Origin of the sequence: Pseudomonas sp. P108 (assembly GCF_032613195.1) — a bacterium.
In the GTDB taxonomy this organism is placed as follows: Bacteria; Pseudomonadota; Gammaproteobacteria; order Pseudomonadales; family Pseudomonadaceae; genus Aquipseudomonas.
In genome coordinates, this window is sequence record NZ_CP126691.1 from 5,421,120 (window position 1) to 5,627,500 (window position 206,381).

Annotated in this window: 195 protein-coding genes, 5 tRNA genes, 3 rRNA genes, 1 other RNA gene, 3 pseudogenes and 1 riboswitch (1 of these 208 only partly in view); of the genes and pseudogenes, 84 read left to right on the forward strand and 123 right to left on the reverse strand. The window is 59.2% G+C overall.

Features of this window, described 5'->3' with window-relative positions; translation table 11 throughout:
• Positions 1-28: 28 nt before the first annotated feature.
• On the reverse strand, positions 29-796 hold the full coding sequence (locus QOM10_RS23745) for a sulfite exporter TauE/SafE family protein (RefSeq protein ID WP_316917051.1): 768 nt from the start codon (positions 794-796) through the stop codon (positions 29-31).
• A gap of 99 nt (positions 797-895) precedes the next feature.
• Here QOM10_RS23745 and QOM10_RS23750 point away from each other — a divergent pair, with 99 nt between their 5' ends.
• The 4 genes from QOM10_RS23750 (at position 896) to leuA (ending at position 6,272) form a co-directional block, all read left to right on the forward strand.
• A complete protein-coding gene (locus tag QOM10_RS23750; protein ID WP_316917052.1) occupies positions 896-1,810 on the forward strand; it encodes a LysR family transcriptional regulator in 915 nt (304 codons plus the stop codon).
• A gap of 113 nt (positions 1,811-1,923) precedes the next feature.
• On the forward strand, positions 1,924-3,303 hold the full coding sequence (gene xseA, locus QOM10_RS23755; protein WP_016984362.1) for an exodeoxyribonuclease VII large subunit: 1,380 nt from the start codon (positions 1,924-1,926) through the stop codon (positions 3,301-3,303).
• Between the two features lie 3 nt (positions 3,304-3,306).
• A complete protein-coding gene (locus QOM10_RS23760; protein WP_316917053.1) occupies positions 3,307-4,128 on the forward strand; it encodes a peptidoglycan DD-metalloendopeptidase family protein in 822 nt (273 codons plus the stop codon).
• A 464-nt stretch (positions 4,129-4,592) separates the two neighbouring features.
• Entirely contained in the window at positions 4,593-6,272 is a 1,680-nt protein-coding gene (gene leuA / locus QOM10_RS23765; protein ID WP_127929659.1) for a 2-isopropylmalate synthase, read from the forward strand.
• Between the two features lie 167 nt (positions 6,273-6,439).
• Here leuA and QOM10_RS23770 read toward each other — a convergent pair whose 3' ends face one another.
• The 21 genes from QOM10_RS23770 to trmJ form a co-directional block, all read right to left on the reverse strand.
• Positions 6,440-7,231, reverse strand: coding sequence for an amidohydrolase (locus tag QOM10_RS23770; protein WP_316917054.1), 792 nt, complete (start codon positions 7,229-7,231; stop codon positions 6,440-6,442).
• Positions 7,219-8,367, reverse strand: a complete 1,149-nt coding sequence (locus QOM10_RS23775; RefSeq protein WP_316917055.1) for a pyridoxal phosphate-dependent aminotransferase — start codon at positions 8,365-8,367, stop codon at positions 7,219-7,221. The genes QOM10_RS23770 and QOM10_RS23775 overlap by 13 nt, the downstream gene beginning before the upstream one ends.
• 235 nt (positions 8,368-8,602) lie before the next feature.
• Entirely contained in the window at positions 8,603-10,072 is a 1,470-nt protein-coding gene (der, locus tag QOM10_RS23780; RefSeq protein ID WP_095122497.1) for a ribosome biogenesis GTPase Der, read from the reverse strand.
• A 237-nt stretch (positions 10,073-10,309) separates the two neighbouring features.
• Positions 10,310-11,461 carry an outer membrane protein assembly factor BamB gene (gene bamB, locus QOM10_RS23785; protein WP_038362973.1) on the reverse strand — a complete coding sequence of 384 codons (1,152 nt, stop codon included), beginning with the start codon at positions 11,459-11,461 and terminating at the stop codon, positions 10,310-10,312.
• Positions 11,454-12,095 (reverse strand): YfgM family protein, encoded by a 642-nt coding sequence (locus tag QOM10_RS23790; protein WP_007916865.1) that lies wholly within the window; start codon positions 12,093-12,095, stop codon positions 11,454-11,456. The genes bamB and QOM10_RS23790 overlap by 8 nt, the downstream gene beginning before the upstream one ends.
• A gap of 41 nt (positions 12,096-12,136) precedes the next feature.
• The gene (gene hisS, locus QOM10_RS23795; RefSeq protein WP_016984369.1) at positions 12,137-13,426 is read right to left on the reverse strand and encodes a histidine--tRNA ligase; all 1,290 of its coding nucleotides are present in this window, start codon (positions 13,424-13,426) and stop codon (positions 12,137-12,139) included.
• A gap of 37 nt (positions 13,427-13,463) precedes the next feature.
• Positions 13,464-14,573 (reverse strand): flavodoxin-dependent (E)-4-hydroxy-3-methylbut-2-enyl-diphosphate synthase, encoded by a 1,110-nt coding sequence (ispG, locus tag QOM10_RS23800; protein WP_003227888.1) that lies wholly within the window; start codon positions 14,571-14,573, stop codon positions 13,464-13,466.
• Positions 14,574-14,576: 3 nt separating this feature from the next.
• Complete coding sequence (locus QOM10_RS23805) at positions 14,577-15,620, reverse strand: helix-turn-helix domain-containing protein (protein ID WP_127929662.1); 1,044 nt, start codon at positions 15,618-15,620, stop codon at positions 14,577-14,579.
• A complete protein-coding gene (gene pilW / locus QOM10_RS23810; RefSeq protein ID WP_316917056.1) occupies positions 15,620-16,378 on the reverse strand; it encodes a type IV pilus biogenesis/stability protein PilW in 759 nt (252 codons plus the stop codon). Before pilW ends, QOM10_RS23805 begins: the two co-directional genes overlap by 1 nt.
• A gap of 12 nt (positions 16,379-16,390) precedes the next feature.
• Positions 16,391-17,539, reverse strand: a complete 1,149-nt coding sequence (gene rlmN / locus QOM10_RS23815) for a 23S rRNA (adenine(2503)-C(2))-methyltransferase RlmN (RefSeq protein ID WP_016984373.1) — start codon at positions 17,537-17,539, stop codon at positions 16,391-16,393.
• Between the two features lie 28 nt (positions 17,540-17,567).
• Positions 17,568-17,993 (reverse strand): nucleoside-diphosphate kinase, encoded by a 426-nt coding sequence (gene ndk / locus QOM10_RS23820; protein ID WP_007916882.1) that lies wholly within the window; start codon positions 17,991-17,993, stop codon positions 17,568-17,570.
• A gap of 88 nt (positions 17,994-18,081) precedes the next feature.
• Positions 18,082-18,282 (reverse strand): Fe-S cluster assembly protein IscX, encoded by a 201-nt coding sequence (gene iscX / locus QOM10_RS23825; protein ID WP_008084655.1) that lies wholly within the window; start codon positions 18,280-18,282, stop codon positions 18,082-18,084.
• Between the two features lie 14 nt (positions 18,283-18,296).
• Entirely contained in the window at positions 18,297-18,638 is a 342-nt protein-coding gene (gene fdx, locus QOM10_RS23830; protein ID WP_007916885.1) for an ISC system 2Fe-2S type ferredoxin, read from the reverse strand.
• On the reverse strand, positions 18,638-20,503 hold the full coding sequence (gene hscA / locus QOM10_RS23835) for a Fe-S protein assembly chaperone HscA (RefSeq protein WP_127929663.1): 1,866 nt from the start codon (positions 20,501-20,503) through the stop codon (positions 18,638-18,640). The genes fdx and hscA overlap by 1 nt, the downstream gene beginning before the upstream one ends.
• A 51-nt stretch (positions 20,504-20,554) precedes the next feature.
• Complete coding sequence (hscB, locus tag QOM10_RS23840) at positions 20,555-21,076, reverse strand: co-chaperone HscB (RefSeq protein ID WP_108226534.1); 522 nt, start codon at positions 21,074-21,076, stop codon at positions 20,555-20,557.
• Between the two features lie 8 nt (positions 21,077-21,084).
• Positions 21,085-21,408, reverse strand: a complete 324-nt coding sequence (iscA, locus tag QOM10_RS23845; RefSeq protein ID WP_003227904.1) for an iron-sulfur cluster assembly protein IscA — start codon at positions 21,406-21,408, stop codon at positions 21,085-21,087.
• 34 nt (positions 21,409-21,442) lie between these two features.
• Positions 21,443-21,829, reverse strand: coding sequence for a Fe-S cluster assembly scaffold IscU (gene iscU / locus QOM10_RS23850; RefSeq protein ID WP_007916892.1), 387 nt, complete (start codon positions 21,827-21,829; stop codon positions 21,443-21,445).
• A 101-nt stretch (positions 21,830-21,930) separates the two neighbouring features.
• Positions 21,931-23,145, reverse strand: coding sequence for an IscS subfamily cysteine desulfurase (locus tag QOM10_RS23855; RefSeq protein ID WP_150707004.1), 1,215 nt, complete (start codon positions 23,143-23,145; stop codon positions 21,931-21,933).
• A gap of 47 nt (positions 23,146-23,192) precedes the next feature.
• On the reverse strand, positions 23,193-23,684 hold the full coding sequence (gene iscR / locus QOM10_RS23860; RefSeq protein ID WP_003227911.1) for a Fe-S cluster assembly transcriptional regulator IscR: 492 nt from the start codon (positions 23,682-23,684) through the stop codon (positions 23,193-23,195).
• A gap of 238 nt (positions 23,685-23,922) precedes the next feature.
• Positions 23,923-24,699: a serine O-acetyltransferase gene (cysE, locus tag QOM10_RS23865; protein WP_007916901.1), complete on the reverse strand. Its 777-nt coding sequence runs from the start codon at positions 24,697-24,699 to the stop codon at positions 23,923-23,925.
• Between the two features lie 3 nt (positions 24,700-24,702).
• Complete coding sequence (trmJ, locus tag QOM10_RS23870) at positions 24,703-25,473, reverse strand: tRNA (cytosine(32)/uridine(32)-2'-O)-methyltransferase TrmJ (protein ID WP_007916903.1); 771 nt, start codon at positions 25,471-25,473, stop codon at positions 24,703-24,705.
• A gap of 145 nt (positions 25,474-25,618) precedes the next feature.
• Between trmJ and suhB the strand changes: the two genes are divergently transcribed.
• On the forward strand, positions 25,619-26,437 hold the full coding sequence (gene suhB / locus QOM10_RS23875) for an inositol-phosphate phosphatase (RefSeq protein ID WP_016773320.1): 819 nt from the start codon (positions 25,619-25,621) through the stop codon (positions 26,435-26,437).
• Between the two features lie 249 nt (positions 26,438-26,686).
• Here suhB and QOM10_RS23880 read toward each other — a convergent pair whose 3' ends face one another.
• From QOM10_RS23880 to queA, 6 genes are all read right to left on the reverse strand, one after another.
• Positions 26,687-27,235, reverse strand: a complete 549-nt coding sequence (locus QOM10_RS23880; protein ID WP_007916907.1) for a glycine zipper 2TM domain-containing protein — start codon at positions 27,233-27,235, stop codon at positions 26,687-26,689.
• A gap of 121 nt (positions 27,236-27,356) precedes the next feature.
• The gene (gene secF / locus QOM10_RS23885) at positions 27,357-28,271 is read right to left on the reverse strand and encodes a protein translocase subunit SecF (RefSeq protein ID WP_095123431.1); all 915 of its coding nucleotides are present in this window, start codon (positions 28,269-28,271) and stop codon (positions 27,357-27,359) included.
• A gap of 9 nt (positions 28,272-28,280) precedes the next feature.
• Positions 28,281-30,149, reverse strand: coding sequence for a protein translocase subunit SecD (secD, locus tag QOM10_RS23890; RefSeq protein WP_007916911.1), 1,869 nt, complete (start codon positions 30,147-30,149; stop codon positions 28,281-28,283).
• Between the two features lie 64 nt (positions 30,150-30,213).
• Positions 30,214-30,552, reverse strand: coding sequence for a preprotein translocase subunit YajC (gene yajC, locus QOM10_RS23895; RefSeq protein WP_007916913.1), 339 nt, complete (start codon positions 30,550-30,552; stop codon positions 30,214-30,216).
• A 43-nt stretch (positions 30,553-30,595) separates the two neighbouring features.
• Positions 30,596-31,711, reverse strand: a complete 1,116-nt coding sequence (gene tgt, locus QOM10_RS23900; protein WP_163004798.1) for a tRNA guanosine(34) transglycosylase Tgt — start codon at positions 31,709-31,711, stop codon at positions 30,596-30,598.
• A 14-nt stretch (positions 31,712-31,725) separates the two neighbouring features.
• Positions 31,726-32,790: a tRNA preQ1(34) S-adenosylmethionine ribosyltransferase-isomerase QueA gene (gene queA, locus QOM10_RS23905; RefSeq protein WP_137218383.1), complete on the reverse strand. Its 1,065-nt coding sequence runs from the start codon at positions 32,788-32,790 to the stop codon at positions 31,726-31,728.
• A 107-nt stretch (positions 32,791-32,897) separates the two neighbouring features.
• Here queA and QOM10_RS23910 point away from each other — a divergent pair.
• Positions 32,898-32,982: transfer RNA gene (locus QOM10_RS23910), tRNA-Leu, on the forward strand.
• Positions 32,983-33,092: 110 nt separating this feature from the next.
• On the opposite strand, the gene QOM10_RS23915 is transcribed toward QOM10_RS23910, so the two are convergent.
• Complete coding sequence (locus tag QOM10_RS23915) at positions 33,093-33,353, reverse strand: DUF6429 family protein (RefSeq protein WP_150750452.1); 261 nt, start codon at positions 33,351-33,353, stop codon at positions 33,093-33,095.
• 267 nt (positions 33,354-33,620) lie between these two features.
• On the opposite strand from QOM10_RS23915, the gene QOM10_RS23920 reads away from it, so the two are divergent.
• Positions 33,621-33,950, forward strand: a complete 330-nt coding sequence (locus tag QOM10_RS23920) for a hypothetical protein (protein WP_316917057.1) — start codon at positions 33,621-33,623, stop codon at positions 33,948-33,950.
• Positions 33,951-34,006: 56 nt separating this feature from the next.
• Here the strand turns inward: QOM10_RS23920 and QOM10_RS23925 are convergent, their stop codons facing one another.
• Genes QOM10_RS23925 through QOM10_RS23935 form a run of 3 tightly spaced genes read right to left on the reverse strand, consistent with a single transcriptional unit; the run spans position 34,007 to position 35,842 of the window.
• Positions 34,007-34,642 carry a hypothetical protein gene (locus tag QOM10_RS23925; RefSeq protein WP_316917058.1) on the reverse strand — a complete coding sequence of 212 codons (636 nt, stop codon included), beginning with the start codon at positions 34,640-34,642 and terminating at the stop codon, positions 34,007-34,009.
• A gap of 39 nt (positions 34,643-34,681) precedes the next feature.
• Positions 34,682-35,050, reverse strand: a complete 369-nt coding sequence (locus QOM10_RS23930) for a PH domain-containing protein (protein WP_034156100.1) — start codon at positions 35,048-35,050, stop codon at positions 34,682-34,684.
• Positions 35,051-35,095: 45 nt separating this feature from the next.
• Positions 35,096-35,842: a hypothetical protein gene (locus QOM10_RS23935; protein ID WP_316917059.1), complete on the reverse strand. Its 747-nt coding sequence runs from the start codon at positions 35,840-35,842 to the stop codon at positions 35,096-35,098.
• A 25-nt stretch (positions 35,843-35,867) separates the two neighbouring features.
• Between QOM10_RS23935 and QOM10_RS23940 the strand changes: the two genes are divergently transcribed.
• The 3 genes from QOM10_RS23940 (at position 35,868) to QOM10_RS23950 (ending at position 39,170) form a co-directional block, all read left to right on the forward strand.
• Positions 35,868-36,326, forward strand: coding sequence for a hypothetical protein (locus QOM10_RS23940; protein ID WP_316917060.1), 459 nt, complete (start codon positions 35,868-35,870; stop codon positions 36,324-36,326).
• Positions 36,327-36,441: 115 nt separating this feature from the next.
• Positions 36,442-37,179, forward strand: a complete 738-nt coding sequence (locus QOM10_RS23945; RefSeq protein WP_316917061.1) for a hypothetical protein — start codon at positions 36,442-36,444, stop codon at positions 37,177-37,179.
• A gap of 71 nt (positions 37,180-37,250) precedes the next feature.
• Complete coding sequence (locus QOM10_RS23950; protein WP_316917062.1) at positions 37,251-39,170, forward strand: alkaline phosphatase D family protein; 1,920 nt, start codon at positions 37,251-37,253, stop codon at positions 39,168-39,170.
• 122 nt (positions 39,171-39,292) lie between these two features.
• On the opposite strand, the gene QOM10_RS23955 is transcribed toward QOM10_RS23950, so the two are convergent.
• Positions 39,293-40,465, reverse strand: coding sequence for an aspartate aminotransferase family protein (locus tag QOM10_RS23955; protein ID WP_316917063.1), 1,173 nt, complete (start codon positions 40,463-40,465; stop codon positions 39,293-39,295).
• Positions 40,466-40,567: 102 nt separating this feature from the next.
• On the opposite strand from QOM10_RS23955, the gene QOM10_RS23960 reads away from it, so the two are divergent.
• The 3 genes from QOM10_RS23960 to QOM10_RS23970 all read left to right on the forward strand — a co-directional run bounded on the left by QOM10_RS23960 (position 40,568) and on the right by QOM10_RS23970 (position 42,767).
• Complete coding sequence (locus QOM10_RS23960; protein WP_127929684.1) at positions 40,568-41,473, forward strand: LysR family transcriptional regulator; 906 nt, start codon at positions 40,568-40,570, stop codon at positions 41,471-41,473.
• A gap of 54 nt (positions 41,474-41,527) precedes the next feature.
• On the forward strand, positions 41,528-41,932 hold the full coding sequence (locus tag QOM10_RS23965) for a GNAT family N-acetyltransferase (protein ID WP_316917064.1): 405 nt from the start codon (positions 41,528-41,530) through the stop codon (positions 41,930-41,932).
• Positions 41,933-42,065: 133 nt separating this feature from the next.
• On the forward strand, positions 42,066-42,767 hold the full coding sequence (locus QOM10_RS23970; protein ID WP_007949995.1) for a hypothetical protein: 702 nt from the start codon (positions 42,066-42,068) through the stop codon (positions 42,765-42,767).
• Between the two features lie 289 nt (positions 42,768-43,056).
• On the opposite strand, the gene QOM10_RS23975 is transcribed toward QOM10_RS23970, so the two are convergent.
• The 10 genes from QOM10_RS23975 to hmpA all read right to left on the reverse strand — a co-directional run bounded on the left by QOM10_RS23975 (position 43,057) and on the right by hmpA (position 52,108).
• Complete coding sequence (locus QOM10_RS23975) at positions 43,057-43,548, reverse strand: RidA family protein (protein ID WP_007916938.1); 492 nt, start codon at positions 43,546-43,548, stop codon at positions 43,057-43,059.
• A 200-nt stretch (positions 43,549-43,748) separates the two neighbouring features.
• Positions 43,749-44,063, reverse strand: a complete 315-nt coding sequence (locus QOM10_RS23980; RefSeq protein WP_127929687.1) for a helix-turn-helix domain-containing protein — start codon at positions 44,061-44,063, stop codon at positions 43,749-43,751.
• Entirely contained in the window at positions 44,060-44,404 is a 345-nt protein-coding gene (locus QOM10_RS23985; RefSeq protein ID WP_127929688.1) for a toxin, read from the reverse strand. Before QOM10_RS23985 ends, QOM10_RS23980 begins: the two co-directional genes overlap by 4 nt.
• Positions 44,405-44,519: 115 nt before the next feature.
• Positions 44,520-45,407, reverse strand: a complete 888-nt coding sequence (cyoE, locus tag QOM10_RS23990) for a heme o synthase (protein WP_053123579.1) — start codon at positions 45,405-45,407, stop codon at positions 44,520-44,522.
• A 10-nt stretch (positions 45,408-45,417) separates the two neighbouring features.
• On the reverse strand, positions 45,418-45,753 hold the full coding sequence (gene cyoD / locus QOM10_RS23995; RefSeq protein WP_127929689.1) for a cytochrome o ubiquinol oxidase subunit IV: 336 nt from the start codon (positions 45,751-45,753) through the stop codon (positions 45,418-45,420).
• Positions 45,753-46,376, reverse strand: a complete 624-nt coding sequence (cyoC, locus tag QOM10_RS24000) for a cytochrome o ubiquinol oxidase subunit III (protein ID WP_003227982.1) — start codon at positions 46,374-46,376, stop codon at positions 45,753-45,755. Before cyoC ends, cyoD begins: the two co-directional genes overlap by 1 nt.
• Positions 46,377-46,379: 3 nt before the next feature.
• On the reverse strand, positions 46,380-48,410 hold the full coding sequence (cyoB, locus tag QOM10_RS24005) for a cytochrome o ubiquinol oxidase subunit I (RefSeq protein WP_007916945.1): 2,031 nt from the start codon (positions 48,408-48,410) through the stop codon (positions 46,380-46,382).
• Positions 48,411-48,413: 3 nt separating this feature from the next.
• Positions 48,414-49,355 (reverse strand): ubiquinol oxidase subunit II, encoded by a 942-nt coding sequence (gene cyoA, locus QOM10_RS24010; RefSeq protein WP_007916947.1) that lies wholly within the window; start codon positions 49,353-49,355, stop codon positions 48,414-48,416.
• 825 nt (positions 49,356-50,180) lie between these two features.
• Positions 50,181-50,690, reverse strand: a complete 510-nt coding sequence (locus QOM10_RS24015) for a disulfide bond formation protein B (RefSeq protein WP_316917065.1) — start codon at positions 50,688-50,690, stop codon at positions 50,181-50,183.
• Between the two features lie 236 nt (positions 50,691-50,926).
• Positions 50,927-52,108, reverse strand: coding sequence for an NO-inducible flavohemoprotein (hmpA, locus tag QOM10_RS24020; RefSeq protein ID WP_150750462.1), 1,182 nt, complete (start codon positions 52,106-52,108; stop codon positions 50,927-50,929).
• A 164-nt stretch (positions 52,109-52,272) separates the two neighbouring features.
• Between hmpA and norR the strand changes: the two genes are divergently transcribed.
• The 5 genes from norR (at position 52,273) to QOM10_RS24045 (ending at position 56,841) form a co-directional block, all read left to right on the forward strand.
• Positions 52,273-53,832 (forward strand): nitric oxide reductase transcriptional regulator NorR, encoded by a 1,560-nt coding sequence (gene norR, locus QOM10_RS24025; protein WP_316917066.1) that lies wholly within the window; start codon positions 52,273-52,275, stop codon positions 53,830-53,832.
• Positions 53,833-54,144: 312 nt separating this feature from the next.
• Complete coding sequence (locus tag QOM10_RS24030; protein ID WP_007916955.1) at positions 54,145-55,047, forward strand: chemotaxis protein CheV; 903 nt, start codon at positions 54,145-54,147, stop codon at positions 55,045-55,047.
• Positions 55,048-55,074: 27 nt separating this feature from the next.
• Positions 55,075-55,533 (forward strand): GNAT family N-acetyltransferase, encoded by a 459-nt coding sequence (locus QOM10_RS24035; RefSeq protein WP_316917067.1) that lies wholly within the window; start codon positions 55,075-55,077, stop codon positions 55,531-55,533.
• A gap of 148 nt (positions 55,534-55,681) precedes the next feature.
• Complete coding sequence (locus tag QOM10_RS24040; protein WP_127929694.1) at positions 55,682-56,008, forward strand: hypothetical protein; 327 nt, start codon at positions 55,682-55,684, stop codon at positions 56,006-56,008.
• A gap of 83 nt (positions 56,009-56,091) precedes the next feature.
• Positions 56,092-56,841: a YkgJ family cysteine cluster protein gene (locus QOM10_RS24045; protein WP_127929695.1), complete on the forward strand. Its 750-nt coding sequence runs from the start codon at positions 56,092-56,094 to the stop codon at positions 56,839-56,841.
• Between the two features lie 104 nt (positions 56,842-56,945).
• Here QOM10_RS24045 and QOM10_RS24050 read toward each other — a convergent pair whose 3' ends face one another.
• The 5 genes from QOM10_RS24050 to QOM10_RS24070 form a co-directional block, all read right to left on the reverse strand.
• Positions 56,946-57,185: a hypothetical protein gene (locus QOM10_RS24050; protein WP_034156076.1), complete on the reverse strand. Its 240-nt coding sequence runs from the start codon at positions 57,183-57,185 to the stop codon at positions 56,946-56,948.
• 112 nt (positions 57,186-57,297) lie between these two features.
• Positions 57,298-57,603, reverse strand: a complete 306-nt coding sequence (locus tag QOM10_RS24055) for a type 1 fimbrial protein (protein WP_127929696.1) — start codon at positions 57,601-57,603, stop codon at positions 57,298-57,300.
• Between the two features lie 129 nt (positions 57,604-57,732).
• The gene (locus tag QOM10_RS24060; protein ID WP_316917068.1) at positions 57,733-58,152 is read right to left on the reverse strand and encodes a hypothetical protein; all 420 of its coding nucleotides are present in this window, start codon (positions 58,150-58,152) and stop codon (positions 57,733-57,735) included.
• Complete coding sequence (locus QOM10_RS24065) at positions 58,115-58,744, reverse strand: nucleotidyltransferase domain-containing protein (protein WP_150750468.1); 630 nt, start codon at positions 58,742-58,744, stop codon at positions 58,115-58,117. Before QOM10_RS24065 ends, QOM10_RS24060 begins: the two co-directional genes overlap by 38 nt.
• A gap of 193 nt (positions 58,745-58,937) precedes the next feature.
• Positions 58,938-59,297 (reverse strand): DUF6124 family protein, encoded by a 360-nt coding sequence (locus QOM10_RS24070; RefSeq protein WP_316917069.1) that lies wholly within the window; start codon positions 59,295-59,297, stop codon positions 58,938-58,940.
• 1,165 nt (positions 59,298-60,462) lie between these two features.
• On the opposite strand from QOM10_RS24070, the gene QOM10_RS24075 reads away from it, so the two are divergent.
• The 7 genes from QOM10_RS24075 (at position 60,463) to QOM10_RS24105 (ending at position 70,622) form a co-directional block, all read left to right on the forward strand.
• Positions 60,463-61,623 carry an efflux RND transporter periplasmic adaptor subunit gene (locus QOM10_RS24075; protein WP_316917070.1) on the forward strand — a complete coding sequence of 387 codons (1,161 nt, stop codon included), beginning with the start codon at positions 60,463-60,465 and terminating at the stop codon, positions 61,621-61,623.
• Positions 61,620-64,721: a multidrug efflux RND transporter permease subunit gene (locus QOM10_RS24080; RefSeq protein WP_316917071.1), complete on the forward strand. Its 3,102-nt coding sequence runs from the start codon at positions 61,620-61,622 to the stop codon at positions 64,719-64,721. The genes QOM10_RS24075 and QOM10_RS24080 overlap by 4 nt, the downstream gene beginning before the upstream one ends.
• 9 nt (positions 64,722-64,730) lie before the next feature.
• Complete coding sequence (locus tag QOM10_RS24085) at positions 64,731-65,408, forward strand: heavy metal response regulator transcription factor (RefSeq protein WP_007916978.1); 678 nt, start codon at positions 64,731-64,733, stop codon at positions 65,406-65,408.
• Positions 65,398-66,762 (forward strand): heavy metal sensor histidine kinase, encoded by a 1,365-nt coding sequence (locus QOM10_RS24090; protein WP_316917072.1) that lies wholly within the window; start codon positions 65,398-65,400, stop codon positions 66,760-66,762. The genes QOM10_RS24085 and QOM10_RS24090 overlap by 11 nt, the downstream gene beginning before the upstream one ends.
• Positions 66,763-67,165: 403 nt before the next feature.
• Positions 67,166-67,387, forward strand: a complete 222-nt coding sequence (locus QOM10_RS24095; RefSeq protein ID WP_316917073.1) for a hypothetical protein — start codon at positions 67,166-67,168, stop codon at positions 67,385-67,387.
• A 197-nt stretch (positions 67,388-67,584) separates the two neighbouring features.
• Positions 67,585-68,901, forward strand: coding sequence for an OprD family porin (locus tag QOM10_RS24100; protein WP_316917074.1), 1,317 nt, complete (start codon positions 67,585-67,587; stop codon positions 68,899-68,901).
• Between the two features lie 212 nt (positions 68,902-69,113).
• Positions 69,114-70,622: a sensor domain-containing diguanylate cyclase gene (locus QOM10_RS24105; RefSeq protein WP_316917075.1), complete on the forward strand. Its 1,509-nt coding sequence runs from the start codon at positions 69,114-69,116 to the stop codon at positions 70,620-70,622.
• Between the two features lie 178 nt (positions 70,623-70,800).
• On the opposite strand, the gene lpxC is transcribed toward QOM10_RS24105, so the two are convergent.
• The 18 genes from lpxC to rsmI form a co-directional block, all read right to left on the reverse strand.
• A complete protein-coding gene (gene lpxC / locus QOM10_RS24110) occupies positions 70,801-71,712 on the reverse strand; it encodes a UDP-3-O-acyl-N-acetylglucosamine deacetylase (RefSeq protein ID WP_007916984.1) in 912 nt (303 codons plus the stop codon).
• A 112-nt stretch (positions 71,713-71,824) separates the two neighbouring features.
• Positions 71,825-73,021 (reverse strand): cell division protein FtsZ, encoded by a 1,197-nt coding sequence (gene ftsZ / locus QOM10_RS24115; protein WP_007916986.1) that lies wholly within the window; start codon positions 73,019-73,021, stop codon positions 71,825-71,827.
• 68 nt (positions 73,022-73,089) lie between these two features.
• Positions 73,090-74,349, reverse strand: coding sequence for a cell division protein FtsA (gene ftsA / locus QOM10_RS24120; RefSeq protein WP_007916987.1), 1,260 nt, complete (start codon positions 74,347-74,349; stop codon positions 73,090-73,092).
• 15 nt (positions 74,350-74,364) lie between these two features.
• Positions 74,365-75,231, reverse strand: a complete 867-nt coding sequence (locus tag QOM10_RS24125) for a cell division protein FtsQ/DivIB (protein WP_127929706.1) — start codon at positions 75,229-75,231, stop codon at positions 74,365-74,367.
• 4 nt (positions 75,232-75,235) lie between these two features.
• A complete protein-coding gene (locus tag QOM10_RS24130; protein WP_127929707.1) occupies positions 75,236-76,195 on the reverse strand; it encodes a D-alanine--D-alanine ligase in 960 nt (319 codons plus the stop codon).
• Entirely contained in the window at positions 76,192-77,652 is a 1,461-nt protein-coding gene (gene murC, locus QOM10_RS24135; protein WP_150750475.1) for a UDP-N-acetylmuramate--L-alanine ligase, read from the reverse strand. The genes QOM10_RS24130 and murC overlap by 4 nt, the downstream gene beginning before the upstream one ends.
• A complete protein-coding gene (murG, locus tag QOM10_RS24140; RefSeq protein WP_150750476.1) occupies positions 77,645-78,715 on the reverse strand; it encodes an undecaprenyldiphospho-muramoylpentapeptide beta-N-acetylglucosaminyltransferase in 1,071 nt (356 codons plus the stop codon). The genes murC and murG overlap by 8 nt, the downstream gene beginning before the upstream one ends.
• A complete protein-coding gene (gene ftsW / locus QOM10_RS24145; RefSeq protein WP_016987575.1) occupies positions 78,705-79,922 on the reverse strand; it encodes a putative lipid II flippase FtsW in 1,218 nt (405 codons plus the stop codon). The genes murG and ftsW overlap by 11 nt, the downstream gene beginning before the upstream one ends.
• Positions 79,919-81,265: a UDP-N-acetylmuramoyl-L-alanine--D-glutamate ligase gene (murD, locus tag QOM10_RS24150; protein WP_316917076.1), complete on the reverse strand. Its 1,347-nt coding sequence runs from the start codon at positions 81,263-81,265 to the stop codon at positions 79,919-79,921. Before murD ends, ftsW begins: the two co-directional genes overlap by 4 nt.
• Positions 81,266-81,270: 5 nt before the next feature.
• Complete coding sequence (gene mraY / locus QOM10_RS24155; protein WP_007917000.1) at positions 81,271-82,353, reverse strand: phospho-N-acetylmuramoyl-pentapeptide-transferase; 1,083 nt, start codon at positions 82,351-82,353, stop codon at positions 81,271-81,273.
• On the reverse strand, positions 82,353-83,720 hold the full coding sequence (locus QOM10_RS24160; protein ID WP_316917077.1) for a UDP-N-acetylmuramoyl-tripeptide--D-alanyl-D-alanine ligase: 1,368 nt from the start codon (positions 83,718-83,720) through the stop codon (positions 82,353-82,355). The genes mraY and QOM10_RS24160 overlap by 1 nt, the downstream gene beginning before the upstream one ends.
• A complete protein-coding gene (locus tag QOM10_RS24165; RefSeq protein ID WP_127929712.1) occupies positions 83,713-85,176 on the reverse strand; it encodes a UDP-N-acetylmuramoyl-L-alanyl-D-glutamate--2,6-diaminopimelate ligase in 1,464 nt (487 codons plus the stop codon). The genes QOM10_RS24160 and QOM10_RS24165 overlap by 8 nt, the downstream gene beginning before the upstream one ends.
• Positions 85,176-86,915 carry a peptidoglycan D,D-transpeptidase FtsI family protein gene (locus tag QOM10_RS24170; RefSeq protein ID WP_174245137.1) on the reverse strand — a complete coding sequence of 580 codons (1,740 nt, stop codon included), beginning with the start codon at positions 86,913-86,915 and terminating at the stop codon, positions 85,176-85,178. Before QOM10_RS24170 ends, QOM10_RS24165 begins: the two co-directional genes overlap by 1 nt.
• On the reverse strand, positions 86,915-87,208 hold the full coding sequence (gene ftsL / locus QOM10_RS24175; protein WP_095123194.1) for a cell division protein FtsL: 294 nt from the start codon (positions 87,206-87,208) through the stop codon (positions 86,915-86,917). Before ftsL ends, QOM10_RS24170 begins: the two co-directional genes overlap by 1 nt.
• Positions 87,205-88,152 (reverse strand): 16S rRNA (cytosine(1402)-N(4))-methyltransferase RsmH, encoded by a 948-nt coding sequence (gene rsmH / locus QOM10_RS24180; RefSeq protein ID WP_008082779.1) that lies wholly within the window; start codon positions 88,150-88,152, stop codon positions 87,205-87,207. Before rsmH ends, ftsL begins: the two co-directional genes overlap by 4 nt.
• Entirely contained in the window at positions 88,149-88,604 is a 456-nt protein-coding gene (gene mraZ, locus QOM10_RS24185) for a division/cell wall cluster transcriptional repressor MraZ (protein WP_007917012.1), read from the reverse strand. The genes rsmH and mraZ overlap by 4 nt, the downstream gene beginning before the upstream one ends.
• Before the next feature lie 403 nt (positions 88,605-89,007).
• An RNA gene (gene rnpB, locus QOM10_RS24190) (RNase P RNA component class A) lies at positions 89,008-89,361 on the reverse strand.
• Positions 89,362-89,434: 73 nt separating this feature from the next.
• Positions 89,435-90,340, reverse strand: a complete 906-nt coding sequence (gene rsmI / locus QOM10_RS24195) for a 16S rRNA (cytidine(1402)-2'-O)-methyltransferase (protein WP_134177973.1) — start codon at positions 90,338-90,340, stop codon at positions 89,435-89,437.
• Positions 90,341-90,517: 177 nt separating this feature from the next.
• On the opposite strand from rsmI, the gene QOM10_RS24200 reads away from it, so the two are divergent.
• The 4 genes from QOM10_RS24200 (at position 90,518) to QOM10_RS24215 (ending at position 93,964) form a co-directional block, all read left to right on the forward strand.
• Positions 90,518-92,329, forward strand: a complete 1,812-nt coding sequence (locus tag QOM10_RS24200; protein WP_127929714.1) for a penicillin-binding protein activator — start codon at positions 90,518-90,520, stop codon at positions 92,327-92,329.
• Positions 92,329-92,691 carry a YraN family protein gene (locus QOM10_RS24205; protein WP_127929715.1) on the forward strand — a complete coding sequence of 121 codons (363 nt, stop codon included), beginning with the start codon at positions 92,329-92,331 and terminating at the stop codon, positions 92,689-92,691. Before QOM10_RS24200 ends, QOM10_RS24205 begins: the two co-directional genes overlap by 1 nt.
• A 104-nt stretch (positions 92,692-92,795) precedes the next feature.
• The gene (locus tag QOM10_RS24210; protein WP_007917022.1) at positions 92,796-93,389 is read left to right on the forward strand and encodes a phosphoheptose isomerase; all 594 of its coding nucleotides are present in this window, start codon (positions 92,796-92,798) and stop codon (positions 93,387-93,389) included.
• The gene (locus tag QOM10_RS24215; protein WP_007917023.1) at positions 93,386-93,964 is read left to right on the forward strand and encodes a BON domain-containing protein; all 579 of its coding nucleotides are present in this window, start codon (positions 93,386-93,388) and stop codon (positions 93,962-93,964) included. The genes QOM10_RS24210 and QOM10_RS24215 overlap by 4 nt, the downstream gene beginning before the upstream one ends.
• Before the next feature lie 51 nt (positions 93,965-94,015).
• Here the strand turns inward: QOM10_RS24215 and QOM10_RS24220 are convergent, their stop codons facing one another.
• The 7 genes from QOM10_RS24220 to rplM all read right to left on the reverse strand — a co-directional run bounded on the left by QOM10_RS24220 (position 94,016) and on the right by rplM (position 98,901).
• Complete coding sequence (locus tag QOM10_RS24220; RefSeq protein WP_007917024.1) at positions 94,016-94,429, reverse strand: ClpXP protease specificity-enhancing factor; 414 nt, start codon at positions 94,427-94,429, stop codon at positions 94,016-94,018.
• Between the two features lie 16 nt (positions 94,430-94,445).
• Entirely contained in the window at positions 94,446-95,063 is a 618-nt protein-coding gene (locus tag QOM10_RS24225; RefSeq protein ID WP_007917025.1) for a glutathione S-transferase N-terminal domain-containing protein, read from the reverse strand.
• Between the two features lie 146 nt (positions 95,064-95,209).
• On the reverse strand, positions 95,210-95,992 hold the full coding sequence (locus QOM10_RS24230) for a cytochrome c1 (protein ID WP_008080280.1): 783 nt from the start codon (positions 95,990-95,992) through the stop codon (positions 95,210-95,212).
• Positions 95,992-97,203 carry a cytochrome b gene (locus QOM10_RS24235; RefSeq protein ID WP_038361054.1) on the reverse strand — a complete coding sequence of 404 codons (1,212 nt, stop codon included), beginning with the start codon at positions 97,201-97,203 and terminating at the stop codon, positions 95,992-95,994. The genes QOM10_RS24230 and QOM10_RS24235 overlap by 1 nt, the downstream gene beginning before the upstream one ends.
• Positions 97,203-97,796 (reverse strand): ubiquinol-cytochrome c reductase iron-sulfur subunit, encoded by a 594-nt coding sequence (petA, locus tag QOM10_RS24240; protein ID WP_127929717.1) that lies wholly within the window; start codon positions 97,794-97,796, stop codon positions 97,203-97,205. Before petA ends, QOM10_RS24235 begins: the two co-directional genes overlap by 1 nt.
• A 269-nt stretch (positions 97,797-98,065) precedes the next feature.
• Entirely contained in the window at positions 98,066-98,458 is a 393-nt protein-coding gene (rpsI, locus tag QOM10_RS24245; RefSeq protein WP_008080273.1) for a 30S ribosomal protein S9, read from the reverse strand.
• Positions 98,459-98,472: 14 nt separating this feature from the next.
• Complete coding sequence (gene rplM / locus QOM10_RS24250; RefSeq protein WP_007917032.1) at positions 98,473-98,901, reverse strand: 50S ribosomal protein L13; 429 nt, start codon at positions 98,899-98,901, stop codon at positions 98,473-98,475.
• 245 nt (positions 98,902-99,146) lie between these two features.
• Here rplM and QOM10_RS24255 point away from each other — a divergent pair, with 245 nt between their 5' ends.
• Positions 99,147-100,187, forward strand: a complete 1,041-nt coding sequence (locus QOM10_RS24255; protein WP_008080271.1) for an NADP(H)-dependent aldo-keto reductase — start codon at positions 99,147-99,149, stop codon at positions 100,185-100,187.
• A gap of 157 nt (positions 100,188-100,344) precedes the next feature.
• On the opposite strand, the gene QOM10_RS24260 is transcribed toward QOM10_RS24255, so the two are convergent.
• Entirely contained in the window at positions 100,345-101,481 is a 1,137-nt protein-coding gene (locus tag QOM10_RS24260; protein ID WP_007917034.1) for an acyl-CoA dehydrogenase family protein, read from the reverse strand.
• Positions 101,482-101,731: 250 nt separating this feature from the next.
• Here QOM10_RS24260 and QOM10_RS24265 point away from each other — a divergent pair, with 250 nt between their 5' ends.
• On the forward strand, positions 101,732-102,628 hold the full coding sequence (locus QOM10_RS24265) for a GlxA family transcriptional regulator (protein ID WP_174245138.1): 897 nt from the start codon (positions 101,732-101,734) through the stop codon (positions 102,626-102,628).
• Between the two features lie 183 nt (positions 102,629-102,811).
• Here the strand turns inward: QOM10_RS24265 and zapE are convergent, their stop codons facing one another.
• The 3 genes from zapE to QOM10_RS24280 all read right to left on the reverse strand — a co-directional run bounded on the left by zapE (position 102,812) and on the right by QOM10_RS24280 (position 106,006).
• Positions 102,812-103,906, reverse strand: a complete 1,095-nt coding sequence (zapE, locus tag QOM10_RS24270; protein WP_134177972.1) for a cell division protein ZapE — start codon at positions 103,904-103,906, stop codon at positions 102,812-102,814.
• A gap of 90 nt (positions 103,907-103,996) precedes the next feature.
• Positions 103,997-105,352 (reverse strand): tryptophan--tRNA ligase, encoded by a 1,356-nt coding sequence (locus QOM10_RS24275; RefSeq protein ID WP_316917078.1) that lies wholly within the window; start codon positions 105,350-105,352, stop codon positions 103,997-103,999.
• A gap of 24 nt (positions 105,353-105,376) precedes the next feature.
• On the reverse strand, positions 105,377-106,006 hold the full coding sequence (locus tag QOM10_RS24280; RefSeq protein WP_150774950.1) for an alpha/beta hydrolase: 630 nt from the start codon (positions 106,004-106,006) through the stop codon (positions 105,377-105,379).
• A gap of 144 nt (positions 106,007-106,150) precedes the next feature.
• Here QOM10_RS24280 and QOM10_RS24285 point away from each other — a divergent pair, with 144 nt between their 5' ends.
• Positions 106,151-106,585, forward strand: coding sequence for a YhcB family protein (locus QOM10_RS24285; protein ID WP_007917055.1), 435 nt, complete (start codon positions 106,151-106,153; stop codon positions 106,583-106,585).
• A gap of 223 nt (positions 106,586-106,808) precedes the next feature.
• Here the strand turns inward: QOM10_RS24285 and QOM10_RS24290 are convergent, their stop codons facing one another.
• From QOM10_RS24290 to QOM10_RS24320, 7 genes are all read right to left on the reverse strand, one after another.
• Positions 106,809-107,546 (reverse strand): OmpA family protein, encoded by a 738-nt coding sequence (locus QOM10_RS24290; RefSeq protein WP_127929722.1) that lies wholly within the window; start codon positions 107,544-107,546, stop codon positions 106,809-106,811.
• A gap of 118 nt (positions 107,547-107,664) precedes the next feature.
• A complete protein-coding gene (locus tag QOM10_RS24295) occupies positions 107,665-108,309 on the reverse strand; it encodes an MBL fold metallo-hydrolase (protein WP_127929723.1) in 645 nt (214 codons plus the stop codon).
• Between the two features lie 51 nt (positions 108,310-108,360).
• Complete coding sequence (locus QOM10_RS24300; RefSeq protein WP_150750481.1) at positions 108,361-111,096, reverse strand: LuxR C-terminal-related transcriptional regulator; 2,736 nt, start codon at positions 111,094-111,096, stop codon at positions 108,361-108,363.
• 187 nt (positions 111,097-111,283) lie between these two features.
• Positions 111,284-112,648 (reverse strand): DUF1329 domain-containing protein, encoded by a 1,365-nt coding sequence (locus QOM10_RS24305; RefSeq protein WP_095050635.1) that lies wholly within the window; start codon positions 112,646-112,648, stop codon positions 111,284-111,286.
• A 27-nt stretch (positions 112,649-112,675) separates the two neighbouring features.
• Positions 112,676-114,565, reverse strand: coding sequence for a DUF1302 domain-containing protein (locus QOM10_RS24310; protein WP_150750482.1), 1,890 nt, complete (start codon positions 114,563-114,565; stop codon positions 112,676-112,678).
• A gap of 336 nt (positions 114,566-114,901) precedes the next feature.
• Positions 114,902-116,584, reverse strand: a complete 1,683-nt coding sequence (locus tag QOM10_RS24315) for a fatty acid--CoA ligase (protein WP_316917079.1) — start codon at positions 116,582-116,584, stop codon at positions 114,902-114,904.
• Between the two features lie 146 nt (positions 116,585-116,730).
• The gene (locus QOM10_RS24320; RefSeq protein ID WP_316917080.1) at positions 116,731-117,915 is read right to left on the reverse strand and encodes an MFS transporter; all 1,185 of its coding nucleotides are present in this window, start codon (positions 117,913-117,915) and stop codon (positions 116,731-116,733) included.
• A gap of 85 nt (positions 117,916-118,000) precedes the next feature.
• On the opposite strand from QOM10_RS24320, the gene QOM10_RS24325 reads away from it, so the two are divergent.
• Positions 118,001-118,765, forward strand: a complete 765-nt coding sequence (locus QOM10_RS24325) for an AraC family transcriptional regulator (RefSeq protein WP_150774949.1) — start codon at positions 118,001-118,003, stop codon at positions 118,763-118,765.
• Between the two features lie 117 nt (positions 118,766-118,882).
• Here QOM10_RS24325 and QOM10_RS24330 read toward each other — a convergent pair whose 3' ends face one another.
• Entirely contained in the window at positions 118,883-119,512 is a 630-nt protein-coding gene (locus QOM10_RS24330) for a LysE family translocator (RefSeq protein WP_007912807.1), read from the reverse strand.
• Between the two features lie 91 nt (positions 119,513-119,603).
• Here QOM10_RS24330 and QOM10_RS24335 point away from each other — a divergent pair, with 91 nt between their 5' ends.
• The 3 genes from QOM10_RS24335 (at position 119,604) to QOM10_RS24345 (ending at position 122,447) form a co-directional block, all read left to right on the forward strand.
• Positions 119,604-120,569, forward strand: coding sequence for a 2-hydroxyacid dehydrogenase (locus tag QOM10_RS24335; protein ID WP_316917081.1), 966 nt, complete (start codon positions 119,604-119,606; stop codon positions 120,567-120,569).
• A gap of 32 nt (positions 120,570-120,601) precedes the next feature.
• A complete protein-coding gene (locus QOM10_RS24340) occupies positions 120,602-121,600 on the forward strand; it encodes a class I SAM-dependent methyltransferase (protein ID WP_077574494.1) in 999 nt (332 codons plus the stop codon).
• 51 nt (positions 121,601-121,651) lie between these two features.
• Positions 121,652-121,774, forward strand: a riboswitch (yybP-ykoY riboswitch).
• An 88-nt stretch (positions 121,775-121,862) separates the two neighbouring features.
• Complete coding sequence (locus QOM10_RS24345) at positions 121,863-122,447, forward strand: TMEM165/GDT1 family protein (protein ID WP_007912813.1); 585 nt, start codon at positions 121,863-121,865, stop codon at positions 122,445-122,447.
• A gap of 124 nt (positions 122,448-122,571) precedes the next feature.
• Here QOM10_RS24345 and QOM10_RS24350 read toward each other — a convergent pair whose 3' ends face one another.
• The gene (locus QOM10_RS24350) at positions 122,572-123,390 is read right to left on the reverse strand and encodes a M48 family metallopeptidase (RefSeq protein WP_150750485.1); all 819 of its coding nucleotides are present in this window, start codon (positions 123,388-123,390) and stop codon (positions 122,572-122,574) included.
• Between the two features lie 1,350 nt (positions 123,391-124,740).
• On the opposite strand from QOM10_RS24350, the pseudogene QOM10_RS31405 reads away from it, so the two are divergent.
• Together QOM10_RS31405 and QOM10_RS31410 are read left to right on the forward strand one after the other, a co-directional pair.
• A pseudogene (locus QOM10_RS31405) lies at positions 124,741-124,938 on the forward strand (HAMP domain-containing protein); the annotation flags it as partial.
• Between the two features lie 111 nt (positions 124,939-125,049).
• A complete protein-coding gene (locus QOM10_RS31410; RefSeq protein ID WP_371857753.1) occupies positions 125,050-125,793 on the forward strand; it encodes a methyl-accepting chemotaxis protein in 744 nt (247 codons plus the stop codon).
• A gap of 206 nt (positions 125,794-125,999) precedes the next feature.
• On the opposite strand, the gene QOM10_RS24360 is transcribed toward QOM10_RS31410, so the two are convergent.
• Genes QOM10_RS24360 through QOM10_RS24370 form a run of 3 tightly spaced genes read right to left on the reverse strand, consistent with a single transcriptional unit; the run spans position 126,000 to position 127,112 of the window.
• On the reverse strand, positions 126,000-126,623 hold the full coding sequence (locus tag QOM10_RS24360) for an SOS response-associated peptidase (RefSeq protein ID WP_127929732.1): 624 nt from the start codon (positions 126,621-126,623) through the stop codon (positions 126,000-126,002).
• A gap of 36 nt (positions 126,624-126,659) precedes the next feature.
• Positions 126,660-126,920 carry a putative signal transducing protein gene (locus QOM10_RS24365; protein ID WP_007912819.1) on the reverse strand — a complete coding sequence of 87 codons (261 nt, stop codon included), beginning with the start codon at positions 126,918-126,920 and terminating at the stop codon, positions 126,660-126,662.
• A 9-nt stretch (positions 126,921-126,929) separates the two neighbouring features.
• Positions 126,930-127,112, reverse strand: coding sequence for a CPXCG motif-containing cysteine-rich protein (locus QOM10_RS24370; protein ID WP_127929733.1), 183 nt, complete (start codon positions 127,110-127,112; stop codon positions 126,930-126,932).
• Between the two features lie 142 nt (positions 127,113-127,254).
• Between QOM10_RS24370 and QOM10_RS24375 the strand changes: the two genes are divergently transcribed.
• Positions 127,255-128,418: a 1-acyl-sn-glycerol-3-phosphate acyltransferase gene (locus tag QOM10_RS24375; protein WP_176470129.1), complete on the forward strand. Its 1,164-nt coding sequence runs from the start codon at positions 127,255-127,257 to the stop codon at positions 128,416-128,418.
• Between the two features lie 97 nt (positions 128,419-128,515).
• On the opposite strand, the gene QOM10_RS24380 is transcribed toward QOM10_RS24375, so the two are convergent.
• Positions 128,516-128,794, reverse strand: a complete 279-nt coding sequence (locus tag QOM10_RS24380) for a hypothetical protein (RefSeq protein ID WP_016985168.1) — start codon at positions 128,792-128,794, stop codon at positions 128,516-128,518.
• A 193-nt stretch (positions 128,795-128,987) separates the two neighbouring features.
• Between QOM10_RS24380 and QOM10_RS24385 the strand changes: the two genes are divergently transcribed.
• A complete protein-coding gene (locus QOM10_RS24385) occupies positions 128,988-129,194 on the forward strand; it encodes a hypothetical protein (RefSeq protein ID WP_008083982.1) in 207 nt (68 codons plus the stop codon).
• Between the two features lie 267 nt (positions 129,195-129,461).
• Here QOM10_RS24385 and QOM10_RS24390 read toward each other — a convergent pair whose 3' ends face one another.
• Positions 129,462-130,046: a YajG family lipoprotein gene (locus QOM10_RS24390; RefSeq protein WP_008086137.1), complete on the reverse strand. Its 585-nt coding sequence runs from the start codon at positions 130,044-130,046 to the stop codon at positions 129,462-129,464.
• A gap of 204 nt (positions 130,047-130,250) precedes the next feature.
• On the opposite strand from QOM10_RS24390, the gene QOM10_RS24395 reads away from it, so the two are divergent.
• Together QOM10_RS24395 and mqo are read left to right on the forward strand one after the other, a co-directional pair.
• Entirely contained in the window at positions 130,251-130,484 is a 234-nt protein-coding gene (locus QOM10_RS24395; protein WP_127929735.1) for a hypothetical protein, read from the forward strand.
• 709 nt (positions 130,485-131,193) lie between these two features.
• A complete protein-coding gene (mqo, locus tag QOM10_RS24400; protein WP_316917083.1) occupies positions 131,194-132,702 on the forward strand; it encodes a malate dehydrogenase (quinone) in 1,509 nt (502 codons plus the stop codon).
• Between the two features lie 67 nt (positions 132,703-132,769).
• Here mqo and QOM10_RS24405 read toward each other — a convergent pair whose 3' ends face one another.
• From QOM10_RS24405 to QOM10_RS24415, 3 genes are all read right to left on the reverse strand, one after another.
• Positions 132,770-133,057, reverse strand: a complete 288-nt coding sequence (locus QOM10_RS24405) for a PA4642 family protein (RefSeq protein ID WP_127929737.1) — start codon at positions 133,055-133,057, stop codon at positions 132,770-132,772.
• 63 nt (positions 133,058-133,120) lie between these two features.
• A complete protein-coding gene (locus QOM10_RS24410) occupies positions 133,121-133,600 on the reverse strand; it encodes a hypothetical protein (protein WP_316917084.1) in 480 nt (159 codons plus the stop codon).
• A 180-nt stretch (positions 133,601-133,780) separates the two neighbouring features.
• Complete coding sequence (locus QOM10_RS24415; RefSeq protein ID WP_016987197.1) at positions 133,781-134,338, reverse strand: hypoxanthine-guanine phosphoribosyltransferase; 558 nt, start codon at positions 134,336-134,338, stop codon at positions 133,781-133,783.
• Positions 134,339-134,501: 163 nt separating this feature from the next.
• Here QOM10_RS24415 and upp point away from each other — a divergent pair, with 163 nt between their 5' ends.
• Together upp and QOM10_RS24425 are read left to right on the forward strand one after the other, a co-directional pair.
• Positions 134,502-135,140 carry a uracil phosphoribosyltransferase gene (upp, locus tag QOM10_RS24420; protein ID WP_007912842.1) on the forward strand — a complete coding sequence of 213 codons (639 nt, stop codon included), beginning with the start codon at positions 134,502-134,504 and terminating at the stop codon, positions 135,138-135,140.
• Between the two features lie 2 nt (positions 135,141-135,142).
• Complete coding sequence (locus QOM10_RS24425; RefSeq protein WP_007912843.1) at positions 135,143-136,417, forward strand: uracil-xanthine permease family protein; 1,275 nt, start codon at positions 135,143-135,145, stop codon at positions 136,415-136,417.
• 115 nt (positions 136,418-136,532) lie between these two features.
• Here QOM10_RS24425 and hemH read toward each other — a convergent pair whose 3' ends face one another.
• Complete coding sequence (hemH, locus tag QOM10_RS24430; protein ID WP_127929739.1) at positions 136,533-137,558, reverse strand: ferrochelatase; 1,026 nt, start codon at positions 137,556-137,558, stop codon at positions 136,533-136,535.
• Between the two features lie 13 nt (positions 137,559-137,571).
• On the reverse strand, positions 137,572-138,474 hold the full coding sequence (locus QOM10_RS24435) for a TIGR01777 family oxidoreductase (protein ID WP_127929740.1): 903 nt from the start codon (positions 138,472-138,474) through the stop codon (positions 137,572-137,574).
• 197 nt (positions 138,475-138,671) lie between these two features.
• On the opposite strand from QOM10_RS24435, the gene QOM10_RS24440 reads away from it, so the two are divergent.
• The 12 genes from QOM10_RS24440 (at position 138,672) to QOM10_RS24495 (ending at position 148,799) form a co-directional block, all read left to right on the forward strand.
• Positions 138,672-139,658 (forward strand): NAD(P)/FAD-dependent oxidoreductase, encoded by a 987-nt coding sequence (locus QOM10_RS24440; RefSeq protein WP_150750490.1) that lies wholly within the window; start codon positions 138,672-138,674, stop codon positions 139,656-139,658.
• On the forward strand, positions 139,655-139,870 hold the full coding sequence (locus QOM10_RS24445) for a TIGR02450 family Trp-rich protein (protein ID WP_127929742.1): 216 nt from the start codon (positions 139,655-139,657) through the stop codon (positions 139,868-139,870). Before QOM10_RS24440 ends, QOM10_RS24445 begins: the two co-directional genes overlap by 4 nt.
• A 215-nt stretch (positions 139,871-140,085) precedes the next feature.
• On the forward strand, positions 140,086-141,048 hold the full coding sequence (locus QOM10_RS24450) for a DUF523 and DUF1722 domain-containing protein (RefSeq protein WP_316917085.1): 963 nt from the start codon (positions 140,086-140,088) through the stop codon (positions 141,046-141,048).
• Positions 141,048-141,989 carry a MerR family transcriptional regulator gene (locus tag QOM10_RS24455; RefSeq protein WP_316917086.1) on the forward strand — a complete coding sequence of 314 codons (942 nt, stop codon included), beginning with the start codon at positions 141,048-141,050 and terminating at the stop codon, positions 141,987-141,989. Before QOM10_RS24450 ends, QOM10_RS24455 begins: the two co-directional genes overlap by 1 nt.
• Before the next feature lie 20 nt (positions 141,990-142,009).
• On the forward strand, positions 142,010-143,455 hold the full coding sequence (gene phrB, locus QOM10_RS24460) for a deoxyribodipyrimidine photo-lyase (RefSeq protein WP_316917087.1): 1,446 nt from the start codon (positions 142,010-142,012) through the stop codon (positions 143,453-143,455).
• Positions 143,448-143,870, forward strand: coding sequence for a nuclear transport factor 2 family protein (locus QOM10_RS24465; RefSeq protein ID WP_316917088.1), 423 nt, complete (start codon positions 143,448-143,450; stop codon positions 143,868-143,870). Before phrB ends, QOM10_RS24465 begins: the two co-directional genes overlap by 8 nt.
• Positions 143,867-144,649, forward strand: coding sequence for an SDR family NAD(P)-dependent oxidoreductase (locus QOM10_RS24470; RefSeq protein WP_127929747.1), 783 nt, complete (start codon positions 143,867-143,869; stop codon positions 144,647-144,649). Before QOM10_RS24465 ends, QOM10_RS24470 begins: the two co-directional genes overlap by 4 nt.
• Complete coding sequence (locus QOM10_RS24475) at positions 144,646-145,893, forward strand: NAD(P)/FAD-dependent oxidoreductase (RefSeq protein ID WP_127929748.1); 1,248 nt, start codon at positions 144,646-144,648, stop codon at positions 145,891-145,893. The genes QOM10_RS24470 and QOM10_RS24475 overlap by 4 nt, the downstream gene beginning before the upstream one ends.
• Positions 145,890-146,705: a DUF1365 domain-containing protein gene (locus tag QOM10_RS24480; protein WP_127929749.1), complete on the forward strand. Its 816-nt coding sequence runs from the start codon at positions 145,890-145,892 to the stop codon at positions 146,703-146,705. Before QOM10_RS24475 ends, QOM10_RS24480 begins: the two co-directional genes overlap by 4 nt.
• Positions 146,692-147,957, forward strand: a complete 1,266-nt coding sequence (locus tag QOM10_RS24485; protein WP_316917089.1) for a cyclopropane-fatty-acyl-phospholipid synthase family protein — start codon at positions 146,692-146,694, stop codon at positions 147,955-147,957. Before QOM10_RS24480 ends, QOM10_RS24485 begins: the two co-directional genes overlap by 14 nt.
• Positions 147,950-148,441, forward strand: a complete 492-nt coding sequence (locus tag QOM10_RS24490; protein WP_127929751.1) for a DUF2878 domain-containing protein — start codon at positions 147,950-147,952, stop codon at positions 148,439-148,441. Before QOM10_RS24485 ends, QOM10_RS24490 begins: the two co-directional genes overlap by 8 nt.
• A gap of 52 nt (positions 148,442-148,493) precedes the next feature.
• On the forward strand, positions 148,494-148,799 hold the full coding sequence (locus tag QOM10_RS24495) for a YkgJ family cysteine cluster protein (protein WP_077574517.1): 306 nt from the start codon (positions 148,494-148,496) through the stop codon (positions 148,797-148,799).
• A gap of 133 nt (positions 148,800-148,932) precedes the next feature.
• Here QOM10_RS24495 and QOM10_RS24500 read toward each other — a convergent pair whose 3' ends face one another.
• The 6 genes from QOM10_RS24500 to hemA form a co-directional block, all read right to left on the reverse strand.
• The gene (locus QOM10_RS24500; RefSeq protein ID WP_150750496.1) at positions 148,933-149,451 is read right to left on the reverse strand and encodes an acyloxyacyl hydrolase; all 519 of its coding nucleotides are present in this window, start codon (positions 149,449-149,451) and stop codon (positions 148,933-148,935) included.
• Between the two features lie 112 nt (positions 149,452-149,563).
• Positions 149,564-150,355 (reverse strand): glutamate racemase, encoded by a 792-nt coding sequence (gene murI / locus QOM10_RS24505; RefSeq protein ID WP_127929753.1) that lies wholly within the window; start codon positions 150,353-150,355, stop codon positions 149,564-149,566.
• Entirely contained in the window at positions 150,348-151,103 is a 756-nt protein-coding gene (locus QOM10_RS24510; RefSeq protein WP_150652014.1) for a molybdopterin-synthase adenylyltransferase MoeB, read from the reverse strand. The genes murI and QOM10_RS24510 overlap by 8 nt, the downstream gene beginning before the upstream one ends.
• Complete coding sequence (gene prmC, locus QOM10_RS24515) at positions 151,097-151,927, reverse strand: peptide chain release factor N(5)-glutamine methyltransferase (RefSeq protein WP_316917090.1); 831 nt, start codon at positions 151,925-151,927, stop codon at positions 151,097-151,099. The genes QOM10_RS24510 and prmC overlap by 7 nt, the downstream gene beginning before the upstream one ends.
• Positions 151,928-153,010, reverse strand: a complete 1,083-nt coding sequence (prfA, locus tag QOM10_RS24520) for a peptide chain release factor 1 (RefSeq protein ID WP_316917091.1) — start codon at positions 153,008-153,010, stop codon at positions 151,928-151,930.
• Positions 153,007-154,293, reverse strand: coding sequence for a glutamyl-tRNA reductase (hemA, locus tag QOM10_RS24525; RefSeq protein ID WP_007951716.1), 1,287 nt, complete (start codon positions 154,291-154,293; stop codon positions 153,007-153,009). The genes prfA and hemA overlap by 4 nt, the downstream gene beginning before the upstream one ends.
• A 273-nt stretch (positions 154,294-154,566) precedes the next feature.
• Between hemA and QOM10_RS24530 the strand changes: the two genes are divergently transcribed.
• From QOM10_RS24530 to ychF, 8 genes are all read left to right on the forward strand, one after another.
• Positions 154,567-156,291, forward strand: coding sequence for a tetratricopeptide repeat protein (locus QOM10_RS24530; protein WP_127929757.1), 1,725 nt, complete (start codon positions 154,567-154,569; stop codon positions 156,289-156,291).
• 3 nt (positions 156,292-156,294) lie between these two features.
• On the forward strand, positions 156,295-156,912 hold the full coding sequence (gene lolB / locus QOM10_RS24535; protein WP_316917092.1) for a lipoprotein insertase outer membrane protein LolB: 618 nt from the start codon (positions 156,295-156,297) through the stop codon (positions 156,910-156,912).
• 3 nt (positions 156,913-156,915) lie between these two features.
• Positions 156,916-157,767 carry a 4-(cytidine 5'-diphospho)-2-C-methyl-D-erythritol kinase gene (ispE, locus tag QOM10_RS24540; RefSeq protein WP_316917093.1) on the forward strand — a complete coding sequence of 284 codons (852 nt, stop codon included), beginning with the start codon at positions 156,916-156,918 and terminating at the stop codon, positions 157,765-157,767.
• 36 nt (positions 157,768-157,803) lie between these two features.
• A tRNA-Gln gene (locus QOM10_RS24545) sits at positions 157,804-157,878 on the forward strand.
• 45 nt (positions 157,879-157,923) lie between these two features.
• Positions 157,924-158,865 carry a ribose-phosphate pyrophosphokinase gene (locus QOM10_RS24550; RefSeq protein WP_003171603.1) on the forward strand — a complete coding sequence of 314 codons (942 nt, stop codon included), beginning with the start codon at positions 157,924-157,926 and terminating at the stop codon, positions 158,863-158,865.
• 142 nt (positions 158,866-159,007) lie between these two features.
• Positions 159,008-159,610 (forward strand): 50S ribosomal protein L25/general stress protein Ctc, encoded by a 603-nt coding sequence (locus QOM10_RS24555; RefSeq protein WP_093441442.1) that lies wholly within the window; start codon positions 159,008-159,010, stop codon positions 159,608-159,610.
• Between the two features lie 171 nt (positions 159,611-159,781).
• Positions 159,782-160,366 carry an aminoacyl-tRNA hydrolase gene (gene pth / locus QOM10_RS24560; protein WP_008079560.1) on the forward strand — a complete coding sequence of 195 codons (585 nt, stop codon included), beginning with the start codon at positions 159,782-159,784 and terminating at the stop codon, positions 160,364-160,366.
• A 22-nt stretch (positions 160,367-160,388) separates the two neighbouring features.
• Entirely contained in the window at positions 160,389-161,489 is a 1,101-nt protein-coding gene (gene ychF / locus QOM10_RS24565) for a redox-regulated ATPase YchF (RefSeq protein WP_016987222.1), read from the forward strand.
• A gap of 186 nt (positions 161,490-161,675) precedes the next feature.
• On the opposite strand, the gene QOM10_RS24570 is transcribed toward ychF, so the two are convergent.
• Positions 161,676-162,893 (reverse strand): MFS transporter, encoded by a 1,218-nt coding sequence (locus QOM10_RS24570; RefSeq protein ID WP_150776212.1) that lies wholly within the window; start codon positions 162,891-162,893, stop codon positions 161,676-161,678.
• A gap of 333 nt (positions 162,894-163,226) precedes the next feature.
• Between QOM10_RS24570 and QOM10_RS24575 the strand changes: the two genes are divergently transcribed.
• Positions 163,227-165,284, forward strand: a complete 2,058-nt coding sequence (locus QOM10_RS24575) for a methyl-accepting chemotaxis protein (protein ID WP_316917094.1) — start codon at positions 163,227-163,229, stop codon at positions 165,282-165,284.
• On the opposite strand, the gene QOM10_RS24580 is transcribed toward QOM10_RS24575, so the two are convergent.
• A complete protein-coding gene (locus tag QOM10_RS24580) occupies positions 165,277-166,179 on the reverse strand; it encodes a LysR substrate-binding domain-containing protein (RefSeq protein ID WP_316917095.1) in 903 nt (300 codons plus the stop codon). The genes QOM10_RS24575 and QOM10_RS24580 overlap by 8 nt on opposite strands.
• A gap of 226 nt (positions 166,180-166,405) precedes the next feature.
• On the opposite strand from QOM10_RS24580, the gene QOM10_RS24585 reads away from it, so the two are divergent.
• From QOM10_RS24585 to QOM10_RS24610, 6 genes are all read left to right on the forward strand, one after another.
• Positions 166,406-167,524 (forward strand): ABC transporter ATP-binding protein, encoded by a 1,119-nt coding sequence (locus QOM10_RS24585; protein ID WP_316917096.1) that lies wholly within the window; start codon positions 166,406-166,408, stop codon positions 167,522-167,524.
• A 15-nt stretch (positions 167,525-167,539) separates the two neighbouring features.
• On the forward strand, positions 167,540-168,460 hold the full coding sequence (locus QOM10_RS24590) for an ABC transporter permease (RefSeq protein WP_316917097.1): 921 nt from the start codon (positions 167,540-167,542) through the stop codon (positions 168,458-168,460).
• Positions 168,460-169,266, forward strand: coding sequence for an ABC transporter permease (locus QOM10_RS24595; RefSeq protein ID WP_150776207.1), 807 nt, complete (start codon positions 168,460-168,462; stop codon positions 169,264-169,266). The genes QOM10_RS24590 and QOM10_RS24595 overlap by 1 nt, the downstream gene beginning before the upstream one ends.
• Positions 169,267-169,293: 27 nt before the next feature.
• A complete protein-coding gene (locus QOM10_RS24600) occupies positions 169,294-170,340 on the forward strand; it encodes an extracellular solute-binding protein (protein WP_316917098.1) in 1,047 nt (348 codons plus the stop codon).
• 60 nt (positions 170,341-170,400) lie between these two features.
• Complete coding sequence (locus QOM10_RS24605) at positions 170,401-171,855, forward strand: amidase (RefSeq protein ID WP_316917099.1); 1,455 nt, start codon at positions 170,401-170,403, stop codon at positions 171,853-171,855.
• An 86-nt stretch (positions 171,856-171,941) separates the two neighbouring features.
• Positions 171,942-172,018: transfer RNA gene (locus tag QOM10_RS24610), tRNA-Met, on the forward strand.
• 363 nt (positions 172,019-172,381) lie between these two features.
• On the opposite strand, the gene QOM10_RS24615 is transcribed toward QOM10_RS24610, so the two are convergent.
• From QOM10_RS24615 to QOM10_RS24625, 3 genes are all read right to left on the reverse strand, one after another.
• On the reverse strand, positions 172,382-172,606 hold the full coding sequence (locus tag QOM10_RS24615) for a SymE family type I addiction module toxin (RefSeq protein ID WP_039761255.1): 225 nt from the start codon (positions 172,604-172,606) through the stop codon (positions 172,382-172,384).
• 81 nt (positions 172,607-172,687) lie between these two features.
• The gene (locus QOM10_RS24620) at positions 172,688-173,080 is read right to left on the reverse strand and encodes a helix-turn-helix transcriptional regulator (protein WP_316917100.1); all 393 of its coding nucleotides are present in this window, start codon (positions 173,078-173,080) and stop codon (positions 172,688-172,690) included.
• 190 nt (positions 173,081-173,270) lie between these two features.
• Positions 173,271-174,371 (reverse strand): DUF2817 domain-containing protein, encoded by a 1,101-nt coding sequence (locus QOM10_RS24625; RefSeq protein ID WP_316917101.1) that lies wholly within the window; start codon positions 174,369-174,371, stop codon positions 173,271-173,273.
• Between the two features lie 267 nt (positions 174,372-174,638).
• On the opposite strand from QOM10_RS24625, the gene ggt reads away from it, so the two are divergent.
• The 3 genes and pseudogenes from ggt to QOM10_RS24640 form a co-directional block, all read left to right on the forward strand.
• Entirely contained in the window at positions 174,639-176,471 is a 1,833-nt protein-coding gene (gene ggt, locus QOM10_RS24630) for a gamma-glutamyltransferase (RefSeq protein WP_316917102.1), read from the forward strand.
• A 396-nt stretch (positions 176,472-176,867) separates the two neighbouring features.
• Positions 176,868-177,236 (forward strand): DUF6124 family protein, encoded by a 369-nt coding sequence (locus QOM10_RS24635; protein ID WP_150776568.1) that lies wholly within the window; start codon positions 176,868-176,870, stop codon positions 177,234-177,236.
• A 126-nt stretch (positions 177,237-177,362) separates the two neighbouring features.
• A pseudogene (locus tag QOM10_RS24640) lies at positions 177,363-177,515 on the forward strand (transcriptional regulator); the annotation flags it as partial.
• Positions 177,516-177,538: 23 nt separating this feature from the next.
• Here the strand turns inward: QOM10_RS24640 and QOM10_RS24645 are convergent.
• From QOM10_RS24645 to QOM10_RS24660, 5 genes and pseudogenes are all read right to left on the reverse strand, one after another.
• A complete protein-coding gene (locus tag QOM10_RS24645; RefSeq protein ID WP_316917103.1) occupies positions 177,539-178,171 on the reverse strand; it encodes a LysE family translocator in 633 nt (210 codons plus the stop codon).
• 77 nt (positions 178,172-178,248) lie between these two features.
• Positions 178,249-178,848 (reverse strand): flavin reductase family protein, encoded by a 600-nt coding sequence (locus QOM10_RS24650; RefSeq protein WP_316917104.1) that lies wholly within the window; start codon positions 178,846-178,848, stop codon positions 178,249-178,251.
• A gap of 173 nt (positions 178,849-179,021) precedes the next feature.
• Positions 179,022-179,630 carry a methyl-accepting chemotaxis protein gene (locus tag QOM10_RS31415; RefSeq protein WP_404943024.1) on the reverse strand — a complete coding sequence of 203 codons (609 nt, stop codon included), beginning with the start codon at positions 179,628-179,630 and terminating at the stop codon, positions 179,022-179,024.
• Positions 179,610-180,338, reverse strand: a pseudogene (locus tag QOM10_RS31420) (PAS domain-containing protein); the annotation flags it as partial. The pseudogene QOM10_RS31420 and the gene QOM10_RS31415, both read right to left, overlap by 21 nt.
• A gap of 115 nt (positions 180,339-180,453) precedes the next feature.
• A complete protein-coding gene (locus QOM10_RS24660; RefSeq protein ID WP_127929776.1) occupies positions 180,454-181,767 on the reverse strand; it encodes an MFS transporter in 1,314 nt (437 codons plus the stop codon).
• A gap of 350 nt (positions 181,768-182,117) precedes the next feature.
• On the opposite strand from QOM10_RS24660, the gene QOM10_RS24665 reads away from it, so the two are divergent.
• The 6 genes from QOM10_RS24665 to QOM10_RS24690 all read left to right on the forward strand — a co-directional run bounded on the left by QOM10_RS24665 (position 182,118) and on the right by QOM10_RS24690 (position 190,950).
• Positions 182,118-183,536 carry a short-chain fatty acid transporter gene (locus tag QOM10_RS24665; protein ID WP_007912940.1) on the forward strand — a complete coding sequence of 473 codons (1,419 nt, stop codon included), beginning with the start codon at positions 182,118-182,120 and terminating at the stop codon, positions 183,534-183,536.
• A 189-nt stretch (positions 183,537-183,725) separates the two neighbouring features.
• Complete coding sequence (locus tag QOM10_RS24670; protein ID WP_127929777.1) at positions 183,726-185,423, forward strand: molecular chaperone HscC; 1,698 nt, start codon at positions 183,726-183,728, stop codon at positions 185,421-185,423.
• 11 nt (positions 185,424-185,434) lie between these two features.
• Positions 185,435-187,144 (forward strand): J domain-containing protein, encoded by a 1,710-nt coding sequence (locus QOM10_RS24675; protein ID WP_316917105.1) that lies wholly within the window; start codon positions 185,435-185,437, stop codon positions 187,142-187,144.
• A gap of 99 nt (positions 187,145-187,243) precedes the next feature.
• On the forward strand, positions 187,244-188,938 hold the full coding sequence (locus QOM10_RS24680) for an acid phosphatase (RefSeq protein ID WP_316917106.1): 1,695 nt from the start codon (positions 187,244-187,246) through the stop codon (positions 188,936-188,938).
• A gap of 119 nt (positions 188,939-189,057) precedes the next feature.
• On the forward strand, positions 189,058-190,245 hold the full coding sequence (locus tag QOM10_RS24685; RefSeq protein ID WP_316917107.1) for a hypothetical protein: 1,188 nt from the start codon (positions 189,058-189,060) through the stop codon (positions 190,243-190,245).
• Positions 190,246-190,425: 180 nt separating this feature from the next.
• Positions 190,426-190,950, forward strand: coding sequence for an SET domain-containing protein-lysine N-methyltransferase (locus tag QOM10_RS24690; protein WP_316917108.1), 525 nt, complete (start codon positions 190,426-190,428; stop codon positions 190,948-190,950).
• A 20-nt stretch (positions 190,951-190,970) separates the two neighbouring features.
• On the opposite strand, the gene can is transcribed toward QOM10_RS24690, so the two are convergent.
• Entirely contained in the window at positions 190,971-191,615 is a 645-nt protein-coding gene (gene can / locus QOM10_RS24695) for a carbonate dehydratase (protein WP_064120416.1), read from the reverse strand.
• A 141-nt stretch (positions 191,616-191,756) separates the two neighbouring features.
• Between can and QOM10_RS24700 the strand changes: the two genes are divergently transcribed.
• Positions 191,757-192,161 carry a serine kinase/phosphatase gene (locus QOM10_RS24700; RefSeq protein ID WP_160041842.1) on the forward strand — a complete coding sequence of 135 codons (405 nt, stop codon included), beginning with the start codon at positions 191,757-191,759 and terminating at the stop codon, positions 192,159-192,161.
• Between the two features lie 129 nt (positions 192,162-192,290).
• Here the strand turns inward: QOM10_RS24700 and rimI are convergent, their stop codons facing one another.
• Positions 192,291-192,743 (reverse strand): ribosomal protein S18-alanine N-acetyltransferase, encoded by a 453-nt coding sequence (gene rimI / locus QOM10_RS24705; protein ID WP_316917109.1) that lies wholly within the window; start codon positions 192,741-192,743, stop codon positions 192,291-192,293.
• Positions 192,736-193,485 carry an energy transducer TonB gene (locus tag QOM10_RS24710; protein WP_127930452.1) on the reverse strand — a complete coding sequence of 250 codons (750 nt, stop codon included), beginning with the start codon at positions 193,483-193,485 and terminating at the stop codon, positions 192,736-192,738. The genes rimI and QOM10_RS24710 overlap by 8 nt, the downstream gene beginning before the upstream one ends.
• A 219-nt stretch (positions 193,486-193,704) precedes the next feature.
• Between QOM10_RS24710 and mksB the strand changes: the two genes are divergently transcribed.
• Genes mksB through mksF form a run of 3 tightly spaced genes read left to right on the forward strand, consistent with a single transcriptional unit; the run spans position 193,705 to position 198,510 of the window.
• Positions 193,705-194,982, forward strand: a complete 1,278-nt coding sequence (gene mksB / locus QOM10_RS24715; RefSeq protein ID WP_026000484.1) for an Mks condensin complex protein MksB — start codon at positions 193,705-193,707, stop codon at positions 194,980-194,982.
• On the forward strand, positions 194,972-195,673 hold the full coding sequence (mksE, locus tag QOM10_RS24720; protein ID WP_007912968.1) for an Mks condensin complex protein MksE: 702 nt from the start codon (positions 194,972-194,974) through the stop codon (positions 195,671-195,673). Before mksB ends, mksE begins: the two co-directional genes overlap by 11 nt.
• Positions 195,670-198,510, forward strand: coding sequence for an Mks condensin complex protein MksF (mksF, locus tag QOM10_RS24725; protein WP_102901100.1), 2,841 nt, complete (start codon positions 195,670-195,672; stop codon positions 198,508-198,510). Before mksE ends, mksF begins: the two co-directional genes overlap by 4 nt.
• A 217-nt stretch (positions 198,511-198,727) precedes the next feature.
• On the opposite strand, the gene QOM10_RS24730 is transcribed toward mksF, so the two are convergent.
• The 8 genes from QOM10_RS24730 to QOM10_RS24765 all read right to left on the reverse strand — a co-directional run.
• Complete coding sequence (locus tag QOM10_RS24730; protein WP_316917110.1) at positions 198,728-201,031, reverse strand: PqiB family protein; 2,304 nt, start codon at positions 201,029-201,031, stop codon at positions 198,728-198,730.
• Complete coding sequence (locus QOM10_RS24735) at positions 201,024-201,647, reverse strand: paraquat-inducible protein A (protein ID WP_016983584.1); 624 nt, start codon at positions 201,645-201,647, stop codon at positions 201,024-201,026. The genes QOM10_RS24730 and QOM10_RS24735 overlap by 8 nt, the downstream gene beginning before the upstream one ends.
• Positions 201,634-202,293, reverse strand: coding sequence for a paraquat-inducible protein A (locus QOM10_RS24740; RefSeq protein WP_160041846.1), 660 nt, complete (start codon positions 202,291-202,293; stop codon positions 201,634-201,636). The genes QOM10_RS24735 and QOM10_RS24740 overlap by 14 nt, the downstream gene beginning before the upstream one ends.
• 149 nt (positions 202,294-202,442) lie before the next feature.
• Positions 202,443-202,558: ribosomal RNA gene (rrf, locus tag QOM10_RS24745) — 5S ribosomal RNA — on the reverse strand.
• Positions 202,559-202,711: 153 nt separating this feature from the next.
• Positions 202,712-205,605 (reverse strand): 23S ribosomal RNA (locus QOM10_RS24750).
• A 246-nt stretch (positions 205,606-205,851) separates the two neighbouring features.
• A tRNA-Ala gene (locus tag QOM10_RS24755) sits at positions 205,852-205,927 on the reverse strand.
• Between the two features lie 30 nt (positions 205,928-205,957).
• Positions 205,958-206,034, reverse strand: a tRNA-Ile gene (locus tag QOM10_RS24760).
• A gap of 81 nt (positions 206,035-206,115) precedes the next feature.
• A 16S ribosomal RNA gene (locus QOM10_RS24765) occupies positions 206,116-206,381 on the reverse strand (it continues 1,271 nt past the right edge of the window).
• Together the 16S, 23S and 5S rRNA genes with 2 tRNA genes alongside form the textbook arrangement of a ribosomal RNA operon.

Consider the following 206,381-nt stretch of genomic DNA (forward strand, 5'->3'; position numbering starts at 1 on the left):
CGGCAGCTTAATCCCTGACGAAATCCGGTCAAGTGCTGAGGTAACGCCCGATCAGCGCAAGCCCGCTCGCCAGTACCAGCCACGTCACCAGCCGCACGAACGCCTCGCGTGACAAACGCATGGTCAACCGCCGCCCGATCCACAACCCCAACGCCATGGCCGGCAACAGACACAGCGCCAGCATCAACAAGGGTAGCTCGGCATACACACCCGCGATGGCAAATAGACTCAAACGCACCACCGTGCTGCAACTGATCAGCGCACTTTGTGTGGCCCGGGCGGCCTCTTTCGGCAAACGGCTGCTGAGATAAATCGCATATAAAAAGCCGCCACTGCCAAACAGCGCCCCGAACAATCCACCCACAGTCCCCATCGGCACTGCCCACGCCGCCGACAACTGCGCTGGCCGCGCTTTCACCCACAGGCTGTAAATCGCATAAGCGCTGATAAACAGCCCCATCAACAGCAGCAACACATCGGATTTGAGGTTGAGCAGAAAAATCACCCCCAATGTGCAGCCGACTGCCATGCACGGCAGCAGCCGTAACAACTCCGGTTTCGCCACATCGCGCCGCGACGGCAGTAGATTGCCGAACGCCGCGACAAAATCCAGCAGCACCAGCAACGGCACAATCTTCGACAGTGGCATGAACAGAATCAGAATCGGCCCCGCCACCAGCGCCGTGCCGAATCCGGCGATACCGAACACGATGTAAGCCAGGGCGATGCCCAGCCCGATTACTGCCCAACCACTGACGCCCCACGACCACTCACTCAACAACCCCGCCACGCTCATCGATACGCTTCCTTAATAAGCCTGTGATGACTTTAGCCAGCGCCGAGGGTTGCGACTAATATCTTCAAAGCCACCGACCCATCTCAAAAAGGCATTGCTGTGCTTTCAACCCGTCAATTGCGTTACTTCGTGGAAATCGCCGAATGCGGCAGTTTCAGTGCGGCGGCCGAGCGCCTGTTTATCGCGCAATCGGCGCTGAGCCGGCAGATCAAGGACATGGAGACGCGCCTGCAGACCCCGCTGTTCGAACGCACCGCGCGCCAGCCTCGCCTCACAGCAGCGGGCGAAGCGTTTTTGCCGCGAGCAAAAAATTTGCTCAATGAGTTGAGCAAGGCCAGTGCCATGGCCACTGAAGTCGGTAACGGTCAGCTCGGCACGTTGCGCCTCAGCCACTCCAGCACCGTGTCGATCAGCGGACGTTTGCTCGGTGAAATCGGTGCGTATCTGCAGCAACAGCCTGGTGTGTCACTGGATATCGGCAAGCTGTCTTCCGAGACGCAACTGCAAGAGTTGGCCGAAGGACGCCTCGACATCGGCCTGCTGCGCCTGCCGGTGTTGCGCCAGCGTGAAGGGATTCAGATTGTGCCGCTGTTCACTGAGCGATTGCTGCTGGCGGTACCGATGGATCATCGATTGGCCGCGGCTGAGCGTGTCGATCTGGCCCAACTGAAGGAAGAAGCGTTCATCTCGATTCCGCATCCGCATCGCGGTGGCTTGAGTTATCTGTGTGCCGATCTGTGCATGCGTCAGGGTTTCTTCCCGAAAGCGGCGCGGGTGATGTCGCGCAAAACCACGCAATTGCAGCTGATTCAGGCCGGTTTCGGCATCGCCCTGCTGCCGGAATCGATGCAGGACATCGCCCCGAGCGGCGTACGATTTCTACCGTTGGCCGACGCCGACTGCCAAAGCACCGTCGCCCTCGCCTACCACCAGAATCCCACACCTCTGATTCACCACTTCATCGAAACCTTCACAACCCCTTGTAGGAGTGAGCCTGCTCGCGATAGCGGTTGAACATTCAACCTATCCTGCGACTGACACACCGCTATCGCGAGCAGGCTCACTCCCACAGGGGATTTGTGGTGATTCATGGAGATTGATCAGCAAATGCCTTTAAACTGCGCCCCATGATTAAAGATCCCTTTGCAAGACTTGGCCTGGACCGTGAAGTCCTGACCGTCAGCCAGCTCAACGGCCGCGCGCGGGTGTTGCTCGAAGACGTGTTCAGCAACATCTGGGTCGAAGGCGAAATCTCCAACCTCGCCCGTCCGGCGTCCGGCCACATCTATTTCACCCTCAAGGACAGCGGCGCGCAGGTGCGTTGCGCGCTGTTCCGACAGAACGCTGCGCGGGTGCGTCAGGCGTTGAAGGACGGCCTGGCGGTGAAGGTGCGTGGCAAGGTTTCGCTGTTCGAAGGCCGTGGCGACTATCAACTGATCCTCGACACCGTCGAACCTGCCGGTGACGGCGCGCTGCGCCTGGCCTTCGATGCGCTGAAAGAAAAGCTCAGCGCCGAAGGTCTGTTCAGTGCCGAACGCAAAGTGCCGTTGCCAGCACATCCGCAACGCATCGGCATTATCAGTTCGCCAACCGGCGCGGTGATTCGCGACATCATCAGCGTGTTCCGCCGCCGTGCGCCGCAGGTGCAACTGACGCTGATCCCCACCGCCGTACAGGGCCGCGAAGCCACCGCGCAAATCGTCCGCGCCCTGAAAATGGCCGATGCCCGTGGTTTCGACGCACTGATCCTCGCCCGTGGCGGCGGCTCGCTGGAAGACCTCTGGTGCTTCAACGAAGAAGCCGTGGCCCGCGCCGTCGATGCTTGCGTGACACCGATTGTCAGCGCCGTCGGCCATGAAACCGATGTGTCGATCAGCGACTTTGTTGCCGACGTCCGGGCGCCGACGCCTTCCGCGGCAGCCGAATTGCTCGCGCCCGATTCCAGTCATTTGATCCGTCAGGTCGAAAGCCTGCATCGCCGCTTGGTGATGCGCATGCGCGATCGCTTGATGCGTGATCGCCTGCGCCTCGAAGGCATGGCGCGGCGCCTGCGTCATCCCGGCGAACGTCTGCGCCAGCAGGCTCAGCGTCTGGACGATCTGGACATGCGCATGCGCCGGGCGTTCGAGCGCCATCTCAATACCCGCCGCGAACGCTTGATCCGCCTGGAGACGCGCCTCGCCGGCCAGCATCCGGGACGGCAATTGGCAATGTTGCGCCAGCGTCTCGACAGCCTTGCCGAACGCCTGCCCCGCGCCATGCGTGAAGGCCTGAAAAACCGTCGTCTGCAACTGCACAGCCAGATGCAGACGCTGCACGTGGTCAGCCCACTGGCAACCCTCGGTCGTGGCTACAGCATTCTGCTCGATGAGCGTGGCCACGCAATCCGCAACGCCGCCCAGACCCACACCGGCCAGCGCCTGAAAGCCAAACTCGGCGAAGGCGAACTGCAAGTGCGCGTCGAGGACAATCACCTGACGCCTGTCACCCTCTCTTTACTGGACTGATCCATGCCGCGTTTTCTGGCTCCACTGTTTCTGCTGTGCCTGACCTTCAATGCCCACGCCGACAGTTACATCACCCGGCTGCTGAACAAACCGGTGCCGGGTGGCGTGGCGGTGGTTGATCTGGGCGCGGCCACGCAGGCGCCGAAAGCCACGTATCAGGGCAAACCAGTGCTGGTGGTAAAAGAACAGAGCAACTGGCTGGCGATTGTCGGTGTGCCGCTGACCGTGAAGCCAGGCGCGCAACAGATCAGCAGTGGCGGGCGCAACTTGCCGTTCACCGTGGGCAACAAGAAGTACCCGGAACAGCGCATTACTCTGAAGAACAAGCAGCAGGTCAATCCGGATCAGTCGAACCTCAAGCGCATCGAGGGTGAACTGGCTGAGCAGATCAAGGCCTACCGCAGCTTCAGCCCAAACACGCCGAGCAATCTGCTGCTGGACAAACCGGTAAACGGGCCGCTGTCGAGCAAGTTTGGCGTGCGCCGTTTCTTCAATGGTGAAGAACGCAATCCCCACGCAGGCCTCGACTTTGCGGTGCCGGCGGGTACGCCGATCAAGACCCCGGCGGCGGGCAAGGTGATCCTCACCGGCAACTACTTCTTCAACGGCAACACCGTGTTTGTCGACCATGGACAGGGCTTTATCAGCATGTTCTGCCATATGTCGAAGATTGATGTGAAAGTCGGCGATCAACTGGCGCGGGGCGCGGTGGTCGGCAAGGTTGGCATGACCGGCCGCGCGACCGGACCGCATATGCACTGGAATGTCAGCCTGAATGATGCGCGGGTGGATCCGGCGATTTTCATTGGTGCGTTTCAACCTTAAATATGTGTTGAGGCGACCGGCCTCTTCGCGAGCAGGCTCGCTCCCACACTGGATCTTATTCACAACACAGATCCCCTGTGGGAGCGAGCCTGCTCGCGAAGGCGGCCTATACAACACAGCAATACTCAATGAATCCCTAAAAACCTCGATTGCGCCCCAATCAAACCTCGCGCAAATATCACAACGTTCAGCGATCTCCAGCGCAATAAAATCCCGCAAAAACCCGCTTTCCGAGTATTCCTCTCAATTTTTTCCGACTGCTTGCCATCCTCTCCCCTCGCGGTTAGGGTTGAAGGCATGAAAACCTCTCACACCCTCATTCAGCTTCGCCAGCACCGCAGCCTGTGCCTCGTCAGTGCACGACTGCCAGGCTGAATCGCGGCACCTCGTCCCACGCTTTTCCAAGAACATTCGTTCCACCGGCAGGCCGCCTCTTTTCGGCCCAGACAATAAGGAATTTCCCGATGAGCATGCTCAAAGATCCGTCTTCGAAATACCGCGCGTTTCCCGTCATCAACCTGCCGGATCGCACCTGGCCGTCGAAAACCATCGACACCGCGCCGATCTGGTGCAGCTCCGACCTGCGTGACGGCAACCAGTCGCTGATCGAACCGATGGACGCGGTAAAGAAGCTGCGCTTCTGGAAAACCCTCGTGCAGGTCGGTGTGAAAGAAATCGAAGCGTCGTTCCCGGCGGCTTCGCAAACCGACTTCGACTTCGTGCGCACCCTGATCGAAGAAGGCCACATCCCGGACGACACCACCATTCAGGTGCTGACCCAGGGCCGTGAAGACCTGATCGAGCGCACTTTCGAATCCTTGCGCGGTGCGAAGAAAGCCATCGTTCACTTGTACAACGCCACTTCGCCTTCTTTCCGTCGCATCGTCTTCAACCAGGACAAGGACGGCATCAAGGCCATCGCTGTGAACGCGGCCAAGCTGTTCGTCAAATACGCCGCAATGCAGCCGGGCACCGAGTGGACTTTCGAATACTCGCCGGAAACCTTCAGCGCCACCGAGCTGGAGTTCGCCAAGGAAGTCTGTGATGCGGTGATTGAGGTCTGGAACCCGACGCCTGAGCACAAGATGATCCTCAACCTGCCCGCCACCGTTGAGTGCGCGACGCCGAATATCTACGCCGACCAGATCGAGTGGTTCGGCCGCAACATCAACCGTCGTGACAGCGTGATCATCAGCCTGCACACCCACAACGACCGTGGCACTGGCGTTGCGGCTACCGAACTGGGCCTGATGGCGGGTGCCGATCGCGTCGAAGGCTGCCTGTTCGGCAACGGCGAGCGTACCGGTAACGTCGACCTCGTCACCGTCGCACTGAACATGTACACCCAGGGTCTCGACCCGCAGCTGGACTTCTCCGACATCGACGGCGTGCGCAAAGTCGTCGAAGAGTGCAATCAGATTCAGGTTCACCCACGTCACCCGTACGTTGGCGACCTGGTGCACACCGCGTTCTCCGGCTCGCACCAGGACGCAATCCGCAAAGGCTTCTCCCAGCAGAAACCCGATGCACTGTGGGAAGTGCCGTACTTGCCGATCGACCCGGCCGACATTGGCCGCAGCTACGAGGCGGTGATTCGCGTCAACAGCCAGTCGGGCAAGGGCGGCATCGCTTACTTGCTGGAGCAGGAATACGGCATCAGCCTGCCACGTCGCATGCAGATCGAATTCAGCCAGGTGGTGCAGCGTGAAACCGACCGTCTCGGCCTGGAAATGACTGCCAAGCAAATCCACTCGCTGTTGATCAGCGAATACCTGCAAGCCAACACCCCGTACGCGCTGGTCAGCCATCGCCTGCAGGAAGAAAACGGCAACAGCAACGTCGAAGTGGAAGTGGCGAGCAAAGGTCAGGGCGAAACCAACCTGCACTGGCGCGGCAAGGGCAACGGTGCGCTGGAAGCACTGGTCGCCGGCCTGCCGGTTCCGGTGGAGATCATGGACTACAACGAACACGCGATCGGCGCGGGCACCAACGCCAAAGCAGCGGCGTACATCGAGCTGCGTGTGAATGGCGAGCGTGCGGTGCACGGCGTGGGCATTGATGAAAACATCACCACGGCCAGCTTCAAGGCCCTGTTCAGCGCGCTGAACCGCTCGTTGAGCCAGCCTGAGGCGAAAGCGGCGTAAGTCATCGCTGAAATGCAAAAGGCCCCGGCGTTTGAACTCCGGGGCCTTTTTTGCCTGCGATCGTTCCCACGCTCTGCGTGGGAATGCCTCAAGGGACGCTCTGCGTCCAGTGACGCGGAGCGTCACGGGCTGCATTCCCACGCAGAGCGTGGGAACGATCAGTTACCTCAGGTGAACTCGAAGGTGTCGGCATCCAGATTCGCCGGGAAACGCTCGCGATACGCCGCCAGTGGCGCCGCCTCAAGCACGACCTTGAACACCCCGTCGGCCTCCCCCGCCGCCAGCAAGGTTTCACCCTGGAAATCCAGCACCTGACTGTCTCCGGTATACGCGAAACCCTTGCCGTCGGTACCAACACGATTCACCGCCGCCACATAGCAAAGGTTCTCGATCGCCCGAGCAGGCAACAGTCGGTTCCAGTGCAACCGTCGCGCACCCGGCCAATTCGCCGTGTACAGCAGCAGATCCGTATCTTGCGCATCGCGGCTCCACACCGGAAAACGCAGGTCGTAACAAATCAGCGGGCGGATCCGCCAGCCCTTGAGTTCGAACTGCACCTGGCGTTCGCCGGGGGTGTAGTGGTTGTGCTCACCGGCCATGCGGAACAGGTGGCGCTTGTCGTAGTGCAGCACTTCGCCGTCCGGCCGTGCCCATAGCAAGCGATTGCGATGGCTGCCGTCAGCCGCCTGAATGATCACACTGCCGGTGATCACTGCATCGAGCTTCGCCGCCTGAACCCGTAGCCATTTGTGCGTCGGACCGTTCTCGGCTTCGGCGAAGGTTTCCGACTCCATGGAAAAACCGGTGGTGAACATCTCCGGCAGGATGATCAGATCAGCGCCCTGCGCCTGCTCCAGCAACTGCTCGAAATGCTCGAAATTGGCCTGACGGTCATGCCAGGCCAGGCTGGTCTGGATCAGCGCCAGGTTCAGATCGGGTAACGCACTCAGATCACGCATAGTTTTGCCGCCGCTTCGCGCAGCGTCTCCTCGCGTTTGGCAAAGCACAGGCGCACCAGGCGCTGGCCTTCGGGTGGGCTTTGATAGAAGACCGACACTGGAATACTCGCCACGCCGTGTTCGCGGGTCATCCACATGGCCATCTCGACGTCATTCAGGTCGGGGCGGATCTGCGAGTAATCCACCAACTGAAAATAAGTGCCGGCGACACGGCTGAAAGTGAAGCGCGACGGCGCCAGCAGATCGCAGAACAGATCGCGTTTGGCCTGATAGAAAGCAGGCAGCTCTTCGACGTGTTCGGGATGCTCGGCCATGTAATCGGCCAGCGCGTATTGCAGCGGTGTGACGCCGCAGAAACTGACGTACTGGTGCACCTTGCGCAGCTCGGCCGTCAGCGCTGGCGGCGCGACGACGTAGCCGGTTTTCCAACCAGTGACGTGATAGGTCTTGCCGAACGAGCTGACCACGAACGCGCGCTGATACAGCTCTTCATGGGCGAGCAAGCTGACGTGCGGCACGCCGTCAAACACCAGGTGTTCATAGACTTCGTCGCTGATCAGGTAGATGTCGCGATCACGGATCAGCGCCGCCAGTTGATCCAGCTCCGCACGGCTGATCAGTGCACCGCTCGGGTTATGCGGGGTATTGATGACGATCATTTTCGTGCGCGGGCTCAGGGCCGCGGCGAGCTGGTCGAAATCGATGGAGAAGTCGTCCGGGTTCAACTGCACATGCACGCAACGTCCGCCCGCCAACTCCGTGGCCGGCTCGTAGCTGTCGTAGCACGGATCGAACACGATGACTTCGTCGCCGCTGTGGATAACCGCTTGAATCGCACAGAAGATCGCCTGGGTCGCGCCCGGCGTCACGGTCACTTCGTTGTCGGCATTGACCTGCACGCCATAGCTGCGAGCGATTTTCGCCGCAATCTGCTCGCGCAGCACCGGCAGCCCGGTCATCGGCGAATACTGGTTGTGGCCACTGGCAATGTGCCGACCGACTGCATCACGCAGTGACTGCGGGCCGTCAAAATCAGGAAAACCCTGGGACAGGTTGATCGCGCCGGTTTGCGCGGCGAGCTGAGACATCTGCGTGAAAATAGTGATGCCGACATTCGGCAGCTTACTGGTGATCATCGGGGGTTCCCTGCTCAACACCCGGCTCTGACGACGGCGCGGGAGAGCCCGAGGATAGCCCATCCGCCGCCCATAAAAAAAGGGCGCCGGATGGCACCCTTCTCTCATGTTGATCGTTCCCACGCTCTGCGTGGGCATGCAGCCTTGGACGCTCTGCGTCCACCGCTTATGTGACGCAGAGCGTCACGGGATACATTCCCACGCGGAGCATGGGAACGATCAGCGAGCCGCGACCTTATTTCTTGTCGCGGCGCTTCTTGTCGGCTTTCTTGTGGTGCGACATCAAGCGACGCTTCTTGTTGACCTGGCGGTCGGTCAGCGTGGTCTTGTTGCCTTCGTACGGGTTCTCGCCGCCCTTGAACTCGATGCGGATCGGCGTACCGACCAGCTTCAGCACACGACGGTAAGTGTTCTCCAGATAGCGCACATACGACTTCGGCACTTTCTCGATCTGGTTACCGTGGATCACGATGATCGGCGGGTTCGCACCACCCAAGTGGGCATAACGCAGCTTGATCCGGCGGTTGTTGACCATCGGTGGCGCGTGCTCGCCAACGGCGTCTTCGAGAATCTGGGTCAGACGGTTGGTCGGCCAGCGGGTGACCGCCGACTTGAACGAGTTCTGCACGGAAGCGTAGAGGTTGCCCACGCCAGTGCCGTGCAGTGCCGAGATGAAGTGGATGTCGGCGTAATCAACGAAGAACAGACGACGTTGCAGCTCGACTTTGACGTAGTCGCGCTCGCTCGGCGTCATGCCATCCCACTTGTTGATCGCGATCACCAGCGCACGACCCGACTCAATGGCAAAACCGAGCAGGTTGAGGTCGTGATCGACCACGCCTTCGCGGGCGTCCATCACGAAGATCACCACGTTGGCGTCTTTGATCGCCTGCAGGGTTTTGACCACGGAGAATTTTTCGACTTCTTCGTGGATCTTGCCGCGCTTGCGCACACCAGCGGTGTCGATCAGCGTGTACTTCTCTTCATTGCGTTCGAACGGAATGTAGATACTGTCACGCGTGGTGCCGGGTTGGTCGTAGACGATTACGCGGTCTTCACCGAGCATGCGGTTGACCAGGGTCGACTTGCCCACGTTCGGACGGCCGATGATGGCGATCTTGATCCCGTCTTTTTCGCTTGGGCCAGGAATGCGCTTGGCTTCCTCGCCTTCGGCAACGATCTCTTCTTCGCCGTCTTCCGGCTCTTCTGCGTCTTTGGGGAAATCACCCAGGGCGATTTCCAGCATCTGGGTGATGCCACGGCCGTGAGCACCGGCGATCGGGATCGCGTGGCCCATGCCCAACGGAGCGAATTCAGCGCGGGCCATTTCCGGGTCGATGTTGTCGACCTTGTTGGCGACCACGTAGGAACGCTTGTTACGTTTGCGCAGGTGTTCGGCGATCATCTGGTCGGCGGCGGTAAAACCGGCCTTGGCATCTACCAGGAACAGCACAACATCCGCTTCTTCAATGGCCAGCAGCGACTGCTCGGCCATTTTTTCGTCCATACCGTGCTCGTCACCGGAGATACCACCGGTGTCGACCAGAATGTAGGAACGCCCTTGCCACTTGGCCTCACCGTACTGGCGATCACGGGTCAGACCGGACAAGTCGCCGACGATGGCGTCGCGAGTCCTGGTCAGGCGGTTGAACAAGGTGGACTTGCCGACGTTCGGTCGGCCCACCAGGGCGATTACGGGAACCATGCGGCTCTCCACTTCGTTATTTCAGAAAATACAAAAGCCGCTGCGAGGCAGCGGCTGGTGCTCGGGGCAACACTGTGGGTGTTCTCTGTGGGAGCGAGCCTGCTCGCGAAAAACGCCAAGGCACCGCGTTTATTCAGGCCGTCTGCGTAATCGTTGACGCCCATCGCGAGCAGGCTCGCTCCCACATTCATACTCACAAGTGAAGCTGCCTGGGGGTGTTAACCCCAAGCATAGTTGTTACTTGATGGTCAGGGCTTCCAGTTTGCCGCTGTTGCCATATACATAAATCGTGTCACCCACCACCAGCGGACGGGCACGCAGGCCGTCGCTGTCGATGCGCTCACGGCCGACGAAACGACCGTCAACCTGACTCAGCAGGTGCAGATAACCTTCCAGGTCACCCACTGCAACATAGCTGGAGAACACTTCCGGAGCCGACAGTTGACGGCGAGCCAGCGAATCGTTGCTCCACAATGCTGTGGTGGAACGCTCGTCGACGCCTTCAACTGTGCCCGAAGACAGGCTCACGTAAACGCTGCCGAAACCCTGAGCGATACCGGCGTAGCTCGACGCATCGCGCTGCCAGAGTTGACGACCGCTTTCCAGGTCCAGTGCCGCCACGCGACCCTGATAGCTGGCAACGTACAGGGTGCCGCCGGACAGCAGCAGACCGCCGTCGATGTCGACCACGCGCTCCAGTTCCGAACGACCTTGTGGAATCGCAATGCGTTGTTCCCACACCGGCACGCCGTTGGAAATGTCCAGAGCAACCACTTTACCGGTCGACAGACCAGCCACCGCGAGGCGGTTGGTCACCAACGGGGCACTGGTGCCACGCAGGGTCAGTACGGCCGGGGTGCTGTCATACACCCAGCGCTGGGTACCGGTGGAGGCATCCAGGCCGATCAGACGATCGTCCTGAGTCTGCACCACTACGACGTCACCGTTGTTAGCCGGCGGCGCGAGGACTTCGCTGTTTACGCGAGCACGCCACTTCTCTTCACCGTTGCTGGTGTCCAGAGCGACGACTTCGCCACGCAGGGTGCCGATCAGCACCAGACCATAACCAACGCCGACAGCGCCGGAGACGGGCAGCTCAAGATCCTGCTTCCATTTCACGTCGCCATTGCCGCGATCCATGGCCATCACCACGCCGGTCACATCAGCGGCGTAGATGGTGTCACCGTCGATCGCCGGCACCAGCATGTTGTAGGTTTCGCCCTGACCGTCACCGATCGAACGACTCCACTGCTTGTGCAGAACCACTTCTTCTTTGAAGTCGGTCAGTTCGGCCGGTGGCAATTCTTTTTTGCTGTTGCTGCTGCAACCCGCGGCCAGAAGGGCCAGAGCCAGCAATGCTGCATGCTTCCAACGGATCACGTCACGCATCCCCTTTGGCCAGGTCGTCGAGCTTGATTTGAAGGCCACCGACCGCCGCTTCATCCGACAGTGCCGCCTTGGCTTTTTGATACGCCTTGTTCGCGTCATCGGTACGGCCCAGCTGCACCAGCAGGTCGCCCTTGAGTTCTTCGCGAGTGGCCAGGAACGCTTTGTCGGCATCGCCGTCGAGCAGTTTCAGGCCGTCTTCAGCCTTGTTCTGCGCACCCAGTACCTGCGCCAGACGCTGACGGGCGATTTCGCCCAGCGCCGGGTTGGCCGGTTTGTCGACGATGGCTTTCAGCTCGGTCGCGGCGTCATCCAGCTTGCCGCTGTCGACCGCCACTTTGGCCACGAACAGGCTGCCGTACTGCGCGTAGGCAGAACCGCCGAACTCGCTGTTGAGCTTGCCGGCCAGGTCCGCAACGCGGGCCGCATCAGGCTTGCCATCAGGCGTCAGCGTGGTTTCCAGCAATTGCTGATAGAGCACCGAGGCGCCTTGCGACTGGTTGCTCTGATACTTGTGATAAGCCTGCCAGCCGAACACGATGACCAGCGCCAACAGGCCGCCAGTGACCAGAGGTTTGCCGTTGCGTGTCCACCAGTCCTTCAAATCCGCCAACTGTTCGTCTTCGGTACTCGACACCCCAATACTCCTTAATCGCTAAATCGGCTGTTTGGACAGCTTCAACCCTGCACGACGCAGGTGGCCAGGTGAGCGGCGAGCGCGTCCCAGGCAATGCTTTGTTGTTCGCCCTGGCCACGCAGGGGTTTGAAACCTACCACTTGCTGGGCCATTTCGTCGTCACCGAGGATCAGTGCGTACAGCGCACCGCTCTTGTCGGCCTTCTTGAACTGGCTTTTGAAGCTGCCGGCGCCGGCATTGACTTGCAGACGCAGGTTTGGAAGTTGATCGCGAACCCGTTCAGCCAGAGCCAGACCGGCCAGCTCGGCTTCTTCACCGAAGGCGCAGAGGTAGACATCGACCTGACGGGAGATTTCTTCCGGAATCTGCTCAAGGGTTTCCAGCATCAAAACCAGACGCTCGATGCCCATGGCGAAACCAACGCCAGTGGTCGGCTTGCCGCCCATCTGCTCGACCAGACCGTCGTAACGGCCACCGGCGCAGACAGTGCCTTGGGCGCCGAGCTTGTCGGTGACCCATTCGAAAACGGTTTTGCTGTAGTAATCGAGGCCGCGAACCAGTTTCGGGTTGAGCACGTACGGAATGCCAACGGCATCCAGGCGCGCTTTCAAACCTTCGAAGTGTGCACGAGACTCGTCATCGAGGTAGTCGGCCATCTTCGGCGCATCAACCAGCACCGCTTGAGTGTCGGCATTTTTCGTGTCGAGCACGCGCAGCGGGTTGGTTTTCAGACGACGCTGGCTGTCTTCGTCGAGCTTGTCGTGGTGCGCCGAGAGGTACTCGACCAGCGCTTCACGATAGCGACCACGGGACTCGCTGGTACCCAGACTGTTGAGCTCGAGCTTGACCGCATCACGGATACCCAACTCGCCCCACAGGCGCCAGGTCATGGTTATCAGCTCGGCGTCGATGTCCGGACCGTCGAGGTTGAACACTTCCAGACCGATCTGGTGGAACTGGCGATAACGGCCTTTCTGCGGACGCTCGTGGCGGAACATCGGGCCGATGTACCAGAGTTTCTGTACCTGGCCACCGCCGGTGATGCCGTGCTCAAGCACAGCACGCACGCACGCCGCGGTGCCTTCCGGACGCAAGGTCAGGGAGTCGCCGTTGCGGTCTTCAAAGGTGTACATCTCTTTTTCGACGATGTCGGTCACTTCACCGATCGAGCGTTTGAACAGCTCGGTGAACTCGACGATCGGCATACGGATCTGCTTGTAACCGTAGTTATCCAGCAGACGCGCAACGGTGCCCTCGAAATAACGCCACAGCGGGGTCTGTTCGGGCAGGATGTCGTTCATGCCACGAATGGCTTGCAGAGACTTGCTCACTTTAAATCCTTAAATTCGTTCGGCGCTTCAGTCAGGCTCAGCCGCGCGCAATAACCGCAGCGTCAGCTTCGACCTTTTCGGCCGCTTTCTGGCGGATCAGCTTTTCCAGCTCGTCCACCAGATTGTCATTCGTCAGTTTCTGCGACGGCTTGCCGTCGATGTAAATCAGGTTTGGCGTGCCGCCGGTCAAGCCGATATGGGCTTCCTTGGCTTCGCCGGGGCCGTTGACCACACAACCGATTACCGCGACATCCAGCGGCACCAGCAGGTCTTCAAGGCGCCCTTCCAGCTCGTTCATGGTTTTCACCACATCGAAGTTCTGCCGCGAGCAACTCGGGCAGGCGATGAAGTTGATGCCACGGGAACGCAGATGCAAAGACTTGAGAATGTCGTAACCGACCTTCACTTCCTCGACCGGGTCGGCCGCCAGCGAGATGCGGATGGTATCGCCAATTCCCTCGGCGAGCAGCATACCTAGGCCCACGGCGGATTTCACTGTGCCCGAACGCAATCCACCGGCTTCAGTGATGCCCAGGTGCAGCGGCTGGACGATTTCCTTCGCCAGCAAGCGGTAGGCTTCGACGGCCATGAACACGTCGGAAGCCTTAACGCTGACCTTGAAGTCCTGGAAATTCAGGCGCTCGAGGTGTTCAACGTGGCGCAGAGCGGACTCAACCAGCGCGGCTGGCGTCGGCTCGCCGTATTTCTTTTGCAGGTCTTTTTCCAGCGAGCCGGCGTTGACGCCGATGCGGATCGGAATGCCGCGATCACGTGCCGCATCGACCACAGCACGAACACGGTCTTCGCGACCGATGTTGCCCGGGTTGATCCGCAGGCAGTCCACACCCAATTCGGCTACGCGCAGGGCGATCTTGTAGTCGAAGTGGATGTCGGCAACCAACGGCACTTTGACCAGTTGCTTGATCTTGCCAAACGCCTCGGCGGCGTCCATGTCCGGTACCGAAACGCGAACGATGTCGACGCCGGCGGCTTCCAGACGATTGATTTGCGCAACAGTGGCGGCAACGTCATTGGTGTCGCTGTTGGTCATGCTCTGCACCGCGATCGGCGCATCGCCGCCCACCGGTACGTTGCCGACCCAGATCTTGCGCGAAACGCGACGTTTGATTGGAGATTCGCCGTGCATGACTTATTGACCCAACTTCAGGCGAGCAGTCTCGCCACTGGTGAACGGAGCGATATCGACCGGCTGGCCGTTGTAGCTGACCTGTGCGGCACGGGCAACGCCCAGACGTACGTTAAGCGGCGGCTTGCCGGAAACGGTGACGCTATCGCCTTTATGCTTCAGACCACTGAAAATCACTTTGCCACGGCCATCGGTCACTTGTGCCCAGCAATCGGCGCTGAACTGCAGTTGGACCTGACCGTCGCCAGCGACCGGAGCGGCCACTTCTGCGGTTGGTGCTGGTGTAGCAGGAACCACTGGAGCGGTAACGGTTGGCGCTGGGGTAGCAGGAACGGTTGGCGCAGGAGTGGCCGGATTGGCGACAACCGGGGCTGGCGTATGAACCGGGGCGGACGGCGTTACAGCCGGAGCAACCGGTGCAGTTGGAGCGGTTGCCGGGGAGGCCACTTCGGCGCCAGTCGATTCAGCGGTAGTTTCAGACTGAGGCAATGCCAGTGCAGTCGAACTGTCGGCCTGATTTTCCTCGACAGCCTGATCTTCCGGCTCATCGATCGGATGAATCTGGGTGGTGCCGTCAGCACCTTCGACTTCAACGTGCTCAGGCGCCAGAGAAGCCAGATCCTTGGTACGCAGCGAGGTCTGATCCTGCCACCAGACGAAACCGCCGCCGATGACCGCGATCAGCAACAGCAGGCTGACAATACGCAAAATGGTGTGGGAAACCCGCACCGGCTCTTCGATACGGCCGAGGGCATGAACGTTGCTGCCCTGGGAGTCGGTGCCGGTGGACTGGTCGAATTGCTGAACCAGAACGGTCTGGTCCATGCCGAGCAACTTGGCATAGGCGCGAATATAACCGCGAGCGAAGGTATGCCCCGGCAGCTTGTCGAAAGCGCCGGCTTCAAGATTGCTCAGGGAAGTCACGGTGAGGTTGAGCTTGAGGGCCACTTCGGCCAGCGACCAGCCATTGCTTTCGCGGGCCTGGCGCAGGGTCTCACCGGGGTTAACGCGATTCGCTGCTACAACTTCGGGATGCGCCGCTTTCATCATTGCTCCGACAGGTATTGCTGATATTCCGGCGTACCGGGATAGAGTCGTTTTAATTGCAGGCCATAACTGGCGGCCTTGTCGCGATCTTCAAACACTTTTGCCAGCCGAACGCCGAGCAATAGACTACGTGCATTTTGTTCGGTAAGCAGGCTGAAACGGTCGTAATAGTCACGCGCGGGCACATAATGCCTGTCTTCGAAGGACAACTCAGCCATTTCCAGCAATGCGCGTGGTTGTTGGCGGTTCAAACGCAGCGCTTTTTCCAGCTGCTGCTGCGCCAGATCACGCTGCCCGAGCTTCGCCGCCGTCATGCCGAGGTTTTCGAACACACGCGAGCGCTCAGGATACAGGGTATCGGTGGCGGCCTGTTCAAAACGCTCGTAGGCTTCTTTATAACGCTGTTGTTCGTAGAGAAAACTGCCGTAGTTGTTGAGGATACGGGCATCGGCGGGACGGGAGGACAAAGCCTTGCGGAAGTGTTCGTCGGCCAGTTCCGGTTCCATTTCGGACTGAAACACCAAGCCGAGGGCCGCGTTGGCGTCAGGGTCGGAACCGTCGATTTCCAGCGCCTTCTTCAGCGGCACCTTGGCCCGCTCGGTCATGCCTTGCTGCAAGTACCCCAGCCCCAGCTGCACGTAGGCAGCCCGCGCTTCATCGCGGCCCTTGCTGGTCTTCATCGGGTTGTAGTCACCCGACAGGACACAACCAGCACACAGGCTGGCCAACAGCAACAGCAGCGCAAAGCGCAGGGACATAGAGATCCTCTCTTAATTTGTGTTCGCGGCGTTCTGTGCCAGATCGCTGTCGGCGCTCAACTCGCGCACGGCGATGTAACGTTCGCTGCGACGGGTGCGATCCAGCACCTGCCCTACCAATTGACCACATGCAGCGTCGATGTCTTCACCACGGGTGGTGCGGACAGTGACGTTGAAACCGGCCTGATGCAACTGATCCTGGAAACGACGGATCGCGTTGTTGCTCGGACGCTCGTACCCGGAGTGCGGGAACGGGTTGAACGGAATCAGGTTGATCTTGCACGGAATGTTCTTCAGCAGCTCGATCATCTCGACGGCGTGCTCGACCTTGTCGTTGATGTCCTTGAGCAAGGTGTACTCGATGGTCAGCACACGTTTCTCGCCAAGGGCGGACATGTAGCGCTGGCACGACTCGAGCAGCATCTTAAGCGGATATTTCTTGTTGATCGGCACCAATTGGTTACGCAATGCGTCATTTGGTGCGTGCAGCGACAACGCCAGGGACACGTCGATGTGCTTGGCCAGCTCATCGATCATCGGCACCACACCCGACGTGGACAGGGTCACGCGGCGCTTGGAGATCCCGTAGCCGAGGTCATCCATCATCAGATGCATGGCGGCGACGACATTGTCGAAGTTCAGCAGCGGCTCACCCATGCCCATCATCACCACGTTGGTGATGGCACGGTCGACGGTTGCCGGGACACTGCCGAAAGATTTGTTGGCAATCCACACCTGGCCGATCACTTCGGCGGCGGTGAGGTTGCTATTGAAGCCTTGCTTGCCGGTGGAGCAGAAACTGCAATCCAGGGCACAGCCTGCCTGGGACGAAACGCACAGAGTGCCGCGTTTGCCCTGGGGAATGTATACGGTCTCGACGCAGCTGCCGGACGCCACGCGCACCACCCACTTACGGGTGCCGTCGCTGGAGATGTCCTCGCTGACCACTTCCGGACCACGGACCTCAGCAATAGCCTTGAGCTTGTCGCGCAAGGCCTTGCTGACGTTCGTCATGGCGTCGAAATCATCGACACCAAAGTGGTGAATCCATTTCATTACCTGACCGGCACGGAAACGCTTCTCCCCGATTGAGTCGAAGAATTTTTCCATTTCCTGTTGAGTCAGACCCAGCAGGTTGGTTTTTACAGTCGATGTAGTCATGGATTCACCTTCACTCTTAAGCCAATGCTTAGCGAGTGGTTACTTCAGTAGCTGCGAAGAAGTACGAGATTTCACGAGCAGCTGCGGCTTCGGAGTCCGAACCGTGAACAGCGTTGGCGTCGATGGAATCAGCGAAGTCAGCGCGGATGGTGCCGGCAGCAGCTTCTTTAGGGTTGGTAGCGCCCATCAGCTCACGGTTCAGAGCGATAGCGTTTTCGCCTTCCAGAACCTGAACAACAACAGGACCGGAGATCATGAAAGCAACCAGGTCGCCGAAGAAACCACGAGCGCTGTGCTCAGCGTAGAAGCCTTCAGCTTCAGCTTTGGACAGTTGCTTCAGTTTCGAAGCTACAACGCGCAGGCCGGCTTTTTCGAAACGAGTGGTGATTTCGCCGATGACGTTTTTTGCAACAGCGTCAGGCTTGATGATGGAGAAAGTGCGTTGAACAGCCATGGTGTAACTCCAGAAACGGTAATTTGCGAAAAATTAAACCCGCGAATTATACGCGGGTTCTTGGGTATTGCCTAACCTGCGAGGACGATCAGTCCAATTCTTCAGCCCAGAGCGTCTGAACTGCTTCCAACACCTTCTCGCCAACACGGCCAGAGGTATTGTCGAAATCCGGCAGCTCTTTGATCCATTGCTGCAGATCGACGAAATTGACAGAAAACGGATCTACACCCGGTTTGGCCTCGGCCAGTTCTTCTGCAATACGTTGAACATCATTCCAACCGTAGCTCATGACAGTCTTACCAGTCAGTGCGGCGCTTCGGCCGCATGGTTAAGCGAATATTTCGGAATTTCGACGGTGATGTCTTCTTCACCAACGATAGCCTGGCAAGCCAGACGCGATTGCGCTTCCAGACCCCAGGCACGATCGAGGAAGTCTTCTTCCAGCTCGTCAGCCTCTTCCATCGAGTCGAAACCCTCGCGGATGATGCAGTGGCAGGTGGTGCAAGCACACACGCCGCCGCAGGCGCTTTCCATCTCGATGTGGTGTTCGTGGGCCAGCTCGAGAATCGATGTGCCGGGCGCAGCCTCGACCACCATGCCTTCAGGGCAGAACTTCTCGTGGGGCAGAAAAATGACCTGCGGCATCAGATATCCTCGATTTCATTCAGATTGCGCCCCGACAGAGCGGCTTTCACCGTCAGATCCATGCGGCGGGCAGCAAAAGCATCGGTCACTTGCGACAGACGCTTGGTCTGTTGCTCGATGGCGTAGCCATCAGTGCCTTTCATCAGTTCGGCCAGTTCCTGCAGCTGCAGATCGATGACCATGCGCTCTTCGGCGTCGAGCAAACGCTCGCCATCAACCTCAAGAGCGCCCTGCACCGCTTCAATCAGGCGCTGGGCATCGACTTGCTGCTCACGCAGAACACGGGCGACCTTGTCGTCATTGGCGTGCTGGAACGAATCTTTCAGCATCTTGGCGATTTCGCCGTCGGTCAGACCGTAGGACGGTTTGACCTGAATGCTTGCCTCAACGCCTGAACCCAGTTCACGGGCAGAAACGCTGAGCAGACCGTCGGCATCGACCTGGAAGGTCACGCGAATCTTCGCCGCACCGGCCACCATTGCCGGAATACCACGCAATTCGAAGCGCGCCAGCGAGCGGCAGTCGCTGATCAGCTCGCGCTCACCCTGCAGGACGTGGATCGCCATGGCCGACTGGCCGTCTTTATACGTAGTGAAATCCTGTGCGCGCGCGACGGGGATGGTGGTGTTGCGTGGAATCACCTTCTCCATCAGACCGCCCATGGTTTCCAGCCCCAGGGACAGCGGAATCACGTCGAGCAGCAGCAGTTCGCCGCCATCGCGCTTGTTGCCAGCCAGCGTATCCGCCTGGATCGCAGCACCGATGGCCACCACTTGATCCGGGTCGATTTCAGTCAGAGGCTGACGACCGAAGGCTTCAGCAACAGCTTCGCGAACACGCGGCACGCGAGTCGAACCGCCAACCATGACCACGGCGTGCACGTCTTCCAGCTCAATACCGGAATCGCGAACGGCGCGACGGCAGGCTTTCAGGCTGCGCGCGACCATTGGCTCGATCAACGCATCGAAGGCTTCGCGCGTCAGCGGCGCTTTCCAGTCGCCATAGACCACTTCAACGCTGGCCGCATCGGTCAGGGCTTCCTTGGCCGCGCAAGCGGTTTGCAGCAGATTGCGTTGTGCGCCCGGATCGAGATCGGCGGACAGGCCCGCGCTCTCGATGATCCAGCCGGCAATGGCATGATCGAAGTCATCGCCGCCCAGCGCACTGTCGCCGCCAGTGGCCAGCACTTCAAAAACACCGCCAGTCAGACGCAGAATCGAAATATCGAAGGTGCCGCCGCCCAGGTCATAAATAGCGACCAGGCCTTCAGCGTGTTGATCCAGACCGTACGCCACAGCGGCCGCAGTCGGCTCATTGAGCAGACGCAGCACGTTCAGACCGGCGAGTTTCGCCGCGTCCTTGGTGGCTTGGCGCTGAGCATCATCGAAGTAAGCAGGAACGGTGATCACCGCGCCCACCAGTTCGCCACCCAAGGTCGCTTCAGCGCGCTGACGCAAAACCTTGAGGATATCGGCGGAGACTTCGACCGGGCTTTTCGGGCCTTGCACGGTGTCGATGAACGGCATGTGCGACTCGCCACCGACAAAGCGGTACGGCAGTTGCTCGCCCAATTGCTTGACGTCGGACAGACCACGACCCATCAAGCGCTTGACCGACAGCACGGTGTTCAACGGATCGGAAGCGGCAGCCAGCTTGGCCGACTCGCCGACTTCGACGCGATCGGCGTGGTAACGCACAGCGGACGGCAGGATGACCTGCCCGTTTGCGTCGGCCAACGGCTCGGAAAGACCACTGCGCAACGCAGCGACCAGCGAATTGGTAGTGCCCAAGTCAATCCCCACAGCCAGACGACGCTGGTGCGGTTGAGGACTTTGGCCGGGTTCGGCGATCTGCAGTAGGGCCATCGTGATCAGGACTTATCTGTATATCAGGCGTGCGACCGGAGCGGCACTGGGTTAATCGTCGAGGCGCTCTTCTAACTGGCGCACTTCGTAGGTGAGCTTGTCGAGGAACTGCATGCGCCGCATCAGGCGTTCGGCCTGCTCGCGTTGCGCTGCATCATCCCAACAGGCTGCGAAGCTTTCATTGAGTTCTTCCTGAGCTACTTTCAAGCGCCGCTTGAACACCGCAACACCGTCGAGGTCGGCACTGTCCTGGAGATCTTCGAGCTCTTCGCGCCATTGCATCTGCTGCAGAAGAAACTCGGGATCATGGACCGTGACTTCCATCGGCACTTCATGCCCGCTGATGGTCAGCAGGTAGCGTGCGCGCTGGGCCGGACTCTTGAGCGTCTGATAGGCGTCGTTGAGCCGCGCAGACTGCTCGAGTGCCGACCGCTGCTCACGCTCGGAAGCGTCGGCAAAGCGGTCAGGATGAACGCCGCGCGCCAACTCACGATAGCGCGCGGCCAACTGCTCGAGATCCAGACGGAAACCCGGTTGCAGCTCGAATAAAGCGAAATGACAAGGAATACCCACGACAAGCCTCAGATGTTGAAGCTTTCGCCGCAGCCACATTCACCGCGTACGTTGGGGTTGTTGAACTTGAAGCCTTCGTTCAACCCTTCCTTGACGAAATCGAGCTCGGTGCCGTCCAGATAGGCGAGGCTTTTCGGGTCGATGATCACTTTTTCGCCGTGACTCTCGAACACCTGATCCTCTGCAACCACCTCGTCGACAAACTCCAGCACGTAGGCAAGGCCGGAACAGCCTGTGGTGCGAACACCCAGACGAATCCCTTCACCTTTGCCGCGCCCGTCGAGGGAGCGCCGCACGTGTCGAGCAGCCGCTTCTGTCATGCTGATAGCCATCGGTGACTCCTTACTCGTCGCCAAATCCAGAAAGTCAGATCAAGCCTTTCTTCTGCTTGTAATCGCGAACAGCCGCTTTGATAGCGTCTTCAGCCAGTACCGAGCAGTGAATCTTCACTGGCGGCAGGGCCAGTTCTTCGGCCAGCTGAGTGTTCTTGATGGTTTCTGCTTCGTCCAGGGTCTTGCCCTTCATCCACTCGGTGGCGAGGGAGCTGGAAGCGATAGCCGAACCGCAGCCGTAGGTCTTGAACTTGGCATCTTCGATGATGCCGGCGTCGTTGACCTTGATTTGCAGACGCATCACGTCGCCGCACGCCGGAGCGCCGACCATGCCGGTGCCGACATCAGGATCTTCCGCGTTCATCTTGCCGACGTTGCGCGGGTTTTCGTAGTGGTCGATGACCTTTTCGCTGTAAGCCATGATTCTCAATCCTCACTCATCAGGGCCGCTCTTGAGACCCTGCAACTGCGCTGCGTAAACCGCCGCGTCGCTACAGGATCTGTATCTGGCGGCTTCTATATTTAGTGTGCCGCCCACTCGATTTTCGAGATATCGACGCCGTCTTTGTACATGTCCCACAGCGGCGACAGAGCGCGCAGCTTGGTAACGGCCTCGCAGACTTTCTGCGCGGCGTAGTCGATTTCTTCTTCGGTGGTGAAACGGCCGAAGGTGAAGCGGATCGAGCTGTGTGCCAGTTCGTCGTTGCGGCCCAGGGCGCGCAGTACGTACGAAGGCTCCAGCGACGCCGAGGTGCACGCCGAACCGGACGATACCGCCAGATCCTTGAGCGCCATGATCAGCGACTCGCCTTCAACGTAGTTGAAGCTCAGGTTCAGGTTGTGCGGAACGCGGGCGGTCAGGCTGCCGTTGACGTACAGCTCTTCCAGGTGCTCGACCTGCTTGTAGAAACGGTCGCTCAAGGCTTTGATACGGACGTTTTCAGCAGCCATGTCTTCTTTGGCCACACGGAACGCTTCACCCATACCGACGATCTGGTGGGTCGCCAGGGTGCCGGAACGCATGCCACGCTCGTGACCGCCGCCGTGCATGGTCGCTTCGATGCGCACACGCGGCTTGCGGCTGACGTACAGCGCGCCGATGCCTTTAGGGCCATAGGTTTTGTGAGCGGAGAACGACATCATGTCGACTTTCAGCTTCTGCAGATCGATGTCGACCTTGCCAGTGGACTGAGCGGCGTCGACGTGAAACAGAATGCCCTTGGCGCGGAGCATTTCGCCAATAGCGGCGATGTCGTTGACGGTGCCGATTTCGTTGTTCACGTGCATCACGGAGACCAGGATGGTGTCTTCGCGCAGTGCAGCTTCAATCATGGACGGAGTGATGAGACCGTCTTCGGTGGGCTCGAGGTAGGTGACCTCGAAACCTTCACGCTCCAGTTGGCGCATGGTGTCGAGGACAGCCTTGTGCTCGATCTTGGAGGTGATCAGGTGCTTGCCCTTGGAGCCGTAGAAATGCGCCGCACCCTTGATTGCCAGGTTGTCGGACTCGGTGGCACCGGAGGTCCAGACGATTTCGCGCGGATCGGCGTTGACCAGATCGGCCACCTGACGACGGGCGTTTTCGACGGACTCTTCAGCTTTCCAGCCGAACACGTGGGAACGGGACGCCGGGTTACCGAAGTTTCCGTCGACCAGCAGGCACTCACTCATCTTTTGCGCAACACGCGGATCAACCGGGGTGGTCGCAGAGTAATCAAGGTAAATCGGCAATTTCATGGACTATCTCCTAAATCAGGGCTGGCGTGCCGCTAGCTCTCTGGCTGTCATTCGACGGCGGACGCTTCAATCTTGTCCAGGCGTGGCGCCTTGCTGTTGCAACGGCGCTGGTCCTGACGCTGGGCTACTTCTTGCACCTCACGGCGAGTCACAAGATCAGCCAAGCTGATACCACTTAGAAATTCGTGAATCTGCAGGCTCAAGTCGCACCACAGATGGTGGGTCAGGCACGTGTCGCCGGAATGGCAATCGCCCTGGCCCTGGCATTTGGTGGCATCAACCGATTCGTTTACCGCATCGATCACCTGAGCGACCTGGATGCCCTGCATGTCGCGGGACAACTGGTAGCCACCACCCGGGCCGCGAACACTGGAAACCAGGTTGCTGCGGCGCAGCTTGGCGAACAGCTGTTCGAGGTAGGACAGGGAGATGCCTTGGCGCTCGGAGATATCGGCCAGGGACACGGGCCCGTGCTGCGCGTGCAACGCCAGGTCAAGCATGGCGGTCACGGCGTATCGGCCTTTTGTAGTCAGTCGCATGGACAGTTACCACGGAGTTCAGAATGGGGCGAGTATGCAATTCCCGAGTATTTAAGTCAACTTTAAGACCTAGTACTTTAGTCAGGATTACCCGCAAAAGAGCGCGCGCATCATAGCAAAGGCTGGCGGCATGCAGCCAGCGGTACCGCGTTATCGTTCTTCGCGAGCAGGCTCGCTCCCACAAGGGATATGCATTCCAATGTGAGAGCGAGCCTGCTCGCGAAGGCAGCGCTGCGGTTTAGCTGGCTTTGGATTCGTCTTTGCCTTTGACGCAGGCGAAGTCTTCTTCACGCAGTTCAGGCAGATCTTTCGCACAGTAATTGCTGCCCAGATCCTTCAGCGCACCGCACATCCCCTCCAGACGCCCATCCACCGCTTGCAGGTGATCGAGCAACTGACCAATGGCGCGCGCCACCGGGTCGGGCATGTCTTCGCTGACGCCATAGGCATCAAAACCGATTTTCTCGGCCATGGCCTTGCGCTTGGCGTCCTGCTCTTCGTCAGACTTGACGATGATTCGTCCAGGAATACCGACAACAGTGGCGCCCGGCGGCACTTCTTTGGTCACCACAGCATTGGAGCCGACTTTGGCACCCGCGCCGACCGTGAACGGACCGAGCACCTTGGCGCCCGCGCCCACGACCACACCATCGCCCAACGTCGGGTGACGTTTGCCTTTGTTCCAGCTGGTACCACCCAGAGTCACGCCCTGATAGATGGTCACGTCATCGCCAATCTCGGCAGTCTCACCGATGACAATGCCCATGCCGTGGTCGATAAAGAAACGTCGACCGACCTTGGCGCCCGGATGAATCTCGATCCCGGTCAACCAGCGGCCGAAGTTCGACACCAGCCGCGCCAGCCATTTCAGCTCGTTGCGCCAGAGCATGCCGGCCAATCGATGAATCCAGATCGCATGCATACCGGGGTAGCAAGTCAGGACTTCAAAAGCGTTACGCGCCGCCGGGTCTCGATGGAACACGCTCTGGATATCTTCACGCAAACGCTCAAACATCATTTAGTCCTTCCGCTTAAGAAGCTCACCACGGGCCGCTTTCTGGGTTTCCGTGAGGATGCCACGCAAAATATTCATTTCCGCCCGGCTGACCGAGCTGCGTCCGTACAACCGGCGCAGGCGCGCCATCAAGTGCCGTGGTTTTTCCGGATCGAGGAATTCGATGGCGACCAGCGTCTGCTCCAGATGCTCATAAAAGCGCTCCAGCTCATCCATGGTCGCCAGCTCGGCGCTTTTCACCGAGGCCACTTCCTCTTTCTCGATCTTGCTCGGCTGACCTTGTGCAGCCAGCCAGGCCATGCGCACTTCGTAGCTCAACACCTGCACCGCCGCGCCCAGGTTCAGCGAACTGAACTCAGGGTCGGAGGGGATGTGCACGTGAAAGTGACATCGCTGCAGCTCTTCGTTGGTCAGACCGGAATCCTCACGACCGAATACCAGAGCGATTTCGGCACCCTGCCCGGCTTCTTCAACCACTTTGGTGCCGCACTCGCGCGGATCCAGCAGCGGCCAAGGGATTCGACGGTCACGGGCGCTGGTGCCAAGCACCAGATTGCAGCCGACCAAGGCGTCTTCCAACGTGGCGACGACTTGCGCATTTTCAAGGATGTCACCGGCACCGGAAGCACGAGCATCGGCTTCGTGGTGCGGGAAGACTCGCGGTTCGACCAGCACCAATCGCGACAGACCCATGTTTTTCATGGCGCGCGCGGCCCCGCCGATGTTGCCGGGGTGGCTGGTATTGACCAGGACGACACGAATGTTCTGCAGCAAGGGAGGCGCTCTCGGACACAGGAAAGGGGTGCAAATCTTACAGAACAGCCTACCGTTAAGCTATGAAAGCGAACAGCGTCCTTCACCTGAAGAAAAGTTCTGATAGAATGCGCGGCTTTCTTTAACAACCTTAGGTGACACATCCATGCAGCCCATGCTGAATATCGCGCTGCGCGCCGCCCGCAGCGCCAGTGAACTGATCTTCCGCTCCATCGAGCGCCTGGATACCATCAAGGTCGACGAAAAAGACGCCAAGGATTATGTATCCGAGGTCGATCGCGCCGCCGAACAGAAAATCATCGACGCACTGCGCAAGGCCTACCCGAATCACTCGATCCAGGGTGAAGAGACCGGCCTGCACGCCGGCACCGGCATCGAAGGCGAAGAGTACCTGTGGATCATCGATCCACTGGACGGCACCACCAACTTCCTGCGCGGCATTCCTCACTTCGCTGTCAGCATTGCCTGTAAGTACCGTGGCCGCCTGGAACACGCAGTGGTTCTGGACCCGGTTCGCCAGGAAGAATTCACCGCCAGCCGTGGTCGCGGCGCTCAACTGAACGGTCGTCGCCTGCGCGTCAGCGGTCGCACCAGCCTCGACGGCGCCCTGCTGGGTACCGGCTTCCCGTTCCGTGATGACCAGATGGACAACCTCGACAACTACCTGGGCATGTTCCGCGCCCTGGTTGGCCAGACTGCCGGTATCCGCCGCGCCGGTTCCGCCAGCCTGGACCTGGCTTATGTGGCTGCCGGTCGTTTCGATGCGTTCTGGGAGTCGGGCCTGTCCGAGTGGGACATGGCTGCAGGCGCCCTGCTGATTCAAGAAGCTGGCGGCTTGGTGAGCGACTTCACCGGCGGTCACGATTTCCTTGAAAAAGGCCACATCGTTGCCGGCAACACCAAATGCTTCAAGGCAGTGCTGACGGCGATCCAGCCGCACCTGCCGGCTTCGCTGAAGCGCTAAGCTTCCGGCGAGACGAAAAAAGCACCCTTCGGGGTGCTTTTTTTATGTCTGGAATTCGTCACCCGCCACACCACGGGACCAATGTAGGAGTGAGCCTGCTCGCGATAGCGGTGTATCAGCCACCACCTGCATCGAATGACAAATAGCTATCGCGAGCAGGCTCACTCCTACAGGGGATTTGTTGCGTGGCTTAAATGGCGGGCACAAAGAAGCACCCCGCAGGGTGCTTCTTTGTAAAACAGTCGGTAATTACTGAGCCGGCTCATTCTGCGACAGAATCAGCTTGCCTTCCTTGTCGACCGGAATCTGGTTGCCCGGATCGCGATCCATCCGCACCTTGCCTTCCTTGCCATCGAGCGAGTAACGCACGTCGTAACCGACGACCTTGTCGCTGATGTCATTGACCGTGTTGCAGCGGGTTTGCGTGGTGGTGTAGGTGTCACGCTCTTGCATGCCTTCCTGCACCTTGTTACCCGCATAACCACCACCGACCGCACCGGCTACCGTGGCAATCTTCTTGCCGGTGCCGCCGCCAATCTGATTACCCAGCAAACCACCTGCCAATGCACCGACGACGGTACCGGCAATCTGGTGTTGATCTTTTACCGGTGCCTGACGAGTCACTGTCACGTCCTTGCACACTTCACGTGGAGTCTTGATCTGTGTTTTAACCGGTTCAACGGCCAATACTTGCGCATACTCAGGGCCGCTTTTAACCAGGCTGTAGGTGGCAACAGCACCCCCGGCAGTCACACCGACAGCACCCAATACCGCACCAACCAGCAACGACTTGTTCACATGAACCTCCTGACCATCACATGCGGGACGCGCCCGCGCTTCTCCCAGCCTTGGAGCATAAAAAAAGGCGCGAGTTCAACTCGCGCCTTTCTTGGGCTGACAGCCGGGAAAACGATGGCCGTTATGGACGGTCGTCGACTTCCTTCTCGGTGTTGGCCGGAGGAATCAGATCCTCGGTAGTCAGGTTCAGCCAGATCAGCACCACGTTAGCGATGTAGATCGACGAGTAAGTACCCGCCAGAACACCGATAAACAGCGCGATCGAGAAGCCGAACAGGTTGTCACCGCCGAAGAACAGCAGCGCCGCGATCGCCAGCAAGGTGGAGATCGACGTCGCCATGGTGCGCAGCAGGGTCTGCGTGGTCGAGATATTGATGTTCTCGATCAGCGTTGCCTTGCGCAGCACACGGAAGTTCTCACGAACCCGGTCGAATACCACGATGGTGTCGTTCAGCGAGTAACCGATGATTGCCAGCACCGCCGCCAGCACGGTCAGATCGAAAGTGATCTGGAAGTACGACAGGATGCCGATGGTCACGATCACGTCGTGAATCAGCGAAACGATGGCACCGACCGCGAACTTCCACTGAAAGCGGAAAGCCAGGTAGATCAGGATACCGCCGAGCGCCAGCAGCATGCCGAGGCCGCCCTGGTCGCGCAGTTCTTCACCGACCTGCGGGCCGACGAACTCGACACGCTTGACCGTCGCCGGGTTGTCGCCGCCGACCTTCAGCAGCGCTTCCGCCACCTGATGGCCCAGTTGCGGGTCTTCACCCGGCATGCGCACCAGCAGATCGGTAGTCGCACCGAAGCTCTGCACGATTGCTTCGTGGTAACCCGACGTCGCCAGTTGCTCACGCACCTTGGTAACGTCGGCCGGACGCTCGTAGGTCAGCTCGATGAGCGTACCGCCGGTGAAGTCCAGGCCCCAGTTCATACCCTTGGTCACGACACTGAACATAGCCAGCAACGTGAGAAACACTGTGACGCCGAACGCGAAGTTGCGAACGCCCATGAAGTTGATTGTACGTAACATGGCAGCCCCTTAAATCCACAACTTCTTGAAGTCACGTCCGCCGAAGATCAGGTTGACCATTGCGCGGGTCACCATGATGGCCGTGAACATCGAGGTAAAGATCCCGAGGGACATGGTCACTGCGAAACCTTTGACCGGGCCGGTGCCCATGGCAAAGAGAATCCCGCCGACCAACAACGTAGTCAGGTTGGCATCGAGAATCGCGGTGAATGCCCGGCCGAAGCCTTCGTTGATTGCACGCTGCACGGTCATGCCGGCGGCGATCTCTTCACGAATCCGCGAGAAGATCAGCACGTTGGCGTCGACCGCCATACCCATGGTCAATACGATACCGGCGATACCCGGCAGGGTCAGCGTTGCACCCAGCAACGACATCAGGGCCAGCAGCAGCACCATGTTCACCGCCAAAGCAACGGTAGCGATGATGCCGAAGAAGCGGTAGATGGCGATGATGAACAGCGACACGAACAGCATGCCCCACAGCGACGCATCGATACCTTTGGTGATGTTGTCAGCACCCAGGCTCGGGCCGATGGTGCGCTCTTCAGCGAAGTACATCGGTGCAGCCAGACCACCGGCACGCAGCAGCAGCGCCAGTTCGGACGACTCGCCCTGACCGTTCAGGCCAGTGATGCGGAACTGAGCACCCAGCGGCGACTGAATGGTCGCCAGGCTGATGATCTTCTTCTCTTCTTTGAACGTTTGCACCGCAACGTCTTTCTCGACGCCATCAACCACTTGCTTGGTGTAAGTGGTAACCGGACGCTGTTCGATGAAGATCACCGCCATGCTGCGACCAACGTTCGAACGGGTTGCGCGGCTCATCAACTCGCCACCGTGACCATCCAGACGGATGTTCACTTCAGGCGTGCCGTGCTCGCCGAAACCGGCCTTGGCGTCGGTCACCTGATCACCGGTGATGATCAGACCACGCTCGATCTGTGCTGGCGGACGATTGCCTTCACGGAACTCGAAGGTTTCGGAAGTGGCTTTCGAAGCGCCCGGCTCAGCAGCCAGACGGAACTCAAGGTTGGCCGTCTTGCCGAGAATACGCTTGGCTTCGGCAGTGTCCTGCACGCCCGGCAGCTCAACCACAATGCGGTTGGCGCCCTGACGCTGGACGATCGGTTCGGCAACACCCAGCTCGTTGACGCGGTTACGTACCGTGGTCAAGTTCTGCTTGATGGAGTATTCACGGATTTCCGCCAGCTTGGCCGGGGTCATCGCCAGACGCAGCACCGGTTGACCATTGAGGTCGGCCGGAACAATGTCGAAATCGTTGAAGTTCTTGCGGATCAGTGCACGGGCCTGTTCGCGGGAATCTTCATCACTGAAGCCCAACTGAATGGCACCGCCCAGTTGCGGCAGGCTGCGATAACGCAGTTTCTCTTTGCGCAGCAGGCTCTTGACGTCGCCTTCGTAGACTTTCAGGCGTGCATCGAGGGCTTTGTCCATGTCCACTTCCAGCAGGAAGTGCACACCACCGGACAAGTCCAGACCCAGCTTCATCGGGTGCGCGCCCAGATTGCGCAGCCATTGCGGGGTGGTCTGTGCCAGGTTCAGCGCGACGACGTAGTCATCACCCAACGCCTTGCGCACAACGTCTTTGGCCGGCAGCTGGTCTTCAGCCTTGCTCAGACGGATCAGACCGCCCTTGCCGTTGGCGGCCAGCGTGGCTGCCTTGACGTTGATCCCGGACTCCTTGAGCGCAGTGCTCACACGATCCAGATCAGCCTGATTGACTTGCAGCGCAGTGCTTGCACCGCTGACCTGAATGGCCGGGTCATCGGGGTATAGATTCGGAGCGGAATAAATCAGACCGATCGCCAGCACCGCCAGGATCAGAATGTATTTCCACAGAGGATATTTGTTCAGCATCACGCCGCCCGTTATGAACGCGGGGCGCCTTGCGCGCCCCGTCGATTGAGTAGAAGTTGTTGCTTCAGATCGCTTTCAGCGTGCCTTTTGGCAGCGTGGCGGCGATGGCGCCTTTCTGGAACTTCATTTCCACGGTGTCGGAAACTTCCAGAACCACGAAGTCATCGGCCACTTTGGTGATCTTGCCAGCGATACCGCCGGTGGTAACCACTTCGTCGCCCTTCTGCAGGCTGCTCAGCAGGTTCTTCTGCTCTTTGGCGCGCTTGGCCTGTGGACGCCAGATCATCAGGTAGAAGATGACCAGGAAGCCGACCAGGAAAATCCACTCGAAACCGCCGCCCATTGGGCCGGCAGCAGCCGGTGCAGCCGCGTCAGCCATGGCGTTAGAGATAAAAAAGCTCATTTAGCACTCCAGTTGCAAATGTTGAATCTTGGGGTCAGAAAACTCAGTCCAAAGGCGGAACGGGGAGCCCGCGTTTGGCGTAGAAGGCATCGACAAAGGCGGCCAATGTACCCTGTTGAATAGCCTCGCGCAAACCAGCCATCAGCACCTGATAATGGCGCAAGTTATGGATGGTATTGAGCATGCTTCCCAGCATTTCGCCGCACTTGTCCAGGTGATGCAGATAAGCGCGGGAGAAGTTCTGGCAGGTATAGCAATCGCAGGTCGGATCCAGCGGCGATTCATCATGGCGATGGAACGCGTTACGGATCTTCAGCACGCCGGTATCAATGAACAGATGCCCATTGCGGGCATTACGGGTTGGCATCACGCAATCGAACATGTCCACACCGCGGCGCACACCCTCAACCAGATCTTCCGGTTTGCCAACGCCCATAAGGTAACGAGGTTTGTCAGCCGGCATCATGCCCGGCAGATAATCCAGCACTTTGATCATTTCGTGCTTCGGCTCGCCCACCGACAGACCGCCAATGGCCAGGCCATCAAAGCCGATCTTGTCGAGGCCTTCGAGCGAGCGCATGCGCAGATCCTGGTGCATGCCGCCCTGAACGATACCGAACAGCGCCGCAGTGTTTTCACCGTGAGCATTTTTCGAGCGCTGAGCCCAGCGCAGCGACAATTCCATCGATACGCGCGCGACATCTTCGTCAGCCGGGTACGGCGTGCATTCGTCGAAGATCATCACGATGTCGGAGCCGAGATCGCGCTGCACCTGCATCGATTCTTCCGGGCCCATGAACACTTTGGCGCCGTCGACCGGGGAGGCGAAGGTCACGCCCTCCTCCTTGATCTTGCGCATCGCGCCGAGGCTGAACACCTGGAAACCACCGGAATCAGTGAGGATCGGGCCTTTCCACTGCATGAAATCGTGCAGGTCGCCGTGCTCCTTGATCACTTGAGTGCCAGGGCGCAGCCACAGATGGAAGGTGTTGCCCAGAATGATTTCTGCACCGGTGGCAACGATGTCACGCGGCAACATGCCCTTGACCGTGCCGTAAGTGCCCACCGGCATGAACGCCGGGGTCTCGACGGTGCCACGCGGGAAGGTCAGGCGACCACGCCGGGCCTTGCCATCGGTGGCCAGAAGTTCAAAGGACATGCGACATTCGCGACTCATTCTGTTTCCTCTGGGCCTGTTTGTTCAGGGGCAGTCGGTGCGGGATTACGGGTGATGAACATCGCATCACCGTAGCTGAAAAAGCGGTAACCGTTGTCGACGGCAGCCTTGTAGGCCGCCATGGTCTCGGGATAACCGGCAAATGCCGAAACCAGCATCAACAGCGTCGATTCCGGCAAATGGAAATTGGTCACCAGGGCGTCGACCACATGGAACGGCCGGCCCGGGAAGATAAAGATATCGGTGTCGCCACTGAACGGCTTGAGCACGCCATCGCGCGCGGCACTTTCCAGCGAACGCACGCTGGTGGTACCGACCGCAATCACCCGACCACCGCGCGCACGGCACGCTGCGACCGCATCGACCACGTCCTGGCCGACTTCCAGCCACTCAGTGTGCATGTGGTGATCTTCAAGCTTCTCGACGCGCACCGGCTGGAACGTCCCCGCGCCCACGTGCAACGTAACGAATGTGGTCTCGACGCCCTTGGCCGCAATCGCTTCCATCAGCGACTGATCGAAATGCAGCCCCGCCGTCGGCGCCGCCACCGCCCCGAGTTTCTCGGCGTACACGGTCTGATAACGCTCGCGATCCGAGCCTTCGTCCGGGCGGTCTATATAAGGAGGCAACGGCATGTGCCCGACGCGATCGAGCAGCGGCAACACTTCTTCAGCGAAGCACAGCTCGAACAACGCATCGTGACGCGCAAGCATTTCGGCTTCGCCACCACCGTCGATAAGAATCTTCGAACCCGGCTTCGGCGACTTGCTGGAGCGCACATGGGCCAGCACGCGATGCGTATCGAGCACCCGCTCAACAAGGATTTCCAGCTTGCCGCCCGAGGCTTTCTGCCCGAACAGCCGCGCCGGAATCACCCGGGTATTGTTGAACACCATCAAATCGCCCGGGCGCAAATGCTCAAGCAAATCAGTGAATTGACGGTGTGCAAGGGCGCCGCTCGGCCCGTCAAGGGTCAGCAGGCGACTACCGCGACGCTCGGCCAAAGGGTGGCGGGCGATCAGCGAATCAGGGAGCTCGAAAGTAAAGTCAGCAACGCGCATGATGGGGTTCGTCTAGCAGGGCCGGAAAGTCTAGCGGAAATATCGAAAATTCTCTATGTACCTGATTGACCGACGGTAATCTCATCTCTATACTTCGCCGCCATTGAGCCCTGATGGCGGAATTGGTAGACGCGGCGGATTCAAAATCCGTTTTCGAAAGGAGTGGGAGTTCGAGTCTCCCTCGGGGCACCAAAATTAAGAAAGGTCTTGCTTAGCAAGGCCTTTTTTTTCGTCTGCCGGAAAGTGGACGCGCAATGCTGAAAGCTCACCACCGCGCGGCTCGCACGTGACATTGCACGGACTCAGGTGTCGGAGTCGGTTGCAGGCTCAGCCTGAGCACTTCCCCCAAACAACCGCTCCGCTATCGCTCGACCTCGCTCCAGCCCCTCCTCCGTCAACCAGACCGACTTGTTCCTGTTCACTGGGTTACTGATGAAACCCTGCTCATGCAATCGGTTCATGATCTCGAAGTCGAACCCTTTCCAGGCATTGCCGTCGTCGGAACTGAGTGCTGCCAACAGGGCAAGCACGGCGTCTTCCATCAGTTTGTCGTCGTATTCCATGGTCGTCACTCCATTCGTATCCAACAGTTAACGTCGAGTATGTGAAGGTTCACCATAATACTCGCCGGCCTCCGATGGAAATGCCGCTCAATCCCGTGAAGGTTATTGATCGGCTTCAGCGTGCCCACCTTCGCCTTTTGGCTGCACTTGCAGATCCCTCTCCGTATAATCACGCCCCTCTGAAAGTAGCCCAGCGAATCTTGCACCTAACGGTGGTTGCATCCAGGCATCAACTCTCACACTGACGGACGTCGCTAGAGGCACCCCATGGAAACGTCACTGGAAACAGTCGCCCTTTTCTCCCTCAAACTCGCTTATGAGGAAGAAGGCTCGAGCCCGATTTTGCGGGACGACATGGTCATGGGGGATTATCAGAAAGACGTGTTCGAATTGCTGGTGCGGCGCGGAGATGTCGAGACCATTCAGTTCAAAGTGAATGAATGCCTGGGGCTCGCGATGAACGCTTTGGGCGGAGTCGACAAACCCTTGGGACGCGAACTGCACAAGTTGAAGACTGAACTCGGAGAGGCTCAATCGCTGGAGCAACTTGACGCGCCGCTCCTCGCGCTGAAGGGCTATCTGAAAGACATACTGTGACGACTTTCTCCAACTGAACAACAGTACTGATGCACAGAGATGCGACTTTCTACCCTCTATGAGAGCAGGCTAACCTTTTTTTCCATGACTAAAACCTGCTGCATCAGCGGGAACTCAAAACTGCGCAACCCCGGACTTTGTTTCCTCAAATCATCAATCATTTGAGCAAGGGTCCTCTGGCGAATGTCTTTAGCGATTACTTCATTTAATCCGACAATTGAAAAGTTCTTCGTGGGTATTCCCGGGAGCCTTCTAATAAAATCCAGAGAGCTTAGCAAGCGACCGCGGGGCACGCCTTTCCAAGACATACAAAGCAGATGAATCGCGTCCGACAACTCTTTATTAAGAGGCGCCATGGATACCTTGCCATTTACCCCGCTTTTGACTTGTTGTGAGCCACCACTCCCACTTCCGCTCCCCTTATGACTTAGCGGATTAAACAGCGGCAGATACTCTAGCCCTGCCATATCCAGCAATTGTTCCGCGCAGTCATATCCAACCACAAAGCTTTCAACGTCCTTGGTAACCTTGGAGGTAGCCTCGAAATGGTAGTAACGATCCGAGACTTTCCCACAGCAGCCTTCAAGAACATCTTGCCCTTCAATCATTTTTATGTGGAACAGTGGGCGGATATCATATTCAGCCACGATCTTCCTTTTGCGTTCCTCGCCTCGACAGCTTCCAATACTCATACCACCTCCATAAAATTCTTCAAAAAAACACTACAGCCGTTACAGCAGATGCTTCGAGATGTACTTGGAAATCTCCACCATCGAGGTCTTCCCGGTGAACTCAAACTTCACTTTCCCCAGTGACGAGAAGTAAATCTCCAGCTCCGAATCCAGATCGAACGTTCCCGAGGTTTCCACGGAGTAGGCGACGATGTTCTTGTACGGCAAGGATGTGAAATCCTTCTTGCTGCCGGTAATCCCCTGAACGTTGACCGCGATGATGCGTTTGTTGGTAAACACCACGCCGTCACGCATGGCCTTGTAAGAGTCGATCACTTCCTCGCCGTCCAGCAACAGCGCGCTTACGCGTTCGGCGTACTCATCGTTCTGCTTGAGTTTGAAGAAGCCTTTGTTGTTGAAGTCGATCATCTGTCCATCCTCATCCTCAAGAAAACATCCCGGTATTTCTTTGGTTCAACGACGGGCTTTCAGCACGCGGATATCGGTCGGGAAGCCATCTGCGCCAACAAGCTTTTTCCAGCCCAGATACTGAAACTCGCCCTTCTCATCAATGTAATCGCCCTTCTCCACCGCTCGGCCGCCCATGATCGCCACGCGCTTTACCTCACCGCAACCGCCATCCGAAGGCCTAACCGTATAGATGACATACGGCTTCAAGTATTGCGTGGCGCGGAAGTATTGGCCGCAGATTTCGTCGACGGTGATCAGCATGGTTTTCAGGCGTGCTTCGCCGTCGGTGTCTTCGTGCAGTTTCAGGAAAGATATATCACCGACGTCGCTGTAGCCGAGGGCGCGGGCGCGTTGGTAGGCCGGGGAGTTCTGGTGGGCGATGCGGCCTTCCTCCGCAGCACCTTGCATTTTCGCGGCGAACTCGGCTTTGCCTTGGGCGATCATCGCTTCAGCCTGACCCGCGACGTTTTCGCATTGCGCAAATTCCCGGGAGCCGAGGTGATTGGGCGTCAGGTTCGAGCGCTGTTCATTCATGGTCTGCAGGTTGCTTTCCAGGGCAAACATCACGTCATAGGCCGTGGTTCGACCGCTCTGCACGTCGGCCATTTTCTCCAGCACTCGTTGGCAGTTGCCGGCGTAATACTTCCAGCTGTTTTCCGGATGCTCTTGCACGGCGGCGAATGCTGGGGTCATTGCAGCGGCGAGTGTGATTGCGCAGAGCAGGCGCAAGCAATGGGTACTGACTGGCATGGGTAGTCCGTTACGGAGATGGGCAGTGGCGCGACGCTACTATTTTGCTATCTTGCCGTCCACTGCCAGTAACGAGGTCGCCAACGCCTCGATGGAGCCAATTTTCAGAGGGAGAAACACCTTGATGGCCGTGTTGTACTTTTTCGTCTGGGCAGCCGTTTGGGCTTGGGTGGTGCAGACCCGTGGTGCCTGGAACCTGATCCTCGCCAACCTGGCGGGTGCTGCCAGCGGCTTTATCGTAGCGATGATTTTTTCGGTGGTCTGCTCAGGCCTTTTCCCGGCGCACGTGCCTCCTTCGCCGGAGAACCTGGCCAGTAGCGTGTTGCAAATAATCACCACGTTCGGCGTGCTGGCGGGTGTCTGGATGTGGCTGGTCAGGCGTCCTCAGCCAGAGCATCCATTGGCCCGGCAACTTTTCGCAGGTATCTGTGGGCTGGCTGCTGGTGTGACGACGCTGGCGTTTTTCGCGCTTAATTTTCACTGAGCGCCGCTCTCGTCACTGGTATTACACGTGTGTTTTGTTATCTTGCCGCCCATCGTCGGCGTTCACCTTGGGCGTGCGTTAATTTCAGGTTTGGAAGGTTTAAGGAAAGGATCAAATGGAGTTTCTGCGTTTTCTGGCGATTGTCGCGGTTTGGGGGTTCATGTGGCGCTGGGTGGTCAAGAACCGTGGCAGCTGGAATATTTTCTACGGCAACATCGTTGGCGCAGCGGGTGGTTTCATTGTGGCGATGGTAGTGCTGTCGATCACGTTGTCGTTGTTTCCTTCGTCGCATGACTACGCAGCGCCGCAGGCCGAAAATACGCAAGTCGGCGAGCCGACCTCTCTATTGCCTGAAGCCGAGGCAGTCACACCCGCCGCCGATCTGAAGGATGCGCCGGTTTTTGCTGCCATCGAGCCGGACGACAAGCCCTCTCCTGCCGACTCCGCACTGTTGCCGAACTACGCCGGCCGGGCGCCGAAATCAATCGGACTACAGACCGTGCTGGATCAAAGCGACTATGACGGTCGCATGGCCCTGGCAGCGCTGAACAAGAAATTGCGCGGCGACGCCCAGGCCGACAAGTCGATGATTGCGTATGTCATGTGCAGCCCGTTTGTGACCAGCACGTTGCGCTTCCCCGCTTCGGCGCGTTTTGCTGACAGCAAAGCGCTGGTCAGCCATCGCTTCAAGGATCAGGTCTACACCTTCAACAACACCGTCACCGCGCGCAACATGAACGGCGACGATGTCACCTACCGTTTCGATTGCTCCGTGCAAGAGCAGCCGCGAGTGGACGCGATGCCTGCGCAATGGCGTTTGTTGGCGCTGAAACTGCAAAAAGCCGACTCTTAAGGCTTATTTAAGGGTTCAAGGCGCCGGCTGCGCTATGATCGCCGGCCTGTGCGCCTTGAGCTTTGCCCTCGATGTCTTCGACACCCGCTAACCTGATCCCGCTGCCTCCTGTCCTGGCCGGCCCGCTGCTGCGACGGCTGGAGCCAACGCGCGTGGTCATGTGGCTGGTCAGCACGCGGCCATTGGCGCTGACCTTGCGCCTGCAAGGTGTAGGAGACATTCCTCTCGATGCCGGGAAATGCACGGTCATTCCCGTAGGCCGCGAGGCGTTTGTTCATCTCATCGATGTTTCTCTCGACAACGCCCTGCCCTGCGATACACGTATCGACTATGACCTGCTGATCGATAGCACATCCGGAATCGCCGACTGGGCGGCGCATCTGCTGTACGGCGATGCAACCAGTCCGAACTTCGTCCTGCGCTCGCGGATCGATCAACTGCTGCACGGCTCTTGCCGCAAGCCGCATCACCCGGCGACGGATGGTTTGCTTTGCGTCGACCAATTGCTCGCGACGGAAACCGATCCGCAACAACGCCCGGCGCTGTTGATGATGAGCGGCGATCAGGTCTACGCCGACGACGTGGCCGGCCCGATGTTGCGGGCGATTCATGCCTTGATCGAACGTCTCGGCCTGTTCGACGAACACCTCGAAGGCGCCGTGGTCAGCGACAGCGCGAAGCTTTATGAACACCCGGCCAGTTACTACCACCGTGCGGATTTGTTACCCGCGCTGGAGAGCAACGAGACATTGCGCGAGCGATTTTTCGGCGGTGCGCGTAAGCCGATTTTCACCAGCAGCAGTGCTGACAATCATCTGGTGACGTTCGCCGAAGTCATGGCGATGTATCTGCTGGTGTGGTCACCGACGGCCTGGTCGCTGATCAATCCGCAAGCGCCCTTACTGACGCCCGAACGCCTCAAGCGCTACACCCTCGAACAGACTCGCATCGATGCCTTCAAGGCTGGATTGGGCAACGTCGCCCGCGCGCTGGCGCATCTGCCGAGCCTGATGATTTTCGACGATCACGACATCACCGATGACTGGAACCTGTCTGCGCAATGGGAGGAAACGGCCTACGGCCATCCGTTCTCCAAACGCATCATCGGCAATGCGCTGATCGCCTATATGTTGTGTCAGGGCTGGGGTAATAATCCCGATGTGTTCAAGGAGGTGCTGGGGAAAACCCTGAGCCTTAGCGCCAGCGGTGATGATCAATACCTCGACAGCTCGGTGCAGGATGCTCTGATCGATGATTTGCTGCGCTTTCAGCAATGGCATTTCGTCCTGCCGACCAGCCCGGCGCTGGTGGTCATCGATACCCGGACCCGGCGCTGGCGCAGTGAGATGGCGCTCAAGCAACCGTCGGGCCTGCTCGATTGGGAGGCGCTGAGCGAACTGCAACAGGAGCTGCTTGATCATCCGTCAGCGATCATCGTGTCCCCGGCGCCGATCTTCGGCGTGAAGCTGATTGAAACGGTGCAAAAGGTCTTCAGTTGGTGCGGTTTTCCGCTGCTGGTCGACGCGGAAAACTGGATGGCCCATCGCGGTGCCGCGCAAGTGATCCTGAATATTTTCCGCCACTCGCGCACACCGGGCAACTACGTGGTGCTGTCCGGCGATGTGCATTATTCCTTCGTCTACGAAGTGCTTATCCGCCACCGCAAGGCCGGCCCGCGAATCTGGCAAATCACCAGCAGCGGGATCAAGAACGAGTTTCCGAAAACCCTGCTGGAATGGTTCGACCGCCTCAACCGCTGGCTCTACTCGCCACGCTCCCCGCTGAACTGGTTCACCAAACGCCGACGCATGCGCATCGTGCCGTACACGCCGGAACATGCTGAGGCAGGTGAACGCTTATGGAATTCGGCGGGGATCGGTCAGGTGTTTTTCAATAAGCAGGGGCAGCCGCGCGAGATCATTCAGCACAATTCGAATGGCAAGGCGAAGACACGGATGCTGGCGCCGGATCTGGCGGATTATCCGGACTAAGGTCTACACCGAACATGTGGGAGCGAGCCTGCTCGCGAAAGCGATCGATCATCCAGCAGAGATGTCGAACGATAGTCCGCCTTCGCGAGCAGGCTCGCTCCCACAGTGCTACTTACAAGCCGTCAATGCGCTATCAGTGCTCGCCCCACACCTCTGACAATCATCTCCACCTCCCGCTCATCAATCGTCAGCGGTGGCAGCAGCCGTATCGTCTTGCCCCGCGTGACGTTGATCAACAGTCCATGATCCCGCGCGGCGATCAGGGTCAGATCACGCACCGGTTGTTTCAGCTCGATACCAATCATCAAGCCCTGACCACGAATCGCCAGCACATTGGGATTGTCCGCCAGCTCTGCGCTCAAACGAGTTAAGAGCCGTTCACCCTGAATCCGGGCGTTTTCCAGCAGGCCCTGCTCTTCGATGATATCCAGCACCGTACAACCGACCCGACACGCCAGTGGATTGCCGCCAAAGGTGCTGCCATGGCTGCCTGGGGTGAACAGATCCGCCGCCCGGCCCCGCGCCAGGCACGCGCCGATCGGAACGCCGTTGCCCAGTCCTTTTGCCAGTGTCATGACGTCCGGGACAATGCCTTCATGTTGAAACGCGAACCAGCGGCCAGTACGGCCGATGCCGGTCTGGATTTCATCGAGCATCAATAGCCACGCATGGCGATTGCACAGTTCACGCAGGGCTTTCAGGTAACCCGGCGGCGCGAGCCGCACACCGCTTTCGCCCTGGATTGGCTCGACCAGAATCGCGACGATGCGCTCGCCGTGCTTTTGCTGCAGCTGCTCCAGCGCTGCGAGATCACCAAATGGCACTTTGATGAAATCCCCCGGCAACTCATTGAAACCCAGGCGCACTGCCGGGCCATCGCTGGCCGACAAGGTGCCGAGTGTGCGTCCGTGGAACGCGTTGGCCATGACCACCACCAGCGGTTGTTCGATGCCTTTGCGCCAGCCGTACAAACGCGCAAGTTTCAGCGCCGTTTCATTGGCTTCGGCCCCCGAATTATTGAAGAACGCCCGATCCATACCCGACAGCTCGGTCAGCCGTTTCGCCAGTTGCTGCTGCCAGTCGATGCTGTACAGATTCGACGTGTGCAGCAGCAATCCCGCCTGCTCGCTGATCGCCGAAACGATCCGCGGGTGCGAGTGGCCGACATTGGTCACCGCGACACCGGCCACCGCATCCAGATACTCGCGACCGGCCTGATCCCACAGGCGAGTGCCCAGGCCCTTGGTGAAACTCAGGGCCAGCGGTTGGTAGGTGTTCATCAGGGCGACGGTCATGACTTCAAACTCCAGTGCAGGTCGGTGTGCTGGCAGTATGGTTAGCCACCGAAACTGGATAAACTCGGCAAAACTTCATTCATTTAAAAGCCGAGCTTGATAATGGACCTGTTCCAGTCGATGAGCGTGTACGTCAAAGTCGTCGAAACCGGGAGCATGACGGCGGCCGCGCTGCAGTGTGATATGTCGACGACCATGGTTGGCAATCACCTGCGCGCGCTGGAAAAACGGCTGGGCGTGCAACTGCTGCAACGCACCACTCGACGTCAACGGCTCACCGAATTCGGCAGCGTTTACTACCAGCGTTGTCTGGAAGTGTTGGGATTGGTCGCCGATTCCGAACGCCTCGCCGAGCAGACCCTCGATCAACCCAGGGGCATGCTGCGCCTCACCGCGCCGCTGACGTTCGGCGTCGAACGGCTGGCCCCGGCGCTCAGTGAGTTTTCCCTGCTGTACCCGCAGGTCAAACTCGATGTGGTGCTGACCAACAGCCGTCCCGATCTACTGGAAAGCGGCCTGGATGTGGCGTTTCGGCTGGGCAATTTCGATCAGTCCAACCTGATCGCCCGGCCCTTGATCGACTACACCCTGACCGCGTGCGCCTCGCCGCAATACGTCGCGCGGCGCGGCATGCCGAAAACGCCGGAAGACTTGCAGCATCACGATTGCCTGTCGTTTGCCTATCCCGCCGGTGACGACTGGCAATCGGTGGAAAAGCGCTGGCGCCTCAGCGGCCCCGACGGGGAAATCATGGTCGACGTCAGCGGGCCTATGCTGATCAACAGCTCCGCCGGGTTGCATCAGGCTGCCCGCACCGGCATGGGCATCGTGATGCTGCCGGATGCGCTGGTGGAACAGGACCTGCGTGAAGGCCGACTGGTGAAAGTGATCGCCGATTTCCAGCCCCCCAGCCGACCGATGCATCTGCTGTATGCGCCGGATCGCTATCGCTTGCCGAAACTGCGTCGTTTCGTAGAGTTTGTGATGCAGCGGTGGGGGAAATCCTGACGTCGCCTGCACCGGCCACCCATGAAGAATCGCTGACAAGGACCCGAACAGCAGATGAACAACACATTCAACGTACGCGATTTATTGCCCGCCGAAACGCAATCGGTGAGGCAGTTTCTCGGGCAGCATGGCTGGGCCCATCGCACCGGCTCAGCTGAACACTTCGCCCAGTTGATCGACAACTCTCAGCGCACCGCCGTCGCCATCCAGGGTGAGCAGATCATCGGCTTCGCTCGCGGGATCAGCGACGGTTTGTCCAACGGTTACCTGTCGATGGTGGTGGTCGATGACCAGCATCGACGTGAGGGGATTGGCCGCGCACTGGTCGAGCACATCATGGGCGACAACCCGGATATCACGTGGGTGCTGCGTGCCGGGCGCGAGGGCGCAGAGGCATTTTTTGCCAGCCTGGGTTTTCAGACCTCGGTGATTGCCATGGAACGGCCGCGCCTGAAATAACGCACTGTGGGAAAAAACTCGACCGGCAGACCGTTGCTCCGTGACAACGCCGCCGCGCTCCCCTAAATTAGTCGGCCTGAAAAAGCCCGCGGCTTTCTCATCTCCACTCAAGTTAAAAAGTAGTGAAATTTCAATGTCCGATTTCAACACCGCTGAATCCGTAGTCACCGAATCGTCCAAAGCGGAATACGAAAACTCCATCAATCTTTCACAACACCTGCCACAAGCCAAAATCATCAGCGAGATGGTCCTGGATGCGTTCCAGTCGACCCGCGAAAGCGACCAGATCCGCGAGCTGCGCGCGGCGATCCGTCAGGCTCACGACAGCTTCGATGATGACAAGGCCTACGAGCTGATGGGCGAACTCAAGGCACTGAAAGACGCCGAAGCCGCCGACCTCGCCGCCCTTGAAGACCTCAGCAGCAAGTTCTCGATCGGCCGCATCCTGTCCAGCTTCAAGGACGATCCGGCGTTCCAGGAAATCGTTTACGGCCTCGCGCTGAAAGTGCTGAACCAGACCCACCAGGCGATCAGCAATCCGAGCGGCGGCAAGAGCAAGGCTGCGAAAAAGAAAGAAGTCGAAATCTTCACCATCAGCAAGGACGGCATCAGCGTGACCTTGCCACTGCGCACGCCACGCTCGCGCCTGAACGTTGACCGTGCAGCGCTGGAGTTCCTCGGTTTCACCTTCGTCGGTGAAGGTGAGGAAGCGGAACTGGAAAGCGAAGTCTTTGTCGACAACGCGGGTACCGAACAGGCGGTAAACCGCAAGAACATCATCACTGCGCTGCAACAGCAGACCGCGTTTGATGGGTACAGCATCGCCGCGCAGTAATAGCGCGGCCGCTGTACGAAAAAGCCCCGCGCTGAGATTCAGTGCGGGGCTTTTTGTTGTCCGGCTTGGGATTTGTAAGAAGGCGAAAATCCTCGCCCCTCACCCCAGCCCTCTCCCGAGGGAGAGGGAGCCGATCGGGAGATATTCAAGAGATGCACCGAAATGAAAGTACTGCGCCGAATCCACAATCGCCTCGGTCTCTCAGGTCGATGTATAGCGCAAGACACCTCGGTCGGTCCCCTCTCCCTCTGGGAGAGGGCTAGGGTGAGGGCAAGCCGCTAAACCAACCTCAAGCCGAAGGATGCAACGCCACGATCATGTCGACTTCAATCGCCGCGTTCTTCGGCAACTGATACACGCCAACTGTGGTGCGCGTGTGCCGGCCGGCATCGCCGAGCACATGACTGAACACGTCCGAGGCACCGTTGGCCACTTCGCTCAGGTCAACGAAGTCCGGCGTCGACTTCACATACACCGTCACCCGCAGCAATGCCTTGATCTTGTCCAGCGAACCCACCGCATCGACGATCAGCGCCAGGCAACGCATCGCACTGATGCTCGCGGCGGCTTGCGCATCCTTGAGGGTCAGCTCCAGTCCGACGCGACCCGGATACTGAATCTTGCCGTTAGTGCGTGGCACCATGCCGCTGATGTACAGCTCATCATGATGACGGATCAGCGGCGCGTAATTGCCGCCGGCGGTGTTCTCACCATAAATGTCGTAGTTCAGCTCTTGGGCCAGGGCAATAAAACGCTCGTCGCAGGTCATCCTCTCAGTCATTTCGCCCAGCCTTATGATCAGTACATGCAGAACCGCAGGTTAAGACAGATGGGCAACCGCAAATGGCAAGGAGCTATCACTGTCATGGTTGGATCCAAATCTAGGGGGTTTGTTACTGCGCCGCAACCCGCAGTCACGGAAAACAAAAGCCCCACACCTCTTTCGAAGTAATGGGGCTTTAAATTTAAATGACTTTGTCGTTAAACGGCGCTCAGGCGGTCAACCATGTCAGGGAATTTTTCAACCAAACGGATCAACAAAGCAGCTTGAGCATTTGGCTTTGACTTTTCCTGCTCCCAGTTTCTCAGAGTGCTGGGACTCGCCCTGATTCGCTTGGCAAAGACGGCTTGAGACATATGTAACTTTTCTCTCAAAGCCACGATTTCTTGGGCTCCGACTTCCGGGACTGGTTTGTCCTCAAGCACTGTATTGCGCAGGGTAATTTTTCCTTCGCGTTGAGCCGCCATCTCATCAACGCCCTGCATCAACTCTGCAAACAGGTCGCGTTTTTTCATGGGGTACCTCGTGTTTTCAACTCTTTATCTATGGCTTTTTTGAGCGCCTTTTCTTGCTCGGCAGTCAGATTCTCAAGCTCATCCTTGTCGTAAATTGCAAACATCCAGAACTGACCATCATTCATAAGCCAATAATAGATGACCCGCAAGCCGCCTCGTCGGCCCTTGCCACGTCGAGCATCAGCCCAACGTAGTTTTCTGAATCCACCCGTTCGGGGCATCACATCGCCTGCCAACGGATTGCCCTGCATATAAGCCTGCAGTTCTCGGTACTCATCGTCTGTCAGGTACTGACCAACGCTTGTGGTAAATATCGTTGTTTCAAAGAATACGGTTCGCATGTGCAAACTATAGGCAAATCGCCTACAGACAGACTATCAACAAATCCGGCTCCAGATAAACAAAAAACCCCGCACATCTCTCAATGTGCGGGGTTTTTCTTCAAGCCTTTGAGCCTTACGGCGCGTACGTCAGCAGCAGCTCTGCGGGCACCTTGAAGTCCAGGGACATCATGACGCTCAACGCAGTGATGGTGAAGATCGAGAACACGAACAGCTTGCGTGCCCAGACCGTGTCATCCACCGCTTTGTAGCCGGTCCAGGCCATGTACAACCAGTACATGCCCATGGCCGCGGCGACGGCGAGGTAGCTCATGCCGGCGTAACCGCTGAAGGTCAGCATCAAGGTCGCCACGAGGAAGGCCAGGATGTAGAGCAGGATGTGCTTCTTGGCCACTTGAATCCCGCGCTTCACTGGCAGCACCGGAATCGATGCGGCCAGGTAATCGTTGAAGCGGAAGATCGCGATGGCGTAGGAATGCGGCATCTGCCACAGGCTGAACATCACCAGCAACGTCAGCGCGGCCATGTCGAAGCTGTTGGTTACGGCAACGTAACCGATCACTGGCGGCATGGCGCCCGACAGACTGCCCACCAGCGTGCCGTGAACCGACTTGCGCTTGAGGTACAGGCTGTAGAAGCCGACGTAGATAACGAAGCCGATGACCGCGAACAAAGCGGCCAACGGATTGGCCACCTTGTACAACAACGCAACGCCGAGAACACCAAGGATGGTCGCGTAGACCAGGGCCAGTTTCAGGGAGATCAAGCCCTGCACCAGCACCCGGTTCTTGGTGCGTTCCATCTTCAGGTCGATGTCGCGGTCGATGCAGTTGTTGAACACGCAACCGGAGGCAACAACCAGGGATGTACCGATCATGGCAGCCAGAAACACCGCCAGATCCACATGCCCTTTCGAGGCCAGGAAGAACCCGCCTGCCACAGAAAGCACGTTACCGAAAATGATCCCCGGTTTGGTGATTTGGATAAAGTGCTTGAGCGACATCGGGTCTACCTCACTTCGCCATCATGTACGTGTGGATGCTGAACATGATCCACAACGACAGGCCAACCAGCAGCACGATCACGATCGCCGTGAAGACGAATGCAATCACGTTGTTACGCTGAGCAATGGAACGGTCCAGGTGCAGGAAGTAATACAGGTGAACGATCACCTGGATCACTGCGAACAGCAGAACAATTGCCAGCGTGGTGGCCTTCGGCAGGCTCGGGTACATCACCAGACCGAAAGGAATCACGGTCAGGATCACCGACAGGATGAAGCCAATGGCGTACGACTTTGCGCTGCCGTGGCCAGCATCATGGCTGTCATGGGAGTGTGCATTAGCCATTACAGAGTCCCCATCAGGTAAACAACGGTGAATACGCAGATCCACACCACGTCCAGGAAGTGCCAGAACAGGCTCAGGCAGCTCAGACGGGTCTTGTTGGTCGCCGTCAGGCCGTGCTTGTTGACCTGGTACATCATGATGCCCATCCAGATCAGACCCGCCGACACGTGCAGACCGTGGGTACCGACCAGGGTGAAGAACGCGGACAGGAAGCCCGAACGGCTAGGACCGAAGCCCTCGGAGATCAGCAGGTGGAACTCGTTGATCTCCATGGCGATAAAGCCTGCGCCCAGCAGGAAGGTCATGAACAACCAGCCCAGAACCTGCTGCTTTTTACCTTTGTACAACGCCAGCATGGCGAAGCCGTAGGTGATCGAACTGAACAACAGCAGAGCGGTTTCGCCCAGCACGTATGGCAGTTCGAAGATGTCGTGGCCCGACGGGCCACCGGCGACGTTGTTTACCAGTACTGCGTACACCGCGAAGATCGACGCAAACAGAATGCAGTCGGTCATCAGGTAGAGCCAGAAACCGTATACGGTCATCTCGCCCGAGTCGTGGTGATGGTCATCGTGCCCATGGTCACCATGGGCGTGTCCAACATTGGTCACTAAATTCGACATGGTTTAAGCCTGTTCCAACGAGGTTTCAACACGGGTGGCACCGGCCGGGATTTTCCCTGCCGCGACCAGACGCTTGTGCTGCTCGGCTTCGATACGCTCGATCGTTTCAACCGGAACCATATAGCCCTGGTCGTCACGTGCAGCGTGGATCACGAAGTAGATGACGGTGCCGGCCAGGCTGGCGATCGCCAACCACCAGATGTGCCAGATCATCGCGAAACCGAAGACGGTCAACAGTGCGCCCATCACCACGCCAGTGGCGGTGTTGTTCGGCATGTGGATCGGCTCGTACTTGGCCGGACGCTGGTACGCAGTACCGTTTTCCTTGGCTTCGGTGAACGGGTCGATGCAGTCAGCCTTTGGCAGCACGGCAAAGTTGTAGAACGGCGGTGGCGACGAGGTCGACCATTCCAGAGTGTGTGCATTCCACGGGTCACCGTGATCGCAAACGTTCTCTGGCTTGTTACGGTCACGCACGCTCACATAGAGCTGGATCAGCTGGCAGGCAATACCCACAGCGATCATCACCGCACCGAACATGGCAACGTACAGGTACGGTACCCACTCAGGGTTGGTGGTGGCGTTCAGACGACGGGTCATGCCCATGAAGCCCAGTGCATAGAGCGGCATGAACGCGACGAAGAAGCCCGAGATCCAGAACCAGAACGCTGCTTTACCCCAGCCTTCGTGCAGCTTGAAGCCGAACGCTTTCGGGAAGTAGAACGCGAAACCAGCGATGTAACCGAATACCGCACCGCCGATGATCACGTTGTGGAAGTGCGCGATCACGAACAGGCTGTTGTGCAGAACGAAGTCAGCACCCGGGATGGCCAGCAGTACGCCGGTCATGCCGCCGATGGCGAAGGTCACCATGAAACCCAGAGTCCACAGAACCTGGCTGGTGAAGCGCAGACGGCCCTGGTAGATGGTGAACAGCCAGTTGAATAGCTTCACACCCGTCGGGATGGAAATCAGCATCGTCGCCAGACCGAAGAAGGCGTTGACGCTGGCACCCGAACCCATGGTGAAGAAGTGGTGCAGCCAAACCATGAAGCCCAGTACCGAGATCGCGCCCGAAGCGTAGATCATCGAGTGGTGGCCGAACAGTTTCTTGCCGGTGAAGGCCGAGATCACTTCCGAGAAGATGCCGAATGCCGGCAGGATCAGGATGTAAACCTCAGGGTGGCCCCACGCCCAGAACAGGTTGACGTACATCATTGGATTGCCACCAAGTTCATTGGTGAAAATGTGGAAATCCATGTAACGGTCAAGGGTCAGCAGTGCCAGGGTAGCGGTCAGGATCGGGAACGAAGCCACGATCAGAACGTTTGCCCAGGTGCAGGTCCAGGTGAAGATCGGCATGTCCATCAGTTTCATGCCTGGGGTACGCATTTTCAGTACGGTCGCGAGGAAGTTAACCCCCGTCAGCGTCGTACCTAACCCGGATAGCTGTAGCGCCCAGATGTAGTAGTCCATACCCACGCCAGGGCTGTATTGCAGACCCGACAATGGTGGATAGGCAACCCAACCGGTCTTGGCGAATTCGCCGACGCCCAGGGACAGGTTGATCAGTACTACGCCGGATACCAGCAGCCAGAAGCTCAGGGAGTTCAGGAACGGGAACGCAACGTCACGCGCGCCGATCTGCAGCGGCACTGCAAGGTTCATCAGGCCGGTGAAGAATGGCATCGCCATGAAGATGATCATGATCACACCGTGAGCGGTGAAGATCTGGTCATAGTGTTCAGGTGGCAGGTAGCCAGGCGAACCCTCGGTGGCCATGGCCAACTGGGTACGCATCATGATGGCGTCGGCAAAACCGCGCAGCAGCATGACCATGGCGACGATGATGTACATCACGCCGATTTTCTTGTGGTCAACCGAGGTCAACCACTCGGTCCACAAGTAGGTCCACTTCTTGAAGTAGGTGATTGCAGCGAACAGCGCCAGACCACCGAGGGCGATCATGGCGATGGTCACCATCACGATCGGCTCGTGGAATGGGACTGCTTCCCAACTTAATTTACCAAACATCGTTTACTCCTCTGCCCCGGCAGCTGAATGCGAACTCGAGTCAATTTCCGTGGCCGCCACTTCTTTCTCTTTCTTCTCGTGCTTCAGCGGCTTGCCCGGCTTCATACCTTCGTACTTGTCGACGATGATCTGGAACTGGTTCGGCGTGACCGAGGAGTAGAGCTCGACTGGGTTGTTCTGGCTCGGTTTGGCAAGGGCCGCGTATTCAGCTTGATCAAGCTGTTTAGGTGACTTCTTGACTTCACTTACCCAGGCGTCGAAATCTTCCTGAGTGGTGGAGATAGCCTTGAATTTCATACCGGTGAAACCCGCGCCGCTGTAGTTGGCGGAAATACCGTCCATTTCAGCGTTACGGTCAGCGATCAGGTGCAGCTTGGTCTGCATGCCCGCCATCGCGTAGATCTGGCCGCCCAGACCCGGGATGAAGAACGAGTTCATCACAGCGTCAGAGGTGATCTTGAAGTTGATTGGCGTGTGCGCCGGGAACACGATCTTGTTGACCGTGGCAATGCCTTGTTCCGGGTAGATGAACAGCCACTTCCAGTCCAGCGCGACCACTTCGATGGTCACAGGCTTGACGTCGGACTGGATCGGACGATACGGGTCCAGTTCGTGGGTCGAAATGTAGGTGATGTAACCCAGGGCAATGATGATCAGGACCGGGATGGTCCAGACTGCCACTTCGATTTTGGTCGAGTGCGACCATTTCGGGGTGTAGACGGCGTTCTTGTTCGACGCGCGGTACTTCCAGGCGAACAGGAAGGTCATGACGATAACCGGCACGACGACCAACAGCATCAGCAGGGTCGCGGTGATGATCAGGTTTCGCTGTTCCAGGCCAACCTGGCCCGTTGGATTGAGCAAGGTCATGTTGCAGCCTCCCAGCAACAACGTGCCGAGCAGCGGCACTAGGCCTAGTAATCTGGGGTACCTGTTTTTACTCATCTCACGACCTCTAAAGCAGCTTGCGCAATGCAGTTGGGTTTTGATCGCCAACACTTCACCCTGCCAAGGGTTGGCATTTTCTTTGGATTGAATAAGGGCCGCCCGTCGCGCGTCAGACGCTCGACAAAACCTGGGACAGCGGTCAGTTCTTATTCGAATTCGTGGTCAAAGGCCTTGTTACAGACCAATTCCATTTGGTGCGGAAAGTTGGAAGGCACCGACACCTGGGTGTCTTGAAAGCCTTTCGACTCACTCGACACCCGACTTCCTGCTCGCCTCCTTAATAAAGGCTGAACAGTGCCGGGAATTCAGTGCGGGCGATTGTAGATAGGTAGCGCCCTATACACCATGTCTTATCCCGAAATAATTTTTATCCGTTCGAGCAACAATCCATCGCCATTTTTGCAAAAGTTCCGCATCTTATCGAAATCAATTCTCAACTAAAACACCAAAAAATGTAGGTGTACCCGCGTCAGTTCAGACAGCTCTGAAGGCTTTTTCCGAACGCTGGAACAGCGCAAAGCCCGATAACCCAAGGCTTTTGGCCATCTGCCAGCGCTTGTTAAAACTGCCTGCTCTGGCACTCGCGTGCTAAAGCCGAAAAACCCCGAATCAGACCAATCCTTTTTTGTAACAACGGCCGATTCCGCGTCGCTGAGGAGCCCTGCGACACGGCGCGTGTGACAACATGTCGCACACCTGCCGCACCCTGCCTTGCCGTCCGTCACGGTGTTTTCACAAACACTCTGAAATGCAAAACGCCCCGATTGGCTGATCCGCAAATCGGGGCGTTTTCTGTATCGGCCAGACAGCCGAATAGTTGACTCAGCGCAGTGCTTTTCGGTTACGCGAGGTCAGCAGCGGTACCAGGATCACCACCAGCACGAACGCCAGCAATGCCCATTGCGCCAGCGACAGACCGAGGATCGGCGGGTACGGCGTCGAGCAGAAACCGTCGACCTGGAAGCCCAGCGGGAAGATCTTCGCCAGCGGCAGATCATCGACAATCGGCTGCAGCACATCGATGCCGCAGCTCACCGCCGGATAGAACTGGGTGTACACGTGATGCCCGGCCACAGCCGCCCCGGCAATCGCACAAATCACCACCAGCGCTTCGAACACGGTAACGCTGCGCTTGGTCCGCATGGCCGCGCCGATAAACGCAAACAGCGCGATCAACAGCAACGCATAGCGCTGCAAAATGCACAGTGGGCACGGTGCTTCGCCGAGCACGATCTGCATGTACAGCGCACCGCCGATCAGTGCCAGGCAGATGATGCCCAGCAGCACCAGAAAGCGCCGCTCACGGCCCAACCGAATCGTTTCCTCGCTCATCGCGTTTCCCTTATATGTCCATGGTTCAACCGGCTCGCGGCTGAAGGTTGTCGCAAGTCTACACCGGGGGAATAAACGATAAAGCGGTTAAGGAACCATTAACCTTGGATCATGTTTAACAAATTCAGACCGCATAACGGCCTTCGCGAGCAAGCTCGCTCCCACATTGGATCTGCGTCAAACAAAGATCCTGTGGGAGCGAGCTTGCTCGCGAATGAAGGTGACTCGGTTCTGGATTATTCCAAAGCCGAAGCCGGCCCGAAGAACTCATAACGGCTCTGCTTTTCCGGCACACCCAACGCTTTCAAATGCCGTTTGATCGCGCCCATGAAACCCTTCGGCCCAAGGAAGTAAGCATCGACATCACGCTGCTGCGGCAACCATTCGCCAAGCAGTGCCTGATCGAGCATCCCGACCTTGTCCGCCGCCGGACTGACACCGTCATCTTCGGCGTAGCAGTAAAACCGCTTGAGTTGCGGATGACGCTCAGCCAGATCATCAATCCAGTCACGGAACGCATGCACGCTGCCATTACGCGCGCAGTGAATAAAGTGCACCGGACGCTCGGTTTCCAGCGCCGCTTCAAGCATCGCCAGAGTCGGCGTGATGCCGACACCACCGCTGATCAAGACCAACGGTTTGTCGCTCGCGGCCAAGGTGAACTCTCCCGATGGCGGGAACAGTTGAATGCTCGCGCCGACCTGCAGCTGATCGTGCAAGTGGTTGGACGCCCGGCCACCCGGTTCGCGTTTGACGCTGATGCGGTACTGACCGTTGTTCGCCAATGCCGACAACGAGTAGTTGCGGCGAATCTCTTCACCGTCGAGGATCAGCTTCATGCCGATGTACTGGCCCGGCTCGGCCGCGAGGATCGGGCCTTTATCTGCCGGTTCGAAGTAGAACGAAATGATTTCCGCGCTCTCCTCGACCTTGGCCGCGACGATGAACTCCCGCGCACCGCGCCAGCCGCCGACGGCTTGTTCTTTCTGGTCGTAGATCGCGGTTTCGGCACCGATCAGAATGTCCGCCAGTTGCCCGTACGCCGCGCCCCAGGCGCTCATCACTTCCGGTGTGGCAATCTCTTCGCCGAGCACTTCGGAAATGGCGCGCAGCAGGCAGGCGCCGACAATCGGGTAGTGTTCCGGGAGGATCTGCAGGGCGACGTGCTTGTTGATGATTTTCGCCACCAGATCGCCCAACTGATCGAGCTGATCGATGTGCCGCGCATACATCAATACGCCGTTAGCCAAGGCCCGTGGCTGGTCACCGCTGGCCTGGTGCGCCTGGTTGAACAGCGGACGAACTTCCGGGTATTCAGAGAGCATCATGCGGTAGAAGTGAGTGATCAGCGCTTCACCGCCGCTTTCCAGCAGAGGCACGGTGGATTTGACGATGGCACGATCCTGGACGCTAAGCATAAGCATGACTCCTGAGCTTTCTTGAAAAGTTACCCTAGAATTATCAGGTTCCATGCCAACTTATTTATCCATAAAAATCAATAACTTAAGAATATCGTAGTCATAAAGACTCAAAGAGCTTTATAGTCATCCAGACTACATCTTGTCTCTTTGACTACAAGACCATGACCGCCAAATCCCTGCTCACCGCCCTGCTCCCTCTCGTCTCCGACCTGTCCCGCGAATTGCCCGAGGGCGAGCGTTATCGACGTTTGCTCGAAGCCATGCGCGCCCTGCTGCCCTGCGATGCGGCGGCGTTATTGCGCCTCGACGGCGAATCGCTGGTGCCGCTGGCGGTGGACGGTTTAAGCGCCGACACCCTCGGCCGGCGCTTCAAGGTCAGCGAACACCCGCGCTTCGAAATACTCCTCAGCGGCGCCGGACCCACGCGGTTCGCCGCCGACAGCGACTTGCCTGATCCTTATGACGGTTTGGTCGACGGCCTCGACGAGCATCTGGAAGTTCACGATTGCCTCGGCTGTCCTTTATTCGTCGATGAAAAGCTCTGGGGCTTGATCACCCTCGACGCCCTCGATCCCGAGCGTTTCGAGCCGATCGAACTCGATGCCTTGCAAGCTTTCGCCAGCCTCGCCTCGGCCACGGTCAACGCTGCCGAACGCATTCAACGCTTGGCCAATCGCGCAGAAGACGAACACCAGCGCGCCGAGGTTTATCGTCAGGCCAGCGGCCAGCAGAATCGCGAAATGATCGGCCAGAGCAAGGCGCTGAAGAAGTTAGTAGAAGAAATCAATCTGGTCGGCGGCAGTGATCTGACCGTGTTGATCACCGGCGAAACCGGGGTCGGCAAAGAGCTGGTCGCCCAGGCGATTCACGCCGCATCAGCGCGCGCCGACAAACCGATCATCAGCCTCAACTGCGCCGCGCTGCCCGACACACTGGTAGAAAGCGAACTGTTCGGCCACGTGCGCGGCGCCTTCACCGGCGCCACCAGTGACCGTCGCGGCAAATTCGAACTGGCCCATGGCGGCACACTGTTTCTCGATGAAGTCGGTGAGTTGTCGCTGACCGTGCAGGCGAAATTGCTGCGCGTCTTGCAGAGCGGTCAATTGCAACGTTTGGGCTCGGACAAGGAGCATCAGGTCGATGTGCGCCTGATTGCCGCGACCAACCGCGACCTGGCCGAAGAAGTGCGCAGCGGTCGCTATCGCGCCGACTTTTACCATCGCCTGAGTGTGTACCCGCTACGCGTACCGGCGCTGCGTGATCGTGGCCGCGATGTGTTGTTGCTCAGCGGTTTTTTCCTCGAACAGAACCGCTCGCGCATGGGCCTCAACAGCCTGCGCCTGAACAGCGACGCTCAGGAAGCGCTGCTCGCCTACACTTGGCCGGGTAACGTGCGCGAGCTTGAGCACTTGATCGGGCGCAGTGCGTTGAAAGCGCTGGGCAACTGCAAGGTGCGGCCGAAGATACTCAGTCTGAGCGCGGCGGATCTGGATTTGCCGCGCGAGGTTGTGGATAACTCGGTTGAAGCGGTTGCCGGTGTCGTGGCTGAGATGCCGTTGATCAGAGGGGATTTGCGCAGTGCGACCGAGCAGTATCAGCGGCGTTTGATCAGTGCGGCGCTGGAGCGCAATCAGGATAACTGGGCGCGTGCGGCGCGGGAGTTGGGGCTGGATCGGGCAAATCTTGGGCGCATGGCCAAACGGTTGGGGATGAAGAGCTAAAAGCACACCCTCACCCTAGCCCTCTCCCAGAGGGAGAGGGGACTGACCCGTGGATGCTTCAGAAATACACCGACTTGAAACTGCTTTACCGAATCCATAATCGACTCCTTCGTTCAGGTCGATGTAAAACGCCAGACACCTCGGTCGGCCCCCTCTCCCTCCGGGAGAGGGCTGGGGTGAGGGGCTTTGGCTTTTGATCGAAACACAACCCGACAACTAACCTAAAGCCCACCCCTTTAACGCCGATAACCCGGCATCAATAGTTTCTGGCGATTTCCACCCTCGCCCACCACCTTTCCACAGAAGGTTCATATGTCCTCCACCAAAGCCCGCGCAGATTCACTTTCGCTTCTGCTGTTTACCTTGCGCAGCGGCAAGCTGATGGCGATCAACCTGCTGAAAGTCAGTGAAATCATCCCCTGCCCGCCGCTGACCAAACTACCGGAGTCGCACCCGCACGTTAAAGGCATCGCCACCCTGCGCGGCGCCTCGCTGTCGGTCATCGACCTTAGCCGCGCGATCGGTGAGCGTCCGCTCGAAGATCCGAACGGCGGTTGCCTGATCGTTACCGACGTCAGCCGCTCGAAGCAGGGCCTGCACGTACAAGCGGTGAGCAAAATCGTCCACTGCCTGACCACCGACATCAAACCACCGCCATTCGGCTCCGGCGGTTCACGCGCTTACATCACCGGCGTGACGTCGGTGGACGGCACGCTGGTGCAGGTACTGGATATCGAAAAAGTTATCCACAGCATCGCCCCGGCGCAGATCGAAATGGCCCCGACCGATCTGAGCATGGAAGACGCTGATGTGCTCGGCAACGCACGCATTCTGGTGGTCGACGACAGCCAGGTGGCGCTGCAGCAATCGGTGCACACCCTGCGCAACCTCGGCCTGCAATGCCACACCGCACGCAGCGCCAAGGAAGCCATCGACTGCCTGCTCGACCTGCAAGGCACGGCGCAGCAGATCAACCTGATCGTTTCCGACATCGAGATGTCCGAGATGGACGGGTACGCCTTCACCCGCACCCTGCGTGAAACGCCGGACTTCGCCCATCTGTACGTGCTGCTGCACACCTCGCTCGACAGCGCGATGAACAGCGAAAAAGCGCGGCTGGCCGGGGCGAACGGCGTGCTGACCAAGTTCTCCTCGCCGGAACTGACCCACTGCCTGATCGAAGCGGCCAAACACGTCGCCGCCCACGGGCACTGAGTCTTGGCCGAGACGTATTGTTTTTTGATGCGGCGCGACCTCGGTAAGGACGCGCCGGATGCACCTTGGCCACAAGACATTGAACTGTGCACGTACTCCGTCGAACTGGCGGCGGACGTGCATCATTTGATGCAACTCGGTTTTCGCGAAGGCGGCGGCCGGGTGCCAGCGCTGGACGCCTGGCAGCAGCAGTTCGAAACCGATCCTGAATATGATCCGACGCTGTGTTTCATTGCCCGCGATGGCGAAGCTGTCGTCGGCGTGGCGCAATGCTGGACCAGCGCCTATATCAAGAATCTGGTGGTGCATCCGCGCATGCAGGGTCGCGGACTGGGTCGGGCGTTGCTGTTCAATGCATTCAAGGTGTTTCAGCAACGGCGCGAAGGGTTTGTTGATCTGAAGGTGCTGGAAGACAACCGGCGGGCGCAGCGCTTGTATGAAAGTGCCGGGATGTATGTGGTCCGCCGAGAGCTGGTGCCGGACTGATCGACCGTCTTCGCGAGCAGGCTCGCTCCCACCCTGGAATGCATTTCAAACTGTGGGAGCGAGCCTGCTCGCGAAAGGGCCGGCACAGGCAACTTCTAACACTCAGGCAGACTCCAACCTTGGCCACCCACGACCAAGGATGCCCCCCATGAAAGCCATCACCTTAAGCCTGCTCTGCCTCACCGCCCTCACCTCCCAGGCCCACGCCTCCAGCCCCGACGCCTGGGCCGCTTACGACAAAACCGTACTCGCCAGTTGCACCAAAGCCAGTGGCCTGAAAAACGCCAAACCCGTCGGCACCCCCGCACAATTCGATGACCGCGTCGGCTATACCGCCGTTCTGCTGCAAGGCCAATACCCGCAAAAACACATGAAAGGCCAGCAAGGCAGCGAACTGTGTCTGTACAACAAACAGTCGAAAACCGCCTTCGTCACCGAGTGGGACTCGATCCGTCCGAGCGCCAAATCCCAGTGAGTGGCGCATAACTTGCTTCGATCCGCGTCTGTGCGGTGGTTTTCCGCCACCGTTTCACACCCTGATTGAAGACAGATCGCTCAATGAATACGACGTTTTCCTGCGTAGGCTGCGGCAAATGCTGCACCGATCACCATGTCCCGCTGACCCTGGCCGAAGCCCGCATGTGGGCGGCGGATGGCGGTCAGGTGATCGTGCTGGTCGAGGCCTTTCTTGGTAATGGCCTGGGTTTGCCGGCGCAGCAGCGGGAACATGCCGAACGACGTTCGGTGGTCGTTCGCAGCGGCGCGACAGACGCCCATGTGGCGATCACCTTTGCCGCGTACAACGTCGGCCCCTGCCGGAATCTTGACGAAGACAAGCTGTGCCGGATCTACGAGCGGCGGCCGCTGGTATGTCGCATTTATCCGGCGGAAATCAACCCGCATATCCCGCTCAATCCTGCGGCCAAGGACTGCCCGCCGGAGTCCTGGGAACAGGGGCCGGTGTTGATTGCCGGCGGTGAGTTGGTGGATCAGGAACTGGTGGAATTGATTCAACGCTCGCGCCAGGCCGATCGGGATGACATCGGCATCAAGGACGCGATTTGCGCGATGCTCGGGATTCGCACCACGGCGCTGAAGGGTGACGGGTTTACTGCGTATTTGCCGAATATGAGCGCGTTTGCAGCAGTGATTGATCAGGTCACTGCGCAACCGCTGACGACGGCACCGAGTGAGTGGGTGTTTCATGTGTCCGGGGATGATGTGGCCGGGCAAGTGTTGGCGGCCGGGGCACAGGTGGTGACGGAGCCGGCGCAGACGTATGCGTTTATTTCACTGCGGGCGGCTTGATCCAGATTCTTTAGCGTCCGCCCGGGCCTCATCGCTGGCAAGCCAGCGAAAGGTCCGGCACAGGCAGTATCAATCGCCGCGTTGAGCGCAGGCGGGATTAAAACTCAGCGCTTGCCCATCGAACGACGGGTGCCCGGCGGCGCCATGCCCGGGGTCTTGGTGTGGCCGTTCTTGGCGCCGTTCTTGTACCACGGCTGGTTCGAGCCTTTGGCAGAGGCCAGCTCGCCCGGCTTGAACGGAAATTTGAATGCCGGGATTTCGGCTTTGGTATCGCTGGTTTCGGCCAGTTCAGCCGGGACATCGCTCACGGCGTCGTCAACCGGCGGCAGGGTCGGGGAAGTCATAAAAGCTCCGGAAAGCAAAAAGTCGGGCCCGATCAGTGAGCCGCGAAGGCGCGCAGTATACCTGTGCGCCTTGACTCGGCACCTGAAGATTTTGCAGCGCACGCCGAACGGTTTACAGGTAAGTGATGGTAACGATGCCTTTGTCGGTCGAGGTCTTCAGCGCTTCGTAGCGCATGGAAATCGGCAGCGACTGATGACTGCAAGCGTTGCGATCGGTGTCGACATCGACTTTCACGCCGGGCTTGATTTCGATCTGGCGAGACTCACGAGACGCCAACGCCCCGACCGGTCCGACCTGACAGCCCGAATCAACGATTTGCCCGGTAAAGCGGATCTCGCCGGATTGACTGGCCGGCGCTGCAAACGTAGTGAGTGGAAGCAAGAGGAGTACAGATGGCAGAGCGGTTTTCAGCTTCATTTCAAGACACTCCCGAAGTGGACGGCCCAGAGAGATTTGGGCCGCGCGCAGCCTGAGCCATACAAGCTGTATCCGCTCATAGAGGCGGATCTTTAAGAGATTAGTCAGGATCGCAAGCCGTACCGGATGTCAGTTCATTCGTTGCTGGACGTTACTCAACAATTGCGAGGCGCTTTCCAACAACTGCGCCAGAAGCGCGTCATCCTCATCCATATACCCTTCGTATTCCGCGAGATTGCGCCGCTCATGACACAACGCGAACAATCGCACCTGAACCTTGCTGATATGCGCCGTATGCACCAGACACTGAAAGACCAGATAGCGTTTATCCGATCGATAGCCACTCAATCGGAGCGCCGTCAGCGCCAACGCGTGCGCTGCGTTATAAGCCAAGTCGAAACGGCTGGAAAAAGACAACGTTGAAGTTTGCGCATCCTTGAGCCGATCCACGGCCGAGCGCATCAAGCCCTCACACTCCTTGCGATCCGGCGGCTCCGCTTTCAGCCCACTGCTACGTAGAAGATTCTCCAGACTCTCGTTGTTGCCCATCCTTGGACTCCAAAGGGTTTGCCCCTAACAGATCGATTTTTTCCTGCTGCACCACCCGCACGACAAAGCTGTTGTGCGCAGCCAGTTTCGCCGCCCAGTCTTGCGGGGTGTAAAGCGTCGGGTTGATGGGACGACCCAATTGCTCCTCCATGGGCATGAGCCGTTCCATGACGTCACTGTAGTGCAGGCCTTCGCCGATCAGCATGAGATCAATGTCACTGAGTGTGTTTGCTGTGTCCTTGGCGATGGAGCCATAGACAAACGCCCAGGTGATCTGCTCGGTAAATGGCTGCAATGCCTGACGCAGAGGCTCGGCGATACCAAACGTCTTGCGGGCGATACCCAGTAGTTCGGCATAGATGGGACAGGTGGGATTGGCCTGGTAATGGTTCTGATTGCCCACCCTTGTCATGCGCAACACACCGGCTCGCTGCAGACGGTCGAGTTCACGCATGAGACTGCCTTTGCCTACACACGCCCAGCGCGCGATCTCATTGGCATAGAAAGTCTGGTCAGGCTTACCGAACAGCAGACCCAACACTTTTTGTTGAGTGGTGGTAAACAGCGCTTCGCTTAGAGAGATAGTTTCCACTGTGAAGGCCAAAGAGTCCCAAAAAGGGAACGATAGGTCCCTTTTTGGGACTTATCAACCTTGAGAGTATTTCCAGAGATAGCGGCCACAGACCAATCGCCATCGCAAACAGGCTCACACCTACATTTGGATTGCGATCCGCTTGTAGGAGCGAGCCTGCTCGCGAAGCACAATGACGCGCTGTTCGGATGGATTACGTTTGTGGATCAACCCGATCCAGCGCCCGGTTTACCGCCAGCTCGGCGAGCATGACGATCTGCTGGATCGCCAGCGCCGTACTGCGCTGCGGGCGACTGAGCTGATCAGCCAGATCAGCGGCCATGACATTGGCTGAAGCCAGTGATTCGCAGGCGTGGGCCAGCAAGCTTTCGGTGTCGATGTCCGGGTGGATGAGGAACATCGTACTGGGCTGACGCGGTTTGACCGGTTCGGGACAGAGGTAGAAATCGAGGGCGCGCTTGATGGCTTCGCGGGTTTTGATCTGGTCGTCGGCGCGGATGGCGTCTTCGAGTGGGGTTGTTTCGATGGGTGGATCGGGTACGGGCTTAGTCATGGAATGTTCCTAATCAAAGCCAACACATGCCGTTTCTCACGCGGCGGAGTGGTGGCAGCTATGTGCGGAGTGAGAAACCGGTAGGAACAAGCCCGGCCGAACCGAAGTTCGCCCGCACACAGCCGCCATAAAAATTGCAGGGCAGCAAATAGCCGGCGGCAATTATGGTGGTACTGGTGTTGGATTAACAGTTCCTACGGGCTCTCACACCCGATCACCGAGTTTTCGGCGACAGCCAAAGACTAGAGAGCGCACGTCCGACGGACAACCTGAAAACATTGTGGGAAGGTTCTGGTTATTTGACACAAATTTAAACAGCCAAAAGCCAACCCTCACCCTAGCCCTCTCCCAGAGGGAGAGGGGACTGATCGGGGTGTTTGGCAGAGCTACGCCGACGTGCGATACCGTGTTGAACTCAGGTTTTGAAACAGATCAAAAGCCCCTCACCCTAGCCCTCTCCCGGAGGGAGAGGGGACTGATCGTGGTGTTTGGCAGAGCTACGCCGACGTGCGATACCGTGTTGATCTCAGGTTTTGAAACAGATCAAAAGCCCCTCACCCTAGCCCTCTCCCGGAGGGAGAGGGGACTGATCGTGGTGTTTGGGAGAGCTACGCCGACGTGCGATACCGCGTTGAACTCAGGTTTTGAAACGCCCGAAAATCGGCTCCCTCTCCCTCGGGAGAGGGCTGGGGTGAGGGGCGAATCCACCACAAATCCAAAGCCGACCGCGCCCCGCTCTTCACCACTCAACAGGATGAGCGTTAGCTCGGCTGCAGCTCTTGATCTGTAAGGCGACGTCGGAAGGCTGAGTGGAGGGATTGATCCGGGCGTGGGAGCGCAGCGACCGTTTGGCGCAGCCAAACACAGCGAGAGGAGGTGCAGCGAAGCAAACCGTAGGCGCTGCGCCCGGATCGATCACGGAGCGAAGGAACCCCGAGCCCCAGCGAGCGGGCCGCACGCAGGAGCAAGCCTTTTGGGTTACCTTTTCGGCGTTTGGAAAAGGTGACCCGCCGTAAGGGCGGAACCCTAAGCCGCCGTTACCGCAGCAACGGATATGCACCCAACGAAACTGACAGCGCTGACAGCTAGCCGTCACCCTACTGACCCGCAGACAGGTTTATAAAGACAACAACCCTGCCCAAACTCCGTCCGGCGCCCACCCCGCATGCGAATCCAAAAGAACAAAGCCCTGCTCGCCACCCTATTGATCGTCCTCGCAGGCGCAGGTCTGTGGTACGCCCTGAAACCCGCCCCGACCAAACTCGCCACGCCCACCGCCATCCCCGTGCGAGTCATAGCGGTCAGCGAAAAAGACGTCCCCCGCTACACCAGCGGCATCGGCTCCGTACTCTCATTACACAGCGTCGTAGTGCGCCCACAAATAGACGGCATCCTCACCAAAATCCTCGTCAAAGAAGGCCAACTCGTCAAAACAGGCGACCTGCTGGCCACCATCGACGACCGCTCCATCCGCGCCAGCCTCGACCAGGCCCGCGCCCAACTGGGCGAAAGCCAGGCGCAACTGCAAGTCGCCCTGGTCAACCTCAAACGCTACAAACTGCTCACCGTCGACGACGGCATCTCGAAACAGACCTACGACCAGCAACAAGCCTTGGTCAACCAACTCAAAGCCACCGCCCAAGGCAACCAGGCGTCGATTGACGCGGCGCAGGTACAGCTTTCCTACACGCAGATCCGCTCCCCGGTCACCGGCCGCGTCGGTATTCGCACAGTCGACGAAGGCAACTTCCTGCGCATGACCGACACCGCAGGCCTGTTCACCGTCACCCAGATCGACCCGATCGCCGTCGAATTCTCCCTGCCGCAGCAAATGCTGCCGACCCTGCAAGGCCTGATCAACGATCCGCAGCGCGCACCGGTCAAGGCCTACATCGGCGCCGACACCGATGGCGAAACCGGCAACCTGCTCGGCGAAGGGCATCTGACCCTGATCGACAACCAGGTCAACGCCAACACCGGCACCATCCGCGCCAAGGCCGAATTCGCCAACGCCAGCCAGAAGCTCTGGCCTGGCCTGCTGGTCACGGTAAAAATTCAGACAGCCCTCGACAAAGCTGCGCTGGTCGTCCCGCCCACCGTCGTACAACGCGGTCTCGACCAACACTTCGTTTACCGGGTGAATGGAGACAAAGTTGAAGCTGTACAAGTGCAGATGGTTTATCAAGGCAGCGGCCAGGACATCATCAAAGGCGTGAAGGCCGGTGACGTGCTGGTCACCGATGGCCAGTCGCGGCTTAAACCGGGCTCCACGGTGCAAGTCATGACCGAACCGGCGCAGGTGGTGCAAGCGGAGCCGAAACCATGAAGGCGCACAAAGGCGTCTCCACGTGGTGCATCGATCACCCGGTCGCGACGATTCTGCTGACCATCGCGCTGGTGCTGGTCGGCGCGATTGCCTTCCCGCGCCTGCCAATCGCCCCACTGCCGGAAGCGGAATTTCCGACGATTCAGGTTTCCGCGCAGTTGCCCGGCGCCAGCCCCGACACCATGGCCTCGTCCGTGGCCACGCCGCTGGAGGTGCAATTCAGCGCCATCCCCGGCATGACCCAGATGACCTCCAGCAGTGCCTTGGGCTCCAGCCTTTTGACCCTGCAGTTCACCCTCGATAAAAGCATCGACACCGCCGCGCAGGAAGTCCAGGCGGCGATCAACACCGCCGCCGGCAAACTGCCCAAGGACATGCCGACGCTGCCAACGTGGAAGAAGGTCAACCCGGCCGACAGCCCGGTGCTGATCCTCAGCGTCAGCTCGACGCAGATGCCCGGCACCGAACTCAGCGACCTGGTGGAAACCCTGCTCTCGCGTCAGATCAGCCAGATCGACGGCGTAGGCCAAATCAACATCACCGGTCAGCAACGTCCGGCGATTCGCGTACAAGCCTCGGCGGACAAACTCGCGGCGATCGGCCTGACCCTCGCCGACATCCGACTGGCGATCCAGCAGACCAGCCTCAACCTCGCCAAAGGTGCGCTGTACGGCGAATCGAGCATTTCCACACTGTCGACCAACGACCAGTTGTTCCATCCCGAGGACTACAGCCAGCTCATCGTTTCCTACAAGGATGGCGCCCCGGTTCACCTGCGCGATGTCGCCAAAGTCGTCAACGGTTCGGAAGATGCCTACGTGCAAGCGTGGGCCGGTGACCAACCCGGTGTGAACCTGGTGATCTCGCGCCAGCCCGGCGCCAACATTGTCGAAACCGTCGACCGCATTCAAGCCGCCCTGCCCGGTCTCGAAGCGATGCTGCCAGCCTCGGTGCAAGTGAAAACCTTGATCGACCGTACGCAGACCATTCGTGCCTCGCTGCATGAAGTCGAGATCACCCTGTTGATCGCGATCCTGCTGGTGGTCGCGGTGATGGCGCTGTTCTTGCGCCAATTGTCGGCAACCCTGATTGTTTCGGCCGTTCTCGGCGTGTCGCTGATCGCCAGTTTCGCCCTGATGTACCTCCTCGGTTTCAGCCTGAACAACCTGACGCTGGTGGCGATCGTCGTCGCGGTCGGCTTCGTCGTCGACGACGCGATTGTGGTGGTGGAAAACATCCACCGCCATCTGGAGGCCGGCGACGACATGCGCAAAGCGGCGATCAAGGGCGCCGGCGAGATTGGCTTTACCGTGGTCTCGATCAGTTTCTCGCTGGTGGCGGCATTCATTCCGCTGCTGTTCATGGGCGGTGTGGTCGGGCGACTGTTCAAGGAATTCGCCCTGACCGCGACCTCGACCATCATGATTTCCGTGGTGGTGTCGCTGACCCTCGCGCCGACGCTGGCGGCGCTGTTCATGCGCAAACCGGTGCACCACGCCCACGCAAAACCGGGCTTCAGCGAACGTTTGCTCGGCTGGTACGAGAAAGGTCTGCGTCGCGCCCTCGCCCATCAGAAATTGATGATTGGCGTGTTCGGTCTGTCGCTGGCGCTGGCCATCGGCGGTTACATCTTTATCCCGAAAGGTTTCTTCCCGGTGCAGGACACCGGTTTCGTCCTCGGCACTACCGAAGCGGCTGCGGATATTTCCTACGGCGACATGGTGAAAAAACACCTGGCGATGGCCGAAATCGTCGCCGCCGATCCGGCCGTGCAAGCGTTTTCCCATTCGGTGGGTGTCTCCGGCAGCAACCAGACCATCGCCAACGGCCGCTTCTGGATCGCCCTGAAAAAACGCGGCGACCGCGACGTCAGCGCCAGCCAGTTCATTGACCGCATCCGTCCGCAACTGATGAAAGTCCCCGGCATCGTTCTCTATCTGCGCGCAGGGCAAGACATCAACCTCAGCTCTGGCCCGAGCCGTGCGCAGTACCAATACGTGCTGAAGAGTAACGACGGCGCGACCCTCGCCACATGGACGCAACGCCTCACCGAAAAACTGCGCAGCAACTCGGCGTTCCGCGACATTTCCAACGACCTGCAACTGGGCGGCAGCATCACCCATATCAGCATCGACCGCAGCGCCGCCGCCCGTTTCGGCCTGACCGCCAGCGATGTTGACGAGGCGTTGTACGACGCCTTCGGCCAGCGGCAGATCAACGAATTCCAGACTCAGGTCAATCAGTACAACGTGATTCTGGAGCTGGACACCAAACAACGCGGCAAGGCCGAAAGCCTCAACTATTTCTACCTGCGTTCGCCACTGAGTGGCGAGATGGTGCCGCTCTCGGCGCTGGCCAAATTCGACGCGCCGACCATTGGCCCGTTGTCGATTGCCCACGACGGGATGTTCCCGGCGGCCAACCTGTCGTTCAACCTGGCGCCCGGCGTGGCGTTGGGTGATGCGGTGATTCTGCTCAATCAGGCCAAGGCCGAGATCGGCATGCCGACAGCGATCAGCGGCAATTTCCAGGGTGCAGCGCAGGCGTTCCAGAGTTCGCTGGCCAGCCAGCCGTGGCTGATTCTCGCGGCGCTGGTGGCGGTGTACATCATTCTTGGCGTGCTTTATGAAAGCTTCGTGCACCCGCTGACGATCATTTCGACGTTGCCGGCGGCGGGTTTGGGTGCGGTGATCATGCTGTGGATCTGCGGTCAGGACTTTTCGATCATGGCGTTGATCGGCCTGGTGTTGCTGATCGGTATCGTCAAGAAGAACGGCATCCTGATGATCGACTTCGCGCTCGAAGCGCAGCGCCACCGAGGCCTGTCGCCGCAGGATGCGATTTTCGAAGCATGCATCACGCGGTTCCGGCCGATCATCATGACCACCCTCGCCGCCCTGCTTGGCGCGCTGCCGCTGATGCTCGGTTACGGCACCGGCGCCGAACTGCGCCAACCGCTGGGCATCGCGGTGGTGGGCGGTTTGCTGGTCAGCCAGATGCTGACGTTGTTTACCACTCCAGTCATATACTTGTGGCTTGAGCGGCTGTTCCACCGGCCCAAACCGATGCCCTCGCCGGCATTGGCGACCACAGACTGAGGCAGGGTCATGCGCGTTCTGATTATCGAAGACGAGGAAAAAACCGCGGACTATCTGCACCGCGGTCTGACGGAACAGGGTTACACCGTGGATCTGGCTCGCGACGGCGTCGAAGGCCTGCATCTGGCGCTGGAAAGCGACTACGCGGTGATCGTCCTCGACGTCATGCTGCCGGGCCTCGATGGCTTCGGCGTGCTGCGCGCATTGCGTGCGCGCAAGCAAACCCCAGTGATCATGCTCACCGCCCGCGAGCGCGTCGAAGACCGCATCAAAGGCCTGCGCGACGGTGCCGACGATTACCTCGGCAAACCGTTTTCCTTCCTTGAACTGGTCGCGCGCCTGCAAGCGCTGACCCGTCGCAGCGGCGGCCATGAACCGGTGCAAGTGAGCATTGCCGACCTGTGGATAGATCTGATCAGCCGCAAGGCCACTCGCGCCGGCACACGCTTGGATCTGACCGCTAAAGAGTTCTCGCTGTTGAGCGTGTTGGCCCGCCGGCAAGGTGAAATCCTTTCGAAAACCGCGATTGCCGAGATGGTCTGGGACATCAATTTCGACAGCGATGCCAACGTCGTCGAAGTCGCGATCAAACGCCTGCGCGCCAAGCTCGACGGGCCGTTCGACGAGAAGCTGCTGCACACCATTCGCGGTATGGGTTATGTGCTGGAGAGCCGTGGTGTCCAGTAATTCCATTGCCCTGCGCCTGAGCGGCATGTTCACCTTGGTGGCGCTGCTGGTGTTTCTGTTGATCGGCGGCGCGCTGTATCAGCAGGTCGACAAAGGCCTGGGATTACTGCCGGAAGCCGAGCTGGATGCGCGTTACAGCGTGCTCGAATCGGCGCTCAATCGCTTCGGTACGCCCGAGCACTGGGTGAAGATAAACGCCAAGTTGAAGCTGCTCGGCGAAGAGGACAAACGTATTCGGTTCTGGGTGGTGAGTGGTGATCCGGGTTACGAATATGGTCAGCCGGACGCCGCGATTCGCGCCTTCGCCCAAGGCCCGTTGGGCATGCATGACCTGCAGTTGGCTGACCATCCTTATCCGCTGAAAGTGTTGCTGACCGAGCTGCCGGCCAAGGATCAGCGCCCGCCGCTGCGCTTCATGATCGGCATTGATACCGAGACGTTTCATGAGACTCAGCACAATTTGCTGATCGCGCTGATCGGGCTGGCGATTGTCGGTGTACTGATGGCTTCTGCACTGGGTTATTGGGTTGCCCGAATTGGTTTGAAGCCGTTGATCAAACTGTCCCACGAGGCTCAGCGATTGGCGCCACCACTACGCGCCGGGCGCTTGCGTTTGTCACCGCTGCCACCGGAGCTGGAGCAGTTTGTCGACTCATTCAACTCGACGCTGGAACGGGTCGAGCAGGCCTACTCGCGGCTGGAATCGTTCAACGCCGATGTCGCCCACGAGTTGCGCTCGCCGCTGACCAATCTGATCGGGCAGACGCAGGTGGCGCTGACTCGCGGGCGCTCAGCCGAACACTATTTCGAGGTGCTGCAATCCAATCTTGAAGAGCTGGAACGGCTGCGTTCAATCATCAATGACATGTTGTTTCTGGCCAGTGCCGATCAGGGCAACAAGGCGACCAAACTCACGTCCACTTCGCTGGCGGATGAGGTGGCGACGACGCTGGAATATCTGGATTTCATTCTTGAAGATGCGCAGGTTCAGGTACGGGTCAGCGGGGATGCACTGGTGCAGATCGAGGTCGCGCATCTGCGTCGGGCGTTGATCAATCTGTTGAGCAACGCGGTGCAGCACACCGGGCCGGGTCAGGTGATTGAGGTTCGGATTCAGGTTGAAGAGCATCAGGTGAGTATTGGAGTGGCGAACCCCGGCTCGCCGATTGCCAGTGAGCATTTGCCACGGTTGTTCGAGCGCTTTTATCGGGTGGATGCGTCGCGTAGCAACAGTGGCAATAACCATGGGTTGGGGCTGGCGATCGTCAAGGCGATTGCGTTGATGCATGGCGGGGATGTGTTTGTGCGCAGTGATCGGGGGATGAATACATTCGGGATTTATTTGCCGGTCTGAAAAGCCCCTCACCCTAACCCTCTCCCGGGGGGAGAGGGGACTGATTGGGGGATGCTGCAAATGTGCACCGACCTGATCTTGACTCACCGAATCCATAATCGACTCGATCTTTCAGGTCGATGTACAACGCCAGACACCTCGGTCAGCTCCCTCTCCCTCCGGGAGAGGGTTGGGGTGAGGGGCTTTTGACTGACATTGAAATATCGAGTCGAACTCAGGCTTTGAAAAGCCCCCAATCTGCTCCCTTTCCCCCTTGCCCCATTGGGGGAGAGGGCTGGGGTGAGGGGGTGATTTTTGCTCTTGCTGTAACAGTCATTTATGAAAATCACGCTGTTTCCCAACGCCCGGCAACCTTATCTTTGCCCGCACCAAACAGCACTCGCCAAGCGAGAAGGTTTTCAAGATGTCCAACAGTATGGGTATTGCCAGCGCGTTCGTTTTGTCCTCATTGATCCTGTCGCCGATGGCGATGGCTGAAGAATCGCAGTCGTTCGTGGCGCACAATGTCGCTCGCGCTCAGGCATTCGATCAGCATCAGGCCGAAGTGATGGCCAAGGCGCAAGACGCCTCGCAAGCCCCGCAGGCTGCAACTTCCCAGGCTCAATCACTGGAAAAAGACAGCTGAGCCGCCTCCCGCAAAACCGTTTCCCTCGACGCGGTTGTTTGGCTCTTCCCGTTCAACCGTCGTCATTCCAGGCCGCTGCCTTTCAGCGGCCTTTTTTCGTTGTGGTCTGAAAGTCGTTTGGTTCGTCTGTAACAACAAGAAACATCGAGCGCCTCAAAATATAGAGGCGCCAGTTGACCCAAGGAGCTCCATTGCACGTGCGTTACCCAGTCCGCTTCACCCCGCTGTTCATTGCAATTGCCGCAACGATTGCCCCTGCCGCTCACGCTGACGAGACTGCCAAACAAGGCTTTGTCGAAGGTTCGAGCCTCAACCTCAACGCCCGCAACTACTACATGAATCGCAACCGCTTGCAGAAAGCGGACGACAACATCGAGTGGGGCCAGGGGTTTCTCGGGATTTTCAAGTCGGGTTACACCGAAGGCACGGTCGGTTTCGGCATTGATGCCCACGCCATGCTCGGGTTGAAGCTGGATGGCGGTGGCGGCACGGACGGTTCGAGCATCCTGCCGGTCAGGGAGAGCGGCGGCAAAGCGCCGGGGGCTTTTTCCACAGCAGGTGGCACGCTGAAAATGCGCGCGTTCGATACCGAATTGAAGGCCGGTGATCTGTTCCTCACCAACCCGGTAATTGCCGGCGGTGAAACGCGCATGCTGCCGCAGACCTTTCGGGGTGTGAGCCTGACCAACCACAGCTTCGATGGCTGGTTGATTGAAGGCGGCCAGGCCAGTTTCACCAAGCCTTACAACCAGAGTGGCCACACGCGCATCGGCACTTCCTACGGGACATTGGCCGATGGCGACGAGAGCCAGCACCTGAACTGGGCCGGTGTGGCCTGGAGCGGCGTCGAAGGTCTGACCAGCAGCCTCTACGCCTCCGAGCTGAAGGACATCTGGAACCAGTACTACTACGACCTCGACTACACGTGGCAGTTGAACGATCTGGTCAGCCTCAACCCGGGCCTGCATTTCTATCACACGCAAGACACCGGCGATGCGCTGCTGGGCAATATCGACAACAACACCTACAGCGTGCATTTCACCGTTGACGTCGGTAATCACAGCGTTACTGCCGCGTATCAGCGGGTCAACGGCAACACGCCGTTCGACTACATCAGCCAGGGCGACAGCGTTTACCTCGACAACTCCCAGCAGTATTCCGACTTCAACGGCCCGAACGAGCGCTCGTGGAAGCTCAAATACGCCTACGACTTCGCCGGTGTCGGCGTACCGGGGCTGACCTCGTCCGTGTCCTACTCGCGCGGTACGGTGGACCTGACCAAGGTAGATCCGAACAGCAAAGGCTATTCCAACTGGTACAGCGCCGACGGCCGCAACGCCAAGCACTGGGAGCGTGATCTCGATTTGCAGTACGTTGTGCAGAGCGGTCAGGCCAAAGATCTGGCGGTGCACCTGCAATGGGCGACCAACCGTGGCGGCAATGGCTACGGCGTGATTGATTCGGATACAGATGAATACCGCGTCATCATCGACTACCCGATCAACGTCTTCTAAGATCGGCGCCATAACACCGTCTTGAATTCAGTGATGCCCGCCCTGTGGGAGCGAGCCTGCTCGCGAAAGCGGTCTACCATTCGACATCCAGGTTGAATGACACAGCGCTTTCGCGAGCAGGCTCGCTCCCACATTGGGAATGGTTTCTGGTTTTGGCAGCAGTGTCTGTGCAACTACTCTTATAAGACTTCCCCCCAACCGACAGCCCAATCATGATCGCGAGCCGTACCCCACCCGTTGCGGGCAAGACCGGACGCCCCGAGCTGCTGCTGATCTGCGGCAGTTCGCTGACCGTGATCGCGATTCTGTGCATCGTCACGTTCCTGCTGATCCGCGAGCACGCCAACGCTCAGGAATCGGCGACCCGCAGCGCCACCACCATCGCGCAACTGATCGACGCCGATGTGCTGCGCACGGTCGAGCTGTATGACTTGACGTTGCAAGGCCTGATCGCCGCCGCCCAGCGGGATGACCTGCAGGATGTCTCGCCGCAGATCCGTCATCTGGCGCTGTTCGACCGCTCCACCACGGCGCGCTTCAAGGGCGACATTCTGTTGCTCGACAAACACGGCGATGTGGTCGCCGACTCTTCGCGGGTCGAGCCGAAACCGGGCAACTTTGCCGACCGCGATTATTTCCTCGCCCACGCGTTCAATCGCGATGTCGGCATGTTTATCAGCCGCCCGTTCAAGACCCGTTGCGACTGCGATGAAGCCAATCAGTGGCGCATCAGCTTCAGCCGACGGATTTCCTCGGACACCGGTGAGTTCGCCGGTGTGGCCGTGGCGTCGATGAAACTCGACTACTTCGATCAGTTGTTCAACAGCCTCGACATCGGTAAAGACAGCACGTTGAACATCATCGACAACGACGGCGTCCTGCTGGCGCAAAAGCCCTATTTGCAAAGCGACTCCATCGGCAAAAGCTTCGGCAACCGGCCCAACGTCATACGGATACTGCGCGACAGGAGTGGCAATGGCAGTTTCAACAGCGTTTCGAGCATCGACCATCAACAACGTCTCTATACCTATTCGCGGGTTGGCAATCTGCCGTTGATCGTGATGGTCGCGCTGTCCAGCGACGAGGTGTTCGGCACGTGGCGTCGTACCGCCCTGTTGATCAGCGGCGCCACGGGGGTGTTGTGCGTGGGGTTGCTGTGGCTGACCTGGCTGCTGGCCCGCGAGTTGCGCTTGCGTCAACGGGCCGAGCGGGAGCTGGCGCAACTGGCCGCCACCGATGCACTGACGGGGGTGGCCAACCGGCGAATGCTCGATCAAGCACTGCGTCACGAATGGTTCCGCGCCCAGCGCTCGGGCAAAGCGATGTCGGTGATGATGATCGATGCCGATCACTTCAAGGCCTTCAATGACCGGCATGGACATCAGGCTGGAGATCAGGCGCTGAAGACGCTGGCCCGTGTCATCACTGAAAATGTGCGGCGACCGGCGGATCTGGTTGCGCGTTATGGCGGAGAGGAGTTTTCGGTGATTCTCGCCGAGACTGACGGTCATGGCGCGCAGCAGATTGCCGAGCATATTCGCCAATCGGTGGAGCAGTTGCCGTTGGTAGACGGGGCCGAGCGGCCGATGACGGTGAGCATTGGCATCGCCACATGGACGGCGGCGAGTGAGATGACGCTGGAGCAGTTGCTGTTTGCGGCGGACAAGGCGTTGTATCAGGCCAAGGAAGGTGGGCGTAATCGGGTGGTGGCGGCTGCCTGAATGTTCTGGGGCGATCGCACCGACGCCTTCGCGAGCAGGCTCGCTCCCACATTTGAAATGCATTCCCCTGTGGGAGCGAGCCTGCTCGCGAAGAGGCCGGATCAGCCACTAGACAAATTGCAGGCATAAAAAAAGGCCATCCGGGGATGGCCTTCAAAAAACTAGAGAGGTTTTTTACTTACACTGCCGCAACCGGGCGCATGTAAGAGATTGGTGCGGTGCTGGCGTCTTCGAACGTCACCACTTCCCAGGCATCTGTCTGCTCAATCAACTTGCGCAGCAGCTGGTTGTTCAGAGCGTGGCCGGACTTGAAGCCCTTGAACTCACCAATCAGGCTGTTACCCAGCAGATACAGGTCGCCAATGGCATCGAGGATCTTGTGCTTCACGAATTCGTCTTCATAGCGAAGGCCGTCTTCGTTCAACACGCCATCGGCATCGACCACGATTGCGTTTTCAACGCTGCCGCCGAGTGCGAGGTTGTGCTTGCGCAGGTACTCGATATCACTCATGAAACCAAAGGTACGGGCGCGGCTGACTTCTTTTACGAACGAAGTGCTGGAAAAATCCACGCTTGCACTTTGGGTGCGGTCCCGGAATACCGGGTGATCGAAATCGATCTCGAAGCTCACCTTGAACCCTTCGAAAGGGACGAAAGTGGCGCGCTTGTCGCCGTCTTCCACTGTCACTTCACGCAGGATGCGGATGAATTTCTTGGCGGCGTCCTGTTCTTCCAGGCCTGCCGATTGAATCAGGAATACGAAGGGTCCAGCGCTGCCATCCATGATCGGGACTTCGGACGCGGAGAGCTCGACGTAGGCGTTATCGATGCCCAGGCCAGCCATGGCCGAGAGCAAGTGCTCTACCGTGTCCACTTTCACGTCGCCGTTAATCAGCGTCGTCGACATAGTGGTTTCACCGACGTTTTCCGCGCGGGCAGGAATCTGCACCACAGGGTCGAGGTCAGCGCGACAAAACACAATGCCAGTGTCGACAGGCGCAGGCTTGAGGGTCAGATAGACCTTCTCACCGGAGTGCAGGCCTACACCTGTGGCACGGATAATATTTTTCAGTGTGCGTTGTTTAATCATGGCTTGGGCCGCTTCAGCGCAAATTGCGAACTGGTATCAACAAAGGCTGGCGATGATAGCAGACCATGCCTTTGCTGAACACCAATCACCTTCATAGCCCTGATACATTCCATCAATCGGCCTGACGACGCAGGAAAGCCGGGATGTCCAGGTAGTCCAGATCATCTTGCGGATTCATCTTCGCGGCAGCCGCAGCACCGGCCTGAGCCTGGTTGCGCATGACGGTCGGACGGTCCAGATCACGGTAGTTGACCGCTGGCGCTTCCTGACGGGCCGCAGCCGGTTGTTGCACCTGGGCGGAAGCCATGGAGGTGTGAACGGTGTTGTCGATGACCTTTACAGGCTTCTCGATTTTCGCGCCCAGACCGGTGGCAACCACAGTCACGTGCAGCTCGTCGCGCATGTCCGGATCGATAACGGTACCGACCTTGACCATCGCGTGCTCGGAAGCGAAGGCTTCGATGATGCTACCCACGTCGGAGTACTCACCCAGAGACAGGTCAGGACCGGCGGTGATGTTCACCAGGATGCCGCGTGCGCCTTGCAGGTTCACGTCTTCCAGCAACGGGTTGCGGATCGCCGCTTCAGTGGCTTCACGTGCACGGTTCGGACCGCTGGCGCAGCCAGTGCCCATCATCGCCATGCCCATTTCGCTCATCACGGTGCGCACGTCAGCGAAGTCGACGTTGATCATGCCCGGACGCTTGATGATGTCGGAGATACCGCGAACGGCACCGGCCAGTACATCGTCTGCCTTGGCGAAAGCCGACAAGAGGCTTGCGTCTTTACCGAGGATGGTCAGCAGCTTCTCGTTAGGAATGGTGATCAACGAGTCGACGCTTTCCGAAAGCATGCGGATGCCTTCATCGGCGATCTGCATACGCTTGCGGCCTTCGAACGGGAACGGACGCGTTACCACGGCAACGGTCAGAATGCCCATTTCCTTGGCCACTTCGGCGATGATCGGCGCAGCACCGGTACCGGTACCGCCGCCCATGCCAGTGGTGATGAACACCATGTTGGTGCCCTGCAGGACTTCGGCAATGCGCTCACGGTCTTCGAGAGCGGCCTGACGACCTACTTCAGGGTTGGCGCCGGCGCCCAGACCTTTGGTCACGCCGGTGCCCAGTTGCAGAATGGTGCGCGCGCCGATGTTTTTCAGCGCTTGAGCATCAGTGTTGGCGCAGATGAACTCAACGCCTTCGATGTTGCTCTTGACCATGTGATTGACAGCGTTGCCGCCGCCACCGCCAACACCGATAACTTTGATTACCGGGCTTGCGGGGATGTTGTCTACGAGTTCGAACATTTTCCCTCTCCTTACATTCTCTAGTTTTTTCGCCTACTGCTTTTTTGTTGCGGTGTTGCGGTAAAGCTTTAGAAGTTGCCTTGAACCCACTTCTTCAATCGGTCCAGCAACGGCGCCTGTGGCTCTTCGTTGCTGTAGCTGTCGCGGCTGCCGATGCCGGAGAACGAAACCCCGTCGGACTGCTTTTGCAGGCCGTACATCAACAAGCCAACGCCAGTGGAATAAATCGGGTTGCGCACCACGTCATCCAGACCTTTCACGCCATGCGGCACGCCGAGGCGGACCGGCATGTGGAAGATTTCTTCGGCCAGTTCAGTGGCGCCTTCCATCTTCGACGTACCGCCGGTGAGGACGATGCCGGCCGGGATCAGGTCTTCGTAGCCGCTGCGACGCAGCTCGGCCTGGATCAGGGTGAACAGTTCGTCGTAACGCGGCTCGACCACTTCGGCCAGGGCCTGACGCGACAGTTCGCGCGGTGGACGGTCGCCGACGCTTGGCACCTTGATGGTTTCACCGGCACCGGCCAGCTTGGCCAGGGCGCAGGCGTAGCGGATTTTGATTTCTTCGGCGTACTGGGTCGGGGTGCGCAACGCCATGGCGATGTCGTTAGTCACCTGATCACCGGCAATCGGGATCACTGCGGTGTGACGGATCGCGCCTTCAGTGAAGATCGCGATGTCGGTAGTACCGCCGCCGATGTCGACCAGGCACACGCCGAGTTCTTTCTCGTCGTCGGTCAGTACCGAGTAGGCCGAGGCCAGTTGTTCGAGAATGATGTCGTCGATTTCCAGACCGCAGCGACGCACGCATTTTTCAATGTTCTGTGCGGCGTTGACGGCGCAGGTGACCACGTGAACCTTGGCTTCCAGACGCACGCCGGACATGCCCAGAGGCTCGCGCACGCCTTCCTGGTTATCGATCACGTAATCCTGCGGCAGGGTGTGCAGCACGCGCTGGTCAGCCGGGATCGCCACGGCCTGGGCGGCATCGAGCACGCGCTCAAGGTCGGCCGAGCTGACTTCACGATCACGGATCGCGACGATGCCGTGGGAGTTCAGGCTGCGGATGTGATTGCCCGCCACGCCGACGAACGCCGAGTGAATGCGGCAGCCCGCCATCAGTTGGGCTTCTTCGATCGCGCGCTGGATCGATTGCACGGTGGACTCGATGTTGACCACCACGCCCTTCTTCAGGCCACGGGACGGATGGGTACCGATCCCGACGATTTCCAGCGAGCCGTCGTCGGAAACCTCGCCGACCAGCGCCACCACCTTGGAGGTGCCGATATCGAGACCGACGATCATTTTGCCGCTTTGCACGTTTGCCATGGGTCCTGCCTCTTCTTAATTCTTTGCGACAGCGGGTTGGGCTGTCGTCGGCGCTACAGGTTCCCGCCAGCCAACAGCGAGGCCGTTGGCGTAGCGCAGATCGATGCGCGCAATGTTCGTAATCTGGTCTTTAAGCGTCTTGTCATAGATGGCGATAAAACGGCGCATCTTTTCCACCAGGTTGCCGCGTCCCAGCAGCAACTCGATGCCGGGGCCAGAACTGCCGGCACCGGTGGTCAGGAACCAGCTTCCGCGTTCACGCAGTTCCAGGCGTGCGATCGAGAAGCCCAACGGCCGCAGCATCTGGCTCAGCACCTGATACTGCTGCATCACTTGTTGCTGGGCCCGCTGTGGGCCGAACAGCTGTGGCAGGTGTTCGTAGTTCGCCAGTTCCTTGGGCGTAAATGCCTGGCCCTGGTTGTTCAGTAACGACTCGTCGCCCCAACGCGCCACCGGCAGTTGTTCTTCGAGGCGGATCACCACTTGGTCCGGCCATACCCGACGTACTTCGGCATGGGCAATCCACGGCATTTGTTCAAGCTCGGTGCGCATGCCGGCCAGGTCGATGGTGAAGAAGCTCGACGCCACAAACGGGGCGATCCGCTGTTGCACCGCTTGCTGGCTGATGTAGCTCAGGTCGCCCTGCACGGCGATCTTGGTGATCGGCCGGTCGGCGTACGGCAGCAGACGCGTTGCACCTTCGTAAGTACCAAAGCCCAGCGCGACCAGCAGCACCGGCCAGAACAGACTTTTCAGAAAACCAAAATTGGCTTTCGGCAGGCGCGCGGACATCGGCTCTTTCGCCACCATGCGGCTGGCACCCCGCGGCACCGGCTTGCGGCCGGGTGCGGGAGGCTGATGTCGGAGCTGAGCGCCTTGCATCGTCTTAACCTCGAGCGTCTTCAACACTGGCGGCCAGAATGGCCAGAACCAGTTGCTGGAAATCCAGACCGGCCGCACGCGCGGCCATCGGCACCAGACTGTGATCGGTCATGCCCGGAGCGGTATTCACTTCCAGAAACCAGAACTGCCCGTCAGCGTCCTGCATCACGTCCGCCCTGCCCCAACCGGCAATACCCAGCGCCTCACAGGCCTTGGCCGTGAGATCCATGAGTTGCTGTTCCTTGGCGGCATCCAGCCCGCACGGAATGCGGTACTGGGTATCGTTGGCGATGTACTTGGCGTCGTAGTCGTAGAACGTGTGCGGTGTACCCAGGGCGATAGGAGGCAACACCTGGTCACGCAGGGTGGCGATGGTGAACTCCGGACCTTGAATCCATTGCTCAACCAAGACTTGCGAATCGTAGGTACTGGCCGCTTTCCATGCGTCGATCAACTCGGACGCAGAACTCACTTTGGCCATCCCGATACTTGAACCTTCATGCGCCGGTTTGACGATCAAAGGGAAGCCCAGTTCCGTCGCCGCCGAAATACAATCGGCTTCGCTGCACAGCACGGCGTGACGCGGCGTCGGAATCCCGAGGCTGTGCCAGACCTGCTTGGTGCGCAGTTTGTCCATCGCCAGGGCCGAAGCCAGAATGCCACTGCCGGTGTACGGAATGCCCGCCACTTCGAGCAGGCCCTGCATGGAGCCGTCTTCACCGCCACGACCGTGGAGAATGATGAACGCGCGGTCGATCTTTTCGCTGAGCAGACGTTGCAGAATGTCCTCGCCAACGTCGATGCCGAACGCGTCCACGCCAGCGCTTTGCAGCGCCTCGAGCACGGCGTTACCGGATTTCAGCGAAACCTCACGCTCGGCACTCAGGCCGCCGAAGAGCACGGCGACGCGGCCGAAGTCTTTCGGCGCGATCGTGGAAAACAGCTTGGCGTAGGCAGCAGTCATTTCAACTTCCCCTCGACCGGCGCCGCCACGGCGCCAGCGAACAATTCACTTTTCAACAGCTTCGGCGCGAGACCGCCGATATCACCAGCGCCCTGACACAACAGGATGTCGCCGGCACGCAGCAGCGGCTTGACCAACGGCGCCAGATCGACGCCACGCTCGATGTAGATCGGGTCGAGCTGACCGCGCTGGCGGATGCTGTTGCACAGCTTGCGGCTGTCGGCGCCCGGAATCGGCTCTTCGCCGGCCGGATAGACTTCCATCAACAGCAACACGTTGGCGTCGGCCAGCACATTGACGAAATCGTCGTACAGATCGCGGGTGCGGCTGTAACGGTGCGGCTGATACACCATCACCAGACGGCGCTCCGGCCAGCCACCGCGTACGGCTTTGATCACAGCCGCGACTTCAGTCGGGTGGTGACCGTAGTCATCGACCAGCATCACGTTGCCGCCGTCCACCGGCAGTTCGCCGTAGACCTGAAAGCGTCGACCGACGCCCTGGAAACCCGACAGGCCCTGGACGATGGCTTCATCGCTGACGCCTTCGTCGGTGGCGATGCAGATGGTCGCCAGCGAGTTGAGTACGTTGTGGTTGCCCGGCATGTTCACGGAAACATCCAGCGGCTCGCGGTCAGGGCGCAGCACGGTGAAGAAGGTCTGCATGCCTTGCTGACGAACATTGATCGCACGGATGTCAGCGTCTTCGCTGAAGCCGTAGGTCACGGTCGGACGTTTCACCAGCGGCAGAATTTCGCGCACCACCGGGTCGTCCAGGCACATCACCGCCAAACCGTAGAACGGCAGGTTGTGCAGGAACTCGACGAAGGTTTTCTTCAGTTTGTTGAAGTCACCGTCGTAGGTCGCCATGTGGTCGGCGTCGATGTTGGTGACCACGGCCACCAGCGGTTGCAGGTGCAGGAAGCTCGCATCGCTTTCATCGGCTTCGGCGATCAGGTAACGACTGGTGCCGAGCTGGGCATTGGTGCCCGCGGCATTCAGACGACCACCAATCACGAAGGTCGGGTCCAGACCACCCGCCGCGAACACCGAAGCGATCAGGCTGGTGGTGGTGGTTTTGCCGTGCGTGCCGGCGACGGCGATGCCGTGGCGATAACGCATCAGTTCAGCGAGCATCTCGGCACGCGGCACCACTGGAATACGACGTTCAAGGGCAGTCGCGACTTCCGGGTTGGAGGTGTTCACAGCGCTCGACACCACCAGCACATCGGCAGTCGCGGCGTTCTCGGCACGGTGGCCGATATAGATCTGTGCACCGAACGATTCCAGACGCTCGGTGACCGGCGAAGCTTTCAGGTCGGAACCGGAGACTTCATAACCCAGGTTCAACAACACTTCGGCAATGCCGCACATGCCCACGCCGCCGATGCCGACGAAGTGGATGCGACGGATGCGGCGCATTTCCGGTTGCGGCATGGCTTTCTGATTCTCAACCATGGGCCACCTCCAGACAGGTATCGACCACGCTACGGGTGGCATCGGGTTTCGCCAGACGGCGGGCCGCTTGGGCCATATCTTCGAGTCGTTGCGGTTGCATCAAGACCTCTGTCAGGCGCGCGGCAAGGTCCGCGGCACCAGTCGTTCTTTGCGGCATCAGGAAGGCAGCGCCTTCACGGGCCAAATAATCGGCGTTGCGGGTCTGGTGATCGTCGATCGCGTGGGGCAAAGGCACCAGCATCGAGGGCAGACCGGCGGCAGCCAGCTCACTGATGGTCAACGCGCCTGCGCGGCACACCACCAGGTCAGCCCAGCCATAGGCCTGGGCCATGTCTTTGATGAACGGCTGCACCTGCGCATCGACGCCGGCGGCGCGGTAGCGCTCTGCAGTCACTTCATCGTGGTTTTTGCCGGCCTGATGGAACACTTCCGGGCGCAAATCGGTAGCGACTTGGGCCAGGGCTTCAGGCAGCAACTTGTTCAACGGTTCTGCGCCAAGGCTTCCGCCGAGGATCAGCAAACGCGCTTTGCGACCGGCCAGGGCTGGTCGCGATGTGTCGAGGAACAGCTCGCTGCGCACCGGGTTTCCGGTGGTACGGCGGGTGTCCGACAGAGTAAAGGTGTCGGGGAACGCTTCACACACTCGGGCGGCGAACGGCACCAGCAACCGATTGGCGGTGCCGGCCACGGCGTTCTGCTCGTGAACGATCACCGGCACGCCAGCCAGTTTCGCGGCAAGGCCACCGGGACCAGTCACATAACCACCGAAGCCGACCACACACACCGGTTTCAAGCGACGGATGATTGCCCGCGCCTGCCACACCGATTTCAGCAGCATGAACGGCGCCTTGAGCAGCGACAGCTTGCCCTTGCCGCGCAGGCCGGTGGCGTTGATGCGGTGCAGTTCCAGCCCTGCGGCCGGCACCAGTTCGTTCTCGATCCCGCGTGGCGTGCCGAGCCAGTGCACGGTGTAGCCGCGCGCCTGAAACTCGCGGGCACAGGCCAGCGCCGGGAACACGTGGCCGCCGGTGCCGCCGGCCATGATCAATACGTTAGCGCCCATGATTCGGCTCCTCAGCGAAGTCGCTCTCATGGAATTCCATTTCTTCACTGCCCAGGTGGGTTCGACTCTCCCACTCGATCCGCAGCAACAAGCCAAGGCAGGCGCAGCAGATCACCAACGAGCTGCCGCCATAACTGAGGAACGGCAAGGTCAGACCTTTGGTTGGCAACAAGCCGACGTTCACCCCGATGTTGATCAGGAACTGACCAATCCACAGGAACGACAGACCGTAAGCCACATACGCGGCGAAGAACTGCTTGGCTTTCTCCGCCCACAAGCCGATGTACATGCCGCGAATACACACGAACACGAACAGCGCCACGGTGCACAGCGAACCCACGGCGCCGAGTTCTTCGGCCAATACCGAGAACACGAAGTCGGTGTGCGCTTCCGGCAGGTAGAACTGCTTCTGCACGCTGTTGCCCAGACCGACGCCGAGCCATTCACCGCGACCAAACGCGATCAAGGCTTGCGACAACTGATAGCCGGCGCCGAACTGGTCAGCCCACGGGTCAGCGAAGTTGGTCAGACGCGCCATTCGATAAGGCTGCATCTGGATCAACAGCACCACGGCCCCGACCGCCAACACCACCATCAGCGAGAAGCGGAACAGCCCGACCCCGCCAAGAAATAGCATGGCCGCCGCAGCGCCCATCATCACGACGGTGGCACCGAAGTCCGGCTCCATCAGCAACAGGCCTGCCATTGGCAGCAGCACGATGAACGGCTTGAAGAAGCCCATCCAGCTCTCGCGCACTTCCTTCTGACGCCGCACCAGATAACCGGCGAGGTAGATCACTACGAATACTTTGGCGATTTCGGACGGCTGCACGTTGAAGAAGCTGAAACCGATCCAGCGCATCGAGCCGTTCACTTCGCGACCGATGCCCGGGATGATCACCATCACCAGCAAGCCGAACGCACCGATCAGCATCAGCCAGCCAAGGCGTTGCCAGGTAGCGATCGGAATCATCATGGTGACGATGCACGCGCCCAATCCGAGCACCACATAAATAAGGTGGCGAATCATGTAATACAGCGGACTGCCCGACTGCGCGGCTGCCACCTCAGTGGATGCCGAGGCAATCATGATCAGGCCGAGACCGAGCAGCGCCAGGCAACCGGCGAGCATAGGGAAATCGAGATCGATGCCGCGCCCGGTGATGATCGGCGACGGATACGGCTTGATGATATTGAACAGACTCATGCCAGTTCCTCCACAGCGCGGACGAACTGGTGACCACGGTCTTCATAGTTCTTGAACATGTCGAAACTGGCGCAGGCCGGCGACAGCAGCACCACATCACCCGGCTGGGCGGCGGCGCGGCATTGCGCAACGGCGTCAATCAGCGAGGTCGCGCGAATCAACGGCACGGCGTCGCCGATGGCTGCGCCGATCTTGTCGGAGTCGCGGCCCATCAGGATCACGGCGCGGCAGTTGGCCGCCACCGGATCACGCAGATCGTTGAATTCGGCGCCCTTGCCATCGCCACCGGCGATCAGGATGACCTTGCCGTCGATGTCCGCGCCCAAGCCTTCGATGGCGGCCAGAGCGGCGCCGACGTTGGTGGCTTTCGAATCGTTGTAATACGCCACGCCGTCGAGATCACGTACCCACTGGCAGCGATGTTCGAGGCCGGCAAACGTGCGCAGGGCCGAGAGCATGGCGTCGAACGGCAAGCCCACGGCATGCCCCAGCGCCAATGCCGCGAGGGCGTTGGACTGGTTATGTGCGCCGCGAATCTTCAGCTCACGCACCGGCATCAGGTTCTGGAATTCGAAGGCCAGGTATTTCTCGCCGTCTTCTTCGCGGATACCGAAGGCTTTGAAATCCGGTTTGGTCAGACCGAAGGTCCAGCACGGCTGGCCCTCGCCCATCAACGGACGGGTCAGCGCATCCTGACGGTTGACCACAAACTGCTTCGCGCCACGGAAAATCCGGTGCTTGGCCAGGTGGTACGCCGGCAGGCCGCTGTAGCGATCCATGTGGTCTTCGCTGATGTTCAGCACGGTGGCCACTTCAGCGTTGAGCTGGTCGGTGGTTTCCAGTTGGAAACTCGACAGTTCCATCACGTACAGCTCGACGTCGTCGCTGAGCAGATCCAGCGCCGGGGTGCCAAGGTTGCCGCCGACGGCGACGCGTTTGCCGGCCGCAGCCGCCATCTCGCCGACCAGGGTGGTGACGGTGCTTTTCGCGTTGGAACCGCTGATGGCGACGATCGGCGCCCGCGCGTTACGCGCGAACAGCTCGATGTCGCCGGACAGTTTCACGCCACGGGCCGCAGCGGCTTGCAGGGCCGGGGTCGCCAGCGCCAGGCCGGGGCTCACGTAGAGCTCGTCGGCACGGCACAGGAATTCGACGTCCAGCTCGCCACAACGCACTTCCACGTGCGGATAGTCACGCTTGAGCGTGGCCAGTTCCGGTGGATTTTCCCGCGTGTCGGCCACGGCAAACGACGTGCCCCGGTTCGCCAGGAAGCGAACCAGGGACATGCCGCTCTTGCCGAGGCCGACAACGATGCGGAAGTGGTCAGAAGCGATCAGAGACACTCGTTCTACCTCAGCTTCAGGGTGGCAAGGCCGATCAGCACGAGAATCACGGTGATGATCCAGAAACGGACGATCACGCGCGGCTCGGGCCAGCCCTTGAGTTCAAAATGGTGGTGTATCGGTGCCATGCGGAACACACGGCGACCGGTCAGCTTAAAGGACGCAACCTGAATGACGACTGACAGGGTTTCCATCACGAACACGCCGCCCATGATGAACAGGACGATTTCCTGACGGACGATCACGGCGATGGTGCCCAGTGCCGCACCGAGTGCCAGCGCACCGACGTCACCCATGAACACTTGCGCCGGATAGGTGTTGAACCACAGGAAACCGAGACCGGCACCGATCAGCGCGCCGCAGAACACGATCAGCTCACCCGCGCCCGGTACGTAGGGAATCAGCAGGTACTCAGCGAATTTCACGTTACCCGACAGGTAGCAGAAAATGCCGAGGCCGCCGCCAACCATCACGGTCGGCATGATCGCCAGACCGTCGAGGCCATCAGTCAGGTTGACCGCGTTGCTCGAACCGACGATCACGAAGTAAGTCAGCACGATGAAGCCCAGGCCCAGCGGAATGCTGTAGTCCTTGAGCATCGGCAGGATCAGCGTGGTTTCCACCGGCGTGGAAGCCGTCATATAAAGGAAGATCGCCGCGCCGAGGCCGAACACCGATTGCCAGAAATACTTCCAGCGGCTCGGCAGGCCACGCGAGTTCTTCTCGATGACTTTGCGGTAATCGTCAACCCAACCGATGGCGCCGAACAGCAGAGTCACCAACAGAACAGTCCAGACGTAGCGGTTGCTCAGGTCAGCCCAAAGCAGAGTGCTGACGCCGATCGAAGACAGAATCAGTGCGCCGCCCATGGTCGGGGTGCCCGACTTGGACAGGTGCGATTGCGGGCCATCGTTACGAACGGACTGGCCGATCTGACGGTTCTGCAAAGTGCGGATCATCCACGGGCCATAGCACAGCGACAAAACCAGCGCGGTCAGCACACCGAGAATCCCGCGCAGGGTCAGGTACTGAAAGACCGCGAAGCCTTTGTAGAACTGTTGCAGATACTCCGCTAGCAGCAGCAGCATTAATGTTTCTCCAGACTGGACCCGCACAGAGCCGCAACGATGTTTTCCATCGCTGCACTGCGCGAACCCTTGATCAAAATGGTGGTGTTTGTGTCCTGCTCGGCGTCGAGGGCCTGAATCAGTTCGGCTTGGCTGCCGAAGTGATGCGCCTGTTCACCGAAAGCGTTTACGGCGTGAACCATGTTTGGCCCAACGGCATAAAGCGCGGAAACCTTGCCCCGGGCGTACTCGCCCACGTCGCGGTGCCCCTGCTCCGCCCAATCGCCCAACTCGCCGATATCTCCGAGCACCAGGACGGTGCGGCCGGAAAAGCCGGCGAGTATATCAACGGCCGCGCACATCGAGGTGGGGTTTGCGTTGTAAGTGTCATCGATCACGCGCATACCGTTTTTCGCCAGTTGCGCGACGGTGCGACCCTTGACCGGTTGCACGGCGCCAAGCCCGGTGGCGATGCCGAACAGCGACACGCCCAAGGCGTGAGCGGCAGCGGCGGCGGCCATGGAATTGGCGACGTTGTGCGTGCCGAGCAGATTCAGTTGAACGCGCTCGACACCTTCAGGTGTGTGCAGATTGAAGGCCGGGCAACCACGAGCATCGGTGCTCAGGTCGCTGGCGTAGAAGTCCGCCTGAGTGTTGCTCAGGGCGAAAGTCAGCACCTTGCGAGCGCCCGCACGGGTCTTCCAGATACCGAAGGCTTTGTCATCGAGGTTGAGTACGGCGACGCCATCCGCCGCCAGGCCGTCGATGATTTCGCCTTTGGCTTCGACGATTTTTTCCGGCCCGCCAAACTCACCGACGTGCGCGGTGCCGGCGTTATTCAAAATCGCCACGTGCGGCTTGGTCAGGCCGACGGTATAAGCGATTTCACCCAGACGCGAGGCGCCCAGTTCGATCACCGCCGAAGTGTGTTCCGGGGCCAGTTCGAGCAGGGTCAGCGGTGCGCCGAGGTCGTTGTTCAGATTGCCACGGGTCGCCAGCACCGGACCGCGCGTGCGCAGGATGCTCGCGAGCATTTCCTTGACCGTGGTCTTGCCGCTGGAGCCAGTGATGGCAGCGACTGGCTGAGTGAACGCGGCACGGTTCAAGGCCCCCAATTGGCCGAGGGCCTGACGGGTGTCTTTGACCAGCAGTTGCGGCAGCGTGCTGTCGGCGACTTCACGCTCGACCAGCGCGGCAACGGCGCCTTTGCCAGCGACATCGTTCAAATAGTCATGACCGTCGAAGCGCGGCCCGGTCAACGCAATAAACAGTTGGCCTGGCTGGATCGCGCGACTGTCGATGCTGACGCCGTCGAAGCTGGCATCACCAGCGATCAAACGGGCGTCGAGCGCGTTGGTCAGTTCGCTGAGTTTGAGGGCCTTAAGCATGGGCCACCTCCCAAGCGGTCAGGGCGTGATCGGCCTCGACCAGATCAGAGAAGGCATGACGCACGCCGTTGATTTCCTGATAGTCCTCGTGACCTTTACCGGCCAGGACAATCACGTCTTCGGCGGACGCGCCAGCGACCAGTTGCGCAATCGCCTGACCACGGCCCGCAACGAAGGTGACTTTATCCACAGCCGTGAAACCGGCGCGGATGTCATCGAAAATCACTGCGGGGTCTTCAGTACGCGGGTTGTCGTCGGTGACCAGCACTTGATCGGCCAGACGCTCGACCACTTCGGCCATCAATGGACGTTTGCCACGATCACGATCACCGCCGCAGCCGAACAGGCACAGCAGCTGACCTTTGACGTGCGGGCGCAACGCGGTCAGTACTTTTTCCAGCGCGTCCGGGGTGTGGGCGTAATCGACCACCACCAACGGCTGCGTACCACCACCCAGACGCTGCATGCGACCGGCCGGGCCTTCGAGTTTCGGCAGTACTTTGAGAATTTCGTCGAGCGCGTAATCCAGACCGAGCAGCGCGCCGACTGCCGCCAGAACGTTGCTCAGGTTGAAGCGACCGAGCAGTGTGCTGCGCAGATGATGCTCGCCCTGCGGCGTCACCAATGTGGCGCGCACACCGTGGTCGTCAAACTGCGCTTCGCGGCAGAACAGGTACGCACTGCTGTCGAGCAGGCTGTAGGTGATCAGGCGCGATTCACGTTTTTCAGCGGCCAGTTGCCGGCCGAAATCGTCGTCGAGGTTGACCACGCGGCACTTCAGATCATTCCAGGCGAACAGCTTGGCCTTGGCCTCGGCGTACGCCTCCATGCTGCCGTGATAATCCAGATGATCGCGGGACAGGTTGGTCATCACCGCGACATCGAATGCCAAGGCAGTGACGCGGCCCTGATCCAGACCGTGGGACGAGACTTCCATGGCTACGGCTTTGGCCCCGGCCTTTTTCAGGTCGCCCAACGTCGCTTGCACGGCGATCGGATTCGGCGTGGTGTGCAGACCACTTTCCAATGCGCCATAGAAGCCGGAACCGAGAGTACCGACGATGCCGCAATGCTGGCCGAGCAGATCGAGCGCCTGCGCAACCAATTGGGTCACGCTGGTCTTGCCGTTGGTGCCGGTCACGCCGATCAGATTCAGGTGATGACTTGGCTCGCCGTAAAAACGCCCGGCGATGTCCGACAGCTGTGCCGCCAGGCCTTTGACCGGAATCAGCGGCACGTCGGTGATCGGCAGCACGGTGGCGCCTTCCACTTCATACGCCACCGCTGCCGCGCCACGTTGCAGGGCATCGGCAATGTGCGCACGGCCATCGAATTTGCCGCCAGGCACGGCGAGGAACAGATCGCCCGCGCGTACGTTGCGGCTGTCCAGCGCCAATTCACGGATCAACAGATCGTGGCCGGCGTGGGGGAATATCTTGTTCAGACTTAATGACATCAGCCGCGCCCTCCATTGGCTTTCAGCGGAACGACCGGGGTAGCGTTGGCTTGTTGCGTCGTCGGCAGGTTGTCCGGCGTTACGTTCATCAGGCGCAGGGTGCCGGACATCACACGGCTGAACACCGGCGCGGAAACCAGACCACCGAAGTAACCGGCCTTGGACGGCTCATCGATCACCACAACAATCGCGTAACGCGGATCGCTCATCGGGCCGAAACCGGCGAACAGCGAGCGGTAAGAGTTTTCCGCGTAGCCCTTGGTGCCCACCGAAGTCTTACGCGCGGTACCCGACTTGCCCGCCACGTGATACGCCGGCACCTGCGCACGGAACACGCCGCGCGGCGCTTCGATCACCTGGGTGAGCATGCCTTGCAAGGTTTTCGCCACGGCTTCCGGCAGCACTTGCGTGGTCTGCGGCGGCTTGTCGGTTTTGATCAGGGTCAACGGCGCGAGACGACCGTTGTTGGCCAGCGCCGAGAACGCGTGGACGAGTTGAATCGCGGTCACGGAAATACCGTAGCCGTAAGAAAGCGTTGCGGTTTCAGCCTTGCGCCAATCGCGGTAGTTCGGCAGGTTGCCGACACGTTCGCCCGGGAAGCCGAGGCCGGTGTCCTGGCCGAGGCCGACTTTCTGCGCGAGGCGGAAAATCGTTTCGCCGCCGATATCGAACGCGACCTTACTCATGCCGACGTTACTGGAATTGATCAGGATGCCGGTCAGGTCGAGCACCGGACCTTCGCTCTTGGAGACGTCCTTGATCGTGTACTTGCCGATCTGCAGGGAGCCCGGATACACCTCGACGGTGTCGCTCGGTTTCCAGCGGCCGGTTTCGATTGCAGCGGCCATCGAGATGGCTTTCATGGTCGAACCCGGTTCGAACACGTCGATCATCGCGCGGTTACGCATCATTGCCGGCTGCAGGTTGCGACGGTTGTTCGGGTTGTAGGTCGGCTGGTTGACCATGGCCAGAATCTCGCCGGTCTTGACGTCCATGATCACCAGACTGCCGGCCTTGGCGCCGTTCTCGATGATCGCGTTACGCAGTTCGCGGTTGGCCAGATATTGCAGACGCAGGTCAATGGACAACGCCAAGGGCTTGCCGGCCTTGGCGTTTTTGGTGACCTGGACATCCTTGATCAGCCGACCGCGCCGATCCTTGATGACCTGTCGTTTGCCCGGCACCCCGGCGAGCCATTCGTCATAGGCCAGTTCGACACCTTCACGACCGTGGTCATCGATGTCGGTAAAACCGACCATGTGCGCAGTGACTTCACCGGCCGGGTAGAACCGGCGGAACTCTTCGATGCCATAAACGCCCGGCACTTTCAGATCGAGCACAGCCTGGCCCTGCTCGGGGGTCAGCCCGCGCACCAGATAAATGAATTCTTTGTTGGCCTGGGCTTCGAGGCGTTCGGTCAGGGCTTTCGGATCCTGACCCAGCGCGGCGGCGAGTGCCGGCCACTTCTCTTTAGCCGTTTGCATTTCCTTGGCGTTGGCCCACAGCGTGGTCACCGGGGTACTCACGGCCAACGGCTCGCCGTTACGGTCGGTGATCAGACCACGGTGAGCGGGAATCGGAATGTGACGCAGGCTGCGCGCGTCGCCCTGACCTTTGAGGAAGTCACGGTCAACCACTTGCAAGTCGATGATGCGCCAGCAGATCGCCGCGACCATGATGCCGAGCAGCGCCACCATCAGGCGGAAGCGCCATGGGAACAGTGCACCTTCGAGTTTCATCATGGCGCCACCATCTTCACGTCAGCCGCGCCAGGGATATGCATTTTCAGTTGTTCGGTGGCCAGCACTTCGATACGGCTGTGCGCGGTCCAGGTGCTCTGTTCGAGAATCAGACGACCCCACTCGGCCTGCGCCTTGTCGCGCACGCTGAGTTCGTTATAAAGGGTGTTGAGCAACTGCCGGTTCCAGTGCGCGCTGTACGACACGGCGATGGCCGAGACGAGCACGCCGACAAACAGCAGCAGCATCAGAAAGCTGCCGCCGGGCAGTGGCTTGGCGAAAAGCTTGCTCACCGCAGCTTCTCCGCGACGCGCATGACGGCGCTACGGGAACGTGGGTTGGCTTTGAGTTCGGCGTCGGAGGCCGTCTGCGCTTTGCCATGGACTTTGATTTTCGGTTCGAACGCGACATGGCGAACCGGCAGGTTGCGCGGCAGGTTGTCGGCTTCGCCTTTCACCAGCTTGCGCATGAACAGTTTGACGATGCGGTCTTCCAGCGAGTGGAAGCTGATCACCACCAGACGGCCGCCGATTTCCAGTGCGTCCAGCGCGGCTTCGAGGCCGGCTTCCAGATCGCCCAATTCGTTGTTGACGTGAATGCGCAAACCCTGGAACGCACGGGTGGCCGGGTTCTTGCCCTTTTCCCATGCCGGGTTGGCGACTTTCAATACTTCGGCCAGATCGGCGGTGCGCTCGAACGGTTTGATATCGCGACGCTCGGCGACGGCGCGAGCCATACGACCGGAGAAACGTTCTTCGCCGTATTCCTTGAACACCCGGGCGATTTCCTCAGCCGGCGCGGTGTTGACGAATTCGGCAGCGCTGATGCCACGGGACGGATCCATGCGCATGTCCAGCGGGCCATCGTTGAGGAAACTGAAGCCGCGTTCAGCGTCGTCGAGCTGCGGCGAAGACACGCCGAGGTCGAGCAGAATGCCGCTGACCTTGCCGCTCAGACCTTGCTCGGCAACCACCGAACCGAGCTCGGCAAAGCTGCGCTGCACAACGACAAAGCGGCCGTCTTCGGCCGCTAGCGTTTGCCCGGTGGCAATCGCTTGTGGATCTTTGTCGAATCCGATGAGCCGACCGTCCGTGCCGAGCTGGCTGAGGATCAGCCGGCTGTGTCCGCCGCGCCCGAACGTACCGTCCAGATAGCAGCCATCAGGACGTACGGCGAGAGCCTCGACGGCTTCGTCAAGCAGTACGGTGATGTGGTTAAAGCCGCTATCAATAGTCACAGGATCAAATCACGCAGTTCATCAGGCATCGCGCCCGGTTGTTGAATGGCAGCAAGGTCAGCGGCAGATACCGCGTTCCATGCATCCTCGTCCCACAATTGGAACTTGTTCAGTTGGCCCACCAGCATTGCGCGCTTATCGAGCTTGGCGTATTCGCGCAGACGCGGTGGAACCAGAAAACGACCACTGCCATCGAGCTCGAGGTCGACGGCATTACCAATCAGCAAACGTTGCAGGCGACGGTTCTCTTCGCGAAGCGAGGGAAGCGCGCGCAACTTGGTTTCAATAATTTCCCACTCGTCGAGCGGATAGACACACAGACACGGATCAACGGCATCAATGGTCACGATCAATTGGCCGGAACTGCGCGAATCGAGCTCGTCACGGTACCGGCTCGGCATGGCGAGACGGCCCTTTGCGTCGAGACTGATAGCGTTAGCTCCGCGAAACACGTCTGCGTTTCTCCAATTTTTATCGTTTTGAGCTCAAAAAACCCACTTCATGCCACTTTCCGCCACTTGCGCACACTATAGGAATGCGCCCACCACACCGTCAAGGCGCGGATTAAAGGAAAACCCTTACAGAACGGAGATTTAGGAGCTTAAAAGGAGGAGTAACGACAATCTGGCGGAGAGTTTCGACCCATAACTTGATGCAGCACTGACAGCTGCGCTCGAAAGTTAAAGTAATTTGTTAAGAGTAAGATTTTTTCGGTATTACAAAAGCGCTTCTGCTGTTGATTGAAGCGAGGTGGGAAATGGCTATTACTGGCATTTGCCGCTGCCGAACTTTCAGAGCAGGCCTGCTGATATTACACAGCCCTGTTGCCAATGATTCAAGCAGGGAAAGAAAAAGGTGGAGAGTCGATCTGTAAGCCGGGTTCTGTCTTGAACAGTCATTCGTCTACGATGGCCATCACTGGACATCTTTAGCAACCTACCCGGTCCCAGCGCGGGCCACGCCTTGGGACCCTATTTGGTCTTGCTCCAAGTGGGGTTTACCTAGCCACGAACTGTTGCCAGACGTGCGGTGCGCTCTTACCGCACCTTTTCACCCTTACCGGCGCCGAAGCGCTTAGGCGGTTATTTTCTGTGGCACTTTCCGTAGGCTCACGCCTCCCAGGCATTACCTGGCACTTCGCCCTATGGAGCCCGGACTTTCCTCCCCCCCCTAATTTTCATAGAGGGCAGCGACTGTCCGATCGACTCTCCGCCGCGAAGGTTAACGGCAGAGCGCCTGAAGAACAAGCGCTAAAAGCCTCAAGACCGTTATGGGCGACGGCTTACACGCCTTTCTGTTTATCCAGCGCGACCTGATACAACACGTTTTTACGCTCACCGGTGATCTGCGCTGCCAACGCGGCGGCACGCTTGAGCGGCATTTCTTCGAGGAGCAGATCGAGGATGCGCATCGCTTCGCTGCTGACTGCGTCTTCGGACTCCGGCGCAGTCCAGCCAGCGACCAGCACCACACATTCGCCGCGCTGCTGATTGCTGTCGGATTCGACGAACGCGCGCAACTCAGCCAGCGGCAGACCTTTTAGCGTCTCAAAGGTTTTGGTGATTTCCCGGGCGAGCAATGCCTGACGCTCACCGCCGAACACTGCTTCCATATCCTGCAGGCATTCAAGAATGCGGTGCGGTGCTTCATAGAAGATCAGCGTACGCGACTCTTCTTTAACCGCTTCCAGTCGCGCTTTGCGTCCGACCGATTTGGCCGGCAGAAAACCTTCGAAGATGAAACGGTCAGACGGCAGACCGGCCGCCGACAACGCCGCGATAAGCGCACAGGCGCCGGGCACCGGGACTACATTGATTCCGGCCGCACGGGCCTGACGCACGAGGTGATAACCCGGATCGGAAATCAGTGGCGTACCGGCATCGGAAATCAGCGCGACGTTATCGCCCGCCAGCAGACGGGTAATAAAGCGGCTACCTTCATCTCGTTCATTGTGTTCGTGACACGCGGCCAACGGCGTGCCAATCCCGAAGTGCTGCATCAGGCGCGCCGAGTGGCGGGTGTCTTCAGCAGCGATCAAGGCGACTTCACGGAGGATCTTCAATGCCCGGGCGCTGATGTCGTCCAGGTTGCCGATGGGCGTCGCCACCACATAAAGCGAGCCAGCAGCGGAATTCAGGGAACCTGGAGCAGTCAAAGCGCACACCTCGTGATCGGTAAAAGCGGCCATTGTAGCGCGTCACGAGGCTTGCGATGCGCTCAAGCCGAGCCCGGTTTTGCACGCAGTTGTGCGCCGCCGCAACATTTACTCCAGCTAAATTGTCCGATTCACGCCAGTAACATCGCGCCCCGGCCAGTGCTTGGGTACAATTCGACGCTAATTTGATCGAGTATCAGGAACACTTACATGATCGCTTGCCTGCGGCTGTTCACTGCCCTCTGCCTCGCTGCCTTGTTGGCGGCTTGCGCCAGCTCCCCTTCCTCCAGCCTTGGCGAACTTCCACGGACCCCGGATGCCAGCATCGAGCAATTGCTCGAACAGGCTAGCCAGGCGAAAACCCCGGAAAAAGCCGCCCTGCTGCGCCTCAGCGCTGCGGACCTGGCTTATCGTCAGGGCAACGCCGGACAGTCCGCGCAAATCCTGCAACAAGTGCCGATGGAGCAACTCAAGCCCGGCCAGCAGATTTTCGCCAGCACCTTGAATGCCGAGCTGGCCATGACCCGCAATCAGCCGAAAGCCGCGCTGACTGCCCTGAGCCATCCAAGCCTGCAACATTTGGGCGAGATGCCTGAAGAGCAGCAAGTGCGCACCGGCACCGTACACGCCCGCGCCCTTGAAGCCGATGGCCAGACTTTGGCTGCCGCCCGCGAGCGCGTGTTTATCGCGCCGATGCTGCAAGGCGAAGCCGCGAGCAAGAACCACGAAGCGATCTGGACCCTGATCGGCTCGCTGCCAACCGACCAACTGCAACCGAACAGCACCGACGATCTCGGCGGCTGGATGGGCCTGGCCATGGCGGTAAAATCCGCTGGCACCCTGGAACAGCAGCAAGCCGCGATCGACACCTGGCGCGCGCAGAATCCAAAGCACCCGGCCGCAATCAACCTGCCGCTACCGCTGACCAAACTCAAGGAACTGGCCAGCCAGCCGCTGAGCAAAATCGCCCTGCTGCTGCCGCAAGATGGCCAACTGGCAGCGGTCGGTAAAGCACTGCGCGAAGGCTTCATGGCTGCCCACTACCAAGCCCAACAGGCCGGGCAAAAGCCGCCGGCGATCGAGTTCTACGACAGCTCGAAACTGACTTCGATGGACGAGTTCTACCGCAAGGCTCAGGCTGACGGCGTGCAACTGGTCGTCGGGCCGCTGGAAAAACCACTGGTCAAACAGCTGAGCACCCGTCCGCAACTGCCGATCACCACCCTCGCGCTGAATTACAGCGAAGGCGATCAAGGCCCGGCGCAACTGTTCCAGTTCGGTCTGGCCGCTGAAGACGAAGCCCGCGAAGTCTCGCGTCGTGCCCGTGCCGACGGCCTGCACCGCGCCGCCATCATGGTGCCGAAAGGCGAATGGGGCGACCGCGTACTGCGCGCGTTCAGCCAGGACTGGCAGGCTAACGGCGGCAGCATCGTAGCGACCGAACGCGTTGATCAGCCGGTGCAACTGGCTCAGCAGATTGCCGACATGTTCCAGCTGCGTCAGAGCGAAGCCCGCGCCAAGAGCCTGCAGAACGCCGCCGGCACCAACGTAGCCGCGCAGCCTTCGCGCCGTCAGGACATCGAATTCATCTTCCTTGCTGCCACGCCGCAACAGGCACAGCAGATCAAGCCGACCCTGAACTTCCAGTATGCCGGTGACGTTCCGGTTTACGCGACCTCGCACGTTTACAGCGCCAGCGGCGACATCAACCAGTACAACGACATGAACGGCATTCGCTTCTGCGAAACCCCGTGGCTGCTAGACAGCAGCGACCCACTGCGCCAGCAAGTGGTTGCGCAGTGGCCGCAAGCCGCCGGCAGCCTCGGCCGTCTGTACGCCATGGGCGTGGACGCCTATCGTCTGGCACCGCGCCTGGGCCAGCTCAAAGCACTGCCGGACAGCCGTATCGACGGTGAGTCGGGCAGCCTCGGCATGACCCAGACCCAACGCGTTGTGCGTCAGTTGCCTTGGGCGCAGTTCGTCAGCGGTCAGGTGCAGCGCCTGCCGGACACCCCGCGCTGATGCCCGACAGGTCACGCTCGCAAAGCGGCAAGGATGCCGAGCGCCAGGCGCTCGAGCATCTGCAACAACAAGGTCTGCGCCTGCTGGCGCAGAACTGGTTTTGTAAACGCGGCGAGCTTGATCTGGTCATGCTTGATGGCGATACAGTAGTATTCGTTGAAGTTCGCTACAGAAAAAACACTCAATGGGGTGGCGCGCTCGCTAGCATCGATGAGCGCAAGCAGCAGAAACTGATTTTCGCTGCGCAGTATTTTCTTCAGCGCGAGTCGCGTTGGGCCAATTCCCCCTGCCGCTTCGACGTGGTGGCCATCGACAGCCATCCGGATCAGCTGAACTGGTTGCAGAATGCTTTCGACAGTTGATCGTCGGCGTTGCGACCCGGACAATTCCACCGACAAATTTTGCTCTTTGCTTTGCGGGCTGCACATTCATGTGCCGGACAGCCGCGCTACTTAAGGTCACACAGATGGACATGCAATCCCGAATTCGCCAGCTTTTCCAGGCCAGTATCGACACCAAGCAACAGGCGATGGACGTACTTGCACCGCACATCGAGCAAGCCAGCCAGATCATGGTCAACGCCCTGCTCAACGAAGGCAAAATGCTTTCGTGCGGCAATGGCGGCTCGGCCGGCGATGCCCAGCACTTCTCTTCGGAGCTGCTCAACCGCTTCGAGCGCGAGCGCCCGAGCCTGCCGGCGATCGCCCTGACCACCGACACCTCGACGATCACCTCGATCGCCAACGACTACAGCTACAACGAAGTATTCTCCAAACAGATCCGTGCGCTCGGTCAGCCAGGCGATGTCTTGCTGGCGATTTCGACCAGCGGCAACTCGGCGAACATTATTCAAGCGATCCAGGCCGCACATGATCGCGAAATGATTGTCGTAGCTATGACCGGACGCGATGGCGGCGGCATGGCGTCGCTGCTGCTGCCCGAGGACGTCGAGATTCGCGTACCGGCCAACGTCACCGCACGTATTCAAGAAGTCCACTTGCTGGCGATCCATTGCCTTTGCGATCTGATCGACAGCCAACTGTTCGGGAGTGAAGAATGACCCCTAATCGCCTTGGCCTTCTGGCCTTGACCCTGTGCCTCGGCATCAGCGGCTGCACCTCGGTGGTAAACGCCAGCCGTGAAGCACCGATCGACGACGATCGTGGCACCCGCACCTTCGGCAGCAAGATCGACGACTCGTTGATTGAAACCAAAGTGGGCGTGAACGTGGCCAAAGCCGACCCGGCCCTGGACAACGATTCGCACATCGTCGTCACCAGCTTCAACGGTGTCGTACTGCTGGCCGGCCAGACACCTCGCGCAGACCTGAAAGCCAAAGCCGAACAGGCAGCAGCGGCGGTCCAACGGGTAAAAACCGTTCATAACGAACTGCAAGTCATACCGCCGTCCGGCTTCCTGGCGCGCCAGAACGACACCTGGCTGACGTCCAAGATCAAGACGCAGATGCTCACCGACGCCAGCATCCCTGGCTCGCGCATCAAGGTCGTGACCGAGAACGGTATCGTCTACCTGCTGGGCTTGCTGACCAAACAGGAAGCCACCCAGGCAACCAATCTGGTGCAGGGTGTTTCCGGCGTGCAGAAAATCGTCAAGCTGTTCGAATACATCGACTGACAGCCGAAACGCGCACACAAAAAAGGCGATCCATCCGGATCGCCTTTTTTATTACTTCACCACTTTCAAACTAGGCCGGCCGCTAGGGCGCGGCGGTTCGCTGTCCGGTGGCGGCAAGTCGTCATCCGACTCGATCTCTTCTTCGTCATCCATCGGCGACTCGAGATCGAACACCATACCTTGACCGTTCTCCCGGGCGTAGATCCCCAGGATCGCGCTGATCGGTACGTACAAGCTGTGCGGGACACCACCGAAGCGACCTTCGAAGGTCACCACGTCGTTGTCCATGTGCAGATGACGCACGGCACTCGGAGAAATGTTCAGGACAATCTGCCCGTCACTGGCGAAACCCTGCGGCACTTGCACTGCCGGGTACTCGGAATTGACCAGCATGTGCGGGGTGCAATCGTTATCAACAATCCACTCATAGAGCGCGCGGACCAGATAAGGTCGACTGGAGTTCATAGCGGCTCCTTAAGCCTTAGCGCATATCGCGTTCGACACCAGACAGACTCGCCTGGAAAGCCTCACGCGCAAACGAGCGCTCCATATAATCAAGCAGCGGCTTGGCTGGCCGCGGCAGTTCAATACCCAGAATCGGCAAACGCCAGAGTATTGGCAATAGGCAGCAATCCACCAGACTTTGTTCCTCACTGAGGAAAAACGGCTTGTCGGCAAACAGCGGCGACACGCCCGTCAGGCTTTCACGCAATTCCTTGCGCGCCACGACACGCGCAGCCTCCTTGGACTTGGGATCCAGAATCAGATCCACCAGACCACACCAGTCGCGCTGAATGCGGTGAATCAGCAAACGGCTGTTGGCACGCGCCACCGGGTAAACCGGCATCAACGGCGGGTGCGGGTAACGCTCATCCAGATATTCCATCACCACGGTCGACTCCCACAACGCCAGGTCACGATCGACCAGCGTCGGCAGACTGCCGTAAGGGTTTACCTCAATCAGTTTAGGCGGCTGGCGACCAGCTTCCACATAAATGATCTCGGCGCTGACACCCTTCTCTGCAAGCACAATGCGCACTCGGTGGGAATAGTGGTCGGCGGGGTCGGAGTAACAGGCCAACCGATTGGTCACGCCCATGGCGATCCTCCTCGCTTGTTGAATTTGTCGGAACCGGAAAAACGCGCGCGCCCAGAGGGCGCCTCCCACAACACCTGGCGAGCCAGATCTTGCGTTACCGGAGGCGCCCTTGGGCGCGCGCGATTAACAGCAATGCTTGAAGCGTATCAGTGCACGTCTTTCCAGTATTCACGCTTGAGCAGGTAGGCGAACACAAAGAAGAACGCCAGGTACAGCAAGACGTAAGTACCGATGCGCTGATGTTGCAGCTTAACCGGGTTAGCCGAGTAAGCCAGGAAGGTTACCAGATTCTTGACCTTCTCATCGAACTGCTCTTCGTTCAGAGCACCGGATTTCGGCACGATGGTCAGTTGATCGCACGCTTCATGGGTCAGAGGCGTGCCGGTCAACGGATCATATTGCTTCTTGCCGTCTTCGACGATCTGCACCTGTTTGCAACCCACGACCTGACGACCTTGCAGGCCGACCAGCACGTTAGGCATGCCGACGTTCGGGAAGACCTTGTTGTTCACACCCCATGGGCGTGCCGGATCTTCGTAGAACGACTTGAGGTAACCGTAGAGCCAGTCGGTGCCACGCACGCGAGCAACCAGGGTCAGATCCGGTGGTGCCGCGCCGAACCAGGTCTTGGCGTCCGCCGGCTGCATGCCGATGGTCATGTGATCACCGATCTTGGCACCGGTGAACACCAGCTTCTCCAGCATCAGTTCGTGCGGCACACCGAGGTCATCGGCGACGCGCTCATAACGCTGGAACTTGGCACTGTGGCAGCCCATGCAATAGTTGGCAAAGGTGCGCGCACCGTCCTGCAGGGCAGCTTTGTCGGAGACATCGATGTCGACTTTTTCCAGCTCCGGACCACCGTGTTCAGCAGCGAACGACAAGACAGGCAACGCAGCAAAAATCAGAGCAAAAAATAACTTTTTCATCAGCCAGTCACCCTTTCCGGAACCGGTTTGGTCTTCTCGAGCCGGGTGTAGAACGGCATCAGAATGAAGTAGGCGAAGTACAGGAAGGTGCAGACCTGCGACAACAGGGTTCGCCCCGGGGTCGGCGCAAGCACACCGAGAATACCCAGAATCACGAACGAAATGCAGAACACCACCAGCCAGATTTTGCTCATCCAGCCTTTATAGCGCATCGATTTCACCGGACTGCGATCAAGCCACGGCAGCACGAACAACACCGCAATCGCCGCCCCCATGGCGATAACGCCCATGAGCTTGTCCGGGATCGCACGCAAGATGGCGTAGAACGGTGTGAAGTACCAAACCGGCGCAATATGCTCTGGCGTCTTGAACGGGTTGGCTTGCTCGAAGTTTGGTTTTTCGAGGAAGTAGCCGCCCATTTCCGGGAAGAAGAACACAATGAAGCAGAAGATAAACAGGAACACTACAACGCCGACAATGTCTTTCACGGTGTAGTACGGGTGGAAGGCAATGCCGTCCAGCGGGATGCCGTTTTCGTCTTTGTGCTTCTTGATGTCGACGCCGTCAGGGTTGTTCGAACCGACTTCGTGCAGCGCCAGAATGTGCAGCACCACCAGACCGAGAATCACGATCGGCAGCGCGACAACGTGCAAGGCGAAGAAGCGGTTCAGGGTGATCCCGGAGATCAGGTAGTCACCACGAATCCACTGGGTCAGGTCGTTACCGATCACCGGAATCGCACCGAACAGCGAGATGATCACCTGGGCCCCCCAGTAAGACATCTGACCCCACGGCAGCAGATAACCCATGAACGCTTCGGCCATCAGTGCCAGATAAATCAGCATGCCGAAGACCCAGACCAGCTCGCGCGGTTTCTGGTACGAACCGTAGAGCAAGCCACGGAACATGTGCAGATAAACCACGATGAAGAACGCCGAAGCGCCAGTCGAGTGCAGCAGACGCAAGATCGAGCCGTACTCGACGTCGCGCATGATGTACTCGACGGAAGCGAAGGCTTCTTCCGCCGACGGCGTGTAACTCATCGTCAGCCAGACACCGGTGACAATCTGATTGACCAGAACCAGCAGCGCCAGAGAGCCGAAGAAATAGAAGAAGTTGAAGTTTTTTGGAGCGTAATACTTGCTGAGATGGTCTTCCCACATTTTTGTCGCAGGAAAGCGCGCATCAACCCAATCCATGAACTTGCTCATCACGCTTTCTCCGGATCAGTACCAATGATGATCAGGTCATCGGTCTCATAGGAATGCGGCGGAACTGGCAGGTTCAAAGGCGCAGGTTGCGACTTGTAGACGCGGCCAGCCAGATCGTAGTGGGAGCCGTGGCAAGGGCAGAAATAGCCACCGACCCAGTCTTTACCCAGATCCGCAGGTGCCACTTCGGGACGGAAAGTTGGTGAGCAACCCAGGTGAGTGCAGATCCCGATCAGCAGCAGAATTTCCGGCTTGATCGAACGCACTTCAGGGTCGACATAGGTAGGTTGCGTGGAGTTTTTGGAGGTTGGATCGGAGAGCTGGCCCTCGATCTTTTTGAGATTCCCCAGGATTTCCTCGGTACGGCGGACAATGAACACCGGCTGGCCGCGCCACTCAGCAATCATCTGCTGTCCTGGCTCGATTTTGCTGACATTCACTTTCACCGGTGCACCGGCGGCTTTCGCCTTGGCACTGGGAAACCATGACCCCACGAACGGGACCGCAGCCCCCACCGCTCCTGCAGCACCCACCACGGATGTGGCTGCTACCAAGAAGCGACGCCGGCCTGCATTCACGCCGTCATTGCTCATTCAGTCCTCTCCCATCAGCTTTTGTGGCCTGTTAAATCAGGCATCTACTAAATAAATCAATGTTACTTATAAAAATTTTGCCGAATGGTAATGAAAAGCCCCAATTCTGACAAGGGAATTACCCGGAGCTCTTACCCTCAAGCCTTGCAGTATAGGGGGTCTACGGAAGTGGCAAGTTGTCGCAGCGCAATTCTTTGATAAATCACAGGCATAAAAAAACGCCCGCTTCCGTGAGGAGGCGGGCGTTCTTTTTGAACGCGGAAGCGGAATTAACGCTTCGAGTACTGCGGACGCTTACGCGCTTTACGCAGACCAACTTTCTTACGTTCAACTTCACGGGCGTCGCGAGTAACGAAGCCAGCTTTGCGCAGAGCGCCACGCAGGGTTTCGTCGTAGTCCATCAGAGCGCGAGTGATGCCGTGGCGGATTGCGCCAGCTTGACCACTTACACCACCACCGATCACGGTGACGTAGATGTCGAACTTCTCGACAGTCTCAGTCAGCTCCAGCGGCTGGCGAACTACCATGCGGGCAGTTTCACGGCCGAAGAAGTTTTCCAGCGAACGGTTGTTGATGGAGATGTTACCAGTACCCGGACGCAGGAAAACGCGTGCGGTTGCGGTCTTGCGACGGCCAGTGCCGTAATTTTGAGTCGCCGACATAATGTACTATTCCGTTAAAACTTCAGTTCTTGGGGCTGCTGAGCAGTATGTGGGTGTGCAGCGCCCGCATAGACTTTCAGCTTACGGTACATGTCGCGACCCAGTGGGTTTTTAGGCAGCATGCCTTTAACCGCGGTCTCGATCACGCGCTCAGGGGCTTTAGCGATCAGCTTTTCAAAGTTGATCGACTTGATGCCGCCCGGGAAACCGGAGTGGGAGTAGTACATTTTGTCAGTGGTTTTAGCACCGGTAACACGAATCTGCTCAGCGTTGATTACGACGATGTAGTCGCCGGTGTCAACGTGAGGAGTGTACTCAGGCTTGTGCTTGCCACGCAGACGGCTCGCGATTTCGGTGGCCAGACGACCCAGGGTCTGACCAGCAGCGTCGACGACAAACCAGTCGCGCTTTACTGTTTCCGGTTTAGCAGTAAAAGTTTTCATTCTTTATAGCCTCAGGGGCCGCCCTGTAAATTAGACGGCGGATCTTACTGAATAGTGCGTACTTTGACAAGTCAAAGGCAGCCGGATACAGACGCTTTCGGGGGCTCGGGTCGGCGCGTCCGTTCAACGGCAAGATTCTTCGGCGGCGGCGCATCACTTCCACTGCAGAAAGAGGTCGGCAATTATGCAGATTGCGAAAAATATTTCAACCTGCTTTTATGATTGTTTTGCCCAAGGAGCACCCGATGGACTATCGCCAGCTAGGCCGTACCGACCTGAACGTGAGTGCAATCTGCCTCGGCACCATGACCTGGGGCGAGCAAAACACTGAAGCTGAAGCCTTCGCCCAGATCGAACGGGCCAAGGAAGCCGGGATCAATTTCATCGACACCGCCGAGATGTACCCGGTGCCGCCGAAAGCCGAAACCTACGCTACCACCGAGCGCTACATCGGCAATTACTTCAAAAGTCGCGGCGACCGCGCCGACTGGATCCTCGCCAGCAAGATCGCCGGCCCCGGCAACACCATCGATTACATCCGCGACAAAAACCTGCGCCACAACCGCCAGCACATCACCGCAGCGGTGGACGCCAGCCTCGAGCGTCTGCAGACCGACTACATCGATCTGTACCAACTGCACTGGCCGGAGCGCAGCACCAACTTTTTCGGACAGCTGGGCTACAAACACAAGATCGAAGCCAACCTGACGCCGCTGGAAGATACCCTCGAAGCGCTCGACGAGCAGGTGAAGGCCGGCAAGATCCGCCACATCGGTCTGTCCAACGAAACGCCGTGGGGCACCATGCGTTTTCTGGCGCTGGCCGAAGCCCGTGGCTGGCCGCGCGCGGTGTCGATCCAGAACCCGTACAACCTGCTTAACCGCAGTTTTGAAGTGGGTCTGGCGGAAATCGCCATCCGCGAACAATGCGGCCTGCTCGCTTATTCGCCGCTGGCTTTCGGTTTCCTCTCAGGCAAATACGAAGGTGGCGCGCGTCCGCCGAAAGGTCGTCTGAGCCTCTACAGCCGCTTCAGCCGCTATTTCAATGCGCAGTCGGAAGCAGCATGCAGCCGCTATGTGGCGCTGGCCCGTGAACACGGTCTGGATCCAGCGCAAATGGCGTTGGCGTTCGTGACGCAGCAGCCGTTTGTCACCAGCAATATCATTGGTGCGACCACGCTTGAACAACTGGACAGCAACATTGCCAGCTTCGATCTGAAGCTGTCGGATGAAGTGCTGGAAGGGATCGAGGCGATTCACAAGGATCATCCGAATCCTGCGCCTTGATTGAACGCGAAAAGCTTCGCGAGCAGGCTCGCTCCCACAGGTACAGCGTGATCCTTGTGGGAGCGAGCCTGCTCGCGAAAGTGCCGATCAGATCACCACCAAAGCGGAACGCGGAGCGTCCCCGGCGGCATTCCCACGCAGAGCGTGGGAACGATCATCAAAGCGACCGCGCAATAATCTCCTTCATGATTTCATTGGTACCGGCGTAAATCCGTTGCACCCGCGCATCCGCCCACGCCCGGGCCACCGGGTATTCCCACATGAAGCCGTAGCCGCCATGCAATTGCACGCATTCGTCGAGCACCTTGCATTGCAGGTCGGTGCCCCAATACTTGGCCATCGCCGCTGTCGGCACATCCAGCTTGCCTTGCAGGTGCAACTCCAGACACTTGTCGACGAACACTCGGCCGATCTGGATTTCCGTGGCCATCTCGGCCAGCTTGAAGCGCGTGTTCTGGAAGTCGGCAATCGCCTTGCCGAACGCTTTGCGATCACGGGTGTAATCGAGCGTCCACTGCAACGCTGCTTCGGCTGAGGCGAGGCCACCGATCGCCACGGTCAGACGCTCCTGCGGCAACTCCTGCATCAGATAAGCAAACCCTGCCCCGGCCTGTCCCAGAAGGTTTTCCTTGGGCACGCGCACATCCTGGAAGAACAACTCGGAGGTGTCCTGCGCCTTCATGCCGACCTTCTCCAGGCGCTTGCCCTTGTCGAAGCCCGGCGTATTCGCTTCCACCAGAAACAGGCTGGTGCCCTTGGCGCCGGCCTTTGGATCGGTCTTGGCGACCACGATCACCAGGTCCGCGAGAAAGCCGTTGGTGATAAAGGTTTTCGAACCGTTGATCACATACTCGTCACCGTCCAGCACGGCCGTAGTTTTCACGCCTTGCAGGTCGGAACCGGCACCCGGCTCGGTCATGGCGATGGCCGTGACCATCTCGCCCGAAACCAGTTTCGGCAGGTATTTGTGCTTCAGCGCTTCGCTGCCGTAATGCAGGATGTACGGCGCGACAATGTCCGAGTGCAGCGAAAAGCCGATCCCGGTCAAACCCAATCTACCGACCTCTTCGATCACCACGGCGCTGTAGAGAAAATCTGCCCCCAGCCCGCCGTACTCTTCCGGCAGGTGCGAGCAGAGCATTCCCGCCTCGCCTGCCTTGTTCCAGAGTTTGCGGTCGATATAGCCTTGTTTCTCCCATTGCGCATGAAACGGCACGGCCTCTTTTTCGAGGAAGGTTCGTACGCTGTCGCGAAACAATTCGTGCTCGGAGCTGAACAAGGTTCTGGGGATCATGCGGCACCTTTCTTTCTTGTTGGAGGGAGATGACCTTCAGAGACTAAGCCTCCCCTCCGACACAGGACACTGGACACATCCGACAAAAAATAAGACGATCCAGCCGTCTGGTGACCACTTTCCCTTATAAAAACAAAACAAAAGTTGAATTATGTCCAAGCAAGTCTCCACGCCCTTGCGGCGCGTCAGCATCCTGGCAATCGACCGGGTTTTCGCTTCCACTCTCATGCAAGCCAAGGATTTCTTCCATCTGGCCAGCCTGCGTTATGGCAAACAACTGGGCCACGGCCTGACTCCGGCGTTCGAAACACGCCTGGTCAGCCCCGACGGCAAACCGGTGAACAGCTTCAGTGACGTCGTGATGCCGGTCGACGGCGGCCTGGAAAACGCCGATGTCATTATCCTCCCGGCGTTCTGGGACGATTTCGACACACTGTGCGGCCGTTATCCACAAGTCCTGCCGTGGCTGCGCGAACAGCACTCACGCGGCGCCGTGTTGTGCGGCGAAGCCACCGGGGTGTTCTGGCTGGCCGAGGCCGGCCTGCTCAACGGCAAGGAGGCGACCACCTACTGGCGTTTCTTCAATGCCTTTGCCGAGCGTTTTCCGAAGGTCTATCTGAATCAGGACAAGCACCTGACCGATGCAGACAACTTGTATTGCGCTGGCGGCACCACCTCAGCCTGCGACCTTTACATCTACTTGATCGAACGCTTCTGCGGAGCCAACGTCGCGCAAGCCGTGGCCCGCGACATCCTTTACGAAGTGCAGCGCAGCTATTCGCCGGGACGCATCGGGTTCGGTGGGCAGAAACTGCATCAGGACGTGATCATTCTGCAGATCCAGCACTGGCTCGAAGAGCATTTCGCCGACAAGTTCCGCTTCGAAGACGTCGCTCGCGAGCATGGCATGAGCATCCGCAACTTCATGCGGCGCTTCCAGACGGCCACCGGTGACAAGCCACTGCATTACTTGCAACGCCTGCGTATCGAGACGGCGAAAGGCTTGTTGTCCGGCAGCCGCAAAAGCATCAAGACCATCAGTTATGAGGTCGGTTACGACGATGCGAGCTTCTTTGCGCGGTTGTTCCGCCAGCATACGGAGCTGTCGCCGAATCAGTATCGGCAGCAGTTTCAGCAGGCTGCGTAGCCCTCTGCCCATACCAAACCCATGTAGGAGTGAGCCTGCTCGCGATTGCGTCCGTCCATGCAGCATTTATGTGACTGATCCACCGCTATCGCGAGCAGGCTCACTCCTACAGGGTATTGCGGTGAATTCTGGACATAAAAAAGGGCCTGCAGTTGCAGGCCCTTTTTTGTTTCGCGATTCTGTTTAAGGCTTGTGAGCCCGCGACAGGAATTCGTGCGATTGCATCTCCAGCAAACGGCTCAGCGTGCGCTGGAACTCGAAGTTCAGACGGCCGCCGGTGTACAGATCCTTCAGCTCGACCTCGGCAGAAATGATCAGCTTGACGTTGCGGTCGTAGAACTCGTCAACCATGTTGATGAAACGGCGGGCAATGTCGTCGGTGGTGACGCTCATCTGCTCGACACCGCTGAGCAACACAGCGTGGAAGATCTTGCCCAGTTCGATGTAGTCGTTCTGGCTACGCGGGCCGTCGCACAGTTCGCGGAAGTCGAACCAGGCCACGTCGTCACACGTGCGCAGCGCACGGATCTCGCGGTTTTCGATCATCAACACGTCGTTCTCGACCGCAGCAGTGCATTCCGGCGTCAGCGCCTTGAAGCTCTTGCGCAGGCTTTCGTGAGCGGCTTCGTCGAGCGGATAGTGGAACAGCTCCGCTTGTTCGAGGTGACGCAGACGATAGTCGACGCCGCTGTCGACGTTGACGATCTCGGTGTTCTGCTTGATCAGGGCAATGGCCGGCATGAAGCGCGCGCGTTGCAGACCGTCCTTGTACAGACCGTCCGGAACGATGTTCGAGGTCGCGACCAGGGTCACGCCGTTCTTGAACAGTTCTTCCATCAGCGTGCCGAGGATCATCGCGTCAGTGATGTCGGAGACAAAGAATTCATCGAAGCAAATCACCCGCGACTCGGTCGCGAAACGCTTGGCGATGATGGTCAGCGGGTTTTTCTCGCCGCCGAGGGTTTTCATTTCTTCGTGTACACGCTTCATGAAGCGGTGGAAGTGGGTGCGGGTCTTTTCCTTGAACGGCAGCGCTTCGAAGAAGGTGTCGACCAGGTAAGTCTTGCCGCGACCTACGCCGCCCCAGAAATACAGGCCCTTGACCGGCGTCTGATCCTTTTTGCCGAACAGTTTGCTCAGCAGACCCGGCTTGTTCTGATCGGCGGCGATCAGATCCTCGTACAGACGCTGCAAATGACGCACAGCAGTTTCCTGCGCGGCGTCATGGAAGAAGTCCGGGCGTTTCAGATCAGCTTGGTATCGTTCTAGGGGCGTCATAATTCGTTAGCAAGGCAACAAAAACGGGCCGTCACTGTAGCGACGGCCCGTGGGAATGGCAATCGGCCCTTGGTCGGACCGTGCCGCCGATTAGTCCTGAACCGGGGTCAGCGCGATGCGCAAAGCCTCGATGGCCGCGTCCCGCGCAGCAGCATCGGCGAACGCCGGGCTGTCGCCAACGCACTCGCCTTCCAGCCACACGCTGAAGCTCAGGTCTTCGCTGCGCACGTCCAGCGGCTGACCGGATTGCAGTTGCTTGGTCACCTGCCCGGCAGTTTTGCCGTCAGCGAAGTTGCGCGACAACAGCAGTTGCTCGCCATCGGCCGCCAGCAGACGGAAACGGAAGCTGCCGTCGTCTTCACGGAAACTGACGAAACGCGCGGCTTTCGCGGCTTTCTTCTTGGTGGTCGTAGCGACTTGCACCTGATTGACGAAAGAACGCAGGCCAACGGCTTCACGCAGCTCGTTGAGGAACGGCGTTGCCACCGCACGGGCCTTTTTCGCACCGATCTGCAGAATGTCTTCCAGATCCGCCGGGCGCTCGATCAACTGGTGATACTTGTCGCGAGCCTCGCCGAGATCGTTGTCGAGCAGTTGGAACAGACGGCTCTTCGCCTCGCCCCAACCCAGACCGCCCAACAATTCGCTACGGAATTCGTCAGCCTGCGCTGGTGTGGCAAAGGCCTGGAACAGGGTGAACAGGTGCGAGTTGTCCGGATCCTTGGCTTCGCCCGGCGCTTTGGAGTCGGTGACGATCCGCGAGATCGCGTCCTTCATCTCTTTGGCGCTGGAGAACAACGGAATGGTGTTGTCGTAGCTCTTCGACATCTTGCGACCGTCGAGGCCTGGCAACGTCGCCACGCTTTCTTCGATCAGCGCTTCGGGCATGGTGAAGAATTCTTTGCCCTGACCGAACAGGTGGTTGAAACGCTGGCCGATATCGCGGGCCATTTCCACGTGCTGGATCTGGTCACGACCGACCGGCACTTTGTGCGCATTGAACATCAGGATGTCCGCCGCCATCAGCACCGGGTAGCTGTAGAGGCCCATGGTAATACCGGCGTCCGGGTCTTCACCGGTTTCAACGTTCTTGTCCACCGACGCCTTGTAGGCGTGCGCGCGGTTGAGCAGGCCCTTGGCGGCAACGCAGGTCAGCAGCCAGGTCAGTTCAGGGATTTCCGGGATGTCGGACTGGCGGTAGAAGGTCACGCGGTCGACATCGAGGCCACCGGCCAGCCAGGTCGCGGCGATTTCCAGACGCGAGCGCTGGATGCGCAGCGGGTCATCGCATTTGATCAGGGCGTGGTAGTCGGCCAGGAAGTAGAACGAATCGGCATTGCTGTCGCGGCTGGCAAGGATCGCCGGGCGGATGGCGCCGGCGTAGTTGCCCAGGTGCGGCGTGCCGGTGGTGGTGATGCCGGTGAGGATACGGGTACGGTTCGTCATGGGTAATCGCTTGTCAGACTGCAATCAATTCGAGAGACGCGGCAGGATCAGATCCTTGAGATCGGTCAGCTTGCCATGAAAAAAGTGTCCGCATTCTGCCACTTTCAGCAGCTCATGGGGGCGCTGGAGTTTTTCCGACCAGTCGTAAACCAGTTGCGGATCGATGACTTCGTCGGTTTCCGGCTGGATCACCGTGAGTTCCCCCTGCTGCGGCAGTTGATCCTGTTCGCCCAGACGCATGACTGCCGGGGCGACCATGAACAGGTGCTTGAGCTGCACGCCTTGGGCTTCGAGACGACCGCCGAGACTTGCTGCAACAAATCCGCCGAAGGAGAAACCGAACAGGGTCAGCGGCAGATCCGGGTGTTTCTCGCGCAACCACTTGGCGGCTGACTGGGCATCGTCGACTTCACCAGTGCCCATATCGTGCGAACCTTCGCTGGCGCCGACGCCGCGATAGTTGAAGCGCAAGGTGATCAGGCCGGCGTCGCGCGCAGTGCGCTGCAGGGTCGAAACGACCTTGTTGAGCATGGTGCCGCCCTGCACCGGGTTCGGATGACAGATCAGCGCGATGCCGCGCGGCTGCTCGTTGTCGAGGTACAAAGCTTCGATTTGGCCGACTGGGCCGGCAATCACTACAGGGGTTTCACGCATCAGCAAGGAAGGAACTCCGTGACCTCGAATCGGGTCGACTCGTCTAGCAAATTGTCTGTGCCAATCTATTGCGAGTGAATCGCGGTATACAGCGCAGGTTCGAGCCGTTAACGTAAAGCAAAGCCGTTTATAGAGGAAGGACTCGTGGAACACTCGCTCTTAGTTTGGTTGTTACCGACTCTTGCCCTGGTTGTGGGTGTCGCCATTGGATTCCTGATCGCGCGCGTTGCGCCGAACGCCGCGCCGAGCCGTACGCAGCGTCAACTGGATGATATCCAGGAGCGTTTCGACAGTTATCAAAATGAAGTGGTCACCCACTTCAACAGCACCGCGATGCTGGTCAAGAAGCTGACCCAGAGCTATCAGGAAGTGCAGGATCATCTCGCCGAGGGCGCCAATCGTCTGGCCCTGGACGAGCAGACCCGCCAGCGCCTGATCGCCGCCCTGCACGCTGACGCGGCAGTCGCGCCACGTGAACGCCTGACGCCACCGCGCGATCAGGAGCCGCCGCGTGACTACGCACCGAAGACTCCGAACTCGCCGGGCATGCTCGATGAGCATTATGGTCTGAAGAAGTAATCAGCCTTCGCTGGTAAAAAAGCCCCCGGACAGTGATGTGTCCGGGGGCTTTTTTGTGTCTGTAATCTTCGGTGCTGGTAGCGGCCCCTTCGCGAGCAGGCTCGCTCCCACAGGGGAATGCATTTCAAATGTGGGAGCGAACCGGCTCGCGAAGGGGCCGGCACAGGCCAGACAAAAAAATGCCCGATCACAGGATCGGGCATTTCTTCAATCAGGCATTCAGTTACGGATATTGCTGAACCGTACCCGGCTGCTGTTGCTGCTGACCACCATACTGCTGACCCGGAATCGCTTTCAGGTTGACTTCAACGCGGCGGTTCTGCGCCCGGCCATTCACATCGCCATTGCTGGCGATCGGGTTATCCGGACCGGCGCCACGGGCCGACAGGTTGGCACCGCTGACACCTTGCGAGGTCAGGTAGGTCGCCACGCTCTGCGCACGACGCTGCGACAGGTCCATGTTGTGCTGGCGGCTGCCGGTGCTGTCGGTGTAGCCGACGATTTCGATCTGGTTCTGGCTGAACTCTTTCAACGAGCCCGCGAGGTTGTTCAGCGGCTGGTAGAAGCTGGAGGCGATGTTCGCCGAATCGGTGGCGAACGTGATATTGCCTGGCATGATCAGCTTGATCTGGTCGCCCTGACGCTGCACTTCAACGCCGGTGTTGGCCATGCTCGCGCGCAGTTTCTTTTCCTGCTGGTCGGCGTAGTAACCGTAACCGGCAGCGGAAGCACCCACCACTGCGGCGCCGATCAAGGCACCCTTGCCGCGGTTGTTGTGGTCGATGGCAGCACCGGCGAGCGCACCGGCCAGAGCGCCGAGGCCGCCGTATTTGGCGGTTTTGCTCATGCCTTGCGAGCCGCTGTCAGCCTGGCCTTGATTGTCATACGGGTTAGGCGAGGCGCAGCCGGACAGCAAGGCCACGGCAGTAGCGACAATAATCAAACGACGCTTGGTGAACATGGAGAGCTCCTGGTTTTTCGCATTCTGTGGTGCAGCGGCCACTGGGTTAAATGGACCTGCGCGGGCGTTGGATCATGACAATGCACAAAAATTCCGCCGGGCACTCGTGACAAAATATTTAGGCACGCACAAACGGGTTTTCGCGCATTTCGTCACCCAGACGCGTATCCGGCCCGTGACCGGTCACCACGGTCGCATCCTCGTCCAGCGTGTACAGCCGCTGCTTGATCGAACGCACGATGGTCGCCTGATCGCCGCCCCACAAATCCGTGCGCCCTACGCCGCGACGAAACAACGTGTCGCCGGCAATCAACAGCTTAGCCTCGGAAAACCAAAAGCTCATGGAACCGGGTGTATGTCCCGGCGTATGCAGGGCCACGCCGCAACCACAGGCCAGTTCTTCATCATCGCTCAACCAGCGATCCGGTGACGGCACCGGTGTATACGGCACGCCGAACATCTGGCATTGCATTTCGAGGTTGTCCCAGAGGAATTGGTCTTCCTTGTGCAAATGCAGGGTCGCTCCGGTCTTCTCTTTCATCTGGCCGGAAGCGAGGAAGTGGTCGAGATGCGCGTGGGTGTGGATGATGCTGACGACTTTCAGGCCATGCGCATCGAGACGCGCCATGATCAGGTCAGGATTGCCGCCCGGGTCGACGACGATGGCTTTCTTTGTAATCGGATCGCCGATGATGGTGCAGTTGCACTGGAGCGGGCCGACGGGGAAGGTTTCGCGGATGAGCACTGGGCTTGAAACGGTCATGGGAAATCCTGGGCAGTGGCTCGAAACGGCCGATCGGCAATTTTACCGTCGCTAGATCATTAACCCCAGCTCTTTGGCCCGCGCCACTGCCTGTGTGCGCCGCTCAACCCCCAACTTGCTGTTGATATGACTGGCGTGAGTTTTTACGGTGTGCAGGGATATGAACAACTGCTCGCTGATTTCCTGATTCGAACAGCCTTGAGCAATCAGGCGCAGAACGGCCAGCTCTCGACTGCTGAGCTGTTCGGCCACCGAGACCTCTGCGACGGGACGGACAGCGGGAACAGGCAGGTGTCCCAGCAATTGCTGACTGACCGCTGTCGAAACGTTCGAAACCAATTGCCCGCGTAGCCAGTCACCGTACTTTTTCAGCAAACTGTCAAATGGCTGCACCACGCCACCCGCTGCCGCTTCCAATGCCTGGCTCAGCGCTTTTCTGGCCTCCGGCTCACGCCCACACGCCAGCAACAGCGCCACTTTCTGCGTCAACGCCATCACGCTGAGCAACTGCCGCCCGGTCTGCTGACCGTTTTCATGCAACACGTTCAGCCGTCCTTCGGCGAGCATGGGTTGCCCTTGAATCATGTCCAGCAACGCCTGCTGCAGTTCAACATGCAACGGCAACTGTGGATGAAACTCTGGTGGTGCGGCAGCACGCTCGCCGGTGTAAGTCTGCCCAAGACGCGCCAGCCACGCCTCGGCCAGATCGGTGCGGCCCTGCGCCAGCCACAGCTCGCATTTGACCAGCGTGATCATCGCCAGGTAGTAGATCGGCGGCACGTCCCAGATGTGCATCAGGCGTTCGGCTTCGGCGAGTTCGGCAAAGGCCTTGGCGAATTCGCCACTGCTGCCGTCCAGACGAGCGATGACACAATGGCCGATCAACACACTGATATCGCGGCAGGCACGCGCCTCACCAATCCCGGCCAACAAGCGCAAACGAGCGGCCTGAGGCTGCAAGCGCATCGCCAATAGAAAACCTTCGTACAACGTCAGCCGCGCACGCACCGCGTATAAGCGTTGTGGCGACAGACCGCGCAAGCGTTCCAACCCCTGATGGACTTCATCGAGTGCGCGCAGAATCTCGCCACGCGCCTGCAAAACACGCGCACGATCGTAATGCGCCAACGCTTCAAACAGAGGATTGCCGACGCGCTGCGCCAGCTCCAGGGATTCACGATTAAGGCCGCGGGCGCGCCATAGATCGCCGTCGGCAATGGCCAGATTGGACAAGGTCGATAAACACATCAATCGCTGACCGTAACGCTTGGCTGGCAGGCTTTCCAATGCTTCGCTGCAATACCTGAGGGTCAACTCACGATGGCCGCGGCCACGGGCAATGATCCCGCTCAATGCCAGCCATTGCGCCAGCATCGATTTTTGCGCGGTGGCAGACGGCGCCGGCAGAAAGCGGCTCAAGTGGCCGGACAACTCTTCGGCCGCATCGAGCTGACACGCCAGCCCCAATGCCCAGCTGTACAGCACGATCAGCCGCGGCGTGCTGATCAGCAAGCTGTCAGGTAAATCCATTTTCCAGCGCAGCAGCATGCCGACGTTTTGTTCGGCCAGCAGCTGTTCCTCGGAAAGATTCTGTACCAGATTTGCCGCCACATCGAGGTGACCAGCGCGCAATGCCTGCTCCACCGCCTCGTCGAGCAAGCCCTGGGCATTGAACCAGCGACACGCACGCAGATGCAGCGTTGCGGTCGGCACCATCGCTTGCGCTATCGGCCGGCTGCGCAACAAATCGGAGAACAGATGGTGGTAGCGATACCAGTGCCCGTGCTCGTCCAGCGGTACGAGAAAGACCTGATGCGCAAGCAGAAAGCGCAGGATCTCGGCACTGTCATGGGCCTCGCGAACGGCATCGCACAACTCGCTGCAAAAGCGTTCCTGGGGAGCGGTGTCGTAAAGGAAGGATTGCACTTCGGCCGGCAGGCAATCGATGACCTCTTCCAGCAGATAATCGCGAATCAGCCCTTCCCCGCCGTTCAACGTTTGCGGCAATGCGGCATCGCTGCCGGCTTCAGACATCGCCAGCAACCAGAAACGCAAACCGGCAACCCAGCCCTCACTGCGCTGAATCAGATTTTCCAGGGCTTCACCGCGCAGAGACGTGCTGTGGCGATCGAGCAAGGTCAGGGCTTCGTCGTGGGTCAGACGCAGATCAGACTCATGCAGCTCCAGTAACTGCCGCGACAGACGCAAACGCGCCAGATGCCAGTCCGGACGCTGCCGGCTGGTGACCATCACCAGCAAGCCGTCAGGCAAATGATTGAGAAAAAACTGCAGGCACCGGTCGAGTACCGGACCTTGCGCAAGATGATAGTCGTCGAGCACCAGCAGCAGCGGCTTGGCGGGATCGAGGTGCAGGGTCAACTCATCGAGCAAGCCGTCGAGCCATTCTTCGAAGGCAAACGGCTGATGACGTTGGCGCATTTTCAGCAGGCCGAGTGCACGACTGCCCAGTTGCGGAAAGTAGTCCTGCAAGCCTTCGAGCAAACGCTCAAGAAAGCGTCCGGGGTCGCTGTCGCGCGGGCTCAGGCCCAGCCAGAGGCTTTGCCAGTGCGCCGGCAGACTCTGACAGAACTCCACCGCCAGCGAGCTCTTGCCGAATCCGGCGGGGGCGCTGACCAGCAACAGGCGCCCACCGAGTCCGGCCTGCAGGCGCTCGCAAAGACGTGGTCGCAAAACGTAGCCGTCGGGCAGCGGTGGGCGAAAAAAACGCCCGTCCAGTGCCGCGACGGCAACGCTTGCGGGACCCGGAAGTGGGGACAGATCAGTCATGGCCGGCTCTTGTTCGAATTGCTGTTGGCGGCGTTGCAGATGTCCGCAGACTAGCCTTAAACGAACCGGTTATGAAGGTTGCTGCTACAAATGGCTACAAAAAGGCTACGGAAAAATCCGCAGACAAAAAAACGCCCCGAACCGGTCGGGGCGTTTTCACGAGGATGCGGCCTCGGGTTACAGCAGGTTAGCGAACGCCATCCTGACGCAGTGCGGCCGGGGTGAAATCGCTGGTGGTGGCAGTGAAGCCGAAGTCATACGCACTCTTCTCTTCGTTCTTCATGCCCAGTGCCAGGTAGCGGCCGGACTGCAGGTCGTAGAGGGTTTCCAGGGCATACCACGGCACTTGCTTGTCGTAGTAGTTCTCGGCATGCGCTTCGGCAACGCGCCACAGTTGGCCACGACCGTCATAGTGGTCGATCACTGCCGCCTGCCAGGTGTCCTCGTCGATGTAGAAGTCACGTTTGGCGTAGATGTGGCGCTGACCTTCCTTCAAGGTTGCTACCACATGCCAGACGCGGCGCAGTTCGTAACGCGCCAGGTCCTGGTTGATGTGGCCGGCCTTGATGATGTCGGCGTATTTCAGCTTCGGATCGTCGAGCTTGTAGCTGTCGGAGGCGATGTACATCTCTTTCTTGCCTTCGAGCTTCCAGTCGTAGCGATCCGGTGCACCGTTGAACATGTCGAGGTTGTCGGAGGTACGCAGACCGTCGGCGGCAGTACCCGGACCGTCATAGGACACTTGTGGTGCACGGCGCACACGGCGCTGACCGGCGTTGTAGACCCACGCCGAACGTGGTTCCTTCACTTGGTCGAGGGTCTCGTGCACCAGCAGCACACCACCGGCCAGACGTGCCGGCGCGGTCACTTTCTGCTTGAAGTAGAACAGGATATTGCCCGGGTTCGCCGGATCGTAGTCCTTCATCTTGTCGCGGAACACGAACTGATCCTGGAAGTACACCAGGCTGTACGAGCCGTTCGGTTGCGGCGTGGCCTGAGTCACCAGACGAGTCACGCTGCCGCCGCGATAGCGGGTGATGTGGTTCCAGATGACTTCCACACCGGTTTTCGGAATCGGGAACGGTACGGCGGTATCGAAGTTTTCCAGGCCGTTGCCGCCAGACACCAGGTTGGTGGTGGTGGCGTTTTTCTTGATGGCGGCGAATACGTCATCCGGCACGGTCGCACCGCGATGGGACGGATACACCGGCATCTTGAAGGTGTCCGGGTAACGCTTGAACATCGCGTACTGCCCCGGCGCCAGTTTGTCCTTGTACTTGTCGACGTCTTTCGCAGTGATGGTGAACAGCGGTTGCTCGCTGGCGTATGGATTGGACAGGAACCCCTTGCTGTCGACCGAGCCGGCATTTTTCGGCAGCGGCTTCCACGCCGGGATCGAACCGTCGGCGTTACCGGCCATTTCAGCGCCCATCGGCGTCAGGCTCTTGCCCAGTTTGTCGGCTTCTGCAGCAGGCACCGCAGCCATGACCCCGGTCGCCAGCAGCGACAGACCCAGAACACCGGCGTGGAACAGACTCTTTGTTATTTTCATAAATTCGTTCGTCCTGAAATGCAGTGCTTAGAAGTTCACGCCGAAGCTGAGCGCAACGAAGTCGCGATCATCCACAGTGGTGTACTTGCCATCGAAGAAGTTGGTGTAAGCCAGGCTCGCGGTGTAGGTGTTCTGGTATTCGGCATCGACGCCCAGGCTGACCGCTTTGCGACCTTCCTCGAAGTTACCGCCAGGGCCAGGGGAGTAACCGCTGACGTCGTGGGACCAGGCCACGTTCGGCTTCAGGTTCACACCGGCGAAGACGTCGTTGTATTCCCAGATGGCGCGACCGCGGTAGCCCCACGACACTGAGGTGGTGAAGCCGTCGTTGTCGCAATTGCGGCTGCGGTTGTTCTGCGGCGATCCTGCCCCTGCACCGTTGATGGTGCTGGCATTGAGGATATTGGCGCAGGTGTTGGTCGTGCCAGTGGCTGGCAACTCGCCCGGACCGTAGACCGGATCGCGGCCATAACGCATGTCGGAACGGCTTTCCAGGCCACCGACGTAAGTCGCGCCGACTTCACCGACCAAAGTCAGACGGCTGGCGCCCATGACCTGATCGAAGAAGTGCGTGAACGTTGTCTGGATCTGGGTGATTTCCTTGCGCTCGTAACCGTGCAGATCCTGACCCGGCACACCATTGAGCAGCGAAGCGTTGGTCAGTGCGCCGCCGAGCGGACGTACACCGGCGAACAGGATGTCGGTGGAGTTCAGCTGTACCGGCGCGTTCGGACGATAGCTGATCTCACCGCTCCACGCCGTACCGGTAGGCAGAGTGGTGGAGAAGCTCAGACCGTAGAGGCGAATGTCTTCAGGGTATTCAATGAAGTAGTTCGAGTTGCCCGCGACCAGCAGTGGTGCGAGCGCCGCAAAAGGCCCTGGCAGCGCGCGTGCAGTGTTGTAGACCGATTGTGGCGCACCGGTGGCGCTGAAGATCGGCGCGCGGCTGTGGTAGTTCATGAAGTAGGCGCCGAACTCGGTGTCGAGCGGTTCGTACATGTACTTGAAGGATGCGCCCCACTGACCGCTGTCGCGGGCATCGCGGTCCGGGCCACGACGAACCAGCACACCTTCCTCGTTGACGTTGACGCCGTTGGCGGCCAATGGGCCAAGGGCCACGGCCGGGATTTGCGAACGCTTGTTCAACACGCGCAGGTTGTCGTTGCAACCGTCAGCAACAATGTCCGGCTGCGAGAAGAACGTGCCGCAGTTGTCGACGACGGTCTGGTCCCATTCCAGTTGATAGAACGCTTCGGCCGAAAGGTTTTCGGTCAGGCTCTGGGACACGTAGAACATGTTGACCGGAATCAGGCCTTCCTTGATCTCGGCACCGGGACGGCGGAACGCGGAGACGTCGATCGGGTTGATCGAGTTGATGCCGCCGCCGATGAAGGTACTTTCACCCCAGCTCACAACCTGCTTGCCCAGACGCACGGAGCCCGGCTGATCGGCAATCGCATAGTTGTGGTAGACGAAGGCGTCGAGAATCTGCCCGCCGGACGACTTGGCGCCCTCTTTACGGTTGCTGTCGCTGATGTCTTTGAACTGGCGGCTCTCGTCCTTCAGTTCGAAGTCGTACCAGTATTTGCCACGGACGAATACGCCGGTGTCGCCGTACTTCAGCTCAAGGTCATGAATACCCTTGAAGATCTTCGAGAAGGTTTCACCGCTTTTGAAGTTGGCGTGACCGTCATCGGACGTTTGCGACAGACCGTGGCCGCCGTTGTTGACGCCGATGAGGTTCTTGTTCGGGCTCTGAGTAGACCAACTGGCACCGATCGACAAGGACGAGTCGAACTGGCCTTCGATTTCACCGACGTTGAAACTGACGCCGAATGCGGGCCCGGCGAGCGAGGAGGCAAGACTGACTGCCAGAGGCAGTTTCGCCCGGCGCCAGAACTGGTTTACTGAGGTCATCGACGCTACTCCATGTGCATTATTGTTATGGCAGTGAGTACTTTTAAAAACGCTGTGGAAGACCGGGTGCCAGGGCTGCCCGAATTCACTCCAAAGTTGCTCGCCCCAATCAGTGCGTGTGCTCCGTTCTTAAAAATCCTTGAGCGGACTATAGCCAGCAGGTGGTACTGCTTGATCCCTCTAAAGTGTGATTTGCAGCTGCCGGCCACTCTGGAACAGTCCTTTCGCCAGTCCGACACATGTCGGCACGGCAAGGATGGCTGATTTTTTCGATTTCACAAGGCAAGCGCTTGCTTGGTGGGTCTGGCGCGCCGGTTTCGGCGCGCCAGCAGACACTCAAAGTGTCGAGAGGAAGGTGCTGTTGTTGGCCTGCCATTCAGTGATATCGAGGCGGATGCGCTTCTTGTCGAGCTTGCCGACACTGGTCTTGGGAATTTCGGTAACAAGAGCGATCTGACTCGGAATCGCCCACTTGCTCAGATGGCCCAATTCCACGAACGGCTTGAGGTGTTCCTTGAGCTCGCGCGCCCCGATCACGTGCCCTTCACGGATTACCAGCAAGGCAAACGGACGCTCGCCCCACTGCGGATCGGCGATGCCCACCACTGCTACTTCGCGTACCGCGACGTGACGACTGATCAGGTCTTCGAGGTCCAGCGAGGAGATCCACTCGCCGCCGGTCTTGATCACATCCTTGATGCGGTCGCGGATGTCGATCACGCCCATGCTGTCGAGCGTGGCGACATCACCGGTATGCAGCCAGCCGCCGGCCCAGAGCTCGGCGCCCTTCTGCGGCTCGTTGAAATAACCCTCGGTGAGCCACGGCGCGCGCAGCACCAATTCGCCCTGGGTCTCGCCGTCAGCCGGAAGAAAGTTACCCTCGGCGTCGACGATCGCCGCTTCCACCAGCGGCCCCGGCACGCCGGCCTTGATCCGGTAAGTGGTGCGTTCGTCTTCAGTGCCGGCCATCAATTCATCATTGAGGTGCGCACAGGACACCAACGGCCCGGTTTCCGACATGCCATACGCGGCGGTGAGCTGAATGCCGCGCGCCTTCGCGGTTTCGTAGAGCGTGCGATTGAGCGCGCTGCCGCCAATGACGATTTTCCAGCCACCGAAATCAGTGCCTTGTGCGCCTTTGGCGTTAAGCAGCATTTGCAGGATGGTCGGTACACAGTGAGAGAAGGTGACCTTCTCCTTGCGCCACAACTCGACGAGAAACTCCGGATCGTAACGTCCCGGATAAACCTGTTTCAGGCCCAACATGGTCGCCACGTACGGCAGACCCCAGGCGTGAACGTGGAACATCGGCGTGATCGGCATGTACACATCGTTGGTGCCAAGCAAGCGCACGCTGTCGATCGAACCCATGATCGTCGACACGCCCATGGTGTGCAGCACCAGTTGTCGATGGGTGAAATACACGCCTTTCGGGTTACCGGTGGTGCCGGTGGTGTAGAACGTGGTGGCGACCGAGTTTTCGTCAAAATCCTGAAAGTCGTACTGCGGGCTCGCGGCGGCCAGCAGTTGCTCGTACTCGCCGACCAGATTCGGCAACTCGGCGGTTTTCTCCGGCAGATCGGTCAACAGCAGGGTTTTCTCGACCGTGGTCAGGTGCGGCGCGATCGCGTGATACAGCCCGACGAACTCGCTGTTGACCAGCACAAAGCGGTCCTCGGCGTGGTTCATGGTGTAGAGGATCTGCTCAGGCGAGAGGCGCACGTTGATGGTGTGGATCACCGCGCCGATCATCGGAATGGCAAACATGCACTCCAGATAACGATGGCTGTCCCAGTCCATCACCGCCACCGTGTCACCGGCCTTCACACCGGCCGCCGTCAGCACGTTGGCCAACCGCGCCACGCGCTCGATCAGGGTCGGGTAGCTATAGCGAATCTGGTCGCGGTAAATGATCTCGCGGGTTTTCTCGTAACGGGCGCCGGACATCAGCAGCCGTTTGATCAGCAATGGATACTGGTAGGCCCCATCGGCCGGGGGAATGACGCGAGTCTGCAACATAAGAATCCCTTTTCTGACTGCACGGTGTTGGCGTAGAGACAGGTACTCTAGAACCCTTATACGCCAGCCAAATCAGCCAAAGGAATGATTTGCAAAGCCGTACAAATGCTAGCTTTGCGCCAGCATTTGCCGGTTTTCGTCTTCGGTCAGGCCGTTTGCCCTACAACCTCCTCGGAAGGTGTCCGTGGGAATACGACAGCCGCAAGGAAGGTCAACGCGCCGAAACTCGCGAGAATCAAGTACAGGCCTACAAAGCCATGGCGCGGTTCGACGTAGGAAATCAGCGGTATCGCCGTCGCACTGGCGCCAAACGATAAACAGTAACGCAGAGCGAACACCCGCGATTGCCATTGCGGGGCGACGAAGTTGGCAACCATCGCATCGTTCACTGTTACCTGACCAAACACCACGAACATGAATGCCGCACCCAGCGCGATCACTGCCCAGCCGTCGGCATAGGCCAGCGCGAACAGCAGCGGTGCCTGGCACAACGTCAGGACAACAAACGGCCATTTCAGGCTGAAGCGGTGCAACACCCGACCAATGCTCAACTGCGCCACCGCGCCAAAGGCATAAGCCAGACTGACCACCACACCGAGGGTTTGCGGCGAAGCGAACAGCTCATGCAAACGCTCCTGGAACAGTTTCGGATAAGTCATGGTGGTGGCGTTGAACACCACCCCGCCGGTAGCTGTGGCCAGCGCCAGCACGCCGAACACCATAACCATCGAAATACGCTGACCGGCGGCGCCTTTAAGCGCCGTGTGCGGGCGTTGCGGGATCGGCTCTTCGCGCACCTGCAAGGCGAAGCCAAGACCCAGCACAATCGCCACTGCGCCCGGTATCAGAAACGCCGAGCGCCAGCCGAACTGCGCCACCAGCAAGCCAGTGATCAGCGCCGAAAATGCCACGCCCAGATTGCCCCACATGCCGTTGATGCCGATTTCGCGGCCACGGTTCTGCGCGTAAGCAACCAGCATTGCCGTGCCGACCGGGTGATAAATCGCCGCGAAAATACCGATCAGGGTCAAGCCGATCACCAGCATGCTCGGGCTGTTGCTCAGGCCGGTAAAAATTGCCGAGACGCCAATGCCGAAGAAAAACACCAGCATCATTTGCCGCCGGCTCCAGTGATCGCCCAGCCACCCTGCCGGTAGCGAACAGGCGCCGAAAGCAATGAAACCGCCCAGTGACAGGCCGATCAGCGCGGCGTAATCAAGACCGAAGGCCTGAGTCATGCCGAGCACGGCGGCGGGAAAGATCAGCATGAACATGTGATCGATCACATGAGCGGCGTTGATGTAGCGAATGACATTTCGGGATTGATTCATGGCGGCACGCTTTACGTTGTTGTGTGCCGCTTATGCTAGGTTGGCCATAAAGCGCATTTCTGCCAAGCAAGTCATCGGATCAGACATGTTGATCAGCCATTTCGAACACGGCCCGGTGAGTGCCTACCCCCGGGACTATCTGGACGGCGCCCACCAGCCGCTGCACCTGCATCGCGAGGCGCAATTGCTGTATGCCGTCAGCGGCCTCATGCGCGTGGTCACGGCATCCGGCGCGTGGGTGATTCCGCCAAGCCGCGCGGTGTGGATTCCGCCCGAGGTGGCGCACGAGATTTTCATGAGCGGTGATGTGCAGATGCGCTCGCTGTTCATCGCGCCGGAACTGTCACCCGCCAGTCTGCAACAGTGCTGCGTTTTGGCCGTGACACCGCTGCTGCGCGAGCTGATCCTGCGCGCGGTGCAAGGGCCGCCGCACGCCGACAACCCGCTGATTCAGCAGTTGATGCTGGAAGAACTCGCCAGCCTGGAAAACCTGCCGCTGCACATTCCGATGCCCAGCGACCGGCGCCTGCAAAACATTTGTCTGGCACTGCTGCACACCCCCGATCACGCCAACACCCTGGAAGACTGGGCGCAGCAGGTCGGCGCCAGCTCACGTACGTTGGCGCGGCTGTTTCAGCAACAGTTGCAGATGAGTTTCAACGCCTGGCGCCAGCAACTGCGCCTGATGGAAGCCCTGCCCCGCCTGCTCGCCGGGGATAGCGTGCAGCGTGTGGCGCGGGATCTGGGTTACGGCAGTGCGCGGGCGTTCAGCGCGATGTTTCGCCGCTTGCTCGGGGAAAATCCCCGCGAATACCTCAATAACCTGAGCAAACTCAGCGAGCTTGTGTAAGACCCTGTGGGAGCGAGCCTGCTCGCGAAAGCGGTCTTTCAGCCACCAATAATGTCAACTGACCCAACGCCTTCGCGAGCAGGCTCGCTCCCACAGGTTTAAGTCGCGGTTCTGAGATCAATGCATCTCGGTAAACGCGATTTTCACGCCGAGAGCGATCAGCACCGCGCCCATGGTGCGGTCGAACCAGTGGCCCATGCGGGCGAAACCGGCACGTACACGTTGCTGGCTGAACAGCATCGCCACCAGACAGAACCAAATCGCAGTCGCAACCGCCAGGTAAATACCGTAACCGGCCTGCACGGCCAGTGGCGTGTGCGGGTTGATCACCACGGTGAACAGCGACAAGAAGAACAGCGTGGCTTTCGGATTCAAACCGTTGGTCACGAAGCCCGAGGTGAACGCGCCGCGCGCCGTGCGTACGCCAGCCTCTTTGTGCAGATCATCGGTCACGGTTTTCGCCGGTTGCGCGCGCAGCGCCTTGAAGCCGATGTACAGCAAGTAAGCGGCGGCCGCCCACTTCAACGCGTTGAACAGCACGATCGACTGCGACACGATCAGGCCGATCCCCAGCAGCGAATAACCAACGTGGAGGAAAATCGCCGTGCCCACGCCCAGCGCGGTCCAGGTGCCAGCGCGGCGCCCGTGGGTCACGCTCTCGCGCACCACCACGGCAAAGTCCGGGCCGGGGCTGGCGACGGCCAGCAAGTGGATCAGTGCAACGGTCAAGAACTCGGTCCAGTACATGGGGGCTCCTTTCGGCCAAGCGTATCAATTTGTTTCATCTGGTAGGCTCGGCAGATTACGCCCAACGCTCACAGCACAAAAGGTACAGTTGATGACGAACACGCGCCGTGCGGTATTCCTTGATCACCCTTCGCTGGATCTCGGCGATCTGGACCTCAGTCCGTTGCGCGACTGCTTCAGCGATCTGCAGTTGTTCGCCCAGACCTTGCCCGAGCAAGTCGCCGAGCGTTTGCAAGGCGCCACCGTGGCGATCAGTAACAAGATCCTGATCGACGCCGCCGCGATGGCTGCCAACCCCGATCTGAAACTGATCCTGATCACCGCCACCGGCACCAACAACGTCGACCTCGCCGCCGCCCGCGCGCAGGGCATTACCGTGTGCAACTGTCAGGGTTACGGCACGCCATCGGTGGCGCAACACACCATCATGCTGCTGCTCAACCTCGCCACGCGTCTGGCCGATTATCAGAAAGCCGTCGGTGAAGGTCGCTGGCAGCAGGCCAAACAGTTCTGCCTGCTCGACTATCCGATTGTCGAACTGGAAGGTAAAACCCTTGGCCTGCTTGGGCATGGCGAACTCGGTGGCGCTGTTGCTCGATTAGCCGAAGCGTTCGGCATGCGCGTGTTGCTCGGGCAGATTCCGGGTCGCCCTGCTCGCCCGGATCGTTTGCCGCTGGATGAACTGCTGCCGCAAATCGACGCGCTCACCTTGCACTGTCCGCTCAACGAACACACCCGCCACTTCATCGGTGCCCGCGAACTGGCCGCAATGAAACCCGGTGCGTTCGTGGTCAACACCGCCCGTGGCGGTCTGATCGATGAGCAGGCGCTGGCCGATGCGTTGCGCAACGGCCACCTCGGTGGCGCCGCGACAGATGTGTTGAGCGTCGAGCCGCCGACCCAGGGCAATCCCTTGCTCGCGGCAGATATTCCGTGCCTCATCGTTACGCCGCACAACGCTTGGGGCAGTCGCGAGGCACGCCAGCGCATCGTCGGCCAATTGACCGAAAACGCTCAGGCGTTCTTCAGCGGTAAGGCGCTGCGGGTCGTCAGTTGATAAACTGCGGCACTTTTTTTTGAGGAGCAGTTATGGATCCGCGCAGTGAAGTACTGCTTCGTCAGCCCGAGTTGTTTCAAGGTTCGTTGTTGTTGGCCGGTTTGCCCGCCGACGATTTGCTCGGGCGCCTGCCCAATGCATTCGGCTGGTGCTGGCATGCCGGCGATCAAGCTGCGCTGGACGCACGCTTCGAGGGTCGCAGCCATTTCGGTGTGAACATTCCCGAGCGCGAGTTCGACAGCGCCGTGGTGTTTCTGCCCAAGTCCAAGGACCTGACCGATTACATCCTCAACGCCGTGGCCTCACGTCTGGCCGGGCGTGAAGTGTTTCTGGTCGGGGAAAAACGCAGCGGCATCGAAGGCGCGTCCAAGCAGCTCAACCCGTTCGGCAAGCCGCGCAAGCTCGACAGCGCGCGGCACTGCCAGTTGTGGCAAGTGACTGTGGCCAATGCCCCGGAAGCGAAATCATTGGAAAGCCTGGCGCAGACCTATGAATTGCCACTGGCTGAAGGCCCGTTGAAAGTCATCAGCCTGCCGGGCGTGTTCAGCCACGGTCGCCTGGATCGCGGCAGCGCCCTGTTGCTGGAGCATCTGGACAAATTGCCGAGCGGTCATCTGCTCGACTTCGGTTGCGGCGCAGGTGTGTTGGGCGCTGCGGTCAAACGTCGCTATCCGCACAATCAGGTCACGTTGCTCGATGTGGATGCGTTTGCCGCTGCCAGCAGCCGTCTGACGCTGGCGGCCAACGGTCTGGAAGCTGAAGTGCTGACGGGGGATGGTATCGATGCTGCGCCGATGGGTTTGAATGCGATTCTGAGCAACCCGCCGTTTCATGTCGGCGTGCACACCGATTATTTCGCTACGGAGAACTTGCTGCGAAAAGCAGCCAAACATCTAAAAAACGGCGGCGAACTGCGCTTGGTCGCGAACAGCTTCCTCAAGTATCAACCGCTGATCGAGGAGCATCTTGGCGTGTGTGCGATCAAGGCCGAAGGCAATGGTTTCCGGATTTACCGAGCCAAGCGCGGCTGAAACTTGTTTTAAAAAAGAGGCTTGCTCAATCGGATTTGCCTAGGCAGAATCCGCTCCGTCCTAGGGGAGTAGTCTCCCACGAGCGCCAAGCTCGTCCGGCATACGTCAACATACTTGATCCTCAGATCATGGCGTATGCGACCCAAGCGTCCGCAACAGACGGATCGCAGGGTTTGACAAGACCTATGACACGCACACCTTACCCGGGGCGGGAAGGCTGTACGTGTCATAGCCGTGTCGACCCGCCCCTTAGGAAATCCTGATGCTGGACTCGTTACTCGTTCCCACCGCAATCGTTGCCTTGGCCGAAATCGGCGACAAGACGCAACTGCTCGCGCTGATTCTCGCCGCTCGCTTCCGCAAACCCTGGCCGATCATTGCCGGTATTGTCGCTGCGACCCTGGCCAACCACGCAGCAGCCGGTGCGGTAGGCGCCTGGTTCGGCAGTTTCTTCTCGAATGCGACGCTGCACTGGATCCTCGCCGCGAGCTTCACGGCCACGGCGCTGTGGACGCTGGTGCCGGACAAAATGGACGACGATGAAACCAGCACCGCGCGCAAGTTCGGGCCTTTCCTGACCACACTGATTGCATTCTTCCTGGCGGAAATGGGCGACAAGACTCAGGTCGCCACGGTGATGCTCGCGGCGCAATACCCGGATCTGTGGCTGGTGATTATCGGTACGACAGCGGGCATGTTGATTGCCAACGTGCCAGTGGTATTGGCCGGTAACTTTGCCGCCGACAAATTGCCACTGACCCTGATCCGTCGCCTCGCAGCTTCGGCGTTCATGATTCTGGCAATTGTTGCGGTGTACAAAGCCATGCAGAGTAGTGGCTGGGTTTAACCCTGAGAGAAGGATCGTTCCCACGCTCTGCGTGGGAATGCAGCCGGGGACGCTCTGCGTCCCTTTTGGAACGCGGAGCGTCCTTAGAGGCATTCCCACGCAGAGCGTGGGAACGATCACCGACTCAGGATTTCGGGGCCTGTTCGTACAGCGGCATGACCTTTGGGATCGCCGCCTGCAACGAGGCAATCCGGCTGGTCGAGGCCGGGTGAGTGCTCATGAACTCCGGCGGCGAACCTTCCGACGCTTTGCTCATCTTGTTCCACAAAGTGATCGCGGCGTTCGGGTTGTAACCGGCGCGTGCGGCCAGCTCCAGACCAATCAGATCGGCTTCGTTTTCGTTGGCACGGCTGTTCGGCAAGGTCATGCCGTAATTGGCCACGGTGTCGGCCAGCGCCAGACTGTCCTGACCCAGACCAAGTAATGCACCTGCGCCCTGCTTGGCCATTTCAATCCCGTAGGCTTTGGACATTGCTTCACGACCATGCTCGCGCAGGGCGTGGGCGATTTCATGGCCCATGACCGCGGCGATTTCATCGTCGGTGAGCTTCAGGCTGTCAATCAGTCCGGTGTAGAAAATGATCTTGCCGCCAGGCCCGCAGTTGGCGTTGAGCTCGTCGCTCTTGATCAGATTGACTTCCCACTGCCACTGCGCCGAATCCGGACGGAAGTTCGGCGCCTGGGCGATCAAGCGATTGGCAATTGCCTGAACCCGCTTGGCCTCAGGACTGGTCTTGTCCAGCACACCTTTGCTGGAGGCTTCACCGACAGTCTTCTGATACGACTGGGCATACATCTGGTCGACCTCTTGCGAGGACAGCATGCTGAACATGTACTGCTTGCGCTCCACACCCACGGCACCGCCGCTGGTGGTGTTGACCGACTGACAACCGGCCAGCAACAGCGCTGCGCCCAGTGCACTTACAACCAATGTCTTGTTCATTCAAAAGCTCCCTGAAAACCTGCGCGTATCCTAGGCGGGTAATTGTATCGACGCCAGATACAACGGACGTGCTGCAGCGACTTTCAGACGTTTCCCACCATGGCTGTCGTAAAAAATTCACAGCAACGGCAGAGCCTCTGCCACTGCGTCGCGCACTGATCCATTTGCGACATCGGCGTTCAATTGCCACTGCCCGCGCTCATGGCCCAATGCCGCCTGCCGATATATCACCGCAGACGTCCTCTTGCGTGCGGAGCTCCCATGAAGTTCAAGTCGATCCAGTTTTCCGTCGCCGCCCTGGCCGGCGCCATCGTGCTCAGTGTGGTCGCCGCGCTAGTGCTGTATGCGCTGTTCTCCGGTGCGCGCACGCAAGAGATGGTGCAACAACGCACCCAGGCGCAGTTCGAGCAAGTCATCGAACAGCGCCTGACCTCGCTGGCGCAAACCCAGGTCAGCCAGATCCAGCGCGAACTCGAAGCGCCGCTGCTGATTGCCGGCGGGCTGGTGCGGGTCAACGCCCTGCTCGGTACGCCGGGCGCCGATGGTCAGCCGCGCCTCACTGTCAGTCGCGAGCAACTGATCAGCCTGATCAAAGAGAACGTCGAAAAGAACCCGAAAATTCTCGGCACTTACATCGGCTGGGAAAAAAATGCTCTTGACCACAATGACGCGGCCTATGTCGGCACCAGCGTGGCTGGCATCGACGCGGCCAACGGGCGTTTTCTGCCGTGGTGGTTCCGCAACGATGACGGCACCCTCGGCCTCGACAAACTGGTCGACGTTGACGACCAGAAAACCCTGTCCACCGGTGTGCGCGCCAGCGAGTACTACCTGTGCTCGAAGGAGAGCAAAAAATCCTGTGTGATCGATCCGGCGCCGTACAAGGTCGGCGACAAGATCGTCATGCTCGCCTCCTTTATTGAACCGATCATGCTCAACGGCGCCTTCCAGGGCATCGTCGGCGCTGACCTGTCGGTGAACTTCATTCAGGAAATGCTCCTCGCAGCCAACCAGAAGCTCTACAGCGGCGCCGGGCAAATGGCCCTGATCGGCGGCAATGGCCGGATCGTCGCCTACACCAAAGACCCGAGCAAATTCGGCGAAAAAGTCAGCGATATCCTCGATGCCGAGCAGACCGCCAACATGGCCAATCTCAAGCGCGATGAAGTGACTTACTCGGTCAACAAGGACAAGGGGCGCATCGAGTTGTACCTGCCGTTCGGCATCGGCCAGACGGACGCGCGCTGGACATTGATGCTGCAATTGCCTCTGAACGCGGTGATGGCTGATCTGCAGAAGCTACAGGCCGATCTGGATGCTCAGCGTAAATCCGACACCTTCGGCATGGCCATGGTCGGTCTGCTCATCGCTGGCATTGGCTTGCTAGTGATCTGGCTGGTCGGTCACGGCATTGCCCGACCACTGAAGCAGATGGTCGCGATGCTCAATGACATTGCTCAGGGTGAAGGTGACCTGACCCGACGCTTGAGCAGTGATCGCAGCGACGAATTGGGCTCGATCGCCAAGGGCTTCAACACCTTTTTGGCCAAATTGCAGGCGATGATCACGCAGGTAGTGACGTCGGTGCAGAGCGTCAGCGATTCCTCGGAGCACACCGCCGACATCGCCATTCGCACCAACATCGGCATTCAGAAACAAATGGCCGAGATTGATCAGGTCGCCACGGCAGTGCAGGAAATGACCGCCACCGCGCAGGACGTCGCACGTAACGCGACGCAGGCGGCACAAGCCGCCAGTCACGCCGATCAAGCGGCCAGTCAGGGCATGCAGATCGTCCGCGACACCTCGAATTCGATTGGCGTGCTGGCAGTGGAAATTGGCAAAGCCGTAGACGTGGTGCAGACGCTGGCCAAGGACAGCGAAAACATCAACGCGATTCTCACGGCGATTCGCGGGATTGCCGAGCAGACCAATCTGCTGGCCCTGAACGCGGCGATTGAAGCGGCGCGTGCCGGTGAGCAAGGTCGCGGTTTTGCCGTGGTCGCCGACGAGGTGCGCAATCTGGCGCAGAAAACCCAGAAAGCCACCGAAGAAATCCAGAGCATGATCCAGCAACTGCAACAGGGCACACGCGACGTGGTGCGGGTCATGGAAGACAGCCAGAACCGCACTGATGAAAGCGTGCAGCACGCGGCGAAAGCGGCTGAGGCGCTGGAAACGATTACTCAGGCAGTTTCGGTGATCAACGACATGAACACGCAGATTGCCAGCGCAGCGGAAGAACAGAGCGCGGTGGCCGATGACATCAATCGCAATGTGATCAACATCGGGCAAGTGGCCAATGAAGTGGCAGGCGGTGCGGATGAGTCGAGTTCGGCGAGTGCTGATTTGACCAAACTGGCGGAGCAGCAGCGGCGGTTGATCAATCAGTTCAAGGTCTGAAAAGCGAAAAGCCCCTCACCCTAACCCTCTCCCAGAGGGAGAGGGGACTGATTGGGGGATATTTCAGAATGACACCGACCTGAAAGATCTTCACTGAATCCATAATCGACTCGATGCATCAGGTCGGTGAATCGCTCAAGACAACTCGGTCGGTCCCCTCTCCCTCGGGGAGATGGCTAGGGTGAGGGGCTTTTGACCTTCAGGCTTTAACCCGGGGTCAAACACTCCGGCCCATTGAGCTTCGGATCATTGATCAGATTCGCCAACACCCGCTCGCGCAACGCCGCCGGTTCACTGGCCAGCAACCCTTGCAACACATGCAATGGCGTTTCGGGATCGAGCCACGCCGCCTGCCCCGCCTCATCGAGAATCAACGGCCGCCGCTGACTCGACGCCGGCTGAGTGATCACCGCCGTACTCAACCACACCTGTTCCTGCACCGGATACGCCTCCCAGATCGCCGCAAAAAACAGCGAAGAGCCCTCCCCCGGCGTTAGCCAGAACGGGCGCTTGCGCTGGGTCCCGCGCCATTCATAGAAACCATTCGCCGGCAGCAGGCAGCGACGCTGGCGCAGCGCCTCACGAAACATCGGCTGCTCGGCCACGGTTTCCGCCCGGGCATGCGCCGGGGTTCTCGACAGATCGGTCAGCCACGGCGGTGTCAGCCCCCAACGGGCGCGCGCCAAGGTGCGCTGGCCGTCTTCAGCGGCGCGCAGCATCAACACCGAATCATTGGGGGAAATGTTCCACTGCGCCTGCTGATCGGCGGGAAAACCTGGCAGGGCCGCGAAATCGCGGTTCCAGCGAAACAGGGCATAACGTCCACACATGGGGCAACACGACTCTGAAGTAAAACGAAGCTCAGCCTAACAGACCAGCGTTCCGGGGAAGCTCTCCGGTTCATCGCCGGGCAGCGGCAGCGCGGCATTGTACGCGGTGATCAGCTCGCGAGCGTATTCGGCCTGATCGTTATCGACGGACAAGCCCAACAGACCGAAGATCGGCAGCTCGCCCGTTCCACCGAGCAAATCGCGGCCAATCAAGTGCGCCTCGATGCCTTCGCTGGCGAGCATGCCCTTGAGCATTTCACCTTCCATCAGGTTTTCCGGCTCGTAGATTCGCTGCATGGGCGCGCCTCACTCGTTTTCGCTGAAGACTTCCAGATGCCATTCCTCTCCATGAACCTGCAACACGAACGTTATTGGCTGACAACACACCTGACAGTCCTCGATGTAAGTCTGATCTCCACCGGACAGGTCCAGCGTCGTCTCTACTGCTTCCCCACAATAAGGACATTCGTATTCAGCGGTTTCCAGCATCGCGGTCTCCCAAGTGACTTGTGCGTATAATCGCCGGTCTATTTGCAGGGCTATTTTTGTCTGGCTACTTTTTCAGACCGTGCCCCGCGGGTTTTCGATCAAAACCTTTACTTACCCTAGCCGTTTCCAACAAGAGAGCATGATGGGCGAATTCGATGCCATCCGACCTTACGACGACAGCGAAGTACCTGTGGTACTGGCAAGACTGCTCGGCGACAAGGCGTTTCTAGATATCCTCACCCACTTCCGCTTCCCGCGTTTTGCCGGTGCCTTCGGCTGGATGCTCAAACCACTTATAGCCCATCGGCTGCGTCGTGAGTTCGCCGACGTGACGTCGGTGGCGACGTTGCAGGACAAGGTCGAGTCCTACGTCGACCACACCATCGAGCGCGCCACCGACGGCGTGACCTACACCGGTGTCGAGCAATTCAAGTCCGGCAGCGCCTATCTGTTCATCGCCAACCACCGCGATATCGTGATGGACCCGGCCTTCGTCAACTACGCCGTGTACCACGCTGGCCTGCCGACGCCGCGCATCGCGATTGGCGACAACCTGCTGCAAAAACCGTTTGTCAGCGACCTGATGCGTTTGAACAAGAGCTTCATCGTCCACCGTTCGATCACCGGCCGCCGCGAGAAAATGGCTGCGTATCAACTGTTGTCGGCGTACATCAACCACTCGATCCGCAACGATTGCGCGTCGATCTGGATCGCTCAGGCCGAAGGTCGGGCGAAGGACGGAGACGACCGCACCGAGTCGGCGATCCTCAAGATGTTCCACATGAGCCGCAAGGACGAGCCGTTCGGCGAAGTGATCCGCTCGCTGAATGTCACCCCGGTGTCGATCAGCTACGAATACGATCCGTGCGACCAGGCCAAGGCCCGCGAGCTGTACATCCGCGCGACCACCGGCACTTACGCGAAAGCGCCGGGCGAGGATGACGTAAGCATTGCCAAGGGCATCACTGGCTACAAGGGCCGCGTGCATGTGAACTTTGCTGCGCCGATCACTGAGCTGTTCGAAGACACCAAGCAATTGGCGGTCGAAATGGACAAGCAGATTCTCGGCGGTTACCGGTTGTTCCCGGTGCATTACCTGGCGTATGCGCAGTGGGCCGATGCTGATCCGCAGTTGAATGTGCCGAAAGCTGCCGAGGTATTCCCGGCGGATGAACTGGCCAAGGCGCAGGAAGAATGGCAGAGCCGGCTGGATGCATGCCCTGCAGAGCACCGTCCGTATCTGGTGCTGCAATACGCGACGCCGGTACGTAATCAGTATCGGGTCAAGGCTGGGTTGCCGCTGTAAAACAACGGCAAGATCAAAAGATCGCAGCCTGCGGCAGCTCCTACACGGGAATGATGTACACCCTGTAGGAGCTGCCGCAGGCTGCGATCTTTTGCTTTTAGAAGCGCGTGCTGATCCAGGAAACGATCAGGGCCAGGCCCAGGCAAGCAAAACCAAAACGATAGAAAAACCGGTTCATGCGCAAGGTCGCCCAATCCAGTATCGGCTCGGCATTCGGCTGTGCCTGACGCTGGGCGGCAATGCTGGCCATCGCGCGCTGTTCACGGCGACGAGTGGCGTGCAGCAGCCAACTGCCCGGAAACGCCAACAGCAGTGCCAGCAAGTTGATCAACTTGGCGGGATGGGCGGTAAACAGCGTCATCAAGTGCAGCGACATCACAGACCTCTATCTGAACCGGTATGGCAGACGCCAGATCGACGACTGCGGCGCGGATTCTACCGAAACCTTGCTCCCCTGCCCCAGCCTTTGCGACAAATTACCTGACAATCGACCGATGGCTGTCCTGTGTCACGGCATCGTCATGTGGATAGGCCACCCTGCGCGCCTCGAAACACACATGGAACGCGACATGCTTCACGCTGAAAACCAGGATCGTCTTTATCTCATTACCCCTTACGACGAGCAGCAAAGCCTCGTCGGCAGCCTCGCCTTCAATGTTCAGGATCGTCATTGGCTGGTGTATTGCGCACTGGGCGGGCATCAGCATGCGGATTTGCCGGAGACGGATTTGCTGACGGGTGTCAGCGTTCTCGACTTTTACTCGCAGGCTGCCTGAAAGCAAAAGCCCCTCACCCTAGCCCTCTCCCAAAGGGAGAGGGGACTGACCGAGGTGTTTATTCGAGGTACATCGACCTGAAATATCGAGCCGAACTCAGATTCTGAAAAGCCCCCGATCGACTCCCTTTCCCCCTCGCCCCCCTTGGGGGAGAGGACTGGGGTGAGGGGGATCGATTGTTCATCCAACACAAAATTTCAATCCTGACACCCACAAAAAAGCCCGAAACCATCACTGGCCCCGGGCTTTTTCACATCTGCCGAAAACTTACTCAGCCAGAACCTGACCCACAGTCGGATCCTTGAACAGACGCGTCAGCGCATCGCTCAACACGTCGCTGACCAGTTTGGTGTTGGTTTCCTGGTTCGGCGCCATGCCGAAACGCTGGTCCAGCGAAGCGCCGTAACGGCCGCTGTAACGGCGGTTGGCGTTCTGCACGTCGGAGCGGAAGGTCGCGCCGATGGTCGCCTCAGTCACGTACATGCCTTCTTTCGGCGACTGATACTTCAGCTCGGCCAGGGTCACGGTCAACTGCGGAGCATTCGGCGCGTTATTGGTCGGGGTGAAACCGAGCAGACGCACGGCGGCTTCAGCCTGAGCCTGCAGCTTGGGCAGGATCTGCTCGCGCTGCACGGTGATGGCGCTGGTTTCCGGGTACAGACCGCCACGCGTGCCCAAAGTTGGCGACGGACGACCGTCTACTACACGCACGACAACAGGCTGGCCACGACCGACCGCTGGCAGCTGGGTGGTCAGCTTCGGCTCCGGGTTCAGTTGTTGCGGGCTGTGGGCGCAGCCGGCCAAGGTCAAACCGGCCACAGTGATCAAACCGAACAACAGGCGTTGCAACATGCTCTTCTCTCCAGAATCAGGCACAAACAGGCCGGCAGTATAGCGGTGGGCCACTGCGGGTAACCAGCGCCCGACAGTGAATACTGAAATGTCTGACAAACCCGCGGGAAAGCGGTTCCTGTCACAGATTATTCACCCGGCATACACGTTCACGTCACGGCGCCTTGGCAACCTTGCAATCAGTCCCCCACAAGGTACTCAATCATGCGTTATCTGATCTCGTTGTTCTCGCCACGCCCGCTGCACCGCAGCTTCGCCCTGCTCGATCGCAACGGCCATTGCCAGGCATTCAAGCAGTGCAGCCTGCAACCGATGGGCGATGGCTGGGTGGAAATCGAAGAAATCCGCCTCAACTGGTTGCACCAGCCACTGCCCGCCAGCGCCCGCGTCATAGCGTCGCAGCCCCGTGCACGGGTGCAAGCGATGTTGAGCATCTGACCGGATGCCTAATAAAAGTCATTAAACACGAGCAACTGCCCGCATTTCTTCGATACAATCTCCCCCCGATTATAAGGACGTCTCCTGATCGGGCCCCGCAACAGCGTCAATGCGCATGCATCGACACCCAAAATCGCCCACAGAGAGCCGCCCACACAGATCGAGTGAAGTTGGCGCGCTTGCCTGTTCTTCCGGCAAAAACCCCGCTTTTCGCGAATCTGCAGAGCTGTCATGACGCTCGGCCACCGCGTTGTTTTGCCTTTGCGGGCAAGGTGCCAGGCCTGGACAGCCCTTTTTTGAGGTTCACGTCTTCAAAAGAGCGTGAAAAAAACGGGTTTTCACAACTTCACAAGAGTGTGGCGAGCAAATGAAAAGTTTTGCGTCTGAACATGCACCATTAGCGTCTGAAACAGCCCAACGACACAGGACCGGGTATACCTCGAATATCGGAGCCTGAAGCCTGTCCGCTACGGATTTGGTTGCACAAAAACGGATGTCTCGACCATAAGTCGAATTGCCAGCTACGTGCTGAAATGAGTTCATGGAGCTCTTGAAAGCCAAGCCGCATACATCCGTCGAAGTTGCGAAAAATTGCGAAGATTCGGACATGGCGACCTGACCACGGATAGCTGGGGCATAACTGATCTGTCCCGGAACGCCTGGCAGCCATGCCGACAATTTGGTGCTGCAGATTTTGGAGACGCGTTAAATGGCGCATAACGAAGCAGTCGACATAGTTCTGGTTGGGGCGGGCATCATGAGTGCCACTCTGGCCGTGCTGCTCAAAGAGCTCGACCCCGCGATCAAGCTGGAAGTCGTCGAGCTGATGGATTCCGGTGCCGCAGAGAGTTCCAACCCTTGGAACAACGCCGGTACCGGCCACGCCGGTCTGTGCGAGCTGAACTACACGCCGCAAGCCGCTGATGGCACCGTCGACATCAAGAAAGCCGTGCACATCAACACCCAGTTCGAGGTGTCGAAGCAGTTCTGGTCGTACCTGACCAAGAAAGGCACGTTCGGCTCGTGCAAATCCTTTATCAGCCCGGTGCCGCACCTGAGTTTCGTCCAGGGCGACAAAGGCGTTTCCTTCCTCAAGGAACGTTTCGACGTCCTGCACAAGCATCACGCCTTCTCCGACATGGAGTACACCGAAGACAAGGCCAAGATGGCCGAGTGGATGCCGCTGATGATGCCGGGCCGCTCGCCGGACGAAGTCCTCGCTGCCACTCGCGTGATGAACGGCACCGACGTCAACTTCGGCGCCCTGACCAATCAGTTGCTCAAGCACCTGACCAGCGCCCCGGACACTCAAGTCAAATACTGCAAGCGCGTCACTGGCCTCAAGCGTAACGGCGCCGGCTGGACCGTCAGCATCAAGGACGTCAACAACGGTAACACCCGCGAAGTCGACGCCAAGTTCGTTTTCCTCGGTGCTGGCGGCGCGGCCCTGCCGTTGCTGCAAGCCTCGGGCATCGAAGAAAGCAAAGGCTTCGGCGGCTTCCCGATCAGCGGCCAGTGGCTGCGTTGCGACAATCCGGAAGTGGTCAAGCACCACCAGGCCAAGGTCTACAGCCAGGCAGCAGTGGGTTCGCCACCGATGTCGGTGCCGCACCTGGACACCCGCGTGGTCGACGGCAAGAAATCCCTGCTGTTCGGGCCGTACGCCGGTTTCACCACCAAGTTCCTCAAGCACGGCTCCTTCATGGATCTGCCGCTGTCGGTTCGCGCCGGCAACATCGGGCCGATGCTGGCCGTGGCGAAAAACAACATGGACCTGACCAAGTACCTGGTCAGCGAAGTGATGCAATCGATGGAGCAGCGTCTGGATTCCCTGCGCCGCTTCTACCCTGAGGCGAAAGCCGAAGACTGGCGCCTGGAAGTGGCCGGCCAACGGGTGCAGATCATCAAGAAAGACCCGAAAAAGGGCGGCATCCTGCAGTTCGGTACCGAACTGGTCTCGGCCAAGGACGGCTCCCTCGCCGCCTTGCTCGGCGCTTCGCCGGGTGCGTCGGTGACCGTTTCGATCATGCTCGAGCTGATCGAGAAGTGCTTCCCGGCCAAGGCCAAGGGCGAGTGGGCTGGCAAACTGGCAGAGATCTTCCCGGCCCGTGAAAAGGTCCTGGAAACCGATGCTGCGCTGTATCGCAAGATCAACACGCAGAACAACATCGCGCTGGAACTGGTTGAAGAAAGCAGCGAGACCCCAAGCTACGCTTGATCTTGCCGCATAAAAAACGCCCCGTACTCAGTGAGCGCGGGGCGTTTTTTTATGCCTGGGAAAAGCCTCAGGTGCGGGACTTTTCGATCAGCTCAATGTATTCCGGGGCGTTGCGCTGATCGGCTATCACCTCAACGAAGGTCTTGCCCTGCTCGTCCTTGCCATCCACGTCATAACCAGCTGCAACGAAGAAACCCAGAAAGCGTTCGAAGTCGTCGATACGCAGGCCACGGTAGGCCTTGATCAGTTTGTGCAGCGACGGCGAAGTGGCGTCGACCGGCTCAAAATCGAGGAACAGCTTGATCTGCTCATCGCCGATCTCGTCACCAATCACTTGTTTCTTATCTTTACGCATTGCCGACTCCAGCTCGCAGACATTACACGGGGCGGGCAGTTTACCCCTGCCCGGCCGCCCGGCTCAACGCGATCGCACAGCGCCGGTGTGCAAATCGGCCCAGATGTGGCCATTGGCGTAACTGAGGAACTGCACATACACAGTGTCGTTGCGCAGCAGATCGATGATCACGCGGTATTGGGCCAGCGGATAAAACAGCGTCAGGGTCTTGCTCTTGTCGTCGTAGACCGGCTTTTTCAGGCTTTTGCTTTCGCCGTCGAAATTGACCAGCACTTGGGTGATCGTCGCGCCCTTGTTCAGGGATTTGCCTTTGAGGCGGATCATCAGCGGCGAGGTGACAGGAATCGGTTGCTGGTTGGACTGACGTTGCGCGCCCACCACTACGGCATAGTCGGTGACTTGCATGAGTTGCTGCTGCTCGGGTTCGGCATCGCGCTCGGTCAGATCGTCCGGCGGCAGGAACTGGCTGTGCATCGGCGCGGCGGACAGCGGCAGACTGAGGATCAGTAAAAGCGCGGCGAGGCTGCGGATCAAGAGGCGCATGACAAGCTCCGGGGGGGCGGGGCCGAGCACTCTAGCATGGGTATCACGGATGGATCAGCACACACAAAACAACTGTGGGAGCGAGCCTGCTCGCGAAGGCAATTTCACATTCAACACTTATCCTGAATGAAAGATCGCTTTCGCGAGCAGGCTCGCTCCCACATTGGATCGAGGCGCGGATTACATGCCTTTAACGGCAAAAATCCCGTTGGCGTTGCGCCAGTAGCCTTTGTAGTCCATGCCATAACCGAAGATGTAGCGGTCAATGCACGGCAGGCCGACGAAATCGGCTTTCAGGTCAGGACGCGCCTTGCGGTCGTGATCCTTGTCGATCAACACGGCGGTGTGCACTTTGCGCGCGCCGGCGTGTTTGCAGAAGTCGATGATCGCGCCCAGGGTGTGACCTTCATCGAGGATATCGTCGATGATCAGCACGTCGCGGTCGATGAACGAGACTTCCGGCTTGGCTTTCCAGAACAGGTCGCCGCCGCTGGTTTCGTTGCGATAACGGGTCGCGTGCAGGTAGGAGGCTTCCAGCGGGAATTGCAGGTGAGTCAGCAGTTTGCCGGAGAAAATCAGCCCGCCGTTCATCACGCAGAACACCACCGGGTTGCTGTCGGCCAGTTGTTCGTTGATTTGTGCACCGACGCGGGCAATGGCGGCCTCGACTTCAGATTCGGTGTACAGGCAGTCAGCCTCTCGCATGATTTGACGGATATGCTCGAGATCAGCGGACATGGCGCTCTCCAGGGGTTGGCGGAATTGGAAAAGCGGGCAAAGGTACGCATCCATCGAGGCCGAATCAAGCCTTTATGGACTAACGTACAGAATGTCCTATAGGACATCACCCTCGGATAGATTAATCTAGGCCGGTTTTTTTGCCCGCCGCCGGAGTTTTTCCATGCCCATCCTCGAGATCCGCCATCCGCTGATCCGTCATAAACTCGGCCTGATGCGCCGCGCCGATATCAGCACCAAGAACTTCCGTGAGCTCGCTCAGGAAGTCGGCGCCCTGTTGACCTATGAAGCTACAAAAGATCTGCCGCTGGAGTCCTACGATATTGCAGGCTGGTGCGGCACCGTGTCGGTCGAGAAAATCGCCGGCAAGAAGATTACCGTCGTGCCGATTCTGCGCGCCGGCATCGGCATGCTTGAAGGCGTGCTGAGCCTGATCCCGGGTGCCAAGGTTTCCGCTGTGGGTGTCGCCCGCAACGAAGAAACCCTGCAAGCGCACACCTATCTGGAAAAACTGGTTCCGGAAATCGACGAACGGTTGGCGATGATCATCGACCCGATGCTCGCCACCGGCAGTTCGATGGTTGCGACCATTGACCTGCTGAAGAAAGCCGGCTGCAAAGATATCCGCGCCATGGTGCTGGTTGCCGCGCCGGAAGGCATTGCAGCAGTAGAAAAAGCTCACCCGGACGTGACCATCTACACCGCGTCCATCGATGAGCGCTTGAACGAGCACGGTTACATCATCCCTGGACTTGGCGACGCCGGTGACAAGATCTTCGGCACCAAGCAGAAGGACGCGTGACCATGCAGCAAGAGTTCAACGATCCGCTCTGGCGCACGGTGCTGTCCGGCGCCCAGATGCTGTTCGTGGCTTTCGGCGCTTTGGTGCTGATGCCGCTGATCACGGGCCTGGACCCGAACGTGGCACTGTTTACCGCAGGTCTGGGAACGATTCTGTTCCAGATCGTCACCGGGCGTCAGGTGCCGGTGTTTCTGGCGTCGAGCTTCGCTTTCATCACCCCGATCATTCTCGCCAAGGGCCAGTTCGGCCTCGCCGCGACCATGGGCGGGGTGATGGCGGCCGGTTTCGTCTACACCTTCCTCGGCCTTGCCGTGAAGATCAAAGGCACGGGCTTCATTGACCGCTTGTTGCCGCCGGTGGTGATTGGTCCGGTGATCATTTCCATCGGCCTGGCCATGGCGCCGATTGCCGCGAACATGGCGATGGGCAAGGCTGGCGACGGTTCTGAACTGATCCACTACCAGACCGCAATGATGATCTCGATGCCGGCGCTGCTGACCACGCTGATCGTCGCCGTGTTCGGTAAAGGCATTTTCCGTCTGGTGCCGATCATTTCCGGCGTGCTGGTCGGTTTTGCTATGGCGTTCTATTTCGGTGTCGTTGATACCGCGAAGATTGCCGCAGCGCCATGGTTTGCGATTCCGCATTTCACCGCGCCGGAGTTCAACTGGCAGGCGATTCTGTTCATCGTTCCGGTGGCGCTGGCGCCGGCCATTGAGCACATCGGTGGTGTGATTGCCGTCGGCAGCGTGACCGGTCGCGATTACCTGAAGAAGCCGGGCCTGCATCGCACCCTGCTCGGTGACGGTATTGCCACCACCGCAGCCGGTCTGTTCGGCGGTCCGCCCAACACCACCTACGCCGAAGTGACGGGCGCGGTGATGCTGACCAAGAACTACAACCCGAAAATCATGACCTGGGCGGCGATCTTCGCCATCAGCCTGGCGTTCATCGGCAAGTTCGGCGCGCTGCTGCAGAGCATTCCGGTGCCGGTGATGGGCGGGATTCTGTGCTTGCTGTTCGGTTCGATCGCGGCGGTGGGCATGAACACCCTGATCCGTCACAAGATCGATCTGGGCGAGGCGCGCAATCTGGTGATTGTCTCGGTAACGCTGGTGTTCGGGATTGGCGGTGTGCTGGTCGGCACCGGCACCGGCCCGGACGACTTCGGCCTCAAAGGCATCGCGCTGTGCGCGGTGGTGGCGATTGCGCTGAACCTGATTCTGCCGGGCAATGATGGCTGGAAGAACAAGAAGGCGGATGAGCCGCTGATCTAAGCCTTTAGATCTGATCGTTCCCACGCTCTGCGTGGGAATGCCTCTAGGGACGCTCTGCGTCCAGTGACGCGGAGCGTCACGGGCTGCATTCCCACGCAGAGCGTGGGAACGATCATCACAGGGCCAGCGGCGCTCGTTCGCAGAGGGTCGCCAAGGCCTTGGCCCATTGCGGGTCATCGTTCAGACATGGCACCAGCACCAACTCCTCGCCCCCCGCTTCGCGGAACTGTTCCTTGCCGCGATCACCAATCTCTTCCAGCGTCTCGATGCAATCGGCGACAAACGCCGGGCACATCACCAGAATCTTCTTCACGCCACTTTTCGCCAGCTCATCCAGGCGCGCCTCAGTGTACGGTTCGATCCACTTGGCCCGGCCCAGACGCGACTGAAACGACACCGACCATTTGCCATCCGGCAGGCCCATGCGCTCAGCGAATAACGCCGCAGTACGCAGGCATTGCGCGCGATAACACGTCGCCAATACCGCAGGCGAGGCGTTCTTGCAGCAGTCGTCATTCTTGAAGCAATGATTGCCGGTCGGATCGAGTTTGGTCAGATGCCGCTCGGGCAAACCGTGGAAGCTCAGCAGCAAGTGATCGTAATCCTGCTGCAGATGCGGCCTGGCGCTTGCAACCAGCGCGTCGAGGTATTCCGGCTGATCGTAGAACGGCTGCAACACCGACAGTTGCACGTTGAGTTTCTTTTCGCGGATGACCCGCTTGGCTTCTTCGATCACTGTGGTCGTGGTGCTGTCGGCGAACTGTGGATACAGCGGCGCCAGCGTGATGCGCTTGTGCCCTGCCGCCACCAGTTTCAGCAAGCAGGTTTCAATCGACGGCTCACCGTAACGCATCGCCAGTTCTACCGGGCCATGCGTCCATTGCCGGGTCATTTGCTGCTGCAAGCGACGGCTGAGCACCACCAGCGGCGAACCTTCGTCCCACCAGATCGAGGCATAGGCGTGGGCCGATTGCTCCGGGCGTTTGATCAGGATCAGCGACACCAGCAGACGCCGCACCGGCCACGGCAGGTCGATCACATACGGGTCCATCAGGAATTGATTGAGGTAGCTGCGCACATCGGCCACCGAGGTGGAGGCCGGGGAACCCAGGTTGACCAGAAGCAAGGCGTGATCGGTCATGCAACGTCCTATTTCAGAGGCGGCTGGAGAGATCGTCCAGGGCCGCACGTAAATCCGTGAACTGGAAAGTGAAACCCGCTTCCAGCAAGCGTGCCGGCATAGCCTTCTGGCCGCCGAGCAACAACAAAGACATCTCGCCGAGGCCGACCTTCAGTGCCAGCGTCGGCATCGGCATGAACGCCGGGCGGTGTAAAACGCTGCCCAGCGTCTTGGCAAATTCGCGATTGCGCACAGGTTTCGGCGCGCAGGCATTATAAGGACCGCGGGCCTGATCGCGGTGCAGAAGAAAATCAATCAGGGCGATTTGATCGTTGATATGAATCCACGGCATCCATTGCCGACCATTGCCCAAAGGCCCGCCCAGCGCGAGTTTGAACGGCAATAACAAGCGCGACAAAAAGCCGCCCTCGGCCGACAGCACCAGCCCGGTTCGCACCAGCACCACACGGATGCCTTGGGCCTCGGCCCGTTGCGCGGTTTCCTCCCAGGCAATACACAACTGACTGGCGAAATCGTCGATCACCGGCGGCGACTCTTCCGTCAGTTCGCGCTCACCGCCATCGCCGTACCAGCCAATGGCCGATCCGGAGATCAGCAGCGCCGGTTTCTGTGATCGCGTTTCAAGCCACGCCAGCAAGGTTTCCGTGAGCTTGATACGGCTGCTCCACAGCAACGCTTTGCGTCGATGTGTCCACGGCCGATCGGCAATCGGCGCGCCAGCGAGGTTGATGATCGCGTCCAGCGGCTCGTCACCCAACTCTTCGAGACGCGCGATGCCACGCACCTGCGCACCGCAGATTTTCGCGACTTTCTCCGGTTTGCGACTCCACACCGTCAGGCGATGGCCCTGCCCCAACCAGTGTCGGCAGAGCTGACGTCCTATCAAACCAGTACCGCCGGTCAGCAATATGTGCATGACATCTTCCTCGCGTGGCGTTTAACCCGGATCACTAGTCTATTTTTATAAGCAGGGATCTTTTCTATCGGGCAGGCTCTATTGTTTAACAATAGGCCAAGCTGTCAGAACGAGAACGCTAGAAGTTATACCAAAAAACAAAATTGTACAGGTTTCATCCACGGCGTAGTCTGTACAGAAAGGTAAACGAGGCCCCTATGACTGTACCTATCGCAATCATCGGCACCGGCATCGCCGGGCTCTCCGCCGCCCAGGCTCTGACAGAGAGCGGGCATACCATCCAATTATTCGACAAGAGTCGCGGCAGCGGCGGGCGCATGTCGAGCAAGCGCAGCGACGCTGGCTCGCTGGACATGGGCGCGCAATATTTCACCGCCCGTGACCGGCGCTTCGTCACCGAAGTGCAGCGTTGGCAAAGCCAGGGCTGGGTCGCCGAGTGGACGCCACAGCTCTACACCTACCAGGGCGGGCAGCTGAATCTGTCGCCGGACGAGCAGACCCGCTGGGTCGGCACGCCGCGCATGAGCGCCATCACCCGTGGTCTGCTCGATGGCCTGGAAGTGCATTTTGCCTGCCGGATTACCGAGGTCTATCGCGGTGAGGAACACTGGCATTTGCAGGACGCCGAAGGTTTCACTCACGGGCCGTTCAGCCACGTGGTGATCGCCACGCCAGCCCCGCAAGCGACTGCATTACTGGCTGCTGCGCCGAAGCTGGCCGGTGCCGCCGCCGGGGTAAAGATGGAGCCGACCTGGGCCGTCGCCCTCGCCTTCGACACACCGCTGGATACCCCCATCGAAGGTTGTTTCGTGCAGGACAGCCCGCTCGACTGGCTGGCGCGCAACCGCAGCAAACCGGGGCGCGATACCACCCTCGACACTTGGGTGCTCCACGCCACCAGCGCGTGGAGCAGGCAACACATCGACCTGTCCAAGGAAGCGGTGATCGAGCAACTGCACGGTGCGTTTGCCGAATTGCTGCACAGCGCGATGCCTGCGCCGACCTTCAGCCTCGCCCACCGCTGGCTCTATGCGCGACCCGCGACGGGGCACGAATGGGGCACGCTGGCCGATGCCGATCTGGGCCTGTACGCCTGTGGCGACTGGTGCCTGTCGGGCCGCGTCGAGGGCGCATGGCTCAGTGGCCAGGAGGCTGCACGTCGTTTGCATGAACACCTGCAATGAACCGCATCAATCCGCAAAAATTGCTGCTGTCGAAATGGACAGCAGCTCACCCGCAGAATCGTGAAAAGCACTTTCTGGTCACCGAGTTGTTTCGCGACGAGGAAGGCACAGTGCTGGAAGTCGAGTTGCAGGCCGTGCTGACCAAGCGTGCCGAACGCCTCGATTGGCAAGTCCTCAAGAACAACGATCAGTGGTTATTGGGTTGGCAATAAAGCCCCCCTGTAGGAGTGAGCCTGCTCGCGATAGCGTCGTATCAGTCAGCATCAATATTGCTGACATACCGCAATCGCGAGCAGGCTCACTCCTACAGTGAACTGCGTTCAATCAAAAAAGTTATACAAACAATTTGACTTGTACACCCACGAATCTATGCTAAAGAAAGTTGTACAGAGATTTACCTCTGTACAGGTATAGATTCGAGGTGCCCATGTCAGATCCTTGCGTAGCCAAGCCAAAAATCGCCATCAGCGCCTGTCTGCTGGGTGCCGAGGTGCGCTACAACGGTGGGCACAAGGAATCACGGCTGTGCAGCCGCACCCTCACCGAGCATTTCGATTTCGTCCCGGTGTGTCCGGAGGTCGCAATCGGCCTGGGCATTCCTCGCGAACCGATCCGCCTCGTCGGCGAGGCCGAACATCCACAAGCGGTCGGCACGGTGAACCGGGCGATCAACGTCACCCAGCCATTGGCCGAATACGGCGAGAAAATGGCCGCCGAACTCGATGACATCTGCGGCTACATCTTGATGCAGCAATCGCCGTCCTGCGGCCTAGAACGGGTCAAGGTCTACCACGCCAACGGCGCCCCGGTGAACGGCGGCGGGCGCGGGATTTACGCCCAGGCGTTCTGCGCACAGCACCCGGATCTGCCCGTGGAAGAAGCCGGGCGCCTCAACGATCCGGTGCTGCGCGAGAACTTCATCACCCGCGTGTTCGCCTACAGCGAATGGCAGCAAGTCCTCGCGAAAGGTCTGAGCCGCCGCGCCCTCACCGAATTCCACTCGCGCTACAAATACCTGCTGATGGCGCATAACCCACTGCAATACAAAACACTGGGCAAACTGCTCGGCAACATGGCGCACAGCGATCCCGCCGAACTCGGCCCGCGCTACTTCAGCGAACTGATGGCGGCGTTGAAAAAATGCGCCACCCGTGGCACCCACTGCAACGTGCTGCTGCACATCAGCGGTTATCTGAAACAGGTAATCAGCGCTGAAGACAAACAGGAAATGCAACACGTCATCGGCCAGTACCGTCAAGGCATCGTGCCGCTGGTGGTGCCGTTGACGCTGCTCAAGCACCACTTTCGCCTCCATCCGGATTCGTACATCGCGCAACAGGTCTACCTGCAACCGCACCCGGAAAACCTCAGCCTGCGAAACGCAATCTAATGAACGACAAAATGGATACCAGTGCCAAGGAAGACCTCGGCGCGGATTTTAAAAAAGCCCTCGACGAGGGTTGGCTGCCGATTCGCGAAGTCGCGCGGCAGACCGGCGTCAATGCGATCACCCTGCGTGCGTGGGAACGCCGCTATGGGCTGGTCGTGCCACAACGCACCCCCAAGGGCCACCGACTGTATTCGGCCGAACATGTGCAGCAAATTCTGACCATCCTCACCTGGCTTAACCGTGGTGTTGCTGTCAGTCAGGTCAAACCGCTGCTCGACGCACCGCAGACGTTCAGCGAATCAGTGGAAAACGATTGGCAGCGCTTGCGCCAGACACTGCTGACGGCCGTTACGCAGCTCAATGAACGCAGCCTCGACGACAGCGTCAATCAGGCCATGGCGCTCTACCCGCCACGCACGCTGTGCGAGCAATTGCTGATGCCGTTGCTGGCGGAACTGGAGCAGCGTTGGCAGGGCCAGTTCGGCGCGCAGATGGAACGGGTGTTCTTTTATTCGTGGTTACGCAGCAAATTCGGCACACGCATCTACCATAACAATCGTCAGTTACATGGCGCCCCGCTGTTGTTGATCAATCACTCCGACCTGCCACTGGAACCTCATCTGTGGCTGTGCGCGTGGCTGATCAGTAGCGCTGATTGTCCGGTGCAAGTATTTGACTGGCCGCTGCCGGCCGCCGAGTTGGCGCTGGCGGTCGAACATCTGCAAGCCCGTGGCGTACTGCTGTATTCCAGCAAAGCCATGAACCTTGCGCAGTTGCCCAAGCTACTGAACGGAGTCAGTTGTACAAAAATGCTGGTCGGACCAACGGTATGCATCCACCACGCCGAGTTGTCCGTAAAAACCTCAGAGATGGCTGATGTGTTCCTGGCTGAAGACGCGCTTGTAGCGCACCAGGTGCTCGTTCAGCGTGGGCTGATCTAATGGACGCAGTGAGTTCCGACATGCAATTGATCTGGCTGCGCAGCGACTTGCGCCAACATGACAACACCGCCCTCGCGGCCGCCGCAGCGCGCGGCCCGACGGTCGCCGTGTACCTGTTGAGCCCGCAGCAGTGGCTGGAACATGACGATGCGCCGTGCAAGGTCGACTTCTGGTTGCGCAACCTGCGTGAGCTGAGCGCAAGCCTTGGCCAACTCAATATCCCGTTGCTGATTCGCACTGCAAGCCATTGGGATCAAGCCCCGGCGGAACTGCTCAAGCTCTGCCGGCAGCTGAAGATAGCCGCGGTTCACGTCAATGAAGAATATGGCGTCCATGAAAGCCGTCGCGATGCAGCGATAGGCGAAACACTGAAGGCCGAGGGCATCACCTTTCACAGCCATCTCGACCAGTTGCTGTTCAAACCCGGCACGGTGCTGACCAAGACCGACAGCTACTTCAAGGTGTTCAGCCAGTTCCGCAAAGTCTGTTACGAACGCCTGCATCGCTCGATGCCGGCGTTGGTCAAGGCACCAGGCAAACAGGCAAAACTGGCGATAGACAGCGACCCGATTCCCGACTCCGTCAAAGGCTTCGCCACACCGAGCCAATCCCTGCGCGATCTGTGGCCGGCCGGTGAACAGGAAGCCCGACGCCGCCTCGACACCTTCACCGACGCGCAAATCGACTACTACCAAAGCGAACGCGACTTCCCGGCCAAACCTGGCACCAGTCAGCTCTCGGCGTATCTGGCGGCGGGCGTGATTTCGCCGCGCCAGTGTCTGCATGCCGCCCTGCAAAGCAATCAGGGCGAATTCGAAAGCGGCAAGGTTGGCGCGGTTACCTGGATCAACGAGCTGCTGTGGCGCGAGTTCTACAAGCACATTCTGGTCGGCTACCCACGGGTCTCAAGGCATCGCGCTTTCCGCCCGGAAACCGAAGCGCTGGCCTGGCGTGATGCGCCGGAGGATCTCGCCGCGTGGCAAGAGGCGCGCACCGGTCTGCCGATCATCGACGCCGCGATGCGCCAACTGCTGGAAACCGGCTGGATGCACAATCGCCTGCGCATGATCGTGGCGATGTTCCTGACCAAAAACCTGCTGATCGACTGGCGCGAAGGCGAACGCTTTTTCATGCGTCACCTCATCGATGGGGATCTGGCGGCGAACAACGGTGGCTGGCAGTGGAGTTCGTCGACGGGCACCGATTCGGCGCCGTATTTCCGCATCTTCAACCCGCTGAGCCAATCGGAAAAATTCGACAGCGAAGGCCTGTTCATCAAGCACTGGCTGCCGGAACTGGCGGCCCTCGACAAGAAACAAGTGCATAACCCGGCCGACGTCGGTGGTTTGTTCGGCGCGGCGGACTATCCGTCGCCGATCGTCAACCTCAGCACCTCGCGCCAACGGGCGCTGGCAGCCTTCAAGAATCTGCCTTCGCGTACGTCTTCAGGAGGTGATGATGAGTGAATTCCTGCGCCGCTTCGCCCGGCAATTTTCAGCGTTGAACAAAGACAACCTGCAAAGCCTGGGCGAGCTGTACAGCGATGACATTCACTTCACCGACCCGCTGCACGAAGTGCAGGGTCTGGGACAGTTACGCGACTATTTCGGCGAACTGTATGCCAACGTCAGCGAGCTGCATTTTGATTTTCATGGTTTCGACCAGATCGGCGACTGCGAAGGTTACTTGCGCTGGGTCATGAGTTATCGCCATCCGCGCCTCGCGGGCGGCCGCGTTATTCGCGTCAGCGGCTGCTCGCATTTGCTGTGGCACGACAAGGTTTATCGCCATCGGGATTATTTCGATGCCGGGGCGCTGCTGTATGAACACTTGCCAGTATTGGGCCGGGTGATTGCTTGGCTGAAAAGGAGAATGGGATGAGTCGTACACCTCCACGGCGTTATTGGTTGACCGGGGCCAGCAGTGGCATCGGCGCGGCGCTGGCTGAAGAGATCTTGAAAACCGGTGCGCACCTGGCGGTCAGTTCCCGTCAGATCGCCCCGCTCAAGGTCTTGTCGCAACGCTATCCGGGGCAGGTTCTGGTGGTGCCGGGGGATCTGACCAACAGCCAGACGGTTCGCGAAATCGGCGAGCAGATCGCCGCAGACTGGGGTTCGCTGGACTCGGTGATTCTCAACGCCGGCACCTGCGAATACGTCGATGCCAAGCAGTTCGATTCGTCGATCATCGAGCACGTGGTACGTACCAACCTGCTCGCCAGCAGTTATTGCATCGAGGCTGCCCTGCCGCTGCTGCGCAAAGGCACCGCGCCGCATCTGATCGGCGTGGCCAGTTCGGTCACCTACTTGCCGCTGCCACGGGCCGAAGCCTACGGCGCCTCAAAGGCCGGTTTGCGTTACCTGTTCGAGTCGTTGCGCATCGATCTGGCCGACGAAGGCATTGAAGTCACCGTGGTCAGCCCGGGTTTTGTCGAAACTCCGCTGACCGCCAGGAATGATTTCCCCATGCCCTTGAGCTGGCCTGTGGATAAAGCCGCACGGCACATCTTCGCCAAACTCAAGGACCGACCATTGGAAATCGCCTTTCCGGCGCTGTTCATGGCCGCGTTGTGGCCGCTGTCGAAACTTCCGTCGCGGGTACAACTGGCAATCGGCAAGCGCATGGTGCGCAAGTCACCTCCGCTGACGGATCCGACATGAAAATCGCCATCGTCGGTAGCGGCATCGCTGGGCTGACCTGCGCCTACCTGCTCAATCGCCGCCATGACGTGACGGTGTTCGAGGCGGGCGACTGGGTCGGTGGTCACACGCACACGGTGCCGGTGACCGTCGATGGCCGCCAATATGCGGTGGACACCGGTTTCATCGTTTTCAACGACTGGACCTACCCGAACTTCATCCGCTTGCTCGGCCAGCTCGGCGTGGCGTTCAAGCCGACCGAAATGAGCTTCTCGGTGACCGACCCAGACACCGGTCTGGAGTACAACGGCAACAACCTCAACAGCCTCTTCGCCCAGCGCAGCAACCTGTTTTCGCCGGGGTTCTGGGGTATGTTGCGCGACATTCTGCGCTTCAACAAAGAAGCCCAGCGCGACCTCGTTGAACTGCGCATCGCCGCCGACACCACCCTCGACGAATACCTCAAGGCTGGCGGTTACGGCGAGCGTTTCATCCTGCATTACATCGTGCCGATGGGCTCGGCGATCTGGTCGATGCCGATGGCGGAAATGCTCAATTTCCCGCTGCAGTTCTTCGTACGTTTTTTCAAGAATCATGGACTGTTGTCGGTCAGTGATCGTCCGCAGTGGCAAGTCATTGAAGGTGGCTCGAGCGCTTATATCGCGCCGCTGACGGCAGCGTTCAAGGAGCGGATTCGTCTCAATTGCCCGGTAGCCCGGGTTGATCGTGACGTGCATGGCGTAGTTATCCACAGCCCGGCGGGCCTCGAGCACTTCGACCAGGTGGTGTTCGCCTGTCACAGCGATCAAGCGTTGAAACTGCTGGCGGTCCCGAGCGATGCCGAACGCGCGATCCTCGGCGCCCTGCCCTACGCCGACAATGAAGTGGTGCTGCACACCGACACGCGTTTGCTGCCGACACGCAAACTCGCCTGGGCGAGCTGGAACTATCGGCTCAGCGGCGCCGGCCACACCCACGCCGCCGTCACCTACGACATGAACATTCTGCAGGGCATTCAGAGCGATACCACGTTCTGCGTCAGCCTCAATCAGAGCGCCGGCATCAGCCCCGACAAAGTGCTTGCCCGTTACACCTATGCCCATCCGCAATTCAGCCTCGCGGCGGTGGCAGCACAAAATCGCTGGAGTGAACTGGATGGCGCGCAGCACACGCATTATTGCGGCGCCTACTGGGCCAACGGTTTTCATGAGGACGGTGTGGTCAGCGCCTTGCGCGTGGCCGCCGCGTTCGGGGAAACCTTATGAACAGCGCACTCTACAGCGGCTGGATCGGCCATCGGCGCTTCTCGCCGCGCCGCCATGAATTCCGCTACCGGATCGGTCTGCTCTACCTCGACCTCAGTGAACAGGATGCAGTTCTTGAACTGTCGCCGCTGGCCGGACGCAGTCGCTTTGCGCCGTTTTCCTTTCGTGAGACGGACTATCTCAAGGCATTCACCGGCCGAGGCATGCGCCTGATCGATGCCGTACGTCAGCAGGTCGGCATCGCCATCGGCCACGAACCGCAAGGCGCGATCTGCCTGCTGACCCAGGCGCGCAGTTGGGGGTTGTCGTTCAACCCGGTGAGTTTCTTTTATTGCCATGAAGCCGACGGGCAACTGGCGGCGATTGTCTGCGAAGTCACCAACACGCCGTGGCGCGAGCGTTATCACTATGTGCTGCCGGCGCGTGCGCCCGCCAATCTGCAGGATTTTCACCAGCACTTCGCCGTGGCCAAGGCCTTTCACGTTTCGCCGTTTCTGCCGCGCGATCTCGAATACCGCATGAGCTTCAGCCCCGCCGCGCAATCCCTTGGCGTGCACATGGCCGACTGGCAGGGCGAACACAAACTGTTCGACGCGACACTCAATCTGCAACGCGAAAGCCTCGACCGTCGCAGCCTGCATCGTTACTTGCGGCGTTTTCCGTGGATGACCGCGAAAACTGCCTTGGCGATTTACTGGCAGGCGCTACGCCTGCTGCTCAAACGCGCACCGATCTTTGCTCATCAGACTGCCGACGGCAGCTTTCAAACCGCCACTGTGCCTCCCAAGGAGCACCACCATGAAATCCTCTAGTCTGTCGGTCAGTCGGCTCAGCACCAACGGTTTGACCGGATCGCTGCTGCGCCGCGGCGTGTTGCGCCAATTGGCGCAGCTCAAACACGGACAACTGTTGGTGATCGAGGATGGCGAACGGCTGATGTTCGGCACGCCCGGCAGTGCATTGCTCGGGGAAATCCATGTGCTCGACTCGGCCGTCTGGGGCATGGTCGCCGGCAATGGTTCGATCGGTGCCGGCGAGGCCTTTATCCACGGCTATTGGAGTTCGCCGGATCTGACAGCGGTGGTGCGCGTGTTCGTCAGCAATCTGGACGTGCTCGATGCCATGGAGGGCGGCCTGGCGCGCCTCGGCCGGCCGTTGGTGCAAGGCTTGCACTGGCTCAACCGCAATACGCGCAAGGGCTCGCAGAAAAACATCGCTGCGCACTACGATCTGGGCAACGACCTGTTCGAACAGTTTCTCGACCCGACCATGATGTATTCAGCGGCGCAGTTCCTGACGCCCGAAGACAGTCTGGAGCAGGCTCAGTTGAACAAGCTGGAGCGAATCTGCCAGAAGCTCGCGCTCAAACCCGGCGACCATTTACTGGAGATCGGCACCGGTTGGGGCAGCATGGCGCTCTATGCTGCTCAAAATTACGGTTGCCGTGTAACCACCACCACACTGTCGAAAGAACAGTACGCGTTTACCGCGCAACGCATCGAACAGCTGGGCTTGCAGGATCGGGTCACGCTGCTGCTCAAGGACTACCGCGACCTCACCGGCGAATACGACAAACTGGTGTCGATCGAAATGATCGAAGCGGTCGGTCACCGCTTCCTGCCGACCTACTTCAAACAATGCGCGCACTTGCTCAAGAGCAACGGCCTGATGCTGATCCAGGCGATCACCATTCGCGAACAACGCTACGAACAAGCCAAGCGCGGCGTCGACTTTATCCAGCGTTACATCTTTCCCGGCGGCGCCCTGCCCTGCGTGCAGAAAATGCTCGAAGTGGTCAGCCGCGACACCGACATGAACCTGCTGCACATGGAAGATTTCGGCTTGCACTACGCCCGCACCCTGCGCTTGTGGCACGAGAACTTCCGTCGCGCCCACGGGCGCTTGAGCGAGTTGGGCTACGACGATTATTTCCTGCGCCTGTGGGAGTTCTACCTGTGTTACTGCGAGGGCGGTTTCCTCGAACGCACCATCGGCACCGCACAACTGTTGCTGGCCAAACCGGCAGCGATGACCGCGCCGTTGCTCGGGCGTTTCGATGCTTGAGCGTGTTGCCAATGCCGTGTTGTTCCAGCTCGGCTGGCTGACCTGCGTACTCGGCGGCAACAGCTTGTGGTTGTTGCTGGCGTTGGCGGTGCTGGTGATTCATCTGCGCTGGATCAGCAGTTGGGCGGCTGAAGGCCGTTTGATTTTGAGCGTGGTGATTGTTGGCACGGCGGTGGACAGTGTGTTGCGTGGTGTCGGGGTGTTCGAGTTTCAGGATCAGTCGCCACTGATTCCGTTGTGGCTGATGCTGCTCTGGGCATTGCTGGCAACCACATTGCGCCATTGCCTGGCATGGAGCGCCCGGCCGTGGTGGCTGGCGAGTCTGCTTGGCGCGGTCGGCGGAGCACTGTCGTATTACGCCGGCGGACGCTTGGCCGGGGTGCAATTTCCCTATGGCGAGTTGCCGACACTGATCGGCATCGGCCTGCTCTGGGCACTGCTGTTTCCGCTGCTGCATTCCATGGCGCGGCGGTTGGCGCACTGAGCGTCTGTCAGACCTTTCACACGCACAGCAGCGACTGCCTTACACTGCCGCCATGAAAACCATTCCCCACCAGCAAATCACCGAGCCGGCGGTCACCTGCTCGACCTGCGCGGCGTGCTGTTGCCAGCTCGAAGTGATGTTGATCACCGACACTGGCGTGCCTGATCGCTTTATCGATACCGATGAATGGGGCGGCGAAGTGATGCTGCGTCTGGATGACGGCTGGTGCGCGGCGCTGGATCGCGACACGATGATGTGCACGATTTACGAAAAGCGTCCGTTGATTTGCCGCGAGTTCGAGATGGGCGCGCCGGAGTGCATTGAAGAGCGCAAAGGCATCACTACCGCCTACCGCTGATCCCAAGAACACCCCCAAAACAAATGTGGGAGCGAGCCTGCTCGCGAAAGCGCTCTTTCATTCAACATCTTCGTTGAATGTGGAATAGCTTTCGCGAGCAGGCTCGCTCCCACTGGGGTCAGGTGTGTATCAGTCAGAGCGGCATTGTGTAATGCAGCGAGTAACTTTCTACCCCGTCGTTGCTGCTGGCCAAGCCGGCGTTGGAATAGTGCGTCGCACGAATTCCGACTTCATGCCCGCCATTGAAACGCAGACCAAAACCGAAGCGGTCTTCAAACTGGAAAGAGCCGCCGAGATTGTTGGATTCGTACTTGGTGTCAGAGAAGGCCGCCACACCGATCCCCGCTTCGATATACGGTTTGACCGACTGGCCGGCAAACTCGTAAACGAAGACTGGAGAGAACGACAAGCTGTTATTGCTCGACGTCTTGTCACCTTCCCAATAGGTATAAGCACCGCTCCAGTAGCCGGTCAGGCGACCGACGTCGCTCTGCAGCCAGCTCTTGTCCCAGTCGAAATTCATGCCCAGGCGGTACGTCATGGTCGAGTCGCTGGTGGCCCCCACTGCGAACTCAACACCTGCCGCTTGTGCAGTAAAACTTTGCCCCATCAGTGCGGCCGCAATCGCGGCCAAGCAGAATAGTCGCTTCACGTTGAAACTTCCTTTTCCGGAACGATCGTTTGGTTTTCTAGATAACTCTTCGCTATAGAAGCTAGCGCCTGCTCAGAAGTTCAGCTGATTTTTTAGTTATTTCACAAATTTTTTACAAGTCGAAGTTTTGTACTTCGCCGCCGCTCTGGCCCAGTCGCGGCAGGATGTTTTCGAAGTAGGCAGGATCAGCGCTGGTCCAGAATCTGACCGGTCGGTTCGGGCCGGCAGCGAGCAAATCGCGCTCAGCCAAAAGGCGCTGAAGTTGCCGCGCTACAGCAGCACCGGTATCGATCAGGCTGATGTCCGCAGGGATCATCGACTTGAGCATCGGCTTGAGAAAGGGATAGTGGGTGCAGCCCAAAATGATTGTGTCGCAACCGCTGGCCAACAGCGGGTCGACATAGCCTTGCAGCAACTGACGCAACTCGGCGCTGTGCAGATCGCCGCTTTCAATCAGCTCGACCAGGCCAGGGCATGGCTGGGTGATCACACGCACGTCAGTGGCGAAACGATCAAGTAACGCGGCGAACTTGGCGCTCTGCAGCGTGCCGGTGGTGGCGAGCACGCCGACCACACCGCTGCGGGTCGCGGCGGCGGCAGGTTTGACCGCAGGCTCCATGCCGACAATCGGCCAGTCAGGAAAGTCGCGGCGCAAATCGGCAACGCCGGCAACCGTGGCCGTATTGCAGGCCAGCACCAAGGCCTTGGCACCCTGCTCACGGAAAAACCCGGCCATCACACTGCAGCGCTGGCGGATGAACTCCGGGGTTTTCTCTCCGTAGGGAATGTGCCCGCAATCAGCGACATAGAGCAGCGATTCATTGGGCAGCAAACGCTGGATTTCCGCCAGCACCGACAAGCCGCCGACACCAGAGTCGAATACGCCGATCGGCGCTTCACGCATGGCGCGAACCACAGACGCTGCAACCCGGATCACGCTTGACGCGCAACTCGCGGAAGCGCGAACCGAGAGCATCGATCAACAGCAAACGGCCCACCAGCGGCTCACCGAAACCGACCAATACTTTCAACGCTTCCAGCGCCTGCAAGCTGCCGACCAGGCCGACCAGCGGCCCGACCACACCGGCCTCGCTGCAGGTCAGTTCAGCTTCGCTGCCGTGGCCGTATAAACAGTGGTAGCAAGGGCTCTCGGCTCGACGCGGGTCGAACACCGACAACTGCCCTTCCAGACGAATCGCCGCGCCGCTGACCAACGGTTTGCACGCAGCTACACACGCAGCGTTGACCGCTTCGCGGGTGGAGAAATTATCGGAGCAGTCGAGCACCAGATCCACCGCTGCCACGGCTGCGGCGAGAGAATCCTCGTCCAGCGCCTGACGATGAGGGATCAGTTGGATTTCTGGATTGATCGCGGTCAGACGCTTGAGCGCCGAGTCGACCTTGCTCATGCCGACGCTGTCGGTGTCATGGATGATCTGGCGTTGCAGGTTGGTCAGATCGACCGTGTCGAAATCCGCCAGATGCATTTCACCGACACCCGCCGCGGCCAGATACAAGGCAACCGGCGCACCGAGACCGCCAAGGCCGACGATCAGCACGCGACTGTCCTTGAGCTTCAATTGCCCGTCGATGTCGATGTGTTGCAGCAGAATCTGCCGGCTGTAGCGCAGCAACTCCTGATCATTCAGCACGGCAGGCGCCCCAGACTGATGCGTTGATGACCGCCCAGATCGGTGCGGCTGTGGACTTCTTCGAAACCGCGCGTGAGCAGCAAGTCGCGGACGGCTTCGGCTTGATCATAGCCGTGCTCGAGCATCAACCAGCCAGCGGCCTCCAGGTGATCCGGCGCCTGCGCAACGATCAAGCGCAGATCATCGAGCCCGTCTTCACCGGCGACCAGCGCACTGGCCGGTTCGAAGCGCACATCGCCTTCGACCAGATGCGGATCGGCGACAGCAATGTACGGCGGGTTACTGATGATCAACTGGAAACGCTGACCTTCCAGCGCGCTGAACCAATGGCTACTCAGCACCGTGGCGTTGTTCAAATGCAGGCGCTGGCGATTACGTTCAGCGAGGGCCACGGCTTCGAGCACGCGATCCACCGCAGTGACTTTCCACGCCGGACGCTCGCTGGCCAAGGCCAAAGCAATCGCGCCGCTGCCCGTGCCGAGATCGAGCACTTTGGCCGGCGTCGCGGGCAGTAATTCCAGCGCCGCTTCCACCAGCAGCTCGGTGTCCGGGCGCGGGATCAGCGTGTGCGGCGCGACTTCCAGATCGAGTTTCCAGAAACCCTGCTGACCGAGAATATAGGCCACCGGCTCACCGCTACGGCGGCGTTGCAGGTACTCGGCAAAAGTCAGCGCGGCCTCACTTGGCACGATGCGCTCGGGCCAGGTGTGCAGAAAACTGCGTGACTTGCCCAGCGCCGCCGCCAGTAGCAACTCGGCGTCCAGACGCGCGGTGGGCGAGTCCGGCAGTTCGGCGGCACGCAACAGGCTGGCGATGATGGTCATTTATTCACCTATCGCTGCGAGTTGGTCAGCCTGGTGTTCAGCCAGCAACGGTTCGATCACTGCTTCAACGCCACCGGCGAGGATTTCATCCAGCGAGTACAGGGTCAGGTTGACGCGATGGTCAGTGACCCGGCCCTGGGCAAAGTTATAGGTGCGGATGCGCTCGGAACGGTCGCCGGAACCGACCAGCAATTTACGCTCGCTGGCGATGGCGTTCGCCGCCGCTGCGTTTTGCTGATCGTTGAGCTTGGCCGACAGCCAGGCCATCGCCCGCGCCCGGTTCTTGTGCTGGGAGCGCTCTTCCTGACACTCGACGACGGTGCCGGTCGGTATGTGCGTGATGCGGATCGCCGAGTCGGTGGTGTTGACGTGCTGACCACCGGCCCCGGAGGAGCGGTAAGTGTCGACGCGCAAATCCGCCGGGTTGATCTCGATGGCTTCGCGCTCGTCCGGCTCGGGCAATACCGCCACGGTGCAGGCCGAGGTGTGGATACGGCCCTGTGATTCGGTAGCAGGCACGCGCTGTACGCGGTGCGCACCGGATTCGAATTTCAGCTTGCCGTAAACGTTGTCGCCTTCGATGCGGGCGATGACTTCTTTATAGCCACCGTGTTCGCCTTCGTTTTCCGACAGGATCTCGACACGCCAGCCGCGCCGCTCGGCGTAACGCGAGTACATGCGGAACAGGTCGCCGGAGAAGATCGCCGCCTCGTCGCCACCGGTGCCGGCACGGATTTCGAGAAAGACGTTACGGCCGTCGTTGGGATCCTTGGGCAGCAACATGCGTTGCAGGTCGGCTTCCAGGGTGATCAGCAATTCCTTGGCTTCGCGGACTTCTTCCACGGCCATTTCACGCATGTCCGGGTCGCTGTCCTTGAGCAGCGCCTGCGCGCCTTCAAGATCGCTTTGTACGCTGAGCAGCTTTTTATAGCCTTGTACCACCGGCTCAAGTTCGGCGTATTCCTTGGAATAAGCGCGGAATTTGGCCTGATCGGCAATGACTTCGCCGTCGCCGAGCAGCGCGGTCAGTTCCTCGAAACGGTCCTGGAGGATGTCCAGCTTATTGAGCAGTGACGCTTTCATTGCGGTTTTTTATCCGAAAAGCTATCCGGTGAGCCCTCGAGGGCAAAGAGTTCCTGGGCCATGGCCAGCGCATCGAGGCGGCCTTCGGCAGAAAGCTTTTTCAGTTGCACGCTCGGGGCATGCAACAGTTTATTGGTCAGGCCACGGGCCAGTTGCCCGAGCACGTCTTCGGCGTTGCCGCCGTTGGCCAGCAAACGCAGGGCCTTTTGCAGTTCCTCGTCGCGCAGGCGTTCGCTCTGTTGACGATAGGCCTTGAGCACGTCGACCGCCGCCAGTTCGCGCAGGCGCACCATGAAATCGTCGGCGCCAACCGAAACCATCTCTTCAGCGGCTTGCGCTGCGCCCTGACGGCTCTTGAGGTTTTCGGCGACCACTTCGTGGAGATCGTCGACGCTATACAGGTAAACGTCGTCCAACTCGCCGACTTCCGGCTCGATATCCCGGGGAACGGCGATGTCGACCATAAAGATCGGCTTGTGCTTGCGCAGCTTCAGCGCACTCTCGACCGCGCCCTTGCCAAGAATCGGCAACTGACTGGCGGTCGAGCTGATGACGATATCGCTGCGCACCAGTTCTGCCGGGATGTCCGACAGCAACACCGCGTGGGCGCCGAACTGCTCGGCCAGCAGACTGGCGCGCTCCAGCGTGCGGTTGGCAACGACGATGCGCTTGACGCCCAGCTCGTGCAAATGACGGGCGACCAGGGTAATGGTCTCGCCGGCGCCGATCAGCAGAGCCTGACTGCGCTGCAAATCACTGAAAATCTGTTTCGCCAGGCTGACGGCGGCAAACGCCACCGATACCGGGTTTTCACCGATGGCAGTGTCGGTGCGCACCTGCTTGGCGGCATTGAACGTTGCCTGAAACAGTCGCCCCAGCAGCGGACCGATGGTGCCGGCCTCGCGGGCCACGGCATAGGCCGATTTCATCTGACCGAGAATCTGCGGTTCGCCCAGCACCAGCGAGTCGAGCCCGGAGGCGACGCGCATCATGTGACGAACTGCCGCATCATCTTCATGCACATAAGCACTCGCGCGCAGCTCATCGAGGCTTAAATGGTGATAGTCGGCCAGCCAGCGCAGCACGATATCGGCAGAAAGCTGATCCTGTTCTATATAAAGCTCACTGCGATTGCAGGTGGAGAGGATCGCAGCTTCGCGGCTGTCGGTCAGTCGGCAGAGCTGCTGCAAGGCCTCCACCAGCTGTTCAGGAGTAAAAGCCACGCGCTCGCGGACGTCTACTGAAGCAGTCTTGTGGTTGATACCGAGTGCAAGGAAGGCCATTCAAGGTCGCTGATGGTGACGTGAAGCCGGCAATTGTCCTACTTCGAAAGATTCAGAACAACTACCGCTGACTATTGTCCCAATCGTCAGTCCCTATAATGGGCACAATTTGGCTCCTTGCAGGAGCTGCCGCAGGCTGCGATCTTTTGATTGTGGTTTTTCGAATCACCAGCAAGATCAAAAGATCGCAGCCTTCGGCAGCTCCTACGGTTATGTTTGGCCGAAGGCTTGTGTCATGATGATCCGACCGCAGGTTAGTCGTCCTCTTCCTATATGAATAGATCTTCCGCGTTGCTCCTCGCTTTTGTCTTCCTCAGCGGCTGCCAGGCCTTGGCTCCCGTTTCGCCGGACGGTACGCCGTCGGTTGAAGACACCACGCCCGCGCCTGAAAAGCCCAAGGTTTACAGCTCGTTCAGCGAGGAAACCGTTTTCAGCCTGTTGAGCGCCGAACTCGCCGGTCAGCGCAATCGTTTCGACATTGCCCTGGACAACTACGTGACCCAGGCCATCAACACCCAGGATCCGGGCGTCTCCGAACGCGCATTCCGTATCGCCGAGTATCTGGGCGCCGATCAACCGGCCCTCGATACCGCACTGATCTGGGCAAAAAACGCCCCGGACGATCTCGAAGCGCAACGCGCCGCCGCCGTGCAACTCGCCCGCGCCGGGCGTTATGACGACTCCATGGTGTATATGGAGAAAGTCCTGCAGGGCAAGGGCGACACTCATTTCGACTTTCTCGCGCTGTCGGCCGCCGATACCGATCAGGAAACCCGCAACGGTCTGATGAAAAGTTTTGACCGTTTGTTGCAGCGCCATCCGAACAACAGCCAGCTGATTTTCGGCAAGGCCCTGCTCCTGCAACAGGACGGCGACAACAAAGGCGCACTGGCATTGCTCGAAGACCATCCGCCAGAAGAAGGCGAAATCGCCCCGATTCTGCTGCGCGCGCGCCTGCTGCAACTGCTGAACCGTGGCGACGAAGCGCTGCCATTGCTGCAAAAAAGCATCAAGAAGTACCCGGACGACAAGCGTCTGCGCCTGACTTACGCGCGCATGCTGGTTGAACAGGACCGGATGGACGACGCCAAGGCCGAGTTCTCCAGCCTGGTTCAGCAATACCCGGAAGACGACGAACTGCGTTACTCGCTGGCCTTGGTCTGCCTGGAAGCCAAAGCGTGGGACGAGGCCAAGGGGTATCTGGAAGACCTGATCGCCCGTGAAAGCCACGTCGATTCGGCGCACCTGAACCTCGGTCGTATCGCTGAGGAACGCAACGACCCGCAAGGCGCCCTCATCGAGTACGCCCAGGTCGGCCCGGGCAACGATTATCTGCCGGCGCAATTGCGTCAGGCCGACATTCTGATGAACAACGGCAAGACCGCGGAAGCGCAAAGCAAACTTGCCGCCCAACGCGACGAGCAACCGGATTATGCGATCCAGCTGTACCTGATCGAATCGGAAACCCTGTCGGCCAACAAGCAGGACGACAAGGCCTGGAAAGTCTTGCAGACAGCCTTGCAGCAGTATCCGGACGATCTGAATCTGCTGTACACCCGGGCGATGCTCGCGGAAAAACGCAATGACCTGGCGCAGATGGAAAAAGACCTGCGCCTGATCATCAAGCGTGATCCGGACAACGCCATGGCACTCAATGCTTTGGGCTACACCCTGTCCGATCGCACCACGCGCTACGCTGAAGCCAAAACGCTGATCGAGCAGGCACATCAGATCAATCCGGAAGACCCGGCCGTACTCGACAGCCTCGGCTGGGTGAACTACCGCCTGGGCAATCTGGACGACGCAGAGAAATATCTGCGTCAGGCGCTGGAGCGTTTCCCTGATCACGAAGTCGCCGCGCACCTCGGTGAAGTGTTGTGGACCAAGGGCAACCAGCGTGAAGCCAAACAAATCTGGGGCAAATTCCTCAAGGATCAGCCCGACAGCACCATTCTGCGCAGCACCATCAAGCGCCTGACCGGATCCGAGACTCTTTAACTCATGTTTTTGCGCCACGTAATTGTTTTCAGCTTCATCGCCCTGCTCGCTGGCTGCTCGGGTTTTGGCACTCGCGAATCGGTCGAGGGCCACGGCAGCCCGGCTCAATGGACCGCAAACAAACAACAGCTGACCGGCCTCGACGGCTGGCAGATCGACGGCAAGATCGGCATCCGCGCACCGAAAGATTCCGGTAGCGGCACGCTGTTCTGGCTGCAACGTCAGGATTACTACGACATTCGTTTGTCCGGCCCGCTGGGGCGTGGCGCGGCACGTTTGACCGGGCGTCCGGGCAAGGTGTCGCTGGAAGTCGCCAACCAGGGTCGCTATGAATCTCAGTCCCCGGAAGCCCTGCTCGAAGAACAGCTCGGCTGGAAACTGCCGGTGTCGAATCTGGCCTGGTGGGTCCGTGGCCTGCCAGCGCCTGATAGCAAAAGTCGCCTGAATCTGGACGCCGACAGCCGCTTGGCCAACCTCGAACAGGATGGCTGGAAAGTCGAATACACCGCTTACACCGAACAGAACGGTTACTGGCTGCCCGAGCGCATCAAGCTGCACGGCACCGACCTCGACGTCACGCTGGTGATCAAGACCTGGCAACCGCGCAAGTTGGGGCAATAACGCATGACCGCTGCACGTCTGACCCTGCCCTCGCCGGCCAAACTCAACTTGATGCTGCACATTCTCGGTCGTCGTGAAGACGGTTATCACGAGCTGCAGACGCTGTTTCAGTTTGTCGATTACGGCGATGAAATCACTTTTGCCGTGCGTGATGACGGTGTGATTCAACTGCACACCGAGTTCACTGGCGTGCCGCATGACAGCAACCTGATCGTGCGTGCGGCAAAAATGCTCCAGCAACAATCCGACTGTAAGCTCGGCATCGATATCTGGATTGATAAAGTCCTGCCCATGGGCGGCGGAATCGGGGGCGGCAGCTCGAACGCGGCGACGACTTTGCTCGGTCTGAATCATTTGTGGCAACTGGGTTGGGATGAAGATCGCCTGGCCGCACTGGGCCTGACACTCGGCGCCGACGTGCCGGTTTTTGTCCGTGGCCATGCGGCTTTTGCCGAGGGCGTGGGCGAGAAACTCACTCCGGTGGATCCCGAAGAACCGTGGTATCTGGTGCTCGTGCCGCAAGTCTCTGTTAGTACGGCAGAAATTTTTTCCGATCCTTTGTTGACACGTAACACGCCGCCCATTAAAGTGCGCCCCGTTCCCGAGGGAAACAGTCGAAATGACTGCTTGCCGGTGGTTGCAAGGCGTTATCCAGAAGTACGTAACGCATTGGATTTGTTAGGTAAATTTACCGAAGCAAAACTCACCGGAACTGGAAGTTGTGTGTTTGGGGGCTTCCCAAGCAAAGCTGAAGCTGATAAAGTCTCGGCCCTTCTGACAGAGACCCTTACAGGGTTTGTAGCGAAAGGCAGCAACGTTTCGATGTTGCACCGCAAGCTGCAAAGTCTGATCTAAAGGAACCAGGTGCTCGGCACTTGATGCAACAGATACAGGGGCGTCGCCAAGCGGTAAGGCAGCAGGTTTTGATCCTGCCATGCGTTGGTTCGAATCCAGCCGCCCCTGCCATTTTCTATACTCATCCAGGTTACCCTCAGCCTCTAGGTACTGCGCGTGTCCAAGATGATGGTCTTTACGGGGAATGCTAACCCCGATCTGGCTCGGCGTGTTGTACGTCAGCTGCATATCCCTCTCGGTGACATTTCTGTCGGTAAGTTCTCCGACGGCGAAATTACTGCCGAGATCAATGAAAACGTTCGCGGTAAAGACGTTTTCATTATTCAGCCGACTTGCGCTCCGACCAACGATAACCTGATGGAACTGGTAGTGATGGCTGATGCCTTCCGCCGCTCCTCGGCTACTCGTATCACTGCTGTTATTCCTTATTTTGGTTATGCCCGTCAGGATCGCCGTCCGCGTTCCGCACGTGTGGCTATCAGCGCGAAAGTCGTTGCTGACATGCTTACCGTAGTCGGCATCGACCGTGTTCTCACGGTTGATCTGCATGCTGACCAGATTCAGGGTTTCTTCGATATTCCGGTAGATAACATCTACGGCTCCCCGGTTCTGGTGGATGACATTGAAGATCAGCGCTTCGAAAACCTGATGATCGTGTCCCCGGACATTGGTGGCGTCGTGCGTGCACGTGCTGTTGCCAAATCCCTGGGCGTGGACCTTGGGATCATCGACAAACGCCGTGAGAAAGCCAATCACTCTGAAGTGATGCATATCATCGGTGATGTCGAAGGGCGTACCTGCATTCTGGTCGATGACATGGTCGATACCGCCGGCACTCTGTGCCACGCGGCCAAGGCCCTGAAAGAGCATGGCGCAGCCAAGGTCTTTGCCTACTGCACACACCCTGTGCTGTCGGGTCGGGCCATCGAGAATATCGAAAATTCCGTGCTGGACGAGCTGGTGGTGACTAACACCATCCCGCTGTCCGCTGCAGCACAAGCCTGTGCACGTATCCGTCAACTGGATATCGCACCGGTTGTTGCCGAAGCGGTTCGCCGCATCAGCAATGAAGAATCGATCAGCGCGATGTTCCGTTAAGGGCCCTGCCCTTCACGAAATGTCTCGTTGACGAAAAGCGCCCCGCCCCGGCATTCCTGCCGGGGCGGGGCTTTTTTGCCCATACCGTGTTTGGCGCTGGTCGCAAACGCCACTCCGGTCATGGCTATTTTGGAGATACACAATGAACGATTTTACTCTGAATGCTGAAGTGCGTTCCGACCTGGGGAAAGGTGCGAGCCGCCGCCTGCGTCGTCTCGCCGCTCTGGTTCCAGCTGTTGTTTACGGTGGCGAAAAAGCCCCTGAATCCATCAGCATGCTGGCCAAAGAAGTTGCCAAACTGCTCGAAAACGAAGCTGCCTACAGCCACGTTATCGAACTGAACGTTGGCGGCAAAAAGCAGAACGTCATCATCAAAGCCCTGCAACGTCACCCGTCCAAGGGTCACGTTCTGCACGCTGACTTCGTACGCGTCGTAGCCGGTCAGAAACTGACCGCTATCGTGCCTGTGCACTTTGTTGGTGAAGAAGCTCCGATCAAGAAAGGCGGCGAGATCTCGCACGTTCTGAACGAAATCGAAGTAACTTGCCTGCCGAAAGATCTGCCTGAGTTCATCGAAGTCGACCTGTCGGCTCTGGAAATCGGCGCGATCGTCCACCTGTCCGACATCAAAGCCCCTAAAGGCGTTGAGTTCGTTGCACTGGCTCACGGTGACGACAAAGCTGTTGCAAACGTACACGCTCCACGCGTTGCTCCAGAAGCTACCGAAGAAGGCGCAGCAGAGTAATTCACTCTGTCATGCCTGAGTGAACAAGTAACATCGCGGACTGGAACGTAGCGAGAAAGCGGGCGAGAACGCGGAGTTTACATCCATGGTAAATGAGCATTTTTCGTCCACTTTCGCCGCTTTCCCTGATCGCGGCGATGTTACTCACCACTCAAAGGAAGGGCCCCTATCGTGACTGCCATCAAACTGATCGTTGGCCTGGGAAATCCAGGCGCCGAATACGACCAGACCCGGCATAACGCAGGGGCCCTTTTTGTTGAGCGCATCGCCCACGCACAGAATGTGAATCTTGTGGCCGATCGCAAATATTTCGGCCTGACCGGGCGCTATTCGCATCAGGGTCAGGATGTTCGTCTGCTGATTCCCACCACCTACATGAACCGCAGCGGCCAGGCCGTGGCGGCACTCGCCGGTTTCTTCCGCATAAAGCCTGAAGAAATCCTCGTGGCGCATGACGAACTCGACTTGCCTCCGGGCGTTGCCAAGCTCAAGCAAGGCGGCGGCCATGGCGGTCACAACGGGTTGCGCGACATCATTGCGCAACTGGGCAATCAGAATACGTTCTACCGCCTGCGGCTTGGCATTGGCCACCCGGGCGTCGCCAGTATGGTTTCAAATTTCGTCCTGGGTCGTGCGCCACGCGCCGAACAGGAAAAACTCGATGCCAGCATCGACTTTGCCCTCGGCGTGCTGCCGGATATCCTCGCCGGTGAATGGAACCGCGCGATGAAAAACCTGCACAGCCAGAAGGCCTGACTCTACTCCGAGGGGAAACACCATGGGATTCAATTGCGGCATCGTCGGCCTGCCTAACGTCGGCAAGTCCACCCTGTTCAACGCCCTGACCAAATCCGGTATCGCGGCCGAAAACTTCCCCTTCTGCACTATCGAGCCGAACAGCGGCATCGTGCCGATGCCGGATCCGCGTCTGGACGCTCTGGCGGCCATCGTCAATCCGAAGCGCATCCTGCCGACCACCATGGAATTCGTCGACATCGCGGGCCTGGTTGCCGGCGCCTCGAAAGGTGAAGGCCTGGGCAACAAGTTCCTCGCCAACATCCGCGAAACCGACGCGATCGCTCACGTGGTGCGCTGCTTCGAAGACGAAAACGTGATCCACGTTTCCAACAGCGTCGACCCGAAACGCGACATCGAAATCATCGACCTGGAACTGATTTTCGCCGACCTCGACAGCTGCGAGAAGCAACTGCAGAAAGTTGCGCGCAACGCCAAGGGCGGTGACAAGGACGCCGTGGTTCAGAAGGCTCTGCTTGAGCAACTGATCGCGCACTTCACCGAAGCCAAGCCGGCACGCAGCCTGATGAAGAACATGAGCGCTGACGAAAAAGCAGTGATCAAGGGCTTCCACCTGCTGACCACCAAACCGGTCATGTACATCGCCAACGTCGCTGAAGACGGTTTCGAGAACAACCCGCACCTGGACGTGGTTCGCGCCATTGCCGAAGAAGAAGGCGCGATGGTGGTTCCGGTCTGCAACAAGATCGAAGCGGAAATCGCCGAGCTCGATGACGGCGAAGAGAAGGACATGTTCCTCGAGGCCCTGGGCCTGGAAGAGCCTGGCCTGAACCGCGTGATCCGCGCCGGCTACGAAATGCTGCACTTGCAGACCTACTTCACCGCCGGTGTCGAAGAAGTCCGCGCCTGGACCGTCAAAGTCGGTGCCACCGCACCTCAGGCTGCCGGCGTGATCCACACCGACTTCGAGAAAGGCTTCATCCGCGCCGAAGTGATCGCCTACAACGACTTCATCCAGTACAAGGGCGAAGCCGGTACCAAAGAAGCCGGTAAATGGCGTCTGGAAGGCAAGGATTACATCGTCAAGGACGGCGACGTGATGCACTTCCGCTTCAACGTGTAAGCGTTACGCCCAAGAAAAAGCCGCGTTTGATACGCGGCTTTTTTGTGCCTGAAACATTCTCCGCCACACCAACAATCCCCTGTAAGAGTGAGCCTGCTCGCGATAGCGTTCTATCAGCTACAGATGTGCTGACTGACACACCGCTATCGCGAGCAGGCTCACTCCTACAATGGGTAATGTGTGAGGTCAGGCCTTTTTGGTGCGTGGCAGGAAAATCGCCAGTACGCCAAATAGTGGCAGGAACGAACAGAGGAAATACACATACTCAATCCCGTGCACATCCGCTAGATGCCCCAGCAACGCCGCGCCGATCCCGCCAAACCCAAACATCAAACCAAAGAACACCCCGGCAATCATCCCGACATTGCCCGGCACCAGTTCCTGCGCGTACACCACAATCGCCGAGAACGCCGAGGCCAGAATGAAGCCGATCACCACGCTGAGGACAGTGGTCCAGAACAGGTCAACGTGGGGCATGAGCAGCGTGAACGGTGCCACACCGAGGATCGAGAACCAGATCACTGCCTTACGCCCGATCTTGTCGCCGATCGGCCCGCCGAAGAACGTCCCCGCCGCGACCGCTCCGAGAAACAGGAACAGGTGCAGCTGCGAACTGGCCACCGACAAGTCGAACTTCTCGATCAGGTAGAAGGTGAAGTAGCTAGTCAGGCTGGCCATGTAGAAATACTTGGAGAACACCAACAGGCCCAGCACCACCAGCGCACTGGTCACCCTGCCCTTCGATAGCCCGTGAGTCGCTGCCTGACCGGCCTTGAGCTTGAACAGATTGAGATGATGGGCGTACCAGCGGCTGATGCGGTACAGCACGAACAGCGCAAACACCGCGAACAAACCGAACCACGCCACGTTGGCCTGACCGAAGGGAATAATGATCGCCGCCGCCAGCAACGGACCGAACGCGGAACCGGCGTTACCGCCAACCTGAAAAGTCGATTGCGCCAGACCAAAGCGTCCACCGGAGGCCAGCCGCGCAATCCGCGAGGCTTCGGGGTGAAACGTCGATGAGCCGATACCGATGAGCGCCGCCGCCAGCAGAATCAGTGGAAAACTACCGACCATCGACATCATCACGATGCCAATCAGCGTGCAGATCGAACCCGCCGGCAACAGCCACGGCTTCGGATGCCGATCGGTGTGATAACCGACCCACGGCTGCAACAACGAGGCGGTCAGTTGAAAGGTCAAAGTGATCAGGCCGACCTGAGTAAAGGTCAGGCCGTAATTGGCCTTGAGCATCGGGTAGATCGACGGCAGCACCGATTGGATCAGGTCGTTGATCAAATGCGCCAGCGCCACCGCGCCGATGATACGCATCACCAATGGGCTGCTTTGCGGAGCAGCGGGCGCCGAGACAGCGGCGGTCTGAACGTTGCTGATAGCCATGAAAGTTTCCGGACAGCAGATGGGTGCACGCAGGCAGGTGCGTCAATGTGCCATTTTTCGGTGCGCCAGCGCCATCCCCTTAGCCAGCTAACTAACTGACTGGTCGTCGACTGCAAGGTGATAGCGCAACGCCATGGTCTGAATCTTGCCTTGCTTCTCCCCTTGAACGCGGGCGCCTTACAAAGGCGACCGACAATGGGAAGTTTCGCTACAGAGCCGGCCTACAGAGCGGGCGAGAGTGAACTTTCGAGGCCTTTTAGCAGGGCACAACATCAACGTCGAACGACCGCGATGCACGCCAATGGTGCGTGGTGTCCAGAGGAGTCATGGGGCATGCAGGCTTTCCTTTCACCGGGGATCAAATTGCTGGGGCGGTTTGGCTTCGCAGGTAAATTCCAGTTGTTGTTTCTGCTGTTCATTCTGCCGTTGGCCGGCAGCCTGTTGATGATCGGCCAGGACTATCGCGACAAGCTCAATCTGATTTCCGGCGAACGCGCCGGCGTGCGGCAGTTGCTTGCGCTGGATGCGCTGGACAACCTGCTCGCCGCGCAACGTGACCGCGCCGCCCGTTGGCGCGCCACGGAAACCAATCGCCAGCCGACACCGGCCACTCTCGCCGCCATGGGCGCCTTCGACGCGGTGCAACCGGCGGTTCTGCAAGCCACCACGGACTTGGGCAACGCCCTGAAAAACGAAGGTGCCGAAGGCGCAACACTCGCCCGCTATCAAGCGCTGCAAACCGCACTCAATGGTCTGGATTCGAAAAGCCTCAGTGGTGTCGGTTGGTGGCCGGACGGTTACGACCGCTTCACCAACGCCCTCAGCGCGCTGCAAGCGTTGCGCGAACAGATCGTCATGGACAATCGCCTGACCCTCGCGCCGTGGCTGGAAACGTACCTGCTGACGCAAATCTCCACGCAACACGCGCCAGACCTGATCGAACGGGTTGGACGCCTCGCCGCAGTCGGCCAAGCCTCGGTCGTCTCCGGTCAATTCACCCTGCAAAGCCGTCTGCAATTACGCGACCTGCGCAGTCGTATCGGCGACGCCCGCGAGCAACTGGTCAAAACCGCCACGCTGCTCGAAGCACGCCTGCCGAAAGATCAGCAGAGCTGGGCCAGCCAATACCACGACAGCCTGAAACGCCTCGACAGCGGCCTGAAGGTGTTGGACGACGGCGTGTTCGGCGGCAGCATCACGCTCAAGCCGGAAGACTTCGAACGCAGTCTCGACGCCTTGCTGACCGACCTCGCCGCCCTGCGTCAGCAATCGCTGGTATCGCTGGACCAACGACTCGACGCTTACCACAGCTCAGCGATCCGTCAGTTCATCATCGTCGCGGCGATCTTCGGCTGCCTGCTGCTCGCGGCGCTGTATCTGTTTGTCTGCCTGCAAGCCTCGATCCGCCGCAGCGCCAGCGGCATCACCCTGCTCGCCGAAGCCCTGCGCGACGGCAACCTCAGCCTGCAAGTGCCGGTGGTGGGCCGCGATGAATTGGCAGCGATCAGCACCGCGCTCAACGTGGCCGTGGTGCAACTGCGCACGAGCATGCTTGGCGTCGATCACGAGACATCGCAACTGAGCAACGCGGTACGCAGCCTCAATGAGCATTCCAGCGGCGCCCTCGGCGAAGTCGAAGCGCAGCAGTTGCAGATCAGCCAGATCGCCGCAGCCGCCACGCAATTGGCCGCCACCTCGCAAGGCGTGGCGCAGAGTTGCGAGCAGGCTTCCGGCAGCGCCCAGCACACCCGGCGCATCGCTGCTGACAGCAGCCGCGACAGCCAGCGCACCACCGCGAGTATTCAGCAGCTCAATCAACGCTTGAACGACACCGCAGCCGCACTCGGTCGAGTCAGCGAGCAAGGCCAGCAGATTCAATTGGTCGTCGACACCATTCGCGGTGTTGCCGAACAGACCAATCTGCTCGCGCTCAATGCGGCCATCGAAGCCGCACGCGCCGGTGAACAGGGTCGCGGTTTCGCCGTAGTGGCCGATGAAGTGCGCAGCCTCTCGCAACGTACGCAATCGTCCACCGCGCAGATCGCCGGTACGGTCGACAGCCTGCGCGCGACGGTCAACGAAGCCGTGACTCTGATGGAAGCCGCGTGCGGCCAGGCGCAAACCGATGCCGAGTCGGTCACCGGTCTCGGTGAACGCCTGGGCGAAATCGCCAGCGCCGTGCAGAGCGTCACCGACACGTTGGCGCAGATCGCCACGGCGGTAGAAGAACAGGCCAGCACCGCCGACGAAGTCAGCGGCAATATCCAGCAGGTCGATCAGGCTGCCGTGCGTTTGCTCGAAGGTGCACGGGCGGTGAATCTTGCCGCAGACACACTGAGCCAAGGCAGCAAGGCGCTGAGCGACAACACCGCACGCTTCCGCCTCAGTTGATCACGGCCTCGGGGAAGTCCGCTTGCAGCTCAGCCTTGAGCCATTGAATAAACCACGCCACATCCGCCGAGAGTTCGGCGGACGGCGTCAGCACTCGATAGCTCTCAAGCTTCACCTCAGCATCGACCGCACGCACCAGTTTGCCGCTGGCCAGCTCATGGCGCACCAGCACTTCGTTGGCCAGCGCGATGCCCTGCCCGCTTTCGGCGACTGACAGCGCGTGGTCATTGTTGACGTAGAGCATGTCGGAATTGAGATGGATATCGAGATCGTGCGCGGCGAACCACAGGTTCCACCATTCGCCGTCATCGACGTGGATCAGTTCGTGGCTGACCAGATCGGCCGGGCTGTTGATCGCTGCGATGCTGGCCAGATACGCCGGCGTGCAAATCGGGAAAACCCGAGGACAAATCAGCGCTTCCCGTGAGTCGGCATATTGCCCGTCGAGGCCGTAGACGATGCCCAGATCTGCGCTTTTGCCATCCACTTCGGTAAAAGTCGAATTCGGCTCAATGGCCAGTTTCAGCCCCGGCCGCAGATGCCGCAGCGCTTCGATCCTCGGCATCAGCCAACGCTTGGCGAAACCCGGCACCACCATGATCCGCAGCCAGCGCTCGGCATCTTTCGGCTGAGCTTCTTTGCCCGCCTCGATGATCAACTGCAAAGCCGCGCTGATCTTGCGGTGATACTTCTCCCCCGCCGGCGTCAGGTTGACCCCGCGCGAGGTGCGCTCGAACAGTTGAATGCCCAACCAGTCCTCGAGCAATTTCACATGCCGGCCAATCGCAGGCTGGGTCACGTGCAGGGCTTTCGAGGCTTCGACGTAGCTGCCCAAACGAGCGGCGGCATCAAACGCACGCACCGCGTTGAGCGGCGGCAAACGGTGGTCGGGCATGATTCCTGGCACCTTCGGCTGTTAAATTAACTAACACCTGCCATGTTTAAATTGAAGTGTCGCGCCGCGCAACCCCTGGCTGATAATCGAGCCACAGCAGAACAAAAAAACAGCTGGTTTCACACCCGAACGCAATCTCGATCCTGCCCAAAAAAATAATATCCATGGCCCGACGGCAACGCTTTGCAAAGCGAGTCGCAGGCGATGGGGGAATCGGAGGTAACGCATGAATGCCCTGCATTCGCTGCAAACGCTGGCGGTCTCGATCCGCTCAGTACGCAAGGTTTACGGTGATCCGCAGACCGGCCCGGTGGCGCTGAAAAGCATCGACTTGGACATCCGCGACAACGAATTCTTCACCCTTCTCGGCCCGTCCGGCTGCGGCAAGACCACGCTGCTGCGGATGATCGCTGGGTTCGAATTTCCCACCGAAGGCGAAATTCTCCTCTACGGCGAAAACATTGCTGACCGCCCGCCGTTCCAGCGGCCGGTCAACACGGTGTTCCAGCATTACGCGCTGTTCCCGCACATGACCATCGCCGAGAACCTGGCTTTCGGCCTTGAATCGCAGCCGATGGGCAAAGTCCTCAGCAAGGCGCAAATCGCCGAGCGCGTGCGCGAAATGCTGGCGCTGGTACAAATGGAGCGCTTCGCCAATCGCAAACCGGCGCAACTGTCTGGCGGTCAGCAACAACGTGTCGCCCTCGCCCGCGCGCTGGCCCCGCATCCGAAAGTGCTGCTGCTCGATGAGCCTCTGTCGGCGCTCGATCTCAAGCTGCGCCAGGCGATGCGCGAAGAGTTGAAAACCATCCAGGCCAAGACCGGTATCACCTTCATCTTCGTCACCCACGACCAGGAAGAAGCGCTGACCATGTCCGACCGCATCGCCGTGCTTTCCGAAGGCGAAGTGCAGCAGGTCGGACGCCCGGAAGATATCTACGAACGCCCGCGCAATCGCTTCGTCGCCGACTTCATCGGCGAAACCAATTTCATCGAAGGCACCGTCACTCGCGTGGAAAACGGTCAGGCGTGGTTCGCCGGCCCGGCGGGTCATCCATTGCCGGCGCAACCGTGCAGCGATGTGCAGGTCGGCGCCAACATCACGCTGTCAGTACGTCCCGAACGCTTGCATCTGGTATCGGCCGCGACTGAAGCCGCGCTGCCGTGCCGGATCGAAGCGCAAATCTACCTCGGCACCGATCTGCAATATCAGGTCAGCCTCAGCGACGGTTCGCGCCTCACCGTGCGTACGCCCAATTGCGTCGATCAAAGCCTGCGCTTTGCCGTCGGCTCCCAGGCCGGTCTGTTGTTCGACCGCGGAAGCGCCAGCGTCCTGCACGACTGAGCCGGAGAAATTGCCATGCCCGCCTTACCGATTGCCAACACGCTGGAGCGGCGTAAAGCCTTCCAGAGTTTCCTCGGGGTCAGCCCGGCGCTGATCGCCATCTGTTTGTTTCTGCTGGTGCCGATTCTGATCGTCATCGGCTATTCGCTGATGGAGGCCAACCCCTACGGCGGGGTCAACAAAGCCTTCAGCAGCGACGCCTACACCTCACTGCTGTTCGAGCGGCAACTGGACGACAGCCTCGCGTTTGCCGACTCGTATTTGCTCATCGCCCTGCGCTCGATCGGCATTGCCGGGCTGACCACGATCATCACCTTGCTGATCGGTTTTCCGGTGGCGGTGTGGCTGGCCATGCAACCGGCGCATCGCCGTGGCCTGCTGATTTTTCTGATCACCGTGCCGTTCTGGGCCAACCTGCTGATCCGCACGTACGCGTGGATTCTGCTGCTGCGCAACACCGGGGTGATCAACAACAGCCTGATGGGCATGGGCGTTATCCATGAACCATTGCAGTTGTTGTACACCGACGGCGCGGTGCTGCTCGGGCTGGTTTACACCTATGCGCCGTTCGTGGTGTTGCCGATTTACGCGACGCTGGAAAAGATGGATATCCGTCTGCTCGAAGCCGCGCAGGACCTCTACGCCGGACGCGTGCGCACCTTGCGCAAAGTGGTGTTACCGATCGCCAAACCGGGAATTCTCGCCGGCGCCATCCTCACCTTCGTGCCGTGCCTGGGGGCGATGATCGCCCCGGAACTGCTCGGTGGCGGCACGCGAATGATGCTCGGCAACCTGATCTTCCGGCAGTTCAGCGATGCACGTAACTGGCCGTTCGGCGCAGCGTTGTCGCTGGTGCTGATGGCCGCGGTGATGCTGGTGTTGACCGTGTATGCCCTGCGCGCCGAGCGCCAGCGCATCGCCAAAGGAGGTGCGTGATGATCGGAGTATTCAAACGCAAAGGGCTGGGTGTGCAGGACTTTCCCGGTTTCGGCGGCTTCAGTTTTCTGTTCTACCTTTACCTCTATGCGCCGATCGTGGTGCTGGTGGTGTTCTCCTTCAATGCCAACCAATCGGCGACGGTGTGGACCGGTTTCAGCCTCGACTGGTATCGCGCCGCGTTCGCCAATCAGGCCTTGCGCCAGGCCGCCGGCAACAGCCTGTTGATCGCGGTGTGCGCGAGCATGATCGCCACGGCGATTGCCACCCTCGCCGCCCTCGGCACCTCGCGCGGCGCCAAGTTCAAGGGCCTGCAGTTGTCGATGGGCGCGATCATGTTGCCGCTGGTGTTGCCGGAAATTGTCGTCGGTGTGGCAACGCTGGCGCTGTTCTCGACCATCGGCCTGTCGCTGGGTTACGGCAATCTGATCATCGCGCACACGGTGTTCTGCATTCCCTTCGCCTACCTGCCGATTCGGGCGCGGCTGAACGACATGGACCTGTCGCTGGAACAAGCCTCGGCCGACCTGTATGCCGGCCCTTGGCGAACCTTTCGCAAGGTCACTCTGCCGCTGCTGATGCCGGGGATTTTCTCCGGGCTGATGCTGGCCTTCATTGTCTCGCTGGATAACTTCGTGATCTCGATGATGGTCTCGCAGGCCGGCACCACGACCCTGCCGATCTTCATTTTCGGCCTGCTGCGGATGGGCGTGACACCCGACGTCAACGCCGTGTCGACGCTGATCCTCGGCGTCTCGGTGCTGTTCGTCAGCCTCTCTTACCTGTTGGGCAAAAAGAACGCCTGAACCTTCTACGACCTGTGGGGAAATAGCATGAGCAAGTGGATAAAAAGCGTCGGCACTTCGTTGTTTCTGACATTGCCGTTGAGCATGGCCGTCAGTGTTCAGGCCGCAGAGAAACTCAACGTGGTGAGCTGGAGCGGCTACTTTTCGCCGGAGATTCTTGCCAGGTTCCAGAAGCAGACCGGCATCGAAGTCACCGTCGATTCCTACGACTCCAACGAGACCTTGTTGGCGAAATTGAAACAGGGCGGCGCCGGTTATGACGTGGCGATTCCGTCGCACCAGTTCGTGCCGATCCTGATCAAGGAAAACCTGCTGGAGCGCTTCGACCCGGTCAAAGAGCCCTACTACGCCAGCGTTGTGGATAACCTGAAAAAACCGAGCTGGGATCCGGAAGGCGCGTATTCGGTACCGTTCATTTGGGGCACCACCAGCGTCGTGCTGGACTCCGCGCGTTACAAAGGTCCGGCCGACAGCTACAAGGTTTTGTATGAGCCGCCAGCCGAATTGCAAGGGCGGATCAACATGTTCGACTCGGTCAGCGACATGGTCGACATGGCCAGCCTCTATCTGAATATCCCGCTGTGCAGCGAAGACCCGAAACAGATGCAGCAGGTGCTGACGTTGCTCAAGGCGCAGAAGCCGTTCGTCAAGACCTACAGCTCCAAGGCCGGTTCGATTCGCGAGAACCTCGCCTCCGGTGAAATCGACATGTCGATGTTCTGGGGTGGTTCGTCGATGCGTGCCCGTGAGATGAAACCGACGCTGAAATACCTCTACCCGAAAGAAGGTGTGCTGGCCTGGGTCGACAACATGGTCATCCCCACCGGCAGTAAGAATCCGGCGAATGCCAAGGCGTTCATCGCCTTCCTCAGCCAGCCGGAAAACTCGGCGATGACGCAGAATTTCCTCAAGCATCAGAGCCCGATCAAAGGCGTTGAACCGTTCCTCGACGCGGCGCTCAAGGACGCGCCGGAATTGCACATTCCCGAGGGCACCAACGTGGTGTTCAGCAAGACTTGCGGCGAAGGTGCGATCCGCCTCGCCGACCGTCTGTGGACCAACCTGATGCGTTGATCTTTACCGCCCCGTCGCACTGGCGGGGCGTTTTTCCAGCCGTCTGAAAGGCCGCTTGCAATGAACTCTAATAACATCAGCGAACTGGTCCTGTTGCAGGCCCACGCGCTCGCCGAACGCATCCGCCTGCGCCAGGTTTCCTGCCGGGAAGTGATGCAGACTTACCTTGCCCATATCGAACGTTTCAATCCGTTGGTGAATGCGCTGATCAGCCTGCAATCACCGGAACATCTACTGGCTCAGGCCGATGAACGCGATGCCGAACTGGCGCGTGGCCAATACCGTGGCTGGATGCATGGCCTGCCCCATGCGATCAAGGATCTGTCACTGACCCAAGGCATTCGCACCACGCTCGGCTCGCCGCTGCACAAGGACTTTGTGCCTGAGCGCGACGGCATCATGGTCGAACGAATCAAAGCTGCCGGCGCAATCATTATCGGCAAGACCAACACCCCGGAATTCGGTCTCGGCTCGCAAAGTTACAACCCGTTGTTTGGCGCGACTGCTTGCGCGTATGACCCGACCAAAACGGCGGGTGGCAGCAGTGGCGGCGCAGCGGCGGCACTGGCGATGCACCTGGTGCCGGTGGCGGATGGCAGCGACATGATGGGGTCGCTGCGTAATCCGGCGGCGTTCAACAATATCTTTGGTTTCCGCCCGTCACAGGGGCGTGTGCCGTTTGATGACAGTGCTGATCTGTTTTTTGATCAGCTCGGTTATGAGGGGCCGATGGCGCGCAGCGTGAGGGATGCGGCGTTGCTGTTGTCGGTGCAAGCCGGGGGCGATGCACGGGCTCCGCTGTCCATCGCTGAATCCGGTGAGGCCTTTGCGGCGCCGCTGGAGCGTGATTTCAAGGGCTCGCGGTTGGGTTGGTTGGGCGACTTCAACGGTTATCTGCCGATGGAGAACGGCGTTCTGTCGCTGTGTGAGAAGACGTTTGCCGACTTTGAAAGCCTCGGCTGCCACGTTGAGTCGGTTGAGCCTGGGTTCGCGCCGGAACGGCTGTGGAGCAGTTGGCGGACGTTGCGGCACTGGATGGTCGCGGGGTCGTTGGGCGCAACCTATGCCGATCCGCAGAAGCGTGCGTTGTTGAAACCGGAAGCGATCTGGGAAGTGGAGAACGGCCTGAAGCTGTCGGCCAGCGAAGTGTTCGCCGCCTCCGTGGTGCGCAGCGATTGGTATCGGGCAATCTCGAAGTTGTTCGAACGCTACGACTATCTGTTGCTGCCGAGCGCTCAGGTGTTTCCGTTCGACAAAACCCAGCCGTGGCCAACGTCTATCGAAGGCGTGGCGATGGACACGTATCACCGCTGGATGGAGGTGGTCATCCCCGGCACGCTGTCGGGTTGCCCGGTCGCCAGCGTTCAGGCGGGGTTCAACGCGCAGGGTTTGCCGATGGGGTTGCAAATCATCGGCAAGCATCAGGCCGACTTCGCTGTCCTGCAATTGGCGCACGCTTATGAGCAGGCCAGCCGCTGGTTCCAACGCTGCCCTTCGCCGCTGCTGAGTCAGTGATTTTGATAAACGGTTGAAAGCGTAGAAAAAATTTTTAAATTTACGCTTGACGCTTTTCCATTTCAGGGGAATAATGCGCGCCACTTGGCTACATAGCTCAGTTGGTTAGAGCATAGCATTCATAATGCTGGGGTCCGGGGTTCAAGTCCCTGTGTAGCCACCAAGTACTAAAAACGGCTTACCGAAAGGTAGGCCGTTTTTTTATGCCTGCAATAATTCCCCCTCCGGTTCCCCACCTACAGAAGGCCTATCCACAGCCCTTTCGATTGGATCAGTGTGATCGCAGCCCCTCATCAGTCAGACTTTCTTACATTTTGCACTTCGCCTTTTTTCACATAAGCAAATATCAAATTCAAGATAATGCCTTCCTCACAACCAGGCATTTAGTCAGGTAATACGGGCCTCGCCCGCCATAAAATTCAAGATAATCAAAAGCGCTACTTGAGAAAAAAAGCCGCTATCCCTTGAGGGTTAGCGGCGTTTTTTCCTACGCAAATAGCGTTGCGGCTTTACTCGGACGCTTCATCTATTCCGCTGTAATCACCAGACAGCCTTTCATCACACGCACTTTGACGTTCTCGTTCACCTCGAATCCTGCCTGCCGTAACCACAGGCCGCGCAGTCTGATCCAGGGTACGGGTTTGGCGGGGCTGTAGGTTTTTTCCTTGGTGTGGACCGGGTAAAAGTCTGCGGCGATTTTCAACCGGCGTTCAGTGATGGGGGTTGATGTCGTATGATTGGTTTTAGCCATGGTTCAGCTCCTTTTAAGCTGCTTTGTGGTTAGCGGGGCCAGGGTGTTGTCGCACCTTGGTTCCGCGTTCTTTGGGTTACTTCAAATTTCTTTTTCTTCGTCGCTCGCTTTGGTCGCTGCCTGTGCGATTAGTGCGTCGAGCATCTGCGCAATGACCTTCTGTTGGACCTTCGAAAGCTCATTGATGGACTGCAGCCGTCGATACCACGTCGAGGTCAAGCTGCGTCTGGGCGTCTCCGTGTAAGAGGGAACCCCGAGCAGGACTTCAACAGGCACGCGCAGCGCAAATGCCAATTTCACCAGTGTCGTGACCGGCATGCTGCGCGTACCCTCCTCATAGCCCTGAAAGGTTTGCCGGGAAAGACCTAAGGCCCGTGCAAACCGAGTCTGTGTGATCTCGTGCACTGTGCGTAAGTGAGCAATGCGACTGCCCAGCGCCACCAGAAAATCGCGATCCTCATTGGAAACACTCATGACAATGGCCGACTGAAAATAGAGTTGAATGGCAACGGACTCATCCTTTTCATCTGAAATCCATCCTGGAAAAAACGATAGAAACCATCCTCAGGTAAGGGCGCGTAAGTTGTCGACCTGAAAAATCTGTAGGAGAAATGCAGAGCAACCGCCAAGTTGCGGCGAGGTACTACAGGCGCGAAATGCCTTTTCAGCAAGCCAACGCCGCCACCCCTTTCGCCCAGATTTGCCGAGTGCGCAAACCGACCATTGCTCGCCAATCCGGATCAGCCGGATAGAACTGCTCGAGCAGATTCAGTTTGATCTCACGCCCTACCGCATCCAGCGGATCACCGTGCAAATGCAGCCAATGGTCATCACGTAAATGCCGATGCACAGCCGGCCCCGGATACGTCCCGCACTCGATCACGAACGGCATCAATTGCACGTCCGGCAATGCATTAAGCAACGCCTGTGAGGTGTAACCGGTGGCAGTCGCGGCCACTCCGGTTTCGCTCAAGGTGTCGGCGCCGGTGTGCAGCGTGTAAAGCCATGGGCCATAAATTGCCTGGGCCTGCGCGAGTGCCGGGTAAGGCGCCTGGGTGATGGTCAGCAACATCGGATGACCGTACTCGCCGGCGCCGGTGTGCAGGTCGAAGCACATCACGGTTTCCGCTCCCGCCAGATGCGCGTCGATGATTTGATGCAAGGTGCGATTCGACCAGCTCGGCGCGCGGCCACCGTAAAACAGTCCATCGGGATGACTGTGCTGACCGCCCTCGACAATCGACATTACTGCCGGCCAGCCGTGTTCGTTGATCTGCGCATCGAGCAAGGCATCCGCGCGTTGGCGCTCGGGGCCATGCAGATCGGTGCAGGCGTAGATTTCATGCAGTGCCGCGTACGCGCGGTTATCCGGTAAGGGTCCTGTGAAATCGAGGTGATTGCGGTTGAGGTCGATGTTGTCTTCGTTGACCCGGCGGAACCACGCCGTACCCCATGGGTTGATCAGGTGCACCATCACCACTGCGACATCCTTGGGCAGCGATCCGGGTGCGAAGGTTTTCAGCCATTCGATCTGGCAATCCGAGCCGTAATAGCCCTCGACTCCGTGGGTACCGCTGAGCGCTACCAGCCGGCGCTTGGCCAGCGGATCGCCGAGCACGGCGACGTCGGTGCTCAGCGGTTCGCCGAATGGCCCGCAGCGTGGATGTGCGTAGGAGGTGAGCGCGGCACCGGCGGCATTGGCGGCGGCGATGAACTGTTCGCGTTGATCGTGGTAGCTGGATTTGGTGGGGAACTCGCTGTGCATGCCTGGCCTCTTGTGATTTTTATGCCTTTACCTGTAGGAGTGAGCCTGCTCGCGATAGCGGTGGTTCAGTCAACACTGATGTTGGCCGTAATGCCGCTATCGCGAGCAGGCTCACTCCTACAGGGGATGTTGGTGCTCCATAAATTTGCGGTTGACCCTAGCGAACATCCGCCCCGAAAAGAAAGACAAAAATGCCCATCGGTTTGCGTCGCGACCGAGCGGTCGATAAAGTCCCTGAGACTTTTATCCCACGGACGGAGAGCCCGCGTGTTTTCAGCCTTGCCCTTGAGCCGCTTTCGCCTGCCTGCCCTGACGCTGATCATCAGCGCCCTGACCCTCACCGCGTGCAACGCCCCGCCCTCTTCGACCCTGCCGCTGGCCCCGGAAGCCGCTTCCGGTTTCCGCACCGATCTGCAAACCCGTCACGCCAGTAAACACATGGCCGCCGCTGCCAATCCTCTGGCTGCTGAGGCCGGTCGCGAGATGCTGCGTCAGGGCGGTTCGGCGATTGATGCGGCGATTGCGATGCAAGCGGTGCTGACGCTGGTTGAGCCGCAGTCTTCCGGGATCGGCGGAGGCGCGATGATCGTGTTGTGGGACGGTAAACAGGTGCGCACGTATGACGGCCGCGAAACCGCACCGGCCGGAGCCACCGAGAAGCTGTTCTTGCGTGCCGATGGCCAGCCTATGTCGTTCCCGCAGGCGCAGATCGGCGGTCGTTCGGTCGGTACACCGGGCGTGTTGCGCGCGCTGGAGATGGCACATAAACAACACGGTCGCCTGCCGTGGGCGAAGCTGTTTGAACCGGCGATCAAACTGTCCGAGCAAGGCTTTGCGATATCTGCGCGTTTGCACTCGCTGCTGGAATCAGATCCAGTCATCCGCCAGTCGCCGGATATGGCCAAGTACTTCCTCAACACCGATGGCAGCGTCAAAGCCGTCGGCACGCGCCTGCAAAACCCGGCTCTGGCCGCAGTGCTCAAACGCATTGCCAACGAAGGCCCGGATGCGTTGTACAAAGGCCCGATCGCTGAAGAAATCGTCGCCAAGGTGCAGGGCCACGCCAACCCCGGCAGCCTGTCGCTGAACGATCTGCAGCGCTATCAGGCCAAGGAACGTGCGCCGCTGTGCACCGATTACAAACGCTGGCAGGTCTGCGGCATGCCGCCACCGTCGTCGGGCGGCATCGCCGTGGCGCAGATTCTCGGTACGTTGCAGGCGCTGGATACCCGCGATCCACGTCTTTCGCTGACACCGCTCAAACCGCTGAAAACCGACAAACCGGCCGGCATTGAACCGGATCCGCAAGCCGTGCATTTGATCGCCGAAGCCGAACGCCTGGCCTACGCCGACCGCGCGCAATACGTCGCGGATACCGACTTCGTGCCGGTGCCGGTCAAAGGCCTGGTCGATCCCGGTTATCTCGCCAGCCGCGCCAGCCTGATCGGCGAGCGCAGCATGGGCAGCGCCAAACCGGGCACCCCGCCGGGCGTACAAGTGGCCTACGCGCCGGACCGCTCGCCGCTGCGCATCTCCACCTCGCAAGTGGTCGCGGTGGATGACCTCGGTGGCGCGGTGTCGATGACCACTACCATCGAAGCCGCGTTCGGCTCGCACCTGATGGTTCAGGGCTTCTTGCTGAACAACCAGATGACCGACTTCTCGTTCATCCCCGAAGAGAACGGCCAGAAAGTCGCCAACCGCGTCGAACCCGGCAAACGCCCGCGCTCGTCGATGGCGCCAACGCTGATCTTCGATCGCCACAGCGGCGAATTCGTCGCCACAGTCGGCTCGCCGGGTGGTTCGCAAATCATCGAATACGTGGCGAAAACCACCGTCGGCCTGCTCGACTGGCACCTCGACCCGCAAAGCGCCATCAGCCTGCCCAACTTCGGCAGCCGCAACGGCCCCACCGAACTGGAACAAGGCCAGTTCAGCCCGGCGCTGATTCAGGCACTGAAAGACAAAGGGCACGCAGTGAATGAAATCGACATGACCAGCGGCACCCAGGCCATCGTGCGGGCCAAGGATGCGCAGGGGAAAGCGTCGCTGGAGGGTGGCGCGGATCCACGGCGTGAGGGGGAAGCGCTGGGGGATTGAGGCTAGGACGCAAAACAAAAAGGCTTACCGCGAGGTAGGCCTTTTGCTTAGCACACTGCGTATTTCAAATCGGGATGTTTAAAAGCTGCGAGGTAAACAGAGAACCGTCCCACAAGGTTTTCAGGTTGTCCGTCGGACGTCAGCTCTCTAGCCTGTACTCGTCGCTGCCAATTCAGTGACCGGGATTGGAAACCCCGAGTAGAACCGAGCGCACAAGCGCCTTTCATAACGTATCCTTGCGCACCTTCATGGTGTGCACTCCGTTATGGCGGCTGTGCGCGGGAGACCTTCGGGTCAACCGGGTTCTCCGTTCCCCGGGTTTCCAACCTGCGTACAGCTGCCACCTATTCGTTCGGAAACCGAATCGGCCAGCTCCTATCCTGATCGGAGAACACCATGAAAAAGCCAACACCCAATCCCCCCGAAACAGACACCGACTTAACATCCCCGTACGCAACGATCGACAGCAAAAAACTCAACGAAGCGGCCGACCGCGCCCTCGACCACTACCTCAAACCGACCATTCACATCATGGCGTCCGCCCGCGTAGCTGAACCCATGTACCTCGCCAACCCGGTGTACGACACCGAATCGCTGCTGGCCAATGCCAGTGAATCCTTGGGTTCGGTCACCGAGATGCTCAACAATTTCGCCGCCGTGCTGGATACCGCGCACCGCAAGACCGCGCTGGGTATCGCGCAAATCGTCATGCTGAGTGAGTTGGCGGTGAATCAGGCGCTGGATAACGTTCAGCCGGTTACGTAGTTTTCGCAATGCATAAAAAATCCGATGCCGTGCAGGCATCGGATTCTTATCTCCTGGCGTTGCCCGGCATAAACCTGGCGTCCCTTATTGCCCTATGAGGCAGACTCCTTTGAAGTGGAGTAATCCATGAACGTACGCCCCATTCATAACGAAGACGACTATCGTGCGGCGCTTAAGAACGTGTCTGCACTTTTCGACAACGAGCCAGTACCGGGCACTGCTGAAGGGGATCACTTCGACATCATGATCAGCCTTATCGAAGCCTACGAGGCCAAACAGCTTTCACATCCAAGATCTATGGCTCAGCGATTAGCCACCAGATGCGCACCAAACAACAGATAGCAACCGCCCGCGAAGCGATCCAGCCATTGCCGCGAACGCTCATACACACCAGCGATCCGGCGACTGGCGAAGAACAACGCGACGCAGCAATACCAGCTGAACGACAGCGTCGCCATGGTCATCACCGCCAGTGCCAGTAACAGTGGCGGGATGTGAGCCGGCATGGCCGTGGCGAAAATGGTGGCGACGAATAATGCTGACTTGGGATTGGTCATGTTGCCCAGAAAGCCGCGGCCATAAGCGCCGAGCAACGTTTGCTGCGAGTCATCCAGCGTACCCGCGACGATCGGCGCCTTGCGCTTGAACTGCTTGAGCCCGAGGTAGATCAGGTAGCAGCCACCGGCAATCTTGAAGCTCAGGTACAGCGTCGGCGCGGCACTGAACAGCGACTGAATGCCCAAGCCACCCGCCAGCCCCCACAACACGGTTCCGCTGGCCACGCCGAGCGCCGCGACGACACCGTGGCGGCGGGAACGGCTGACCGCCAGTTGCGCGATGTTGAAGAAGTTCGGGCCGGGCGTGACCACGGCCACAGTCCACAACAGGGCCAACGACAACAACGGCGCCAGATAACTCGAAAGGGAAAAATCCATGGGGGTATGCGCCTGATTGGGTTCGACGATGCCCTCTACCTTGCAACATCCCGCAATGTTTTGCCATCAGCCGCCATTCAGACCGCTAGCGTCTTGCCATCCACCGCATCACCAATCGTCAGAAAATGCCCGCCCGCCACGTGGTGCAAGGTGCGCAAACCATCGTGCCCTTCGAAATGCCAGCGCCCGTCGCTGAACACGCGTTCATCGGCGTGGGCGGCGATGACTTCGGCGAGGAACAGATCGTACTGCTCGTGATTGCGTGGCTCCGGCAGCAAACGGCATTCGAGCCAGGCCACACAGCCGTCGAGCAAAGGTGCTTCGACCTGTTCGCCGGCAAACGTCTGCAAGCCGTACGCCTGAAACTTGTCTTGCCCTTGGGTTTGGCTGATGTCCAGGCCCGACGTATTGCCGACGGTTTGCACGATGTCGGCCTGATTGACGCACGGGACGTTGAGCACGAACGTACCGGACGCTTCAAGCAACTGGCGGGTCCAGGTGGACTTATCGAGGACGACGGCGACTTTCGGTGGCTCGAAATCCAGCGGCATGGCCCAAGCGGCGGCCATGATGTTGCGCTGGCCGTCGTGGGCGGCGCTGACCAGTACGGTCGGCCCGTGATTGAGCAAACGGTAGGCTTTGTTCAGGGGCACCGGGCGGCGGTGGGAATCGCTCATGGGATCTGCTCCGCGGGAAAAGGAGCCGATTGTAGCGCCAGACCACAGAAAGAAGGCGGGTGAAAAACCTGTGGGAGCGAGCTTGCTCGCGAAGGCGATAGGTCAGTCACATCAATGTTGAATGACACACCGCTTTGGCGAGCAGGCTCGCTCCCACATGGGATCAGTGCAGGTCAGTGGGAGAGTTGATTGGCGAACTGGCCCACTGCGTTGACGACTTTCTGCGCACCGTCCTGAATTTCGACAATCACCGTGCCCGCCTCGGCCGCCAACGCCAGTCCTTGTTCAGCCTGAAGCTTGCCGTCGGTCATCAGCGCCACGGCGTTGCGCGCCATTTCCTGGTTCTGCCGCACCACGGTGACGATCTCTTCAGTCGCCTGACTGGTGCGCGAGGCCAGTTGTCGCACCTCGTCGGCCACCACCGCAAAACCACGCCCCTGCTCACCGGCGCGCGCCGCCTCAATGGCAGCGTTGAGCGCCAGCAGGTTGGTCTGTTCGGCAATGCCGCTGATGGTTTTGACGATGGTGCCGATCACCTGCGACTGCTCGTTCAGTGCCTCGATGCCCTCACCGGCAGCCTGCATGTGCCGCGACAGATCACGCATCACATTCACCGCCTCGGTGACCACGGTGGTGCCACGTTGCGCGGTGCTGTCGGTTTGCTGCGAAGTGCTGTAGGCGATGCTGGCTGCGTCGGCGACGGCTTGTTCGCGGTTGACCTGATCGGTGATCACGGTGGCGAACTTCACCACTTTGTACAGTTTGTTGTTGGCATCGACCACAGGGTTGTAGGACGCCTCCAGCCACACCGTACGACCATGGCTGTCGACACGCTTGAAGCGATCAGCCACGAATTCGCCGTTGTTCAAACGGCGCCAGAAGTTCTGGTACTCGGCGCTGTTGTATTCCTCCGGGGTGCAGAACAGGCGGTGATGTTTGCCCTTGATCTGCGCCAGGCTGTAACCCATGCCGCTGAGGAAGCGATCGTTGGCGTTGAGCACATTACCGTTGAGGTCGAACTCGATTACCGCGGTCGAACGCACCAGCGCACCGATCAGGTTTTCGTGTTCACGAGAAGCTTCGATGGTGCGGGTCAGGTCGCTGGCGAACAGCGAAATATGCTTGATTCGCCCGTCCGAAGAACGCACCGGTTGCACGATCGAACGCAGCCACGCTTCTTCACCATTGCCACGCAACAGGCGTACGGCACCGGCGAAATGCTCGCCACGGGTCATGGCGTTTTTGAAGCGATGATGGAATTCGTCGGACTTCACGTGGGCCGGGACGATGTCTTCAATCGCCCGACCGATCAGGTCCTGACTCTTGTAGAGCATCTCGGTAAGAAAGTTCTGGTTGACCGACTGAATGCGCCCGTCGGGCTCAAGGTTCAGCACCAGCATCTCGCTTTCCAGGCTTTCCTTTACCTGCACGAGGCTGGAGAGTTCTTCACGAAGAGCGGCCAGCTCTTGCTTCAAGCGTTTGTTGAACATGGGGAGTACCGATGGGCAGGTTGGAAAGCGGGATGCAGCCTAACCATCGGCCTTGAAAATCTTTTCTGAAGAGCGTTTGCGACCCGACGGTCAAAAATAGTTCCAAGCTACCGAGTCAGGCAGTTCCCGCCACCTGGCAGGGTCCCGTGCGCGGCATCCGCGAGCCGAAATACGCCGCTGTCAGGAGGCCCACCACACCCATCACCGCGCAGAACATCACGCAGATCCATGGGCTCCATGGCATCAGACCAATCAGCAGCAGCGGTGTGATACTGGCCCATGCGGCGTAGGCAATGTTGTAGGTGAAGGAAATGCCTGACACGCGAATACGCGCCGGGAACAACCCGACCATCACCGACGGCACTGCGCCGACAACACCGCACGCAAGACCGGCCAAGGCGTAGGCGGCGCCGACCCAATCACCACCGCTGATCAAACAACCGTAAAGCACGCCGACGCCCAATGGCAGCAACAGGCTGTAGAGCATGACCGTGCGCCACGCGCCAATGCGATCGACCAGCAACCCGGCGATCACGCAGCCGATGTTGAGGAAGACAATGCCCAGTGCACTGAGGGCGAAGGTGTGGCTGGCGGTCATGCCGAAGGTTTTCTGCATCATGGTCGGCGTAATGACGACGAACACCACCACCGCCGAGGTCAACACACAGGTCAGCAGCATCGCTGGCAGCATCGCCAGGCGGTGCTCGCGCAGCACCGTGCGCAGCGGCAGCTCTACCCGCGCTTCGCGCTGCGCTTCCATGGCCATGAACACCGGGGTTTCGCTCAGCCAGCGGCGCAGATAAACGCCAATCACGCCGAACACGCCACCGAGCAGGAACGGGTAACGCCAGGCGTAATCGAGGATTTCCGCCGGGGTGAACACTTGTGCGAGGAACGTCGCGGTCAACGCGCCGATCAGGTAACCGAAGGTCAGCCCGGCCTGCAAAAAGCCCAAGGCATAACCGCGATGGCCGGTCGGCGCGTGCTCGGCGACGAACACCCAGGCGCTCGGCACTTCACCGCCTACCGCTGCACCTTGGAGGATGCGCAACGCCAGCAACAGCAACGGTGCGAAGTAACCGATCTGCGCGTAGGTCGGCATGATCCCGATCAGCAGGCACGGCAGCGCCATCATCAGGATGCTCAGGCTGAAGACTTTCTTGCGCCCGAGTTTGTCGGCGAAATGCGCCATCAGAATACCGCCCAAGGGCCGCGCCAGATAACCGGTGACGAAAATCCCGAAGCTTTGCAGCAAACGCAGCCACTCGGGCATTTCCGGCGGGAAAAACAACTGGCTGAGGGTCAGGGCGAAGAACACGAAGATGATGAAATCGTAGATTTCCAGCGCGCCGCCAAGGGCCGCAAGGCCGAGGGTCTTGTAGTCGGAACGGCTGAACGGCGCAGGTTTGGCCGGAGATTGGGCAGTCATGGCAAAGAACTCGGAAACAGGCAAAAAACCAAGGCGCCCATGGTCTACGCAAATGGGCGGATGAACAACCCGTTAGACCATAGTCCCGGTTTTGCAAAACCGGCTCACAAAGCATCGGCAGTTGAATTACTGTTAATGCCTGTCCAGCGGGACCACGCCAACCCCGGCCAACCGCAGTGAACCTCATGTGGGAGCGAGCCTGCTCGCGAAAGCGTCAGCCCAGCCAACTTCAATGTTGAATGTGCCGGCCTATTCGCGAGCAGGCTCGCTCCCACAGGGATCTCTGTGTTGTGGAGATCGGCGAGCGTTCCCGCGGACCACAATAACCATAAAAATCCGAGGTATTCCCTGTGGCCGTTGATATCGAAGATAGCCGCTCCGCACGCTTTGCCCTGCGCTGCTCCAGCTTTGCCGAACGCTGGTTTCCCGATTCCTGGGTGTTCGCCGCACTGGCCGTGATCATCGTCGCCCTGGCCACACTGGCCATGGGCGCTAAACCCACCGATGCGGCGATGGCGTTCGGTGACGGCTTCTGGAGCCTGATCCCGTTCACCATGCAGATGGCCTTCGTGGTGATTGGTGGATACGTAGTCGCCAGCTCGCCACCCGCCGTGAAACTGATTGACCGGTTGGCACGCATCCCGAAAAACGGCCGCTCCGCTGTGGCGTGGGTCGCGTTAATCTCAATGGTCGCCTCGTTGCTCAATTGGGGTCTGTCGCTGGTATTCGGCGGTTTGCTGGTCCGCGCCCTCGCCCGCCGCACCGATCTGAAAATGGATTACCGCGCCGCCGGTGCCGCTGCCTATCTGGGCCTTGGGGCGGTGTGGGCGCTGGGTCTGTCGTCGTCGGCCGCGCAGTTGCAAGCCAACCCGGCCAGTCTGCCGCCGTCGATCCTGTCGATCACCGGGGTGATTCCGTTCACCGAAACGATTTTCCTCTGGCAGTCGGGCGTGATGCTGCTGGCGCTGATCGTGATCTCGATCATCATCGCCTACGCCACCGCTCCCGGGCCGAACTCGGCGCGCGACGCCAAGGCCTGCGGCATCGACCCGGCCTTCAACCTGCCTCCGCTGCAACCGCGTACGCGTCCCGGTGAATGGCTGGAACACAGTCCGCTGCTGATCATCGTGCTGGTATTGCTGGCGGCGGGATGGCTGTTCCACGAATTTTCGACCAAACCGGCGATCACTGCGATTTCCGGGCTGAACACCTACAACTTCCTGTTCATCATGCTCGGCGCCTTGCTGCACTGGCGGCCGCGCAGTTTCCTCGATGCCGTCGCGCGTGCGGTGCCGACCACCACCGGCGTGTTGATCCAGTTCCCGCTGTATGGCTCGATTGCCGCGCTGATGACCACGGTCAAAGGCACCGATGCGCAAACCCTGGCGCACCACATATCGACGTTTTTCGTCAGCATCGCCTCCCACGACACCTATGCGCTGCTGATGGGCGTGTACTCGGCGATACTGGGTTTCTTCATTCCGTCGGGCGGCGGCAAGTGGATTATCGAAGCGCCGTACGTGATGCAGGTCGCCAATGATCTGCAGTATCACCTCGGCTGGGCGGTGCAGATCTACAACGCGGCCGAAGCGCTGCCAAACCTGATCAACCCGTTCTACATGCTGCCACTGCTCGGCGTACTGGGACTGAAAGCGCGGGATCTGATCGGTTTCTCGTTCGTGCAGTTGCTGGTGCACACGCCACTGGTGCTGCTGTTGCTGTGGGCGCTGGGGACAACATTGGCGTATACGCCGCCAGTCATGCCGTAATCCAGAGCGGGGTGCAGTCATGCTGGCCGCGCCCCGCACTTTTCTCCTGAAACAGCCCTGTATCGGGCTGCCTGTCGTAAATAATGGCTCAGAGCCATCATCCTGCTTTACCGCATCGTCCCCTCGGTAATATTCTGCGCGCCCATAAATGTTTCATTTTTTTACCAAGCGCAAAGGGAGTTCGTTGCAATGATCGTAGGGATTGACCTGGGAACCACCAACAGCCTGGTCGCCGTCTGGCGTGGTGATGCCACCGAGTTGGTGCCCAATGCCCTGGGTCAGTTCCTGACACCGAGCGTTGTCGGGCTGGATGATCAGGGCCGGATTCTGGTCGGTCAGGCGGCGCGCGAGCGTCTGCACACGCATCCGCGTCTGACCGCATCGCTGTTCAAGCGCCACATGGGCAGCGCCACGGAAGTTTATCTGGCCGACAAGGCATTTCGCCCGGAAGAACTCTCCGCCTTGGTGCTCAAGAGCCTGAAAGAAGACGTCGAGCGCGCTTTTGGCGAAACCGTCACCGAAGCCGTGATCAGCGTCCCGGCCTACTTCAGTGATGCCCAGCGCAAGGCCACGCGGATCGCCGGCGAACTGGCCGGGCTGAAGGTCGAGAAGCTGATCAACGAGCCGACCGCTGCCGCCCTCGCCTATGGACTGCACCAACGGGACAAGGAAACTTCGTTCCTGGTTTTCGACCTCGGTGGCGGCACGTTCGACGTGTCGATTCTGGAGCTGTTCGAAGGGGTCATGGAGGTGCGCGCCAGCGCCGGTGACAACTTCCTCGGTGGCGAAGACTTCGACACCGTGCTGCTTGAGCACTTCATCAGCCAACACCGCTCGGCCGCAGACTTCCCGGAGCGCAGCAGCGTCATCCAGCCCCTGCGTCGCGAGGCCGAGCGCGTGCGCAAGGCGCTGGGGCAGGACGACAGCGCCGAATTCCGCTTGCAGCTCGGTGAGCGGCAGTGGACGCAAATCATCACCCAACAACAGTTGGCAACGCTGTACATGCCGCTGCTCGAGCGCCTGCGCGCGCCGATTGAGCGGGCGCTGCGCGATGCGCGCATCCGTGTCAGCGACCTCGACGAGATTTTGCTGGTCGGCGGCACCACGCGCATGCCGCTGGTACGCAAACTCGCCGCCGGGCTGTTCGGCCGCTTCCCGTCGATCACCCTCGACCCTGATCAGGTCGTGGCACAAGGCGCGGCCATTCAAGCGGCACTCAAAGCCCGCGCCGCAGCGCTGGAAGAAGTGGTGCTGACCGATGTCTGCTCCTACACGCTGGGTATCGAGACCTCCACTCAGGTCGGCCGCACCTATGAGAGCGGCCATTACCTGCCGATCATCGAGCGCAACAGCATCGTGCCGGTGAGTCGGGTGAAAACCGTTTACACCCTGCACGACAATCAGGAACAGGTGGTCGTGCGCATCTTTCAGGGCGAAAGCCGCCTGGTCAAAGACAACGTCGCACTCGGCGAACTGGACATCAAGGTGCCGAAACGCAAGGCCGGCGAAGTTGCCCTCGACGTGCGTTTCACCTACGACAACAACGGCCTGCTCGAAGCCCAGGTGAAAATCCCCCTGACCGGGCAACAGCATTCGCTGGTCATCGAGAACAACCCGGGCGTGCTGTCACCCGAGGAGATCCAGCAACGCCTGGCGAACCTTGCGCAACTGAAGATTCACCCGCGCGAGCAACAGGTCAACACGCTGCTGAGTGCACGTCTGGAGCGCCTCTATCAGGAAAGCCTGGGCGATCTGCGTGATCTGATGGGCGATTGGGCCAAGCAATTCCAGATCGCCCTCGACTCTCAGGATGAACGCCAGATCCGTGAAGTGCGCACCGACTTGAGCCGACGCCTGAGCGAACTTGATCGCACCCCGTGGCAATAAGGAGCCTGGCCATGGATTGCTGGTCGGTGCTGCACCTGCACGATGACGCTGAAGCCCGCGACATCAAACGCGCCTATGCGCGCCTGCTGAAAACCTTCCGCCCCGATGAGGATGCCGAAGGTTTCCAGCGCTTGCGCGAAGCCTACGAACAAGCGCTGGCGATTGCCCGGTGGCGCCTTGAAAACGCTGAGCCTGCCGACGATGAAGACGTCGCCGTAGCCACGGCTTCCAGCGCCTTTGCCGCGCTGGCATTGGATGCCGCACTGGCAAAAACCCCGGCGCAGGATGTTGCAGCATTTGAGTTCCCGCCCGTCAGTCCGGCCGCCCCGCAAGCGTTTACGCCGCCCGAGAAGGACGATGTTCGACGTGTCGAGCCACTGGCGGCGGACGCTTTTGTGGACGCCCAAGCCATTGAAACGCAGGCCGCCCTGCAACTGCTCGAAGATCTAACGCCCGACAACCTCGACGAGCGCTGGAATCAGGCGCAACAGCAAAGCTGCGCCAAGGCCTTCGAAAGGCTGTTGCTGCAGCTGTGCTTTGAACATCCCCACCTGCGCAGCCCGGTGCTGAATTGGGCCGTCGAGCAACTCGGATGGTTGGGGCCGTGGCAAGAAGTCCTGATGAATGATCATCAGCGCGACCGGCTCGCTGAAAGCCTGATGGCCGATTACCGAAACGCCTTGCAGACGCTGCTCGAAAGCCAGAGCGAACGCGAATTTCTCAACGTGCTCAAACGCTACAGCGCTCAACCGTGGCTGCAGGTATTCGATCGCCGTGAACAATGGCAGCAAACCCTGCTGCACTTGCTCAATGACACTGAGTGGAGCGTGCCGCTGTTCGACCGCATCGGCCAACTGTTCGGCTGGGATCACAACAAAGGCCTGCACCCGCAACCGGACTGGCTCTGGGACACCTTGATCGAACGCTGCGATCAGGAAAGCTTCTATGACAATCTGCGCGCCAAGGCTGAAAGCGACCGGACGTGGGCGGCCGACGTGCAAGCGGCGCATCTGTTGATCAATCCGCTCAAGCCCCTGCAGCAGAAGAAGATCATCGACGGCTTTGGTCAGAATGAATGGCAGGCCTGCCATGACTTGTCGGAAAAACTCACGTGGCGTTTCCCCGAACTGCTCGCTCGCTTGCCCTACGCCGATGTTTTTTACTGGCGGCGGTTCCTTCCGCGACCGATTGCCGCCGAAACCTGGGTGTGGGTCTGGACGGCGATTGCCTTGGCGCTGTTCCTGCAAACTCTGCCCTCCCAACAAAAAACCGCCATGAACCTCGTCTTCATGCCGATGTTATTTGCCTGCGTGCCGGTCTGGTTTTTCCGCTTTGCCCTGAGTTGGTGGGTGGTGCTCACGTCCTATGTCATCGTGCCGGACCTGTGGCTCACCGAATGGCTGATTCCGCGCAAATGGAACCCTGACACGCGCTGGCTGGTGATACGCCATGGAGTACCGCAAGGGGTGATGGTGCTGCTGTTTTCGCTGTTGCTTGGCCCGCTGGGGGCGCTCACTTATGTCGGCACGCTCTTGATCGGGCTGGTGCACAAACGCCGTATCGGCTCGCTCGATACGGAGCTGAGCCAACGTCGTCCTTGGCTGACAGCGCTGCACTGGGCGCGCTTCAGTCCGTTGCAATTGCTGTTTCTGGTGGTCATGACCGCAATCACGGCAGCCAGCAGACTCGGTTTTTCGCTCAGCCAACTCATGCCCGGCTAGGCAAGCAGCGCCGGTGCCGCTTGTCATCCCTCCGTCACATTCACTTGCTAGCGTCCGCCCGAAACATACTGAAACAATTAAGCAAGAACGGGCTGACAGATGAAAGACGACACAGACGGCACTGACGCACCTGAATCCAATCACCCCACCGACACCAGTCGCCGCCGCTTCCTTGGCGGCGTCGCGGTGCTGGGTGTCGGTGCCACGCTGACCGGGTGTGGCAGCACCAGCGATCAACCGGGTAAACCGGCCGAGCGCCCGCTGACGCCCGCCGAGCTGGACAAGGCCCTGCGCGACCAAGTGAAAACCGTGGTGGTGATCTACGCCGAAAACCGCAGCTTCAATAACCTGTTCGGTGATTTCCCCGGTGTCGAAAAACCGCTGTCAGCGCTCCAGCCCGGCGACTATCAACAACGTGACCGCGACGGCTCGCTGCTGCAAACCTTGCCGCCCGTCTGGGGTGGCGTGCTGCAGATCGGCCCGCAAACCCTCGATGGCGTGACCTACCCCAGCGCCACGCAGTTTCAGGAAAATTTGCCCAACGCCCCCTTCGCTCTCAAAGGCCCGAACGCTGAAGATTTGCCGTTCGGTCTGGTGACCCGCGATTTGTGGCACGTGTTCTATCAGAATCAGATGCAGATCAACGGCGGCAAAAACGATGGCTTCGTTGCCTGGGCCGATTCCGGTGGCTTGACCATGGGCCACTACGCGCAGAGCCGTTATTCCCTGCGCCTGTGGGACGTCGCTCAGGAATTCGTGCTGTGTGACAACTTCTTTCAGGGCGCCTTCGGTGGCTCGTTCCTCAACCATCAGTACCTGATCAGCGCCACCGCACCGTTCTATCCAGACGCGGCCAATTCGGTGGCCAAGTCACAGATCGCCGCGCTGCAAAGCGACGATCCGGCCGATTCGCGCCTCAAACCGCTGGAGCAATCCCCCGCCAGCGCCATGAGCGGCCCACCGCAGTTCGGCCCGAGTGCGCTGACCCCGGATGGCTTCGGCGTCAACACCCTCGCCCCGCCCTACTGGCCCACATGGATTCGCGACCCCGAGCGCCCGGCGTACTCCAAAGCGGATCTGCCCAACGTCATGGTGCCGCAGACCCACGAACACATCGGCGACAAGCTGTCGAAAAAGAACATCGATTGGGCCTGGTACGCCGGCGCATGGCAGGCGACGCTGGATCAGTACAAGGATTCCGGCGGCATTCCGAAGATTCCGAATTTTCAGTATCACCACCAGCCGTTCAACTACTTCAAGCAGCAAGGGCCGGAAAACCCTGACGAGCGCAACAAGCGTCTGCGTGATGCTGGCTTGGGTGACGAATCGAGCAGCAACAAGTTCTTCGCCGATGCCGACGCGGGCAAGTTGCCGGCGGTGAGTTTCTACAAACCCCAGGGCAACCTGAACATGCACGCCGGTTATGCCGACGTGGCCTCCGGGGACCGGCACATCGTCCGCGCGTTGAAAGTGCTGCGCGAAAGTCCGCAATGGCAAAACATGGTGGTAATCGTCACGGTCGACGAGAACGGCGGCTGGTGGGATCACGTCGCACCGCCCAAGGGTGACCGCTGGGGCCCCGGGTCACGCGTGCCGGCGCTGGTGGTGTCGCCGTTTGCGCGCAAAGGCACGGTGGATCACACGGTCTACGACACGGCGTCGATCCTGCGGCTGATCACCCGTGTCTTCCAGCTGGAGAGCCTCGACGGCCTCAAACAACGGGACGAGGCGATGATCGCGCGGGGCCAGAAACCTATGGGCGATTTGACCAACGCCCTGCATTTTCAAGCTTGAAAACCAGCCCTGCGAGTTTGCGCAAAATTCTGCCGATGACGGCTTCTCTGTCAAACGCGGCTGATCCACTATGAGCCGCCCCCGAAACGCGGGGAACCGACGCTGAAAAGGATCTGAGCATGTTCAAATTCGCAGGACTTAACCCGATAGCATTGGCTCTTGCCGCGCTCACGCTGAGCGCGGCCGCCCACGCCGATGTCGACTTGAAACTGGGCAGCACTGAGCGCGTCACCCGCCTCTTCGCTTACCCCAACAACTGCAACGTCATCTGTTTCCGCAACTGGACGCTGGAACAGACCGTCGCCCATTACCTGAACCAGAGCGTGCAACGCGATGGGTATGCCGATGCCAAGGTGTTGGTAAAAACCGACAACGGCCAGCTCTACGCCGAAATCACCGGCGTGCCGAAGGATTACGACAAACCGCTGTCGGCGCTGCTGGATGCGGGGGATCTGGCCTACACCGGCGCGAGCAAGCTCAACGCCGACGGCAAGTGGGCCTACAGCTGGTATCTGTTCCTGCCACTGGGCATGGCCCTGGAAAACCGCAAAAGCGTCGAGTTGCTGCACTTCCCGCCGGATTACTCGCTGACCCAAGCGCAGGATTATCTGCGTTCGAACACCACCGATCGCTGGGCCACGCTGCTGACCGACAATGGCATTCCTGCCGAGCAGACGCCGGCCTATCAAACCATCATCGACATTGCCCCGATCGCTGCGCCGTCCAATGCCGGCAGCGACCTGGAAGGCGTGTATGACTATTTCAAGGACTACCAGACCACGCTGGTCAAACAATTCAGCCAGACCGCCAGCGGCACGACGCTGCCGATGGTCGCGTTCGGCGCGCCGGTGCGTAACTGGATCAAGCAGCAATACGGGCCAACCGTGAATGTATTGGGGCTGGCGACCATCAGCCCGAGCGAAGGTGTGAAAGTGCCCGTGCTGGGTTCGAACCACCCGAGTTACATCTGGTACGCCGCCGACCCGAAGAGCTACACCGGCGACGATGCGCAAGCCAAGGCCGATGCGGCGGGCCTGAAAGTCATGGGTCAGGATTTGAGCGCCGCCTGCTGGCAAGCCGGCATGGGCAGCAAACCGGGCAGCGATGCGCAAACAACGCTCAACAGTTGCACGCAGACGTGGCAGGTCACGCAGAAAGTCAAAACCTGCGAGCTGTTCTACACCTCGATCCGCAATCTGACCCCGGAACAGGCCACCGCCAAGTGCGCGACCACCCCGATCAAGACTCAACTGAAGCAATTGCAGACACCGCTGCCAGCCACTGCAATCCCCGCCCCGCACCTGTAATCGCTTGAGGCATTTCCGTGTCAGCCAAGGCTGACGCGGGAATACGTCTAAATCGCCTGTCAGATCTGACAGTAGACCAGCTATACCTAATAAGACACGATTGGATCCAACCAGCAGTATTGCAGCGCTGACAGGACGTCAACCCAAGGAAGTCGCAAAAGCCTTGCGACAAGGACTGATATGAACATCCACGCTATGGCGCACTCGCCGCCACGCGATACTGAAGGCATCTATCCCTTCGCCGGCCTGCCCGTGCGCCTGGGGTTTCCGGCCAGCGCCGATTTCGAAATCCTTCAGGATGGATACGGCGCCCCTACGGCGGTCGCCGCGCGGCGCGAGTTCCTGCACACCCACCGGATGTGCCGGGTGTCCGGGCAATTACTGCCGTATCGCTGCCGCCAGACCCGACAATTGCTGACGGGCATCCACATCTACGATCCGCGCTTTTGCGGATTGATCGAACACGCGTGCGACCCCAACGTGTTTCTCGACATGAGCGAGTTATGGTTGTGGGCGTTGAAAGATATCCACAGCGGCGAACGGCTGACCATGGACTACACCGCCACTGAAGACAAACTGCTGCACCAGTTTGCCTGCGGTTGCGGTTCGCCACGCTGCCGTGGGTGGATCACCGGCTACGACGAACCACCCACCCTCGAAGGTCAGCACTTTCTACAGCGCTGGCGGCATTCAGGGTCGCGCTGAAAGGTGCGCTGGAAGCTGAGTTATACCGCGCCAACCGGACGCAAACGATACTGCGGCGGCAATTGCTCGAAACCACTGATGGTCGTGTTCAGACTTTTCCAGCGGCCATCCTTGATGCCGTAGATGCATCCGTGGATCGACAGGCTCTGCCCGCGATGCCAGGCGTTCTGGATGATGCTGGTGTGGGCGACATTGGCCACTTGCTGGATCACGTTGAGTTCGCACATGCGATCAACCTGCTCTTCTTCGGTCGGCAGCTTGGCCAGTTCTTCGCGTTTTTCGTAGTACAGATCGCGGATCGATCGTAGCCAGCCGTCGATCAGACCGAACTGCCGGTCCTGCATCGACGCGCGCACACCGCCGCAGCCGTAGTGGCCGGTGACGAGGATATGTTTGACCTTGAGCACGTCGACCGCGTACTGGATCACCGACAGGCAGTTGAGGTCGGTGTGCAGCACTACGTTGGCGACGTTGCGGTGCACGAACAGATCGCCCGGCAGCATGCCGACGATCTCGTTGGCCGGCACGCGCGCATCGGAACAGCCGATCCACAGGTATTCAGGGGTTTGCTGGCGCGCCAGTTTGGCGAAGAAATCCGGGTCTTCCTTGGTGATCGCGTCAGCCCAACGCTCGTTGTTATCAATCAGGTCTTGTAAGTCGTGCATGCTGTAAGGCCTCAAGAAAGATGCGCTGGTATGACAGACGACCGCCCGTCGGGGTCACGCCACCAGCGCAAGTGATTTCATTGGAATTCTCGTGTGCCCGGTGAGTCCACCTTAGTAAGGCCCACAGTATGAGGAATTGCCATGACTGATTCACGACGCCCTTACGATGCCGTGCAACCGGAGCCCATCGATGATAACGAAGACCGCATGGGTTCGGTGCATGAGCTGGATTTCGATGAAGACGAACCGAGCGCGAAAATCGGTGATGAGATTCCCGAACGTGAACGCGAGCAGTTGATGCCGCGTGAGCGGGTGCGCGAGGCCGGGATGACCGGGGCTTCAGTCAGTGATCATGAGCCGACTGACGACGACATGAGCCCGGAAACGCTGATTCATGAAGACGGTGCGCGGGATGCCCAAGAAGCCGGCGAAGGCAATCAGGCGGATTGGGATTTGAGCATTGTCGATGAAGATGACATCGGCGGTGGCAATGGGCTGGATGAGGCAGAACTGGCGCGGCGTGATCCGCTGGATGGCAACCGCTGATCTTCGTTGCCTGACAGGACGCTTTCGCGAGCAGGCTCGCTCCCACAGGGGTTTCGGGTTGCGCACAAATTGGTGAACGCCCTGAGTCCAATGTGGGAGCGAGCCTGCTCGCGAAGCTTTTAAAGGCGATCAGTCAACCAGGGTGCAGGCCATGACCACCGCGTCTTCACGCCCACCCACCGCCGGATAATAATCCCGGCGCCGGCCAATCTCGTTGAAGCCATAACGTTCATACAACTTGAACGCGCCCGTGTTGCTGTCACGCACTTCCAGAAAACATTCCCGCGCCGAAGCCGCATACGCCCGCGACATCAGGTGCTCAAGCAACGTCAGGCCCAGCCCACGCCCCTGATTCTCCGGTTTGACGGTGATATTGAGCAAATGTGCCTCATCCAGAATGATCTGCACCACGCCGTGGCCAACCTGTTGCTCACCTTCGAACATCAGCCAGATCTGGTACTTGCCCAGCCCGTCGAGAAAAATCCCCCGAGTCCACGGATGGCTGTAAGCGGCGTACTCGATTTTCAGCACGGTTTCCAGATCCGCCTCGGTCATCGGGTGGAACGATACAGCGTCACTCATTCGATTCTTTCCAGCGCGCCATCAGCCGACGCATGGCTTGCCACACAGCGGCCTTGCGCTGTGGCTCTTCCATTAACAATTCCAGACCGGGAATGGCCCAGGCCGAACCCAGACCTTCGATCTGCAATTCACGATTGAACGCTTCGGCATCCGCTTCACCGGCGAAACGCACCGCCGGCAGGCCGATCAGCCACAGGCAGGCGCACGGAGCGGCTTCCATTTGCACGGAAAGGAAACCCTGCACAAAGTCACGCGCCGCTTCCGGGCCCTGATCCATGGTGCCGCGATTGAGCCACGGCCAGCGCACCGGCTCGCCGACGATTTGCGGCGCATCCGGCAGACCGGCGGCGCGCAACATGTCCTTGAGCAACAGATAAGCCGGATCGCGGCTCTGGAACGGTTCGCCTGTGGGTAACTCGACCAGCAGCAGGCAACGTCCGGCGCGCAGCAATTGCAGGGCGAAACGCGGTGGCGGCACCGGGGCCGGTTTGACGACGACTGGTGTGTCGTCGACCTCTTCTACCGGTTTGGCACCGGTGCGGGTACTCGCCAACGACGGCCGCGGCACTTCGATTTTCGGACGTTCGACCGGACGAGCGGCAGCCGTTTGCACCGGGGCTTCGGCCTGCGGAGCAAGCACGACCGGCGCCTCTACCTCGGGCTCGGGCATGTCCAGCAGCTCGGGCCGCGACGGTGCGGCGAAGGGCAATTCGGTGCGCGGCAGCCAATTGACCACCTGCATGGCGTTCAAATAGGCGCGGCGGCGGGACTCGATTAGCAAGGGTCGGCCACTTGTGGATAACTGAAGTGCGCTGATTCTACCGCCCTTCGCTCAAGATCGCCCGTTGTTGATCGACACACTTAAGCGAAAGAAAAACGACAGCCCGTCCCGAGAGTGAATCGCATCGGCCTTGATGCAGTACAATCGCGGCTTTTAATCGTCAACCAGCCGGCCATTCCGATGATCGAACCCAAGCGCGTCTTGCGCGCCCTCGCTGAACACTGGGCACTTCTGGAGCCACTGTGCGAGCACTTCGACCAAGGCACACTGAGCCTCAACGAACTGCGCACGCAACTGGCCGCCCAACAACTGGACAGCACGCCGCAGGACATCACCAGCCTGCTCGACGTGTGGATTCGTCTCGATATTCTGATTCCGGTGGCGAAAAGCCCGAACCGTTTCGAGCTGAACGCACAGATTCACGACTTCCTCGCTTACTTGCGTCGTGAACACCGCTTGGGCCTGTGCCTGGAAATCGAAGCCTATCTGCGTCACCTCGAGCGTCTGGCCGGTTACATCCAGGACGCGTTCGAAGTCCGTGATGGCCACGACCTCGCCCGCCAGTTGCGCCTGCTCGACATGCGTGTGCGCGACGTGCTGAAGAAACTCGACAACGACGAACAGGCGCTGGTGGCCGTCGCTGAACGGGCGAAAACCAGCGACCGGCAGATCCCGCTGCGTCAGCGTTACGCCGAAGTGCTGGCGACGTGGGACGAATACGTCGAGCCGATGATCGATCTGGTGAACGCCGACGGCGCCTTCGAACAAGGCGTGCGCAAGGTCGAAACCGTGCTGCTGAAAATGCTCAGCGAACAGCAACGCCTCGGCCATCTGGTTGACGACGACATGCTCCTGCGCACCCACGCGCGCATCCTCGAAATGCAGACCAGCGCGCAACTGACATTGCGTCATGCCCGCGAACTGCTGCTGCCGCTGCGTGAAGAAGCGCGCCGGCACAACGCCGTGACCCGTGGCGCCGCGTTGGCTTTGGCAGCGATTCGCCGTAAAGGCATCGACGCCGTGCCGCAAGCCGCAATGCCGCTGTTCACCCGTCCGCAAAGCACCTTCCTCGGCAGCGCCAGTCAGGTCGAAGCCTACGTCTATGCACTGGCGCGTTTCGAGCCGAAACCGGCGCGCTTCCCCAAGGCGCACAAGACCCAGAAAGGCGAAGCCCCGCGTGCTCCGCGCACCGTGCGCGAGATGGTCGACCGTTGCGAAGAAGCCCTGCCGATGCCGGATCTGATGACCTGGCTGCTGGAGCAGGAACCGGACGGCGCCACCGACGAATTGCTCTACTGGTTCTCGCGCCTGTCGCGGGAAAAACGCTTCAAGCGCGAGCGTCTGGAACGCCGCGAATACCACACTCATGAGCACCAGGTCAGCCTGCGCTCCTTCGCCCTGCTCTCGGCCAGCGACAGCGCCGCCGAGAATTCTGCGAGCATCCCCAATGCATCTTGATCTTTCCGAACTGTCGCAACTCGCGCCGATCTTCCGCGAGCTGTTCAAGGGTTACCACGTCAGCCGCCGCGACCCGGAGCTGTACGCGCAACTGTCGAACTTCCAGGATCAATACCGCACGCTGTTCAAGGCCCTGGGCTTTGAACTGGTCTGCGATACCCGTGGTTTCTACTACTTTGTGCCGGACATGGCCGCCGCGGCGGTGAACAAGACTGCCCAGCGTCTGGCGCTGTTCACCTTCATCCTCGTCGAGCATCTGGCCGATCAGGGCCGCGACCCGATCGCCGTGCTCGATGGCGGCAGCCTCGGCCGCGAAGAGCTGCCATCGCTGCTGGAGAAATACCGCGACCTGTTCATTCAGGCCGAAGTGCAGACCGTTGAAGAGCTCGAAGAAAAGATCATGCGCCGCATGACTCAGCTCGGCTTTGCCAGCGAAGAAAACGGCGTGTACCGCTTCCTGCCGCCGATGCACCGTTTCCTCGACGTGTGCCTGTCAGTGCAGCAGGATCGCGATCTGGCGGCCAGCGTACACAGCGTTCTGCCGCTGCCGGCACCGGTGCTGATCGACGAAGCCGCCGAAGCCAAATTCCTCGAAACCGACGACCCGCTCGATCTTTCAGAGTTTGAAGAAGAGAGCGAAGAAGACGCACTGGCCCGCGCCATTGCCGAAGAACAGGAGTCCGACGCATGAGCCAGGAACGCTACGGCATCCGCCGCTTTGCCCTTTTGAACACCGCCGGTTACAGCCTCGGCCTGTTCCCGCTGGAAGAACCGCTGTCGGTTTACGGCGCGAACAACCTCGGTAAATCGGCGTCGATCAACGCCCTGCAATTCCCGATTCTGGCGCGCATGTCGGACATGAGTTTCGGCAAATACAGCCTGGAACAATCGCGGCGCTTCTACTTCGCTTCCGACACCAGCTACATCCTTGTCGAAGTGAATCTGCCGCACGGCCCGCACGTGATCGGCGTGGTCGGTCGCGGCCCGGGCGGCGGTTTCGGTCACCAGTTCTTCGCCTACGCCGGCAAGCTCGATCTGGCGCATTACCAGAAGAACGACACCTGCCTGCGTCAGAAAGAGCTGTTCAGCAACCTTGAGAAAGAAGGCCTGAAAGCCTACGAACTCAAGCCGGACGAACTGCGTCGCTTGCTGGTGGGCGGTCACACGTCGATCCCGCTCGACCTGACGCTGATCCCGCTGCGCTCCACCAGCGAACAGAGCCTGAAGACCTTCCGCGCGTTGTTCATCAACCTGCTGCACATGCGCGAAATCACCGCGGCCAAGCTCAAGCAGTTGTTCCTCGATGCCTTCGAGCACAGCCTGCGTTCCGGCAGTGTCGATTACATCGCCGCGTGTGAAGAAGCCTTCCGCGATGTGCGGCGCATGGAACAGGACTACAACTCGCTGGTCGCTGCCGGCCCGTTGGTTGAAGCCTTGGCCAATGGCGTGAAACAGCGCGACGTGCTGCGCGGCAAGCTGCATCGCCTGTCGCCGCTGCTCGACTCGCTGCTCGGCACCTGGTCGGACTACGCCAGTGCGCGCAAGGAAGAACTGACGATTCAGGCCGACCACTACCGTGGCGAGCAGGACAGTCTGCAAAACGATCAACGCGGTGGCACCCAGGAACTGATGCGTCTGGAGCGGGAAATTTCCGGCATTCAGCGCTGGCTCGGTGAGCTGTCGGTGTTGAAGAATCGCTTCGCGCTGGTCGATGACGTCAAAGTGCTGGAGCAACAATTGCTCGCGGCCAAGGACGCTCACGACGAACTGGCCGGTGCCCTGGCGCAATCCCGCCAGTTCAGTGCGGAAGATCTGGAAGAGCGCGTGCGCGATCTGGAAAAACGCCTGAAGTCGGTGAAGCAGCAACTCGATCACGCCGACAACAACAGCTACGCCCGTCTGCGCGAAGAGTTCTCGCAGCAGGATGTCGAGCGTCTGATGCGTCTGTTCAACAGCGCCCTGTTCAGCCTGCCGCTGGGTGAACACGGCATCACCCTCGACGACGATGGCGAGTGGGTCAAATCGGTCGAGCTGATCCTTGATGGTTTCAAAGGCGAGCGCTTCGAAGTGCCGGGCCTGTCCATCGACATCTCGCACATCGAGCCACCGGCGCTGCAAGCCTTGGCTGACCGCGCGGCATTGCGCGATCAGAAAGAGCGTCTGGAAAAAGAACTCAAGCAACTGAAAACCCAGCAGGCCGTGGCCGCCGACCGCGCCGCGAGCAAGACCCAGACCGAAGCGCTGTACCAGCAAGTGCTGGACGCGCAGAAAGCCCTGGAAGATTTCCGCCGCACGCAGACTTTGAGCGCTGAAGAAAGCGACAAACTCGAACAACTGGCGCAGATGGAAGGCGCGCAGGACGAACTCAAGCGCTCCAGCGATGCCTTCACCGAGCGCGTCCAGCAACTGTCGGCCAAGCTGCAACTGGTCGGCCGCCAGATCGCCGATATGGAAGCCAAGCAACGCACCCTCGACGATGCGCTGCGCCGTCGTCAGCTGTTGCCGGCGGATCTGCCATTCGGTACGCCGTTTATGGATCCGGTCGACGACTCGATGGACAACCTGCTACCGCTGCTCAACGACTACCAGGACAGCTGGCAAGGCCTGTTGCGCGCCGATGGCCAGATCGAAGCGCTGTACGCGCAGGTGCGCCTCAAAGGCGTGGCCAAGTTCGACAGCGAAGACGACATGGAGCGCCGTCTGTCGCTGCTGATCAACGCTTATGCGCACCGCACCGATGAAGCGCTGACGCTGGGCAAGGCCCGTCGTGCGGCGGTCACCGACATCGCCCGGACCCTGCGCAACATTCGCAGCGACTACGACAGCCTCGAGCATCAACTGGCGCTGTTCAACCGCGAGATCAACAAGCGTCAGGTCTCCAACCTGCAGAGCTTCCGCATCGTCCTCGCGCCGAACAAGGAAGCCCTCAAGCACATCGATCAGATCATCCACAGCGCCGGTCAGTACGAAGAAGGCGAAACCCTGTCGGTGTTCGACCTCAGCCAAAGTGCCGAGCAGGACAACAAGAACGAAGAGGCCAAGGAATACCTGGCGCGGCTGGTGGCGGCAAACCACAACCAGCTCGGTCTCAAGGACTTGTTCGAACTGGCGTTCGAGATCACCAAGGTCAACGGTCAGCCGGTGATCCACACCGACATCGATGGCGCGGCGTCCAACGGTACGACGATGACCATCAAGGCGCTGACCAACATGTATTTGTTGCTGCACTTGATGGATCGCGATCAGGCCGGCCGCGTGCGTCTGCCGTACTACCTCGATGAGGCGGCGGACATCGACGAGAAGAACCAGGCCGCGCTGCTGGAAACCAGTCTGCAACTGGGCTTCGTGCCGATTCTGGCGAGTGTGAAGCCGCAGGTCTGCGCCAGTGTCGCGATCGACCTGGAAGGCGGCAGCGGTCCGGCAGGCATCTACATTGATGAGGCGGACTGGAAGTACATTCGTCGCCATGATGTGGTGAAGGCTACGGTCAATGTTGAAGCGGATGAGCCGGAGCTGGATGCGGTTTGATCGGCTTTAGCTGAAGGCAAAAAAAGGGCCGCGATCTGTTTGGATCGCGGCCCTTTTTTATGGCTTGGGGTTTGTGCTGATTTTGCGGGCCCTATCGCGAGCAGGCTCACTCCCACAGGGATTAGCGTCGAACACAATTTTTGTGTACACCGCTCATCCACTGTGGGAGCGAGCCTGCTCGCGAAGGCGTCCTTTCAGACGCCGAATAATCTGGAGTTTATTTACCGAGGGAAATCTTCGGCGCCCACGTCAGCCACTCATCCTCAAACTTGTCGAACAACGGAAACGTCTGCTCAGCCCGCGCCGGGTTACCCATGCGCTCGCCATCCGGCGTAGCAAAAGCAATCCCGCCCTGAATCGCCGTCTCCAGCGACTCGGTGCGCACTGTCAGTCCGTTGAACAAACCGATATCGAAACCGACACCGCTGGTGTTCCAGAAGCGGCTACCGCTGCGCACCAACGGCGCATATTTAGGCTCGATCAGAATGTGTACCAACACACGATCGGCGGTCTGGCCCAGTTCATAACCGGTGACTTTACCCACGGTGATTTCACGGTAGGTGACCGGCACACCCGGCTTCAGCGAACCACGACGGGCAGCGCTCAGTACCAGACTCAGACCTGCCTCTTGCTTGGTGACTTCCGGCGCACTGGCCAGGGCAACGAAGTTCTTCTGCGGGCCAAGGTTCTTGGCCGCCGGCTGCACTTCGATGTACTGCCCGGTCACCAGGGTTTCCAGATTGGCAGTCTTGATCAGGCCGAGCTCCGGTTTGACCACCCAGAATTGGCTGCCGACCCGGGCGATCTTCTCCGGCACTTCGGTAATCCGCGCCGTGAGGATGACCGATTGCAGATCGTCAGTCAGATCGACACTTTCAATCTTGCCGACATCCAGTCCCTTGAAGCGCACCGGGGTGCCACTACGCAGACCATCAGCGCGATCGACTTTGATCGTAACCACCGCGCCTTTCTGATTCGCCTCATCATGGTTGGCGAACAGACGGAAACGCGGAATACGTTTCTGCAGCGGCGCCTTCGCTTGCGGTGTCTCGAAGGCGATACCACCGGCCATCAGGGTCTGCAGCGACTCACTCTTGACCTGAATGCCACCGGTCAGTCCGCCGGTCAACGTGATGCCACTGACATTCCAAAAGCGCGTCGAGGCGTTGACCAGGTTTTCGTATTCCTTATCGATGTGCACGCCAATGACCAATTGCTTCTTGGTCTTGGAGAACTGATAGCTCTGCACCGAACCGACCTTGACCTGTTTGTACAGAATTGGACTACCGACATCGATCGAGCCGAGGACATCGGTGAACAGCACCAGGTGCAAGCCCGGTGAGCGCAGATCCAGCGGCGGCGCTTTTGGCCGGGCCTCGAATTCGCGTTTCGGTGCCGCACCCTTATCGCCCGGGCGAACGGCGATGTAGTTACCTTTCACCAAGGCTTCCAGACCGGTGATCCCAGCCAGAGAAATCGACGGTTTAACTACCCAGAACTGCGTGCCATCGACCAGATAGTCCTCAGCCAATGGATCGAGAGTGAGCTCGGCTGTGGCACTGTTCAGGTCAGGATCAACCTTCAGCGCCTTCATGTTGCCGACTTGAATGCCTTTGTACATCACCGGTGTGCGGCCGGCCTGCAGTCCTTCGAAGTCGCTGAGTTTGACCTTTACGCGGATCCCGGCAGCGGCAGCGTCGAAGTCCTCATAGAGACGGAACGGCAGGCTAGGATCGGTCGGCGGGCTGTCTTTGCGGTTTTCCGGTGTGGCGAAGGCGATACCACCCGCGACGATGCTGGCCAGCGATTCGCTGCGTACTTTCACGCCGGACAGGTTGGCGTCGATGCTGATGCCGCTGGCGTTCCAGAAACGCGTGTGTTTGCGCACCAGTTTGGCGTAGGTCGGCTCGATGAAGACTTTGAGCTCAACGGTACTTTGGTCTTCCGAGAGCACGTAGCTTTTGATCTGGCCAACCTTGATTTGCTTGTAGAACACCGGGCTGCCGCGGTCCAAAGAGCCGAGACGATCCGCCTTGATGGTCAGGTGCAGACCGGGCTTGGCATCCGACAGCGGTGGTTCTTCGGCCAGCGCCTTGAACTTGCGCACAGGTTCACCTTCGCCAGGGCTAATGGCGACGTAGTTACCGGAAACCAGGGTTTCCAGACCGGTGATACCGGCCAGAGTCACGCTCGGTTTGACCAGCCAGAAGCGCGTGCTGGTCTTGAGGTATTGCTCAACGTCTTTATTCATCTCGACGGTGGCAATCACGCCTTTGGAGTTGCCCTCATCGTCGAGCTTGAGCGTCTTGACCTTACCGACTGACATGCCTTTGTACATGACTTCGGTCTTGTTGGCCTGAATGCCTTCGCCGCTTTCAAAGCGGACCTGAATTTCGATACCGGTTTCGGAATAGGCACGCCAGCCGAGCCAGCCGCCGATGATCAGCGCGATCAGAGGCAGTACCCAAATGGCAGACCAGTTCGAAGCCGGTCGGGTTTTCGCTACGGGCAAATCAGTCATGGTCGTCGTCCGACTCCGTGTTATCCCAAATCAGTCGGGGATCGAAAGTTACTGCGGCGAGCATCGTCAGAATCACCACACTGGCGAAGGCGATGGCACCAAGATTGGCTTCGACACTGGCAAGCCGGCCGAAGTTGACGACCGCCACGAGAATGGCGATCACAAAAATATCGAGCATCGACCAGCGGCCGATGAACTCGATGAAGCGGTACATCCAGATGCGCTGACGAGCCGACAATGGCTGACGTCGTTGCACCGAAAACAACAGCAGTGCGATACCGACCAGTTTGAAGGTGGGCACCAGAATACTAGCGATAAACACCACGGCCGCGATCGGAATCATGCCGTGCTGCACCAACTGGATCACGCCGGACATGATGGTGCTCGGATCACCCTGACCCAAGGAGCTGACCGTCATGATCGGCAAGACATTGGCCGGAATATAGATGATTGCTGCCGTGATCAGCAGTGCCCAGGTGCGCACGAGGCTGTTCGGACGGCGAGCGTGAACCAGCGCACCGCAGCGGGTGCAGGTTTGCTCGTCGGTATCCGCTTCCTGTTTGTTCAATTCGTGGCATTCGGTACACACCAGAATGCCCGCATCAATCGCCCGCATGAGCGTCCTCTCCTGATAACGCCTGCCAGATCTGGTGCGGTGACATCACCACTTCCAGCCAGACCTGCACCAACAACAGACCGATGAAACACACCAAGCCCAGACCTACGGTAATGGCGGCCATGTCCGCCAGTTTGACGATCGCCACCAGTACGCCCATGAGGTAGACCTCGAGCATTCCCCAGTCTTTGAGGTGGTGATAAATGCGATAGAGCAGCAAGCCGTAGTTACGACCAATATCGAAACGGATCGTCAGTAACACGAACAACTGGCACAGCAATTTCAGCAGCGGGATGGCCATGCTGCACAGGAATACGACGATCGAAACGCCCTGCATGTCGGTGTTGAACAGGCCGAGCACGCCACTCCAGACCGTATCCTGCGAAGACTGCCCGAGGATATTGAGCTGCATGATGGGTAAAAAGTTTGCCGGGATGTACAACAGCAATGCCGCAATCACCAAGGCAAGGCTGCGCTGCACCACGTTATGACGGTGAGCGTACAACTCGTAACCGCAGCGCGGGCAGAGCGCTTTCTCACCATGGGCAAGTGTGGGCTTGCGCATCAGCAGGTCGCACTCATGACAGGCCACCAAGTCTTCCAGCGGTAAATCTGACAGCCCGGGGGCGTCAACCGACTCTGACATAAAGGCTCTGGCTCCGAATAAGGTGGGGCTATTCTAGTGTTCTGATTCGAAAATAACTGTGCAAATTTGTTCGCTGTCGCGAGCAAAAAACTTTCCTGCGGGCAAAACAAAACCCCAACTGCTTTCGCAATTGGGGTTTCGGAATTTAATCTTGACGATGACCTACTCTCACATGGGGAAACCCCACACTACCATCGGCGATGCATCGTTTCACTGCTGAGTTCGGGATGGGATCAGGTGGTTCCAACGCTCTATGGTCGTCAAGAAATTCGGGTACTGAGTCGTGGCCAAATGGCCTCGCTTCAGCAAATTGGGTATGTGATAGCTTTCGGTGTTTTTTGTGAGATTCGAACTTTCGGTTCGTTTCGTCTTCACACACCGCAACTTGGCCTTTCGACGCAAATTGCTTGGGTGTTATATGGTCAAGCCTCACGGGCAATTAGTATTGGTTAGCTCAACGCCTCACAGCGCTTACACACCCAACCTATCAACGTCGTAGTCTTCGACGGCCCTTCAGGGAACTCAAGGTTCCAGTGAGATCTCATCTTGAGGCAAGTTTCCCGCTTAGATGCTTTCAGCGGTTATCTTTCCCGAACATAGCTACCCGGCAATGCCACTGGCGTGACAACCGGAACACCAGAGGTTCGTCCACTCCGGTCCTCTCGTACTAGGAGCAGCCCCTCTCAAATCTCAAACGTCCACGGCAGATAGGGACCGAACTGTCTCACGACGTTCTAAACCCAGCTCGCGTACCACTTTAAATGGCGAACAGCCATACCCTTGGGACCGGCTTCAGCCCCAGGATGTGATGAGCCGACATCGAGGTGCCAAACACCGCCGTCGATATGAACTCTTGGGCGGTATCAGCCTGTTATCCCCGGAGTACCTTTTATCCGTTGAGCGATGGCCCTTCCATACAGAACCACCGGATCACTAAGACCTACTTTCGTACCTGCTCGACGTGTCTGTCTCGCAGTCAAGCGCGCTTTTGCCTTTATACTCTACGACCGATTTCCGACCGGTCTGAGCGCACCTTCGTACTCCTCCGTTACTCTTTAGGAGGAGACCGCCCCAGTCAAACTACCCACCATACACTGTCCTCGATCCGGATAACGGACCTGAGTTAGAACCTCAAAGTTGCCAGGGTGGTATTTCAAGGATGGCTCCACGCGAACTGGCGTCCACGCTTCAAAGCCTCCCACCTATCCTACACAAGCAAATTCAAAGTCCAGTGCAAAGCTATAGTAAAGGTTCACGGGGTCTTTCCGTCTAGCCGCGGATACACTGCATCTTCACAGCGATTTCAATTTCACTGAGTCTCGGGTGGAGACAGCGCCGCCATCGTTACGCCATTCGTGCAGGTCGGAACTTACCCGACAAGGAATTTCGCTACCTTAGGACCGTTATAGTTACGGCCGCCGTTTACCGGGGCTTCGATCAAGAGCTTCGCGTTAGCTAACCCCATCAATTAACCTTCCGGCACCGGGCAGGCGTCACACCCTATACGTCCACTTTCGTGTTTGCAGAGTGCTGTGTTTTTAATAAACAGTCGCAGCGGCCTGGTATCTTCGACCGGCATGAGCTTACGGAGCAAGTCCTTCACCCTCACCGGCGCACCTTCTCCCGAAGTTACGGTGCCATTTTGCCTAGTTCCTTCACCCGAGTTCTCTCAAGCGCCTTGGTATTCTCTACCCAACCACCTGTGTCGGTTTGGGGTACGGTTCCTGGTTACCTGAAGCTTAGAAGCTTTTCTTGGAAGCATGGCATCAACCACTTCGTGTTCTAAAAGAACACTCGTCATCAGCTCTCGGCCTTAGAATCCCGGATTTACCTAAGATTCCAGCCTACCACCTTAAACTTGGACAACCAACGCCAAGCTGGCCTAGCCTTCTCCGTCCCTCCATCGCAATAACCAGAAGTACAGGAATATTAACCTGTTTTCCATCGACTACGCTTTTCAGCCTCGCCTTAGGGACCGACTAACCCTGCGTCGATTAACGTTGCGCAGGAAACCTTGGTCTTTCGGCGTGGGTGTTTTTCACACCCATTGTCGTTACTCATGTCAGCATTCGCACTTCTGATACCTCCAGCAAGCTTCTCAACTCACCTTCACAGGCTTACAGAACGCTCCTCTACCGCATCACCCGAAGGTGATACCCGTAGCTTCGGTGTATGGTTTGAGCCCCGTTACATCTTCCGCGCAGGCCGACTCGACTAGTGAGCTATTACGCTTTCTTTAAAGGGTGGCTGCTTCTAAGCCAACCTCCTAGCTGTCTAAGCCTTCCCACATCGTTTCCCACTTAACCATAACTTTGGGACCTTAGCTGACGGTCTGGGTTGTTTCCCTTTTCACGACGGACGTTAGCACCCGCCGTGTGTCTCCCATGCTCGGCACTTGTAGGTATTCGGAGTTTGCATCGGTTTGGTAAGTCGGGATGACCCCCTAGCCGAAACAGTGCTCTACCCCCTACAGTGATACATGAGGCGCTACCTAAATAGCTTTCGAGGAGAACCAGCTATCTCCGAGCTTGATTAGCCTTTCACTCCGATCCACAGGTCATCCGCTAACTTTTCAACGGTAGTCGGTTCGGTCCTCCAGTTAGTGTTACCCAACCTTCAACCTGCCCATGGATAGATCGCCCGGTTTCGGGTCTATTCCCAGCGACTAGACGCCCTATTAAGACTCGCTTTCGCTACGCCTCCCCTATTCGGTTAAGCTCGCCACTGAAAATAAGTCGCTGACCCATTATACAAAAGGTACGCAGTCACAGAACAAAGTCTGCTCCCACTGCTTGTACGCATACGGTTTCAGGATCTATTTCACTCCCCTCTCCGGGGTTCTTTTCGCCTTTCCCTCACGGTACTAGTTCACTATCGGTCAGTCAGTAGTATTTAGCCTTGGAGGATGGTCCCCCCATATTCAGACAAAGTTTCTCGTGCTCCGTCCTACTCGATTTCATGACTAAGAGATTTTCGCGTACAGGGCTATCACCCACTATGGCCGCACTTTCCAGAGCGTTCCGCTAATCTCAAAGCCACTTAAGGGCTAGTCCCCGTTCGCTCGCCACTACTAAGGGAATCTCGGTTGATTTCTTTTCCTCAGGGTACTTAGATGTTTCAGTTCCCCTGGTTCGCCTCTTGCACCTATGTATTCAGTACAAGATAACCATCTTATGATGGCTGGGTTCCCCCATTCAGACATCTCCGGATCAAAGTCTGTTTGCCGACTCCCCGAAGCTTTTCGCAGGCTACCACGTCTTTCATCGCCTCTGACTGCCAAGGCATCCACCGTATGCGCTTCTTCACTTGACCATATAACCCCAAGCAATCTGGTTATACTGTGAAGACGACATTCGCCGAAAATTCGAATTTCTCAATTAAGAGAACTCACAAATTTTACCTTAGCCTGATCCGTTACCAGTGAAAGTAACGTTCAGTCTATCTTTCTATCACATACCCAAATTTTTAAAGAACGAACTAGTCAAAGACTAGAAATCAACATTCACCATCACCACGATGGAATGCTCATTTCTAAGCTTTATACAAGAGAAGCAGTAGTGGTGGAGCCAAGCGGGATCGAACCGCTGACCTCCTGCGTGCAAGGCAGGCGCTCTCCCAGCTGAGCTATGGCCCCGTATTTCTACAGGCGTTTCCCACACAAAATTGGTGGGTCTGGGCAGATTCGAACTGCCGACCTCACCCTTATCAGGGGTGCGCTCTAACCAACTGAGCTACAGACCCAATTTCGGGCTGCTTCTTTCGTCTTCTTCAATGAATCAAGCAATTCGTGTGGGAACTTATGGAGCAGCTGATGTCGTCGATTAAGGAGGTGATCCAGCCGCAGGTTCCCCTACGGCTACCTTGTTACGACTTCACCCCAGTCATGAATCACACCGTGGTAACCGTCCTCCCGAAGGTTAGACTAGCTACTTCTGGTGCAACCCACTCCCATGGTGTGACGGGCGGTGTGTACAAGGCCCGGGAACGTATTCACCGTGACATTCTGATTCACGATTACTAGCGATTCCGACTTCACGCAGTCGAGTTGCAGACTGCGATCCGGACTACGATCGGTTTTATGGGATTAG

What these genes read in the sequence shown, in the direction of transcription:
- QOM10_RS23745 (WP_316917051.1), bottom strand. Translation starts at nt 796, where the DNA reads ATGAGCGTGGCGGGGTTGTTGAGTGAGTGGTCGTGGGGCGTCAGTGGT.
- xseA (WP_016984362.1), top strand. Translation starts at nt 1,924, where the DNA reads ATGATTAAAGATCCCTTTGCAAGACTTGGCCTGGACCGTGAAGTCCTG.
- QOM10_RS23760 (WP_316917053.1), top strand. Translation starts at nt 3,307, where the DNA reads ATGCCGCGTTTTCTGGCTCCACTGTTTCTGCTGTGCCTGACCTTCAAT.
- leuA (WP_127929659.1), top strand. Translation starts at nt 4,593, where the DNA reads ATGAGCATGCTCAAAGATCCGTCTTCGAAATACCGCGCGTTTCCCGTC.
- QOM10_RS23770 (WP_316917054.1), bottom strand. Translation starts at nt 7,231, where the DNA reads ATGCGTGATCTGAGTGCGTTACCCGATCTGAACCTGGCGCTGATCCAG.
- QOM10_RS23775 (WP_316917055.1), bottom strand. Translation starts at nt 8,367, where the DNA reads ATGATCACCAGTAAGCTGCCGAATGTCGGCATCACTATTTTCACGCAG.
- der (WP_095122497.1), bottom strand. Translation starts at nt 10,072, where the DNA reads ATGGTTCCCGTAATCGCCCTGGTGGGCCGACCGAACGTCGGCAAGTCC.
- bamB (WP_038362973.1), bottom strand. Translation starts at nt 11,461, where the DNA reads ATGCGTGACGTGATCCGTTGGAAGCATGCAGCATTGCTGGCTCTGGCC.
- ispG (WP_003227888.1), bottom strand. Translation starts at nt 14,573, where the DNA reads ATGCACGGCGAATCTCCAATCAAACGTCGCGTTTCGCGCAAGATCTGG.
- QOM10_RS23805 (WP_127929662.1), bottom strand. Translation starts at nt 15,620, where the DNA reads ATGAAAGCGGCGCATCCCGAAGTTGTAGCAGCGAATCGCGTTAACCCC.
- pilW (WP_316917056.1), bottom strand. Translation starts at nt 16,378, where the DNA reads ATGTCCCTGCGCTTTGCGCTGCTGTTGCTGTTGGCCAGCCTGTGTGCT.
- rlmN (WP_016984373.1), bottom strand. Translation starts at nt 17,539, where the DNA reads ATGACTACATCGACTGTAAAAACCAACCTGCTGGGTCTGACTCAACAG.
- ndk (WP_007916882.1), bottom strand. Translation starts at nt 17,993, where the DNA reads ATGGCTGTTCAACGCACTTTCTCCATCATCAAGCCTGACGCTGTTGCA.
- iscX (WP_008084655.1), bottom strand. Translation starts at nt 18,282, where the DNA reads ATGAGCTACGGTTGGAATGATGTTCAACGTATTGCAGAAGAACTGGCC.
- fdx (WP_007916885.1), bottom strand. Translation starts at nt 18,638, where the DNA reads ATGCCGCAGGTCATTTTTCTGCCCCACGAGAAGTTCTGCCCTGAAGGC.
- hscA (WP_127929663.1), bottom strand. Translation starts at nt 20,503, where the DNA reads ATGGCCCTACTGCAGATCGCCGAACCCGGCCAAAGTCCTCAACCGCAC.
- iscA (WP_003227904.1), bottom strand. Translation starts at nt 21,408, where the DNA reads ATGGCTATCAGCATGACAGAAGCGGCTGCTCGACACGTGCGGCGCTCC.
- iscU (WP_007916892.1), bottom strand. Translation starts at nt 21,829, where the DNA reads ATGGCTTACAGCGAAAAGGTCATCGACCACTACGAAAACCCGCGCAAC.
- QOM10_RS23855 (WP_150707004.1), bottom strand. Translation starts at nt 23,145, where the DNA reads ATGAAATTGCCGATTTACCTTGATTACTCTGCGACCACCCCGGTTGAT.
- iscR (WP_003227911.1), bottom strand. Translation starts at nt 23,684, where the DNA reads ATGCGACTGACTACAAAAGGCCGATACGCCGTGACCGCCATGCTTGAC.
- cysE (WP_007916901.1), bottom strand. Translation starts at nt 24,699, where the DNA reads ATGTTTGAGCGTTTGCGTGAAGATATCCAGAGCGTGTTCCATCGAGAC.
- suhB (WP_016773320.1), top strand. Translation starts at nt 25,619, where the DNA reads ATGCAGCCCATGCTGAATATCGCGCTGCGCGCCGCCCGCAGCGCCAGT.
- secF (WP_095123431.1), bottom strand. Translation starts at nt 28,271, where the DNA reads ATGTTACGTACAATCAACTTCATGGGCGTTCGCAACTTCGCGTTCGGC.
- secD (WP_007916911.1), bottom strand. Translation starts at nt 30,149, where the DNA reads ATGCTGAACAAATATCCTCTGTGGAAATACATTCTGATCCTGGCGGTG.
- yajC (WP_007916913.1), bottom strand. Translation starts at nt 30,552, where the DNA reads ATGAGCTTTTTTATCTCTAACGCCATGGCTGACGCGGCTGCACCGGCT.
- tgt (WP_163004798.1), bottom strand. Translation starts at nt 31,711, where the DNA reads ATGTCCTTTGAACTTCTGGCCACCGATGGCAAGGCCCGGCGTGGTCGC.
- queA (WP_137218383.1), bottom strand. Translation starts at nt 32,790, where the DNA reads ATGCGCGTTGCTGACTTTACTTTCGAGCTCCCTGATTCGCTGATCGCC.
- QOM10_RS23915 (WP_150750452.1), bottom strand. Translation starts at nt 33,353, where the DNA reads ATGGAATACGACGACAAACTGATGGAAGACGCCGTGCTTGCCCTGTTG.
- QOM10_RS23920 (WP_316917057.1), top strand. Translation starts at nt 33,621, where the DNA reads ATGGAAACGTCACTGGAAACAGTCGCCCTTTTCTCCCTCAAACTCGCT.
- QOM10_RS23925 (WP_316917058.1), bottom strand. Translation starts at nt 34,642, where the DNA reads ATGAGTATTGGAAGCTGTCGAGGCGAGGAACGCAAAAGGAAGATCGTG.
- QOM10_RS23930 (WP_034156100.1), bottom strand. Translation starts at nt 35,050, where the DNA reads ATGATCGACTTCAACAACAAAGGCTTCTTCAAACTCAAGCAGAACGAT.
- QOM10_RS23935 (WP_316917059.1), bottom strand. Translation starts at nt 35,842, where the DNA reads ATGCCAGTCAGTACCCATTGCTTGCGCCTGCTCTGCGCAATCACACTC.
- QOM10_RS23945 (WP_316917061.1), top strand. Translation starts at nt 36,442, where the DNA reads ATGGAGTTTCTGCGTTTTCTGGCGATTGTCGCGGTTTGGGGGTTCATG.
- QOM10_RS23950 (WP_316917062.1), top strand. Translation starts at nt 37,251, where the DNA reads ATGTCTTCGACACCCGCTAACCTGATCCCGCTGCCTCCTGTCCTGGCC.
- QOM10_RS23955 (WP_316917063.1), bottom strand. Translation starts at nt 40,465, where the DNA reads ATGACCGTCGCCCTGATGAACACCTACCAACCGCTGGCCCTGAGTTTC.
- QOM10_RS23960 (WP_127929684.1), top strand. Translation starts at nt 40,568, where the DNA reads ATGGACCTGTTCCAGTCGATGAGCGTGTACGTCAAAGTCGTCGAAACC.
- QOM10_RS23965 (WP_316917064.1), top strand. Translation starts at nt 41,528, where the DNA reads ATGAACAACACATTCAACGTACGCGATTTATTGCCCGCCGAAACGCAA.
- QOM10_RS23970 (WP_007949995.1), top strand. Translation starts at nt 42,066, where the DNA reads ATGTCCGATTTCAACACCGCTGAATCCGTAGTCACCGAATCGTCCAAA.
- QOM10_RS23975 (WP_007916938.1), bottom strand. Translation starts at nt 43,548, where the DNA reads ATGACTGAGAGGATGACCTGCGACGAGCGTTTTATTGCCCTGGCCCAA.
- QOM10_RS23980 (WP_127929687.1), bottom strand. Translation starts at nt 44,063, where the DNA reads ATGAAAAAACGCGACCTGTTTGCAGAGTTGATGCAGGGCGTTGATGAG.
- QOM10_RS23985 (WP_127929688.1), bottom strand. Translation starts at nt 44,404, where the DNA reads ATGCGAACCGTATTCTTTGAAACAACGATATTTACCACAAGCGTTGGT.
- cyoE (WP_053123579.1), bottom strand. Translation starts at nt 45,407, where the DNA reads ATGTCGCTCAAGCACTTTATCCAAATCACCAAACCGGGGATCATTTTC.
- cyoD (WP_127929689.1), bottom strand. Translation starts at nt 45,753, where the DNA reads ATGGCTAATGCACACTCCCATGACAGCCATGATGCTGGCCACGGCAGC.
- cyoC (WP_003227982.1), bottom strand. Translation starts at nt 46,376, where the DNA reads ATGTCGAATTTAGTGACCAATGTTGGACACGCCCATGGTGACCATGGG.
- cyoB (WP_007916945.1), bottom strand. Translation starts at nt 48,410, where the DNA reads ATGTTTGGTAAATTAAGTTGGGAAGCAGTCCCATTCCACGAGCCGATC.
- cyoA (WP_007916947.1), bottom strand. Translation starts at nt 49,355, where the DNA reads ATGAGTAAAAACAGGTACCCCAGATTACTAGGCCTAGTGCCGCTGCTC.
- QOM10_RS24015 (WP_316917065.1), bottom strand. Translation starts at nt 50,690, where the DNA reads ATGAGCGAGGAAACGATTCGGTTGGGCCGTGAGCGGCGCTTTCTGGTG.
- hmpA (WP_150750462.1), bottom strand. Translation starts at nt 52,108, where the DNA reads ATGCTTAGCGTCCAGGATCGTGCCATCGTCAAATCCACCGTGCCTCTG.
- norR (WP_316917066.1), top strand. Translation starts at nt 52,273, where the DNA reads ATGACCGCCAAATCCCTGCTCACCGCCCTGCTCCCTCTCGTCTCCGAC.
- QOM10_RS24030 (WP_007916955.1), top strand. Translation starts at nt 54,145, where the DNA reads ATGTCCTCCACCAAAGCCCGCGCAGATTCACTTTCGCTTCTGCTGTTT.
- QOM10_RS24035 (WP_316917067.1), top strand. Translation starts at nt 55,075, where the DNA reads ATGCGGCGCGACCTCGGTAAGGACGCGCCGGATGCACCTTGGCCACAA.
- QOM10_RS24040 (WP_127929694.1), top strand. Translation starts at nt 55,682, where the DNA reads ATGAAAGCCATCACCTTAAGCCTGCTCTGCCTCACCGCCCTCACCTCC.
- QOM10_RS24045 (WP_127929695.1), top strand. Translation starts at nt 56,092, where the DNA reads ATGAATACGACGTTTTCCTGCGTAGGCTGCGGCAAATGCTGCACCGAT.
- QOM10_RS24050 (WP_034156076.1), bottom strand. Translation starts at nt 57,185, where the DNA reads ATGACTTCCCCGACCCTGCCGCCGGTTGACGACGCCGTGAGCGATGTC.
- QOM10_RS24055 (WP_127929696.1), bottom strand. Translation starts at nt 57,603, where the DNA reads ATGAAGCTGAAAACCGCTCTGCCATCTGTACTCCTCTTGCTTCCACTC.
- QOM10_RS24060 (WP_316917068.1), bottom strand. Translation starts at nt 58,152, where the DNA reads ATGGGCAACAACGAGAGTCTGGAGAATCTTCTACGTAGCAGTGGGCTG.
- QOM10_RS24070 (WP_316917069.1), bottom strand. Translation starts at nt 59,297, where the DNA reads ATGACTAAGCCCGTACCCGATCCACCCATCGAAACAACCCCACTCGAA.
- QOM10_RS24075 (WP_316917070.1), top strand. Translation starts at nt 60,463, where the DNA reads ATGCGAATCCAAAAGAACAAAGCCCTGCTCGCCACCCTATTGATCGTC.
- QOM10_RS24080 (WP_316917071.1), top strand. Translation starts at nt 61,620, where the DNA reads ATGAAGGCGCACAAAGGCGTCTCCACGTGGTGCATCGATCACCCGGTC.
- QOM10_RS24085 (WP_007916978.1), top strand. Translation starts at nt 64,731, where the DNA reads ATGCGCGTTCTGATTATCGAAGACGAGGAAAAAACCGCGGACTATCTG.
- QOM10_RS24095 (WP_316917073.1), top strand. Translation starts at nt 67,166, where the DNA reads ATGTCCAACAGTATGGGTATTGCCAGCGCGTTCGTTTTGTCCTCATTG.
- QOM10_RS24105 (WP_316917075.1), top strand. Translation starts at nt 69,114, where the DNA reads ATGATCGCGAGCCGTACCCCACCCGTTGCGGGCAAGACCGGACGCCCC.
- lpxC (WP_007916984.1), bottom strand. Translation starts at nt 71,712, where the DNA reads ATGATTAAACAACGCACACTGAAAAATATTATCCGTGCCACAGGTGTA.
- ftsZ (WP_007916986.1), bottom strand. Translation starts at nt 73,021, where the DNA reads ATGTTCGAACTCGTAGACAACATCCCCGCAAGCCCGGTAATCAAAGTT.
- ftsA (WP_007916987.1), bottom strand. Translation starts at nt 74,349, where the DNA reads ATGGCAAACGTGCAAAGCGGCAAAATGATCGTCGGTCTCGATATCGGC.
- QOM10_RS24125 (WP_127929706.1), bottom strand. Translation starts at nt 75,231, where the DNA reads ATGCAAGGCGCTCAGCTCCGACATCAGCCTCCCGCACCCGGCCGCAAG.
- QOM10_RS24130 (WP_127929707.1), bottom strand. Translation starts at nt 76,195, where the DNA reads ATGACTGCTGCCTACGCCAAGCTGTTTTCCACGATCGCGCCGAAAGAC.
- murC (WP_150750475.1), bottom strand. Translation starts at nt 77,652, where the DNA reads ATGGTTGAGAATCAGAAAGCCATGCCGCAACCGGAAATGCGCCGCATC.
- murG (WP_150750476.1), bottom strand. Translation starts at nt 78,715, where the DNA reads ATGGGCGCTAACGTATTGATCATGGCCGGCGGCACCGGCGGCCACGTG.
- ftsW (WP_016987575.1), bottom strand. Translation starts at nt 79,922, where the DNA reads ATGAGTCTGTTCAATATCATCAAGCCGTATCCGTCGCCGATCATCACC.
- mraY (WP_007917000.1), bottom strand. Translation starts at nt 82,353, where the DNA reads ATGCTGCTGCTGCTAGCGGAGTATCTGCAACAGTTCTACAAAGGCTTC.
- QOM10_RS24160 (WP_316917077.1), bottom strand. Translation starts at nt 83,720, where the DNA reads ATGCTTAAGGCCCTCAAACTCAGCGAACTGACCAACGCGCTCGACGCC.
- QOM10_RS24165 (WP_127929712.1), bottom strand. Translation starts at nt 85,176, where the DNA reads ATGTCATTAAGTCTGAACAAGATATTCCCCCACGCCGGCCACGATCTG.
- QOM10_RS24170 (WP_174245137.1), bottom strand. Translation starts at nt 86,915, where the DNA reads ATGAAACTCGAAGGTGCACTGTTCCCATGGCGCTTCCGCCTGATGGTG.
- rsmI (WP_134177973.1), bottom strand. Translation starts at nt 90,340, where the DNA reads ATGGCCGCTTTTACCGATCACGAGGTGTGCGCTTTGACTGCTCCAGGT.
- QOM10_RS24200 (WP_127929714.1), top strand. Translation starts at nt 90,518, where the DNA reads ATGATCGCTTGCCTGCGGCTGTTCACTGCCCTCTGCCTCGCTGCCTTG.
- QOM10_RS24205 (WP_127929715.1), top strand. Translation starts at nt 92,329, where the DNA reads ATGCCCGACAGGTCACGCTCGCAAAGCGGCAAGGATGCCGAGCGCCAG.
- QOM10_RS24210 (WP_007917022.1), top strand. Translation starts at nt 92,796, where the DNA reads ATGGACATGCAATCCCGAATTCGCCAGCTTTTCCAGGCCAGTATCGAC.
- QOM10_RS24215 (WP_007917023.1), top strand. Translation starts at nt 93,386, where the DNA reads ATGACCCCTAATCGCCTTGGCCTTCTGGCCTTGACCCTGTGCCTCGGC.
- QOM10_RS24220 (WP_007917024.1), bottom strand. Translation starts at nt 94,429, where the DNA reads ATGAACTCCAGTCGACCTTATCTGGTCCGCGCGCTCTATGAGTGGATT.
- QOM10_RS24225 (WP_007917025.1), bottom strand. Translation starts at nt 95,063, where the DNA reads ATGGGCGTGACCAATCGGTTGGCCTGTTACTCCGACCCCGCCGACCAC.
- QOM10_RS24230 (WP_008080280.1), bottom strand. Translation starts at nt 95,992, where the DNA reads ATGAAAAAGTTATTTTTTGCTCTGATTTTTGCTGCGTTGCCTGTCTTG.
- QOM10_RS24235 (WP_038361054.1), bottom strand. Translation starts at nt 97,203, where the DNA reads ATGAGCAAGTTCATGGATTGGGTTGATGCGCGCTTTCCTGCGACAAAA.
- petA (WP_127929717.1), bottom strand. Translation starts at nt 97,796, where the DNA reads ATGAGCAATGACGGCGTGAATGCAGGCCGGCGTCGCTTCTTGGTAGCA.
- rpsI (WP_008080273.1), bottom strand. Translation starts at nt 98,458, where the DNA reads ATGTCGGCGACTCAAAATTACGGCACTGGCCGTCGCAAGACCGCAACC.
- rplM (WP_007917032.1), bottom strand. Translation starts at nt 98,901, where the DNA reads ATGAAAACTTTTACTGCTAAACCGGAAACAGTAAAGCGCGACTGGTTT.
- QOM10_RS24255 (WP_008080271.1), top strand. Translation starts at nt 99,147, where the DNA reads ATGGACTATCGCCAGCTAGGCCGTACCGACCTGAACGTGAGTGCAATC.
- QOM10_RS24260 (WP_007917034.1), bottom strand. Translation starts at nt 101,481, where the DNA reads ATGATCCCCAGAACCTTGTTCAGCTCCGAGCACGAATTGTTTCGCGAC.
- zapE (WP_134177972.1), bottom strand. Translation starts at nt 103,906, where the DNA reads ATGACGCCCCTAGAACGATACCAAGCTGATCTGAAACGCCCGGACTTC.
- QOM10_RS24275 (WP_316917078.1), bottom strand. Translation starts at nt 105,352, where the DNA reads ATGACGAACCGTACCCGTATCCTCACCGGCATCACCACCACCGGCACG.
- QOM10_RS24280 (WP_150774950.1), bottom strand. Translation starts at nt 106,006, where the DNA reads ATGCGTGAAACCCCTGTAGTGATTGCCGGCCCAGTCGGCCAAATCGAA.
- QOM10_RS24290 (WP_127929722.1), bottom strand. Translation starts at nt 107,546, where the DNA reads ATGTTCACCAAGCGTCGTTTGATTATTGTCGCTACTGCCGTGGCCTTG.
- QOM10_RS24295 (WP_127929723.1), bottom strand. Translation starts at nt 108,309, where the DNA reads ATGACCGTTTCAAGCCCAGTGCTCATCCGCGAAACCTTCCCCGTCGGC.
- QOM10_RS24300 (WP_150750481.1), bottom strand. Translation starts at nt 111,096, where the DNA reads ATGACTGATCTGTCCCCACTTCCGGGTCCCGCAAGCGTTGCCGTCGCG.
- QOM10_RS24305 (WP_095050635.1), bottom strand. Translation starts at nt 112,648, where the DNA reads ATGAAAATAACAAAGAGTCTGTTCCACGCCGGTGTTCTGGGTCTGTCG.
- QOM10_RS24310 (WP_150750482.1), bottom strand. Translation starts at nt 114,565, where the DNA reads ATGACCTCAGTAAACCAGTTCTGGCGCCGGGCGAAACTGCCTCTGGCA.
- QOM10_RS24315 (WP_316917079.1), bottom strand. Translation starts at nt 116,584, where the DNA reads ATGTTGCAGACTCGCGTCATTCCCCCGGCCGATGGGGCCTACCAGTAT.
- QOM10_RS24320 (WP_316917080.1), bottom strand. Translation starts at nt 117,915, where the DNA reads ATGAATCAATCCCGAAATGTCATTCGCTACATCAACGCCGCTCATGTG.
- QOM10_RS24325 (WP_150774949.1), top strand. Translation starts at nt 118,001, where the DNA reads ATGTTGATCAGCCATTTCGAACACGGCCCGGTGAGTGCCTACCCCCGG.
- QOM10_RS24330 (WP_007912807.1), bottom strand. Translation starts at nt 119,512, where the DNA reads ATGTACTGGACCGAGTTCTTGACCGTTGCACTGATCCACTTGCTGGCC.
- QOM10_RS24335 (WP_316917081.1), top strand. Translation starts at nt 119,604, where the DNA reads ATGACGAACACGCGCCGTGCGGTATTCCTTGATCACCCTTCGCTGGAT.
- QOM10_RS24340 (WP_077574494.1), top strand. Translation starts at nt 120,602, where the DNA reads ATGGATCCGCGCAGTGAAGTACTGCTTCGTCAGCCCGAGTTGTTTCAA.
- QOM10_RS24345 (WP_007912813.1), top strand. Translation starts at nt 121,863, where the DNA reads ATGCTGGACTCGTTACTCGTTCCCACCGCAATCGTTGCCTTGGCCGAA.
- QOM10_RS24350 (WP_150750485.1), bottom strand. Translation starts at nt 123,390, where the DNA reads ATGAACAAGACATTGGTTGTAAGTGCACTGGGCGCAGCGCTGTTGCTG.
- QOM10_RS31410 (WP_371857753.1), top strand. Translation starts at nt 125,050, where the DNA reads ATGGCCGAGATTGATCAGGTCGCCACGGCAGTGCAGGAAATGACCGCC.
- QOM10_RS24360 (WP_127929732.1), bottom strand. Translation starts at nt 126,623, where the DNA reads ATGTGTGGACGTTATGCCCTGTTTCGCTGGAACCGCGATTTCGCGGCC.
- QOM10_RS24365 (WP_007912819.1), bottom strand. Translation starts at nt 126,920, where the DNA reads ATGCAGCGAATCTACGAGCCGGAAAACCTGATGGAAGGTGAAATGCTC.
- QOM10_RS24370 (WP_127929733.1), bottom strand. Translation starts at nt 127,112, where the DNA reads ATGCTGGAAACCGCTGAATACGAATGTCCTTATTGTGGGGAAGCAGTA.
- QOM10_RS24375 (WP_176470129.1), top strand. Translation starts at nt 127,255, where the DNA reads ATGGGCGAATTCGATGCCATCCGACCTTACGACGACAGCGAAGTACCT.
- QOM10_RS24380 (WP_016985168.1), bottom strand. Translation starts at nt 128,794, where the DNA reads ATGTCGCTGCACTTGATGACGCTGTTTACCGCCCATCCCGCCAAGTTG.
- QOM10_RS24385 (WP_008083982.1), top strand. Translation starts at nt 128,988, where the DNA reads ATGCTTCACGCTGAAAACCAGGATCGTCTTTATCTCATTACCCCTTAC.
- QOM10_RS24390 (WP_008086137.1), bottom strand. Translation starts at nt 130,046, where the DNA reads ATGTTGCAACGCCTGTTGTTCGGTTTGATCACTGTGGCCGGTTTGACC.
- QOM10_RS24395 (WP_127929735.1), top strand. Translation starts at nt 130,251, where the DNA reads ATGCGTTATCTGATCTCGTTGTTCTCGCCACGCCCGCTGCACCGCAGC.
- mqo (WP_316917083.1), top strand. Translation starts at nt 131,194, where the DNA reads ATGGCGCATAACGAAGCAGTCGACATAGTTCTGGTTGGGGCGGGCATC.
- QOM10_RS24405 (WP_127929737.1), bottom strand. Translation starts at nt 133,057, where the DNA reads ATGCGTAAAGATAAGAAACAAGTGATTGGTGACGAGATCGGCGATGAG.
- QOM10_RS24410 (WP_316917084.1), bottom strand. Translation starts at nt 133,600, where the DNA reads ATGCGCCTCTTGATCCGCAGCCTCGCCGCGCTTTTACTGATCCTCAGT.
- QOM10_RS24415 (WP_016987197.1), bottom strand. Translation starts at nt 134,338, where the DNA reads ATGTCCGCTGATCTCGAGCATATCCGTCAAATCATGCGAGAGGCTGAC.
- upp (WP_007912842.1), top strand. Translation starts at nt 134,502, where the DNA reads ATGCCCATCCTCGAGATCCGCCATCCGCTGATCCGTCATAAACTCGGC.
- QOM10_RS24425 (WP_007912843.1), top strand. Translation starts at nt 135,143, where the DNA reads ATGCAGCAAGAGTTCAACGATCCGCTCTGGCGCACGGTGCTGTCCGGC.
- hemH (WP_127929739.1), bottom strand. Translation starts at nt 137,558, where the DNA reads ATGACCGATCACGCCTTGCTTCTGGTCAACCTGGGTTCCCCGGCCTCC.
- QOM10_RS24435 (WP_127929740.1), bottom strand. Translation starts at nt 138,474, where the DNA reads ATGCACATATTGCTGACCGGCGGTACTGGTTTGATAGGACGTCAGCTC.
- QOM10_RS24440 (WP_150750490.1), top strand. Translation starts at nt 138,672, where the DNA reads ATGACTGTACCTATCGCAATCATCGGCACCGGCATCGCCGGGCTCTCC.
- QOM10_RS24445 (WP_127929742.1), top strand. Translation starts at nt 139,655, where the DNA reads ATGAACCGCATCAATCCGCAAAAATTGCTGCTGTCGAAATGGACAGCA.
- QOM10_RS24450 (WP_316917085.1), top strand. Translation starts at nt 140,086, where the DNA reads ATGTCAGATCCTTGCGTAGCCAAGCCAAAAATCGCCATCAGCGCCTGT.
- QOM10_RS24455 (WP_316917086.1), top strand. Translation starts at nt 141,048, where the DNA reads ATGAACGACAAAATGGATACCAGTGCCAAGGAAGACCTCGGCGCGGAT.
- phrB (WP_316917087.1), top strand. Translation starts at nt 142,010, where the DNA reads ATGCAATTGATCTGGCTGCGCAGCGACTTGCGCCAACATGACAACACC.
- QOM10_RS24465 (WP_316917088.1), top strand. Translation starts at nt 143,448, where the DNA reads ATGAGTGAATTCCTGCGCCGCTTCGCCCGGCAATTTTCAGCGTTGAAC.
- QOM10_RS24470 (WP_127929747.1), top strand. Translation starts at nt 143,867, where the DNA reads ATGAGTCGTACACCTCCACGGCGTTATTGGTTGACCGGGGCCAGCAGT.
- QOM10_RS24475 (WP_127929748.1), top strand. Translation starts at nt 144,646, where the DNA reads ATGAAAATCGCCATCGTCGGTAGCGGCATCGCTGGGCTGACCTGCGCC.
- QOM10_RS24480 (WP_127929749.1), top strand. Translation starts at nt 145,890, where the DNA reads ATGAACAGCGCACTCTACAGCGGCTGGATCGGCCATCGGCGCTTCTCG.
- QOM10_RS24485 (WP_316917089.1), top strand. Translation starts at nt 146,692, where the DNA reads ATGAAATCCTCTAGTCTGTCGGTCAGTCGGCTCAGCACCAACGGTTTG.
- QOM10_RS24490 (WP_127929751.1), top strand. Translation starts at nt 147,950, where the DNA reads ATGCTTGAGCGTGTTGCCAATGCCGTGTTGTTCCAGCTCGGCTGGCTG.
- QOM10_RS24495 (WP_077574517.1), top strand. Translation starts at nt 148,494, where the DNA reads ATGAAAACCATTCCCCACCAGCAAATCACCGAGCCGGCGGTCACCTGC.
- murI (WP_127929753.1), bottom strand. Translation starts at nt 150,355, where the DNA reads ATGCGTGAAGCGCCGATCGGCGTATTCGACTCTGGTGTCGGCGGCTTG.
- prmC (WP_316917090.1), bottom strand. Translation starts at nt 151,927, where the DNA reads ATGACCATCATCGCCAGCCTGTTGCGTGCCGCCGAACTGCCGGACTCG.
- prfA (WP_316917091.1), bottom strand. Translation starts at nt 153,010, where the DNA reads ATGAAAGCGTCACTGCTCAATAAGCTGGACATCCTCCAGGACCGTTTC.
- hemA (WP_007951716.1), bottom strand. Translation starts at nt 154,293, where the DNA reads ATGGCCTTCCTTGCACTCGGTATCAACCACAAGACTGCTTCAGTAGAC.
- QOM10_RS24530 (WP_127929757.1), top strand. Translation starts at nt 154,567, where the DNA reads ATGAATAGATCTTCCGCGTTGCTCCTCGCTTTTGTCTTCCTCAGCGGC.
- lolB (WP_316917092.1), top strand. Translation starts at nt 156,295, where the DNA reads ATGTTTTTGCGCCACGTAATTGTTTTCAGCTTCATCGCCCTGCTCGCT.
- ispE (WP_316917093.1), top strand. Translation starts at nt 156,916, where the DNA reads ATGACCGCTGCACGTCTGACCCTGCCCTCGCCGGCCAAACTCAACTTG.
- QOM10_RS24555 (WP_093441442.1), top strand. Translation starts at nt 159,008, where the DNA reads ATGAACGATTTTACTCTGAATGCTGAAGTGCGTTCCGACCTGGGGAAA.
- ychF (WP_016987222.1), top strand. Translation starts at nt 160,389, where the DNA reads ATGGGATTCAATTGCGGCATCGTCGGCCTGCCTAACGTCGGCAAGTCC.
- QOM10_RS24570 (WP_150776212.1), bottom strand. Translation starts at nt 162,893, where the DNA reads ATGGCTATCAGCAACGTTCAGACCGCCGCTGTCTCGGCGCCCGCTGCT.
- QOM10_RS24575 (WP_316917094.1), top strand. Translation starts at nt 163,227, where the DNA reads ATGCAGGCTTTCCTTTCACCGGGGATCAAATTGCTGGGGCGGTTTGGC.
- QOM10_RS24580 (WP_316917095.1), bottom strand. Translation starts at nt 166,179, where the DNA reads ATGCCCGACCACCGTTTGCCGCCGCTCAACGCGGTGCGTGCGTTTGAT.
- QOM10_RS24585 (WP_316917096.1), top strand. Translation starts at nt 166,406, where the DNA reads ATGAATGCCCTGCATTCGCTGCAAACGCTGGCGGTCTCGATCCGCTCA.
- QOM10_RS24590 (WP_316917097.1), top strand. Translation starts at nt 167,540, where the DNA reads ATGCCCGCCTTACCGATTGCCAACACGCTGGAGCGGCGTAAAGCCTTC.
- QOM10_RS24595 (WP_150776207.1), top strand. Translation starts at nt 168,460, where the DNA reads ATGATCGGAGTATTCAAACGCAAAGGGCTGGGTGTGCAGGACTTTCCC.
- QOM10_RS24600 (WP_316917098.1), top strand. Translation starts at nt 169,294, where the DNA reads ATGAGCAAGTGGATAAAAAGCGTCGGCACTTCGTTGTTTCTGACATTG.
- QOM10_RS24605 (WP_316917099.1), top strand. Translation starts at nt 170,401, where the DNA reads ATGAACTCTAATAACATCAGCGAACTGGTCCTGTTGCAGGCCCACGCG.
- QOM10_RS24615 (WP_039761255.1), bottom strand. Translation starts at nt 172,606, where the DNA reads ATGGCTAAAACCAATCATACGACATCAACCCCCATCACTGAACGCCGG.
- QOM10_RS24620 (WP_316917100.1), bottom strand. Translation starts at nt 173,080, where the DNA reads ATGAGTGTTTCCAATGAGGATCGCGATTTTCTGGTGGCGCTGGGCAGT.
- QOM10_RS24625 (WP_316917101.1), bottom strand. Translation starts at nt 174,371, where the DNA reads ATGCACAGCGAGTTCCCCACCAAATCCAGCTACCACGATCAACGCGAA.
- QOM10_RS24635 (WP_150776568.1), top strand. Translation starts at nt 176,868, where the DNA reads ATGAAAAAGCCAACACCCAATCCCCCCGAAACAGACACCGACTTAACA.
- QOM10_RS24645 (WP_316917103.1), bottom strand. Translation starts at nt 178,171, where the DNA reads ATGGATTTTTCCCTTTCGAGTTATCTGGCGCCGTTGTTGTCGTTGGCC.
- QOM10_RS24650 (WP_316917104.1), bottom strand. Translation starts at nt 178,848, where the DNA reads ATGAGCGATTCCCACCGCCGCCCGGTGCCCCTGAACAAAGCCTACCGT.
- QOM10_RS24660 (WP_127929776.1), bottom strand. Translation starts at nt 181,767, where the DNA reads ATGACTGCCCAATCTCCGGCCAAACCTGCGCCGTTCAGCCGTTCCGAC.
- QOM10_RS24670 (WP_127929777.1), top strand. Translation starts at nt 183,726, where the DNA reads ATGATCGTAGGGATTGACCTGGGAACCACCAACAGCCTGGTCGCCGTC.
- QOM10_RS24675 (WP_316917105.1), top strand. Translation starts at nt 185,435, where the DNA reads ATGGATTGCTGGTCGGTGCTGCACCTGCACGATGACGCTGAAGCCCGC.
- QOM10_RS24680 (WP_316917106.1), top strand. Translation starts at nt 187,244, where the DNA reads ATGAAAGACGACACAGACGGCACTGACGCACCTGAATCCAATCACCCC.
- QOM10_RS24685 (WP_316917107.1), top strand. Translation starts at nt 189,058, where the DNA reads ATGTTCAAATTCGCAGGACTTAACCCGATAGCATTGGCTCTTGCCGCG.
- QOM10_RS24690 (WP_316917108.1), top strand. Translation starts at nt 190,426, where the DNA reads ATGAACATCCACGCTATGGCGCACTCGCCGCCACGCGATACTGAAGGC.
- can (WP_064120416.1), bottom strand. Translation starts at nt 191,615, where the DNA reads ATGCACGACTTACAAGACCTGATTGATAACAACGAGCGTTGGGCTGAC.
- QOM10_RS24700 (WP_160041842.1), top strand. Translation starts at nt 191,757, where the DNA reads ATGACTGATTCACGACGCCCTTACGATGCCGTGCAACCGGAGCCCATC.
- rimI (WP_316917109.1), bottom strand. Translation starts at nt 192,743, where the DNA reads ATGAGTGACGCTGTATCGTTCCACCCGATGACCGAGGCGGATCTGGAA.
- QOM10_RS24710 (WP_127930452.1), bottom strand. Translation starts at nt 193,485, where the DNA reads ATGCAGGTGGTCAATTGGCTGCCGCGCACCGAATTGCCCTTCGCCGCA.
- mksB (WP_026000484.1), top strand. Translation starts at nt 193,705, where the DNA reads ATGATCGAACCCAAGCGCGTCTTGCGCGCCCTCGCTGAACACTGGGCA.
- mksE (WP_007912968.1), top strand. Translation starts at nt 194,972, where the DNA reads ATGCATCTTGATCTTTCCGAACTGTCGCAACTCGCGCCGATCTTCCGC.
- mksF (WP_102901100.1), top strand. Translation starts at nt 195,670, where the DNA reads ATGAGCCAGGAACGCTACGGCATCCGCCGCTTTGCCCTTTTGAACACC.
- QOM10_RS24730 (WP_316917110.1), bottom strand. Translation starts at nt 201,031, where the DNA reads ATGACTGATTTGCCCGTAGCGAAAACCCGACCGGCTTCGAACTGGTCT.
- QOM10_RS24735 (WP_016983584.1), bottom strand. Translation starts at nt 201,647, where the DNA reads ATGCGGGCGATTGATGCGGGCATTCTGGTGTGTACCGAATGCCACGAA.
- QOM10_RS24740 (WP_160041846.1), bottom strand. Translation starts at nt 202,293, where the DNA reads ATGTCAGAGTCGGTTGACGCCCCCGGGCTGTCAGATTTACCGCTGGAA.